This is a genomic window from Paenibacillus sp. 10L310 (assembly GCF_056395745.1).
Genome location: NZ_JBFTKC010000002.1, coordinates 1 through 230686 on the forward strand (window position 1 = coordinate 1; position 230686 = coordinate 230686).

Below are 230686 nucleotides of genomic sequence, written 5' to 3' on the forward strand. Positions count from 1 at the left end.
TACGTGGAGCAACTAAAATCATACGGAATGGAATCAAGCATGAGCCGCCGAGGAAACTGTTATGATAACGCCTGTATTGAGTCATGGCACAGTATTTTAAAGAAGGAACTCATTTACTGCAACCCTCGTTTTAAGACGCCGGAAGAGGCTTATACTGCCATCTACCAGTACATTGAGTTCTATTACAACCGCAAGCGAATGCATGGCGCACTAGGGTATCTTTCCCCTGCTCGTTTCGCGATGAAATTTACGGACAAATCCGCAGCGTAGTGTCTACTTTTTTGACATAGGTCCATCATTAACTTAATTCCATCGTAAACCGCCTAAACATCAAATAAATGGACCAACTCGATGAAATAACGTCTCTATGATTCGTTAGAATTCAAACCTATGCAAATGAGAGCAAATAGCGTGTGCTAGGTCCGTTAGAACTGTATAATCCTGACAAAGGGCTGTACCCGGTCATGCTCATGACTCACAGGACAGCCCCAAGAAAATAATTACGTATAGACACCTTTTTATATACTCAACTGGACTTCGGGAATCGAAGTGTCGCTTCATGTTCGGGAAGAAAGAAGCTTTTGGGGAATGACCACCAGATTTGAGTATCCGGTTGTTGTTCAAAATCGAATTATGATCCATCAATGAGAACGAATAAATAATTTCATCAAATTGATATAAAACGGGTTGACCATGTAGCCATTCGGACTTACGGAATATCTCTTACCCGTGTCCAACCGTCGTATTTGTTCCATTTCCTTCTCATTCAACTCAAAGTCGAATGTTTCTTTGTTCTCTTTTATCCGTTGAGGATTCGATGATTTGGGGATGACAATAATTCCACGTTGCAAATGCCAGCGCAAAATGACTTGCGCAACCGATTTCTGATGGCAAAGGGCAATTTCCGCCAGCTTCGGATGCTCCAGCAGCGCTTTGCTTCCCTGCCCCAACGGTCCCCAAGCCTCATGTAGAATCCGATGCCGAACCATATAATCATGCAATTCGTGTTGGGGAAATTCCGGATGGGTCTCGATCTGATTTACCATCGGCGAAATCCGGGAATGTTTCTTCAGATGCTCCAGATGCCGGATCTCGAAATTGGCTACACCTATAACTTTGATTTTACCTGCGTCGTATAACTCTTCCATCGCCTTCCAGGCGTTCACGTATTGAGGACCGGCAAAATGAATCAAATACATATCGAGATAGGTTACGTTCAGCTTCTGGCAAGTCTTCTCGAACGCCTTTTTCGTCGCACGGTACCCCAGGTCTGTCGTCCATACCTTGGAGGTAATGAAGAACTCCTCCCTGGGAATACCGCTGTTTTGGATGACCCGACCTAGTGCCGCTTCATTACCGTAAATTTTGGCCGTATCGAAATGGCGATAACCCATTCGAATAGCCTCCTCGACAGTCCTCTCGAAGCTCCCCCCGTCTTTGATCTTATATAGGCCGAACCCGAGTTGAGGAATGTCCACTCCGTTTGCCGCTGCGACTGTCTGATTCATTCGCAACCCCCCCTCCCCGTTTTTTCTAATTGTTGTTCCGATGCTTGTTCTTCACATTGCGTTAGCAACTTTTCTATCTCGTTCACCAGGTTTTTCAACAATTTCAACTTGCTACCGGAGTCAAGGCTGTAATAGTTGAGAGTTCCTTCTTTACGAACGCTTATTATCTGTGATTCTTTCAATATTTTCAGATGATGTGATACGGTCGGTCGGGAAAGATGAGTTTTCATCCTGATCTCTCCTACGCGCATGCCGGTTTTTTGCGGCCCTTGAATCAAGGCTATGAGGATGGCTTGCCGAGTCTCGTCTCCAATCGCATTCAACACCTTCTGATTGTTCTTAAATTCGATAGCAATCGTGGTCGCAAGTTCCTGATCCAAGTAAATTATCCCCTTCCATTTAGAATGTGTAATACTTTTGTAGATACAGCCTATCACAATCTCAGATTCGGCTGTACATCGGGAAAGAAATTCAAGAACCTATTTTTCCCATGTCTTAAGACAAAGGATATATGTCCAGAGGATTACCTAATCACATATCGAGATGATGGCCTCTACCTTGTAAACAATTAAAATCGTGCTATCCTTATGATGAGGTGGATCAGATGGCAAATATTCAAGAGATTGCACGTCTTGCAGGCGTTTCTACAGCAACCGTTTCAAGGGTAATTAATAGACATCCTTATGTAAGCGATTTAACAAGAGAAAAAGTCTTGAACATCATTGAGCAATTGGATTATGTCCCTAATTCGAATGCAAAGTCCTTAAAAAATGGAGCGACAAAAGTCATCGGTGTTATGGGTGTTACTTACAATCCCCTTTTGATGTCACTTGTCCGTTCATTTCACATGATATCCCAAAAATACGGATTCAACATTATGCTTTTTATGACAGACGGAGATCGTGATAAGGAGCTTGTGGCGCTTGAAATGTTACGCAGCAAACAGGTGGATGCCCTTCTTTGTCTGGTTCGGACGATTGAGTGGGATATCATCGAATCCTATACAAAATATGGGCCAATTGTAACATGGCAGCGTCTTACCAGCGACACCATACCGTCCGTATTTATGGACCAATATCAAGGTTATACGCTGGGTCTCGAATATCTGTATGCCAGAGGTTATCGTAAAATTTTGAACGTGTATTCGTCCAAAGGACAGAATACCTTGGAGCGAATAAGAGCTTATGAGGATTTTGTGCAGAAGCATGGGTTGAAGAACACTGGCTTTCCGCAATTTCATAATAAAGTCACCATTCATGATGGTGAGGAAATAGCGCGATGGTGGATAGAACAAACGGACAAGCCGGATGCCATTTCCTGTTCGACTGATGAGGTAGCCGCAGGTATTTTAACGGAGATTCAACGCTCGGGGTTTTCGGTTCCGGATGATGTGGGAATCATGGGATTTGATAATACAGACAGCGCTCACCTGCTGGATCTGACAACGATCCATTACCCCGTGGATAAACAAGCAGAGAATGCCTTTAATATTATTATGAGTATGCTGGAAAATTCGGCATCCAATCTTCATCCTCTTCAGTTTAGACTGATTGAACGAAAATCTACATAAAACAACATCCATCCTTTTAAAAGAAGAAAAGAGCCCATTTGAGATCATGAGTTCTTTTCTCTTCCATCCCGTTAAACTTCATGAACGAACAACATTCAGGCCTATCCCTATATGAGGGATAGGCCTGAATGACTTCAATCTCTAAATAAATTATTTGTAAAATTGCGGAAGATGTTCTTTATGCGCTCCCAACATTTCATCTAAAACTACCTTAGCAATGTCACCGCTGGTAACGAGCGGATTAAGTGTGAATGCTTGTAGAGCGGTTGCATAATCTCCTGTGACCGCTGCTTCGATCGTCAGTTCCTCCATTGCCTTCATCACCTGCAATAGCCCTTTTTGTGCGGACGGGAATGCGCCAAAGTGAACAGGCTCTGCACCATGGGCTGTAATGATACTTGTAACTTCGATGGCACTGTTATATGGTAGATCGCTAATTGCTCCGCGGTTCTGTGTGTTGACTACCATATGCGTTCCCTTGTTGTTATATACAGAATTAATAACTTCACAAGCTGCGTCGCTGTAATAAGCACCTCCGCGTTTTTCCAATTCCTTAGGCTTGTAATTCAGGTTAGGATCTTTATAAAGTTCAAACAAACTTTCCTCCAGGCGTTTCACAACCTGCCCGCGAGTTCCTTCGCCATTGACCGCTTCTACTTCCTCTTCAAGCATGCTGTCGGTCATGTAATAGTACCGGTGATAAGGACAAGGCAGCATACCCAGTTGGAGAATTTGCTCATACAAGAAACGCATGCTTTTTATATTTTCTACCATTTTTTCTGGCTCGGCATCAGGACCGTAGAGCTTTTCGATGGCCTGTTTAGTTAGCTCTTTACCATCTCGGTCATAAATTTTGTGCCAGTGAAGGTGATTAATACCAGCAAATTTGAAGAACAGCTCCTCTTCATTTTTTTCCAGAACAGCAGCTTCATTCTTGGAGGAAATAATCGGAACATTGCACAAACCAATGACCTTCTCCCATTTACCATATTGGAGCACAGCTTCCGTTACCATTCCCGCAGGGTTCGTGAAATTGATTAACCAAGCATCTGGGCAAAGTTCCTTCATATCCTCAACAATTCCAAGAACGACCGGAATGGTACGGAGTGCTTTGAACATCCCACCTGCTCCGTTGGTTTCCTGACCAATCATCCCATGGCTAATCGGAATCGTTTCGTCCTTAATACGAGCTTCCAAAAGACCGACCCGGAATTGGGTGGTGACAAAATCAGCATCGGCCAACGCTTCTCTTCGATTAAGCGTCAAGTGAATATCACAGTCGATTCCCGCCGCTTTTACCATCCGTTTAGCCATGGCTCCTACAATTTCAAGTTTCTCTCTTCCTGCTTCAATATCTACAAGCCACAATTCACGTATTGGAAGTTCATGATGCCGTTTGATAAAACCTTCAATCAATTCTGGGGTGTAACTCGATCCGCCGCCAATCGTCACAATTTTTAATCCCTTTTTCATTTTGAAGTCCTCCTTGTTCTATTGTGTTCTCAATTTGGACTCTATCTTGTGTAATGCATTACATGTCAAGAACTTTTTTTATGGGATTAAATGGGATTAATTTGTAACTTGAAACCGCTTTATCACTTGTGCTATAGTTACCTCAAATAAGGATTGTGACCGTTGATTCGGGCAATACCTAAGAAAGTTTGAATGCCGTTAACCAATTGGCGGCGTTTGAACTATCTTAGGTTTTTTTTATGCATATTGCAGAAAACAAGGAGCCGATGCACATGATTATTGAAAAAGTATTAAACAATAACCTTCTGCTGACCCGCAATACAAAGGGGAAGGAAGTCATCGTTATGGGTAAAGGCATCTCCTTCCAAAAAAGTGCAGGTGATGTGGTCGATGAACACAAGATCGATAAAATCTTCCATTTAGCCGAGCATGCATTTGCTGTAAAAATGGCTGAACTGATACATGAATTACCCGCCGTTCATTTCGAAGTTGTGAACGAGATCGTAAAACACGCCAACCATGTACTTGGTACTGAACTCAGCGACAATATTTATCTGTCGTTAACCGACCATATTAGTTTTGCCATCCAACGTAAGAACAAAGGTATGGAGATTAAAAATGCCATGCTGTTCGAAATTAAACGTTTCTATAAAACGGAATTCAGTATCGGATTGGATGCTCTGCAATTAATCAGCGACATGATTGGGGTTTCGCTCGGGGAAGATGAGGCTGGTTTTATCGCCTTACATGTCGTCAATGCCCGACTTGACGGCACTGAAATGAAATTGACGATAAAGATGACTGAAATTGTCAACGAGATTTTGAAAATCGTCACGTACCATTACGGCACTGTTCTTGATGAATCGAGCTTAAATTATTCGCGTTTTTTAACACACCTTCAATATTTCGCCATGCGCTTATTGCGCCACGAGATTCACCAAAGCGGCGAAGATTTTTTATATCAGCAGGTGAAAAAGACTTATGTCAGAGCCTTTTCTTGCACTTGCAAGATCAACGAGTACTTAGAAAAAACGTATATACAGTCCTTAAACAAAGATGAATTCGTTTACTTAACCATTCATATCCAGCGGCTTACTGAACGAAGCACTTTATAGCCCTATTTCTTTCAAGCTAAAACTTCATATACAACACATTAGGATAAAGGATTGTGACTGGTAAAGCAGGAAAAACCTGGACTGATGGCAAAATGATTTTTCTTTTTATTTTGCCACGAGTTCAGGTTTTGCTGCTTTTTGGAAGTGAAACGATGTAAGCCGGCACATCAGGAACGAACAGCTCACAACCTGAGATCAATTACCCATCATGAAGGAGGCAATATGCTATGAGTAATAAAGACAAAGAACTGTCCATACGTGTTATTGAACTTGTTGGCGGTGAATCTAATGTGAATGATGTATATCACTGTGCAACCAGGCTTAGATTCACCCTGAAAGATCATACAAAAGCGAATGAACAGGCGTTGAAAAATACAGCCGGAGTCATCACCATTGTGAAAAGCGGCGGTCAATTTCAAGTCGTCATCGGCAATAACGTGTCCAAAGTTTATGAAGGAATCATGGAGCACACCAACCTTCAAGATGGCGGCAGCAAAACGGATACTAAAGAGAATGCAGAAAAAACAGGAATATTCGGAAAAACCGTAGATCTTATTTCCAGTGTTTTTTCCCCGCTGCTCAGTGCGCTAGCTGGAGCTGGATTGCTCAAAGGTCTGGTTGTTTTGTCTGTGGCGCTCGGCTGGCTAGATGACACCTCAGGAACTTATCTAATTTTAAACGCGGCATCAAGCAGTGTATTCACCTTTTTGCCCATATTTTTGGCAGTTACTGCCGCAAGGAAATTCAAAGCTAATATGAACGTATCCTTGGCTATTGCAGGAGCCCTGGTCTTTCCGACCATTTCCGCTGCGTTTAATAGCGGTCAAACTTATGATTTCTTAGGCATCCCCATTGTGCTTGTGATGTACACTTCCACCGTGTTTCCAATCCTTCTGGCGGTGTGGGTTCAATCTCATATAGAAAAATGGTTCAACTCGATTATTCACCAGTCTATCCGCAATATTCTTGTGCCGATGCTGTCGCTTCTAATTGTCGTCCCGCTTACCATTCTTGCTTTTGGACCGATCGGCAACAGTGTTAGTCAGGGGTTAGCTAGCGGTTTTACCTCACTCATGCAATTCAGCCCAATGTTGGCAGGAGCAGTCACTGGTGGTTTCTGGCAGGTCATTGTTATCTTTGGACTTCACTGGGCTTTTCTTCCAATTACACTTAATAATCTGGCGACAATAGGCTATGATTTAATGCGCCCGATGTTGACCGCAGCCGTGCTGGCTCAAGCCGGTGCTTTGCTCGCCGTTATGCTGAAAACCCGCAATTCACAGCTTAAAACCCTTTCCGGATCTGCTACGATTACTGCGATTTTCGGAATTACGGAACCAGGCATTTACGGAGTTACTTTACGATTGAAAAAACCGTTCATTTACGCATGTATTTCCGCAGCGATCGGGGGCGCAATTATCGGAGTCGGGGGTGGTCGGGCAGTCGCTTACTCACTTCCCAGCCTGCTCGCTTTTCCTACTTACGTAACAACGGGGTTCGCCTCGGTTGTCATCGGTGTTTCCGTTTCTTTTGTCCTGGCTTTTCTACTCACGTTGCTGCTTGGATTCAAGGATCTTGAGGCTACTGTTGAGGAGCCGCAGATTGAAACTTCTGGACAGGAAAAACAAGCGATTGAGCCAAGCGAATCGCGGTTGAACAAGGAAATCATTGTGAGTCCGCTGAAAGGCAGTGTTCAGCTACTTGAAGATTTGCCTGATCCCGCCTTCTCTTCAGGTGCCATGGGACAGGGGCTTGTCATTGAACCCACAGATGGAATTTTGGTATCGCCAATCAATGGTGTCGTAACCACCGTATTTCCTACCGGTCATGCGCTCGGTCTGACCACGGACAGTGGCATGGAGATTCTGATCCATATTGGAGTGAATACGGTAAAGCTAAAAGGACAATTTTTTGAGAAAAAAGTTAAAGAGGGCGATCGGGTTTCTTGCGGGCAAATGCTTGTAGAATTTGACGCGGAGCAAATCCGGACAGCGGGTTACATCACTGCCACCTCAGTCATCGTTACCAACTCTGCCAACTACTTGGACGTGTTAAAAACTACCGAGCAGGAAGTGAAGCAAGGCGATTATCTAATGTCGGCGGTAGTCTAACGATTGGAGATGGATTCCCTGTTGGTAATCGAACTATTTTCGGGTTATATAACTGTCTACTAAATTCACTTATTCCGTATGATCCAAAGAAGCCACTCCGGCAAAGGAGTGGTTCTTCTCTGGATAGCACTTTCCGTTTATTTATCAGCTACAATTGTAAATTCCCATGGAAGTTTTCGGTTTGCCAATCACGATGTCGGATGAAACTGTTGGACCAGTAGGCATCTCTGACTCCACGCTTAACTAGATAATACCAAACGCCTTGTTTCATGAAGACGAAGCAGTTTTGTTGTGATTTATACATTTCTAATCTATATGAGCGATTAGCTAAAATTGCTCAAGTATATATAATCATCAGTACATCTACCAATTTTCAAAAACTCTCTTTTAGTTTTTTAGAATTGGCATATCCTTAAGTAAATTTTTTAAGTTTATAGCATCCCATGGAAGATGTTCTGTGATACCTAGTCCAACAACCGTAGTTAACAAGCTAACTTCTTGTATTAAAGTTATCAGCTCTGTAAGTTGCATCGTACCCATACGAGTATTAATTTTGTCAGACAGCGGCTTAGCAAATGACAATGACCTGAAAATCTTCGGATCAAGTACATCCAAATCCAAATGAATTACTACGTATTTGATTTGATTTTCTGAAATCCAGTCCAATATTGGTTTATTATTATCCTTTAATTCGGCGCTAGTTGCTGAACTAATAGATAACCTAGAAATAAGTTCCGATTCATGTTCAGTTGTTTGAACAAGTCCCGCTAACATAACGTTCTTCGGTAAGAAAGGCTTTTTAACCTTTTGAGAAAATTCTGGCGCTCCCTCACCTAACAGATTTCCTAATATATGAGCATGCCCGTTGGGCGTCACCTCTGGGGTTGCCACGTCAGGATGTGCATCGATCCATAATAGTCCAACTTCACTATTATAACGCTCATTTAAATAGGCGAATGGCGCTTGTTCAACCAAACAATCCCCGCCAAACATAACAATTCGATCGGGTTTATAAGCTTCAATTAAATGAGTTGCTGCATCCAGTTGATTCAACAATTGGTTCTTACCTACGATTCCTCCTAAAATACCTTCCTCTGTGTGGAGAGTCATATCTTCACTATAGGATACAGGTACTTTAACTGTCGTATGATTATTGTTTTCTGGAGCTAACCATGCTAGGAGCTCAGCTCCAAGAATATAACTTGGTTTGTTTCCTCCCTGCCACTGGGGCATTAGCATGCGTAACGTTTTAACAGTTTTATTATCAGTCACTTGTTTGTTCTCCTATCTAATACAGATGTAGTTCTTATGAATGCTACTAAGGAGACTAACTATATGAAGAAAGTGCTTCTGTTCCTTAATATCGATGGTCCCTTTCATTAAGCGCATACTTTTGAATCATTAGTATCTTAATCGTTAAGGATAGGCATTTTCTGAAGTAGTTGTTTTAAGTTTATTGCATCCCATGGAAGATGTTCGGTTATCCCGAGACCAACTACATCAGTTACATCACTAACTTCATTGATCAATTTTGCTACCTCAAAAAGTTGCATTTTGCCCATAGGAAAATCAATCTCTAAGTCTGATAACGGATTTGCAAAGAGCAATGATCTGAAAATTTTCGGGTCAAGAACGTCCAGATCCAAATGAATCACCAAATATTTAATCCTATTCGTTTCGATCCAATCCAGCACAGTTTTGCTACTTTCTTTTAATTGAGAACTGGACGCTGATTTAATTGATAATCTTGAAATTAGTTCCGATTCTTGGCCAGTCGGTTGATCTATTCCCGCGATCATTACGTTCTCTGGACGAAAAGGCTTATCTACTTTAGCAGCGAATTCAGGAGCTCCCTCACCTAATAGATTACCCAATACATAAGTATGACCATTGTAGTATTCTTTTGGTGTTGTTATATCAGGATGCGCATCAATCCAAAGTAATCCCAACTCACCACTGTAACGTTCGTTTAAATAAGCGAATGGGGCTTGCTCCACTAAACAGTCTCCTCCAAACATGACAATTCGGTCTGGTTGATATGCTTTGATTATATGATTTGCCGCATCAAGTTGATTTAATAATTGCTCTTTTCCCACAATATCACCTATGATACCTTCCTCTTTTTCCAAGGGGGTATCATCGCTCATTGAAACAGGTACTTTAACGGTTATATGCTTATTATTCTCTGGAGCTAGCCATTCAAGAAGCTCAGCTCCAAAGGAGTAATTAGGATTATCTCCCCCTTGCCATTGAGGCATTAACATACGCAACGTTGTCGAATTTTCTTTGCTTTTCATGATCTTTTCTCCTTTACATCGAGGTACAATTTAGTATACATGAGTCACATATTATGAATAGTACGCACTTTTATGATAGGTACTTTCCAAAAAGATAGTGTGTAACTTATAGATGAATTCCACAGGCGGTATCAAAGGTTCAGGCATCTTTCGTTGTTATCTGAATAAGAACGTTAAAATCACTTTGAAATGGATATTTCCAAATATTAATTAGTATATAATTGCAACCCACTAATTGAATGTCTGTTTTCTACCTTAATTGCCACAGGTCATCCGTTTAAAACGACCTATGGCAATACTATTATTGCTCAATAAGTTCTGAAAGCCATTTATTTGGTGTCGAGAATGCATACCACTGATTGAGAGCTCTACACAGATAGTATGACATCCTCAGTTTGAAATAATTGAGTAAAATACTTTTGTCTGTTCCCATTAAAGGATTTCAAAATTTTTGATCGTTGCATCTGGTCGCAGTATCTTATCCTCTCTCATCTCAGCTAGTAGCTTACCTTCTTTAACTTTAGTAACCCAATCGTGGTTAGCTAGAGCTCCCTTTCCTAATGTCACGAGATCAGCCTTATCATCAGTGATGATTTCAGATGCTTTTAATGGATCTTCAAGTTGACCGTTGGCAATGACAATTTTACCTGAAAATCTTTTAGCTAGTTGTACCAATGAAGGCCCCTTCTCTTCGAAAGCAGGCTTCCATGCCTTATATTCAGTCACATGAATGTAATCAAGCCCGGTTTGCCCTAATCCACCGAAAATGACTTTAGCATCTGCTTCACCTCCACCCCATTTATGGATATAGTCATTGACTTTGGCTTGAGAAATTCGAATACCTACTGTAAAATTCGGTCCAACGGCTTTACGGACTGCAGATGAAACTTCAATTAAAAGCCGTACCCGATTTTCGGTCGAACCGCCATACTCATCTGATCGTTCATTAGTGTAGTCGGTCAAGAATTGATCAAGCAAGTAACCATTGGCTCCATGAATTTCAACACCATCAAACCCTACTGCTTTTGCCCGGATTGCTGATTCCACAAATCCCTGAATCACTTGTTCGATATCTTGCTTTGTTGCAGCTATCGGAGTAGGAAATTTATCAACTCCACCATAGAACGCCAAAGGATCTCCTTTAGGTTGCACTTCTGAAGGAGCTAGGTTATGGGAACTGAAGCGATTTCCTTGAGAAAGTGCTCCTGCATGCTCAAGCTGAACTATAATTGCAGCATCCGCTTCATGTACAGTATCCACGACTTTTTTCCAAGCAATAGCTTGTTCTTCATTTATCAAGCCAGGTTGGTTAAAGTAACATTGACTGTACAATTGATCTGTGTATGTTCCTTCTGTAATGACAAATCCAAAACCTCCACGAGCAAAAGACGCATAATATTCAGCCATCTGCTCCGTGGCAAGACCTTCCGGAGTAGCACTCGTACGAGTCATTGGAGCTACTCCTACACGATTTTTTAGAAAGTTGTAACCAACGTTGACAGGTTCAAACAATTTATTTTTTTGTACCAATTTAACCATCCACCTTTAACAATTATGTTTATATATCTTTCAGAATATGAACATTATAAAATGAATGAAATGAACAGTAAAATTGATGTTATTGAATCTTTAGTTCATTAAAAATGAACTCACTTTAGGAGGGTATCTATGGAACTCCGCCATTTGATTACATTAAAAACTATTGTTGAAAAAGGAGGGTTTAAGAAAGCAGCTGAACATCTCGGTTATGCTCAATCTTCTGTCACGACACATATTAAAGAATTGGAGGAAGAGTTCGGTAAGCCTATTTTTGATCGCTTAGGTAAACAAGTTGTGCTCACACAATACGGACATCAATTTCTGCCGTATGCTCATAAAATTATTGAGTTGTATACGCAAGCACTTACTTCAAATGATGAGCCCTCGGGAAATTTGACACTAGGTATTTCGGAATCCTTAATGATCTGTCGCATACCTTCTTTATTGGTTGAGTATGGTGAGAAATATCCGCAAGTTAACCTTTCGCTCAAATCACTTGACTACCAAGATGTCTCTCAAGCTGTTCAAAATGGTGAGATTGACCTGCTTGTTGCCTTAGAAAAAGAGGGATGGGGGGCTCCCGAACTACACTGCGAACGTTTGGTGAGAGAAAAAATGGTCCTTATTAGTCCCCCTCATGAGAAAAACCATGCAAAAGGAACTGTGTTATATACGGAACGTAGCTGCAGTTACAAATCTGTATTCAAGGATTACATCAATTATAAAAAAGTCGATGTTATGAACAGTATAGAGTTCCAAAGTATCGAAGCGATTAAGCAATGTGTGAAAAACGGACTAGGCATTTCGATGGTTCCTTACTTTTCTGTCAAAGAAGAATTAAAATCCAAAAAATTTCAAGGCGAAGAAGTTGAGTCTGACCGCCCTACAATATCCACATATTTGGCATATCACAAAGATAAGTGGATTTCACCTGCAATGAAACAGATGATTAATCTAATTCAAAAACACGCAGCTAATTGGGAATAGCTCACTTTTGAATAAAAAGAAAGTCAGCTATTAAATATAATAGCTGGCTTATTATTATGTGCATAATAGAAACTCCTTACTCAAAAAATCTTGGGATATCTACTAAAAATAAGTGTTTCATCTTTCACATTTTTGTTAAATATCAACGACGATAGAACATTTATTAGCGCTGGGGCTCAAATCCTCAGGTAAATGTATCAACTTATCTAATAGGAACAAATATACGAATCATAAAATCATCCAAGGCATATTCAAGAAAGTGGTCAACCACGCTTCAATCTAATCCGAAATGACGCAATGTTCTTGTCCCTCGACATCAACTCATAATATATGGTATCGACCGAACCATTAAAGGTTACGATGACATCAGGTCTCGCATCCATAATCTTTTCCAGATTCGCTGAGTCACTACCCAAGTCAATAATCTGGGCAGGACAGGCGTAAGGCTGTAATGTAGCAAACTCCTTCATTGCTTCCAACCCACTGGTTGATGCGAATGTAGGACTATCCAAAGCAAAAATTATCTAATCGATCATTGAAATAAGTTCTTTCCCCTCAATCTTTTAGATAGGCAATTACATGAATAAACAAAAAAAGCCGCTGCTTTAGCGACTTTGAATGATATTATAAAACCAATGATTTAAACTCTTGCATACCTAATCTCCAGCAGAGTATCCTATGAAAAATATTTCCCTGAGTGCAGATCTTCTATTTCTTGAGAAAGTCTTTTAGTATGCGGCTTCATATAACATTGAGCTTTTTTCAAAATATCGGTATGCCCACCTAGATCATACAAAATTGTAGTAGATAACACTTGTACAATATAAAGGCTCGTTTGAGTTGCCATCCATTCAAAAAAATTGAAAAACTTCTCAATTTGTTCTGTATCATCATTTTCACGAAGCAATCCTTCAACATAAGTAGCCACTTCATCACCAAAAAACACATGTCCTAGAAACTCTTGATATAAATCCAAATGTTCTATATAACAATCGTGGAATTCAGGAAAAAGTTCTAAGAATTGATTGATTAAAATACCTTTGTCCATTGTCCAAGCTCCCTACTTCCTACCTACACATAATCACTGTTCTTTTCGTTTAAAAAACATCTTGCCAACCATAAGTCCCATAGCCGATGAACAGATCAGATACCCAAAGAACAAGAAAAGTAAATAAATAACATGAAGATCTGCAGGAATCTGTTTCAAACCTTCAAACCAAGCAAAACGAAAAGGATAAAAGATGACTACCCAAATGATCAGCAAGAAAAGAAGAAAATTAATTATTTTTAGCACAATAATGATCCTTTCAAGCTTGAGTGGAAACAGTTGAATGTATATGCTTCATCTTTCATTTCGCATTACCTTACCACTGCCCGCACTATATTAGTTAGCTTATGTATTAGGGTTGATATGTTGAATCTATAAATAATTACTAATTATAACAGGAAACATTAGGAAGATGATCGTTACGGCATAAAGAAGCCCTTTCTTTTGGTGGAACGAGCTTCTTTTTGCGTTTCACGATAACACTTTATGCTTACTGGACACCAGGCGCGTTTTCATTCGTAGTTAAATTTGATCTTTTCTTCTTTCTTGGCTGCCCTTTCCAGGACAGATAAGTCCAAATCCGTAGGATATACTCGACAGGTCCATTGCTAAATTTCTTAAGATATAGCGGACTGAGCCACAATTGAATAACGTAGACAGCAAGCGCAATAAGTGCTCCGATAAACACGCCAGCACTTCCAAACAGTCCCAGGCCATATCCATAGAAAATTGTTGTACAGATTACGCTCTGCATCAGATAATTCGTCAACGAGAGACGGCCGACCGCCTCGAACCTGCCCATCAGGCTGAAACGGCGGTTTCCAGCATACAACAGCGCGAATGCGTATATGTATCCGAGTGCAAGCAACGCTCCTCCAAGCGTCCCCCCGATTCCGATTCCGAGCCAACCTTCCGCACCCAATTGTGGTGCCAATACACCGTATGCTTTGAGTATCAAACCTACCGGAATCAATAATGATGCCCGGCGAAGATATATAGCTCGCATCGTTTGGGGATCGCTAAACGTGCCTATTCTGGCAGCGTGCATGCCGAGCAGGAACATCGGCACCGTCATGAGTGGTGCTAACATCAGGGCTATCAGGGCAAATGACAGCTCCAAATCCCCGCCGAATGGATCGCCGTTATTACTGAAATTCCTGATTTCCGCGTATGTGCCGTTGCCGTATACATCCTGACTTTGAATGATGTAGTTCTCCATATGAATGGACTCAATCGCCAGCGGGTTCATCGGATTAGATGCCGGGAGACCAAGTATGCCCGCTCCCATGAGTAGCAGTACCGCCCATATGAGCAGCGTTTTGGGCTTCCGATTAAGGAACATGAGCAAGAAGAAACCGAGTACACCATAAAATGTAAGGATATCCCCTTCCCACAGATAGATGATGTGCAGTAATCCGATTCCAAACAGTAGTAGAAAACGGCGTGCCAGATGACACTTTGGTCGTAAATCTCGTGATTTTAGGCTTTCCGAGAGCTTAACCATTCCAAAGCCAAACATAAATGCAAAAATCGGCATAAAACTTCCCACCACAGTGATCAGCAGGAATGAGAGGAAAGCCTGATCTGCTCCGCCAATCCCGAACAGTTGGGGTTTGCTCTGGCCATACATTCCATATTGGAAAGCCAGCATATTCGCCAGCACAATGCCGACCAAACTGAATCCACGCAGTCCATCAATGACTTGAACGCGCTTTTTTGATGTGCTCAATCAATCACCTCTGTCTATAACATAAAGATCAGATCTAAATATACGTTAAATCCTTCCATAATTTCAACATAAATTAATAAGCGAACGTTTATATTTTGATTTACTTTGACGTACCAATAAAACAAAAACAAAAAAAGTCGCTAAATTTAGCGACTTTCAGTTTGAACACCTTAAAGAGTGACAATAATCGGACCATTTTTAGTAAGTATAATGGTATGTTCTATTTGAGCTACATAGCTGTTTTTAGTAACAAAGGTCCAGCCATCTCCAGTTTGGACTACTTCTTCTTCTGAAGTTGAAATAAATGGCTCGAATGCGATAACCATACCTTCTTTTAACAATTCATCATCCGATGGATCATTATAATTATAGATGTGGTCAGGTGCTTCGTGTATTCCACGTCCAACACCATGTCCTGTAAGGTTTTTGATAACCGTTAATTCATGCTGTCTAGCAGTTTGGAATACGGCTTTTCCGATCCCGCTTTTTTTGGAGCCCGGTTTTGCTTTTTTTAGACCTGCTTCAAATGCCAATTTAACAACGTCGCATATTTTCGTTAACACTTCTGCACCTTCGCCTACGACAAACGAGAGTCCCGTATCTGCAAAATAACTGTTCTTGGAGCCCGACACATCAATATTGACGATGTCCCCTTCTTGAATAACCCGATCTCCCGGAATACCATGTGCCACTTCTTCATTAACACTAATACAAGTAAATCCCGGGAAATTATATTCACTTTTTGGAGCAGAAACTGCGCCAGCTTTCTCAAAAAGCTCTCCTGCCAAATCATCAAGTTCTTTAGTCGTTATGCCTGGGATGGTTCTTTGAACCAATTCATCTCGAATAGAAGCTACAATTTTGCCAATTTCCTTCAAGCCATTAAAATCTTCTTCTGTTCTTGCGATCATTTTTTCTTACCTCACTATCTTTTATCATTAATTGATTACATAAGTGTTATCTTTGATTGCACATTAGATAATCATATCCAAAGCAGCAAAGCTTCGCAACTTTTTTATCAAGTTCTTTATCAAGTTCCCTGATCAAAATCCGATGAGTTCAAATGCTGTCAGTGAAGTTGTTAAAGTTGATAGTATTCCATTAACTCGGATACAACAGCAACAAGTCTGTCCTTCAAACGTTGTGGTTCGATGACTTGAATGGACTTCCCATAGGATAGGAGAAAATAGGGGACGTATGTATCAATTGATTTTTCATCAAATAAAAAGATGGCTTGATTAGAAGTCCGCTCTTTCAGATAATGTCCCATAAACCAATGCAGCCCCAAGTCATCCAATGCCTCTGATCGGCCTTCGATAACCAAGGAGATTAACCCCTCTTTGCCCCCTACATCAGGTAATAAATTTTGCAGAAAAAATTCACGGGCTGAAAAAGCTTCCGAACGCTTAAAGCGGAGCGGAGTAAGCTTGATTCGCAGAATACGATCTGCCCGAAAGCTACGAAATTCATTTCTCAAGTGGCAAAACGCAATGGTATACCATTTATTATTCCAGTAAACCATTCCATATGGGTCTATTACTCTATTCTTGGGTTGTTCCTCACGGCTTCTGCGATAATCAATTTCGACAGAGCAATCATTAGCCACGGCTTGCTCCAATTCCGCCAAGATCGTCTGAACGGATGGATCTCCCATGCGATTGATAACGTTAAACCCGTCTAAATGACGGCGAAGTGTGTTTTCCTGATCCTGATTTGTATACATTTTCAATTTGGATGTGGCATTGTCCAATGCCTCACTTAAAGGGTATCCAGCTTCTTTTGCAAACACAGCAGCTTGGAGAAGTGCCTTTTTTTCATCAATATCAAATAACAGAGGTGCCTTGATATGCTGATTCAGCAAGCTATACCCGCCGTTGTGACCCGTATCGGAAATGATCGGTACTCCACTGGCACATAATGCATCAATATATCGATATACGGTTCTTATATTGATTTCTAACTTTTCGGACATCTGTTTTGCAGTTACTTTGGTGCCTGAATTCAGCATCCATAGAATCGCTAACATATTATCGTTCTTTGGCATAACCTGCATCCTCATCTTCAGTTCATTATTGGATATCTCTACATTATATCAGTACAGCATATTTTACATAAAACAACTTCGTTGGGCGATACTACCTAGAAATATATTCTCCGGTTTGGAGCGAAGGCCAATGAAGAAATCCACAACTAATATTAATACCTCCGAGGTCATTATTGTAGTTATCAATTCAATACTCGGAGCTGGAATTCTAACACTCCCTCGCACAATTAGTAAAGCAGTAGGGACACCAGATGTATGGATTTCTGTCATTTTATCAGGATTAATTGTAACCACAATCAGCATCCTCCTTGTAACCTTGTGTCGTAGATTCCCCGGTAAAACGGTATTCGAATTTATACCCGAAATCACAGGTCAGTGGATTGCTTATCTATTGGGACTTTTAATTATCGTGTATTTTGTTGTTCTTTGTTCATTCGAAGTTAGAGTCATGGCCGAAATTACAAGTATGTACATCCTTGAGCGCACGCCTACTTGGGTCACCATTATGGTCAGTTTGTGGATTGGTATTTATATGTTAACGGGTGGTCTTAAGGTCATCATCCGGGTCTTTTCAATCGTGTTGCCCGTTACGCTTGTGTTGTTAGCTCTGGTTTTCCTTTTAAGCAGCAAGATGTTTGAAATTAATAACCTCAGACCACTCCTGGGCGATGGATTCATGCCTGTGTTGAAAGGTCTTAAACCTTCGTGTCTCTCCTATTCTGGATATGAAGTTTTACTCATCATCACAGCTTACATGGTGGACGTGAAAGCAAGCAATAAAGCTGCTATATACAGCATACTTAGTTGTACGATCATATATTTGGTCACGATTGTTACCGTTGTAGGAAACTTATCTTTGCCAGGAATTCAAACACGAATGTGGCCAACGTTCGACATGGTTCGAAGTTTTGAAATTGAGGGGTTTCTTTTTGAGCGATATGAATCACTGTTCATTGTATTTTGGCTGATGCAGATCTTTGCAACTTATGCTTTTAAACACTATTTTGCGGCAATAGGGATCCGAGATTTGTTTCGTCTCAAAAATATTACTAGCATACAATTCGCGATGTTGCCAGTCTTATATGTAATTGCTTACTTGCCTAAAAACCTGGAGGAAACGTTAGCTTTGGGTGATTTTCTTGGCAATATGTCCATTTTTTTATTTGGCTTGTTACCACTGCTACTGCTAATCATTAGTTTTGTTCGTAAAAAAGGCGGGAAGCAGGCTTCTAGTGAAGCACTTAAGACAAGCTGAATGTTTGGTTCTTATTGTATGTAGACAGTAAAAAAAAAGAAAAAAGCCGCTAAAATAGCGACTTTAATGGGAGTATATTTTCTTCATTATTTATTAAAAGTAACCTTTTCTGTACCGCCTTCAAAAATGATGGATGTGTCCCGCGGCTTCGATTCCGCAATTTTACGGCCGCCTCTGTAGGAATAAAGTACGCCAGCTTGTTTGCGAACAGCCTCATATTCGTTCTCTGCTTCAAGTACGATGAAGTTAGCAGGTTTACCTTCTTCAATACCGTATACATCCTCAATGTGTAACGTTCTTGCGCTGTTTTTCGTAATGAGGTCGATCGAATTCACGATCTGGTCGTAACCAAGCAACTGCGAAGCATGAATCCCCATGTGCAGTACTTGCAGCATGTTGCCTGTACCGAGCGGATACCATGGATCGAAGATGTCATCGTGACCAAAGCACACATTCAGACCTGCTTCCTGCAACTCTTTGACACGCGTCAGCCCTCTTCTCTTCGGATACGTGTCGAAGCGTCCTTGCAGGTGAATGTTAACCAGCGGATTGGAGACAAAGTTCAGATCAGCCATCTTCAGCAAACGGAACAATTTGTACGTATAAGCGTCATTATATGACCCCATCGCTGTTGTGTGGCTTGCCGTTGTTCGTGAACCCAGTCCACGTTCGTAAGCTTCCTTGGCAACGACTTCAACAAAACGGGATTGCTCGTCATCGATCTCATCACAATGGATGTCGATCAGACGGTCGTATTTTTCGGCCAAATCAAACGCAACTTTCATTGAATCAACGCCGTATTCCCGTGTGAATTCGAAGTGTGGAATGCCGCCGACCACGTCAACGCCCATTTTCAGTGACTCTTCCAGCAATTCTGCCCCGTTTGGATAAGAGTGAATGCCTTCCTGTGGGAAAGCAACAAGCTGAATGTCCATATATGGAGCCATTTCTTCTTTTACTTCAAGCATCGCTTTAACAGCAATCAAGCTTGGATCGGTAACGTCCACATGGGTCCGTACATGCTGGATACCTTGTGCCAATTGCCATTTCAGTGCCGTTTTGGAACGTGTTTTAACATCTTCATGTGTCAAGAAAGCCTTGCGCTCTGACCAGCGTTGGATGCCTTCGAACAGCGTTCCGCTTAGATTCCATTCCGGCTCGCCTGCAGTGAGCGTTGTATCGAGATGAATATGCGGCTCAATAAACGGTGGCAGCACAAGCGATCCGTTAACATCCAGGATCTCTTCATTCTCGGTCACTTCCAGTGATTGTGTAATTCGTTCAAACTTTCCGTTCCTCACAACGATATTCCATAGTCCTTCTTTACCCCGCAATTTTGCGTTCTGTATAATCATTTATTTTCCCCATTTCTTTGGTTTCTTTGGCAGGAACAATCAGCATCAAGACGATATAGGCCACTGCTGTACCAAGTAGTGCATTCAATGGTGTTACGCCAGGAGCCAGTTGAGCGAATGCCACGCCGATGGCCCAAGCCACCATCGCTACCCAGTTTACATTTTTGAATGACATGTCGGCAAATGGCTTATAGTTTCTACGTTTCACAATGAAGTAATCTGCGATAATAATAGCCCCGATCGATGGTACCGCCGCGCCCAGTACGTTCAGAAAACTGACGAAGTTGTTGTACATCCACATGGCGAATACGGTACCCACGATACCGTTTACGACGACGAAGAATTTCTTTGAGATTTTGGTGATGTTCGCAAAACCAAGACCCGAAGCGTACAGTGCATTATCGTTGGTTGTCCAGATATTCAAGCCTAGAACGATGATTGCCGGTATGATCAATCCTTGCAGGAACATGACCTCCGAGAGATCGGCCAAGTTATATGCCATTGCACCAACTGCACCAAATAGAAACATGAGTGAGTTACCCAGGAAGAATGCAATCACTGTTGCGGTAACTGCCTGTTTCGATGTCCGGGAAAACCGGGCAAAATCGGGTGTCAGCGTTCCGCCGCTTATGAATGATCCGATACAGATCGTTAATGCTGCCGCCGCGGTAAGCGATTGAGTCGGCATATAATCAAGCAACCCTTGCAGACCACCCAGCGAACCTGCACCTTCGAACATGGAGTAACCACCGAGAATGGCAATCGCAGGAACCGCGATATATCCGAGAATGACGAGTGACTTCATGCCAAAGATGGCTGATGCCGTCATGGCAAGTCCGAACACGATAATTAGCAGGTACACGTTCCAATCCATGGCTTTGGCGACTGGAATCGCGAACATGGCTACGCCTACTCCGAACCATCCGACTTGTGTGAAGCCTAGCAGGAATGAAGGCAGATACGACCCTTTTGCGCCGAACGCATATTTAGCGAGCAAATGTGTGGACAGGCCCGTTTTGGCGGCGATATGTGCCAGTGCTCCTGTGTAGATACCGAGCACCAGATTACCCGCAAGCACGATGCCAATGAACTCCATGAACGTCAAGCTTACTCCCAATGTGCCTCCTGCCAGCATGCTTGCTGAGAAAAATGTGAAACCGAGCATGACGGATAACGTCTTCCAAAAGTGGTTTCTTTGTGATTTCGGCACAGCTTGCCATGAAAACTCTTGATCTTGTTTGCTCATCAGAATACCCCCAACGTAAAGTGTATCTGATACCAAAAAAAGCAGAAAAAAGAGGCTACTCGTCAAGTTATACACTGACAAGTAGCCTCTTTTTGCATCATAATCCGCGCGAAGACACAGAGCATCCCATGACGGGATAAGCCCTGATTCTCGCGTGATTATGAAATCCGCTGCCCTTGCCAGCCTCTCTGGACTGAATTAAAGGTACCAGTATTCAATTACATACTATTATTTTTGAAAAACCTGCAGTTGTCAATGTCATTATTATCCAAAGGTTATTAATTCCTTATACAGCAAGCTGTTTTTGATCACGCATACTCCGATGACAACACACCTGCGGATTGAAAACAAAGCAACGAACAAATAGATGCACGCATTGACATTTGTACAAATAAATTCACTGCGTTTTTTTCATTGTAAGCCGCTGAAAAGGCACCTATAATTACGTTGTAATTGATAATGGTTATCAATTAGAAAAAGAGAACTCAGGGGGAAACAATGATGAACAGTACAATTAAGAAACACCTATTCATATGGGGAGCATGCTTCCTTCTTCTATCCATCCTTGCAGCATGCAGCCGTTCGGAAAGCGCCTCCTCACAAGAAGCTGTGAAGACCAACGAACAAACGACAAAAAGCTATACAACCCAAACAGGCGAAGTGATTGAAATACCCACTCAGCCGCAACGGGTGATCTATCTTGGTTCAACACTTGGAGATCTCCTGGCCATGGATATTTCCGTCGTTGGAGCCAATCTGATTCATGCTTCCGAAAGCTATATTGTAGACCGATTAGAAGGTATTGATGATGTCGGAAATCCTGGTGATTTGGAGGCAATAACAGCCTTGCAGCCTGCCTTGATTTTGAATGGTTATAACCAAGATGCTGACCGAAACACCGCTTTTTCGAAGATTGCGCCTACCATTCCGTTCAACTCGGCGTTACCATTTACGGAACGCGTACGCGAACTTGGCAACATTTTTGGCAAACAGGATGAGGCAGAGCAATGGATCAGCAGATTTGATACAAAAGCGGAAGCGATGTGGGACAAGCTGAATGTGGCAGAGGGCGAGACAGCGACCATCTTCTTGCAGTTGGGTAAACAGCTCTATGTGATGGGCAATCGTTCATTGGGTGTAGTCTTGTATCAAGAGCACGGATTTGCAATTCCACCAGCAATTCAGCAAAACATTATCGACAAGGAGCTAACATTCGTCGAACTTTCGGAAGAACTAATGCCGGACTATGCAGGAGATCATCTCTTTGTCCTAACGCTGGATAATGACGAAAGTCGAGCTGAATCTGATCGGTTGTTACAGAGCACACTATGGAAAACATTGCCGGCCGTTCAGCAAGGACACGTTTACACAGCATCAGCCGATTGGAATACCGACAACCTGCTGGCACTGGAGCAATTGCTTGATGAACTACCGAAATGGATGAATCAATAATATCGCATAGATAACGTCAAAAATCCTCCAACCCCTTTGGGTTATGGGGGATTTTTGGATTTTGTAAACTTCTGCTACGTGTAATAAGGTCTGCAACGAAACATTCTCTAACGTGTAAAATGTGGTAAACTAGTAATTGAGAATTATTATCACTAGATCGGAGTGCTCCAGAATGCAAATGGCTTCCCTATACATCCAACTGCAGCAGCATGATCTGCTTCAGCTCGCACCACTGCAGGAAACCAATCATCATAATCCATCAACCAAGAGCAAGGCTGCCAATGAATATACATTGCTTATTGCTCTGGATCATGGAATTCAGCTGTTAACAAACAATATTTCGAAAGATCTGAGCCAAGGCAGTTGTATTCTGCTCCCTACTCAGCAATCCTACATTCTCAAAACGATAAAAGAGCAAGCGCTTGTAGCTCGGTTTACCTTTCTTGCTTTTCAGGTGGATAAGTCGAATCTGCTCCCGGCTTGCCCTCCTCTTATTCTGGGCTTTCCTTACAGGCTGTCTCTTTCTACTATAAAATTGGCGTTGGCAGGAGAGGACTGGATTTCTCCGCTGCCTTTGCAATCCAACAAGCAAAATCGGTTGCAGGAGAAGAAATTCACGCCTACGCATCATTCAAAATCAGCAGTTACTCAGGCCCGGCTGCAACTGATACTTAGCCTGATGGCTCAGCTAGAAAGCGCTGCTCCGCCAGTGCAAAATGATCAAGCGGTACAGCGTACACTCAGCTATATGGAGCAGCACTACAACGAAGATCTGACCGTAGACCTTTTGGCGGAAATGGCCGGCATGGTTCGATGGCAATATAGCAAATTGTTTAAGGTGATGACTGGTAAGAAACCAACCGATTACCTGGCAGAGCTTAGAGTCAAGCATGCCAAAAAGCTATTGTCCAGTTCTAGCGATACCTTGCGTGAAATATCCAGACAAGTCGGTTTTAAGGATGAGTATTATTTCAGTCGGCGCTTTCATCAGCTCACAGGACACCCTCCACGGGAATACGCCAATATACAAAGAAATACCAGGCAAAGAACGATCACCGATTCCCTCGGCAGGCAGATTTCCCTCCCTGATGTGGCTATACGAATCGTGGTCACAGGTACCAATACCCTTGGTGAGTTGCTTGCTATCGGTATCCGTCCAGTCGGTGCGGGTATAACTACAATGAAATCACAAGTCATATATCGAAACAAACTGCATCAGATCCCGGATATTGGACTGCAAGGCGCACCGGAACAAGTCTCCCTACTGAAGCCTGATCTTATCCTGCTAGGCAACTATAGTGAGCAACAGTTATCTCGACTGGACGCCATTGCCCCTACCATCGTTTATCGCGAATCAACCAGCACTTTTGAGCGTCTTCGTTATATTGCGGATCTTTTCGGTCGAAGCAGAACGGCTGAACAGTGGATCGACCGCTATGAGGAGAGTGTCAGGAGGATCCGGCGACAATTGGCGGATGATTATATTGCAGGAGAACGAGCAACTGTCTATCTGGTGCTGGGTAAGAACATATATGTTATGGGACAGACGGGATTTGCTGCTACCGTGTATGAATCACTTGGCTTTCGACCCACCGAATCCGTAAATCAACTGATCATTAATGGCAGACCTTGGATACAAATCGATCACAATCAAATCACACAATACGGTGGAGACCGAAACTTCGTGATGGTACCTCAGGAGGAGATGAATGTAAATATACCTTCTCCGCTCCAAAGTTTGGTTGGCATGTTGTTACCCGGTAAAGTACATATAGTAGAAGCTGGCTGGAACTACGATGATCCCCTTACCCGTGAGAGGTTATTGACGATTCTACCCTCTATTTTTGCTAAGGATGGACTCACACCTCTGCTAGCAAATGAAAAAAAATAAACCGTGAAGCACGGTTTATTTTTTCGAAAGATTTTCACCATCTTACGATATGTGTCCAACTACCTCTGGTAATACTCTTTCATATTCCTTATATAAAACATAACGATTAACACCTCTGGAAGAGTTAAGTGCTTCATGCGCGTGCTGAATAGCGGTATTGCGGTTTTCTGCTTTGAGTTCAATACCCGCGAGCAATGTTGATCGCATCCACTGTTTTTTAATGGATTGAAGTCTTTCACGCGCATCTTCACTTTTCCCGTCTTCCAAGAGTAGAATGGTTTCGTAATATGTACGGTAGTCCGATAAGCCGATATGAGGTACAGCTTGCCGAATGGCAAACATATCCTTGCGATATAATCCGTAAGCTGCCTTGAACTGTGCTTGTGTTGTTCTTCGCTTATATTTCTGCATAATCTGCTCCATAACTAGTTCTACCTCATCATCAAGTCTGTTTGCAAGAACATAAATAATGTATGTCCCATACAACCAAATAAAACCCGAATTCCCCCCAAGATTTACTCATATGTATCTCCTTCGAATAGAAAAATAACCAGCAAGTCTATATTATATCAAATTTAATTCCCCTTTTTGTATAATATTAGGAAACAAAAATCACGAAGAATATTCTATCTGTCGCAAAATCAAACCTGACAGGATTTACTGATACAACAAAAAAGCAGCTATATTAGCGACTTTCAGTTGAAATAATTGAATTTATTATTGTGCACTTAATAGTTCTTCAAAAGCTTTTATGTTCGTGTCAAAATCAGGAATGGTTTGAGTTTCTTCAGCAGATTTGACTAGTTTTACAACTAAATCATTATAAGGTGTCGCAATTCCCGTACCTTCTGCCCTGCTTGAAACAACTCCGTTAATGTAATCAATTTCCGTTTTGCGGTTCTTCTCCAGATCTTGAAGCATGCTTGCTTTGAGCAGTCTGGAGGGCTCCATCACGTAACGTAATGTTTTCACCCGTTCAGGGATTTCTTCTTCGCTGTTCAGTTCGAGTGAAGCGATGTCGAATCCATTCATTTTAACCAAGGTAACCCCATTGGCGCGAGCAACTTTAATCGTCTCGTCCGCAATATGAGCTGCACTCACAATGCCGGCTTCATGATCAATAATGTCTCCGTATTCCCCATTCAGTGCAGCGGACAAACCACTGAATGCATTGTTAATCAACAATTTGGACCATTTGGTTCCAACCAGGTTATCGGAAATATGAGTTCCACCCACAAGATCCAACACCGATTTCACGCGCTGAATTCGTTCGGTGATTTCACCATTTAATTCACCAATCTGAAAAGCATACTGCTTAAATTGAGTGTACTCGATGGTCAGGCTCGACACACCCGGTTCAATGAGCGTAGCGCCAAATTCAACGGAGCCAGCAATGACACGTTTTTCACCCACAATGGACGCCACTTTTTCTTCCGGAATCCCGTTCTGCAACGAACACACCATACTTTCTTCTTTCAAGAATGGAAGTAATTCCTGAAGAATGGAATCGTTGTAGAGTTGTTTGGTTAAAAGTAACACGAGGTCATATTGTCCTGATTTCTGATCAGGAGTAATGGCTTTTACTTTTGCCTGAAACTCTGTGGTACCCGTCACTTTAGCACCCGTCTGATTTAAAGCATCTACATGTTCTTGATATGCATCAATTAACTCAACGTCCAGTCCACCATCCGCAAGATATGCGCCTACGATGGTTCCCAAAGATCCTGCTCCTACAATTGCAATTCTCATTATATTTTTCCTCCTTATTTCTCTTCCAGGTAGTTGTATACAGGTTGTGCTGCGTTTAAGGTTAGGTTGGTAAGGATATGAGAAGCGGACAACACTTCCAACACAGGCAGATCTGCAAGAGGTGCCAATGCATGTTCGAACAATTGAAGCCGGGCAGGTCCTGTCCAAGCTTCCTTCACTTCGATGTCCGTAATTTGAGTACGGATCAGATCACATATTCTTAAATTCCCGGTATAGTCGGTAGCAATCTTAATCATAAAATTAGGTCGGCATATTTCACGTTTGGCGAACTCTTTATCCATCTCCACGTGTTTATATCCCATCGTTGCCGTGGCTACACGCAACGATCCATAATCTAGTGTGCCAACAAGTGTATCCGAATCGGTATACAACTTGGGTGCGCCCAGCTTTTTCGGATAGGCCGTGAGCTCTCGACCACTCGCAATCGCGGGGAAATTGTCTACGTACATCGAATGCACATAATCGCCTTCCTCCCCATTGAATTGCACAGGGATAACTTGTCCAGCTTCTGTATATGCACCCAGTCCAGAAACATCTGGCATCCACATCACTTCGAATTTAACCAATGGTTCCGTAATTTCGAGAGGTTCTGGTACGGCTGCCCGCAACGCTTTTTCATCGGTCCGGTAAATAATATTCAAATATTCACGATTCACGAATTTGTACGGTGGCATTGGATATGCCGGAGCTGTTAGGGGTGTATTCAGATTTTTAGCTATGTTATTCACATCGATTTTCATCAAAGACACCTACCTTATGTTTTGGTTCTATATAAGTTGAACTAAAGATTATTTACACTGACACTACGATGACAGAACAACCTTCCAATCGCTGTTATCCCCAGATTTTTCTATTCCCCTTCTAAAGGGGAAAATCCGGTGATAAAGGCGAACGCTTTGCTTTTTCAGGTTTTTTCTGTCCTCTCCGTTATTGTGTAAATGATTAGTTCAACTTATATAGTCAGGTTTTGGTATTTAAAATTTGATCTGTATCTCATAAAAAAATTCTACATCAATATTTAAATTTAATATAATACATAATAAGTACTATATATATTTATCAGAATAAATAAGGAGTGCAGATAAATGGAATTGCTTCAGCTCAAATACTTTCAGACCGTTGCCTATACTGAACATATCTCCAAGGCAGCTGCCCAATTGAATATTGCTCAACCTTCCCTAAGCTTAACGATTAAAAGACTTGAGGATGAACTGGGTACCCCCTTATTCCACAGGAGAGGAAGAAACATTCAATTGAATTCCTCAGGTGAGATTTTATTAAAGCATGTAAACCGGATTTTTATTGAAATTGAAAATGCAGAGATGGAGATTAAAGCGGAGGAACAGCAAATATCCAATACAATCAGGATCTCGATTACGAATACTCGGTTCCTCACAGGTCTCATTAGTGACTATATCAACGGTTCCCCTGAAACCAAGCTTCATCAGGGTATTGGGACCCGCAGTGAAATTATTACAGGTTTGAAGAAAAATGACATGCATCTGGGCATTACGGGGCATCCGATTCAGGATGAGGAGATTGAGAGTGTTGTTCTTGTTGAGGAGGACATTGTTCTTGTTGTGCCCACGGATCATGCATACGGCGGAGAAACAAGCATTTCATTAAGTGTTGTTGCAAATGAGCCCTTTATTTCCCTTGCCGATAATAAGGAGTACAGCCGCTTTACAACTATGCTCTGTGAAAAAGCAGGTTTCCTCCCCAATCATGCATTTGAGGTCGATTCTCATACCCTGCTTGAAATTATCAGCCTTAATCAAGGTGTTGCATTAATTCCGATCTCCGTATGTAGAGCACTGGGGTTACGTTATGTAAAAATTGCTGATGATTCAGCCATATATCCCATTAGCCTATCCTGGGTCAAACAAAAATGGTTATCTCCTATTGTTCGAGAATTTCGTGATTTTATTACTTCGTACTATGAAGACCATGCTAGCTTGTTTAAAGTGGAGTAGGATTTCTTGATACATGACAAAAGATAAAAACAAAGACCACGTTAGTCCCATGGAAGGAACCGACGTGGTCTTTGATCGTTATCGTTCTTAGTTATACTGCAGTCTGTCCTTATACCAAATGTCCGGAATCATCTTACGCTCCAGCTCCAACAATTCATGGATGATCTTGTCCGCGTCACTGATGGAACTCACGAGCGGGTCGGTGAGCATCGCCCTTCTCAGCTTCTCGTAGCTCTGTTCCAGAACAGCTTCAACCGTAAGCTCATGCGTATCCAGTACAAGTTCTTGCATCCCTCTTATCCCACGCGGCATCTCGCCTACATGGAGTGGTTTCGACCCATCCATATCTACATCGCATAGTAGTTCCAGGAACGAATCGTTATTCATATTGGTTACCGCACCTTGATTGAGCGTATTGATGAAGAACTTTTTGCCCAAGTTCCCCACCATATTTTCGATGATATCTGTCGCATGATCTGGTCCGAAGGTGCTCATATAATCGGCAATCGGAATGTTCCCCGCAAGGAAGTCATCCACCTGCTTCCACATTTCGTCATGACGCTGATATCTGTCCTCTGTCTCCCAGATCGATAATGGAGGAATGGTATCTGCAGTTTTTCCAAGACCCTGCCAATACCGAACGTATTCCTTTGTATGCGCCGTACAAGTAGGAATGATTCCGAAAATATCATACAGTTCATAGGTAATCGCATCGTTAAAAAGAGCTTTTGCGCCGCGATCACCGCCGTTATTCTCATCACCTGCCAGCTTGCGCATGGCTTCTGCAATTGTGGGCATCACATTTTTTCCTTCATACTCGGCTTTGAGCAGCCAAGTGAAATGATTGACACCCGCGATGCGAAAATCGAATTTCTGGTCTATTTCTGCGGTGAACTGGCTTGTATTTGCAATGATTCCGGCTCGTACAGCGTAATAGGCTTTTTTATGCGGCATATGATGACTATCGCACAGCGCAAACGATTTAAGCTTCGGTGCATAACGATGTAACGCGATGCCGTGCACGGTAGACGGGTTAATATAATTGATCACCCAAGCATCCGGACACAACTCCTCAATGTCTTTGGCGCATTCCATAATAACCGGCAGTTCCCGCATCGCGCGAAAGATCCCGCCCGGGCCAATCGTATCACCGGAACACATGCGAATCCCATACTTTAGAGAAACCTGGCAGTCGATGCCCCGATATTTCACCGATTCTTCCGCAAAGCTGAGTACAACGAAATCGGCTCCAGGAAGCACCTGTCTTCGGTCCACCGAGCCCTCAATCTTTAGGGTTACGTTGTTCTCCTTGGCGACCATTTCCGCTAGTTTTACCATTTTTGAGAGCCGTTCCTCGTTCGTATCCACCAAAGCCAGCGTTCCCTGATTCAAATATGGGGAGTGTACCATCTGCCAGATGGACTGACGACCAAAAAACAGGCTGCCCGCCCCAATAACAACTACCTTTGGATGTTGTGTACTTGTAGCATTCATCAATAACCCCTCCTCTTAACGATATAAGTTCATTATAGGTGAGTGAGCTGGAATCGGAATGTGTGATAGTTTTCAAAACATGTCATATCGTACGATAGTAACAAGAGATAAATCCTTTGTTATGATAGTAAAATATAAAGGATGTCATAAAGTCGAGAGGATTAGGTTGGATTAGATGCACACAGGAACTGTAAATATGAGTATAATCGACGAACTTTCGGAGTATATCACACTTCGCATGAGCTCTTATTTGGAACAAACGCACGACAGTAATTGGACGGAGCACAAGGCTCATTCCGATTATGATCTGTGGTTCATTACAGCAGGCTCCGTCCAGATTACCATCGATGGAATCGAGCATATCGCAGGCCCGGGTGACGTGGTGTTTTTTTATCCGGATATGCCCTATATTGCTTCCACGACCGGAGAGATGTGCCGATTCGTATACATGCACTTTGATTTCAGCATCGCTGAGCAAAAGCGAATTCTCGGCGAGTTTCAGCTCCCGGGCATCGTACCTGGCAATCTGATTCAAGAGGAATCAACGCTATTCACCTCGTCCTATCGAAGATTCAAGCAGAGTGGCGGCGCTTCCGCCAGTCCACTTTATTTGAAAGCCTCTCTACTTCTCGTCATCGCCAAAATTTTAGAATTACACGGGCAAGGCCTGTATCACGGTGAGTTTCTGAAAGACCGAAAACCGAAGAAGATCGAAGGAAGTCTGGAAGTTCTGCAGAATGTTTTTCCATACGTGGATGCAAATCTGCATCGTGCCATCCGAGTTAACGAACTTGCAGACATTGCTGGCGTCTCTGAGAAATATTTTATTTCTTTGTTCAAAAAAATTCTCGGTATTACACCGGGGCAGTATATCAATCAGATCAAAATGAACCGGGCCAGAGACTATCTGTACGAGAAAAAATATACGATCCAGCAAATTGCCGGATTTCTGGGTTATCCCGATCCCTTTACGTTCTCCAAAGCATTCAAAAAATTCTACAACGTGCCCCCTTCCAAATTTGAATAACATACCGCAGACAAACAAAGAGGCAACCGGTCGATCCGGCTGCCTCCGCACTTGATGAATCCTTGGTTATTCAGGGTTTAGTTTACGTACAGGTCCCTTCAGCGTCCCTCGTACTCAAAAGGAGCTTCAGTGGAATACATCTCATGGAAAAATCCTTTATACGGTATATCCTCTTCCAGACATTTAATGAGATACAACAGTTCTTCGTTAGCTTCCGGTTCTTCGCCAGCACGCTGCATTTCCTCAAATTGACCTAGAATATTCTCCAAGAGAGTGACTTGAATAAATAAAGGCAGCTTCTCCAGCATCGAATCTTCAATCTTGGTTTCGGAAGTATATCCAGCGAGGGCGGTTTGGAAATAGTCATCCATGAACTGTTTGCGTTTATCCGCATCCGGCTCAAATTGTATCCAGCCCATACCATGTGACCATAGATCAGCCAAATCATACATATACCAACCGAAGCATGAATTATCAAAATCATACACGGTGATCTCACCGGTATCAAAATCGATCGAGTAATTTCCATCGTTATAATCAAAATGGATCATGCCGAATGTCTCTTGGTTTGTATCCAAACCTTGTAAGGTATTCAGGAGCTCAACCATCTTCTCCTTAAGCAGAGGGAATGATTCAGGTACCAGGTTATCAATATATTCACCGCTGTAATTGTCAATCAAATGATGCCGGCGATGGACGGGAGTGTACCCTTTCGATAGTTGATGCATCCTGCCCAGAACTTTTCCGCTATTATAATAGTATTCGCTAAGTGGGACCCCTTCACGGTACTGATAATGGTTTTCTACCAGCAACTTCCCCTTGGCTTTTACAAACATACAGATAAAGAACGTATGCTCATTATAAGTGATCTCTTCTAACAGATGACCCTTTTTCGAGCTAACTACATTCGAGACACTTGCACCGTGCTCAAACAGATACCGGACATACTCCAGTTCGGCAATGTAATCTTCCCGCTTTCTGTCAGGCAAAAAAGACACCCGTAGAATTAGCGATTCACGCCCCTCTTGCTCGCAAGTGTAAACGACATTACGTCCACCCTCATGAGGCGGAATAAGCTGAATATTGTAACCCTCCAGATGAAACAACTCGGGTACCAGCGTCAGTACATGTGTATTGCTGATGTTAACAGCTTCGTTAAAATTAATAATAATCTCCTCCAGTAAACATTGTTTGGACGGTTTCCCGCAGTGCAATGTCCACAAAAGGAATCTCTGTAATGCAAATATCCTTCTGTGAACCTAAAGCAAAATCACCTTGTTAGACATTTAAAAACGCTCCTTTTTGTTCAGATGGTTACATCTTATCCTAATATTCCACATTTTACTAGCCAAATTTATAACTCAGCAGCCTCGTAATAGTACCGTATCAAAATGTCCTGATCGTAGTTGCCAAACCCTTTCCCGAACAACGTAAGTCCGCCTCGACCGGGCACCCCTTCTTCCGGTCTTAATCCAAACGTCCAGTAAGTGGATGAATCCAGCTCCAGATCATGGATACGCACATCTGAGATGCGCTGGCTATCCATAAACGTCCCTTCTCCGTTAATACGCAGCACCTTCAGTACACCATACTGGTTGACGTCCAATTTCCACCATAACGGTGTATGTTTGCCCTTCCGATCTCCAAAATCCCCTGGGCTTGTCCAGGTTCCGAGGTGATGACCATTAAGGGAAAAACGGATGTCAGAAGGCCAGTTTTCATTAACTTGGGGTGCTTCCGAACTGAGTTCGAGTGAAATTTCAATTTCCTGGAGATGCTGTTCTGTATTCAGATAATTGGGGATCTTATATTCCAGAAAACCTTGTGCAAACCAAAGAATACCTGCATTGACCCGATCCGGGTCCATAAAGCACGCCGGTGTGTCATACTGTCCAATCATCTGCGTAGTTGTCGCAATCCCGCAGGTCGGCCACGCTTCATAATCTGTATACTGACCTACCGGTATGGATATTTCATGGTAAGGAGCATCAACAGGCTCTGGTGACAGGTTAATAGTCATGAACTCTCGTACGATAAAACAGTACTTATAAGTTCCGCCGTTCTCCCGTTTCATTCGGCTACCGACAATTCCGGCTTTTTGCAGCTTGCTGACATGTGTACTTACAATAGCTTTGCTCAGAAAAAGCTCTTGGGCAAGCGCATTGATATGCATTTCTCTGTTTTGTAGTAGCAGGCGCACAATGTTTAATCGGGCTTCACTTGCCAGTGCCTCGTAAATTAGCAGTGAAGCTGCATCTGTCCCAAGCATCATGATGTTCACTTCCTTTTTGAGTAAAACGATCTATTTCAATCTCAGGATTCGTTATTTAGCGAACTCATAAAAATGAACTTGCTCAATATATAAGCATTATGATACATATTAGATAACAAATCAATGATTTGATTTTGCTTTTAAGCGAATTCAATACCACTGTTAATTCTTTTAAAAATATGAATTCATCCAATGGAGGTACATACCATGCTTACATCCAAAATGCTTATCGATAAAGACTTTCAGATTGCTGAAGTAGATCCGCGTGTCTATGGTTCATTTATAGAACATCTGGGACGGGCCGTATACGGCGGTATTTATGATCCAGGTCATCCTACGGCAGATGCTCAAGGTTTCCGTCAGGATGCCATTGAAGCGATTAAAGCTTTGAATGTGCCAATTGTTCGTTATCCGGGCGGCAATTTCGTATCCGGTTACAATTGGGAGGACGGCGTTGGTCCGGTATCGGAGCGTAAACGCAGACTTGAACTCGCTTGGTGGACGATTGAAACAAATGCGGTAGGAACAAACGAATTTGCAGATTGGGCCAAACTGGTTGGAACCGAAGTCATGATGGCTGTAAATCTGGGTACTCGCGGCATTGATGCGGCCAGAAACCTGATCGAATACTGCAACCACCCATCTGGCACATACTGGAGTGATCTGCGTATCTCTCACGGTTACAAAGACCCGCATAAATTCAAAACCTGGTGTCTAGGCAACGAAATGGACGGCCCTTGGCAGATTGGTGCAATGACTGCATATGAATATGGCCGTATTGCCAATGAGACCGCTAAAGCGATGAAATGGGTAGACCCGGATATCGAGCTTGTTGCTTGCGGCAGTTCCAGCCGTGACATGAGTACATTTGCAGATTGGGAAGCAACCGTGCTGGATCTCACCTATGAAAATGTGGACTACTTGTCCCTGCATCAGTATTACAACAATAATAAAGACAACACGTATGACTTCCTGGCGACATCGCTGGATCTGGATCAATTTATTGATAGTGTGGCTTCAATCTGTGATTTTGTACAAGCCAAGAAACGCAGCAAAAAGAAATTAATGCTGTCTCTGGATGAATGGAATGTCTGGAAATCCATCGGCACAAGCCGTATGGAAGAACGCTGGCAGATTGCGCCTCCAGAGTTTGAAGATGTGTATACACATGAAGATGCACTGGCCGTGGGCTGTTATCTGATTACCATACTCAAGCACGCCGACCGTGTAAAAATGGCTTGCCTTGCTCAGTTGATTAACACCATTGCACCAATCATGACGGAAAATAACGGAGCAATCTGGTTCCAGACGACGTATTTCCCATTCATGCACGCATCCAACTTCGGTCGTGGTACGGTGTTGCGATCCATTACCTCTTCACCTAAATATGATTCCAAAGACTTTACAGATGTGCCTTATCTCGAAGCGATCAGTGTGCATGATGAAGAAAACGGCACGATCACAATCTTTGCGGTGAACAGACATCTGGATGAGAAGTTGGAACTGAATGTGGATCTGCGTTCCTTCGGAGAAACGACATTTGTGGAGCATATCGTATTGGAGAACAACGACTTGAAAGCCACCAATACCAAAGAAAACCCACGTAACGTTGTTCCTCACAACGGCGGATATACAACGGTTGACCAGGGTAAAGTGCAAGCAGTCTTGAACAAAGCATCATGGAACGTGATTCGCCTCAAAACCAAACAGGCATAATAAATAATAAGAGCGGGATAGAATTCTCTCTTACTCTGCAACATCAGCATTGTTTTCCGCACCGCGTGCAGCTCCCTGCGCGCGGTGCTTTTTGCTGTATGAGGGTAGTTTACCGAACTACATGGTATCAAAGTTAGATGTTAGACGCGTATTTGAAACCTCAGTTTTTATTCCTCGCAACGAACAAATTTAACGAACACAGGGAGTCTTATTTAACCCGTTTCGGGCGGATTTTAATTCTAACGAACACAGGAGAAGTTATGCTACAGAATCAGCCCCTTTTTCATACTATATCCTACATTTTGCAGCAAATAGGGTTTGTCATATTCGTTAGAATTTTAATGGCTTGATATTGACTCGAATACGGTTTCTGAGTTCGTTAGCGCTGAGCAAGCATGCTATATTGAGCTGGTTCGAACCTCATATACAGCACAAGCAAATAAGCCACCCTCCGTTTGGCGTACGGAGAGCAGCTTGCAGTGAAGCATCTAGCGAAGAAGCTGAAACAGAACAGAGAAGAAGATAAGGAACAGACCAGACCAGAAAGAGATCAAATCACCCAACATACTAGCGATACTTCCTTCCCAAATGCAACGAAGGTTGTGTTCTATTTCACGATTTTCATTTCAAGTATTATCCTTGTTGTGCTTCCTCTTCAACTTCGGTTTCAGCCTGAGCTGCTTGGCTTGCTGGAGTCATCAGCCCTTGAACTGCCCCCATAAATGGCTGAATCTGCTTAATCATGCCATACCCCATTTTGACCACAGGTGTAAACCGCTGGATCATGCCAAACAACCGCATACCCCCGCCTAACATACCTCCAATCGAGCCTGCACCGCCAAAGCCACCTAACAGTGAGCCTAGCATAGGCATGAAAGATGATACCTGGGCTTGCCTAGACGTTGAGCGAGACATCGACCGGGATCGTACTTGCGACTTACGTGTGCTGTTCACCCGTTTACGGTTTCGAGAGGATGCTGTTTTTCTCGTAGCCCCTGCTTTAGGTTTGGTTTTGCGAGCACTGCCTTCAGATGAGGGTGCTGTGATTGCGGTCTGAGTAAGCTTTCCGCCCCCGGTAAGCACTACGCCTTCGCTGTTAACACCAGAGATGTACCCGACGTACGTCTCGCCATTATGAAGAGTCACGCAGACTGGGCGATCCTTGAGCCGTTTCACCCGGACGTGTATTTCATTGGTTTTAGCCATGGAATTCACCTCACTTGACTTGATCTACTTCAGTCTACGCAATGGGTGGACGACTTGCCTGTGCGAATAACACATCCGTGTGCCGAAAGCAGGAAGATTCTTACATAGCTCCTGTCTCAGATATGTTCAATATACATCTCATTCAAAATATGACCCATACGATATGTGTGCTCTGCCAATTCAGATTTCACATATGATTCAATATCACTCTTTTCGATATTGTACAAGACCTCCAGTTCTTTAGAAAAAAGAAGGTGTCCCTCATTGATTTTCTGCTCCAATGAGGTTATCTGTTTGGGTTTCAGATCACCACCGAGTACCTGCTGAAGTGCTTGCACATATGTTTCAAGAGAACGCGCTCCGACAATTTTCATACCCTGGTTCTCTTCATTCACAATGATAATGGATGGGAAACCTCTAACTCCCAAACCAGCCACACTCTCAAAGTCTTCCTCTAATAACTCTTGTGCAGATTGCTGTGCAGCCGCCTCAACCACTTCTTTACCATTCAAGCCCAGTTGATTAACGATATCCGTCAGCACATCATCTTCTCCAATATTTCGATTAAATGCAAACACGGCTTCACGCGCACGTCTTAAAAAGTCCTGCTCTTTCCCAGGGTGTGTACTCTGAATGACCTTAAATACGCGAGATGGCGGATAGGAAGAAAGTATTGGATTATCATGCCATAAGGAACCGTCGATGGGCATGCGTGAATGTTCACCCACTTCCTTCCAATGCGCTGCAATGTCCGAAGGTTTCTGAATCCCGTTAGCGCCATCCGAGAAACCATTCCAGTTAGCCAGTAGCCCACCCATTTTGATTTGCATCGTAAAATAATGGCCGTATTCCTCAATAAACCGATGAAGCACAGGCTCAAGCGCCCAGCAGTGAGAGCAGATCGGATCTGTTGCGTAATAAAGAGTTATCCTTTTCTCAACGTGATTCAGATTGATTTCTTGCATCGCCTCTTCTTCGTTCACACCACATACGCCTGTTTCCAGATCACACATCATAGATTCGTTACTCACGTTATCCCGCCTTTATATTGTCTTATGAATTGATTTTCTTGTGTTAGTTTGATTATAATGTCTACAATCTTCTGAACAAGTACGATTCTTTTTCTGACTTAGTATCAAAAAGTATACTATTGGAGGGTATCAAGTGAAATACGAGTTTAATTTTGATCAGTTATGTCCAGCGACTTATGCATTTCAGGTCATTGGAGGCAAGTGGAATCTTCCGATCCTGGCAATCCTCAGTGAAAATGACTGTATACGTTACAATGAATTAAAAAGAAGACTGCCTGGCATTACCGGAACGATGTTAACGAACTGTTTGAAGGATTTGATTCATTCCGGCATCGTGCATCGGGAGCAATATAACGAGGTGCCACCGAGAGTGGAGTATTCGCTCACAGAATCGGGCAAGGAATTGGTTCCTTTAATTGAATCCATGGTAATATGGGGTCAGAAAAATATGACAGCAGGCGTGAAGCAACAAGATATATAACTCCTGGCCTAGTGTAACCCCTTAGCATAGATGTTCATTTTGAATCGCTCTGTACACTTTGTTCAACGACAAAAAGGCTGTTTCACTGGACCATTATGTCCTTTGAAACAGCCTTTCCTTTATAATACAAGACGGCCGCTTGTTTACGACGTGTACACATCTAACTATTCAGGTCGTCATCTTCCTCATTTCCTAAATACATAACCGTTTTTTCTCCATCAACCAATCTAATGATCTGCTTTCGTAATTTTGCAGGAAATAAAGGTAGTTCATTTATATTTTTAATTTCGAGCCATTCATATTCCACCTGATTTTCGTCACTTGGCAGAATAGAACTATCTTGGTCCATCAAACCTATGTACTCGCATAAAAAAACAAAATCTACACGATGAAGAGCTTCACCGTATACACCTTCAATGACAAATTCCAGTGATAACGGTTCTACATCTATTCCGATTTCTTCCGCAACTTCACGCTTCACAGCATCCGTCAGGGTTTCACCTGCATTCTGGCTCCCACCAGGCAGAATGTAGATGACTTCATCATTATCATCCTGCTTCATTGCAAGCATTCTCCCGTCTTTAATGATCAATGCTTTTGCAGAATTTCTAATCTTTCTCTCCATTGCTAATCCCCCATATATATCTGTATCATGTTGTTGAAGGTTGATTCCATTTAACCTCACGATCTCCATGAAGAATATTTTAACACATACATCTAAACAAATTCTGAACAATCAAATCAACTCACTCTTGGCGACCTCCATGAAAGCAGCCATGGACGGAGAGATCCATTTTTCCCGATGCCAGAGCATTTGCGCAGAAAAGGATATATCTGATAAATCCCACGGCAGAGCAACCACTTCCCCATCGCTCAACTCTTTCTTCAAAGCCATTTCAGGTAATAAAGCGATCCCTAGACCAGCCGCAACACATTGTTTAATGGCTTCTACACTATGAAACTCCAGCTCTGTCAGAGCATCTGCACCTTTCTTCGTTATGGATTGGTCAAAATAAGTGCGATACGAACAGTTCTTTTCGGTCAGCAAAAAATGCTGTTTGTGGAAGTCATCAATGACCAACGCGGAACGCGATGCTAACATATGATCGGGAGAAACCACCATTTGAAAGGTCTCATCCTTTAAAAACTCTGACTGAAGGTCTTTGGAATTCATAGGCTCATCCAATACAAAAACGACATCGGCATGCCCTTCTCTCAGACTTGATTTAAGCTCTTGCCCAGACAAGGGGCGGAACAATAAACGCACACCAGGATAGTCTGCTCGGAAGCGTTTGAACAAGGCTGGAAGAAGATATGCGCACAGCACTTCGTCTGCTCCGATCACAACCGTTCCCGCCAATTCTCCGTGCTGACTGGATATGCACTTTGCTTCCTCTACATCGTTTAAAATCTTAGTGGCGTACGGCAGAAACTGTTGGCCAGCATCCGTTAACACGACCTTTTTGCCTAATCGATCCAGCAATTTCACCCCAAGCTCTTCTTCCAGCGATTTGATTTGCATGGTTATGGTAGACGGTACATAGCTCAATAATTCAGCAGTTTGACTAAAGCTGCAGGTCGATGCAAGTGTCCAAAAGGTTTTTAGCTGGCGTATTTCCATGAGTCAGGCACCTCCTAAGTTCAAAATAAATGAATGATATGTTCGATAACGTTTCATTGAATTGATAATAGACGTAATGTAGAGTGAAATCAAGTTATTACTATTTTATAAGGAGAATCAATCTATGAACAATTATGAAACATATAACCTAGGAGATACATTACTTCAATCGGGGCAACAGCTCCCTCAAGCCTTTATCGCTTACAAGACCTATGGAAACTTAAACGCGGCAAAGGACAATGTTATTGTTGTCCCAACATGGTTTGCTGGAATTCACACAGATAATGAATGGTTAATTGGAACGGACAAAGCACTGGACCCCAGTCGTTATTTTATCGTTGTGCCCAATATGTTGGGTAACGGGTTATCTTCCTCTCCAAGTAATACCCCTGCCCCATATGATAAGAACAACTTCCCTCTCATCTCCATGTATGACAATGTGCGTGCCCAACATCAACTCATCACTCAAAAATTCGGTATCTCCAAAATCAAACTTGTTGTGGGCTGGTCTCTGGGAGCCATGCAGGTTTATCAATGGGGAACCAGTTATCCTGAGATGGTTGAGCGTATTGCCCCCTTTGGCGGAACGGCAAAGAGCAGACCCCATACACAGTTGGTATTCGAAGCAATGATCGCGGCGTTACAGGCAGATTCGAATTATAAAAATGGTAGATATGAGCGCCCTCCGGTTGCCGGTCTCGCAGCGATGGGAAGAGCTTATGCTCCATGGGGGTTTTCGCAGGCGTACTATTTGGAGAAATTGTATCAATCTGAGGGGTACGACTCCTTGAAATCTTATGTAGAAGATTACTGGGATCAGGTATTTCTTCCCTTCGATGCTAACGACTTGATTACCATGTTGCGTACAGGAATCTATGGAGACATTAGCGATAATCCCGTAGATGACGGCAACTTCGAACAGGCGTTAAGCAAGATCACTGCTCCTGCACTCGTTATGCCAGGATCAAGTGACTTGTTTTTCACGCCAGAAGACAGTTCGTATGATGCTCAGCATATGCCAAACGCGGTGTATCAACCTATAGAGTCCAAGTGGGGACACTGCTTTGGAATCGGAGCAAACGAAGAGGATTCACTCGTTATCGATCGTCATCTAAAGCAATTTTTGGAGACCTGAGTAAAAAAAGAAGGAGTACAAAGTAAAAAAAGTGCACAAAGCTCACAAAGCTCATTATTTTTTTCTCCGCTACAACTCAAAAGTAAAAAAAGATACCAGTTCTCGTCAATAACCTTTATATCACGTTCCCCCTTTCTCGTTTAGAATATTTTCAAGTAAGCGTTATTGAAATATGACTGATAAGGGGGAAAAGAAATGAACAAGAAAACGAAAGCCTTAGTCTTGTCTGTGTGCATGTCAACCTTATTACTCGCAGCCTGTAGCAATGGAAGCGGTGCCGATAAAGGTTCAACGACGGACACGGATTCCAACGAGGCTGGAACGACAACCATTCACACCGTAACATCAGAATACACTTCAGCAAAATATCCAAAGGGCGACGATATCACCAACAATGTATGGATTAAGCGATACAAAGAGAAGTTTAATATCAATGTCAAAACAGACTGGGTCAGCGATGAGTACGATACAAAACTCAATTTGGCTATCGCATCGAACGATCTTCCTGACGTATTCAGAGTTAATCCATCACAACTGAGACAGTTAGTCGAAGCAGATATGGTCATGGACCTTTCCGAGGTCTTTGATCAACACGCTTCAGATCGTCTCAAAGGTTACATGGAAGCAGATGCAGACAGTTACGAATCTGGAAAGAAGGACGGTAAGCTATACGGGATACCACAGATGCACTGGGGATTAATTGAACAACCAGACTTCATCTGGATCCGGAACGACTGGAAAGAAGAATTGGGTGTCCAAGATCCGAAATCTGTGGAAGACATCAAAAATATCGCACTCAAATTCATGGAAAAGCACGGTGGTTATGGTATAGCGGTAGACCAATCGTTGGATTACCTCAACCTGCTGGCCATTGCATGGAATGCGCATCCGGATATGTGGATGGAGGATAGCACTGGAAAACTCGTGTACGGCTCCGTGCAGCCTGAGATGAAAAATGCGCTGGCTGAGTGGTCAGAATGGTACAAGCGAGGCATTATTGATCCGGAATTTGCAATCAAAGACTTTAATGCGATGAACGCGGATATTGTAGCCGGCAAAGTGGGAATGCAACCTTATTACCAATGGTGGGGTTATAATCCGGGTGTCGACACAGTATCCAATCTGGGTAAGGACGCTATCTTCTACCCTTATATCATCCCTACCGTTGATGGAAAAGAAGCCAAACAATCCATTTTCTTCGCCAACAACAATTATATCGTTATGAAAAAGGGATTTAAGAGCCCTGAAGAAGTGATCAAAATTTTGAACGACTACGCTTATATTGTGGATGAAGGCAATGGCAAGGAATCCACAGAAACGTTATCCGCCTTGCTGGACAACGATATTGCCCATGTTGTTGGAGCGTTCCGTGTACTTAATCCGAATTCCGATTACGAGCAATTTGAGGCGGTCTCCGCTGCCCTTCAATCCAAGGATACCAGTGGACTCACAACTTCGGGTATGTGGCAAAAATATAACAACAGTGTGGAATTCATGGAGAATGCAACCCCAGGAGCAGTTGGTGATTATTTGCAACAAGGGGCTCCAAAGAATGCGTATGGTCTTGCCAAGAAAGTACTGGACAGCGAGAACTATACAAAGACGGCCTTATGGGGTGTTACGCCAGAAATACTTTCAAGCTACGGAACAACCTTGGATGATATCCTGACCGAAGGCTTCACCAAGATCATTATGGGTAGCGAAAGTATCGATTATTTCGATGTTATTGTCCAGAATTGGCGTGCAGCCGGGGGCGATGACGCAACTCAGGCAGTTAATGAAGCCTACGGGAAGAAATAATCTCGTTTGTCACAAAGAGGGGATGAGGGTCATCTCTCCCCTTTATTTGATAGCGATTACATTTGGCGTACAAGGAACGGAGGAATATGTATGTTGAGAAAATGGAAGCAGCAGCGTGCTTACCATCTCATGTTGATCCCAAGCCTGGTCTTGGTCTTCATCTTTTGTTACATCCCTTTCTACGGACTTATTATTGCGTTTCAGAAGTACAATCCGGGTCTCGGCTTCAACTCGCCATGGGTAGGGTGGGATAATTTTACCCACATATTTAATCAGCCGAACTTTGTAAGAACGATCTGGAATACATTGTACATGTCTGTCTTTAAGATTATCGGTGGTATAATCGTGCCCGTAATTTTTGCATTACTGCTTAACGAGGTACTACACAGTGGAATTAAACGTACATTTCAAACCCTTGTCTACATTCCGAACTTCCTCTCTTGGGTCATTATGGCTGGCATCATGCTGGATATCCTTAGCTCCGACGGCATTATCAATACATTTCTAAGTCTATTTGGGATTGCACCGATCTCCTTTCTTGGCACACCCTCTATTTTTCCTTGGACGATGATTGTGAGTGACATATGGAAAGGTTTTGGGTTTGGCACGGTTGTTTATTTGGCAGCCCTAACCAGTATTGATCCGGGACTTTACGAAGCCGCGGTGATCGACGGAGCGAAACGGTGGAAACAAACCATCTACATTACGTTGCCTCTACTCATGCCAACCATTGTTTTAATGACCGTACTTTCACTTGGGAACGTACTCAATGCTGGCTTTGACCAAATCTATAATCTCTACTCCCCTGTTGTCTATCAGACGGGTGATATTATTGATACCTATGTCTACCGTTTAGGAATTCAACAAGCACAGTATTCAATTGGTACCGCTGTCGGGTTATTCAAATCGATCATTTCCAGTGTTCTCGTTGCTGTATCGTACATCCTGGCTTACAGAGTGGCTGGCTATCGTATCTTCTAAGAAGGAGGAACTTACATTATGATCTATGATAAAAGTATGAGCAGACGTGTATTTCTTATCATAAACTACACCATATTGCTTCTAATCTCTCTCCTATGTATCCTGCCGTTTATCAACCTGCTGGCTGTTTCATTCAGTAGCAGCGCGGCTGTATCTGCGGGGAGTGTTACGTTCTGGCCTGTGGAATTTACGACAAAAGCCTATGAATTTGCATTAACTGGAGGATCATTTTTCTCCTCTCTCTGGGTAGCCATTCAACGAACCGTTATCGGAACGGTGGTGAATCTGGTTCTGATCGTACTCACGGCTTATCCCCTCTCCAAATCCAAACAAAAACTGATGGGGCGTAATATCTATATGGGATTTTTCATAATAACCATGTTATTCAGCGGAGGACTAATTCCAACCTATCTCGTGGTCGTCAAAATGGGACTAATCGATTCCATATGGTCTCTGATCTTGCCTGGGGCCCTCCCCGTATTCAGTATGATTATCCTCATGAATTTCATTCGGGGGCTACCCGAGGAGATTGAAGAATCAGCCATTATCGATGGTGCTGGGCCTGTACAGGTATTGCTTCGTATTCTACTCCCACTTCTCAAGCCCGCTCTCGCTACGGTTGGTTTGTTCAGTATCGTTGCCCACTGGAATTCGTGGTTCGATGGCATTATCTATATGAACAATCCAGCCAATTATCCATTACAAAGTTACCTCCAGACCCTCCTGCAAAGTTTTGAGCAAATCATGCTGAAATCTGGGTCAGATTATACGCAGCTGTTGTCCATGATGAACGCCAGAACGGGGCGCGCCGCTCAGATGTTCCTGGGTGCCATTCCGATTTTACTCGTGTATCCATTCTTGCAGAAATATTTCACCAAAGGTTTGGTGCTAGGTAGCGTCAAAGGGTGAACAAAAGGGCTTGCAGTTCATACTGCGAGCCCTTTGTTTATATCTAAACTTATGTTTATGATCGCTGTACCGCATTATGAGATGCTTAAGAGGAAACATGAATGACTATTTGGCTTCTAAGATGGCAGGCAGCAGAATGGAGAAAATGGTACCTTCACCTATTTTACTCTCCACCTGTATTCCATAGGATTTCCCAAAATGAAGTTGAATCCGCCGCTGCACATTATGCAATCCAATCCCATTCGTTCCCGTACCTGCACCGGACTTCTCTTCCATTAAATTCTGCATCGTATGATGATCCATACCCACACCATTATCGCAGACCTCGATCACAACTTCATCCAGCTGTGATTGAATCCGAATGGTGATGATTCCGTCTTCTTCCAGTTCGGCCAGACCATGAAAAATCGCATTTTCCACAATCGGCTGCAGGATCATTTTGGGCATGCGATAATTCAGCAGTCTATCCTCAATCTCGTATCTCATCTGAATACAATCGTAGTACCTGACATTCTGGATCGTTACGTAATTCGTTATATTATCAAGTTCCTCACGAATGGTTACGAGGGTTCCATCGGATTTTGTTGCATAGCGAAGCATCGAGATTAGTGCATCGGTCATTTCCACGATTTTGTCTGCCTGCTGCATCGAGGCAATCCATTTAACCGACCCAAGGGTGTTATACAGAAAATGAGGCTTGATCTGATCATGGAGCGCACGCATCTCGGCCTTGGCTTTCTCTATTTCTTCCTGCTGCATCCGTTCGACCAACCGCTTCAATTCGTGTGACATTCTGTTGAATCGAATGGATAAATGTCCAATCTCATCTCTGGAGCCAATAGGTTCAACTTGTTCAAACTGACCTTTCTCGACTAGAGCAATATTCCGTAGCAGTTTTTTAATGGGGGTTGTGATCACGTGAGATAAAAAGATGGATATGACGGCAGCAAAAAGAACAATGACGATGGCAAGCGTCACCAGATTACGGCCCAATATTATGCCATCAGCAGTCAGCTCATCCAAAGGCATATATAAGTAAGTTGTCCATTTTTGCTGACTAAGGGGACTGGTCACCACGACATTTAGTGATTCAGGCGGACGAACGTTGTCCCGGAACAGTGTCCCGATTAATCGTTCATTCACGTTATATACGATCTTGTCATCCTCATCAACGATCATGAATCTGGAGCGCAGTCCTTCCTGCAAGTTGCGGTTGACGATTTCAATGAATTTGATATCAATGCTGACAACAATCACGCCAAGCAGTTTTCCACTAGTCACATCATGAATTTTGCGAGCGTGTGACACTGCCAGTATTTTATTCTCCAATTGCTCATCAATTCGTGTTGTGAGGGTAATGGTTCGATCCTTATCATGCATGAACTTTTTAAACCACAATTCGTTTGCTACTTTGAAGTTTGGATCAATGGGTTGATGTGGACTGACAAAAAGGTCTTGCCCCCCGTTCATATTGTAGAGGTAGATGGAGAATACGCGATCTTTCATCATGATATAATTCATCAGAATATTGTATGCGGCAATCTCATGTTGTTCATCACCCTCTCGCAGGAAATCCTGGATCGGAAAACTCCCTTCATGAGTCGCAGACAGATTGTCACTAAGGCCATTGCTGGCGAGCAGCGAAATTTTCTCAATCTCCTTGAGGAACTCGTCAATGCGAATATTCGTCTGTTTGGCCAGATCGTTTAGCAACGTTGTATAGTTCTGTGTCAACAACCGCTCTGAGGAGTAATACGAATTGATTGTCATCACCAATACCGGAAGGATAATGACCGTCATACAGATCACCATAATTTTGTACTTGATTCGGAAGGGCCGAACATGCTTCATATGCTGCACCTCTATTCACCGATTACATTCATCCCTGCTGTAATTCTCGATATTCCTCAGGAGTGACACCTACCGATTTTTTGAAAATCTTACTGAAGTACGTGTAATTATGGTAACCCACCTTTTCTGCGATTTCATACACTCTCATTCCTCTGCTCAATAGATACGCCTTGGCATGTTCAATTCGAACTCGGGTCAAGTACGTGATAAAGTTCTCTCCTCGTTCCTGTTTGAACACACGGCTGAGATACGACGGATTCACACTGATTTGGCTAGCGATACTTTGCAGTGAGATATCTTCCGCATAATACTTGTCGATCAATTCAGTGGCGAGATCGGTGTAAGTGCTTTCCTGTTTGATTTGGGAATCGGTTTGGAAGTAATACGCAATATGAGCAAGCATATCTTGGTGGATATCCTCCCAATACTCCCCCTTTAGAACGATTTCGTAGGGCGATTTCTCTGTTAAAGAAGGTGCACCTCTTTCCGTAGCTCGGGATAGATGGGAATGTATCGACTCCATTACCATGATATATTGCTTGCGAATGCTATTCTCATCCGCTCGTAGCTGTTCCAGATTGGATCGGATTCCTTCAAGGAACTCTTCCGCCTTTTTGTTGTCTTTGCTTACCCATAACTTCAACAAATCTCGTTCTTGTTGCGGGCTTAAAGCCCCCTTAACTTCATGTCGATCTGGGGATTGAACCATATCATCGTAATACAACACCTGGTTGCTTCCTGTGAAGAAACTCTGTTGTAGAGCCGTTTCTGCCTCTTGGCAGGCCTTCCTGATGTGAAGGAAACCGGAAGTCATTCTACTTACCCCAGCCGTGAGCGATAGATTCATAAAATCCTTGATCGAAGACAGCAATTTATTACATAGTTTATTCAAGTCGGCGTGTACAGATTGGCTCTCAGGAAGTACATTGACGATCACCCAATATTCAGAGGAACTTTCAACAAAAATCTCTTTCTCCCACTTCGATGGAATGATCTCTTCCATAATATTAAGAATCGAAAATCGGAGCAGCTTTTCCCCCTTCTCAACATATTTCCGCTTTGCATCCTCGTAATAGTTCACGATGAACTTCATGACAACCAACTGGTCCGAACGTATACGAAAATGCAGTTCTTCCGCTTTGGTGACGATATCCTCCTCACTAATGAATCCGCTTACAATATCTTGGAAGAAACTATCCTTTAGATATCTTAGGCTCTTGGAATAGTCCTGTGTAATAGAGGGTGTGTTGGTTGGGTGAACATGTTCACTTTGCAGTTTCTGTCCAACAGTGCTCAGGAGGTCAATAAGGGAGGATTCGGTGATCTCACTTTTAATCAAGTAATCTGAAGCGCCAAGTTTTAGCGCCTCTTTCACATAATGAAATTCGTCAAAATTACTCAGGATGACATACTTACAGGTTTTCAGTACGCAGGAGGCCTCTTGTATAAGTTGCAACCCATCCATAATCGGCATCTTAATATCTGTAATGATTAGATCAGGCATCACTTCAAGCGCAAGGCTTAATGCCTCTTTTCCATTTCCCGCCTCTCCAACAACATAGAAATTATACTCTTCCCAATTCAGCATGGAACGAATTCCAACCCGCATGAGCAATTCATCATCTACGATCATCAGTTTATACATGCGTATCCCCCAACATGAACCATTTTTAGATATTTTACCATTAAACGAACCGTTGCAAAGATGTCTAGCGAACCTTATTGAATTGCGGGTATCATAAATAACACTTTTACAGAACATATGTTCCTGTTATAATCAGATTATCGTATTTGGTGTAACATAACATGCCCGCCTGGAAAGGATACATATCATGAATTTATACAAGTTTGAATTAACGGTGAACGGATATCTATTACGTGTTCATTTCAGTGCATCTGAAGAAAGTGGATTGAAATGGTGCAAACGAATTGCTACTGAATTCCAGAACAACGTTGCCAATCTGGAGATCAAGGTTGATATACATAAAAAGCAGAAACAAAAGCATGCACGGGATTATCACGGAAAACCGTATCTGTATGATAGGACACTCAGGAAAAAGCCGCTTGCGAAGAAAAATAAAACGGCTGAATCATCTGCGGTTATGTAAAGGTTACTAAAAGACGCTAAGATTCTCATCATATAGGCTAATTGGTTGGAGAGAATTTAATTCGGGTGTTCTCCACTATGCCGAACAGTTTTAGCGCCTCTGTATACTCTTGTCCTTCCTGTCCTTCCTTTAATACCAAAGATAAAAGCCTGCTCCTATGTGGAACAAGCTTTTGTCCGTGTCAATTATACTATATGCCAAGAAAGATTGTTGTTCACCGTTTGAGACACGCCCTAGTATCTCTCTGATTCCTTAAATATCATATAACGATGGACACCTCTGACAGCATGCATTGCTTCCTGTAATAGCTGAATCGCAGTTTCGCGTTGTCCCGCTTTTAGTTCGATCGCTGCAAGAAGCGAAGATCTCATCCAGACCTTGTTAATGGATTTCAAGTGTTCCCTCGCCTGCTCACTTCTTCCTTCTTCCATAAGCAAATACGTTTCATAATATGTACGATAATCCGATCTACGCATATTCTGCACCGCAGTACGAACAGCTACCAAGTCGTTGCGATAGATGCCATAGGCTGCATTATAGACTGCTTGGGTCCTTTTATTTGTGTCCTCATTTCTGATGCGCTCTATTGTGTGTTCCAATTCATCATCAAGTCTGTTTGCAAGAGCGTAATAGATATAAAGCTTTGGGGTATTCTCCTGTCTGCGTAGAAAAGCCTCGACGCGCTCCATGCGTGTTTCCCAACCCAGAGGATAAAAAATACGAATGGTAAACATGATCAGAGTAGCGGTGAGAACGACCCCAAGTATCCAAAACAGAGATTGGTCATTCATCTTCATGTACACAACAAATAAAAATACGGCCAAATAAAAAACAATATCCCACTTATACTTTCCCATCTCCATCTCCATCTCCTTCATAGACATAAAAAAACTATTATATCAAAACAAACCCCAAGGAGTATATGCACTGCATCCTTTGGGGTTTAGTTAGATTTATAAAAATTGATTTATTGAAATTTTCTTCATTAACGACAACCGACAGTATTATCAACTCAATAGACTAGATTCTCACGCCCCGGCGTCTCCAATCATTTGTCGTTCAATTTGTTTCATTTCATAAAAATAGCCTTTTTGCTCCATCAGCTCACAGAAAGAACCTGATTCCACGATCTTGCCTTGGTCCATGACCACAATCCGATCCATCTCTTCCAATCCCGTCAGCCGATGGCAGATCAGAAGAAATGTATCTTCGGATGCTTGTGCAAGAAGATGCTGGAGCACATGTTTCTCTGTGACGTAATCCAACGAAGAAGTTGGTTCGTCCAGAAGCCATAACCGTCCTTTGCGCAGCATGGCCCGTGCGAGAGCCAGCCGCTGCTTCTCACCATCCGACAGGTTCTCCCCTTTTTCATAGACCATGTCGGTCAACAACTTATTCGGCAGTTGGACTTTATCCAGCACAGCCGACAGTTGTTCATCCGAATGATCTTCTCCATTCAGCAACAGGTTATCCCGGATGGTTCCCCGGAAAAAGTGGCTTTGCTGCAACACGACATTCGTCCCTTGCCAAATGCTCTCTTCATTCAGTTCCTTCACCGAAACATCGTTTAATCGTATATCGCCAGACGTTGGTGCGCGCAGCTTGAGTAACAAATCAATAATCGTTGACTTGCCTGACCCGCTCGGCCCGACAATCGCTGTTTTGGAGCCTGCTGCAAGTTGCAGAGATAGCTCCCTCAGCGCCGGTCTCCATTCCCCTTCATATTGGAAGTTAACAACGGATAGGTCAATCGAAACCGCCTGATCGGCTGAAACTTCACCGCTTGGCTGTACAGGTTGTACATCGGAGGTTGGCACTGTTTCCGCCAGTCGCTGAGCGGCGTGTTCGCTGTCCTGCTTATATAGAGGCAATATAGCCATTGAGGCAGCTTCTTCGAACACGGTCTGCGTGGCCAGGATCAACATGGCGAGGAATACACCGGCAAACGCTCCATTCACAATTAAAAAGGCGCTCAGTGCCAGCACTCCCCATGTAACAAGATACGTAACAAAAACGTGCATGGATTGCCCGCGCAGCAAGTGCGAAGCGGCTTGCCTCTGTTCCGTTGCCAATGCAGCAGAAGCCTGCTGAAGCTGTTGCTCACGCTGTTCCAATTGGCCATATACTTTCAAATCCCTGAAACCATACAACACTTCGGTTACTTCCGTGGACAGCAAGGCCCGTTGCTGGCGGACACGTCCGTTTATTTTTCGCTGACCTAACAAGACAATACCTGGTACAACAAATGCCGTAATTAGCATACCTAGTACTAACAAACACGCAATCCAGATCGAAAAGGCCGAAGTGAACAGCATGGTAGCCAAAAACACCATAACGACCATGATGGGTGGATACGCGACCCGCAAAAAGTAATTTTGCAAACTTTCCACATCACCCACGATCCGCGCAAGCAGATCCCCGCTTCGGTTTTTGTTCAATATACCTGGCGTTACCGGGATCAGTTTGGCAAAAAAGGACGTCCGCAAACGGCTCAGCATGGAGAATGTCGCCCTGTGCGAATACAAGCGTTCCCCGTAGCGACTTGCCGCTCGAAGGAAACCAAGTAGTTTGACCATGGAGGTGAGTACAATTAAGGTGTACAGCGGTGGCGCAAATACTGTTTGAGATATCATATAGCCACTCGCGGAAAAGAGAGCTACCCCTGCTATGCCGGCGATAAATCCGCCCAATATCGAAAGCAAGATATCCTTGCGCTCCTGAATCATCGCTTTTGACAGAATCGTCAGCTCATTCATGCTAACCCTCCTTTCCGTTGTACATCAACCATCTCCGCATATTGAGGCAGGCGCGCCAGAAGTGCTTCATGATGTCCTGAATCCACTAATACCCCACTATCCATAAACAAAATGTTGTCCGCATGTTGAATTGTATATAAACGGTGTGCCACCGTAATCATCGTTGCCGTTTTGGCTAATGCCGCAATGGATTGTTGCAATACCCGCTCGGTGTGTAGATCCAGACCAACGGTGGGTTCGTCGAACAAAATAACAGCTGGTCGCTTCAGAAAAGCACGTGCCAAAGCAAGTCTTTGCTTTTCCCCACCAGACAGCCCCCGGCCACCTTCACCAACAAACGTATCCAAGCCCTGCTCCAATTGTGCAACAACGCTAGCAAGCCCTGCTTCCTCTGCCGCCTGCTCAATTTCAGCTCTGGAGACGTTCCGACCCGCGCCAATCGCGATATTTTCGGCAAATGTACCTGCAAAAATATACGGATGCTGTGTAATATAGCTAACACGTTCAAACCATGCAGCCTCATCATGTTGCGAAAGCTGGCTTCCGTTAACCAGAACCGCTCCCGAATCTGGTTTCAGTAAACCGGCAATGAGATGAAGCAGCGTGGTTTTACCTGAGCCGCTTTTGCCTACAATAGCAATCTGTTCTCCCGGTCCAATCGAGATCTGTCCTGTCTCAAGTCCAAAGGAATCAGGTGTGTACTGGAATCGGACATCGTTCAGTTCAATGGTTGGTGGCATTGGAATCAACTCGGCACGAGCTGTACGAAGCTCTTCCGTCTTTGCAATTGCATCGACATCGGTTAATTCGCTTTGATCCGGTCCTTCTTCAGGCTTCGTTTGTGTGCTCTTGACACTAGTGTCCGCGAGCATCTGTTCCACCTTGCGAATGGCCCCCATACTGGTTCGCCCGCTGTGAAAAGCCGTTCCTGTATTCTTCAACAGACTGTAAAACTCAGGGACGAGTAACAACACGAGAAAGGCTGTGTGGAAGCTCATCGATTTGAAAACCAGTAATTGAATAGCCAGTTCAAGCGCGACAATACCAATGCTTAACATCACGATCGATTCCAGCATAAACGTATTTGTAAATGCAATCTTCAAAATGCCCATGGTGGCATCACGATACCCCAGACTGCTGCGTTCAATCTCCTGCTGTTGACGTTTAGCCCGTCCGAATATTTTCAACGTAACCAGCCCTTGAAGCGAATCCAGAAATGTACCGGAAAACTCAGCCAGTTGCGCGTATTTTTCTTCTGATTTGTTCTTTGTCTTGAGCCCAACCAAGATCATGAACAGCGGGATAAACGGTGCCGTAAACAACATAATCCAGCCTGTGTTGGCGTGCTGCGTAAACGTAACAACCAGAATCAGAATCGGGATCATCGCAGCTTCCATCATACGCGGCATATATTGACTGAAATAACTGTCGGCTTCATCCACAGCATCCAAAGCAACGCTGACCTTTCCTCCCGTCTGTCCAAGAAGGGTTGAAGGCATGGAAGCGCGGGTCAGGTTCTGCAACACAGATGCTCGCATATTCGTCTTGGCGCGTGATGCCATATGCAAGCCCACTTTCCCATTACCATACGACAACAGTGAGCGTACGGCCATAACAGCCAATAATAGGACAAGCAACAGGACCACAGATGAAAAGGAAGCTTTCTCTACAAAGATTCGCTGGACTGCTTCAGCCACCAAGGTGGCCTGGCTTATAATAGCTACACCAAGGGCCAGCGAAATGATGGCAAGGAGAAGTCTGTTTTTTCGTTGTAAAGACATTTGCTGCGAGATCAGATTGGATTTGCCTCTCCTTCTCATTGAACGCTCCTCCTTTATTTTTTCCCTTTCACATAGTCCGCATCAAACAGGAACAGTTTGAAGACCAGGATTAGAGAAGGAATTAACAAGCACAKACCACCGATAAACACAACGACGAGTGCAAAACCCATCGCTGGTGGTGTCGCGCTACTCTGAATGGTGATGTATGGATCGAGAATGTAAGGATATTGCCCAATCCCGTAAGCGAAAAAGGCTGTGAGAAATTGCAGCATGATGCATATAAAAGCTAAACCATAACGGCGTCCGTTATATAACAGCCACATGGCAATCATGAAAAACGCAACGGAAAGCGCCAGTAGCCACCATAAATCCATCATATTTTGAAAATGACGCTCATTGTGTTGACCCAAATATATAAATGCAGTCAGCGCGAGAATAATGGTCGGTGTGCTCCAGAACAAAGCATAGTTCCGCATCAGCTTCAATGCCGAATGGTCCTCTGCGCGAGAAGCATAAAATGTGAGAAATGACCCACTAATGAACAATACGGACACGATCGCCAGTCCAACGATGCTCCACGATAATGGATTCGTAAATAGTGCCCAGTAATCCAGGGAAACGGTATCTCCCTGCTTCAAAATAAAGCCACCTTCAGACAGGGTCAGTGCCACTGACAATGACGCTGGAATAAGTAGACCCGTAGCTCCGTATAAGAACAAATACACGATACTTTTTTTGGAACCATAATTTTCGAAAGCATAGAATGAACCACGAATGGCAAGTAAAATGACGGCAATACTTCCCGGAACAAGTAGCGCGGAGCCATAATAGTAAGCAGTATCCGGAAAGAATCCAACGATGCCAATATAGAAAAAGACAAAAAATACATTGGTGATCTCCCAGACCGGTGATAGATAACGGGAGATCAGACGATTAATCAGGTGATCCTGCTTTGTCAGGCGTGCATAAAAGGCGAAGAAACCTGCTCCAAAATCAATGGAAGCTACAATAAGATAGCCGTACAAGAACAGCCAGAGTACCGAAATACCAATTAATTCATAACTCATTATGCCTGGCCCCCTTTCTCGGCTGATTGATCATGCTTCTCCTTCAACCATTTCTCCATCTCGAGTTCAGCAGGATTGTTATTGAACAACCGTCTCAGTACGACGACACACATAACGCCTAGCAGAATGTAGAGAAGCAAGAAGACGAAAAATAAAATTCTCACACTCGGTGAAGAAGTAGCGGCCTCTTCTACCCGCATATAACCTCGGATGATCCATGGTTGCCGCCCGATCTCTGCATAGAACCAACCCATCTCAACGGCCAGAAAAGCAAGCGGTGCACTCAGTGCAACCATACGAAGCATCCACTTGTTAAACTGATTACGTTTCTTCCAGAATACAAACAGGAAGTACAGACTTGATATAGCAAGCAGAGCGAATCCAATACCAGCCATTAGATCAAACAAATAATGCACAAGTAAGGGCGGGTGTTCATCTGGTGGAAATTCGTTCAGCCCGGTTACCTCGGCGTTAAAGTCTCCAAAGGCAAGGAAACTGAGCAGTTTCGGCAAATGAAGAGCGCCTATAATTTCATGTTCTGCATTCAGCCATCCCAAAAAAATCAAATCCGCGCCGCTTTCCGTCTCGAAATGCCACTCGGCAGCTGCGAGCTTCTCCGGCTGATGCTCAGCCAAAAACTTGGCAGACACATCTCCAGCTAAAGAATTTAACAAACTGAATACCAGCACAACGGCCATCATGAGATTCAAGCCTTTTTTGTGGTAGGCTGACACTCCTTTTCTCAGCATCGCAAAGGCTGCTATTCCTGCTAACAGAGCAGCTCCTGTCAGATAAGCCGAGCTTAATACATGGAACACTTTGGAGAACGTCGCTGTATTCAGCATCGCTTGCACGGGGTTCACTGCCATGAATTGACCTGCTTCCATGACAAAACCTTCAGGCTGGTTCATGAATCCGTTCACTGTTGTAATAAAAACAGCAGACATGCCTGCCCCGGCGACAATCGGAATAGTCAGCAACCAGTGGATATACGGATTTTTGAACCGATCCCACGTGTACAGATAAATGCCCAGGAATATTGCTTCAAAAAAGAATGCAAATACTTCCATAAATAGTGGCAGTGCAATGACATTCCCGGCAAGTTTCATAAAATTCGGCCATACCAAGGCCAACTGTAGTGAGATCGCTGTGCCTGTCACGACACCAACCGCGACAGAAATGACAAACCCTCTGGACCACCTCTTTGCCATAAGTATGTAATGGTGATCCTTCTTCCGAATGCCGATGAACTCTGCAATAGCAATCATCAAAGGTACGCCGACACCAAGCGTTGCAAAAATCACGTGGAACCCGAGCGTCAAACCAGTCACTAGCCTGCTCCATAAAACCGTATCAATAGCCATTCTTTGTGTTGCCTCCTTTCAAACTCTGTTCAATTTAGAAACATTCAATATCAGATTTGGCCAAGCTCAATGCAGAGTTGCGAAAAATTTCACAAAGTTAGGTATGACGATATCTTGCCACACCTATAATGCGTTTACTCCTGTAGGCCTCCGATAATAACAATCATTGGATGCCTATTAAAATCTGATATTGATGCACTTAAAGTACTAACGAAACCTATTAATCAAAATTATTATATCTTTATTTTTACCTAATTCAATCAAAGACACGTCTTCTACCCTAAACGTTCAAGAAAGGATCAACTCTTTCTGACAACTTGGTGAAAATCAAAAAATACACCCAATGGAGCTATTGATTCATTGGGTGTAAACGTGTTATTGCACGGCAGATTCTCTATTTTACTTGCTTACTTGCTCCGGACTCACCAAACCTGCCTCGCGACGTATGCTCATGATGATCAGTGATGCAGCTAATACCGTAAGGATGATTCCAAGCATCTGAAATCCTGTCACATTGAATGTATCCCCCATAACAATTCCAATCAATAACGACGATAAAATGGTCCCCAGATAGCGTGATGTATTAAAAATACCCGATGCGACTCCAATCATTTCTTTCGGTGTGCTTTTAAACAGTGCTGCTTGCATACCGACCGCGTTTAGGCCGTTACTTATGCCAAATAAAGCTAAGGCAACAATGATTATGAAGATTGGAGAAGTTTCATTCATAACAACGATTAATATAGAGCCAAATGTCATTAAAGAAGCGGATACGATCAGAGCTGGCCGTGATCCTGATCTGTCAATCCAGCGTCCTGCGATCGGAGCAATAATGACTGAACATAACCCCAAAGCTAGCATGCTCATTCCTGTATGAACTTCGTTGAGATGACGTACCTGCTTCAAATACGTAGGAACTCCAAAAAAAAGTGCGTAAAACAAGATGTTCACCAGCATGTATTGCACATTCACCCAAGTCATCTCCGGATATGAGGCAAACGTTCGCAGAGGGATAAAAGGCGTGGCTGCTTTTAATTCATGTCGGAAGAACATGACGAGTGCGATTAACCCGATCCCCCCTGTCAGCAGATGCCATGTTGAAATATCTCCTGTGGAATTTACTGAAAGTAAACCGATGAGCAGAGTCACCAAAGCTACCGTAAACATCAGGATACCTGGTGCGTCAATTAACGCAAGCCATTGCCGAATGGACATGTGACCAGAGATAGACGGAGATTGCTCGTCCTTCGGGATTGTTTTCCAGGCGAACCAAAAACTCACCAAGACAAACGGAATATTAACGAAGAATATGCTGTGCCAGTCCCACCAATGAATCAATACTCCACCAATAAAAGGTCCAATTGCAGCCGCTCCAGAAAGGAATATAGCCAAGGTGGACAAGGCGGAGGCTTGTTTTTCAGTCACGTTCATTCTGACAATCGCCATTCCGACGGCCACCATCATACTTGTGCCAAATGATTGAACAATCCGGAATACGATGAGCCATGAAAAACTGGGAGACCACGGAGCTAGCATGGACGATACAAAAACAATAACAAGACCCATGAGGAAGATCTTCCTGCGGCCAAACAAATCACTACACTTGCCCATGACGGGTTGAGCGACAGCACTGGCAATGTAAAATGATAAAATAATCCACGAAACGGCTGTAAAATTAAGTTGATACACTTGTTGTAGCCTGGAAATTGCCACCGAAATCATGGAGGAATTCAACGGATTCAACATAATTCCGAGTCCAACAGCTAACATCAATCCTTTATTTCGAACGTTCATTGGTGCACCTCTCTCTCTTCTGTTGTTATCTTACTTGAACGTATTCATTTATTCCAACGCATTATATGTTATGATTTGATGAACTAGAAGGAATGAAGGAATGGTGCAAATGGAGCTTCTTCAACTAAAATATTTCCTGACAGTGGCCCGATGCGAACATGTTACGGAAGCTGCGGGAAAGCTGCATGTCACGCAATCCTCCCTGAGCAAAACGATACAACGATTAGAGGACGACCTTGGAGTCCCTTTATTTGATCGAATCGGGAGAAAGCTACGACTAAACGACTTTGGAAGAACATTTCTTCAGCGAACTGAAAAAGCCCTATTTGAATTGGAACAAGGAAAGCGGGAAATCGCTGACCTCTCCAATCCGGATCAGGGTACATTGCAATTGGCAGTGACTACGGCGAGCACATTGCCCGGCATACTGCGGGAATTCCGGAAAAACAAGCCGGATATTCAGTTCCATGTGCAAATGGTCTCGTTAGAAAACATGTCCAGACTTCTGCATCGGGGCGAGGTGGACTTTTGTCTCTCCTCCCCTCCGATTGAAGGTGACGATATCGAATGTCAGATACTATATGACGATCCGATTGTAGTCGCTGTTCCTATGGGTCATCGATATGCAGACCGAAGCAGCATTCAATTAACAGAGCTTAAGGACGAGTGGTTTGTTGGGGTGAAGCAAGGGTATGGGGTTCGTGATATGGTAGATTCCGTATGTCAATCCGCTGGTTTCCTACCGAAGTATGTATATGAAGGGGATGAGCCTGCAAGATTAACAGCCCTTGTGGAGGCGGAGATCGGTCTCGCTTTTATACCTAGCACAGCCAGAAACCCGCATGAGCGCATTAGATATCTTCAGGTAGAGGAACACCAGCTCGTTCGGGAAATCGCTCTACTTTCGCATAAAAACAGGTATATTTCCAAAGCCGCTTTAGAGTTTCGCAGCGTGGTTATGGACTATTTCAGTGCTATGCCATGAGCATAAATTCAGTCCAGAGGAGTCCATTCGAACATCTGAAATTCCACCGCATAGAAGCTCATATTAATGTGGATAACACCCCTTCCATGAAACTGGCAGAGAGTGTTGGTATGGAATTTGAATGTCTACGTAAAGGGTTTATACACGAAAATAATGAATGGACCGATCACTTGGTGTATTACAAGAATTCTATTTAAAAAGTTCATACAACTCAATATAAAACAAGGGAACTCCATATCATGAAGTTCCCTGTTTTCTATGTTTGTTGAATATTCTTCTTTTTGCGATGAAGGGTTACTACTCCCAAACTAACTGCTGAAATCCATAATAGAATTATTGCATTACTTGAGACTAATGATTGCACTGTATCTAGTCGTAATAATTGCGTAATTAACCTTCCTTCATAGGGTGAAAGTGTGGCTCCCAAGTTATACGCGATCAGAACAATGGTCGTACCCAGCTTTGCCATTTTGGCGATTTGTTGTGCAAAAGTATGCAATAAATAGGGCATTATACAGCGGAATGAAAACCCGATGATCATTGAGCACACGGTAGTAAGAATAATACTTTGCGAGATCGTCGTAACGAACATCGAGCTTCCAAGTAACAGAATCGATAATGGAACGATATAGTTACCGAGTGTTTTGTATACTTTCCCAAAAGAAGAGCCGGCAACAAAAGCTCCCAAACCTATAAATGCAATCATGTTGCTTCCGTTTGTCGCAGTTCCGATATTTTTTTCCAAAATCAAAGGAGTAATCTGTAAATTATAATTGATGAAGATAGCTACAATCACAAATAATAAGAGACCATAGCCGATCATGACTTGAAGGGCTTTTTTATTATTTGTGTACCTTGAATTCGTGGTGACCTCTTCTCTTCTATTATGCTCTTTTTTATCAGAAGGAACGAAAAGCAGGAATGCAATGAAAATAGGAAGTGCCAGGGCGTAGACATAAAATGATGTGTGCCAGCCCATTTTCAATAGTTGACCAACGAGTAGTGTTAGACAAATGCCTCCTAATCCCTCAAAGGCACTTTCTAAGCCGATTACGGTTGCTTGTTTAGCTGGATTCTTATGATACATATCACTGATCATCTGAATGATGAGCCGGTTAAATAAACCTACACCTAACCCAAACAAACAGCGAGAAATGAACAGCAACGAAAAAAGGTCATGATACAATGCAGGGAATACTCCCGCAATGAGAACAAGTCCTAATCCAGTTAGTATAGTTGCTTTCTTCCCAATAAGAAGTTCAAGTCGATTAGCAATTAACACACCAAGAATGACAAATAATGAAGGTATGGTCGTTAATAATCCTACATGTGTTACCGATATCTCTGGAAAATCATTGGTTATCGCAGGAATGTTAGCGGCAATCACTGGACCTGAAGAAATTAATAACGCAACGGACAATAACGAATATGTTTTAAGCTTCTCCATGGATATTATAAAAAACCAACTCCTAATGTTTGTATTTGCTCCATATGGCCAATAGTTAGCCTTGATGCTGCGATAAATGGATAAAGCAGTAACGCATAAGTCGATGACTTCATACGTTACTGCTCAGTCGATTAGAGTTCTTTACCGTTACTTTGAATAACTTTTTTGAACCATTCAAAGGATTTTTTCTTGCTACGTTTCAACGTACCATTTCCAGCGTCATCTTTGTCGACATGTATGAAACCGTATCGTTTACTCATCTCTCCAGAACTTGAGCTTACTAGATCAATGCAACCCCAGGACGTGTAACCCAACAACTCTACGCCATCTTCTTCCACTGCTGTTATGAAAGCTTGGATGTGTTGACGCAAATACTCGATTCTATAATCATCCGCAATATATCCCGTCTCATCAGGAGTATCTATCGCTCCTAAGCCATTTTCAACGATGAATAGTGGCTTTTGATATCGGTCATACAAGGAATTCATTGTAATTCTTAGACCTTCAGGATCGATTTGCCATCCCCATTCACTCGTTTTCAAATGAGGATTGCGCAGTGTCGGAAACAGGTTAGCTGCCGTTTGTGTGTTTACTTCCGGGTCTGCACTGGTTAATCGTGAACCATAATAACTGAACGAAACGAAATCAACCGTATTATTTTTCAAACATTCCTCGTCCCCGTCTTCCATGGCTAAATGAATATTCATTCGTTCTAACATTTTCTTGGCATAGTTTGGGTATTCTCCTCGGGACTGTACATCGACGAAGAAGTAGTGCTCGCGATCTCTTGTCATGGCTTTCCAGACATCATCTGGTGCACATGTATACGGGTAAGTGTTGGCACCTGCTAACATACAGCCAATCTTAATTTCCGGGTTAATTCTACGCGCAATTTCAGTTGCTTTTGCACTTGCGATCAATTGATGATGAGCCGCCTGATACTTCACAGCATCCTCATTCTCACCTTCTTCAAACACTAGGCCTGAGCTACCAAAAGGTAGATGCAACAGCATGTTAATTTCATTAAAGGTAAGCCAATACTTCACTTTATCTTTATAAAGGGTGAAGATCGTTTCACACAGTCTCTCATAATAATCCACCATTTTTCGACTTCTCCACGATCCAATAGTTTTCACCAAATGAATAGGGACATCAAAATGAGTAATGGTGACTAACGGCTCAATGCCATACTTCAAACATTCGTCAAATACATTTTCATAGAATTTCAAACCCTCTTCGTTGGGTAACTCGTCATCTCCATTAGGGTAGATCCGAGTCCATGCCAAAGATAAGCGGAAACACGTAAAGCCCATCTCTGCAAATAAAGCAATGTCTTCTTTATAACGATGATAAAAATCAATAGCCTCATGACTCGGATAAAAATGTTCTTCATCACATTCCAACATTTTTAATTGCCCTCGCATGACAGGAACACGATCTTTCCCTGCCGGGATTACATCAACTGTGGATAGTCCCTTGTTGCCCTCTGCATATCCACCTTCACATTGGTTAGCAGCAACTGCCCCACCCCACAAAAAGTCTTTTCTTAAAGTCATTAAAACACACTCCTAACCTGTAGTTTTGTTAAGCTTTGACAACCAACAATGTATTGTTAAAATCAATATTTTGGGGACTAGTCTCTGCGATCACATCCGAGTAACTATACGAATTGGTTACAATGACGGGCGTTTGAGTGACATATCCTTCTTGTCTAATTTTGTCCAGATCAAAAGTCAGCAAGGTCTGTCCTTTTGTAATTCTCTGACCTTCTTCCACGAAAGCCTCAAAATATTTCCCGTTCAGCTTTACCGTATTTAAGCCGACATGAATAAGAATTTCGACTCCTTCATCGGATAATAGTCCAATAGCATGTTTTTTAGGAAATAGAGATATAATCATGCCATCAAATGGAGCAATAACTTTCCCCTCGCTAGGTTCAATAGCAATTCCTTTACCCATTGCCTCTGAGGCAAACGCTGCATCTTGTACATCCTGAAGTTGAATAAGCTGACCTTTAAGTGGAGTTGCAATAACAGAATCTTTAATTGTAATGACTTCATCCGCAACCCCACTCCCTTCGTTCGCATTTGAAACAGTGTTCTGTGAAGGTGCATCTTTTTCATATTTCAAACTGAGCAAATAGGTAAGTACAGCAGTTACGACAGTTGTTATAACAAGTGCGATCAAAATGTTATATAGATTCCAGATATTTTCACCAATGTACAGAGGAATCGCCGGGATTCCTGAAGCGCCTGTTGCGTAACGGGAAACATCCATTAGCCCTGCAAATAGTCCCCCACTGGCAGCTCCAATCATACCCGCGACAAGTGGGTATCTCTTCGGTAAGTTTACGCCGTAAAGAGCTGGTTCCGTGATTCCCATCAACGCGGTGATCCCACTGGAAGCTGAAATTTGTTTTAATGCTTTATCCTTGGTTCTCATCCCTACAACTATTGCCGCAACACCTTGACCTATACAATTGATCATCGCCCCAGGACCGAGGATATTCTCATAACCTGATGTGGTGATTTGAGCAATGGATAGAGGCACAATATTATGGTGCAGCCCAAACATAACCAGTATTGGCCAGAAGGTTGCAACCAGGAAAATAACCAGCCAGCTACCATGTGCGCCCAAGAATTCAAAGCCCATCGCTAAATACGTTCCGAAAAATGATCCCAGTGGTCCCAACACGGTTAAGGCCAGAATTCCCGATACTAAAATAGTGCACATGGGAACAAAAATAACTTTCACTGCATTCGGAATGATCCTTTTAAACAACGATTCAATATATGATTGAGACCAAACTATTAAGAGAATTGGAACTACAGAAGAACTATAAGAAACAAGAGTTAGCGGGATTCCAAAAACACTTACGTCAGTCCCATCCAAACGCAATTGTGTCAAGTTGGGATGGAGTAAAACACCGGCTAAAACGAGTGCTAAGACGGGACTGCATTTTAGTTTGTTTGCAGCTGAAAACGCCAGCAAGAATGGTAAAAAGTAGAAAATAGCATCTGACATAAGACTTACGATATAGTAGGTTTGGGAATCTTTTGAAATCCAGTTGAACAAAATAAGTAGAGCGAGTAATGCCTTGATCATACCAGCCCCAGCTATAGCAGGAACAATCGGACTAAATGTCCCCGAGACGAAATCGATTAATTTCCCCAAAATACTAACTTTCCTAGCTTGAGTTGGTTCACCCGATGAACTCGCGTTAGGTTGAAGATGCTTGATCACTTCTTTGTAAACGTCTTCAACATGTGTGCCGATGACGACTTGAAATTGTCCGCCGCTCTCAAGCGCATCAATAACACCGTCCAACGATTTAAGCGCTTTTTGATCTGCTTTATTAGTATCATTCAGTGCAAATCTAAGCCTAGTCATACAGTGAGTCAGAGTGGATACATTCTCACTACCGCCCACTTTCTCTACAATATCTTGAGCCAACTTCTCGTATTTCTTGCTCATCCAATAATGCCCCCTCTTGTTGTTGCCATCTAAATGAATGAGACCAAAAGCGCTCTAAATAACTTCTCTTTGCAATAAAAAAAGCTATTTATCTGAAATACATAAAGGCTGCATTCATTACACCTTTAAAATATCATCTGATAAACAGCTATAGCCAATACCTATAATTCATACTTTATTATGCCTGAAAGGCATGCCTGATATGTTCCAAAAAACGTACCTCCGTTTGACTGAATACCTTATGTTTTTTCCAGACAATCACTGTTGGAAACTGAAGTTCCGGTTGAAAAGGTCTGAAGCATAATGTGTCAGACTGCTTCATTGCAAGCGCACCCTCAATACAGATGGCCGTCCCTAACCCCTCCTCTACGAGGTTAAGTATGTTAGATATTAAATTATAGGTCGCAACAAAGTTTAAATGTGCATACTCATCGGCAAACCAGCTTGCAATCTCATTCTGTACGACAGATCGGCTGGATATGAGCAGAGGCACTCCGGCTAAATCGGTTGAAGTGACATATTCTTTCTGGGCAAGAGGTGATGAGGTCTTCATAAGGACTCCCCAGCGTTCCTTCTGGGGCAGTCTGATGAAATCGTATTTCTCAATGTGAATGGGCTCTAACAAAATGCCCACATCGAGCAGTCCTTTATCGATTCGCTCCTTTATGTCATCCCCCGTTCCACTATAGATGTGATATTTAACCTGCGGATACTCCATATTAAAGTCTTTTAATAATTGTAAAATAACATTGGACGTTAATGATTCAACACTCCCGATCGATATGGTTCCTCCAACCAGGTTGTTTTGATCTTTAAACTCTTTCTCTGTTTTATCCGCAAGTGTGAGAATTTCTTCTGCTCTTTGACGTAGAAGCATGCCTGCATCTGTCAGTGTTATTTTACTTTTCCCGCGTATAAACAATTGAGTTTCTAAATTTTTTTCCAGATCAACCAACTGTCTGCTTAACGTTGGCTGTGTCACATGTAAGATCGTTGCAGCATGTGTGATATTTTCTACTCGAGCTACTGTCAAAAAATATCGAAGTACTCTTAACTCCATAATTCCTCCTGATTTACGTTCATTTAAGTGTCTACTGAATCATTCATTTCTTTACTATACCTTTCTGTTAACCAGAAGAAGACAGTTGATTGGGATAATCAACTGTCTGTTGCTTCAAATAAAGAAGATTATTTCTCTGGGATGATTTCATTAACGCAGGCTAAAGCATTTAGTGTTCTAGGAAATCCCATGTAGGGAAGGCAGTGAGTCAGAGCGGTGATCATGGTTTCTTTATAATTGCCAACATTGATGTTACCCTGAACGTGTGCTTTGACTTGACTATCCGCACCTCCGAGTGCACTTAGTATACAAAGGGTAAGGAGCTCTCGTGTTTTCAGATCCAGACCTCCGCGGGTATAGAAGTCTCCAAAACAAAATGCTGAAAGATAGTCCTGTATATGCTTCTGATTTGACGGGGCATTTCCCCGGTTTTTCTCAATAATATCGCCAAAAATCTCTTTTTGAATACCAAGTCCTTTGTCAAAGCGATTATCTTCTTCAACCCGTTTCTGACTTTCAAGAGGCAGTGCAACATTTCGCTCTTTGAACACTTCATTCATTTCCGATATGGCATTTAAGGTTTTGGGGAATCCCAAATAAGGTGCGCATTGATAGATTGCTTCTTGGATCTCCGTTGGAGTCAACCCAACATTTAGCGCTGCACGAGTATGTGCTTTGAGCTGTGGCAACGTTTGATTAGTAGCCAGTACGACCAAAGTAATAAGCTCACGTTGCTTATCGTCAAGGGCACCTTGATCGAAAATTTCACCAAATATGAAGCGACTCAATATGTCCTGAAATTCAGGATGTGCAGCATATGCCGCTGGAACTCCCTCGCCAAATAGCCTTTTATATGTTTCCTGGCTCTTTTCGATTCGATTCATATTCATCTAACCTCCTGTTTCTTTTTAGTTAAAACTAGGTGTACCCATTTTACATTGAAAGAGGAAAGAATCCATATCCTATTCATATCATTTTATTGCCTAATCCTATCAAGTGATTGTTTGTTGATGAGAAAAGCGAACAAAGCACTTGCGTGCCCTGTTCGCTCTTCTTGGTGCAGCCATATTACTGTCTTCGCCTTACTCGCCCAAGCTGTCCCAGAATGATTGGAACGCGCCTTTCTCCACTTCCAGGAATGCCGGAACATTACCATAACGAACCAGACCTTCTTCACCAAACAGAACCAGTGGGACCTGCGTTTTGTCTTCCAGTGTGAGATAGATGATCTTGCGATCTTCCTTGCCGTAGAGGTTCTCTTCCAATTCCGGGCTCGTTGCGATCGGTTTGGCAGCATTTAGCGATGAGATAAAGCTGTCCAGTGCTTCATCCGCTGCTAACGGTTGAAGTTGCTGCAATCCGTTGTTCCAGCTGTCGAACGTCTCCCATTGCGCCGAGGCGATGTTGCCTTCGATATGAAGCTTGCCGATCAGGTCGGCACCAGTACCAATGGTGATCCCGTTGTTCTTGTCGAATAACTGAGCATACACCTGACCATCGATCTCGGTGTAGGACATGATGCGGAAGTCCTTATCGTAGCCATTAACAGCATAGATGTCAGCTTCGCCAATGTTGGAAGCAAGCTCCGTATATTTATCCTGGCCGCTCAGCTCATCAATGCCGCCAGTGGTGGTACCCAGTTTATCCCCCCGCAGGCTGAGCGCATTGGCGCCTTCAAGCAATGTTGGGGACTGTGTATATACGCTTCCTCCATATACAACCAGTTGCATCATATCAGCCATCGCGCCTTTGCCCTGTGAACTCGGCAACTCCATCTTCGGAATCACGATCGGGTCAACCGACGCGCCTGGAGTCACCGCTGCCACCTGTGGTGTTGGTACGGCCGGCCCATTGAATTGTTGCCATACACTTGGCGCAGCCAATCCAATGCTAGCAGCGATAACAACACTTGCTGCAATGTATAGTGGTTTACGTTGACGTTTTGGTCCCTGATGTTGCGTGTTTAAGGATTGCTCTACCCGTTTTTTCATTTGCTCGTTTGTTTTCATATGATCCACCGCTTTCTTGTAGTTTTGTTTGAATTGTTCTTCGTTCATTACAGTTCCTCTCCTTCCAGCTCCAGTTTTAACAGCTGTCTTCCTCGTTTCAATCTCATTTTCACTGCTGATTCGCTAATCTCCAGGATCTCGCTGATTTCTCGGATCGGATAATCTTCGTAATAATACAGATGAACCACCGATCTATACTTGACGGGCAGTGACAGCACAAGTTCGATCAGCGCGTGATCTTCAGGGTTGTCTGTTGTAAGAGGATCGACTCCCTCCAGCTTGACCTCCCGTTTGCGCCAGCCTCTGCCTAATAAGGATTTGCAATGATTGGTGATGACCCGAATCAACCATGCTTTTTGATGCTCCGCATCGTTGAACGTAGGGGCTTTTTCTATTAGTTTGATGAAGGTATCCTGAGTGGCTTCCTCCGCGTCTTCTCGTCTGCCGAGGTGCACCATGGCAATCCGGAACAGCGTATCCGCGTATGTCTCATAGACTTTCATCACATGATCGCCCAGCTGGGGCACTGATCGCTGCATGGTTGGTATGCCCTCCTTTATACCTCTAACACTCTTACGGACGGCATTTGGTCACATTTTGTTTTAGCATTTTTTTACTGGTCCATTTCATTCAAAATGCAAAAAAAGAAAGCAGCCCCATGGAGAGGAGTTGCTTTCTTCATCTTCGTCTTTATTTTCATATAAAATGCATATCGTTTCACCGATTAGAATTTCTTCTGTAAAAGCTCAATGTTGTCTTCCAAACTGCTGTCCAAGCTTACGCCTACCTTCTGCAGTTTGTTTTGGTAATATGTCTTCACATCTTCCCATTTATAGTACGGATAGGTCTTTGTTTCGATCGGGAACGCGATCTCTTCTTCATTTCTAAGCATTTTCACGAGAACATCCTTACCATTGGAATACAGAATCCATTGAATATTTGCTCCCATTGGTGAGATAACCGAGCCATTCCAGTTTTGGGTCACGTCCTGCGGTTTGTCGATACTCACATTAGCTCCGGCGATATCCAGGAATGAAGATAGTGGAATAATTGTTTCTGCGTGAGCAAAACGAAATATACCAGCCGTGTCTTTCTGCTGAATGGACTGTTCGGTAGACACGATCAACTCTTTGACCAGAGGTGCAATGATATTCTGCGGCAGATCCGTTGACGTTAAAGATGGACCTTTTTCATAGAAATCATTGATATTGTCAATACTTTCGTACCATTTCAACTGATTAGCCGTGAAATACCGCCCGAATTCGAAGTCACCTTCTCCTTTTATATTCGAAGATATGATATAGAGTTCATATAGATTAGAAGCAGCCTCGGTTGGGTTGCTGAGCTTCACTTTTCCCTTCTCATCTTTCAGTTCAAACTCTCCAGCGTTCAGCCGTTGATAGAAGTCATCAGAGAAAAATTGCAGAAGGACCTCTTTTGCATAACGCGTTCCAGTGCTCTGTGTGACATAATCCTCGTATAACTTAACCCAGTCTCCATCTTCTACGTACTCATTATACTTTGTCGCTAGGTCGTAGGGCCGTAGATAGGGGTCTTTCCCTTCTTCAAAAGCTGAAGCCAGAATGTCTACCTTGTTATCTCCCAAGCTTTCCTTTAACCCGTCAATAAACTGATCTCTGCTCTGCGGCGTTCGATCTTTGAAGGTCGCTTGTGCAATCACTTTTTTATCCGATGTAAATAGTTCTTTGAAATTCTGCCCAACTCTGGTCCCTATTCCTTTCAATTCTTCTCCACCCGTAGTGGATAACAATCCATAATGATCTTTTTCAACCTTCATCAGATTGCCAATTTCCTTCTTCAGCTCTTTGCCCAGATTAGTGATCTGCCCGTCCATTTCAGCGATGTCGAGCAGTTCAAATAACGTCTTGTCGTACTTGGAACTGGATAGATGTCTGGAACCATGTCTCCCTATGTAGTTAATAAATATGGGTTCATATCCAATAGGAGCTTTTGTATAACTTGTTTCCTTAAAAGGATATGGCGTTTTGGTACCGCGGTATCCCTGCTGCTGATCATCCATTTTTTGTCCAACAAACACCGATTGGGTGTTGTTATCCCAGTCTACCTCTTGCCCCAAGGCTTCACCAATCGCTCTTGCAGGTACATAAGTGACCCCATTGTAGAGAAATGATTCGCCTTCCACCCTTTGTCCGTTCACAACCACATTAGCCGATTGTTCAGAAACTTCGATCATGCGTTTGGAGCCTGCACCATATGCGTCAAACACACTTACAGACGTTAAGATGGCGAGTGATGCTACTGAAATCCCGATTTTTTTGATCATCATAATGAATAGTTTTCTTCTTATTCCGCCTGATATGGGTTTATTTTCGCTCATCATACTATAGGTGTGAAGTGTCTGCGCCGTATCCATCCTATGTTAATTAATTGTAAAAGAGTACATATAAATATTGACGTAAAGTCTCATACGACAAAAAGAGCCGCTCCTTAGCGACTCTCGATCTGCATAACCGGCTATCTTGCTCCGAGACACATGAACAAAATAGTTATCACATGTCTCGCACTATCATAGCGCCCTATATATTTTTATATCTATCCCTGACTCCGTCGGATGACCTTCTCCAATAAGTGCCTCACGGTTCAAGAAGGATAAGGCTTTGCTGTCTGTAATCATTTTGGGGGAAGTACGAAATAAAGCAGTTTTCAGCGTTTTATCAATATTTCCGTTATTTTCGATATAAATTTTGCAGGAATGGCCTGCGTTGTCGGTTCCTTGGAGCATGTATCTTGCCGATAGCGTATGCGGACCACCATTCTTCCCGATGATCTGCGTATCTACTCCTCCACCCAACACAATTCCCTCAAAGTACTTTCCGGTTACGCTGCCTGTAAAAGTAATCATGACAACCGAATCATCTTCGCTATTCTGTAAATCAAATGATTTCTCAATGTTCACATGTACCGTAAACAATTCCTCTAATTTCACGTGTTCCCACCTCCATATGAATTCAATTATAACTCTACTCACTAAAAAAAGATTTACATATTTCCTTTAAATCATTTAAAATGGTTTACACAATGTAAAGGTTAACAAGTTGTAAATGAAGGGGTTAATGACGTACATGAGTACATTACCAAAATCAGTTCGCTTTCCACTGTTCATTCTGATGTTAAATCTGTTTATTGCTTTATTGGGGCAAGGGATGCTCATCCCCATATTGCCGGAGTATTTGAAGCTTTTTCATGCGGGAGGCACAGTAGCAGGATTTTTAGTTGCAGCCTTCGGTGCCGCTCAATTCTTCTTTTCCCCTCTCGGGGGACAACTGTCTGATCGATTTGGACGCAAAAAGTTGATCATTGCGGGTATGTTTCTGTCTGTCATTTCAGATATCATATTTGCGCTGTCGACGTCATTGCCGTTCCTCTATGTCGCACGGTTTATCGGTGGAATCAGTCTTGGTTTAATGGTTCCTGCCAACCTCGCATATGTCGCCGATATTACAACGCCAGAGACACGTGCAAAAGGTATGGGCTATTTCGGCGCAGCTATGAATTTGGGGATGGTTCTCGGACCTGGTCTGGGCGGTCTCATCGCCGAGATGGGCATTCGCATGCCCTATTTCTTCGCAGCGGGTCTGGGACTGATTGCGGCCCTGATGACGCTGCTATTGCCTGAGACACTTCCCCCCGAGAAAAGAACGGTCTCCATCCGTCTTCAAAAAGGAGATCACTTGGGCAAGAAAATCTGGAGTTCTTTTAAAGTCCCCTATTTCAAATACTTGATTGTGTTGCTTGTCATGACCTTTGGTCTCATGAGTTATGAGACAGTATTCGCGCTTTTCGCAGAGCAAAAATACGGATTCGACGCTGCAACAATCTCCATCATTATTACTTTGGGCGCGATTATCGGTATCGTTGTGCAGATCTGGCTTTTGGATTGGTTCGTACAGAGAATAGGTGAAGTTAAGTTGATCCGTCTCTCCTTAATAATCACACCCATAGCTTTATTGTTAATGTTAATTAAGGTCAACCTTGTGTTTCTGTTGTTCGCTTCTGCGTTATTCTTTGCCTTTAATTCGTTTTTACGACCTTCGGTCAGCACGTTAATATCCAAAAATGCAGGAGATCGGCAAGGTTATGCATCGGGTCTGAATACTACATTTTCCAGTCTCGGCACGGTGATTGGGCCGCTGATCGCAGGACTATTGTTTGACAAAAACATAAACTTCCCGTATATTTTTGGTGCAATTATGCTACTCGCTTCTCTCGGACTGACCTTGAACGTATTTCGTTCGAAGAAAGGACAATTGTATACAAGTGAATGAAAACTGGCATCAACAATTGGGAAATAAACATCGTGATGATTTGATTGCAGCAGGTAAGGAGCTTTTTTTGAAATATGGATTGCTCCAGGTGAAGATTAGGGATGTATGTACGAAAGCTGAACTTAGTAGAGTGACCTTTTATAAACATTTCCAGTCAATGGATGAACTTCTTCTAGCCATTCAGATGCAACTGATCGAACATTTAACGGATGAGGTTAGCCGTGCTTCAACGAAGGACTTAAACGGGCGGGAACAACTCACGGTTATGTTGAATGCATGGGTTGTTTATGCCGAGAATCATCCAGACTACATCCGGTTTATTCAATTGTTTGATATCAACTATGAGATGTATGATTTTAGCCCTGAATTAAGAGAAGAGTATGATAAGTTCAACCAGAACGGGAAAGAAAATCATTTCCTGATGGACGCTTTATCCCAAGGTGTTGTTGACGGCAGTATTAAGAATCCGTCCCCTCCGCTGGATCTGGCTCAGTTTATCTTCACAACGATGATGGGCATGCTCCAGCGCATGGTAACTATTCGTGGTGCTCATGATAATTCATTGGATATGCGGATGACGGAGCAATTTGTGAAGATGCTGCTCCATTTTGTTTGTAGCGAAGAAATACCCGAGTGATGGCAGGGTAGATGGATCGATAAAACAAAAATTTGAAATAAAAAACGGATTCCGTATGCTGGAATCCGTTTTTTCTTCATTAATTAAGCGTTAATCTGTTAGTACGGGTAATTGTCCTCCAGCTTTCAGTTGACCAAGCAATACTTTGATCCCGGCAGACGTATTTGGCTCCTGCTTTCCATACACAGCAATTCCTGAGCGCACGTTCTGCAAATAGATCGTTTCGTAAGGGTTACCAAGAGACAACAGCGTGTATCGCTGATTACTCTTGTTCATTGCATTAATCAAGGTTTGATAATCACTCCACCCGAACTGGCTGGCCACATTGCGGAATTGGTAAGAAGCAAGAATGACATAATTGGCTTTGCCAATCGCCTGGAGCGTTTCATTCATGTTGCCTTGTCCAACAAGTGATATTTCAGTCTTTAACGACAGGTTATTAGCGGCTTGCAACAGTTGTTTCTCAAGCTGTTTCGCCTGTTCCTGCTCGGCTGCGACAATAACAACCCGGTCGCCTTGCCGAATTGGATCAGGAAGCACACCTTCGCGACTGCTGAGTACAGTGACCGCTCGCTCTGCGATTGTCTGCTCCACTGCTCGGTGCGCCTTCGATCCGATGATACCGTTAAGCTGAGTTAGCTTTTGCGCAAGAGTTTGACTGCGTTCAAATAAACCATATTTCGCTTTCATCTCCAAGATTCGTTTCACAGATGCATGTATGGTTTCATCCTTGATCGTTCCATTGTTCACCGCGTTTACCAGCGTTTGATGGGCCGCTGCTGAATTTTTTGGCATAAGGATGATATCAATCCCTGCGGAAACGGCTCGTTCTACCGATTGATTCTCCCCAAAATGCTCTGCAATTGCATTCATGGTAAAGGCATCCGACACAATGAGACCTTTGTATCCCAGCTCTCCGCGAAGCAGTCCTGTCAGTACCTTTTTCGATAAGGTGGCAGGAATCGGCACACGTTCACCGTCTTTGAGAGAAATGACTTGTTCGTTGTCTATGGCAGGGAAAGCAATATGTGCGGTCATAATCATCTCTACACCATTTTTGATTGCAGCCCGAAACGGTTTTAATTCTACCGCATCAAGCCGTTCTCGGTTATGGGCAAGCACAGGCATACCAAGATGGGAATCTACCGTTGTATCTCCATGTCCCGGAAAATGCTTAACTGCCGCCATCACCCCTGATTGCTGTAGCCCTTTTATTGTTGCCAGACCAAGCCGTGTCACCAAATCCGCCTCCGAGCCAAACGACCGTATACCAATGATGGGGTTATCTGGATTGCTGTTGATGTCCAGCACTGGCGCAAAATTAATCTGCAATCCCAGTGCCTTCAGCTCCTCCCCTGTCAGCTGACCAGCTGCTTCGGCTAGTGTTGCATCTCCAGTTGCGCCAAGCGCCATTTGACCTGGCAGGTTCGTACCGCCTGGTATTCGCTTAATAACGCCTCCTTCTTGGTCGATGCCAAGAAATAGAGGAATGTCACCTGCTTCTCTTTGTATATCATGTGTGAACGTTGTAAGCTGCGTCACGTCTACAATATTTTTATCAAAAAGAATAAGTCCGCCCAAGTCCTGATCATGGATCGTGCGTTTCAGCCCCTCATTAACGGTCGTTGTCGCTTTACCATTCCATTGCCTAATGTCGGGCATAAGCATCTGACCAACTTGCTCGCTTACCGTCATATAGGATATCAGTTTGTCCCAATCTTGTGTCCGAATGGCCGCTTCACGTTCGAAGCGAATTACTCTCGCCATAAATACGGCATATTCAGCACGCGTGACAGCTTGATTCGGACGGAAGGTGGCATCTGAATAACCGCCGACCAAGCCGTTTGAACTCATAATAAGAATGGGTGCTGCTGCCCAATGCCTGTCCGTGTCTGTCCATTTTGCGGCGTTCTTACCTTCCACGAGTGCATATGCCCGTGTAAGGAAGGCCGCAGTCTCTGCGCGGCTAAGTGGTGCGTCCGGACGGAAAGTTCCGTTAGGAAAACCACTTGCAAGTCCATTTTTAGCAGCTATCATGATTTCTCGATGGAAAGGATGTGTAGTTGGAACATCGGAATAAGTTGTGCCTTCCACTGCTCTTTGAAGCTGATCTGAATAGAGCTCGCGCACCATAAAAGTGACAGCTTGTGCCCTTGTCACAAGTGCCTCTGGCTTGAAGGTCCCATTGCCGTATCCGGCTACTGTTCCCCGTTTCGCCATATACGTGATGCCATCCTCTGCCCACTTTGAATACTTTAGATCAACAAACGTTTCTTCCGCAGCTGCCGTTCCCACCCCTATAAGCATAGAGCCAACAACGGCACCAATAATCGTCATCCATTTTACATGCATTTGTTTCACTCCTGTTGTATTCTATGGATGAATAGACGTTACTACGGTATAGTTTGTTGCGTTTTCATAAGTTCAATGAAATTATATTCAGGTCATGACTATCCCTTCACGCCACCAATCGTCATACCCTGGACAAAGTATTTCTGTAAGAACGGATACACCATCAGAATAGGAACACTTGCAATAATGGTCATGGTCGCTCGAATCGAGGTTGGTGTGACCGCCGTTGCATTGCTTTCGGCAGACTGATAAGCATCACTTGCTGATGAAGTCGCTGAGGTTGTCGAAGTTTGCAGAATCTTCATCAACTCATACTGCAATGTGCTTAATTCTTTATTGGAAGAGTTGTACAGGAATACATCGAACCAGGAATTCCATTGTCCCACAGCTACAAAGAGTGATACGGTTGCCATTGCGGGAATCGTTAGCGGCAGGACAACGCGGATAAATGTCGTGAACTCCCCTGCCCCGTCAATACGGGCTGACTCCAGAATGCCTTCAGGAAGACCCTCAATAAATGAACGGATGACGATCATATTGAAGACACCGATTACACCCGGAATGATATATACCCAGAAGGAACCGATCAATCCAAGGTCTCGAATCAGCAGATAACCGGGGATCAACCCCCCGCTGAAATACATGGTGAATACAAAAAACATCGTAACAAACTTGCGAAGCACAAATTCCTGACGACTAACCGTATACGCGAGCATGGCTGTACAGAAGACGGACACCACGGTTCCAATGATCGTACGCAGCGCCGAGATCAGAGTTGCGTGATAAATATCGGATTCGCCAAAAATGTATTTGTAGTTGTCCAGTGTCCATACACGAGGCCATAGATATATTCCACCCCGAATGGCATCATTTGCATTATTGAAAGATACGGCAATCATATTAACAAAGGGATAGATCGTCACAATCATCAGACATACCATGAAGATGATGTTAAAAGTGTCAAACGCTCGATCCCCGGTGCTGCTATTCCGCAAGCGGGATGTGTTTCCTTTACGCATGGCATAGGCCTCCTTTTAGAATAGTCTGCTCTCTCCCATTTTTTTCGCTATATAGTTCGCTGAGAAAAGGAAGATGAAGCTGACCACCGTTTTGAATATGCCAGCTGCTGTACCTAAGGAAAAGTTCCCCATCCCTAATCCATATTTGAGTACAAAGATGTCCAGATTCTCCGAATAGTCCATATTCATCCCGTTACCCAGCAGATATTGCGGTTCGAATCCGGATTCAAGAATACTTCCCATGTTCATGATCAACAAGATCACAATAACCGGTTTCAAGCCAGGCAGGGTGATATATAACATCCGTTTGAAGCGACTGGCTCCATCAATCTCGGCAGCCTCATATTGCGCCGGATCAATTGCCGTAATTGCTGCCAGATAGATAATGGTGTTCCAACCGACATCTTTCCAGACCTCAGTTGCCCCCAGAATACCCCAGAAGTATTCTCCTTTCCCCATCCATAGTACCGGACTGTCAATCAGGTGAAGCTTCATCAGCAGCAGATTGATAATTCCGTCTGGTGACAGGACTGTTAATACAATGCTGGAAGCAACAACCCACGAGATAAAGTGAGGCAGATAACTGACGGTTTGCACAAAACGTTTAAATATGACATTTTTCAGCTCATTCAACAAGAGAGCCAGCGTAATTGCTGTCACAAATCCCAACACCAGTTTAATGGAACTCATGACAAGTGTATTTCGCAACACCCGGTAGAAGGTATTGTCTTCAAATAACGTACTAAAATGTTGCCAACCTACCCATTGTTGATCCGAGAAGGACCTTGCCGGTTTGAAATTCTGAAAAGCCATGGTCCATCCCCATAACGGCAGGTACTTGAAGATAAAAGCCCAGATGACAAAAGGAATACACATCCAGGCAAGCGTTCGTTGCTGCACAAGTCGCTTAAAGAACGAGTGTGCTCTGGTTCTTTTCGGACTCGAGGCTGGAGGCATCGAGTTAAGGGAGACATTAGGTTTCTCCACGGTGAACCTGCTCCTTTCCTGTGCTGTTATTCATGCGAGGAGAAGCCGGAGTTTATGCTCTTTCGTCTTCTCCTGCGCATGTAACAGTTTGTTTTAAAGAGGTTGTTCAAAAAGTCCGCTTTTGATTACGAAAGACGCCTTGCGGCATCATCAGCATCGAATATGGAATTCAGCCGAAATGTCCGTTGCTCACGTAGTTTTCCCTACGCTCCGCTACTCCATTTCTAGCTTCATCCCATCTTCTTGGTACTGAAAACCGGTCTTATTGAACACGCACTTAAAGTGTTCGTATTACCATTTTCCTGCAACACGATCCTTCACAACTTTGGTAATGGTCGCTTCATAACCAGCTTTGTCCAATTTGTTCAATTCAGCCATATAGGCATCCCACAGCTTATCAAAATTCGATGGCGCTCCCAAGATCATCTCCGGCAAGTATTTACGTTGCAAATCATCCGATTTGGTCGTGAAGATCTGTTCAGGTGATCCTTGCTCCAATGCGATGGACCATGCCGGGAACCAAGGCCGCTCTTCCGGTTTGTTAAACAATTCACTAAAGGTTTGGATACCGTAGGCTTCAAGGAATTTCTTATCTCCCTCGGTGTAAGATGCAGCGGCCACTTCCGGCTGGTTGCCAGGGCTATAAGCGTTACCATCGGTTAGTGTAGATTCACCGCCATATTTCGGCCAGTCTGTCCCAAAGTAGGTGAACCCGAATTTACGGCTGAGCTCCAGATCATCATGAGCCTTGCGTTGATCTTCATTTGCATAATAGAATCGGCCCTTTTCATCCACACTGTACGTCTCATCCTTGATTCCCCATTGCACCAGAACCTGATTCTCTTCCTTCAGCAAATTATCGAAATATTTGATGATACGAACAGGGTCTTTGGCATTCACCGAGATACCTGTTGCATAGTTGTTGACAAAGCCGGGAGGATCCACATACTGATCCTTGATTCCTTCATCAAACACAATCGGAAGTGGAGCGTAGCGCTTCTCATCAATGCCTGCAGAGAGCAAGTTTTTCGATGCATCCCCAATCTGCCAGCCATAATTGAAGTATCCTAACACACGACCCGAAGTCAGCTTGGCCAAGTACTGGTCTTTGTTCATCGTAAAGGATTCCGGATCAAGCATGCCTTGAGCATTGATTTCATTCAACTTCTGAATCCATTTTTTCTGGGCATCTGTTCCGGCGACAACTTTTGCCTCATGGGTAGTCATGTCGACCATGACACTGCCATCGTTCGGATAACCGGCAAGATGCATCGCTGGATTTTGCAGTGTGAAGAAGTTATTAGCCACACCTGCAAGTGACACAAATCCGATTGTGTCTGCACCGTCGACAGTTGGATGTTTTTCCTTATAATCCTGAATTAGATCAAAATATTCATCCAGTGTAGTGATCTTGGGATAATCAAACTCTTTGAGCACAGATCGTTGAATCCAGAAAGCTCCTCCGCCCACATTTGGACTACCTGAATACTCACCCTGATTAGCCGTATAAGGCAGGGCATAGATTTTACCGTCTTCGGCATTTTTCATTTTATCGAAATATGGTCCATACACCCTTTTGATATTAGGACCGTATTCCTCAATCAGATCATCCAGCGGAATATAGGCACCTGCATCCAGTAACTTGGACATCTCACCACTGGAGCTAATGACATCAGGATAGTCTCCACTGGCAATCATGACACCGGCTTTTGTAGCACTATCACCTACCAGATATTCCATCTTCCAGTCCACACCCGTCTGCTCTTGCAACGCTTTACCGATGGTAGTTTCGCTTGCCAGAACATCCTTCTTGCCTGGAGAGAACATGTAATACGAGAACGTGACTGGACCGTTCTCATCATCACCTGTGGCTGAAGGCGCTGATGACGAACTGTTTTGACTGCACCCAGCCAGCAAAGCTGTTAGTAATACAGCTAAACCCGCTGTTCTAAATTTTGGTTTTAACATGTGAATATTCCTCCGTTCCGTGTTTTCTCTCGTGGATTACACTCACCATTTGCCAGCTACACGATCCTTAACTGCCTGTGTTATCGTAGCTTCGTATGTTTTCTTGTCGAGTTGATTCAATTGACTCATATATTCATTCCATGTGTTCTCGAAAGTGGAAGGCGAATCCATAATCATTTTGGGTAAATATTTCTTCTGGAGGTCTTCTGCCTTGGTGATAAAAATCTGTTCAGGAGAGCCCTGCTCCAGTGCAATAGACCAAGCAGGAGACCAAGGACGCTCATCCGGTGTGCTGAATAGTTCTGTGAATGTCTCCACACCATATTTCTCTAACAACAGCTTGTCACCGTCCGTGTAACTAAAGGTAGCCACTTCTGGTTGGTTGCCCGGTCCATAGGCGTTGCCATCCTCCAGCACGGAGTTATTCCCGTAACGAGGCCAGCTGTAATTAAAATAGTCAAAGCCGAATTTACGACTTAATTCTGGATCTTCATGTGCCTTGCGTTGGTCATCATTTTCAAAGTAAAAGCGACCCTCATCATTCACACTATACGTCTCGTTCTCAACACCCCATTGAACCAGAATCTGGTTTTCTTCCTTGAGCAAATTATCAAAATATTTAATAATTCGCACGGGATCTTTAGCATTTACGGTAATTCCGACACCGTAGTTGTTCACAAAACCTGGCGGGTCCACATACTGGTCTTTGACACTGTCATCAAATACGATCGGGAGAGATACGTATCGTTTATCGTCAATACCAGCCTTCTTGAGGTTGTTCGTTGCATCTCCAACTTGCCAGGAGTAACTGAAATATCCCAGCACCCGACCGGACGTCAACTTGGCGAGATACTGATCCTGGTTCATTGTGAAGGATTCTGGATCAAACATCCCCTGTGCGTTAACCTCGTTCAGCTTCTGAATCCATTGTTTCTGATAATCAGATCCGGCTACCAGTTTGGCTTCATGACTCTGCATATCCACCATCACACTGCCATCGTTTGGATAACCTGCCAGATGCATAGCCGGATTTAGCAGGGTGAAAAAGCTGCCCGATTCACCAGCAAGTGTGGCGAAGCCGATGGTTTCTTTTCCATCGATCTGCGGATGCTTTTGCTTGTATTGCTCAATCAAGTCAAAATATTCGTCCAGCGTTTTGATCTTGGGATAGTTAAACTCTTTTAACACAGCACGCTGAATATAAAAGCCGGTCTGAAAATTAGGCTCTGACACATAACCGATGTTGGCAGTGTATGGCAAGAAGTATATCTTTCCATCCTCCTGTCTGAATTTGTCCATATAAGACCCGTATACCCGCTTGATGTTAGGCCCGTATTGATCGATCAGTTCATCCAGCGGGATAAAAGATCCTGCATCCATCAATTTGGCCATTTCACCACTGGAGTCGATGATGTCGGGGTAATCCCCACTCGCAATCATTACACCTGCCTTGGTTGCACCGTCACCGACCAGATATTCCATCTTCCAGTCAACGCCTGTTTGTTCCTGTAGCTTCTTGCCAATGGTCGTGCTGCTTGCCAGAATGTCCTTCTTGCCACCGCCAAACGTGAAATATTTAAAGGTGACCGGGGTGTTGTCATTACTGTCAGGATAGGAGGCTTCCGGGCTGGCTTTATTACAACCTGCCAGGGTTACAGCCAGTAAAATGGCCAGACCTGTTATAATGTTTTTTTTTCTAAACATGTAGCAAATGCCCCCTTAAAGTATTGTTTGTGTCTTTAAGCCTTCTCAATATATCAAGATAGCGCTTTCAAAGTTACCCATGAAAGTGTACCTCCTACTTTGAAAAGTATATCCCTCGTATTTAGTCGCCTGGCATGGCTGATGGATCAAGTGGGAGCTTAATTTGGATATGCGTACCTTCTCCTTCCCATGTCTGGATGTCGAATGTAAAGTCATTTTTATAACAAAGTTTTAAGCGACTATACGCATTTTTCATGCCAACATGCTCTCCCATATCGGTGTTTTGATCCAGGTAACTTAACAACTCTTCCAATTTTGCTTGTGACATCCCTATACCGTTATCCGTTAGTCTGATATGGAGCTGGTCATTTTCCATTGAAACGAAGAGTTGAATGATGCCTACTCCCGGAGATGACTCAATTCCATGAATACTTGCATTCTCAACAAAGGGAAGGATAACCATCTTGGGGATTCGGTACATCAGTACCGCAGGATCTGCCTCAATGGTATATTGGAGTTTTTCTCCAAAGCGGTATTTTTGAATTTGCAAAAAACTCTCGATGAGTTCCAATTCTTCCTTCACTGTCACATCATTCTGATTCCAACTAATCGACTTGCGGAACATCTTGGCCATATTATGCACGATTTTGGCAGTCTCTTTCTCACCTTTGATGAGGCTCCGCATACGTACCGACTCCAGCGTATTAAACAAAAAATGTGGGTTGATCTGACTATGGAGCGCATGAAGTTGTGCTTCCTGCTGCTTCAACTCCAGGTCTTTCTTTTGGATGTCGGCGAGATATACCTCATGAATCAGGTTATGGATCGTCTCGGTCATTCGATTAAATTCCATCGTGAGTTGACCTATTTCATCTCTTGCATCTTCAGGCGGAATCGTCTGGAAATTCTGTGTTTTTACTTTTTTCATATGTTTTAGAATACGCACCAGCCTGACATGGATGGATCTGGACATCGCCGCGATGATAATAGAAGGCAGGACAAAATTAATGCAAGCCAGCCATACGACGAAAGAACGGGACTTTCGCACCTCCTTCAACACAATTTCTTCATCCATCACTCCATGCAGGGACCACCCTTCCAGATAGTTAATACCTGTATACGTAAGTTCAAAGGGAATCATTTTGTTCGGAAACTGGATCTCGCTGTAACGTTTCCCTATCTGAGCTTCTTCTGCTGTAGGATCATTTGAAAATTGGATGTGTCCCCCCGGATCAAGAAGATACACTTTTCCATCAAATCCGCTGTTGTGGAAATACTGCTTGATCATATCCATATTCAGGTCAATTTTAAGTAACTGCTCTCTCCCCCCAGTGTCCAGATTGTCGAGCCTTTGAACCAGACTTAACATCTGATCCGATGAGATCAATGCCGGATAAGGGGCGGAGTATGCCTGAAATTGAACGTACCAGTCCGAGTTGCGGACATCGTCAGTTAAACGATCAATATAACCGGAAGATAAAATGGTAGAATTATCGGTATACACTTGATACCAGCGAATTCCCTGATTCATTTGACCGGAGAATTGCCCTTTTAGATAGGAATTATAAGCGTCAATATACTCAAAATGACTTTGAAATGAACGGGAGATGGTGTCATTGAATACAGGGTCAGTATATAACGAATAAGAGAGGCCGACGCCCTGATCAATGGTTACTCGCAGGTCGTTCTTCAGATTGTTCAAGGCCATGCCTGCATCACGAGTTTTCTGACTACGAATATTGGCGGATGTGACATTGTAAAACACCACATTGGTAACAACGATGGGAATAAATACAGATAAGACATACATAAGCAGTAGCTTATCTCGAAGCTTCATGTAATTCAGGTTCCATCTTGGCATTGTGCACCTCGCTGCTCATTTCCCATAAGGAGATTGCGATACTCTGTAGGCGATAACTTAACCAGTTTCTCAAACTGGGTTACAAAATAATCCGCATTCTGAAATCCTACACGTGCAGCAACCTCGTACATTCTCAGATCCGTCTGGCGCAATAACTTCTTCGCTTCATGAATCCGCAGGTTGAGCAGATAGTCATTGAAATATTGATTGTAGCTTTTGCGGAATAATCGCCCAAGATAAACGGGATTCATATAGAAGAGCGCAGCAATACTTTTGAGATTGATGTTCTCGGTATAATTTGCATCAATATATCGTTTGATCTTGCTGATATCCCCTTTGGATCGTTCCATCCGCAGATGAGAGACATAATCCTCGGCTTCCTCCAGCGCGATGAGAAAAGCATCTTTCAATAGTCGTAAATTCCAACCTTCATGACTTTGTTGTGCCAGCTCCTTCAGTTGTTGCAACCCTTCATCATTACCACCCATTTCGTGGACCACAGCGAGAATACCCGTTATATAACGCAAAAGAGAACCCGATACAGCCTGAGAAGAAAATCGATTCATATGAAACAATTTGAATTTCTCTTCTACAATCTTGTGGTAAGCTGACCTATTCCCCTCTTCCAGGCTCAGAATTAATTGATCCACCTCGTCCTGGTATACATTGAAAACAAACAGTGGTTTGTCCTTGATTTCCGTATAACGTACGACACCACCAGTTTCAKCATATTTATGCTTGGCTGCTTCTTCAGCCGCCATAAGGGATTGTGTGACATCACCAATTTCTTTGACAAGTGTTCCTGCGTAAAGACCGATATCCAGGTTGAACCTTTTGCTCAGTGTTATATGAATATTATGCAGGTTATCCTGTAACGCCGAGTCTCCTTGATGATGATCAGGCCACAACAGTAATAAAGCAAACGTGCCGCGTTGTTGCTCACTGATGAACATTTTACATAAATTACTCTCCAGAGAATGTACTGCTTCACGTAGCTGTTCAATCGTAATTTTAATTGCATCTAATCCGGTCTGAAGTTCAATCAAAGTTATGAGCAGACTGGAGTTACGATTGATGCCAAGCATCTCGGCATATCGATGTTCATCCTCCTTCTGTACATGGCCTTTGATCACATCCTCCAGCATGATGTTACTGGCCTGTCCCTCAGTCCAAAGAATATGTTTTCTTTTATTGCAAATCAGATTAGCTGACTTCTGCAACGTCGCCGTCAGTTCTTCATCATCAATAGGCTTCAGGATATAGTCATGAACACCGTACCTGATTGCCTGCTGTGCATATTTGAAGTCATGATAACCACTGATGATAATGAACACAGGTTCCAGATGTGGTATTTTCTCTACGGCACGTATCAGTTCCAGTCCATCCAGGATTGGCATACGGATATCTGTAATAATCACGTCTGGTTGCAGGCTTTCAATCAGATTTAATGCCTCTACACCGTTCTCTGCCTCTCCGATAATCTCCATATTAAGATCCATCCAATTTATGAGTTCATACAGCCCCTTTCGTATATACATCTCGTCATCTACCAGTAATACTTTTAACATCCGTGTGTCCCCTTTCCTCCAACGAAAATAAACCGCCGGTAGCGTGTCTCCCTATCGGCGGAATCTAATATGGTGACTGTTGTAGTTATTGCATAATAAATTCATTCATGTCGTGCATAATCCCAATAGTCGCCAACGAGGCCTTCAATGATCGATCCACTAGCCCATGGCATCAGGCAAAACCAGGTGCTGGCTGGCGTACCATCCGCATATTTTTCAGTGACCAGTCCTTCCGAATGACAGAAGCGTTCAGACATCCATCCTTTTTTGCCATAGCCGAATTCTTGATCATAACGATTATAGGTCTGACAACCCCACCCGATGGTGTCCATCATACGTTGACGAACCTAATTCTCTTCCCGCTGTCCAACATAATACAACAGCTCATCCACTAGATTGCTGGACATGGGGTGAATATGCGGATTAGCTACTGAAGTAACACTTCCCCCGGAACTGGACCAGCCTAATGTACTGAGTGGAGGAATCTTAATAGGTGAGTTGTAACAAAATTTGAAGCTGAATTCATAACTGATCGCATCTCTCATGTGATCTAGATATAGCTCGTCACCGGTCAACGCGTGCAGAAACCGAACAGCTTTGATGTAAGCCAAAATGCCTTCCGAATCCACTGCCTTGTCCGCATCCAGTGGAGCGCCGTAACATTCCATGTGTTGCACATAGGTGTTGTAATAGTGGGCTTCACTGCGTCTGAGCTCTTCCAGAGAAGATTCATCATGGGTTAACCAACAGTGATATGCCTTGGCAGCAAGACACCAGACTCCACTAAAAGCATCATATTCAAGACCTGCTCCGGTCCGCTCTGACAAAATGGTGGGATATTCTCCATCCGTATTTTTCGTGCACTCCAGACGATCAAGTATTTGTTTGACGTAAGAAAGCCAATCATCGTGTCTCACATTTCGAATGCGCTTCTCATAATCGTAACTTTTCAGAATGTAGAACATCGCTTGAGCTACAAGGTAAGAGGAATGTCCTGGGGTACGCATGCCGTCGAACCACCAGCCTTTAACACTCCAGATCCCATCCTGATAAGCGTCATACGGAAGTCCGGATTCGGGATTCATGGCATTCTCGATAATATTGGTAATACAGGATAACGCCTGCTGTCGCATGGGCTCATTATTCAGGCGCAGTGCGGCCATAAGCATTGGTACAGCTATGGTCATACCATTTGTCCAACTGATTGAGATAATTTTGTTGTATCGGTAGCTACTGGTTTTAGCAGCATCTTCATATACAAATGTAGAATAATGACGATCCTCCGGAAGCCAGGCATACTCATAGATGGCATTGGACAAATCCGTTACCGTTGTCTGAATGTCACTTCCTTCTCTTGGTTTTTCGTGATATCTCTTATAGATTGTTTCCAGTGCTGGATTGATGCCCAGTTCTGATTCAGACTCGTAGTTATATAGTTCAAGTGTGAGCCTGACCGATTCACCTGCCGCAAGTTCAAAACAGTTTTCTCCAAGGGCAGCTCGCTCGTGGACAAGTCTGGATTTGATAAATAACAATGGAGCATTCTCATATCCCAACGTATATCCGACCGTACCCTTTTCAATAGAACATGTGAATCCCCCATATTGCACAAAGTTTCCTTCCATTCCTGGATACCATTGTTGCTTCTGGTTTCCTGTATTGATCCAGTAGGGACTTGCGCTTAGACCAACAATCCGACCTTCATCATAGATAAGTGCAGCTGGATGAGACAGACGATCACTTCTTACCATCCACCAGGGTGATGAAGGACGAGAAGGACTGCCCTCCCTTAGTCTGGGGAACTCATTTGGAACATTCTGAGGTGCTTCGCCCCGGTTGCGCCCATACATAAATGCAGGCAAAAAAAATCTCGGATTCTTTTTGTCCAGCGGCATTTCCACATGAATAACCCCTGCCCAGGCATTCTGCCCCTCGTTGTAAATCTGAATGTCGGCTTGCCATGGGTCTTCTGCACTGCCGTTCCCGCTTTTTACTTTTACGTCAGCCTTGAGAGCATGCTTATTCAATGCCGTGTACTCTACGTTGTCCTGCGCTCTACTTCTAGCCGTGAAAATCAGATCCATCTTTTCCTCCAATCGCATTGTACACACCTGAGTGGAAACGCTTGCAATTATGTATCCATCATGCTAGGATGGTTACATTTTATAGGTTCACGTCTGCAATTTCATTGCACAAACGGCTATATTTATTGCGCGAAACGACAAGGAGGTCATATATCTGATATGAATGAGACTTCAGAATACCTGTTTGATCCAATCCAGAATGAGCTGTTGTACCTTCATCGCACCACCACGTATAATATGGGAACGTTTTATCATCGACATAATGCATATGAACTCTACTTGTTTCTTCGTGGCAATGTAAACTTCTATATTGAGAACCATTGTTACCATTTGCAACGTGGCGATCTGCTCGTTCTTAGCCCGGAGGAGATGCACCGTTCCTTTGCCTTGGACAAAAACGAATATGAGAGAATTACCATAAATCTGAAAAAGTCATATCTGAACCGCTTGTCTACGTCAACCACCAACTTATCCGCATGTTTCGACTACCGTCCCAAGGGTAAGGGTAATATCGTACATCTTGAAGAGCACGAGCTTCAACGAGTGCTGCAATTAGCTGGCGAGCTTGAACAGTGTCTCTCATCAAGTGACTATGGAGCGGATATTCTGAGGAATATGTTGATTACACAGCTACTCCTTCTAACGAATCTAACTTTTCAAAATACGGATTTTGTTGCAACGAATATTATGCCTGAACTAGTTCGAAACACGATGGATTACATTGAATGTAATCTGACGAGGCAACTGACGCTCAAACAATTGTCAGAGGTTATGTTCACGAATAGCAGCTATATCAGTCGACAATTCAAAAAACATACCGGACTCACGATTCGAGCATACATTCTTAGTCGTCGTATAGAGCTGTCGAAATCTTATTTAATCGAAGGTTTAAGTATTACAGAGGCCTGTTATCAATCCGGTTTTGGAGATTATGCCAATTTTATTCGCAGCTTCACGAAGATGGTCGGCACTTCACCTGGTAAATTTGTTAAATATGGAAGTCTTCTTTAAACATTATATTGAGCAAAAACACGCCAACTTTTGCCTATATCATATCTCGACAAAGAAAAAGAGCGAATTCGCACGGCAATTTTGTTAGCCGACATTCGCTCAGGTAATCGGTAAGATCTTATTTATTATTCCATTTATCCCCTTTTAATTCAATCATAGTATTGGGGCCAGGAAAGTTTAATTCTATCTTTTGGTCCAGATAGGATACGGTTACTCTTGATTCTGCAATAGAGCGAATTCTGGCATTTAACAGATTACCATTTTCCCATTCCAGATCTATTTCAAATCCGCCACGAGCCCGAATACCACGAATATATCCTTTTGGCCACGCTGCTGGTAAAGCAGGTAACAATCTGATTACTTCGTTATGGCTCTGGAGAAGCATCTCTGCTATCCCTGCAGTACCTCCAAAGTTCCCATCAATTTGAAATGGAGGATGGTCACAAAACAGATTGGGTAACGTGGAGGAACGTAGAAGTTCCACGACGTTATCGTGTGCAAGTTCCGACTCCTCTAATCGTGCCCACATGTTGAGAATCCACGCCCTGCTCCATCCTGTGTGTCCACCACCGTGTTCCAGTCTTCTGTCGAGTGTTACACGAGCTGCCTTGGCCAGGTCAGGCGTTGATTGCAACGTAATTTGCGTTCCAGGATGCAAAGCGAATAAATGGGAAATATGTCTGTGGCCAGGTTCCAATTCATCATAATCGTTACTCCATTCTTGGATCTGGCCATGTTTGCCAATGGAGGTCTCCGGTATTTTGGTTAAAGCACCACGGAGTACTTCTCCAAATTCCTGATCTTCTTGCAATATTCGGGTACTTTCAATGCAACGCGTGAAGAGTTCTCTAATAATCTGATTATCCATTGAAGCACCAAAACATAAAGCCCCCGACTCTCCATTATCTAATATATAGCGATTTTCCGGTGAGGACGAAGGACATATCACCCAATTGCCGGAAGGATCCTCGATTAGATAATCCAGAATAAAGATAGCCGCATCTTTCATCGTGGAGTAAACTTTTTTGAGAAATTGAACATCCTTATTGTATTCATAGTGGTCCCATAGATGTAATGAAAGCCATGCTCCTCCCATAGTCCAAAACGTCGATGTCATGCATACATCCTGCGGAGCAGCGTCTGCCCAGATATCCGAGTTGTGATGAGCAACGAATCCCTTGCAACCATACATGGTTCTAGCGGTTTCCTTTCCCCGGACTTGCAGTCGATCTATAAAATCAAACAATGGAACGTGACATTCAGACAGATTGCAGCTTTCTGCAGGCCAGTAGTTCATCTGTGTATTAATATTAATCGTATATTTGCTGTCCCATACAGGAAGCATGTCTTTATTCCATATCCCTTGAAGGTTTGCCGGTAAAGAACCTGGACGACTGCTTGAGATAAGCAAATAGCGACCAAATTGAAAGTATAGACTCAGCAGTTCCGGATCGTGCTGACCAGCTCTAAGCCGCTCAATGCGCTGATCGATTGGAAGTTCGGAACATATCACATCTTTATTTTCATCTTCGAGATGTATATCCATCTTTTCGAATAAGGATTGATAGTCCGAGACATGATCGGCTAGCAGTTCGCTATATGGTTTTGCGGAAGCAGTATCAATCCTGCGGAGGCACTCCACTTCGAGTTGTTCCTTAGGTACTCGGAAATCCGTGCAAGCCGTGATTAGAATAGTCGCTGAATCACCATTCTTCAGAGAAAGCTGACCGCTTGAATAATGAACCTGCCCCCCTTCAGATATAAGGCGAATCGCACAACAAAATCGGATTCCTTCTTCTCCCCCACTTCTTCCCCGAATGATCAAGTTATTCGTTCCACGCTTCTCGATCCGGTCCAGATAGGATTGGAAACCAACAGGATGCTTAAGAATATCTGAATAGGATGTTGATTCCAGAACAGCTCCCCTGCCAAAAACAGTGGAGAAAGATAACTTTCCAGGCACGCTTGATTTGAGATGAACAACGAGCACTTGATCCGGGTAGCTAGCAAAATAATCACGGCTGTAAATGGATTGATCTGCGGTATAATGCACGTTTACCTTGCCTTGTTCCAGATCGAGATGTCTTTGATATCCATTTGGTTCATGTTCACTGTGATCCATAGCGATATAGAAGTCCCCTAATGGCTCATAATGTCTTTGCCCGTCAGGAACACCTACCAGAGTATCTGCTGCGAGTTCTTCTGCTTCCCTAATCTTACCGTCAAAAATCAGGTTTCTGATCTGAGATAAAGATTCAAGTGCTTGAGGATTATTCCGCTGCATCGGACCACCATACCACAGACTATCTTCATTAAGCTGAATTCTCTCGATCTGTGTTTTCCCAAAAATCATGCCTCCAAGAGTTCCATTTCCGATAGGCAATGCCTCTTCCCATGTCCCAGCAGGTTGATTAAACCAGATATTTTTGGTCTTCACGTTAAAACCTCCAACGAATTATAATTCCTCACATTTTCATGTTTAGTGTGTTCCGTTTGTATGTTCTTTCAGTGTACTGTAATCTCTTAAGCATCTAAATGAACAAAATTAACTTGAATTATCACAATCTTATCCCAACATTAGAGGTGTAATCGTGAATTCCGAAACTGACAGTACAAATTCTTTGTTCTGGACAGGGAAGTTTAGCTATTGGCAATAAAAAAAGCCGCTATAATAGCGGCTCTGTTTCGTTCATTTAGTTAGCTTACGTGAAGCTTGGCATAAGTTATAAAATATTTCGCTCCATTTGTTGCATGAATTGCCTCAATATCAGCCGATCTTCCGAAGAAATGGATTGAAGTAGTTTCTCTTGTTGCTCTCTCCATTTATGCTCAACTGGTTTTTCTAATTCTTTGCCCTTATCGGTTAGAAAGATACGCATGTTCCTTGCATCCTGTACATCACGCTTGCGATATATAAATCCGTTCTGCTCCAGTGATTTGACCATGTTTGTAACCGTTGGTGGTTCGCATTTCATATGTTCACTTAGTTGCATCTGGGTTACCCCATCACCCAGCCACAGCCGATACAACAGATTATCTTGTCCTACATAGAGATTAAGTTCCCGAAGAGATTCACTATAATTTCGACGCATTTGGGAGGAAATTCGATCTAAAGACTGTCGAATTTCACAATCTACTGTATCTGTCATGAACGATCCCTCCCTAACATTCGAATTATATTTAGCAGACTAAATGTATCATGGAGATATACAGGTGTCAATTCACCTTAGTGTCGTCTTTAAGGGCCTTTTCCTATCTAAGTTTCACCCGAAAGATTGGTTTAGTCCTTATTTTTTGGCAAAACCTTGCTTGTTCAAATAGGCCATCATTTGCGGTTGAATACTTCTCTCGAGGTGATCCTGGATATGGTCACTCCATCCTTTTACTTTTTTTACGGTGAAAGGGGCTCTCGTCGGACGATTTTCATAATACTTCAGCATGGTCTCATCATAGATTGCTAATTTCTCTTGATCCATTGGTTGGTATTGATTATCAAGCAATACCATGGATTGAGGGAGTCGAGGTTTCAGTTCCGGCTTATCTCCAGCTGGATTACCGATACATAACCCCACCAGAGGGATAACATATTTAGGTAAATTCAATACAACAGATAGTTCGCTAATATTAGCTCTGACCGCACCAATGAACACTCCGCCAAGTCCCAGCGATTCAGCCGCGGTTAACGCATTTTGTGCCATCAGGCCAGCATCGAAAGAACCAATCAACAGAAATTCAATATATTCAATATCCACATCCGGAGCGATTTCATGATTTCGGTTGAAATCTGCACAGAAGATCCAGAATTCGGCCGCTTCTTCAATATAGGGTTGATCGACACACAGATGTCTGAGTTTTTTTCGAAGTACTGGATCTGTGATGCGTATAATGGATACCGCCTGTAGAAGACTGAACGATGAAGTTTGATTTGCTGCCTGAAATATTGCATCTATTTGTTCCTCAGTTAGGGGTTGAGATGTGTAAGAACGAAACGATGTATGGTTATGAAGCAATTCAAGTGTGTTATTCATTAAAAAGCTCTCCTTTATTCGTTGATTCCATGTTCCTGCAATCCGTATTCGTAAGGAACGCCCATATTCTCGCGTAGTGTTTTTCCTTCGTATTCCTTATGGAACAAACCGCGTTCCTGCAAGATAGGTACTACCTGATTCACAAAATCTGCAACGCCATCAAAAGATACATCGGGCACGACTGAGAATCCGTCACATGCTTCAGCCAAAAACCATTCTTCCAAGAAGTCAGCAACCTGTGTCGGGGTGCCTGCAACAACCGGATGATAGTTGATGACCCCGTGAGCGAGAACATCCCTTACAGAGAGTCCTTCTTTTAATAACTTTAAGGCTCTCGGAGAACGTGGGTCCATGGGGTTGGCATATGCATTTTTCAACAAGTCTGGCGCTAAAGGTTGATCTATATCTACGGAGTTTACCGATAAGGGTAAACCAACCATGGAGCCGAGGTAACTTACCCTGCTGGGAATTTCCTGAGGATTAAAACTCATAAGCTGTTTCCGACGATCCAGAGCTTCTTCCTCCGTTGAAGCCAGAGAAAACATAAAACCAGCAAACATTTTGATATCATCGGGGTTTCGACCAAAACGGGCAGCACTTTGCCTTATCGCTTGTCTGTGTTCAAGGGCAGAAGTAATATCATAAGGATTGGCGTACACTCCGGAAGCATATTTCCCAGCTAATTCTAATCCTTCACCTCCTCCCCCTGCCTGGAAAATCACTGGCTGCCCTTGCTCAGAGGGCGGAATGGGCAAAGGACCACGAGATGCATAATATTGACCCTGAAGGTTAATAGGCTGGATTTTGTCCATATCCGCAAATTCCCCTCCTTCTACATCTAACGTCCAAGCGTCTGGTTCCCAACTCCCCCACAAGGCCTGAACAATTTGTATGCTTTCATGCGCCTTGTCATAGCGCTCTTGGCGATTTTCAACCCTGGCACCGAAATTAGCAGCCGCTAGGGGATCGGATGTGGTAACTGCATTCCATCCCACACGTCCATGACTGATAACATCCAGTGCTTTGAACTGACGTGCAATGTTGTAGGGAGAATTAAATGTTGTAGAGAGGGTAGCCACAAGCCCGATGTGTTGTGTCTCTCTTGCTACTGCCATCAGTGCCAACATGGGGTCCATAGGAAACATAGGTGTCTGTGGGCCTAAATTATTGGATAATCCTGGAGTGTCAGCGATGAAAATCATTTGAAATTTTCCTTGTTCAGCTAATTTAGCCCGTTCTACATAACTATCCATATTGGTGTAAGCTGCAGGATCCGTGCCAGGCATTCTCCATGCGCTAAATTCGGCTCCATAACCCGAAACCATCTGTAAAGCCAGTTGCATTTCACTTCTTTTTTTCATAACGATTTTCTCCTTCGTTCTGGACAGGCACAGATATTTGTGCCCTTACTATAGCGTGAATATATTTAGCATGCTAAGTATATGGATGGATCAGATTTTGTTCCGTTTAGTGAGGGTTATAGATATTGACGTTCACCGGTCTGGGCTGATTTCTCGACGGCATCCAGTAACTGATGTAGTTTCACCGCATCCGCGAAATTAGGTGCTAAGGTAGTACCTTCTTGAATATCTTTGGCAAACTTACGATAAGCCTGAGCCATGTTCAGAACAATTCCGGAGTCGTTATATAAAGAATGTGGAGCCGAGTAATAGGCATCGGGAATGGGTAGTTCACGAAGCTCGTTGTCCGTAGATCCTGCACCGCGTAATTGGTGTGATCCGAATTGAATGGATGCCGGGGCGCTCAGCACAATCGTGCCATTGTCTCCGAAAATTTCAAGTGTGAGTCCTGTCTGATGTTTGACTCCACCTTGAATATGAACGCTGGCTGCTGCACCATTAGTCAATTTTCCTGTAATCATGATCTGATCATCCGTTGTTTTCTTGATGACTTTCTGAATATCTACCAATTCAACTTCTGGAAACTGTTGAGCTGTGGTGGCAGACAATTCTGTAAAGTCCCCAAGCATGTAAGTGAAGGCATCCAGATTATGGCCCCCTACAATGGTCAGCAAGTTCCCTCCAACTTTCCGGTCATACAAGTACGCACTCGACTTGTCACCAACGCCACCCATGCCATCAATGGCGATCTTCAGGTTGGCAGATAACACTTTACCCACATAACCTTCTGCCAATAAATCTTTTACATATTGAACGGCCGGGGCTTGTCTAGCCTGTAATCCAATCGCATTTGGCTGTTGTGCGGACGCTACCCATTCCTGCATTTCCAAGGCTTGCTCTGTATTCGAACCCAGTGGCCATTCACAATAGATTGGTTTGCCAGCAGGTACAACGGCTTTAACGGCGTTATAATGTTCCTTGACGTTAATACTGACAACGACCATATCCACATCAGGATGCTGAGCCAACTCTTTCATATTATCAAAGCCGTGATCTGCATAGAAAGCTTCTGCGCTTTTCTTTGCACTCACCATATTACTTGTCCCAACCGCTGTAAGCTCGAATTCATCCAAATGCTGAATAGCTGGAATATGTGTTCCACTCGCCCACCCGTTATTAATGGATGCCCCTATGATACCTGTACGAATTTTTTTACTCATTGTTAAACATCTCCTTTGTTAAAATTTACAGTATGATCGAATATCGGTTTGTCTCCAGCCCTTATCAGTCACTCATTTCTATGATATATTTACTTAGCTTGCTAACTATTCAATCGAGATAACATTAATTATTCTTTCATATTTTAGGTAAACTAAAATTGTTTTGGTGTTGACACCATCATAGGTGTATTTGTTTTATTAGCAAAGAGGGCAATTTAAATGAACATAGTACATCTTTTTGTACCTTTGGATCAGGAGTGATATGAATGAGAGTTTGCAATGAAGGATTTGAACAAGAGTTTATAGATGGAAAAAGTGACATGTACGCCATAGCTTTTACTCAGAATGTCCTTTCTGGGCGTTGGAAATATTTTATCTTATGGTACCTAAAAGACGAAACACGGCGATATACGGATATCAAAAAATTCCTTGGAGATCTGTCTCAAGGCTCCCTTACAAAGCAGCTTAAAGAGTTAGAGAATGATGGTGTTATTCAACGCGATGTATATCCGGAAGTTCCTCCACGAGTTGAGTATTCGTTAACAGACAAGGGAATGAAGTTACTACCGATCCTTGAAAAGATGGAGGACTTTGGCAAAGAATACGGCTAGGCAACTTAAACTAGGCTTCCATATTACTTATCTTTGTTAAAGGGGGGATGATATGTTTTTCTTCTTTTTCTTTCTGTCACTTGGAATGATTGGTTTATTCTTTGGAGTTAGAGCAATGAGACGACCCAATTCATGGCCTTTTAATCGTACGAAGGATGAACTTCATGAATACGATATGATGGGCATCAAGTTTAGAGGCGTTTTTCTCCTTGCTTTTGGTACTGTTCTGACTATCGCCTCTTTCAGACTTCTTCTTATTTAATAAAATCCAAAAAAGCCGCTAATATAGCGGCTCTCCATCGGGCCTTACTCTGGTCCCGCTCAATATTGTGATATCAACTATTAATCCTATGGTTTAATATTAGCTTGCTGACCATCAGGAGCCACCGACTTATCGTTCGTCTTCATACCCCTGCGCTTCTTGTACCCTTTAAATATGAAATACCCCACTATGATTAAGATAATCGGCATTCCGTACAGTAATAGAATATAGAAACTGAACAGCAAAAGTACGATTATCGATCCATCTATTACATTCAATATGTGCACTCCTTTATAAGTATCACTGGCTGATTTATTACTACTTTACTCAATAATTATTTTCTCATCTTCATACGTAAAAAATATTATTCATAGAAAAAACATATTTTTTCTTATGTTAATTGTATAGACAAATAAAGTTGCTATTATAGCAACTTTATTAAAAGACATTTTTAGATTTCTTAAGCATTTTCAGGTTCATAAATTCCGTAACCATTCTTGCCATTCTTTTTAATCTTGTACATAGCTCCATCCGCATGTCTCAGAAGTTCGGAAGGCTCCTGTCCATGCTTGGGAAATAGGCTGATACCAATACTCATCGAAAGGTTGATATAGTTTCCGGCAATCTTGAAATGGGTACTGAATGCAGCTTCCAATCTTTTGGCGATGACTTCAGCATCGTGATCATCTTTCAGATGGCTTAAAATGATGAATTCGTCCCCGCCAAGCCGAGCTACAGTGTCCGCACTTGGAATTGTTTCACTTAATCGCTTTGCCATTTCCAGCAACACTTGATCGCCAACATGGTGTCCATATGTATCATTCACTTGTTTAAACCCATCAGCATCCACAAACATGACGGCTAGTTTGTTATGGTTTCTTTTGGCATTACTGATGGCCCAGGCAAGACGGTCATTATAAGCAAGACGATTAGGCAGACCGGTAAGTGGATCATGCAAAGACAAATGCTTGCTGATTTTCTCGGAGATTTTGATTTTGGCGTACTCCGTCTCCAGTTCTTTGATCAGATTTTTAAGTTTATATACCCTGGTATTGGTGTTAGTCATGTCAGTAATCTGAATAAGGGCATAACTCCGATCTTCATGATAGAGCGGTTCAACATGCATATTTTGTCTGAATAATTGTTCATCCTCTCCTTCATTAGGAAGAATGAATGCCTTATGTAACGCGCTTGAGCAAAATCTGCTCTGTCCATGATACAGCGCATTTTGCAAAATATTTAAATACATGTTCGACTTAAACCGTGGGCAGACCTCAAGCAGATTCAAGCCTACTACCTCTTCTACATTCTTGCCAGTAAAGCGCTCCAACCAGGCATTCCACACAACAATTTTCAAATGCCTGTCCACGATCATTATTCCCATATGGGCTTTGTTCAAAGCTTGTGAAATAAGATTATCCATTGCCCGCCTCCAACAAAGCGTCCATTTTGGCCAGCAGGCTCGATATGGAGTTCATACTCAGTGCTATGACAATGATACCTGTCACATCCGTATCGGCAAGTAAAAACGAGGTATGTAAAACCAGGACATAAACTTCATTCTGAAGCAATATTTGTTGATCGGAATTGGTGACATAGATCAGTTCAATATCAGGCAGGACGTATTCCAGTTTGATCTCGAGGAAATTACCGAATTCTCCAATAATGGCGTTAAGCAGGACATTGCTAACTTCCTTCAAAACGTCCAAATCCGTATCCATCAGGTTCGGATCGTTCGGTATAACGCTCTCACCCAGTTCTCCAAGACAGATGTTTGCCAATACTTTAGCCTGCTCAACAGGAAACATCAGAAATGCTTTTCCCTGAAATTCGTATCCAAACTGTAAGGATGACCTAAACAGGTGACCTTCACTAAAGAAAATGTTGTATCTTCGATCTCCAGGATCAACATCGGATATGGAGATTAGTTCCACTTCCGGAATATTCAAAACGATACGCTTGTCTACAATCTCTGACAACATGTTAGCCGCTTGTCCCACGTAAACGTTCACTAGTTCAGTAAGCAAATCCTTCTGTAAATCATTCAGCATGATAGGCCGCCTGAATCAGTTGAATCATGGTAGTTGCCTTCTCTGCGGTTAACGGTTTATTCAGAAAACCAGAAATGCCTAACATTTCAACTTCATCCCTAGTTGTCTTCTGAATATCTGCGGATAAGATAATAATTTTGACATTGCTATCCGTTTCTCGAATCATTCGAAGCATTTCTTGTCCGTTCAAACCAGGCATTAGCAGGTCGGTGGTTATAAAATCAGGTTGAAATTCCTTGAATAGGTTGTATCCTTGCTCTCCATTATTAGCAATCTGAATCTCGCATTCTGGAATATGATCAACAATCAGCTTTGTAAGTAATTTCTGTACGAAAATGGAGTCTTCCACGATTAATACTTTCATTTTCTCTTCAGTCTCCTTGATAAAGTGGTAAGGGCTCGGGATGGTCAGGCGCTGTGGACAGTTCTTGATATAGGGCTTTCGCGCGCAGTGGCACCCTGAAAAGAGACTGACTGGTGAATCAAGTAAATATAAATTATAGTAACTTTAATTTAATTGTCAACAACATTATTGAATAAGTTCGATTCGTGTGCAATTGACATACTAAGGTCTGCCGTTTAAAAAACATGAAAAAACGGTCACCTAGTGACCGTTTTTGATCGGTTATCTGGAACTGCATTAAGTTTACTCTTTTACCCCTCCAAGCTGCAAGCCATGAACGAAATACTTCTGCAAAAATGGATATACGACTAAGATGGGTAATGCCGCAACAATCGTAATCGCTGCCCGAATAGATACAGGTGTGACCATGTTACGCGCCGCACCAAGATCTGCACCATTGGCAACGGCTGCACTGCTGTTGGAATTCATAGAAGATGATAATAGTTTCATCAACTCATATTGCAACGTGCTTAGGTTTTGTTTGGAAGATGCATACAGAAACGTATCAAACCAAGAATTCCATTGACCGACTGCAATGAACAGTGCAACAGTAGCAAGAACCGGTTGGCACAGCGGTAGAATAATGGAAATGAATGTTCTGAAATCTCCAGCACCATCGATTTTGGCGGATTCGATCAATCCCTCGGGTAGTGTCTGGATATAAGTTCGAATAACAATCATATTAAAGGCACTGATCAGCCCAGGAATAATGTACACCAGGAAGTTGTTTAACAAATGCAAATCTTTCATTAGGAAGTAAGTTGGAATAAGACCTGCACTAAAATACATCGTAAGAACAACTGTAATGGTAATGGGCTTTCGTAATATATAATCTTTTCGGCTTAGTGTGTAAGCCAGCATGGAGGTTAAGAATAGACTTAAAACTGTCCCCAAAACCGTTCTCGCCACAGATATACCAAAGGCGCTGAAGATGGTCCCTCCTGCAAATACTGCTCTGTAGTTTTGATCTGTCCATACCCGAGGCCACAGATAAATCCCACCCCGGATGGTGTCATTACCGGCATTGAATGATACGGCGAGTGTATTCACAAACGGATACAGGGTAACAATCGCGATTGCGATCATCAGTATACCATTTAACGTATGGAAGACAATCGGTTCAAGCCGAGATTTATTGATTCCCATCTCTAGTCCCCCTTATATTAATCGGTCTTCCCCGAGCCGTTTGGAAATTGAATTCGCCGCAAAGATCAGCGTGATACTAACTACTGTTTTGAAGATACCTGCCGCAGTAGCCAAAGAATAATTCCCGATCTGTAGTCCGTACTTCAGGACAAATATATCTATCGTCTGTGACCAGTCGACAACCACACCATTACCTAACAGATACTGAACCTCGAATCCAGCTTCCAAAATCCAGCCCATATTCATGATCAGCAAAATGATAACAATGGATTTGATTCCGGGTAAGGTCACATACAGCATTTTCTTATATCGGTTCGCACCATCAATCTCTGCCGCTTCATAGAGGGAAGGATCGATAGACGTGATGGCCGCCAAATAAATAATGGCATTCCAGCCAACTTCTTTCCATACATGGGATGCGCCTACAATGCCCCAGAAGTATTCCGGAACGCTAAGCCACATGATAGGTTCTTGAATGATATGCAGCTTCATGAGTACCACATTCACAATCCCACCATCTACAGATAGTGAACTTGCTACGATACCTGTCACAATAATCCATGAGAGAAAGTGAGGTAAATACGATATTGTTTGAATGGTTCGTTTATATAACTTATGTTTGATCTCATTAAGTAAAATGGCAAATATAATTGCTGTCGCAAATCCGAGCACCATATTGATGACGCTCATCGCAATGGTATTACGAAGCACGTTAAGAAATGCATCGTCTGTTAGCAAAAACTTAAAGTGTTTGAGCCCGACCCATTCCTGCTGCGTGAAACTCTTCGCAGGACTGTAATTCTGAAAGGCCATAACCCAGCCCCAAATGGGATAATACGAGAATACGAGAATGTACGCAACGATGGGCAATGACATGAACATGAGTTGTCTTTGTCCGCGCAATCGTTTTAACAGTGGTGCTTTGGGAACGACTGTACGGGTGGTTTGCTCTGGTATGGCTCCAGGCGTGTTCGCCATCTTTCACTCCTCCTATTGGCTTGCAGCGACTTTAAGCATGATGTCCCCGGAAGGCACTCGCCTGAGTAATCCTTTGGTTGATACCTTCCGAGAGAATCATTGCCGCATTTTTTTATTTAACAGACCAGTTCTCGATTCTCCATTTCAGTTGATCATTAATTCGATCTTCATAGGATTTGACATCGATCTTCTTGTAAGCGTCTACATATTCAGTCCAAATGTTATCGAACTCATTCGGTTTTGACATGATTGCTTTAGGCAAGAATTTCAATGAAGTGTCTGTCATTTGTTTGTTCGCTACCGCAGCATCAGAGCCTTCTTTCAGATCGACCTGCCATGCTGGATAGTACACTGGATTTTCTGGTGCAGGAGAGAAGAAGTCACTCCACGTTTTGAAGCCGTATGCATCCAGAAGTTCTTTATCTTCCGGTTTGAGGTTGTCATAGAATTCCTCAGGTTGGTTGATCGCTCCAATTGCATTGCCATCTTCAAATGTTCCTTCGAGCTTCGGTGCAGCAGCGTAGAAACCTTCAGCTTTGTTAACCAATCTCCATGCTGGATCATCCTGCTCTGTCCGTTGCTCTGGTGTACGATAGAATCTTCCCTCTTCATTCACTTGGTAGTCTACACCCTCTTCACCCCATGACAAGAGCTTCTGGTACTTCTCGTCCATAAGCTTATCGAGGAATTTGATCAGTGCGACAGGGTCTTCGGCATCTTTACTGATACCAAAACCATTGTTCAAGTTAATGACCGGACGATCCAGATAATGATCTGTGATACTTGTATCATAGACAAGCGGGAAGCCTACGTATGTCTGGCCAATTTTCCCCTGTGCTACGAGTGGGTCTTCGCCGGCTTGGAAATTCCAGTGCTGGTCGAACATACTAAGCACACGTCCCGAAGAAATTTTGGCCAGATATTGATCGTAGTTCTGAACAAAGGCTTCTTTATCCAGCAATCCCTCGTTGTACAGATTGTTTAGTTCCTTATAATACCGTTTGGAGATATCTTTGTCGGCAAAAACGGTTGCGACTCCACTATCATCTACGACTACGCCCCCATCGTTGGGGTGACCCGTAAGATGTTCAGGTGGGTTAAGCAAAGGGAACGTCCGCCAGTCTGAAGCCAATGTAGTGAAACCAATCGTTGGTTGACCATCAATAGTTGGATTCTTGGCTGCATAATCACGGACCAACTTTGTGAAATCATCCAACGTTTTAGGAGTTGGGTACCCGGCATCCTTCAGTATGGACTTTTGGATCCAGAATGCAGGACCAGAATAATAGTTACTAATGAACTCTCCTGTATACACTCCATAGTTAGGCAACCAGTAAATATGTCCGTCACTGGAATCTTTCATCCGGTTCCAGTCTTTACCGAAATGTTTCTTCAGATTAGGTGCATGCTCTTCAATGAGATCTTCGAGCGGAATAACCGCACCCGCTGAGACCAACTTGGTGTCTGCTGTGATCAGATCCGGGAAATCGCCCCCGGCAATCATAACGCCCAACTTCTGTTGAAGATCACCTACTAGAAACTCCATCTCAAGATTAACGCCGAGTTCATCCTGAATCTTCTTGTAGATTCGGTTATCTTTAGCTGGCGCCTGATTTGGCGTTCCGATAAAGGCCGAGATGTTCAGTACCTCTTTCCCATCCTTTGTAGTCGCTTTCTCATTGTCACCGCTGCATCCTGCCAGTGCCAAACTCAAAGCCAGAACGAGTGATACGGAACCCCAAAGCTTCTTTTTCTTAAGTCCCCCCATGTACTTGCCCTCCTTGGAAGTGGTATGTCTTACTGTTTTTAGTATGAAGAAATGTATGCGGTTACAAAATATATACATTTAAGGTCTACCCCCCTGTAATTGTAGGTCTTATTCAGGAGGGGTTCTTCTTTTCCATGGATCAATTCGCATACTTTTGCCTGTATTCTACTGGTTTCATGGCTGTTCGTTTTTCGAAGTGTCTGAGAAAATGCTGGTAACTGCGGTACCCTACTTGCTCCGCAATCGCACTGGATGTTTGATTCGTCTGCTGGAGCAGACGCTTCGCTTCTTCCATTCTTAGATCATGTACTACCTCGATTACACCCTTACCATACTTTCGCAAAAAGGATTGCCCTAAATGGACAGGATTCACGTAGAATCGTTCTGCGAGCTCCTGGATCGTAAATGTCTCCCTGTAATGCATCTGCACATATTCAGCAACCGTCGCCTGGATGCCACCCATTTGCCTCTCCCGGAAAATTGCCAGTGCTGACTTGCATTGTAAACAGAAATGTTCCAGATTGTTAGCAACCTCTTCTATATTTCGATGGCCCTTCTCCAGAATTCCGCTCGCCAATTCGTTCATTAGAGCATTAGGTTCTCCTCCTAATTCTCTGCACAGGGACAATCCGCGGAATATAATATGGGTAGAGAAAATATGTACAATCTCTGGCGCAGCCTTCATCTGTACAAACAGTTCAAAAGCACTCCGAATCGCAGACGAGAGTTCCTCCACAGAACCGTTTTCAAGCAAATCGCAAATATGGTCCACCTCTGACAGCGTTTCCGGATCAAACTGCCAATTCTCCAGCTGAATATCTTCGGCAAACAAAAGATGCTCTTGATTAAAAAACAAATAACGCCCAACTTCCTGAGCGGAGCGGAAGGATTCAGATAAATGCTCCAGTTTGTTGACCGTTAATCCAACCGCGATATGAATATCTCCGCAGCCGTTATGTTGCATATTATTCATTAAACGCTGGGTAAAAGCTTTAATTGCTTCAAACGTCTCATTTCTATCATTCGTTTCCTCCCCCCATACAAGTCCCAATGAGTCTCTTGTTCTGTCTATCACATAACAGCAAGTTGTTTCTTCAGCCGTTTGTTCGACTACTGGACAGACTTCCTGAATATCTCCCTGAAAGGCTATCCGCAGGTATGCCCAATGGGACTTGTTTAAACGAGGAGGTATCTCTGACATCTCCTCCTCCGATATATTTTGCTTATCCTTAATCAGTGCGGACAAAAACGCTTTGATCCTTTGCTCGTTTGCATGTTCCCTTATACGCTCCTGGGTTTCACGCTCCTGCAATTGCATACGGAGACGGACCAACATATCCTCTGCTTCTGTACTATCAACCGGTTTGGTTAAATAGTTAGAGACACCTAATCGAATAGCTTGTCTGGCATAATTAAAGTCACTGTATCCACTCGTGATGACAAACAGCACAGACTCATGTTCCAATCGTCGTGCTTCTTCTACAAGTTGCAGCCCATTCATCACAGGCATACGAATGTCTGTCACCACGAGATCAGGTCGATCTTGTTCCATCATCCGAATGGCTTCCTCACCGTTGGCGCACACACCTCTGATTTCAAAACCATACTTTTCCCAATTGATCAGAAGCTGTAACCCTTCAATGGCATAAGGTTCATCATCGACTAACAGCACTTTATACATGAGAGTTTACCTCCTATTTCCTCTGTTCCAGCTTGGAGATCGGTATACGGTACCCTGCAATAGTTTCCTTTCCAGGTACACTGCTTAGATCAAATATCGCATTTCCTTCATAAAAGAGTTCCAACCTGCGGTAGACATTGCGGAGTCCTACATGCTCGCCGTTCCTGGGTCTTTCAGAACGAATATCTCGCAGGAGCTCGGTTAATCTCCCTGCATCCATACCGATTCCATTATCGATCACCTGAATAACCAGTTCAGAAGTGTTTCGACTCGCCGTTATCTTGATCTGTCTTCCATTTTTTCGCGCCTGCAAGCCGTGTTTGCAGGCATTTTCGACGAGCGGTTGAATACTCATGCGGGGAATAAGCAACGAAGCTGCATCAGGATCAACCTCGAAGGTGTAATCAAACAGCTCTCCAAAGCGAAACTTCTCAATCTGGAGATAAAGATTCGTAAATTGTAGCTCTTCTTGCAAAGGAATCAGATTGTCAGAATGACTGAGCAACTGTCTCATCAGCTTGGACAGACTTTTAATAATCTCAATTACTTCCGTATATCCATTCTTTGTACTAACGACTAGCAAGGCATTCAATGTGTTAAATAAAAAATGGGGATTCATCTGACTCTGGAGCATGGACAATTCAGTTCTCACTTGATCCAGCTCCAGATCTTTTTGGCGGATTTCCAGTTTATATACGTCATTAATCAGCGTATGAATTTTACCAATCATGATGTTAAATGTACGAATAAGCCCGCCAATTTCGTCGCGGCCTTCGTGAATTTCAATCAGATCGAATCGTTCGTTACGAACCTTCTCCATATGTCTTGACAACTTGCGAATCCGATAGTGGTAGGAACGCAAAATAATGTAGATCAATACAGAGGGGACCACGATACTTAATGCGAGCAACCCCAGAATTGATTTAAAGGCTTCTTGCAAAAGGTGGTCAAGGTGACGCGTATCGGCAACTCCAATCAATTTCCAACCCTTTAGGTAGGCTAGATTCCCCAACGATTTTTCGAGCGTGTAAGCAGAATCTCCAGATTCCTTGAGCATTGATTCATTATCAAGGGGGGATAAGTCGGTTTCGCTGAAATCCCCACTTGAAACGACAGTTCGATTGTTGCTGTCCACCAGACGCAGCTGAAGACTGTCTGATTCACGATTTAAAATGCTGTACACCCGGCTAAGTTCCAGATCAATCTTGGAATACTTGTTGTAATTGGCATAGGAAGTATAGGTATCCATTTTGCCAATCACACTGATTCTTCTTCCCGCGTTAAATCCGGATGGCTCAATATAATCAACGACAAGAATGCCTCCACTGGTGGATTTCAGCTGTTTCAATCCAGGGAGTACATTCTTGTCTTTCATCACGATATAATGACTGCCCGTCTGAATGGTATCGTTATCCGTATAGATACGCACCTCCAGAATATTCGCTGACATGTACCGTGTTAATTTATCTCGCAGGAATGCATGGTAGACGTTGTAATAATCCACGGGGGAGTGATAGGTCCGATCCAGTGCCTCATAGAGCGAATCGTCTGCTGCAATAATTCGGCTCAGGGCAACGCTCTCATCAATCATGCCTAGCAGTTCCCCCGCAGCCCTGTCGATGGATTTACGTAGATTTTCCTGTTCTCTAATCTTGATATCCGCAGAGGTTCGTTCATAAAAGAAGATATTAATCGTTATTACAGGAAGGAGAATACTAAGTACATAAATAAGCAGAAATTTGGATCGGAGAGGAATATCATTAACCTTACTGAACATCCAGAATTTATGACGCATATAATCACCCTTGGTTTTTGTTTTTATAGACTGACGGAAGCTCCCCTGTATGCGCTCTGAACTTTTGGGTGAAATATTCAGCATCATGATATCCTAGCCTGAATGCAATGTCAGTGATCTTCATATTGGTACGTCGCAGGAGTTTACGGGCCTCCTCAACACGAAGCTGGTGCACATAGTCACTGAAACTGACCCCCATCTCCCGCTTGAACTGTTGACCCAGGTAGGCAGAATTCACGTGAATACGATTAGCTACATCCTGTAATTTAATTTTACTTCGATAGTGCTGCTTCAATTCATTCACTGCTTCTGCAACCAGCCCTCCCGTACCCGTCTTTTGCTTCAATTCAGACTGGGAAAGTTGCTTGGACAGTCGAACACACAGGTCTTGCAATGTGCCGGAAGACCAACTCGCAGCCTCATGCCAATCTTTTTCACATAGTATTTCTCTGCAACCCTCTCTTTTTCCATATTTACGTAGCAACTCCCCATGGATATATCGGATGACATGATGTATCCATTCCAACGAAACCTCTGCTTTCTCACTTTTCTCTAATAGTGCACTCACTGCAATATCGATAGAATACGTATTTTCTGCTTCAATCAACGCCAAGATCTCTTTGGAGATGTTCATCATTTGCTCTAAATCATATTCTTCGCTTATTAGATATTCATTAAGATGATTCTCATAGGCTTCATCTGTAACCATGACTCCATTTTGCTGTTTTTGCTCATTTCTGCGTTTGTCCAGAGGTTCAATCATGTCCATAAGGATTTGATGAATCTCCTCGGGAACAAGAGGTTTAAGCACGTACTGATCGACCTGATACCGTATGGCTTGCTTCGCGTAATTAAAATCGGAGTATCCTGTAACGATAACAATTTTAGAGGTATAGGCGAGATCTTCTCGCAAGGTGTGAATCAAACCAAGACCATCCATAACAGGCATTTGAATATCCGTGACGACAAGATCCGGTTCAACCGAGTTGAATAAAGCAAGTGCTTCCTCCCCATCTGTTGCCGTTCCGCAGAGTTCATATCCACAAGCTCGCCAGTCAATCATTGTTCTCCATCCTTCTAGCATAAACGGCTCATCATCCGCGACAATGACCTTGTACATTAGCTCACCTCACTTTTATCCTTGATCAGCTGCATGTATTTTATCTATATCAATAGGTAGATTCCAGTTGTTCTGAAAACGCTAAACAGCAGAACAACAGCAGGATTGTTGTCTGCTCGTACAACTTTGGAGAACAAAATTTCTACCAGTCTCATCGTCATTTATCAATAACATAGAACATGGTTCCATCGGACCGTACTATAAGAACGCTCCGATTTTAGCGAAGTGCCGGGATAACAATTCAAGTGTAACGCTTACATTTTGGTACAACAACCTGTTAAACTATAGGTTTTCACCCGACAAAGTATAGGTTTAGATCAGAAGTAATCTATTGCCAGGTAAAAGAGTTTTCATTCTCCACGCACAATACGGAATCCTTGATCGGGACCAAAACCATTTGCATCAAATTTGCCTCGAAATGATATTTCATTGTTATTGACACCGCCGATCCAGCCTCCGCCTTTCACAACTCGCCAGGATTGATTGGGACTCTCCGAATCGCTGTACCAGTCCCAGCACCATTCTCTCACATTCCCAGACATATCATAGATTCCTAACTCATTCGCCTTCTGAGTTCCGACTTTTTTGGTTTGATTACGGTTGCTCTCAATAGCGGGCCAGCTCCAGTCACCCGTCAGAATGTTCTCGCCGGCATTTACCCAGTACCAAGCAACTTCATCAGGATTGTTACTTCCGCTGTATGTGTAATTTAAGCTCTTTTGACCTCCGCTTGCAGCGTATTCCCATTCTGCCTCTGTGGGTAAACGGTAACCGTTGGCGTCCTCGTTGATCGTTACATTCCATTTTATAGTGTCATTTTCATTGTGATTATTCGTGTCCTGGTTGTCTTTATCTATATTGTAATAAGGTTTCAGGTTTTCTTTTATACTTTTTTGATTACAGTATTCCACTGCGTCATACCAGCTGACCATTTCAACAGGCAGGTCATCTCCCTTGAAGCCAGAAGGGTTTTCCCCCATAACCTCCATCCATTCTTTTTGAGTTACTTCGTATTTGCCAATATAGAAGGAATCCAGCGTTTCATTCCTATCGATCTGACTCGGCTTACTGCTCTTGAAGGCTCCTCCTTCGACGAATACCAAGTCATCGCTTAATTTCGTATTACTTGCTGAACAAGCACTTAGACTAACAACTATAGCGATTAAAGTTAACCATACCAGCTTCTTCATTCAATTATTCTCCTTTACTAGCTTAAATCCGGCAACGTCGAGGTCCGTTAGTCTGGAGAATAACGTTACTCAACGCTACCGGAAAATTGAATTTCAAATGCAGGTGCAGAAGTTGAACTGCATCACATCATTTTTACCAAACCGTCACGTTTGCGCTTCCGCTACTTTGATAACCTTCCGTTGCCATCACCTGATAGGACCAGCTGTTGCCTAAGTACATCCCTTTGCTCGCCCATGCATTCACATGATTACTGAACGTGATGGTAGAATTGACTCCGATTGGTTTCTTGGTCTGTCTAACACTCCAATACTGAGGGAAAGTCTGAGTACCATCAATGGAAGGTGCATTGTATCTCATCGTTGTATAGATGTCATATGTGCCGCCATCACTAGTCATCGAGCCCTTATACGTTCCGGTAGGACGATACGTTCCCCAGCTATCCACCACGTAATATTCAATTAGAGCGTTTCTAGTCCAACCATAGAAGGTGAGATAGCCGTTACCTGAAGGAGAGAATACGCCGGCATTATAATTGACCACTCGATTAGGCGTACCGTATGTCCACCCTTTCCCGACAACAAAGTTCCCGGTATTTTGCCAATTCACGCTGTAATTCCCGCCCGATCCATTCACGGCGTTGACCGTTCCTCCACCATCTGTCCAATTTTGCCAATAATCTGTTGCTGCGCTCGATGTGGCTGCGAAGACACCAAAACTCATGGAAGCTGCAAGAACAACGGTTAACAATTTTTTGCTAAATTTAAACATAGATTATACCTCCTGATATTTTAATAGATTTGGTTGATGCTACAATCCGATATGAATGTTCTTCAGCAAATACACTTGAAAAGACGTTGCGAAAACAGATACAAATCGTTCTTCCACACGGGCCAATCATGTCCTCCACTTTCCTCATGCCAAATGTGAGGTACTCCGTGTTGCGCCAAATATTGGTGAACCCCAAGACTAATCTCTATAAGATTGTCCTGTTCACCGCAAGAGATCCATAACAGCGAGAGTAATGAAGGCGCTTTCGAAAGATCAGGGACAAGTAGCTCCGGACTTCTGGTGTTTGGGGCTGCAGAGAAAGCACCGATCCATGCAAAATGGTCTAGATTATTTAATCCGATATTTAAGGATTGACCTCCACCCATGGATAAACCAGCAATCGCCCTTTTATCCCGGCTTTTATGCAAAGGGTAGTTCGACTCCATGTAAGGTATCAAATCGTTGAGCAGATCGGATTCGAACCGTTTAAATGCTTTGATTTTCTCAGGTTCAAACAGGTCTCCTACGGCTCGATCATTCGACATTGCGCGACCGTTGGGGAAAACAATAACCATCGGTTCAAGCATATTATCGTTGTACAGATTATCGAGAATAATTTGCGGAGATCCATGAGTATGCCATTCGGTTTCGTCTCCGCCAATACCATGCAAAAGAAAAAGTACAGGATACATCGTTGTCGAAGAAAATTCTGGTGGGGTGTACACCATCGCTTTACGGGAATTGCCAACCGTGGTGGAAGGATACTCTACCGTCTCCATGACTCCACGTGGTATATTCTCCCGATACTGGTCATATCCCGTTACTGCTGGTGAGATCAATTCCATTCTCTTTTCCTCCGAACATATGAGTGACTATCAGTCTTCAGTTAATCCACATAGCCAAAACCCAGAATAGTGAAGCATTTATGTTCATGGCCTTCCGCCATTTCGATCTCGATGGAGTGCTCCCCCACATGCTCTTCGTTAAGCAGAAGTGTGGCATGGCAATGGGTCCAGTTCACTTGACGCGGATCGACTTTTTGGACAAATACCCCATCTACCTTGATATGTGCAGTTCCGAATTCATCGTTACCAGAATCCTTGAAGATCAGAATGAGGCGCTTGCACTGCAAACTTATCCGAAAGCTACTCTGATCCTCTTTTCCCTCTCCTGTACGCATCCAGTTGTTGGGGAACTGAGGTGTACCATAGTCATGAGCATCCATCTCAGCCATCTGCAGATCCGTGTCCGTTTTACAAAAAGAGCCTGCATCGATTCGGGCAATATGATTGCCGTTTTTCCGATCCAACAGCTTCACATTAACAAATTCATTTCCAATTAGCGGAGCTTTTTCAATATCATGATCTTTCTCATCCCACTCAGAACGATTCGTCACGTCGAACAAATATTCCAAACAATCGGCCATAATTCGATGCCCTATGTTAGTTGGATGATATATATCATGGAAAAATTGCTTTTTGGAAATAACGTTGCCTTCACCTTTTGTCTTATTGAACTGATCTACGACAGCATCTTTCACACTTACCATTGGCAGATCATAATGCCAGCCTACCGGAGCGAGACGATCCTGTAGATTCCAGTCATTTTCGAATACACTGAATAACAAGATGACCGCTGGCTTGTTATCGGCAGTAAGTGCTTTGAGTACCAGACTCTCGTAACATTTACCTTGGGTTTCATCATCTGCGTCATTGACTGCGAATTCGATTATGACAATATCCGGCTGAACGGCACCTCCCCTCAGCACATCACGATCATAACGTACAATCCCCAGTTCTGAAGGAGTTCCACCCACACCTGCTTTAATCAGATGAATCGGACTATCTTTTGAAAGCGCAAACATAAACTTGAACGACTCATACGACCGATAAGCGTAACTTTGGAGATGAATAGGTACTGCACCAGCACCATGGGTAATGGAGCCTCCAATATAAGCGATAACGACAGGTTCGCCGTTTTTTGCCTTCTCAATGGCTCGTTTTAATCTGACATTATTCCCTTTGTTCAGAAGAGATCGGCCAATCATGTCGCGATATCTAGGTGACTCAAAATCAATTGCGGGCTTGACTGCCGACGCTGTCACTCCAACTGGATCGCGCGGTGCAGTGAATTCCGTGTTTTCACCTGCATCTCCTGAATCCTGGAGCATAAATCATCATCACATCCTTCCGGTTTAGATTCTGACCATCCTCAAACAACTTATAAAGAATCACAGCTTGTATTATTAGATCAGATGTGATCCTTCTCCCAAAGTGTATCCCTTACATAATTTTACAACAACCTGACAAAGTATAGGATTTTAACCAATATATCATTTTAATTTGAGTACAATGACATGCAGATCTGAACACCTATAATTTTTCATGTAAACGCTTTAATTTGTATACTATTTCCATGTTATAATTTTGAAAAACCGCATTGATGAAGGAGGATACTCATGAATATCACGGGTCAAGGCGCGTGGGATACGGGTACATATACAAATCTGTTCTTGAAGCTAGGCTACGATGAGAATGAGATCACGAACAGATTGGAAGAAACATGGAACGAGCTGTTTTACGGCGATGACAATACTCGAATATATTACCCCATGGGTGAGGGCAAGGGTTATTTGCTGGACACTGGTAATCTCGATGTTCGCTCCGAGGGCATGTCCTATGGCATGATGATGGCTGTTCAGATGGACAAAAAGGAGGAATTTGATCGACTCTGGAATTTCTCACACTCGTTTATGCAACATAAAGCGGGTCGTTATAAAGATTATTTTGCCTGGCATTGCAAGCCTGACGGAACCCGACTCTCGCAAGGTCCTGCTCCTGATGGTGAGGAGTTTTTTGCCATGGCGCTTTTTTTTGCCTCCAACCGCTGGGGCGATGGCGCTGAACCTTATGATTACAAGGCACAAGCCCGCAAAATCCTTCGTGCATGTATACATCAAGGCGAAGACGGCGAAGGCCATCCCATGTGGGACCCGGAAACAAAACTGATCAAATTCATACCAGAAACACCGTTTAGCGACCCATCCTACCATCTGCCTCATTTTTATGAGCTATTCGCGAAATATGCGGATGAAGAAGATCAGCGCTTCTGGAAAGAAGCGGCTGCCGCTAGTAGAGCTTACCTTCATACAGCCTGCCATCCCGTAACCGGACTATCACCTGAATATGCGAACTATGACGGCTCTCCGGCTCCAATACAGCCGTATGGTGATTTCAGACATTTTTACAGTGATGCCTACCGTGTTGCTGCAAATATAGCGCTGGACTGGGAATGGTTCCGCAAGGATCACTGGCAGATCGAACAATCCAATCGGATTCAATCCTTCTTCAGTGATATTGAAATGTCCGATTATCGTCGTTATACAATAGAAGGTGAACCTTTCGACGAACCTTCACTGCATCCTGTAGGTTTGCTGGCTACCAATGCCATGGCTTCACTGGCTGCGGAAGGTCCACATGCTGACACATTCGTTCGCAAGTTCTGGAACACACCTTTGCGTCAGGGAGAGCGACGTTATTACGACAATTGCCTGTATTTTTTCAGCATGCTCGCTCTAAGCGGAAGATATCGCATGTACTAAACTAAGAGAATGTGCACGAGCCGTTGAACCTGCCCTGTGAACGTTTGGCTTGCAGGACAGGTCCAATCACTGAATTTTAAGAAGGATGCAATGATATTACGATTTAATCTATATCAATAAAAAACGTTCCCGGCTCGCATATGTTGACTGCGAACCGGGAACGCGTTTGGTTGTGCAAATAAAGGCAGTAACTTTTCCCGCTCTGTATGATTCAGATACTTTAATTATTTGGAAACAGAAGAAGTATCATAGGAAGACTGCATAATCTCCAGATATCGATTCATGTTCAATCCCTCCAGGCCTTTCACATATTCATCCCAATCCTTATCCAGACTTTTGGCGCCAGTAATAAATTGCAGGGCGTTCTGATCGATGTAATCCTTGAGATTGGTCTGCATCATGCTGGCTTCATCAGCTTGGGACGGATCTACCCACAATGCCCAATGAGGGAAAATCTCTTTTGGTTCCTTGCCCTCCATTAACAATGTCGCCTCATAGAGACGTCGCTCACCACCATCATTGGCATAGATGTCTGTCCCCTGTACTTCGGAGTCCCGATATGCCTGATAATGATTGTACTGACTCAATGCAGCCCAACTGTCATTACGAGGTTCTTCTCCAGAAGGAAGCGGAATGGCTTTATATAACGGCTCAATCTGATCATTGAGCGCCACTTCTCCTTCTTGTGGTTTGCGCCAGCTTACGCCCTCTTCTCCCAGATATGATGCCATGGTTCCTTCCTGGGTATAGAGATAATCCAGTAGCTTTATGGCCGCGATCTGTGTTTCCTCACTGGCTTTGTTTGTCAGTACAAAAGACGCTCCGGGATCAATCGGATAGTTGTACGTAGCATAAGCAGCATGGGGTCCCTTCAATGGAGGGATGGGATTGTAATCATTCCCGTAAGGAGAACCTTCGGCAGTGGTTACGAATAATGATGGATGCATCGCTGCTCCCGCACCGAGAAGCTGTGCATCAGCGTTATCTCCAATTTTTTTGAAGGCCCCGACGTTTTGGGTAAATGCCCCTGGATCAATCAACCCTTCATCGTACAGGGATTTAATATAGGCAAGCCCTTCTTTCCACTCCGGTTTGTTCACTACGGTCTCCACTTTCCCCTGATTGACAATGAGATAATTCCGATCGTCGTCATAGATAAAACCGTTCATCAAGTACGGAATAATGTGCACACCGAAATTTTCAGTCGAACCGCTTAGCGGTACTTCGTCGGCTTTACCGTTCCCGTTCGGGTCTTTCGTTTTAAATGCCCGAAGCATTTCCTTAAATTCTTCTGTCGTCGTGGGTTCGGTCAGGCCTAGTTGTTCCATCCATTTGGTGTTGACCCACATCTTGTTGGGGTATGAACAGTGAAAACATTCATTCAGACCCGTCAGACCATAGATATTTCCGTCAGGAGCAGTGTTCATGGCCCGATAATAGTCATTGCTCTCAAGTACTTTTTTAATATTGGGAGCATGCTCCTCAATCAGATCATTCAGCGGCAAAATAACCCCCTGCTGACCAAACTTCAACAAGTCTGTCTGGGAGAAACGATCTACCCAAGGGATGAGCAGATACAAGTCCGGATAATCACCGGAAGCCAGTGAAATCTGTCTTTTCTCCGCTGCACCGTCGAATGGAACCGTAGTCCAGTTGAACTGAATATCAAACTTCTCTTCCATTTTCTTCGTGAATTTGTTAGTGGACAGGTTGGTATCCGAACCCTGGTGAGCAAACACATTAATGGCCGTCTTGCCTGACGGATCGCTGCCTTCCCCGTTCCCCTTATCAGAGCTTGAACATCCGGCAAGTACCAACGAGGTAAACAGCATACAGGCAAGAATGATGAATCCCGCTTTTTTCAATATAATCCTCTCCTTCATGAATAATAGAAAAAATGAACTTATCCTTTAACTGAGCCAATCAGCATACCTTGCACGAAATACCGTTGAACAAAAGGATAGATGATTAGCACCGGCAAGCTGGCCATCACAATTAACGAGTACTTCATGAGTTCAGCCATCTGCTGCTGTTTGATCATTTCCGATGCATCCATGCTCCCCGTACTGCTGTTCAGAATAAGAATGCTACGTAATATCAGCTGTAGCGGATAGAGCGACTGTGATTTCAGATAGATGAGGGCGTCAAAGTATGCATTCCACTGACCGACAGCGTACATAAGTGACAACACGGCGATAATCGGTTTGGCGAGTGGCAGGATAATACTGAAGATAAACCGGATGTCACTGCAGCCATCGATGTCTGCTGCTTCGGACAATTCTTCCGGTATCGAATTCTGAAAAAAGGTACGGGCAATGATGACTTGCCATACCCAGACGGCATTGGGAATCAGCAACGCCCAACGGGTATCAATCAGTCCCATGGTTTTGACCACCAGATAGGTAGGGATCAAACCGCCTGAGAACAACATGGTGAAGGTAATAAACATCATTAACGAGCTGCGACCAACAAACGTTTTTTTGGATAATGGATAAGCAATCATAATGGTCAGTGCCACGCTGATGAAGGTGCCGCAGGCTGTATAAAAAAGGGAATTGGCATAACCGGTAAGGACTTGATCATTCCGCAATACAGACTTGTAACCGTCAAACGTCAGGTCAATGGGCCACAACCAGACTTTTCCCGAGGAGACGGCAGCAGGGCTGCTGAGCGAAGAACTCACAATATATATCAAGGGATACAGCACGGCAATCAGCACCACTGTCAACATGAAGTAAACAACCGTTATAAATACGCGGTCTCCCCAGGATTCACGAATCGTACTGCTGCTCTTGATCCGCGAACGACCTGCATTTGTCTGTGTGTTAGGCATGGGTTGATTCTCCTCCTTTCGCTCCCGTTACCATAAGCTTGTATTGGACAGTCGCTTGGCGACCGCGTTTACAATTAATAGCAGAATCAGGTTAATCACCGAGTTGAACAGGCCAACCGCAGTAGCGAAGCTGTAATTGGCATTCAGCAATCCTATTTTATAGACATACGTGGAGATGATCTCCGAAGCAGACAGGTTGAGCGGATTTTGCAGCAAATATATTTTTTCGAACCCAACAGCCATGATATTCCCTACACTCAGGATCAGAATGATGACGGCTGCCGGAAGTAGTCCAGGCAGATCAACATTGATGATTTTCTGTATTCGGTTGGCTCCATCCACTTTGGCGGCTTCATACAGGGATGGATCAACACCTGCCAGAGCAGCCAGATATATCACAGCGGAGTACCCCATTCCCTGCCACACATCGGAGAATACGTAGATGGATCGAAACAGTCCAGGCTCACCGAGAAAATTCACTGCTTCGAAACCAAGGGCGCCTGCAATCGTGTTGACAATACCCAGCCTAGGAGACAGAAAGAGCATAATGATGGAGACCATAACAACGGTAGAGATGAAATATGGAGCATACGTCACCATTTGTACTGTTTTTTTGAATCGTATGTTTTTGATTTCGTTCAGCGCGAGCGCCAGTAATATAGGAATCGGGAAGCCAACGATCAGGCTGTAAAACGAAATGTAGAGCGTGTTCTTGATCAGCATGACAAACGCCGGATTTTTGAAAAGTAATTCGAAATACTTGGTTCCGGCCCACGGACTGCCCCAGATCCCCTTGATGACGTTGTAATCTTTAAATGCCAGGACCGCATTCACCATAGGTACATACTTGAAAATAATAAAGTAAGCAATCGGTGGCAGGATCAGCAGATATAGCTGCCAATGTCGCCTCCAGCTTCTGGATAATGCTTGCTTCAAGGCAAACGGTTTACTTGGTTTCTCCACGGACTTTGATTCACTGGTCATTGTGGTTCTCAGAATCATCCCCCCATTCTTGGCTCCAAATCGTGCTGAACTTCAGCTCAACTTGGTAGCGCTTACTTTTTGAGTAATCATAAGATTGCGCTGGAGATGCGTAAAGGTACAGTTACGCTGAGAAAGTACAAATAGCGAATATAGTTCCCGAGAAACAGCCTACATTAACCGCTATGAACGTCCATTTTCCGAAACACACTCGGAGAAATGCCGCGTACCCGCTTGAAAGCTCGGCGGAATGAATGTGCACTATTATACCCGGTGGCCTCCGCTATCTCGTCAATGGTCTGACCGGTGGAGTGCAACAAGTTCGAGGCAGCATCGATGCGTACCCGTTCTACATAATCGGAAAGATTCTCTCCCGTATGTTCTTTGAATAGTTGGGATATAAACTTCTCGGACTTGCTCATGTGCTCGGCAATCCGATAGATCGTCAAGTTTGCATCCCCATAATGTTGTTGGATAAAACAAATCATTTCGCTTACAGTATCCGCATGTGCTCCTGCTCTTCTTCTCTGGAAATCACCGCAGATGTCTTCCGTTAACCGTTTGAACTTTGCCCGCAGCGAAGTAATCGTTTCTGTCATCTGAATGGATGTCACCCGAGTTTTATATTCCTCCAGCAGGGAGGCATCCAACTTGAATTTGGGTTCGTCCAGCTTCAGAAAAGTCCCCTTCAGCTCCATGATGAACTGCTGTGTCATCTCGTAGGACAGTTCCCGCTCCTCTAAATTACGAAGAAACAATTGCTCCAGAATACGTACCGCCTCTTCAGGCTCCCCGACTTTGATTGTGTTCAGCAGGCGCTGTTCAGACTCAATCGGATAATAGAACATTTCATTTTCCTTCATCGTATCTTCAAATCTCACCAGATGATCTGTTCCCATATGAATGGCATAATCCAGAGCTTGTTTGGCTTCGTCAAAGGAACGCCCTGCATCATTCCAGACCTCGTATGCTGCACCTGTGCCAATTGTTGTGGATATCCGATGCTCCCGGTAGATCACTTCCATCAAGGTGTTCAGCTCTTTTTCACATCTCCCTATAGCTTCATTCAGTGAGTTCTCATCCAATGGACAGGCAAAAGCGATCTGGTCTGTTCCCCAATCCGTGATCAGCAGCTGCGCATTCCACTCTGTAAGTACCTGTTTGATGAGCAGCCTTGCGACACCCAGTTCATGGATCGTTTCTTCACTGTCCGGATTGGCATATCCGTTTACCTTCACTAAGCCTGCCAAGCCCTTGCTGCTATGAAGAGAAATGTGCGCCTGGGATGAGATAACCTCCAACTCAAGTGAGGTATAGACTTCTCCCGTTAACAAACGTTTGATAAAACCGTCTCTCAATAACGGAATCTGCTCATTCATGGCGTTTTTAAGTGAGTCATTATTAGCAATGAGATTGTTAATATGGCTTGCCAAAAAATCATATTCATTGCCCCGTCTGCCTGGGGAATCGGTGACTTGTTCCCGAAAAGAGGCCAACAATCTGTAAACGGGTGCACTATTCCGATAGGCGAGAACCAGCCCGAATAACAGTCCCAAGGCAATGGTTGCCAAAGTAAAGACCAGCGTGACTTGTTTGATTTGGTCCGCTTTTGTCATGAGTGCTTTCTCCGGAATCCCCGCCATGTAATTCCATCCATTTTGACTGGACTGCATCGATATCAGCAGCCGACCATCACTTCCAGGCTGTACATTCTGCACGTTCAGCTCCGTTTCCGCAGCGTTATCTTCTCTCTGGCGACTCTGTGCCATTTGCTCGGCTTCGGCTTGTTCAATGCCATGGGAGAAAATGATCTGTCCTTCCGCATCAGTGACGAGAGTCCAGCCGCCATATTGATCCACAATATTTTGAGTAAGGCTGGCCATCTGATCCTGATCAATCATGACACCAATCGTCGCTTGCGGTTTGTTGAAGCTGTTCAAAGGCAGAGATTGCAGAAAAGTAATGGCGGGAACGTCTGCAAGCACAGTGCCGAGTATTTCACGTTTATAGTTTCGAAGCGGTATGATTTCATTAAAGTGTGGTTGTTTGAGAATTTGGTCATGCCATTGTTCAAACGACATACCGTCCAGCTGATTGGCAGCATAATAATGCTCTGGACGATAATACACAGTTCTTGGTGTGATGATGGCATTGTAGTTCGGAATGTGAATGAAGAAATGGGACAAGTAATCATTGGTACTGCTGTACATGGAGAGGCTCCGCTGCATACGGTTCATACCGTAGACATTGTAGAGATCATGCGGCTTTGGGCCAGCAATTAAATTTTGCAAATCGGGATTGACGGCAAGCTGCCTGGTAAAGGCTTCAACTTGAAGAAGGTTACGCTCAATGATCTCTTTCCCGAGACTCAGCGACTTCAAGCTGTTTTCAATGGAACTGGAACGGGCCGCTTCAATAGAAGCTCGGTAAGAGGCATATCCCGCAATTTGAGGAATCATCAGAATGACAAGATACGAAATGAGGAATCGGCGGAACACGGGTGAAAATTTGGACCATAGGAGCTGCATATGTACCCTCCCTTTTTTTATCGAGCGCTTACATTTCTCTGTGTTAAGGTAGCTGTTCAATGATACACCGGGCATTTCTTCCTGGTGAAGGTACAACTTCTTCCTTATGGTACATTTACATACTGTAGCGTACAATGCTTGCATGAAAATAATTGTTGGTCTGCGGGTTAGCGCACAAATATAGTTGTATTTTACCTTCGCATGACATCCATCCCAAAGTATCAAAAATAAACGCAAAAAACCTCCCCAAGACATGGAATGACTTGAGGAGGTTTTTGTTTAATGTTGTGCTTATTAATTGCTAACGGCAACAAATTTCCATTGTTGGTTTGTAGCACCTGTGTAGGTGTTCTGCTGCAGCAAGGCTCCATCCGAAGTGGAAGCGTTTGCCACTTCAATCGCTTTATTGCTGTTCACGTTGATGATACTCCAGTACCCGTTACCAAGATCGTTGACCTTAAAATGCTGAGCGGTTGTGTTCAGATTGCTCATGAGTTGAACCGCTTCCCCATTGGTGATGGTACCGTTGCGAATATCGATGACTTTGTCCGGTGAGTTCACACTTGTCAGTGTATAGTTGCCGCTGCCGATCGAGGTCAGAACCCACTTCTGAGGGTTACCGCCCAGATCACTCCACTGCTGGAGCTGAAGATTATTTTCATTTTGACCACCAGGAACATCAACAACTTTGTTGGAATGCCGGGCTACGATTTTATAAGTTGCACCGGATACAAGACCCGTTGTCGGTCCGCCGCCTTGTCCACTGCCCGGGTAAGTCTGAGCACGTTCATGGTACCAGTTGAACAGGAATCGTCCCATGGCACTCCGTGAAGCATCTCCATCCCATTTCAGTCCAGCCGTTGGGTCGGCAAAGGAGCTTCGTGGTCCTTCACTTAGAATGAATCCGTTCATATGAGCTGCAATGCTGACATTACCTGATGCGTTGAAAATCGTTTTGGTATTGGTGCCAAAACCTTCATTGCTACCATTAAACAAGTTCCAATAGGCCGAATCGCCAGGTTTGTTTTTGAACCAGGTTACCTCGGTAATATTAATCGGATATTTGTCAGCAGCTGCCTTCACGTTGGTATTCCACTGGTCTTGCAGGATAGAGAAGTTGTCATATGCGCCATAACCAGGGTACCAGTGAACCGCATATCCATAGTTATTGAGCGGATCAGTCAATGGATGGCTTGCCGTCAAGCTGTAAAATTGGTTGTATCCCAGACCTGCCGCCCAGATGACGTTGTCCGCACCTTTGCTACGAATTGTTGAAATCATGGAATTTTGGAAATTACGCAAGTCATTCCAGTGATCCACAAAGTCATTTTCCCCGTTGTATCCACCCCAATGTCCATTGGCATAGGATTTCACCGGTTCGTTGATCAGTTCGAAGTGAACGTTGTCTGCACTTTTGATCTCCGGGCGTGAAGCGAGATAACCCCAGATTTCGTTGAATTTTTGCAGGTTGGCAGGTGTTGTTGCCTGATCATCCTTCAGTGTGAAGTCCAGTCCCAGGACAACATAGACACCTTTTGTTTTGGCATATTGAATGTACGGAATAATTACATTTTGCGTAACGGTCTGCACACCGGCAAAGTTATATGTACCAGCAGCCACATCTCCCATGTCCTGACGATCGATGAACAGACGCACCTGATTCATATTCCAGCCATGATTGCTTCCGTACTTCGCGCTGGTGTCAGCAAAAGTATCGGTAATGTCTTTCAGATAAGCCAGTGTAGCTGCATGACGGTTATTGCCGTGCAGATTGAGATAATAATTGCTGTCCTGATATGTCCAGTAGGCACCTGAGGGTTGATGCCAACCGTTCAGTAGCACAGGCTGGTTGTTGCTGTTCACCAGGTTTTTGCCGTTTACGTGCAGCTTGCCCATCGGCATGCCCACCCATGCTTCGGCACGGCTGCCTCCCCATGGAGCAATTGTGATCAATAAAGCCAGAATGAGTACAAGTTTACAAGATGTCATGAACTTCTTCACTTTAATTCCTCCTAATCTGATATATTGCCTTGCAATAATGCGAGGTAAGTTCCGTCAGAGTATCTCTGATCAAACAGATCGCTCAGGGTCGGCGCCCGCTCCCGCAGCCCGTTCCACACCAGCAGGGGGATCCTGCGCAGGGAAGGATCCCGGTTCTGCTGTGAGCAGACGTTCATGAGATCGTTACATGCCCCCTTTTCACAGATGGAATGTTGCATGAAGTTCCTCCTCCCTCTTCCAGTCTGATCCCACTCCTAACGTACAGAAGAACTTAACTTAACCGACGATTCCCGTACGCTCTACACTCTCTACGAAATATCGTTGCACAAACAAATAGATGATGATCAAAGGCAGAATGGCAAGAAGAATTCCTGTATCTTGGATCATGCTCAAATAGAACGGATCGGCCTGGGAAGCTGCACCGTCAGTAACCTGCTGGGCCAGATTATACGGAAGGGACGATAACTGAGTCGACATGACTTTACTTGAAGTCAGATAAGTCGTCGTATAAAAGCTGTCGTTCCACTGCCATACGAAGGAAAACAGCATGACTGTTACCATGGACGGAATGGCATTGGGCAGCATGATTCTTGAAAATGTTCGTCCGATGCCCGCGCCGTCCACATAGGCCGCCTCCTCCACTTCCTTCGGAATACCTCTGAAGAATTGCCGGAAGATAAAGATGTACAAGCCGGCCTTAAGTGAATTGGCCGTAATCGCCGTCAGAATAAACGGCCAATAGGTATTAAGCAAATTAACAGGTTTGCCGGCTATAAGCGTCATAAGCCCCATGAGATCAAAGCTTTTCAGATTCAGGTATACCGGAATGAGAATGGTCGTTGGCGGTACAAGAATCGTCAGAATTACACCAGCAAACAGCCAGTTGCTTCCCCTGAATTTCAGTCTGGCGAATCCGTATCCTGCAAGTGCACAGGATGCTGTAGTCAACAGTGTAGTCGTTGCAGACAGGGCAAACGTATTAAACAGCGTTGCCCAGTAATCCATTACGCGTATCGCCTCTTTGAAATTGTCGATGGAGAAGTTCTGTGGAATCCACACCACCACTGCCGAATACAGATCACCTTTAGCTTTGATGGATGTGGAAACCTTCTGAAATATGGGAAACAGGATAACGAAGGAAAGCCCGGTAATCAGAACGAATCGGATCATGGCCCACAGCCAGCCTTTCCAATGCTCCAGCGATAATAATCGTGATGTTGTCACGTGGGACACCCTCCTTTCTAATCTTGATAGAAGACTCGCTTCGAGAAAATGATGTTTACGATAACCAGAATGATGGCAATGGCCAGAAAGTAGACCCATGCCATGGCAGAACTTAATCCAAAGTCAAATTTGACGAAGCCGGTATCCCGGATCAGTTCCGTCATGGCGTTATTGGCAAACGAATCAATGATTGTATAGATCGCATTGACAAAAATAAGCGGGCTGACCATTGGGAACGTAATTTTCCAAAAGGCTTCATAACCCGTTGCCCCTTCCATCTTCGAAGCCTCATACAGTTGAGGGGAAATCGTCTGGATCCCTGCCAAAAAGATCAAAATCTGTACACCGGATTGACTGACGATCTGATAGATCCGATCTACGGCGCTGCTCAGATACGTAACGATCCAATCGCTCACTCCGGCGTTAACCATCAGATTTTCGAGTTCAAATGTCCCGAGTGAGCTTCCACCTGTGCTACTCTGATTAACCGCTTCAATCAGGCTGGTGCTCTCCAGTGTCATAATTACTCCCGATGCCAGAATAACGGGCAGGAAAAAGATCGACCGCGCTACAGCCCGGCCCCTGAACTTCTGATTCAGGATGACGGCAAGGAACAGACTGAATATAACGATAAGCGGTACGTTGATGAGCACGTCTGTGATCGCCTCAATTAACGCACGGTTAAAGCTTGTATTGACGGTCAGCGCCTGAATATAATTGGCAACACCGTTGAACTGAATTGCTATGCCTTCCGCGTTAGCCTGAATTGTACTCATGCTGTATCGCAGAGAGGCTAACAGCGGAATGAAGAAAAACAACACAAAACCAATGAGCCAGGGAAGCACGTAGATTACGCCCCACATGGCTTTCTGCTGAGCATACGTACGACTTCCCCATTTCCATTTCAGGAGCGTCTTCAGAGCTGCTCACCACCAGTCACATAGCTTTGGGCTTCCACTGTATCGTTGTCAACTTCTACAGGGAAGTCGTTATAATTGACGATTACGAACCCGCCACCTTCATATGTTGTCCGGAAGACGCCCTCCTCCAGGGATTCATGGGACATCATGGAACGTCCGGCAAACGGCTGGTTCACCTGGTTCACCTCGTTGTAGATCTCGGCAGCCAGATCGATCCATTGTTCATAATTCGCCGCGTAGAGATCATCATAATCCGTTTCTTTCACAACATGGTTTGGCGCATTGAACCATGCAAAGTAAGGACTGGCTCCATATTCAATCAGCTTCAGCACATATTGCCTTGCATTGGTATATGTGGAGAGATTGTATGGCGTCCCCGTATAACCGATGCTGCCGTGTACAACGAGCTGATAGAACGGAATCTCTTCATCCTCCAGCTTGAAACGACTGCTGGTCATCGGCGCATCTGTCAGACCAGTTACATACGGCAGGGCATAAGCATTCCCGCCTTCAGCAACAAGCGAGCCAGCCTGCTGCCCGATCTGTTCAAGTACCTTCTTCACGGAGCCAAGCGCTTGTGTTCGGTCCACCAGCTTTTTCGGATTCATATCGCTGTTTAACTGAGTTGCCAGATCATTCAGGCTCAGCGACAGTCCATCCTTTTGAAGGGACCTGAGCTCATCTAACATGTCTGTCGTCACGTCCTCCAGCATGTTGGGCGAAAGCACATAGGATGGTGAACGATCCCGGTCCCGCCGCTGGATGGCCTGGTTCATCGGATACAAGACCGCCGGTTCCTGAGTTAATGTGCGTGAAGCTTCTTTGGACGGTTTAAACCCTTTTTTGGATTGCACATTCAGCAGAGCGATATCGGGATAGAAACCGATGCCCGCTTCTTGTGTGTATGCGCTGAATTCCCGCAATCCCTTTTTCCCGCCTACCGCGCCGTCTACTTGGATGGAATCCGGCAGTCGATGATGGAGTCCGCCGTTAAGCCATCCCGCATAGCGCACCTGAATATTGGATACCTTCTTCTCCGTCAAGGCGGAAAGAATGTTTTTGGCTTCATCAAACGTGGTCAAAGCCTCCGTTGAATCATACGGTATGCCCAGCATATGCTGCCTTGTTGTCATGCCGCCGAACAGTTGCAGATAAAAGGGAACGTTACTCTGCTCTTTGCTGGCGTTTAACTCGGGAAGTCCGCCGTTTTGCATCAGATAATCCCGATAGAGAGATGCAAGCCCCGAGTACGAGGCCTTATCCGCCCCGACAAAAGCATATCGAACGACGAAATCAGACGCGGTCGGTTTCTTCTGGAATTTCGGAAGTGTACGAACCATATCACTTGCCTGAAGGGTCACATCACTCTTGTTCACTACATAGAAGCTTGGATATACGTTGTTGTAACTGTTCAGTTTGCCGCTGATATCGGCATTCACAACTGCAACGGCATCCCCTTCTTCAATAATGCCGAGGAAAGCCCCCTCTTTCCGAATCAGTCCAAATACCGGCAACCTGGCTCTGGCTTCATTCGAACTTGCTTCCCGTAGTTTCATGGTCATATCCGGTCCATATATATCTTGTTGATAGGCAGGATACTGCAGCTTGCCATTGTTAAAATGGATCAGCGCTCCCGAACCGTCCGGAACCAGTATGGAGCCCTCTTCTTCTGAACCCCCAGCCCCGAAGTAATCCATTACAGATATGCTGTTGATCGGATATTCCTCCGGAAAATGAATGCCTGAGGACGGAACACGTACAAGCAGATCCTCTTCATCGAGCTCATATTCCATCGTAAGCATAAACAGCCGTGGTCCACTTCGTTCCTCTTCAATGCCAAACTCGGCATGATCCTGAGCCAGATCCTCCGATGTGTAACCGGCTGTGTCAAAAGCCTTCAAGGCCCGGGACAATTGCAATCCTTGCATCGCCTTATCAATCCGGACGTAAGCGCCTTCATCCTTGTCTTCCGCATAGCCGACCTTCAAGGCCCGTTGCCCGGCCTTGTCTAGCTGTGCAAGCAGCCTTTGTTCAAATCGCTCCTTGCTGATCTTCATCGGCAAGTCTTCTATGGATCGCTCAGTGCTTCCAAACTGGTAGTGGACCCGCACGCCGCTTGGCAGCACCTCGTAGCTTATTTGCTTGTGTGCAACACTATCCGTGAAGGAATTCACGGTGCTGCTCTGTCCGAGGCTGTTGAAAAAGCTGAGCTTCGTTTGTGATGACAATAGGTCTTTGTTTATCCCGGCTGCAACCCCATCCTGCTCACGATCTGCAGGATTGCTGCGCCAGATCTGGCCGCTCTGCGTGTGAATCACTGCAATCTCGGCAGTCTCTTCGTTAATGAACAATTGCAGCGCAGCATTCTGCGCAATGCCTACCATGCCGGGAAGGCGGACATCGCTGAACGATGATTTCAGTTTCTCTCCGGGAGGCAGGGAGGGAAAGTCCGTCGAATCTGCGGCAGTCACTGTCTCGTGAGCGAGCGGTGTTGGCGAGAATTGACAACCGCCCAGAAGCAGACTGCCCGCGAGCAGCATTCCTGTTATTTTTTTGGCTACGGTATAATTCATAACAATTTCCTCCTCCCTTAGCCCCGAAGCACTAATTCCTGATAGATGGTTACAACAAACGATACAATCTGCTGTACAAGACTGAAGAATAACAGGCATAGAAATGCCATAAACGCCATCGCTACAAGTGTCAGCAGCATCGTGAGCACCGTTTTGGCTGGTGTGTACTGATGAACCGTCATATTCCCCACAAATAACAGATATACCGTCCACGCAACGGCGAGTGCATTGGAGAAATAATAAAAGGCAGTTTCCTGCGCAGAGATCACAAGACTCAGCCAGATCCATGGAAAATGAATGAGTAACAACGGTACCAGTGCAAAGCACGTTGACATGAAAATCTCGGAGAACTTGCCTTCCCCGTCCATCAATGTGGTTAACGACCAGTTCGCCACACACCAAAACAGTACCGGTACAATGACATATAACATTTCGAGCAGACTGTTCAGGTACTTTGGATTACTGAGATTAATGAGAAAACCGCTGTACTGGGCATGCAAAATTTTGGTGATGACCAGAAGCACCAGGATCATGAAAGCAATCAGCAGTGAGTTTCTCTGGTTCCGTTCATATTTCAGTTCCCAGTATCCGTCAAACGGATGAAAAATCAGATGCAGCGGGTACTGGTATAGTTGCTTACTTGATGCCTGCATTCGTAGTCCTCCTTTTCTGCCTGCGAACGATGATGACGGTGACAATCGCAGCGACAGCCAGGAATATACCGGACATCATCCATGAAAAATGCTCACGCATCAGCTCTTTGCGGTACAAAAGAAAAGCTTTGGAATACCCTTTGGGCTCCATGCTGCGCTTGAAATATTTCGCAGACTCGGCGTATTCCTTCTGACGAAGCAATGCTTTGCCAATTCCCGCATACGCATATTCCAAGTTAGCGTTCATCTCGGCAGCTTGGGCAAACAGCACCGAAGATTGATCTTCATCACCGTTATAATAGCTACGCACCGCTTCGTGGAGTGTACGTCCGTATTCAGTTGTTTGAAAGACGGTGATTTCACCCAGCGCTTTATCCAGAACTAACATCCGGTCTCCCGCACGTTCCAGGGCAACAGGTGTATTAAATTGGCCCAGCCGGTTCCCGATGCCCCCATAAATATGGAGCAGATATCCGTCTCCATTGTAGGTGAAGATTCGGCCCTTGCTGGAATCCAGTACGGAATACATGTCACTGTCACCCACATCCACATCAATCAGGCGGGATGGCCCTGCTTCCTGGGTATACAGCAAATCACCCTGCGGAGTCTGATAGCCTTCTCTGCGCAAAATGTCTGTACCCTGGGCATTCAGCTTCTTGACCGGATCCTTGCCGCGATCCCCGCTAGTGGCGTAGATGAAGCCCTCTTCATCCATATCCAGATTGGTAAATTCCGTTGGAGTGAACATCACCATCTGGCTCCGCTGCTCCCGTGTTGCAAACCGTTTCCAAAGATATTCTACCGGGTCCACCTGAACTCTGTTCGCTCCAATGAAGGAAGAGAACGTACCATCGGCGCTGAACTCCATGAATCCATCAAATACGCCTTCAGCCATGACGTAGATACGCTCCCCCTTGTCCATAACAATCCGCATCGGTTTAAACTGGAAGTCTTCTTTAAGCAGATCCGATTTTGGTTCAGACACGATCTTGACCAGCTTCCCCTGTTCATCCAGATGCACCACCCGGTGATTATCCGAATCAGCAACCAGCAGATGGCCTTTTTCCGTGACGTACAATCCCTGTGGATTTTTAAAATGATCTTCCTTGCCTTCCTGCTCAAATGAATCAATCGTCCGTACCAGCTTGAAGTTGCGATCCATCTCAATGATGCGGCCATTGCCCGAATCGAGCACAAAAACGTGCTGATTGGCGGTAACATGCATGTCGCTTGGCTCTTTCATAGGAGTTGTGTTCAGCTTCTTGCCGGTGATAATGGTTGTTGCCTCATATGCCGCGGGTGAAGGAACTGCGTCACCCCAGAAGGAATAATGATACGCATCCGTTTTACCGTCTGCACTCACATAGGGCGCCTCTTGAACGAACAACAGGAGGCAGATCATGCCCATGATGATCGATTTACGTTTTTTCCATGTGCTTCTCCGCACCTCGCTGCCTCCTTTCTATTCTTTCATGCCCGAAGTGGCCATCGTCTGCATAACACTGCTCTGAGAGATGATAAACAGAGTGATCGGTACAATCATCAGCAGCAAGGCAACAGCCGCACCTACACCGGCCCTTGCAATCCCTCCCTGCACAATCTGACTGAGCGCATAATGCAGCGTTTTGAGATTTTCACTGTAGATGAAACTCCCGCCATCCGTTCCCCATAACGCTGGAAACTGCAGGATCATGAGCGTGAGCCATGCCGGCTTCACATTGGGCATCACGATGCTCCAGAATATCCGGTATTCATTGGCTCCATCGATTTTGGCTGCCTCCAGCAAAGCATCGGGAATCTGCTCCATGAACTGTTTCATCAGGAAAAGTCCCAGCGAGAACGCAAGTGATGGCACAATAATGGACGCATGAGTGTTAATCCAGCCAAGCCAGGACATGACCATGTAGTTCGGAATCGCCGTAACATGCGGCGAGAACATCAGGGACAGAATGACAATGGTGAACAACACTTTGGAACCCGGAAAACGATATTTCGCCAGCGGATAAGCCGCTGCAGATGCAAGCAGGATATGCCCGGCTGTGCCAAGTATCGTAATGAGCAATGTGTTGGCAATATAGCGGGATAACGGCACCCACGAATTGCCCATGAGGTTGATCAGATCGGCAAAATTCTCCGTTGTCGGATTGTTCACCCAGAAGCGCGGCGGGAAAATAAACAGCTCATCCAGCGGCTTGAATGCATTGTTGACAGCATAGATGAGCGGAAGCACCATAAAGGAGCCGAACACGCCCAGCAATGCAAATAACATCAGGCTGACGGTAAATGACCGATTAAGCCTTTTTGGCATGCCAAACACGGCACGTACTTTGCTGGTCATCGTCATTCACCTATCTTTCTAAGCATTTTTTGCGTGAAAACGTTTGTACCCAGCATCAGGGCAAACAGAACCGTTGCGATGGCCGAGGCATAGCCCATCTCGAAACGAATGGTTCCGAAGTCCATCAGATGTGTGACAACTGTGTGTGCCGCATAGTTTACGCTCGGGAAACCTGCCAGTGCGATGGAGATCTCAGCTACGGCGAAGGAAGCGGTAATCTGCATTACCGCACCAAACATCAGCTGCGGTCTCATCGAAGGCAAGGTGATGTACCAGAGCTCCTGCCAGCGGTTTTTGATCCCGTCTACGGTTCCTGCTTCAACCAGAGAACGATCAATGGTTTGCAATCCTGCAATAAAGGCCAGGAAGCTGGTTCCCAGGCTCAGCCACAGCTGTACAATAATGACGATTGCCAGTACATACTTCTCGTCTGCGAGCCATTGGATCGGTTCCAGTACGACGCCAAGGCGCATCAGGAAGCCGTTCATATACCCGTAGCTGTCACCCGAGAAGATGATCAGCCAGATGAAAAAGACGTTGCCCGATATGGATGGGGCATAGAAAACCAGCGTCATGACCGCCCGAATTTTAGGAGACAGCTCATTGATGATCCACGCAAACAAAAAGCAGGCTATATAACTGAGAGGGCCTGTAATTACGGCAAAAAGCAGCGTGTTTTTGAGCGCGATCAGAAATACGTCATCGTTCAGGAAAAGCCGGGAATAGTTCTGCCAGCCGACAAATCGCGGCAGCTCCAGCATATTGAAGTGAAAAAAGCTGAGCCCAAGTGAAATGCCGACCGGAATGACAGTAAACATGAAAAAAATCAGCATAAACGGTGCCATCAATACATAATAATGCCTGCTGAGATACAGATCCCGCTTCAATAGGGACCACCAGCCGACCTGGCGGGTATGGACGGCAGGAGCGGCGGCTGTCTTGGTAGTTTTAGCTTGCAACCGTTACCCTCCCTTTCCTCTATTTCAGATTAAATTCCTTGCGTTTCAACTCAATTTCATCATCAATGTACAATACATAGTCTGATAAGGCTTCACGCGGATTTTCATTTGCATTGACCACCTTACGGAAGGCGTTGTCCAGATGTCGTCCCGTGAAATAACCTCCAGGAAGCTGCGGGATTCCCTGTACCCATTCCCATTGTTTCTCGAGATTTTGATAATCCTTCACAGGCCAAGGCAATTGCTTCAAGGCTTCGATATTGGCCGTTGGGTAACGGGCAGCCGCTCCCATAAGACCTTCCATTTCTCTCCCGTATTCAATCTGGGTCTGCTCATCAGTCCACCACTTCATGAACTTCCACGCCGCTTCCTTGTTGTCGGCATTTTCGAGCATCATCACCGCGCTCGTAGCGCTGGCCACTTCATGCCGTATGGACCCATCCGGAAGCTGTGTACCCGGAACAATCGTAAAGTCCCAGAGATTGCGGATTTCCGGAGCCATAACCGTCAGCATGTTATACGTGGTGTAATCAGCAATCCCGATCGGCATTTCCCCTGTACGGAACCGGTTCGGAAAATCGGCTTTGAGCGGAAACTTGTAATTGGTATAAAATTGCGTCCAACGTTTGAACGCGTCCATTGAAATCTCCGAATCCAGTGCACTTTTCTTCTGGTCTTCGGTGTAGAACGTTCCGTCATTCTGATATAACAACATCGCAAAGGTTGAATTCGGAACCAGGTTGGCATTGTTCAGCGTATCCTCTATCGGCAGATAAAACTCCATGTTATGCTTCTGCAGCACGGCGATGGCGTTATATACGTCTTGCCACGTTTTTGGCGGTTCGAGGCCCAGTTCATTCAGAATATCTTTGCGGTAAAAGAGCATTGGAAAATGTTGCTGCTCCGGAAGGGCATATACCCCGTCGTTGTAGCGGTAAGGCGTCAATCCGCTTTCACGGAACCTGCCCGAAATTTCCTCGAAATCGGGGAACTGGCTCAGATCCGCTGTTGCATTCCTCATCGCATAGTTCACCGGAATGTCTTCGCCCATCTGCATGGCTACATCCGGTCCTTCCCCCGAGAGTGTTGCGGGCAGCAAAATATTAGGCGGAACGAGACGTAACTGCACGGACACATCCGTATCCGGGGTAAACGAATCGTCGATCATGCCTTTCAGTACTTGGGCCTGATCTCGTCCGGTTGTGATCCATACGGTGATGGCATCCTTCTTTTGTTCCACGTTACCAATGCTGTCGTAATCTTCGGTATACGAGGCAACATATGCACCCAGTTCGTGCTTCACCTGCTGGACGGTGCTCGCTTCCGCTTTTGGCAACGATTCACCCGGCGGAGATACGACAAGGTAATCCAACGTAATCGGCTGTTCACGTACCGATAGAATCCATGTGCCGAGACCACCTACGTTAATTTTGAACGTATCCAGCCGTTTGGGGACCGTCTCTGGTCTGGCCGCCATATCTTCAAGCTGCAATACCATGGCGTGAAGTACGGCCACTTTGTCACTTTGCTCACCCGTGGCCTTTTCCAGGTAATCTGCAACGGAACGCAAGGTGTCAGCTTGTCGTTCAAACACCTCCGTCATCTCTGGAATACGCCGTTCCAGCTGGTAATCCCGCAGTGGGTCTGGACTGTTGGAGGTGATCATTAATATTTTGCGATACATCTCATTCAGTTCCAGCACGCTGGATTCCACGGTCCGAAGCAGCGGAGCGATGTCGCCAAGTGTAACTGTCATTCGGATTCGGTGTTTCCCTTTTTCAAGATGAAACTGATATGGCTTATCCTCTCCCGAACCCAAGACCTGAGTTTGCCAGGCCGGGCTGTAGTTAAATCGAATGCGTTTCAATTCCTTAAACGGAACTTCGCCGTTAATCGTCAGACTGCGGGTGGCATAGATGCCACGCAATTGATCCTGTTTCACCTTAAGCGCCAGTTGATACAGTCCGTCTTCAGGCACGTCAATTTCCCATTCAATCCATTCGCCCGGCAGTTTCCAGTTAATGCCCCCGATGGCGTTCATCCGAATTTTCGATACATTATAAGGCTCGAGTGAAGGACTTGATCGGTCCGAGATTGGTGCCAGTGTAGGAGATGATTTGCTAACAGCTTCCTCCCCCTGAACTTTCAGCATGACAGGAGCCGATTGTTTCAAGCCGAGTGAGGCATAGGTTTGCTCCAGCTCTGCATAGGAAGGAACTTCGCTTTCTTGATATAGCTCAATATAATCGATCGCCATGCTTTCTCTTAATGAAGTGAGCGATAACTTCTGACTGCCTTTTTCAAAATAAACCTGAAACGGTTCCTCAAAGTACCCTGCGCTGTCCTTGAAGGAAGTCAGCTGCCATTCGGGCTGTTCCACTTGTCTTGGTCTAAGCTCGTTGCCACGATCGTCCTGCCGGACGTTGTCCTCGCGATTCCCCCATACCCTGTCAAACAGAAGAATATCGGCCCCTCTGAACGGGACCTTACCATTAAGCTCAAGCCTGCGTTCGATCCCGGAGCTTTTGCCTTCTACGGGATAATAGTGAATGCGAATGTTGTACAAACCGCTCACTTGAACGGGAACATCCCAGCGAATGGTTCCAGTTTCCGGCGTAATTACCGCATTTCCGTCTAATCCGGCGTACCCTTGCACAACCTCAAATTCCCCATCCTCTGCCTGAACATAAGATTCGCCTTCGATGCGTACAATTTCATCCGGTTTGGCCGTATTGTCATGAGCAGTCAGATAATGCTCATAACTGAATGAATCCTCGGTTCCCGATACCGCCTCAAAGTCCTCAAGCGCACGTACCGTTCCCGGATTACGATCCCGCGATGGATATAGTGTCCATATGGAGAGCACCAAGGCCAGGACAAGCACCAGGATTAGTCCCTTTTTCTTACGTGACCGCATGTTTGAATGTATCCCCTTTCCTGTAAGCGTTGAGAGAACTGAACGATTGACTAACCCGGACAGACCGCACCTTCACTGGTGCGTTCTGCCCGTGTAACGTGATACTTATTTGTAAACCTCATCAATCGCAGCCTGGAAAGGAGCCTTGTATTTCTCGATCAGCGTAGATACGGATACCCCTTCTTTGAGTTCCCCATCAAAATCCCAGAACGGCAAGGACGGGAATGTGTTATGGTCGAGAACCAACATACCTTCCGCAACCTCTCTGGCGTTGTTGATATCTGCTTCATCGGTCAGATGTGTCTCCAGTGTGGATTGTCCCGGATACTCATAGATCGATTCGATCTCATTAATTTTCTCCCAGATGTACATCAGTTGTTCCGGATTCTCTACCGCTTTTGGAATTGTTATAGCTTGGTAACGTGACTCACCGGAGTGATACGCTGTTGCACTTGGACCTTTTGGAAACGGTACAAAACCAATATCGTAGTCCTTCATATCCGTCATAATACCTTCAACTTCGTACATGGCACCTGAATACATCAAGGTGTTGCCTTGACGGAAGAACGTGGATGGCTCTGTCCAATCGCCGCCCTCAGAAGCTCTGCCGACCTTCTCGGTAGCCAGTTTGGACAGGAAGTTCAACGCTTCTTTTGTTTTTGGATCTTCCAGGTTCTGCTTATCTTCTTTGGTCAGAGAAGCCTCGTTGGAATACAGAATCGGTTCCAGCAAGCCCGTTTGAGCGAGTCCCCAAGTGTCTAGCTTGCCATCATTGTTTCGATCCTTGTTCGCTTGCTTGGCAACGCTGATGAACGTATCCCAGTTCCATTCATCGGCATCCACATACTCCTGAAGTGGCTTCAAGCCGAGCTCTTGCATGAGTGTGCGATTATAGAAAATTCCGTTGATAAACGAGGACTGGTCCTCGGTAAAGCCGTAACCTTTGCCTTCATACTGCATGTATTCTTTGGTTGTTTTCTGATTGAATACCTTGTCGTTTTTAATATAATCATCCACCGGCCATAACAGATCCTGTTTGGTCAATGCCGGAATGGCATAGTTTTTGCCCAGTCTCACCAGATCGCCAAGCGGTTCACCGGCCATCAGGGAAGCAACTACTTTTTCCTGATATTCACCAAAATCGATGGAAACATATTCAATATTAAAGTTGTGTTTTTTCTTCAGCGCTTCGAGATTCTCAAGGCGTTGAATGTTGTCCGGGTTGTTCCCCTGTATTTCCATGTCCCACCAAGCAACAACCTTGATCGTTCTGCCACCCATGTCAAAGTCCATTTCTGGCGTGGAGTTTTCATTCTTTGGCTCGGTTTCCGCGGGTTTTTGTTCCTCCTGTGGTGTTGTCTTTTCCGGCTCGGGTTGAGCGGTAGGTGCAGAACTGCATGCAGCAATTACCAACAAGACCGCAAATACCAGGCTCAGTAGCATGAACTTGTTTTTTCTCATCGTCTTCCCCCCTGATTGTCGTTTGCTATCACAGTGTATCGTTCAAATGAAAGCGCAAACAACCTGCCGAAATACAGATGTTTACCCGGGCTGAATATAGATTTGCGTAATTTTGCACGAGCAAAGTGCATTATAGGTTTTAATTGGTAAAGAAATGCACTGTCTACAAAAATATGCACATTGTATGCGCTTTCTTTTATTACCATAATGAAATTAAGTCAAATTTCAGTTAATCTAGCGCATTACAATTCAGCAGAAGGTGAGGTATTGCTTCATGTATGATATTTTACTTGTGGATTTCAGCCGTCGTTTGTGCGGAGAGTTGCAACAGATGTTGCTACGGAGCAAAGCTCAATATACTATCGCAAATTGTGTGTTCTCATCGGCCGAGGCTTTGACCGCATTGTCAGAACGAGACTTTTCCCTTGTTATGGTACATACAGAGAGGTTTGATACCGCGGGGCTCTGGTTATGCAATGACATTCGAAAAAAAAGTCAGATACCTATCCTCCTGATGGGTGGAAGAGATCACTTCAGGTTTGTACGCAAAGCCCTGACGTATCAGGTAAATGATTATCTCCCGTATCCTGTTAGTCCTTCTTCTTTACTTAACAGTCTGCATGGACTTAGATCCCACCTTGAAACCGACCCGGCACACAAAACGTCGTCGTTCTTCAAAACACCCGTTCAAATGAACGGTAAACCCATGCACTCCAGTCATGTTATTCGTATCGTCAAGGCCTATGTACGGGATCATCTGAGTGATGAAATCACGCTGAAGAAGATCTCTGACATGCTTCATTTTAACTGTGCGTACCTGGGACAGAAGTTCAAGCTGGAAGAGAAGATGTCTTTCAATGATTATATGCTCCAGCAACGAATGGAAAAGGCACAGCAGTTGTTGTCTTCCACGAATTTGCGAATATATGAGATTGCTATCGAGGTAGGCTATAAAGATATTGATTGGTTCTATAAAAAGTTCAAAGCGTATGCCGGATCGAGTCCCAATGCTTATAGAAGACAAAAAATCCACACGGCCTAAAGGTGGATTGCCGAATCGGTTTGTTTATCAATTAGATAATAACCACAAAAAAACGCAGGATATATTCTTCTTCCTGCGTTTTTTTGTGGTTGTTTGGATTTGGTCAATTCCAGAGTATTCACCATTAACGTACCAAAAGGGATTCCCGGTATTCTTGGGGAGTCATTCCCGTTATTTTCTTAAAAAGTCGGGTAAATGAATGGGCAGCCTCGTACCCCACTTGAAGTGCGACCTCACGTACCATAAGATTTGTGTTCTGAAGCAATTCTTTAGCTTTCCGTATCCGGCAGTCGTCAATGAACTCTGACACGTTTATTCCCATTTCCTGCTTAAAGAATCGCGACAGATAGGATGGATTAAAATGATGAAGTTCTGCCAGTCTCACCAGAGAAAGATCTTTCTCCAGATTCTCCTTGACGTAACTGCATAAGGAATGAATGACAACGTTAGCGCGTTCCTGTTCATTTGATCTTTTGTAGCGGACTAGTTCATCGGCAGCACGATATAGAAACTGTACTGCATCCTTCATGCATGTATACTCCCCTAAGTGCAGCAAGCTTCTTTGATCCGGGATCTTCTGTTGAAGACCCCAACGATTGATCGTTGAATGCAATAATAAGGCCAGATTGTAGTATGTCTCCATGGCACGTTCCATCGTAATATCCTGTTGCATCAGTTCTCCTGCAAGCTCCTCAAATATATCGTAAAATGGCTGAATTCGTCCTGTTTCCAAATATCCTGACATAATCTCGATCCGGTTTGAGATCCGCATGGATTCTTTGGGTACATCAGATGAGAGATCATTACGATGGTCCGTGAGTACCATGGATACACCATCCCCAATTTTCATCCACTGGAGTAATCTCAGACGTTCATATTGTTTGGTTAACTCGGACCAATTGCAACTGCGACTACTTAATGAAAAAGCAATGGATACGCCGAGTGAGACCATGCATGCTTCCTGTACCAGTTCCAGTGTACCTTCTAGAAATCGCACAAGTTTATCATTTGTCATCTCTTCCTCCTGCTTCGGCTGAAGCAGCCAGATCGTATCCCCATAATGGTCCGTTACACTTGCGCACACTGTACGTTCATTCATCAGAGAAGAGCCGATAATGCGCACAGATTCTTGGACTTGTGTGAGGTCCGAACCCTTTTCTGGCAGATTATTGAACCGACCCAGTATGAGATAAACAGGCGAGTTGATCTGTAATCTTATATCTCGTTTGGATAATTCGTCCTGCATATGCATAGTAGAATCTATAACCGCTGTACAGTCTTGAAGTAACTTCCGTAAATACTCTTTTTGCTGTATCAGTGCAAGCTGCGAATTAACTTTATGAGAATGTTCCAACAACTCAACCATGCTGTGACTTTGCCGGATCTCTTCCATCACATCTTCTACAACAGACATCACCTTGTCATAACCTTCCGTTTTGAGCAAATAACGCACATTAGCCATCTGAAAAGCTTGATATGCATAATCAAAATCGCTATGTCCTGTCAGAAAAATGACACGACAATTCGGCCAACTGGCTTGAATCCGCTCTGTCAGTTCCAACCCACTCATACCCGGCATACGGATGTCCGTTAGAACAATGTCAATTCTCGAACGTTGCATCCAGGACAATGCTTCTGTTGCAGAGTAGGCCTTACATACATCAAGCTGTTCGGGTATATGTCTGGCGAACGTTTCATAGAGACTATCCGTAATAATCTCCTCGTCATCTACAATCAAAAGTCGATACATTCGTTTTCCCCCTCTTTCCACTGGATTCGAATTGTGACTTTTAACCCTTGCAGTTCACTTCTGGATAGAAAAAGCCCACTTCCTTCTCCATACGTCAGGACCAGACGTCGATGAATATTTATTAACGCCGTCATTTCGTCTGTACCTCCGTCCTTATGCAAACGTTGTTGAAGAGTTTGAATGTGTTGCTCTTCCAACTCATTACCATTATCCTCTACGGTGATCTCGGCATATGAACCTTCCATATTAAACCCAATAATTAGAAGACCGGAGTCCGTATTCTTTTCAAGGCTGTGTTCGTAGGCATTCTCAATAATAGGTTGAATAATGAGTCTGGGAACTTTAATATGTTCCATCTCAGCAGGTAGTGACCCAAAATCAACTTTGATTCGTCTGGAGAATCGTAATTGTTGAATCTCTGTATAGATCCGTGAATGCTCAACTTCCACTTTCAACTTCACATGATCTGTTTCATTCCGCGTAATGAACCTGAAATACTCTCCGAGCATGTTGGTGAATTGCTCAATACGTTCGGTTTCTCCTGTCCTTGCCAGTGAATTCAGAATAAAGAAGCTATTGTACAGAAAATGAGGATTAATCTGCGATTGAAGCTGTTTCAACTCGGCCCGCTGCATCATCAATGTTTTCTTAAAATCTCGATCGATAAGGGATTGAAGATTTTCAATCATTAGATTGAAACGGGTGTAGAGGAAGCCGAATTCATCCTTTCGGTTATGCGCAATGGGGACATCAAGCATGCCTCCCTCCATTTTTTTGAATCTTTTCACCAACAACAGCAACGGGATATGAATCAACTTGTAACTTGAATAGAGATACGCCGTGATGGCAACAAATGATGTAATTGCAAACAGCCAAGCCCAATGATAGAACTTGCTAAGTGGCTTCGTAACAATTGCCTCGGGTAGATATGTAGCTACGGATAAGCCCAGGGAGTCCATATGCAACTGACTAACATGGTACATGGTGTCACCCACCTTCATCCGAAAGCCATCAAGTGTACCCTTTACACTGTGCTCACGGTAATTCGCGAGAATAACACTAGCTTGATGTTTATCTGTGATGGCATACCCCGTTTTGTCCTCAATCAGAAACGTTGAACTCTCAGGGTACAAATTAAGCCGTGTGAGTTCATTCTGAAAATGGTATGTATCCAGCTCCACCTGAATGACAAAAAGCGGGGGTTCTCCTCTCGTGCCTGTCAATCTGACAGCACTTAAGTTCAAGGCGTCCTCTTTCACCGTGAAACGTGTACCTTTTCCTTGCATGCCTGAACTGAAATATAGGTAAGAACTTTTATCGAAATCATCGATGCCTTGGATCGCGGATATACTCTTGCCAACAGAAGGGATATGTACATGAACGTTTTTGATATAAGCAGTGCTGTTCTTGAATGAAGCGAGTCGTTCAGTCAGGTAATTTAATGTATCACGCCGCTCAACCTGATCCATCATGTCCCAGAGAATGGCCAGACGATTGAGTTTTCGATCCTCAACGATATCAAACTGCTGTAATTCCATCCATTCTATCTCTCTGTTCAATTCCACCACATATTGGTTCAACCGTCTTTCCGTTGACAACGATATTTCCTGACTTGCATTGTCATAACTCCAATGATACAGATACACGCCAAGAAGAATAAGGGGGAGTACAAATACCAGATAGGTGATTATTAATCGCGCAAATATACTGTTAAACCATGATTTAGCAGGGATCTTGATCAATACATTCACCTCCAATGCCAAAGGCTGAGTGGGTTCCTTGTAAGAATAAAGTGAACATTAGCGCTCCTTTGGCTTGCTGGCGCGAAACCACGCGTTAACCTCCGATGTGATCTGATCTCCCCCCAGCTTGCGCCAGTTCTCAACGAATTGATCAAACTCATCTATCGACCTGCCTAGAATAATGTTCATATAGGCTTCAAGCTGAAGATCCCGAAGAATAATTTGTCGATCAACCATTGTATCCGTAATTCCGCCCGTGAATTGATCATAGAGAAGTTGGCCGTTCTTCTCGTAAGAATCTGCAATGCTAAAAGCACCCGAAGGCCCATAGGTTTGTTTCCAACCCCAGCCGCTCTCTACATCTTCCAATTCATAGGCCACAATGCGTTTGTGAATGGCGAGAGCTTCATTCTGCAGAGCCGAGAAGTCTCCTGTACTTCTGGCATCACGAATTTGTTTGTATGCATCTATATTTTTATTACCGGGAAAAGGAGTTACCGGTGAAAGCATCCACACAGCTCGGGAGTCGTCATTGTAGTATGTTTCATACTGTGCCTGATCCCCCCAGTTGATGTCCAGATGCAGATTCATGAGCTTTACAACAACTTCCGGATTAGAGAATCCCTTTTTTACAGCAAAGTATTGCCCAGTGTTGGAACGTAGCGGTACGAACAGGCTCCGGTACGACTTGGCAACAATGGGATATGCCTGCCATTCTACATCTATACCTGTATCTTTATCACGGGTGCTCTGAAGCATAAAGGATGTCCACTGTTCGCCGTAAAGCATCCCTATTTTTCCATCTTGAACTAGACGAAACGCCTTGTTTCCACTTTTATAACCAAAATCCGGATCAAGTTGGCCTTCACGATACAACGTTTGCAGTACTTTCAGAGCCTCCCGAACTTCAGGCTGTATACCTCCATAAGTGAGGTTTCCTTCTGCATCTTTAACCCATATATTAGGGTAGGCACCGTAGCCGGACATGAACCCTGCAGCTCCCATAACTGGATCCCATAGATGGTTCGTTAGCGCAAGTCCGTACGTATCATGCTCTCCGTTCCCGTCGGGGTCCTCCTCTGTAAACGCTTTCGAAACCTGGAGAAGCTCTTCTATCGTTTCAGGCGGCCGTAGCCCCAGTTGCTCCAACCAATCGCTTCTAATCCACAGGTACTGCGCTGTCTCAATGGAGGAAGATGATTCGGGAATAGCCATGAGTTTGCCATCAATGGTTGCCGCATCAAATGCTCCTCTTCCCTCCGCCTCCAATATACTCTTTGTAAGTGGGGAAGCATACTCTTGGTACACATGGGTTAAATCTTCGATCATTCCAGCGTTGCTCAGTTGTCTAAGTTGATATGGATTAACTTTCACCACATCTGGAAAACGTCCTGCAGCAAGGGATACACCCAACTTCTGATTGTATACATCTCCCTTAGCAGTCCAGTCATAGTGAATTTGAATACCTAGCTCTTTCTCGTACAAACGAGTCCAGCGATTATCCAGTATCGTCTCACCAGGTAACTGACTAATCATGCGCTCAAGGTCATCTCCCGTTTCCCTGACAAAAGAGACCACGATGGGAGGAGAATACCTCTCAAACGTAGCGGGAAGTTGAATCTGCTGCCCATCTTGCTGCGGATGATGTTGTTTGCTATTACCTTCGGTATGACCTGCTGGTATGGATACAGCAAGGAACAGAATGAAGGTCCATCTTGTTATGTCCAGACATCTCTTATACATGACGACATGCCCCCAGTTCGGTTTGAACAACTCTCTTCTCTCTGTCAACTTTAATCCATATCATTGTACAACAACTTGTACTCATTGAATACGAAAAGCCGCCATTGGGCGGCTTTTGCGTATCTTTATTGTTTCTCATCAGGATTGATCATGCGATATTCAAAATTCGAAAAGTCAGCTGTTCCTCCAGCTATCTCAGTTGAATATACAAACAACCCCGTTCGACAACCCATAAAATGATCCAGTTTATATATCATTTTGTGGACAATCCCTATATCTCTCCATTCAGTTCCATCGAAATAGGCAAAAGAGCACTCATCCAGATTGTTCTCAAAATTTCCGAATGCTTTTAGTTTAACTACTGGATCTGATACCGGGATACGTTCATGTTCAGTGGCTGGCTTCTGGTCGATCAGATTGCCAAATATGGTGGAATCCTCACTATCTCTGGCATGCATGACCAAGTAAAACTTACTATCCTGCTTCGTGAGAGCGATCATACCGTACGAACCGATCAGAAAGCACAACCCGGCATAATCCCCATCATTCAGACGACTGCCGTCAAGCGTAACTATTGCTTCGCAAGCGGGCCCCATTGAACGCTGGGTTAGTGTGTTTACCGCAAACGTCAGATTTGGGCTGATCTGTCCCGTTCGAACACGATACACCCCCGATTTCTCTGTAACGGACCAGAGTTCATGATTAGGTGTATGATTCCATTGCCAAAAATCACGGAGGCGGACGCTTCCATCTTCTTCGGGTTCATAATTGAAACTGTCGCTACCTACTAACGGGTTATAACGGTGCTCTGGTCTCGTGCTCGGGATATCAATCTGCTTCGGCGCTTTGTTTGCAAAGACCGGTATACCTTGATCAAAGTGTAGCGGAACCAAAACAGGAACCCGGCCAACAGCCCCATGATCCTGAAACAGCATTGCATACCAGTCTCCATCCGGCGTATCCACGATACCGCCCTGAGCAACACCTGAATTGAAATAATCCATATCGTCATTAAATACTTCTCCACCAGTGAAGACATCTTCCAGAGAATCTGCCATATAAAACGCCTGTGTTCTACGTCCGGAAGCTTTCGTGATATGAATCAGGAACACAATATATTTACCATTGATCTTGTAAAAATGTGCTCCTTCATAACCAAGGTGATGAGGTTGCTCGTCTTTTACAATCAAGCGATGCACTCCACCAGGTTTGGGCCCGGACAGATCAGAGCTTAATTCGGTCAGATAGATCTCGGTATTACCGTACACGAGATATGCTCGTTCATCATCGTCAAAAAATAAGGAGCAATCATGGTAAAACCCTTCCACGATCTGTTTCTTCCATACTCCCGAGATGGAGGTCGACGTATATAAGTATGTCTTACGGGTATCATTCGCAACAAAGATCACATAGAACATTCCTTGATGATAGCGGAGTGATGCAGCCCACATGCCTTTACTATAAACGTGATGACCATCCACCAGCCGTTGTGCAGGTGTATCGTCCAATGTGTCGTATACATATGTGGCTACTTCCCAATGGATCAGATCATATGAACGCAGGATGACACATCCCGGCATCATATGCATGGTTGTACTGACCATATAATATGTGTCATCTACACGAATAACATCAAGATCCGGGTAATCGGCCCAAATAATCGGATTCGGATACATGCTTTAATTACACCTCATTTTGTCTATTAAACTTCCATTCTCTTAAAAGGATGGTTGGGCTGTCTGTTGAACTTTTAAGCTTAATATACAAGTCTTGCACACCTTTCGCACCCGTAACATTAGTTGTTAGTTCCATCCATTGAAGAGATTCGGTTGCAGGTGGAACAATGATTTCTCCAATTAACAGTCCGTCTGTACGATCAAGTCGAAGTTCTAACGTACCTTCGGTTCCTTGATTCGCAATCGTGGCTGTGAAGGTTGTAGGTCCTTCACTTTCAAAGTCGACCTTGGATATAGCTATCCAGCTGTCATTATGCAGCTTAGCGGAGATCATATTCGAATCTGATGCAGACATCTCACCAGAGTCAAAATATTGCTCTGTTGATACTCCGCTACTCCATCCAATCGTCGAACCGCTTACCCGCCCATAGGGATCGAAGCACTTGATTTGATCTACGCCCTGATAATCGGCATGTACCTTCTTGATCTTACCCGTGGCCTCATCATGTTCGACTCGATTAAGATGTGTTGACCGGTAACCTTCTGGGATATTCATGGCTTGGCATAATGTCTGGGCATGATAGGCAATGTACCACTGATCCGATAGTTGAAATATAGCATGGTGATTGTTGCCGCCAATATTAAAAAAGTGTCCAGGATTCTGGAGTAACGTACCCTGATATGTCCATGGCCCCATTGGCTGAACACTGGTCATATATGCAATCTCACCAGGTGGTGGGCTGCCATCTGGCCGATCACCCTCAATAAAATTGGAACAATACGTAAAGTAGTAACTATTATTATATTTATGTATCCCTGAATCTTCAAACATATAAGGCGCCTGAATAACCTTCGCTTTGCCAACAACGCTGATCATATCGTCTCCCAATCGCATAACTCTTGCCGTATCCGGTCTTTCTGCTTTCCCCTGTGGAATACCACCACCGAAATAGATGTAGGCCTGCTGATCATCATCTACAATGACAGCCGGATCAAATAGCCAGGTTACTTCCTCCACTCCCGGAGTCTCTCTTGTAATAAGTGCCTGTCCTATAGGATCTATCCATGGACCTACAGGTGTGGGTGCAGACAGTACACCTATTCCACTGGCATTGTTGGCGAAATAAAGAAAGAAACAGTCCTTGCCCTCCAAGTTTCGATGAGCAGCTGCCGGGGCCCAGGATTGCGAAGCCCATGTTGCTGCGCCTTGCGGTCCAGCAACTCTGATCTCCCCGTGATCGGTCCAGTTGATTAAGTCATCCGAAGAAATGACCGTAATCCGGTTGATTGAACTGTAGCTGTTTTTCTGAGGAAGACCGTCCTTATCATATTCCAGCTTATCACTAGTCATATATAAGTAGACTCGATTGTTAAATACCAAAGCATAGGGATCCGCTCCGAATTTGTGGGCCACCAGAGGGTTACCGTTGGGACGAAGCTTTCCAATCTCCCCTGGAATACTCTCCAGATTGGCAACTTGATCTTGCTTTTGCTCACCAGCTTGTGGTGTGGAATGATGATTCATCAAAAGAATCCCCCTATAATCGTTTTTAGTTGTGTTTTTTTACGAGAAAGCGTTTGCAATACAAAAGGTAACATGATAGGATGATTACATTTTAAGGTAAGCTGAGTACAATTTCATTGCGTTAACCGCTCTATTTATTGCGTGAAATGACGGGAGGTACTTCATGAATGGATCCTCTGAGTGTTTTTATGATCCCATCCAGCCTGAGCTCTTATATCTACACAGCGTAACGACGTATAAGCTGGAAACGATCTATCATCGCCATAATGCATACGAGATCTACCTGTTTCTTCGTGGTAACGTTCACTTTTATGTAGAAAATCGATGTTACCATGTACAGCCTGGCGATCTGCTTGTGATGTCACCCGAGGAGATGCACCGAGCCTTTATTCTGGATGAATCTGAGTATGAGCGAATTACAATCAATCTCAAAAAAACATATCTGTTTCAGCTTTCCACACCATCAACCAATCTATCGTCATGTTTTGATCATCGCCCCAAAGGAACAGGCAACATCGTACATTTAGACGACGATAACTTGAAGCGGATGCTGCAATGTACAAACGAACTGGAAGGATTGCTTGCTTCCGATGCGTATGGCACCGATATCAAAATAAATGCAGCCGTAGCCCAATTGTTGGTCATGATTAACGTCTGGTTTCATAACAATTCCTTTGTTCCCAATGACATTATGCCTGAACTAGTTCGTGAAACCATGGATTATATTGAAACACATCTAAATCAAGACATTACCCTTCGCAAACTTGCCGAAGTGTTCTACATGAACAGTACTTATATCAGCCGCCAGTTCAAGAAGCATACTGGATTAACCATCCGTTCCTACATTTTGGGTCGTCGTATTGAACGGGCCAAATTCCACCTGTCAGAAGGAATGAGTATTACGGATGCATGCTTTCAATCGGGCTTTAGTGACTATGCCAATTTTATTCGCAGTTTTACCAAAATGGTTGGCATCTCCCCCGGTAGATATATCAAACAAAGACGTGATGCAATGGAAGCTTTGCCAAAATAATGACAAGCTCATTCAATGTAAACTAAAAAACATCAAGCCATCCTTCATGGCTTGATGTTTTTTAGTTCTTGATATACTTCGGATCTGCAAACAACTCATTATTATTATACGCCAGTTAATTGATCTCTTTACCCGTCCACAATCGAACGCGATCTTTAATCCACTCCGTATACTGCTGTTCCATGGCTACTGCACCTGCATTATCAAGTTCGGTAATCATATTGTCGTATATGCCTTCAAAGGCACTCGGAGAGGATGTAATCGCTTCGGCGATCCGTTTCTGAATAATATCCTGCGTTTTCTGATACACAACGTTATAATCCCCGCTATCCGAAGGAATCGGCATATTGTAAGCAGCACCCCACTCTTTCACCGGAAACTCCTTTTCGGAAGGGAACAAGTCCTTCCATGTGGTGATGCCATAGCCTTTCAAAGCTTCTTTTTCCTCATCGGAATAACTTTGCTGAATCTGTTCAGGATAATTCGTTGTATAGTAGTTATCCGTTGAATCTTTGACGCCATCCCCGTAATGAGCACCAAAAATGTAATACAAGCCTACTCCGGTTTCTTTGGTGAATGTGTTATTGTCTTTGTTTTTACGTTCCTGTACATCGGCTGGGATGGTGCGAACACCGTCTTCCACGTTATATTGCTCGCCTTCAACGCCCCAGTTTCTCAATACTTGCCCTTCTTCAGAAGACATCCAGTCCAAAAATTTAATAGCCCGGACAGGATCTTCACAATCTACAGTTATGCCAATGCCATAACCGTCAAAGCCAATATTCTGGAAATCTTTACGCTGAAAGTTGTCATCTAGCGTGACCGGATAGAATCCGTAGGTCATGTCGTCTTTCCCTGCACTTTTCAAAGCATTTTCCGCATCACTGAATCCCCAGCTTGGATCAAGCAAGGATAACACGCGACCACTGGCGATTTTGGACTTATACTGGTCATCCTTCTGAACAAAACTGTCCTTATCCAGCAAGCCTTCATTGTACATCTTGTTCAACCACCGGAAATATTCCTTCTCCTCGGGACGTTTGTAATGCAGAACGGCTTCGTAGGTGTCCGGATTGATGAAATATTCACCATCTCCAGGTCCTCCAGTAGACATGACAGCGGGATCAGTAACAGTGATCATTCGCCGCCATCCATCTGCACTAAGCGTCAGCGGAATTGTGGGTTGGCCATCATCTGTGGTCGGATGTTTCTCGTAATATTCACGTAGCACATTTTCGAAATCGTTTAAGGTTTTGATCTCAGGATACCCGAGTTCCTTGACTACACGATGTTGAATGGCAGTACCATTCGTCGCATCAAAGCTGACCTGATCGATCGCACCATTCGTTGGAATCCAATAGATTGAAGGATCGTCATTGCTGTATTTCAACCGATTGAAGTGCTCACCGTAGATCTTTTTCAAGTTGGGGGCGTGTTCTTCGATCAGATCCGTCAGATCAATCATTGCCCCGGCATCAACGAGTCTGGTCAAGTTACCTTTGGGGAAAATCAAATCCGGATAATCACCGCTTGCAGCCATCAAGGAAATACGGTCGTTTCCGCCTCCGCTCGAAATATCGAATTCAGCATCAATGCTTACACCGGTTTCTTCCGTAATTTTTTTCCCTACCGCATCCTGCATTTTGTTCCAGTTGGGACTTGCATCTGCGCCGAAGAAGGTAAATGTGATCGGGCTGTTGGTGTCACTCGTATTTGATTCGGAATTCTCTCCAGCATTTCCGCAACCGGCGGAAACTAACACAACACTTGTTACGAGACATGCTCCTAGCACTTTTGATACGGCTCTCATTATTTTTCTGCCCCCTAAATGATGTTAGTCGTAATAACCAATCCAGACATTACGATGGTTCACTTTGAGATAGTATACGCTTACATATTCAACCGTTAGTAAACGACTACAACCCTGCCTACCCTATTCCATGTTTAAAGTATAAGGAAGTCTAATAACCCCAACCTTGATTATTAAGCCATGAAAATAGCATGATCTAGACATGAGTCTCAGTAAAAATGTGAAGACCAAAAAAGCGATGGTTGCCCATCGCCTCATAAAACCAAACCTACTTTTCAATAATATAGTTCTAACGTAAATCCTTGGATTTCTGCTTCAACTTCCCGCAACAATTCCATGACTTGATCAGCGTATTCTCCAAGAATTTCTTTACTTTTCTCGAAGCCAATCCATTGAAAAGTAAGCGGCATGCTTACAGCCCCAGTTAAGACATCCCATAGTGCGTCCAAATTGCCTCCATAACTTTCGTCTAACTCAAGCTGGTTCTGCAAAATTTGATGAAGCTCTTCCTTGCTGTGAAAGTCGTTTCCGTTAATCTGAATGATGCTCATATCATTTCCTCCGTTTATTTTAACTGTTCAAATGACTTGTAATGATCTGTCGTCTGGTAGATTAGACCGTCATTCGAGTATAGAATTCGGTCGCTTCCGCGCCGTCCTCCTGAGTAATTTATATCGGCTTCGTACCAAATCCGGCCTTTTTTGTTGGGGAGTAATCCTTCCCGGTTCCTGAACACGTCGCCGCCGATGCTTTTGCCTGGAGCGACTTCTCGCAGGTTACCTTCGCTTGGTTCCCATCCCAGATCTCTGGCCTCTTTCTTGGTAATGTAATTTGGTGGGAGTTCATTGTGTTCCGAGATATAATTGGCAACCTCATCAAATCCCATATCCTCCGAAACTTGAGGTGATCCGAGATCACGCAAAGACTCTGACGTACAACCTGAGAACAATAATGAAGCGAGGATGATCACTAACGTGTAAGCAAATTTTCTGAAAAACATAATCTTTTCTCCTTTTGATGTTCTTGCTCTTGCTGTCTTCTGTTTTGGTGCTATTTCGATGACAATGCTTCTAATGTTAACGATTTGCAGTAATTAAAGCAATTATTTAAACCAATCAATGAGACAAATCCAATCGGTAAAAGCAGCTAAGCCTGCTCTGCTCCATTGATGCATATGCGTATCATTCAACAAAAAAAGCCGCTAAAATAGCGACTTTAATCGTACCACGATCATTACCATTCAACACATTCATTTAATAGTTTAATTTAATGTATCCATCCAGTTCTCTAGGGCTACAACAACCTCTTCCAACTGCTTATCTTCCGTAATGGCAGGCTGATTATCTCCTTTTTGCATGCCGTATGAGCCAAATTGACCGTGATTTCCACCCTCAATACTCACATATGTCGTGTCTTCCGGAAGATTTGCTTTGGAGTTCTCCCAGTCTTCCCAGTTAAGCACTCCGTCATCCGAGCCTGTAATCTGTAAGATAGACAAGTCCGTATTCTTTACGCTCCCTCCTTCATCTGCATAAGAAGCCAAGAAAAAGACACCTTCCAACTTCTCATTGTGCTCCGTAGCATACCGTGATGCAAATGACCCTCCCAACGAATGGCCACCAATAACAAACGCTTCGTCAGGATGTTCCTCGATAAAGGAATCAGCCTTGTTCTGACCGAAAATCGCCAAGTTTATTGGCATGTTCGCGATATATACGCGGTGACCCTGTTCTGCCATTTCTCTGGCAAGTGGAGAATAACTTTCAGGTTCAACCAGACCACCTGGATAAAAAATAATATTCGGTTTGGTTATCTCTGTACCCACGGGTTCGAATCGGTAACCGTCCTTAATCTTGGCGACAATAACCTGAGCATCACTTGTCATCGCCGTTTCAGCTCGCTCAGTCGGACTATACGTAACCGAATTGAGATATACGTAAACCCCGGCCACGATGATAACAATGGACAAGATGGTCCACATAATTATTTTCTTCCATTTGTTAGTACGTTGTGCTGTTTTCAACCTTATAACCACCTTAATATGAGGATAATGATATGCCTTTTTTAACTCTTCATAATTATACTTACCGGTAAGTATAATTACAAGATGATTTTGCTTACTATCGTTATTTGTCATAAAATATTCATGGAGGGAAGTCCAATGACAGAAAAATCACCCAAACGATTGCCTGGAAGACCCAAACATGGCAACGACGATATCTCAATTCAGCAAACCATTATTCAAACTGCTTCACAGTTATTCATGGAGTATGGCTACGAAACAGTCACGCTTCAGCAGATTGGCAAAACATGTAGCGTATCAAAACCAACCATTTATTATCATTTCACCAGCAAACCAGAGCTTTTTAATGTTGCCTTTACAACGATGTTACACAATGTGAGCCGTTTAACCTCGCATATCCTTGATCAGGCCGAGAATCTGGAGTCGGGACTTGTGCGATTGGCAGAGGCCAGACTGGGCAATCCACATGCGGAGATTGAAACCATGCTCAGAGAAGCTGAGCCTTTTCTTGAACCAGCTCAAATTCAGGATATACGCAACGCGGAGCATCAGATTCATGAAGTGTTAGCCTCCCATTTCCAACGGGCAATGGATGAAAACAGACTGCGAACGGACGATCCATTTTTCCTCGCAGAGACTTTCTCGACATTGATGTTAATGGGTAACCGGGAAGATAACCTGCATAAATATGGTTCCAATCTTTCATTGGGCCAAAAGCTAGTAGATATTTTCATTCGCGGAGCGCAGTAAAAATTCAGGGCAACAAGGAGAGCTGACATGAATATCCCTAGAGGAACCTATGGGTTTCGATTCGCGGAAGACAAGGAGCTCCAACTGTGTGTACTGTATGCGGCTGGATGTGATTCAATAACCGATCCTTCTTATCATTGGGATGGACTCGAACGTTCGGACGGGCCTCTCCTGTTATTCCAATATACAATCTCGGGTGAAGGTGTATTTGAGTCGAATAATCGCATCCATCATGTTACCGCAGGACAAGCTTTTTTGGCAGAAATTCCAGGGCTACATCGCTATTACTACCATTCAGCATCAAAAGAGCCTTGGGAGTTTCTGTTCCTGCTGTTCAGACCCACTCTTATTCTGCCCCATTGGAGAAAATTTCTTCGTGAAGCGGGAGAAGTTCCCTATCTTCCCGCTGATTGTACACCCATCCGACTGTTGCGGATGATCGTGACTGATGCGGCAACAGGCAGAATAACTGATCCTCTGATCGCATCATCCAGCGTATATCAGTTCATGACAGAATTAACGCGATTACAGAGAACAACATTGCGCAACAGGGAGAATTGGTCTGAAAACATTCAAATAGCCGTTGAATACATAGAAAACAACTACTCCAAGATGATCAGTATCGATCACCTAGCGGAGCATATTTCCCTTTCCAAATATCACTTTATACGTCGCTTTTCCTCCAGTACGGGCTTGACGCCTGGTTCTTATCTAACCCGTGTACGTACCGAGAAAGCAATGGAACTGCTACGCGGAACTTCTCTTAGCATTGAAGTCATCGCCGAGCAAGTCGGGTATTCCAGCGGAAGTTATTTTATCAAAGCCTTTCGCAGCATAACAGGCGTTACGCCAGGTGAATTTCGTAGTGGCGGAGAAAGCCTTGTGTACCGTAAATTGTTCTTCGACTAACCGCAATATTTTGCTATTCGACACTCAACATTACTGTAGATATTAATAAAATCCTTTATTATGATGAATTGAGCAAGAGCAATAATTAATCCATAAAGGAGCATTCCCATGAATCATACACTTGCAGCATCAACTCCACCGCTTGGCTGGAACAGCTGGGATTGTTACGGCGCAGCCGTTACGGAAGACGAAATTCGTGGCAACGCCGAGTACATGGCAGAACATCTTAAAGACTTCGGCTGGAGCTATATTACGGTCGACATTCAATGGTACGAGCCTTTGGCCAATTCTTCGCAATATCGTCCGTTCGTTCCACTCATCATGGATGAATATTCGCGACTTATGCCTGCCGAGAATCGGTTTCCCTCCGCTGCAGGTGGACAGGGATTCAAGCCATTAGCCGACTACGTTCATAGTCTGGGGCTGCAATTCGGCATTCACATCATGCGTGGTATTCCACGTCAAGCTGCACATGCGGCTACTCCGATTCTGGGAACAACCGCCACTGCGCGCGATATTGCTCATCCTAACTCCATCTGTCCGTGGAATACAGATATGTATGGTGTTGATAGCTCAAAAGAAGGCGCACAAGCCTACTACGATTCGCTTTTTGAACTGTATGCACAATGGGGCGTTGACTTGGTGAAGGTTGACGATATTGCTGCTTCAAGGCTCTATGACACCCATCAGCCTGAGATCGAAATGATATCCAAAGCGATTGAGCGCTCCGGTCGGCCCATGGTACTAAGTCTCTCTCCTGGCCCTGCTCCAGTAGAATACTCAGAATTCTTGGCTGATCATGCCAACATGTGGCGTGTCACGGACGACTTCTGGGACCTCTGGCCATTGTTATTGGATATGTTCGACCGCTGCCGGACGTGGCAGAGCGTTCCCAAAGCAGGCTGCTGGCCAGACTGTGATATGTTGCCTTTGGGTCATATCGGTATCCGTTCTGTAGACGGTGGTGGAGCAGATCGCTGGACTCGGTTCACACCTGACGAGCAGTTGACGATGATGTCACTGTGGAGCATCTTCCGTTCCCCGCTCATCTTTGGTGGTGAACTGCGAGATAACGATGACTGGACACTATCCCTGCTAACTAATCGTGAGGTTCTGCGAATGCATCGCGAGAGTTACGGAGCCAGAGAAGCCTTACGCAAAGAAGATCTTATTGTGTGGACTGCCCAGCATACGGATGGTTCCTCTTACGTCGCTGTGTTCAACATCGGCGAGAATGCTCTACCTGTGGATCTGTCCATTGATGAGGTCGGACTGTCCGGCATTACCGAAGGTACCGAATTGTGGAGTCAAGAAGCAGCTCAATTAACAGAGAATTCCTTAGTTACTACTGTACCTGTGCACGGTGTGCGTCTCTATCGGTTTTCCTAAGCTTGCAAAAGAAAAAGAGAGGTCTATCGTTCATTAGACAGACCTCTCTCTCATTTCATCAGTATGTATCCATGGCTTGAACGGCCAGATGAAATGCTTTAATTCTTCTTTCTAGAAGAGTCTTTTGTGGGCTACCTTCTTTGGAATTGGCATACATGCTCTCTAGAGATGGGAACAATCCCATCAAGACAAGACGAGCTTCTGCGATATCTTCCTCCGTGTAGGGATGAGATTTCTGATTCCATACCTTTTCCAACAGTGCTAGGCCGATGTATAAAGCTTGGAGACGTTTCTGTAACAATGTTGTGTTATTCCTTTTCTGAGTCATATTCACTAAGGCATTTTCCGATTTGCGGATGGTTGATTGAAAGGCTTTAATGGATTGCAGTTGATCTTCTTGTGACACGTTTTCCATGGAGTATAGACCTCACTTTCTTGGCTTAGTTTGTTCGGTCTTTCTATTAAATCACCTCATAAATATAACAAAAAAAGCCGCTAAAATAGCGACTTTCAATGTATTCATTCTCGATTCAGTGCTAGAGTACCTTTTCCAAAAAGCTGATCGTCCGTTCATTCTTCGGATTTCCAAATATCTCTTCAGGAGTGCCCTGCTCGACAATATAACCACCGTCCATGAAGATCACACGATCAGCTACTTCACGAGCAAAACCCATCTCATGGGTAACAATCATCATCGTCATGCCTTCGCTCGCGAGGTCCTTCATAACACCGAGAACTTCTCCTACCATCTCAGGGTCAAGCGCCGACGTCGGTTCATCAAATAACATAACATCCGGATTCATAGCAAGCGCACGAGCGATAGCTACACGTTGTTTTTGTCCACCTGACAGTTGTGTTGGGAAGCTCTCTGCTTTATCAGACAGACCCACACGCTCAAGTAATTTGAGTGCTGTATCACGAGCCTGCTGTGCATTTAATATCCCGAGTTCTCTGGGCGCAAACATGATGTTTTTAAGCACACTAAAATGAGGGAACAAGTTAAAATGTTGAAATACCATTCCAATATTTTCGCGAGCTTTGTTCAGGTTGGTTTTAGGGTCATTCAGATCCTGATCATCCACAATAACCCGGCCTGCCGTAATCACATCTAATTGGTTAATGCAGCGCAAGAAGGTACTTTTTCCCGAACCGGAAGGCCCGATGACACAGACAACTTCTCCTTCATTGACCGCCACATCAATTCCCTTGAGGACCTGATTCGAGCCGAAACTTTTCTTCAAACCTTCAACTTTTATTTTAGCCACGACGAATCTTCACCTCCAGATAATCAGCAATTTTGGTCAATGTGATGATGACAATCAGGTACATAACCGCAACCGTTAACCAAATGTCAAAAGAGGAGAACGTTCTTGCAATAACAATTTTACCCGATTGTGTCAACTCTACGAGACCAATAACGGATAAGATTGACGTATCCTTCAACGTGATAACCATCTGGTTAATGAAGGACGGAATCATAACCCGCACTGCCTGTGGAATAACGATCTTTATCATCGCTTTGCGATAAGGAATGCCCAATGAACGGGCAGCTTCCATCTGACCACGATCAATCGATTGAATCCCGCCTCGGATAATCTCGGTTACGTACGCCCCTGCATTCAGACTAAGTGTCAGAATAGCCGCCAGGAACAATGGCATCGTGAAGCCCATCGCCTGTGGAATCCCAAAATAGATAAAGAATGCCAGGACAATCAGCGGAATACCGCGGAAGATATCCACAAATACGGTGGCAACAACACGCAGGAATTTGTTCTGTCCAACCTTCATGAATCCGAAAATCAGACCGATGATAAACGCGAAGAACAGGGACACAATCGTATATAAGAGTGTTTTCCCCAGACCTTTCAAAAGTGAGGGAAGGGATTTCTGAATTAGCTCCCAACGCCCCAGATTTGCGACTTGGGCGTTCTCTCCAACATATTCTTCGATAATGCGCTTGTACTCACCATTAGCTTTGATATTTACAAGACCCGCATTGAACATCTCCAGAAGTTCCTGATTTTTACCCTTACTTACCGCAAATCCGTAGGAAGCCCCGTCCTCTTTGTCGGTAACAATTTTCAATCCGTTATTTTGTTTTACCCCATATCTTAGAACGGGTTCATCTTCAAAACAGGCCACCGAATTACCAGTCATTACATCATCATACATTTGATATGATTCGTCGAATGGAACAATCGTAAACCCATACTTTGAGGCGATGGATTCAGCAAAGCTGTACCCTTCTGTTCCCGTTTTTACAGCGACCTTTTTACCACGAAGATCTTCGTAACTTTTAACGGTATCATTATTTGCGCTAATTCCCATAACTACGCCTGAATCATAATATGGCTCTGAGAAATCAAATTTTGCTTTTCTTTCATCCGTAATACTCATCCCTGCGATTACACCATCGACCTGATTGGCCTCAAGTGCCTGTACAGCCGCGTTAAATCCCAGGGATTTGATTTGATACTTGAAATTTTGATCTTTGGCGATGGCATCTAGCAAATCTATATCGATTCCTACATAATTACCATTCTCATCTTCATATTCAAATGGAGCGAATACGATATCGGTTCCGATAACATAGGTTTTACCGGAATCGGATGCTGCAGCGGCATTCCCCGCCCATCCTGAAAGACTGCTCATCAGGAGCAGCATCAGTGAAAGTATAAAAAATGAGATCTTCGTTGTTTTCATGTGTCCTCCCCGTCTCGGCGTTGTCCGAATAATCATTATTTTCTTTAGAATCGGTATTACGGTTATGCTTTTTGTCGATCTTCTGCCCATTTGATTGTTATTATTTACTGTATATTAACAATCAATGCTTTGCCTTTCCACTTGCAACATTTTCCTCCATCATTTTTTTCCAATAATTAAATGTCTCTTATACTTACCCCTTAGGTAAGCTTTACGAAACCCAATATTACATTTTGAATTAATTAGCGTTGCATAAAATTATCAATCACAAAATATATAAATTGTTCGATAATTGCTGTTAAAAAATAAGACTTTACTCCATAAAAAATCTCCCTGATTAGGGGATCAGGTAATTCTGTCCAAATTCTTAACTATAGGAGATCTCGCATCGGCAAGGATACACTTTTTTCGTCATTTGGTAAATGGACAGCTTCCTTAAATCAAAGAATAATTTTCCATTCGACACTTCAATGTGGTGACGATATATATGTCAAGAAGCTTAGCTCCTTAGCCTATCTTCTCATTTTTATTGATGCTCAGCTTCGGGGTTTACGATATATTGTGACCAATATTCAGCATCATAAAAGTTCCACAGTGAACTTAGAATTGATTCCATAAGCACCTCCTAGCTTTCCCGGAAAATAACAAGGTTTCGCTAGAACTGCTTCAGCAATTGTTCAGTGATCGATCTCGTCAGTCAGATCTTGAAGCAGAGTTGCTGGATTTTTCTCAGATCGAGAATGTAAAACTGTTCGATCCACAACGGTGAGCCTTAGTTTAAGCAAATAGAAGTGGCCGGAGTAACGAAAAAAAAGATGCATTTACGTTTTGCCTTTTGTGATCCAGTTGCCTTCAATCCAGAGACGCCGTCCTGGTTTCAGCCAAACCGGTCGATCGTACAGAAATGGATTCGTTTAACGATGAAACGCATGTAACCTACCTCTTCGATCGCGGATATTTAGAATACGCCAAGTACAGTCAATACAGCCTGGGTTTCATTTTCTATGTTGCCTTCCTCAAGGATAACGCCATCATCGATTCTTTGGGTGTGTTTTAAATGCTAGAATCATCACTTATGACAAGAGACCACATAGTGAAACTTGGTTAAGGAAAGAAGCAGATCACGATGGTGTTTAGACTCATTCAAACGACAGATTTAACTGGAAAAGCTGTTCGTATTCTAACCAATCGCTTCGACTTGACGGAGGAAGAAACAGGGCCTTTATCGTAACCGTTGAAAGCTCGAGACATTTTACGTTGGATCAAGCAGAACGGTTCTATAGTGAACAAGAACATGCGGTCTGAAATCAAGTTTGAATTTGCTTAAATGCTTGTGCCCTACAAAATGGAGTTCGTCAACTCAAGTCACTACGGGAAATCGAACGATTTCTCAAGGTCATGAGGTTTCGATAATGGGTTACAATAAAATACCAAATTAAGTTAATTACTTGCTCTTAAGAACCTGTTGTTTTACTCGTTTCGGGCATCAAAATAATATTAATAATTTATTATATGAAGTTTATGCAACATACTGTTTTTGAATCTAAAAAGTACATATGTAGTTTTAAAATGGGCCCAACGCCAAAATTAGCGATTGAAACTTTTATCGCCTACACGATACTGGTTACAAATCAAAATACCCGCACGGTAACAGCGACAATTAATGACCCTATATATAATTATAAAAATGGTGAGCAGGGAGTTATCCTTGCTCACCATAATAACTAAGGCGTTATTCTTCCTTGAATCAATGTATTTAGATCAAGATTAAACAAAAGGTTGGTGTTGTGATCATACCATCTGGATTGCGTTTTAACTCCCATTTCCATAAGTAACCCACCTACAAGAACTTCATCCACATTTGGAAATGGCTGTCTCATATAAGTCTTGCCCAAGGTAATTTTCTCAATAACATGAATGAGTGCGTCTCTTTCCATTACTGCACGACCATTAATCCCTGGTCCAGTTTGAATCAATTCACCACCATATTGATTACCATAAAAAACTTTAGAGCTATCGTATTTGTTTCCTTTATCATATCTATAATAAACTTTATCTAAACCTACAAAAGTTTGCAGACCTTTTGTAACTTCATGATAAAATGTGGTAACCGTAACTTTTATCAATTGATTTGCGTCAGAAACGTTACCTCCCATTTGGCGATTAACTGCAGCTAAAGTGACATCAGTTCGGTACTGTGATAGAGTATCGTTTGTTTCGAAGTTTATTGAATCTTGATAATGCTGAGTTGTACTTTCTATTATTTTATAATCATAGTCTTCTGAAACAGTAGATTGAATTCCGAATTTCATTGGTGATGCAGAGACTTCAGCTTCAATTTTTAGGTTGCCATCTCCACTTTCCTTTTTTGGTTTGAAATCTTGAATAATTTCATATCCTTCTGGCACTGGTAGTTTATCTGGAATCGATTGTACTTCAGAAGTTGAAGCAAATGCTCCAGTAACTGAACTGAAAAAAATAAGTGTTGTCAAAGAAAAACTGAAGAGTATTTTACTTTTTCTCATTGTTGTCCTCCTAGAATTTGGATTTTTATTCCCATCTTTATGGTAACACAATTATAAATGGGTTAATATAGTAAAAATTTATTAATTAAATTAATTGTAATAAGGGATTTCATAAAAGAAATTATAATTCAGCACTTTTGTCCTACTACTTTTTCCTTAGTAACTTGTGCTGGAAATGAAACAGTTAGTAATGAAATAGGAAGCACTGGAATCTTGCACTTCAGAAATCTACAGGATATGTTTACTCTCACGTGTAAAGGTGACTGGACGGTCATAAGGTCTTGTCTAAAAATTGGACTCAACAAAATAAAATTTGCTGTTAAAAAACAAAAAAAGGAAATAGAAGAATATAAATAAAACAAAAGATCTACACATCCTGTAATGTTGTAAATCCTACATTCGACCACATGAAAAGGATATGTCAGATGCCCACCAGTATATCAATAAACTACACGGATTATCAGAGATACAACTTCATAAGGTTCTCTCACTGACAGAACAGCTGTGAAGCGGGACGGCCGCAATGAGTACTCGCCAAATTTTCAGATGGCTAAGCTTGGGTTTATCATAAGTTGTCAGTATGGGAGGGGATCGCGCACCTGGCCGTGAGAAGCGCCTTGACAATGCAAAATTGGGAAGACGAGATCATTAATTATCACCGTTGCCGCTGGACCAATGTTACGGTCGAAGGGCATCATAATTGTATTAAAGCCTAGATCGTTTAGCCTGTTAAAGTTTCAACCGCTAGTTTTGAAGTTGATTTTTAAACGTATAGTTTGCACTGTTTGACATCTATTAATTTGCTCTGGTTGTCAATACAATCTCGAACTTCGAACCAGCTTCACCCGCGAATACAATAGTTCCGTTCTCAGGCAATACAATTTCGTTTTGTCCACTGACCACTGTATGATTAATGCCTATGCCAGCTTGGTTATATACAGCAAATCCGTTGTTTGCAGACATCTTGACCGTCATTTCTTTACCTGCTGCTGATGCTGGAATCGAATACCATGTGGCATGACCATTCGCCTGAATCGTTGTCTTTGATTGTTTTCCCGCATAGATCGGTTTGATGATGTCTTGAGCAGCATAAACGTTGCCTCCAGCTGTAACATATTCCACGCCATTTTCCTCATAGAAATTAAACTCCATCGTGTCACGGCCCGCTAATCCAGGAATTTGCAATTGGTTCACAGCTTGGTTAGCTCCAACGATTTTATTCGTATAGACATAACCCGGTAGCTCATTAAAAGTATGAATGGGAATCATCGGCATCGCTGCGTTGTACAGTGTTGATGTGTATTTTTCATTGACTAACACATACGCTTTGCCTTCCCGTTTCTGCCATGCGGCCTTTACTTCTTCCGACAATTCATTGGTTTCAAGCTTTTCTGCCTTATATTCAGAGGAAGCAACTTGCCCAAGCCCAGGAACAGACTGATACGAGCGAGACCACAAATATGTGTTCCCATTGACTTCCTGAACGAACTTCAGCTTTTCCGTAGCCGCATCATTAACAAATGAGCCATCAGGGGTGTACGTATAGGTCTGAGCAGGATTGTTAGGAGACGACAGATTAGATAACGTTAATTGCCCATCATCTTTTACGTCCAGCTTCATTAACATGTTTGCCCCACCAGCGTACATGCCTGTATGCTGTGAAAGTTCTGTTGGCATAGTTGTTTTCACAGGTGCATCATGCGACTTCTCCGGCTTACGATCTGGAATGATATTCTTCTCCTCAAGCGCGCCAAGCAACAGCTCAGTTGCCAGCAATTGATCCGTTGAGCTATGACCACCCGAAGAGGTTACGGCAGCAGCCATATTATATTCCGGTAACACAATCAAGGAGGAATGATAGGTTATTGTATTGCCACCTTTGCTTACTGCCTGGATGCCGTAATCATTAAAAGGAAACAGGTTCACGCTGTCCCAGCCTAGGCCGTAACCAATGGACGAATCGCCTTCTTCTGGCCACATGCCTCTCTTGTATTCTTCTTGCTCCATGGCCTCTACGGATTCCACCGAAAGAACACCTTCAACCTCACCTGTAAAGATTTTCGAGAACTGAACCAGATCTTCAGCGGTGGAATAGATGCCTCCCGAGGCAATCATATTTGTAGTCTCTAATGGGAGTTGCTCCTCATCCGAAGGGGCATATGTTGCTGCCATCTGGCTGAAGTCCACAATATCCTGCGGTGTTTTGGTATGCTCCATACCAAGGGGTTCAGTTATGTACCGGTGCATGAAAGTTGTGAAGTCCATGCCGCTGACCCACTCAACCAGAATTTCAGCTAATGTAAAACCGTCATTACTATACACCGAGTATGCGCCAGGATCGGCCTTCAGATGTTGCGTCGCCAATTGTTCCAGTAACGTATCATGTGCATAGGTATCATTATCTCCAAACAGTATTGCACTGTTACTTGACGTTCCTAGAAGTCCGGATGAATGATTCAGTAACATGCGTGGTGTAATCTGTTGGTAACGCTTGTCTTTCATTTTAAAGTCCGCAATATACTTCACGACAGGCTCATCAAGATCGATCTTGCCCTGGTCCACTAGCTTCATTACGGCGGTTGTGAGCATCATTTTGCTGGTTGAACCAATGCCATACATGGTATCTGAAGAAAGCTGGATGTTGTTTTTCAGGTCGCTTTTGCCTGTCTGACCGGAGATCACAATCTCACCCTCATCCATCAGTGCGTACTGCACACTTGTCGTAGCGTATGATTCAGTGAGTACCTTGGCCTTTGCACTTACTGCCTTTTTAGTTAGATCATACGTAGAGCTACTACCGTTACTGGTAGCGGGTGTGGCCATGGCCGACATTGGGGACATCATTGCAAACACCAAAGTTATGGCGGCGATAGACGTTCGTTTCTTTCGTGTCAATCTCATCTTCTCCTGTCTAGTCTATGGATTAGGAATCTCTGTGTTCGTACTCCCGTAGTGTAACCGAAGAAGATGAACTGTCTGTGGCTTGAATATGAATCGAGTATGAACCAAGCAGGACCAACCCAAATAGGTTGGACACACGGTAAAAATCGCTTTAGTTCAGCTTTGTTTTGTTTGCAAATTAAACTTTTGCTATAATGGTATATCAATCAATGGAGTGCCAGTAAGATGGCTAAGCACATAAATAAATGCAATCCATAATTCACCATGAGTAATGGAGTTGAAGCAATGCTAAAAGTTAATCGGAATGACCAACGCCCGATCTGGCAGCAACTTTTGGATCAAGCGATCCATAATATCACAACCGGGAAATGGCAACCAGGCGAACTGCTACTCCCTTCACGTGAACTTGCTCAATTAATTGGTGTTTCACGCTCAACCATACAGATTGTGTACGAGGAATTATTCAGCCGAGGGTATACGGTAACCTCCCGACGAGCCGGGACAAGAGTTAGTGATTGGACATATGCACCTCGTTCATCAGAAGGCGTCTCGATGCAAGGGCCTATTCCGCCCGATCTGCCTACACTAAACGAATCGATTGGTCATCTGCATAGTTGGTTTGGCAATAGAGACAATCGCAAAATAGAAATTGATTTTAATCCCCACGAGCCTTATCTGGATGAAAGTTTCACAAAAGCCTGGAGGCAATCTTTTTTACAAGCTTCTACTGAACCCAATCTGGATCTTTGGGCTTATGGTGATGCCAGAGGGTTATTGGCGTTAAGAGAGCAGATTCAACGTTATTTGTCACTTGAACGAGGCATTCATATCGATGTTGATCAAATCTTGTTAACCTCAGGTGCACAACATAGCATTGATTTAATTGCCCAGGCTCTCTTAAGTGAGGGAGACAGAGTTTCGGTTGAAGATCCCGGCTTCCCTGCCGCTTGGATGGCGATGAAATACCGCCGGATGCAAGTCGATCCCGTTCCGGTTGATGAGTATGGATTATGTGTAGATCATATTCACCCACAGACGAAACTCGTATTTGTCACACCTTCTCATCAATGCGCCGTTGGTGTTATTATGTCGGAGCCACGCAGGCAACAATTGATGCACTTGGCAGCTCATCATCGATATTGGATTGTTGAGGATGACTACGATAGCGAATTTAGGTACCGTGGAGATCCACTTCCAACTATATTTAGTCAGCAACCTCAGAATACGCTTTATATGATGAGTTTTTCCAAAATGGTTGCACCTGGCATTCGACTATCCGCTATCATCGGCCCCAAAATAGCCATCGATCGCCTTACCCAAGTTCATGAATTAACCTATCGTCATCTGCCGATTATGGAACAATTAACGCTAACTCATTTTATTGAGCGTGGTCATTTTATGCGCCATATGAGAAGAGTTCGGAACATATATCGACGCAGACACGAAGTCATGACCAAAGCCATTGTTGCTTCTGGGCTAGGCTCACGATTTACATTAAGTGGTGTGGAAACGGGATTACATATGCTTCTAGAATCTGAAACGTCATTTGACGAAGAAGCGGTGACAAATGCTGCTCTTGATCAAGGTGTACGCGTGTATCCGCTTAGTAGATATTGCTTGGAGAGTCATCGAAAAGGATGGATATTAGGTTTTGCGAAAGTGGATGAGGAGCAGATTGAGGAAGGCATACATCGGCTTGCAAAGATTGTATTATGATGGAGAACATGCTCTCCAATCGGATTCGAAAGGATGTTTTTTGTAATGAAAATTTTAGTGTTAGGAGCCACCGGACGGGTTGGAGGTCATTTCGTCTCCAATGCCCTACGTTCCAATCATCATGTAACTGCACTGGTTAGAAGCCCGGAAAAGGTACAAATCAACGATGACAATTTCGTTCTACATCAAGGAAACGCTTTAGTCAAAGAGGATATTCATCACGCCATACAGGGTGTGGATCTCGTTGTTAGTTCCTTAAGTACCGATGGAACAACTACATTATCGCAATCCATGGGACATATTGTTGAGGTTATGGCTCAGGAGCGTATCAAAAGAATCATTACCATTGGTACCGCAGGAATATTGGAAAGTCGAACGGATCCTGGCTTGCTTCGTTTTCAATCCCCTGAGTCCAAACGTAAGTCCACGCGAGCAGCTGAAGAGCATCTGGAGATGTACAACATTCTGAAGGCTTCAGAGTTAGAATGGACCATCGTGTGTCCTACCTACTTATTTGATGGAGAATCTCTTGGTAAGTACCGGGTTGAGCGCGACTATTTGCCTGACGGTGGAACTTCTATATCTGTAATCGATACTGCGGAGTTTGCTTATCAGCAATTAATGTCTGATGAGTATGTACAGTCTCGTGTAGGTATAGCCTACTAGGGCTGTCTTAAGTTTCAAGATAAACAAGCACATTACGAGCCTGCAATTGTTATCCATTAGGAACAATTGCAGGCTCTATTTGTGTCTGCTGTTGAACTATTTAAGCCCTTCATATAGAGGAAATTGCGAAGTGATTTCACGGACACTACCTAATATTTGATTTTTCACATCCGAGTTCTTTGGATTTTTAAAAGCAAGCCCTATCAGCTGAGCAATTTCTTTCATTTCCCTGGCTCCAAGCCCTCTTGAAGTCATAGCCGGAGTTCCAAAACGAATACCGCTTGTAACCAAAGGACTTGCCGTATCGTGAGGAATTGCATTTTTATTGGCCGTAATCCCTACTTCATCCAGTAAAGCTTCGGCTTCTTTGCCTGTAAGGCCCATAGTTCGTAAGTCAACCAACACGATATGATTATCTGTTCCTCCCGATACAAGGATAAGTCCTTCATTCATTAAAGTTTCTGCCAATACGTTGGCGTTATTCAGAACACCTTCAATATATGTTGTGAACTCGGTTTGCAATGCCTCGCCTAATGCCACCGCTTTCCCCGCGATAACGTGCATGAATGGCCCGCCCTGAGTCCCCGGGAATACAGCTTTGTCTATCGCCTTTGCCCAGGGCTCCCGGCACAAAATGGCTCCCCCTCGTGGTCCTCGTAAGGTCTTGTGTGTGGTGGTTGAAACAAAATGGGCATGTGGTATCGGGTTAGGATGCAAACCTGCCGCAACAATTCCTGCTATATGCGCCATATCTACAAAGAAAAGAGCTCCCACTTCGGCGGCAATCTGGGCAAATAATTCAAACTCAATGGTCCGCGGGTATGCACTTCCACCTGCAACAATCATGCGTGGACGATACTTATAAGCAAGTTTACGTACTTCGTCAAAGTCAATGCGGCCCGTCTGTGCATCGACACCATATGAAACAAAATTGTAAAACCTACCTGAAAAATTAACAGTACTTCCGTGTGTTAGATGACCACCTTGGGATAGATTCATGCCAAGTATCGTGTCCCCAATCTCAACCGAGGCAAAATATACTGCCATGTTGGCCTGAGAACCGGAGTGAGGCTGCACATTCGTATGCTCAGCGCCAAAAAGTGCTTTAAGGCGGCTATTTGCTATCTCTTCGACTGTATCGACATGCTCACACCCGCCATAATATCTTCTGCCCGGATACCCCTCCGCATATTTATTGGTCAATACCGAACCTGTTGCTTCCATCACAGCTTGACTTACAAAATTCTCTGATGCAATCAGTTCTATCTTATCCCGCTGCCTTCCAAGCTCTTGCTGGACAGCCATTCCTATTACTTTATCTTGCTTCTCCAAATGTTTCATGAACATCTTCCTCTCCATATTACGGTTATTTATTCGTTCCAAGTTGTTTTTTGGGAAATTTACTATTCATCAGTAGATGTGCCATCATTCCTGCAAACAGTCCCCAAAATGCACCACCCACACCAAGCAAAGTCACATTCGCTGCTGTCGCCAAAAACGTAATCAATGCAGTTTCACGTCCCTTAGGGTCCGTTAATGCATTGGCAAGACTGCCACCGATCGTTCCAAGTAAGGCTAATCCCGCTAATGTTGCAATAAAGGTAGCAGGAAGAATCAAAAACAGAGCAGCCAATGTTACGCCAAAAATGCCGACAAAAATATAAAAAACACCACAAACAATACCTGCAATATAACGTTTGGTTGAATCCTCATGTGCATCCTTTCCTGTACAAATCGCTGCTGTAATAGCTGCCACATTAAAAGCATGTGATCCGAATGGGGCTGCAAGAAGCGAACCCAAACCTGTTACAGCTAAAATAGGATTGGCACTTGTCTTGAATCCATCATTACGCAAAACAAGCATTCCGGGCATATACTGCCCCGTCAAGGTAATAATGAACAGCGGTAAGGCAACGCCAAGTAAGGCGTTTAACGAAAACGCTGGAACAACAAATACAGGCGATGCTACAGCCAATTGGATTGTACTGAAGTCTGTTTTCCCCATGCATATCAAATAAATCAAACCGATTGCCAATATGCCAACAATGGCGTAACGGGAAGTAAACCTTCTTAGCACGATATAGCCTGCAAACAGTACAATCACAAGCAAAGGATCTACCTTCGCCCCTCCAAAGGCCGAAATACCAAACTGTAGTAAAATACCGGCTAACAATCCGGAAGCGATGCCTGGGGGAATAAGTCGAACGAAACGTTCAAACATGCCTGACAAACCTAAAATAATAAATCCGACTGCTGAAATCATGTAAGCGCCAATAGCTTCTGGATAAGGGGTTACCGCTAATGCTGAAACGAGAAACGCCACACCCGGTGTAGACCAGGCTGTAATAATCGGTTCCTTATATCGATAACTGAGCCAAATTCCCGTTACGCCTACCCCAATCGAGATGGACCAAATCCAGGAAGCGGTCATTTCCGGGCTTAAACCAGCCACTTTTGCAGCTTGAAAAACAAGGATAAACGTACCCCCGTAATTAACAATTACGGATATTAAAGCGGCGATCACCGGAGATATCAAATCACGGCCGCGTAACGAAGGGGATGCTGTCTTCATATTTAACACTACCTCTCACTTAATCATCGATGCGTGTGTTTTCATTCCAGTAATACTCGTCCGGTAAATAGCGTTGACCAAATACACTTGTCCCTACACGTATCATTGTAGCTCCTTCTTCAATGGCGACTTGGAAGTCACCAGACATACCCATCGATAAAATATCCATTTCTACGCGTGGAATATTTTTCTCTTTAATCTGTGTACGGATCTGGTTTAACAATCGAAAACAATGTCGTGTTTCTTCGTTTGTCGCATTCAGTTTTCCAATGGTCATTAAACCTTTCACGTTTAATGTCTCGAATTGAGACAACTGTTCTACAAGCTCAACGGCTGTTTCTGGAGAGGCACCAAATTTACTTTCTTCGTAGGACGTATTAATTTGCACAAGAATGTCTAAGGTCTTATTCTCTTTGAGAAGCTGGTTATGTAACGCTTGACCCAGTTTCAGACGATCTACGGAATGGATGAGAGTAACATATTTAACTACGTCCCTTACTTTATTTGTTTGCAGATGTCCGATAAAATGCCATTCCACCTGCTTGCTTTGTTCCATGAGTGGGAATTTGTCTCGGAGTTCTTGAGCTTTGTTTTCTCCAAACAGGACCTCACCTGCTTGAATAGCTATTTGTAATTTCTCTAGCGGTACCGTTTTGGTCGCGAGCAACAACTTGATGTCCTCTATGTTGCGACCTGAAGCCTGGCAGGCCAATGCCATTTGCTGTCTTACAGATTGAAGATTTTCTTCTACTAGATGTTTCATGTCAGCCACCTTCTTTCTATTCCGAACAGGAATGAATCAATGAGATTAGCTCCTCCTTATGTATTGTGAAGACTGTGTGGAACGTCATGCTAGTATAGCAACGCATGGATTGGATATACATATCCAAAAATGCTATTTTGGAACAGTCCAAAACGACAAAGTAGACATTAATTCAATTGGGGTTCCTTTAATACGCTTTTAAAAGTCAATAATCTGATTGATGTGATGCCCGCACGCTTCTTCCAAAATGAAAAAAGCCGCTAAATTAGCGGCTTGGTATAGTTCTATGTTCATGTCCAAGAAGATACATGTTTTATGATGATTTACTCATTCACATTTTCCTTCGTTACCAGCTTCAATTCAGCGGGAATCGATGACTCCACCTGCTTGCCACTGAGCACATCCAGAGCTGCTTGCAGCGCCAATTGGCCAATCAGTATAGGCTGCTGAGCGACTGTTGCCGTCAATTTCCCATCCTGAATGGATTTGATTGCATCATCATTACCATCGAATCCGATGACCGGAATGTCTTTACCTGAGCTTTGAATCGCTTCAATTGCACCAAGTGCCATCTCGTCATTATGGGCAAATACCGCTTGCACGTCAGGATTACCCTGTAGCAAGTTCTCCATGACATTTAATCCTTTGGACCGATCAAAATCAGCAGATTGTTTGGAAACCACATCAAGTTGCTTGTCAGCCACTTCATGGAAACCTTTACCCCGTTCTCTTGTTGCGGAAGCACCAGGCACACCTTCAAGTTCAATGACTTTTGCTCCCTCACCCAGTTGTTCCACAAAATATTCAGCTGCCATGCGTCCACCTTTAACGTTATCAGATGCCACTAGTGCCGCCACTTCGCCTTTATCTGCGGAGCGATCCAGCGTGATCACAGGAATGCCCACACTATTAGCGGATTGAACCGCTGTGGAGATCGCTGCAGAGTCCGCGGGGTTAATCAGAAGTGCACTAACACCTTGCTGAATGAGATCATCCACATCATTGGTTTGTTTGGCCGAATCGTTCTGCGCATCCACCACGATGACCTGTATTCCCTGTTTTTTGGCTTCAGCCATTACCCCGTCCTTCAGTGATACAAAGAATGGATTGTTTAGTGTAGATATCGACAAACCTATTTTCTTCTGTCCGTTACTTTTGTTTGGGTTAGGTTTCGCCCATTCCGGTGGCTCCAGAGAGCACCCGGCCAGAACGATGATCATCAGCATACTTATGAGTGTTACAGTCCACTTTTTCATATTCGCTTCTCTCCTTATGCTGTTTTCTTGCGGTCCAGCAGGACGGCAATGGCAATGACGATACCTTTTACAACCATTTGATAAAATGAGTTTACTTCAAGCAAGTTCAATCCATTATTCAACACGCCGATAATCAGAACACCGATCAGTGTACCAACGATGCGTCCGCGTCCTCCAGCAAGACTTGTACCACCCAATACAACTGCTGCGATTGCATCCAGCTCGTAGGATGTACCTGCCGTTGGTTGCGCTGAATTCAAACGCGATGTCAGAATTGCACCTGCCAGAGCAGCGAGCATACCTGTCAGGGAGTAGATCATAATTTTCACGCGATTAACTTTGATACCCGAGATAATGGAAGCTTTCTCATTACCGCCGATGGCGTACGTTTTACGACCAAAAGCCGTTTTATGCAAAACAATCCACAGAATCATGAAGGTAATCAGCATCGTGATTGCAGGTACCGGAATGCCCAGCAGGTAACCGCGGCCAAACAGTTGGAACAACAGGTTATCCCCGAGTCCTGTAATTGGATTACCATTGGTGTACACCAATGTCAGTCCTCTGAATATCGTCATGGTTGCCAATGTAGCGATAAACGGAGCCATTCTGCCTTTGGTAATCATCAGTCCGTTCACCATACCCATGACACCACCGAGTGCTACACCAATGATGATGGACAAGATCGGATCGAGACCAGACAACATCATATTTGCTACAAAAGCACTGGATAAAGCCAGGATTGAGCCGACCGACAGATCAATTCCACCCGTCAGGATAACAAACGTCATACCAAAGGCAATCAGCGCATTAATCGAGACTTGACGCAATAAATTCAAGATATTGAGCGGTTCCAAGAAACTTGGATTCAACACTGATACGATGAGAATAAGAATGATTAAGCCAAGCAGCGGTCCCAATTTTTGTATCACGTTTGAGAAACGGAATCCGCTTTTAGCCGTTTTGTTTTCCTGCATTGTTGTCATATCACTGTCCCCCTGTGGCCAATGTCATAATGTGTTCTTGTGTTGCTACTTCCCTTGCAACCTCGCCACTGATGTGTCCCTCATGCACAACCGCGATCCGGTCGCTCATGCCAAGCACTTCAGGCAGCTCCGACGATACCATGATGATTGCAACGCCGCGGTCAGTCAGTTCATTCATCAATTCATAGATTTCGCGCTTCGCCCCGACATCCACTCCGCGGGTAGGTTCATCCAGGATAAGTACGCTTGGTCCGATACCAACCCATTTCGCGATAACCACCTTCTGCTGGTTACCCCCGGATAGATTCCTTGCCGCCGTCTCGGAGGATTGCGTTTTGATCTGTAGACGTTTGATCAGTGTATCAACAAAGTCTTGTTCTTTTGAAGTTGAGATGAAACCTTTGCTTGAGAAACTGAACAGATTTGGCAACGCCATATTCTCGCGAATAGAGAAGTCTAATACCAGCCCTTCATCCTTGCGGTCTTCTGTAATAAACCCGATTCCATGTTTCACTGCATCTGCCGGTTTACGAATGTTCGCTTTTTTGCCGCGGATGAAGATTTCACCGCTATCCAACGTATCCAAACCAAAGATGGTTCTCATGATCTCTGTTCGTCCAGAACCCATGAGTCCTGAGAAACCGAGTATTTCCCCCGCTCTCACGGTGAAGTTAATATTCTCGAATAGACCTTTGCTACTTGCATTCCTTACTTCGAGGACAACTTCACCATAAGAAGGATTCCGGACAGGATAACGCTCGGTAAGTTCACGACCTACCATTTTCCGCACCACTTCATCAAAGCTTGTCTGCGGAATAGCTTGTGTGTCTACCGTTCTTCCGTCACGCATGATGGTAATCCGGTCACAGATCGTGAATATCTCCTCCATTCGGTGAGAAATATAGACGATGGATACGCCTTCCTTCTTCAGCGAGCTGATTACACCAAACAGCTTCTGGATCTCACGCTCCGTAAGTGCTGCTGTTGGCTCATCCATAATGATGACCTTGGCATCTGTCATTAGCGCTTTGGCAATCTCGATCATCTGTTGCTGCCCGACAGAGCACTCTCCCGCAGGACGTTCCAGTGGTATGTCTACGGAAAGCTTGGCGAACTGTTCTTTGGCAAGCGCTTTCATTTGTCTTGTGTTGAGCAATCCGAATGATGATGTCATTTCCTTACCAATAAAGAGATTATCCAGCACCGTCATTTCAGGCCATACATTCAGTTCCTGATGTATGAATGTGATACCCAGTTTCTCGGCTTCCTTCGGACTTGCAAAATAGTTTTCTTCTCCGTCCATGGTGATGGTTCCCTGATCACGCTGATGAAGACCAATCAGGATGTTCATCAGTGTGGATTTGCCGGCTCCATTCTCCCCCATCAGGGCATGAACTTCACCATCTTTTAGTTCAAAATCCACTCCGCTCAGCACCTGATTCGTTCCAAACGCTTTATGAATGTCTTGCATCTGAATGTGCATTACGCAACCTCCTTTTAACCGAAATGGACTCCCGATTGTAAAATGCAATTGGCATAAGGTGTGGCTTCACCTGTGCGGATGACCACTTTCACCTGCCGTGTTAATGCTTTGAATTGTTCGTGGCTGACGGAAGCATCGATTGCTTCTACCCCAAATTTCTCTGTGATGAATTGCATCGCTACGGGATTGCCTTCGCAAATCTCTTCAGCCACAATGACTTTCTCAATGACCATATCTTCAGCGATCGCTTCCACCACTTCGCGAAAACTTGGTGTTCCCAGTTTGAGGGCCAGATCAATTTTGAGTACCCCGTCCGGTACCGGCAGACCTGCATCCGCAATCGCAATCATGTCCGTATGGCCCAGATCAGACAAAATCTTGGAAATGTGACTATTCAACATGCCATTTCTTTTCATTACAAGCTCTCCTCTACTTCATCACGCGTCGGCATGCCGCCCTGCGCTCCGAACTTGGTGACGGACAACGATGCAGCCCGATTGGCAAAGCGTATACTCTCTTGCAACGCTTTTCCTTCAGCCAAAGCAACTGCAAATGCGGCGTTGAACGTATCCCCTGCCCCCGTAGTATCAACAGCCTCAACTTTATAAGTTGGGACTAGAATTTCGTCAGTGCCATCAAAGTACCGTACACCTTTACTGCCCTCCGTAATGAACAACTTGTTAGGATACTGACGTAATGCCTGTGCAGGACTCATGCCCTGAAACAAAATCTCGGCTTCATGCTCGTTCGGCGTGATATATGCGGCATTGTCGATCACTTCTTGCGGCAATGTTCTCGCCGGAGCGGGATTAAGCAGCAGCGGTGTTCCGAATTCTGCACACAATGCACTCACATGCACAACCGTTTCCTCCGGAATTTCCTGCTGAATTAATACGATATCTGCATCGCGGATCACTTCAGCTGCTTCATCGACATATGCAGGAGTGACTTCCCGATTCGCCGCTTCAACCACTACGATACTATTATCACCTTCTGCCAGAATGATATGAGCCGTACCACTTTCTAAATGTGTAACCGGTTTCACATTTTGCGTATTTACAGCATTTGCTCTAAAGTTCTCTACAATATCTTTGCCAAAAGCATCGTCGCCTACCCGGCCGATCATCGAAACCTCGGCACCCAGTCGTGCAGCGGCAACAGCCTGATTGGCTCCTTTGCCACCAGGAACCGTTTTGAAGCTATCGCCAAGAACGGTTTCACCCGCCCCCGGCCGTCTTGACGAAGTAACAACCAGATCCATTGAACTGCTTCCAATTACACATATTTTAGCCATCTGATCTCACCTTTCTCGTAGTGCCCCGTTCGATGAAACTTACGGGCAACTGTATGTTTTTATTCTCTATTGCAGCTTGTTCCACAAGCTGGATAAGTAATCCCGCCGCTTCTCTTCCCATCTCGTATGCTGGCTGACGGATGGTGGACAATGCCGGCGATAACAGGCTGCTCATCGGAATATCATCAAAACCAATCACTTGTACGTCATCAGGAACCTTTCTTCCGATTCGTGATGCCTCATGGAGTACTGCCATGGCTGCGATGTCATTGCTGGCAATAACCCCGTCTGTGTCCGCATAATTCCTGAATAATTCTTCAGCCCATACACCTGCCTCGTTAATTGAAAATGAGGTCGTCTGGATCACCCGGTAGTCTAACCCAGCATCACGGATGATTTCAATCGCCCCTTCAAAACGATCTTGAGCGGGTCTGATCTGTGACGGTCCCTGCATAACTGTGATCCGGCGACTGCCGCGTTTGATAATCTCCCTTGCAGCTAGTCTTCCACCTTCCCTACCGTCCGCATACACGGATGGACGATCCAGTGAAGTTCTGTCCAGAAACACGACGGGAATCTTCAGTTTTTCATATATTGAAGAATGAGGATAGTTCGTTGAAGAGATCACACCGACTACGTTGTTCTGGATAAACGTCTGGATGTAATCCTGCTCCTTCTGTTCATCCTCATCACTATTTCCAAATATCAGTCTATAATCCTGCTCCTGCATCCGGTCCTCTACGCCGCGGGCCAACTGCGGGAAGTAAGGGTTCGTGATATCCGGCAACAACAGGCCAATCAGTTTGGACTTGCGTTTATATAATGAGCGAGCCACTTCATTTGGCGAAAAGTTAAGCGCCTTCACAGCATCTTCCACTTTTTTGCGTGTGTCGGCATGAACATAACCTCTATCATTAATGACTCTGGATACGGTGGCAACAGATACGCCAGCCAGTTGAGCTACGTCTTTAATTGTTGTCATAAGTTGCTCTCCTCTATGTGTAACCGGTTACAGACATTAAATTATCATATTATTTTCAATTTGACAAGCGTTTTCATTCTGGAAATTTCTCCAAGTATACATAAAGTGTACTGGAATCCATCTATATCATGGTTTTCTCCTGTCAGGGAGATCGTTACTTCATAGACGTAAAGAGGCCATCACTCAATTAAAACTCAGAGTAATGGCACCCAGATCAACATAAGAATCAGCAATCTCGCTGAACTTAATTAGCCTTTAATTTAACAAATTAGATAATAACATTTTCGAATAAATCAATTTATAGCGTTTATTTTACAACTCCCCGTATACTTCATCTGTCACTGGTTCCAACCATTCCGGTGTACCCGCAGTGATCGCAATGTGTTCAAACCAACTATCTTTAGCGGCCCCATGCCAGTGTTTTACACCATCATGAGTCACAATAACATCGCCGGCTTTGAGGAATTGGGCAGGTTTTCCTTCTTCCTGATACCAACCTTCCCCACCAGTCACTAACAACAGCTGAAATCCACCACGATGGATATGCCAGTTATTTCTGCATCCCGGTTCAAACGTTACATTACCAACACCCACATTCACTTTGGGATCAGCAACCAAGGATTGGAGATAACTTTGCCCTATGAAATATTGCGAAAATGCTTCGTTTTTTTCTCCTACCGGGAATATCACTCCATCTTTAACTTCTTCATGTTTAGCCATTTTATTTCCTCCAGTGTGATCTTATTGATTAATGCTTCCTGCTCCTATGTTGACCTAAAAGTGATTACACACAAACGTGCGATATCGCACATTTGTGTATAATATAAAGTAATTGCACTGCCTCTGCAAGGATCAAATGAACTCGATCTGTGTCTTATGGCGCAAGAAGACAACATTTGTGCAATTACTCTCTGGAAAGAATGGTGATTACTATCGTTTTTATCACAGATCGAAGAATACTTAAGTCTCAGGAAGCGATCAAATCCGCTTTTATCAAACTCATGAACGAGAAACCTTTTGATACCATTACGATGCAAGATATCTCTGATCATGCAAATGTCGGCCGCAGAACGATATACCATCACTATTCGGACAAATTTGACTTGCTGGATAAATTAATTGAAGAACATATCGATGAACTAAGAAGATTGTGCAAGGAAGCATCCGATCTGGATTTTATAGAAAGCAATGTACTTTGGTTCGATTATTTTGAAGTTCACTATTCATTTTTCTCGGCTATGTTACTGAGTAAAGGAGCCCCTTTTTTCCGCAATCGCTTCCTTGCTCTCGTCATTGAAGAACTGGAGGATGAGGTGAATGTGACGGAGGGAAAAAATAAAGGACTAACAAAAGAAGTGATTCTCACGTTCTTTGGTACAGCAATCGTGGGTATCGTGGAATCCTATTTCACGAATGGATTACCCCGGCAACCTCACATTGTCGCAGAACAAGTTGGGATTTTATTAGAAAGGAATCTATAACATAGACTCCTCATGAACCGTTCCTTCTTTTAATCAGACCAATTGAAGAGCGGTTTATTAATTATCATTACAAACATTAGCGATATGTGATATGGTCAGTGAGGATGTTAATAGATTCATACATACATATGTACATGAAATGTGAGGAGAAGATCGAAAGTGATAGAGAGAAATACCCTTGAGAAACCGAGTAAATTTAGTGATCCCATTTTTGTCATGCTCGTGGCAAGCCTTTGTTGCTTGTTATGGGGAAGTGCGTACCCATCCATCAAACTTGGATATATTGCATTTAACATAATGCCGGAAGATATTGCTTCCAAGTATGTATTTGCAGGATACCGGTTTACACTGGCGGGTATGCTGCTCTTGCTCCTGTCTCGTATCGTTAGAAAACAGAAGCTCCAATTAACCAAGCCTCAGTGGACAGGCCTCATCATGTTAGGTATATTGCAAACCGGTTTGCAATATATGTTTTTCTACGTTGGCGTAGCCAATACGACAGGTGTCAAAGGCTCCATTATGAACGCTACTACAACCTTTTTCAGTGTTGTTCTGGCCCATTTCATCTATAAAAACGACAAATTAAGCAGAAATAAAATCGTTGGTTGCTTGCTTGGATTCGTTGGTGTAATCATCGTAAACTTCCATACGGATCTGCTTGCTTTTTCCTTTTCATTCACAGGCGAAGGCTTCGTTATTATAGCGGCACTTGTTTTTTCCGTTACAGCCCTTTACGCAAAACGTCTCACGGCTACGATCGATGTTCTGATCATAACAGGTGTCAGCTTATTCGTCGGGGGACTGGTACTTACGCTGTTAGGTCTATCACTCGGCGGTCGGGTCACCCATTTCACCCTGGAATCCACCAGTAACTTAATCTACCTGGCTTTGCTGTCATCTGTCGCATTTTGTCTATGGAATATGCTTCTCAAGTACAACAAGGTCGGAAGAGTGTCTGTCTATAACTTCCTAATCCCTGTATTTGGAGCTTTATTATCAGCGTTATTCCTGGGGGAAACGATTCTGGAATTGAAAAATCTGGTCGCATTACTGTTCGTATCAGTCGGCATTTATTTAGTCAATCGTGTACGTTCTGTGCAGAGCTCTAATAACACTCCAATGAAATAGACTACGCGTCCACTTCCATGGATAACAAAAAAAGCCGCTAATCAGCGGCTTTTTTTGTAAATGTGATTAAGCTATGCTTTCATTTCTTTACGATGAATGCTATACCTTAATATATACTCGTAAAATCAATCAAGTCCTCTTCTTCCTCATAAGTAAATACAATGGCGTGATTACCCAATTGGTATACCATCTCATAACCAACCACGACTTCATTGTAATATTCTGAGGAAGGTTTTCCCATCCATATTTTCACATTCCGTGGTGAAAGATTCTGCTTTTCATTGTACAAATCAAAAACGGCAATACGTGATTTATTGGTAAGCTCGTGCATGTATGAATCAAACCCGACGCCGAATTTAGAATAAAAATAGTACGCTCCCCATTCCCCGTTTGAACGAGAATTAGGTTTCCCCAGCTTTTTTTGCGCATTTTGAAGCGTCATACCAATCTTGATGTCCGTCCGGCCTGGCAGCACACCCTTTAAAGCAGCTTCCTTTAGGCTTTTCAGGTAAGCGCGATCGCCAACACCCGAGTTTGGCCAAGCTTCTGAACGAAGGTTTCTCGTATCTTCCAAGCGTAATTCCAATTTGTTCACATTCAGCTTAAACGTATCAACCCCATAGACGAATTGAAGGTTGTTGTAATTTTTGAACTGCACTCGGGCACCTGAAAGAGTACGGATTCCATCATCTCTGCTTGCAGAGTAGGAATCGTCGATTTTTTTTCCCTTATTATCGACATATGTTACACGGCGCAATTCCCCGGAACGAACAATATACGTTTTCACCTCATTAAAATTAGAAGTTCCCCAATCGGTGATCATCAGCATGTCTGGTGTACTAGCCTCTTTGCTCTTCACAACAAAGTTCCAGGTTTGAGGCAAAATAATCGTATTCAGATCCAGTTTTGCTGCCTGAACAGTTCCGTATGTTGCACCTTTTTTCAGCAAGGCTGCACGATACGTGCCTGAATAACTCTTGTCGCCTTTTTTATTGTTGGTCCAGCCATTTTCTTTGGTCAGCGTTCTCTTCTGTTCATCATAAGCGAAAATATAAACGGTGTAAGCCGTTTGTTTGGCATCACGAAGCGTGAATGAAAGCCGGCTCATACTTTCGAGCTGTTTGGCGGAGATTTGCTCTCCTTTGGCAGCAGCATTGGGTGGTAGCAGGAGCAATGTGCTCAGAACGTAGACGAATAAGGTAAGTAAGGCCAGAGAAGCCCATTTTGATTGGTGCTTAGGGTGTATCATCGATGACTCTCCTTTGAGTAAAAAATAAAAATCTAACAGCTCTTTTCTAATTATGAATCGTTCACAATCTCAACATTCAAACAGGTACTTGCTAGCGTGTAATCTTGATCAAACTATGTAGTTAATATAGATTCATGTTCAATAAGCATATCCTCCTACTAGTACTAATTTCCTAAGAATGATAACATACCCTTTCTAATAAAGAAATAACAATCTAATTAATAGATTTCGAATCATATAACATAAAAAAGCCGCTATTTAGCGGCTCTTCAAGTAACTTCGAATACGATATGATTTATAGACAGGAGTAAACCACATTACGTAAGCGTCGTTGAACGTATGGCTCCTGACTGTTCAGCAGGTGCTGTGCATACATAACTGTAAGCTCTGAATCCGGATCAATAATAGCCATACAACCAGCAGCGCCGCTCCATCCAAATTCGCCAATTGGACTCAGTGAGCCGCTTGCTGCTTTGGAGATATGTGTGCGAACACCCAGTCCATAGCCGTATCCATACATATGATCCCAGGAATAATCAGCACGAGTCATCTCGTTCAGGTGGTCCGTTCGCATCAGTTCCACTGAAGCTTGTGACAGAATGCGCACGCCTTGGGGACTCGTACCATGCCCAGTAAGCGCGTTCAGAAAACGTGCATAATCGCTAACGGTTGATAGCAACCCTGCACCGCCGCTTTCCAGCTCCGTACCCACACGGAATCCATTGCCGTCCAAACGTACAGCCTTTTCAAGCTCATCATTATAAGCATACTGTGGAATCAGGCGTGTCTGCTGCTCATCGTTCAGATTAAACGCTGTATCGTTCATGCCAAGGGGTCCGGTAATTTCGTCCCGCAGATACGTACCAAAGCGTTTGCCACTTACCACTTCCACCAAGGCTCCTAACACATCATGGCACATGCTGTAATTCCAGTGTGTCCCTGGTTCAAACAGCAGTGGTTCTTTCGCAAGCGCTCTCGCGAAGTCACGTGTTGGTAATGTTCCGTCGGTGCTTTTTACAGCTTCTTGAATGCTTGGACTACCCACGTCATACGAGAACCCGGCGGTCATGGTGAACAAATCACGTACTGTAATGGCTCTTGTCGCCTTTTCCAGTCGGATCTCCCCGTTCGCCATCGTTTTCTTTACCGTCATCTCAGCATACTCTGGCAGATAATCAGACAGTGGATCGCTTAGCAGCATTTCACCTCTCTCAACCAGTTGCAATCCTGCCACGCAGGTCATAATTTTGGTCATGGAGTATAGATTGAAGATCGCTCCATCACCGATAGGTGTTTTCTCTTCCAGATTGGCGTATCCATTACGATAATGGAAAACGGTATCATTTCGATGCATCACCAGCACCTCTGCCCACGGTATACGCCAGGATGTAATGCGGTCAATAAATGAAGCAAGCGGTTTAAAGTCCATGTCTTTTTCCATCCTTCTATGTAGAATCGTTTATCATTTTGCAATGTGGTACATGTTCACTCCCACAATCGACATATTATTAATATACGACCTTTTACAACGATTGACTACCACCTATATGGCCTCAACCATCCATTTATTGACCGCCGAATTTGTATTTCATTTCGTTCATGATTTGGCAGGCAGTGTGAGATAACGTTAATCAGAAACAATTTGAACTCCTCAATGTCTGACATCCAATCAACATCGATATTCAATTATGCAAAAAAGCCGCTATGTTCGCGGCTTACAATGAGTTCGTTTCACAGCTCGGAACCGTATGAAGTATCACTACTACTGTACTTCTGCTCTTGTCGTGGAGACAAAGGTCATCAATTCTTCTACGGGTGTGCGAGGACGAGGCTTGGGAATCTTATCCTGATCAAAATACCCCAGATGAAGTGTGCCAATGATTCTCTCCCCTGATTTCACACCTGTCTTAGCGTAGAAATCAGGGTCAAAATTATATTCATTCGTCTTCCACACTACGCCGATATCCTGCTCCCATGCCAGGAGTTGAATATTTTGAATAAGGGCAGCACTAGCCCCCACAGCATCTTCCCATACCCGTTGTCTCGGATCAGCCTCAATCACAACCAGCAGATGGGCTTGGATAGATTCGCAATAGTCCTTTTGCAACTTCTCTGTCCAGCGCTCCCGCTCATCTTTGGAAAACGTATGTAGCACCGCATCAGCAAATTGCTTCCGACCTTCTTCTACAAATAATATGAAGCGCCATGGCTCTTTACGGGAATGAACAGGTGCCCACACGGCCGCTTCCAGCAAGTGCATGATCGTTTCTTTCGCCAGCGGTTTGCCATTGAACTGACGAATAGTTCTTCGTTCACGAATAATCTTTTCCATTACAGACGTTTCCATAAGGGGGGATCGTCCTCCTGTCTTGTTTTCTTATTGGGTAAGGAAATTTACCGCTTCGTCGATAATCTTGGTCTGTCCAATGGGTCCTCCCGGACCTTGGAACCACAAGCCGTAGTCAACGATGTAGACATTGTTGTTTTTAACAGCATTCAGGCTTTTCCACACTGCGGTTTTTTGCAATTCTGTCGTTTCATTTTCGTCTGATGACAACAGGAAAATATGATCCGGATTAATCGATGGTAACGACTCCATGGAGATTACTTTCATTGAATCTGTCGGGTCAGGTATGGATACAGGAGGTGTCAGGCCTAGATCGTCGTACAGAACCTCATAGTTTCTTTTACTGTAATAACGCACTTCTTTATCGGATAAACGCAGGAACATCACGGTCTCGCCTCCGATGGATTGCTTGATTTTCTCACGGGCTTCTGCAGCCTTCTTTTCGTATTCTTCAATGACCTGTTTGGCCTGATCCGTCTTCCCTAACATATCTCCCATATGTAACAGGCTTGTCTTCATACGAATAATACCTTGCTCGTCCTGCAGCTTCTCTGCCAGCAAGGTAGGCGCAATTTTGCTGAGGCTGTCATAGGCATCACTCATGAAATCCTGACCGATAATCAGGTCTGGCTCTGCCGCCAATATGCTTTCGTAGTTGGGATCAACCTGCCAGCCCAGATTTTCTTTTCCTTGTAGTTGATCGGACAGGTAGGTAGGAAACTGATCACTCCCCTCCTCATTACTGGATGCTGCCTGGGGTACAATACCGAGTGCTAACAAATAGTCAGTTGCAGCCGGGAACAACGAAATAATATGCTGAGGATCACCTTTGATGACAGTTTCTCCCCAAGGATGTTTAACAACACGCTCCTGTACTGCTGATTCGGTGGATTGCGCGACTTCGGTGATTGGAGCATTGTTACCGCTTGTTCCATTACTGCTTGTTGCTGAACTGCCCTGATAAGGGGAACAGGCTGATATTAATAATGTAAGGCTGAGCATCAAAAGCAATGCAACGGGTTTTCTCGATCTCATAGATGTAAGTGATTCTCCTTTTGTGTTGTATTGATAATAATTATCATCATCAATAGGATCATAACCGCGATGCATGGGACTGACAATGGACAATTCTGATTCTTGGATAGCATTATTCTGACCGGTTGGCAAGGCGATACATTTTTGTTTGAACCGACCTGGTGAAAGGCCAACATACTTTTTAAATACACGATTAAAATAGATCACATCCGGAATGCCGATTGCCTCGGCAATCTTCTGAAGAGATGCATCTGTGTGCAACAGCAGCTCCTTGGCTTTGTACATCCGTATCCGAGTTAAATAGGTAATCAGACTGTTGCCTGTCTCTTTCTTGAACGTTCTCGACAGATGCCCTGCACTGCAATCCAGAAGTTCTGCGAGCGGATCGACCATAACGGGCAACATGTAATTCTCTTGAAGATAACGAACGGCTTGAGCTACCAGATCGGGCTTGGCAGTCTCAATTCCTTGTGCACTTAACTGCCTCATTAATTCATTAATAAATTGATAAAATAACGTCTTTACCTGAAATTTCGAGAACGCATCCGTCCGTTCCCAATGTTGCTCTATTCTTTGGACTTTATCATATAAGTCAATGGGATAGCTTGGGGCGAAAGCATATTGCACGTGAAACGGGACATGTTGCCTGAGCAGAGCTTGATTCTCACGAGTATTGGATAACGACAAATTAGCCCGATAAAACATCAAATAAAATTCGAATGAATCCTCGTTCAGGGAAATTTTCATCCATACCCCCTTGCCTCCATGTAAGACTTGCATCTGATCGATCGCGTACATCGTATCATCCAGTGTAATCGTTGCATTGCCGCGAACTGTATATATAAAACCGCTAATTGGAAATCGATAGGCATGGATGGGTTCGCCAGCGCGCACGACGACGTGACGCACTTCCCATATTTTAATTGAGGCCAGATTCCATAACTTCACATGCTCTTCTACGTGCATCTCTTCCTTCACCTTCCACAACCCATTAAGTTAGCAAAACATCAGCAAAATCAGCGGATATTTTCACTTTTCTCCATTCTATCGATAATCATTCTCAACTACAACATATATCTTCCTATTCGATAAAATGCTACGCACGAATAAGCCGATCCATGAAAGGATCGGCTTATGTTGTAACGTTTTAGACTTCGCCGCGTCTGTTCTCAACCGATTTCATACGGTTTTGGTCATCTGGCACTCGGTCAACACTGAACTCTTGACCAGCTTCAACCTCACCATGACCTGAAATATTTCGGGAAAAATTAGTGAACTGTCTTTTTTGATCATCCAGTTCATGTTTTTGCTTCAAAAGCTCTTGCGGGTCCTGCTTTGTCACTATGCTAACCTCCCATACATACTTGAAGTCATGCAATTTAATTCGTACTACAGAAGTTTTCCCATAAGAGAGCTGTACTTATGCATGAATATAGATGAGATGGATATCGTTCCGTTGTTAGTACAGCTAATTTATCCAGTTAAGAGACTAGTTTCAATCCCACAATACTGACGATAATCCCACTAACGATAGCTAATTTCTTTGCATTTTTGGGCTCTTTGAATACATACATCCCCAATAGTACACTGCCCGATGCCCCAATACCTGTCCAGATTCCATAACCAATGCTGATTGGGATCTCTCTCAAAGACAGGGAAAGAAAAATGAAACTTAATCCCAGAAACATAGCGAACATCAATGTATGTTTCAATTTGGTGAATCCATCTGAAAGTTTCAGAAATATTACACCACCAACTTCAAATAAACCAGCTAAGATCAAGAAAAACCAACTCATATTCTATACACCCGCCTTTGGTTTAGGTTCATTGGATACAAATTTCAGACCGATGATGCAACTGATTAATATCATGACCAGCACGATTTTTGATTGCACTTACGGAGTCCCCCAAAAAAATCATTCCCACAATTGCGGTTCCAAATGAACCAAGTCCGGTAAACACCGCATACGCCGTTGATACAGGAAGTACTTTAGTGGATTTTGCAAAGAAGTAGAAGCTGCCAATCATTAAAATAACCGTGGGGATTACGATCTCGATTTTGGAAAATCCATCGGAGAATGACAAACCTAATGCCCAACCTACCTCTAAAATCCCTCCAAGAATAAGGAATAACCACGCCATAAAACATTCTCCTCTTCTGCATTCATGTTGTTGTTTTGTAATCAACATTCACATTCAATAATGATAGTATTTTGTATCATTTGATATAATAATAAACCATCTTTATTTTATATGCAAATTTAAATATTCGTATCAAACTAACAAGAAAATCCGCCTGTTAAAACTCCAAGTTACGCTGTGAACATACAAAAAAAGCCAACCAGAAGTTCCTGGTTGACCAACTACGTATAAGTTAATTTTGTTTTTCGGAATCAGTGAATATCTTTCTTTTTGAAATTGCCGCCTCTCACTTCAGCTACATCGTATACGACTACAAAAGCAGTTGGGTCAATTTCGTGAATGATATCTTTAATTTTACTCTCTTCCATCCGGTTAATGACACAAGTAATTTCCTTGAATTGTTCATTAGAGTAGCCACCGTAAGCCTCGGTATACGTTGCTCCACGGCCTAAACGGTCCCGAATGGTTTCAACCATAATCTCAGGTTGATTCGTAATAATTTTAAACGTTTTGGAGCCGCTCAAGCCCTCTTCAACAATATGTATTACTTTAGAAGCAATAAAATACGCAAGTCCTGACAAGATCGCGCCTTGCAGACCAAACACGGTAGAAACGACAATAAATACAAACATGTTGAGGAACAGGATGAGATCACTGGTCCCAAAAGGTACTTTTCGCGAAAGGAGTACAGCCAGCATATCTATGCCATCCAATGCACCGCCATTACGTAATGCAAGTCCCATACCAAAACCGATGATAATCCCGCCGACAACCGTAACAAGCAAGGTATCACCTTCAATGATGGTTGGTATATGGTGCATCAGACTGGTGCTGATTGCGAGTGAAGCAATACCGATGATCGAATATAACGCAAAGCTTTTTCCGATTTGCTTGTACCCGAGCCACACAAATGGAATGTTAATAATCCCGATGAGCATCCCCAGTGGTAATCCGAACAGCTGTGATCCTACGATACTCAGACCTGTGACACCACCATCTGAGACATTATTCGGGATCAATATGGCTTCCAGGCCATATGCCGTTATAAATCCCCCTATGATAATCAATAATACTTTGGAGAGGATCTTTAACTTGTTTGACTTTTGTTTTCTGTTTTGATGCATTGCATTTCCCCCTTGATGAACAACCGATAAAAAACAGTCTATAATAAAAATCACTGTTTTGGCAATAGATCGTCATTTGTGTGTGTTACTTCATTGTCCGATGAACGCCCGATACGACGAAATTTTATGTTCAAGCATCTCATCTGCTGTGTGAAGTATGTGCATCTGTTTTTGAATCGACTCTTTATGCTCCTCCAGCAGCTTCAAACGATCCGCCGCCGTATGCTCCCCTTCCTGAAACAAGGACGCATATTTCTTAATAATAGCAATGGGCATTTGAGTCTCTTTTAATTTGATCACAAATTGCAGCCACTTCAGGTGTGACTCGTTGTATCGCCTGTCTCCACTGGCATCTCGGAGAGGAGTTACAATCTGTTCCTTCTCATAATAACGCAACGTATGTGCACTGATATGGAGTAATTCTGCCACTTCACCAATGGTATGCATGGTTAACCTCCCCTCCATTTTCCCGCTTGACTTAGAGTAAGCTCTAATCAGTATAATCAACTCGTGGTCACATCACAATATAAAATGAAATCAGATCCAGGAGGAATTCCCATGAAATATACAGTGATTACCGGTGCCAGTTCAGGCATTGGATATGAAGCGGCTTTAGCTTTTGCAGCTCGTGGCAAAAATATAATTCTGGCAGCACGCAGAACCGATGAATTGGACAAGTTAAAAGCAAAAGTAGCTGAAATCAATCCTGCTCTGGATGTTGTCATTCGTACAGTGGATTTGTCCATTGCCGCTAATGTGCATGAATTCTATGAGAGTCTTCAGGCTTACTCCATTGAGACGTGGATTAACAACGCCGGATTCGGAAATTTTGCTTCCGTGGGCGAACAACATCTGCCCAAGATTGAACAGATGCTTCATCTAAATATAGAAGCTCTTACGATTCTTTCTTCCCTGTATGTACGTGATTATGCAGATGTTGATGGCACACAGATCATTAATATCTCCTCTGGTGGTGGATATACGATTGTAGCCGATGCAGTAACCTACTGCGCAACCAAGTTCTATGTAAGTGCCTTTACCGAAGGACTTGCGCAAGAGTTAAAAGGTAAGAACGCAGCGATGCAAGCCAAAGTTCTCGCACCTGCTGCAACCGAGACAGAATTTGCGAAACATTCCTTTAATGTAGATGAGTTTGAATATGAAGGCAGAGTTCCCAAGTTCCATACGGCGGAACAAATGGCTGGATTTTTGCTGGAGTTGTATGACAGTGAAAGTGTAGTCGGCATTGTGGATGGGTTGACGTATGACTTTGAACTAAGAGAACCAATCTTTCCATACGCTGCGAGAGCATCCTCGAAACCACAAAATTAACCCGAAAACTGAAGTCGAAGCTAAGTCGGCTCAATACCGGTAAACATTCACCTAACCTCACTGATAAACATCATTGAATCTAATCGTTAAACTTCAGTTAACGTTAAAAAGGGAACCTGTCTCCAGGTTCCCTTCTTTGTAATTATTTTCAATTCTATATTAATACTTACTATATAATGAAGTAATTATGCCAGCCTCATTTTGAAATCCTGATATCCGAATTCGCGAACAACTTCGCAATCGCCGTCTTTTCTTTTGACTGCAATCGCTGGAAGCGGCATGCCGTTGAACGTATTGGTTTTCACCATGGAGTAAATCGCCATGTCCTCGAATACCAGACGGTCGCCTTCTTGCAAAGGCTGATCGAATGAATAATCCCCAATCACGTCACCAGACAGACAGGTTTGTCCACCTAGGCGATACAGATGAGCCTTCTCACCCACTTCTCCCGAACCGATCAGCGGCGGGCGATATGGCATTTCCAGTACATCCGGCATATGGCATGTAGCTGAAGTATCCAGAATGGCAATGTCCATACCGTTCTTATGGAAGTCCAGCACAGAAGTCACCAGATAACCCGCATTCAGCGCAACAGCTTCTCCCGGCTCCAGATATACTTCCAGACCATAGTCGTTCTGCATACGTTTGATGCATGCTTCCAGTCTCGGAATATCATAATCTTCACGTGTGATATGGTGCCCACCACCGAAGTTGATCCATTCCATCTGCGGCAACCATTGTCCGAACTTCTCGACCACTGCATTCAGTGTAGTCTCCAGATCGCCGGAGTTTTGCTGACACAGTGTGTGGAAGTGCAGTCCAGAGACACCTTCCAACAGGTCTGCATCGAAATCCTCCAGTTTCGCGCCAAAACGCGAACCCGGAGAACACGGATCGTAGATCTCATGTCCTTCTTGGGTGGAGCATTCAGGGTTGACGCGCAAGCCGACCTTACGGCCAGCTTGAAGCGCCTTATTCTTGAATTTTGCAAGCTGCGAAAATGAGTTGAAAATAATGTGGTCGCAGATGGAGATAATCTCGTCGATCTCTTCTGCGCGGTATGCTGGAGCAAAAACATGATTCTCTTTGCCCATTTCCTCATGGCCCAGACGCGCTTCATACAAACCGCTTGCCGTTGCACCGCTCAGGTATTCTCCAATCAGCGGATACATCGCAGTCATGGAGAATGCTTTTTGAGCCAGCACGATTTTGGCACCTGTACGCTGCATAACACCGTTCAGGATTTTCAGGTTTTTCTCAATAAGCGCCTCGTCAACAACAAAACATGGTGTCGGTAATTGCTCGAACCGCATTTTAGCGAACAAGCTCCGATTCTTTAACTTCTTCTGGCAGCTCATCAACGAGTACCGGGTTGAAGTCTTCTACCCATGGGAGGCCCCATTTGTTCAACTCTTCCATGAATGGATCTGGGTTGAACTCTTCTACATTATATACGCCTGGTTTGTTCCATTTGCCTGTCATGACCATTGCTGCACCGATCATTGCTGGAACGCCTGTTGTGTAAGAGATCGCTTGGGAACCCACTTCTTTATAACACTCTTGGTGATCACAGATATTGTAAACATAATATGTTTTGTCTTTGCCGTCTTTTTTACCTTTGAAAATACAACCGATGTTTGTTTTACCTACAGTACGTGGTCCAAGGGATGCTGGATCAGGCAGTACTGCTTTCAGGAATTGCAGTGGAATAATTTGTTTACCTTCATATTCAATAGGCTCGATTGAAGTCATGCCTACATTTTCAAGAGCTTTCAAGTGAGTCAGGTAGCTTTGACCAAATGTCATGAAGAAACGGATACGTTTCAGACCTGGCATGTTTTTTGCTAAAGATTCCAGTTCCTCATGATACAACAGGTACATGTCTTTCTCGCCAACTTCTTTGAAGTCGTAGACACGTTTGATTTCCATCGGCTTCGTTTCGATCCATTCACCATTTTCCCAATATTTTCCGTTCGCAGATACTTCGCGAATGTTGATCTCAGGGTTGAAGTTGGTTGCGAACGGATAGCCATGGTCGCCGCCATTGCAGTCCAGAATGTCGATGTACTCAATTTCGTCAAAGTAGTGCTTCAGGGCATAAGCGGAGAATACGCCAGTCACACCTGGGTCAAATCCACTACCGAGCAATGCAGTGATGCCTGCTTGTTCAAAACGCTCTTTGTAATCCCATTGCCAGCTGTATTCAAACTTCGCTGTATCATGTGGCTCATAGTTAGCTGTGTCCATGTAATTTGTTTTAGTTGCAAGACAAGCATCCATGATTGTCAGATCTTGATACGGCAAAGCGAGGTTCATAACGATATCCGGTTTAACTTCGTTGATCAGAGCGATCAGTTCGTCAACATTGTCAGCATCAACTTGTGCTGTTGTAATTTTTGTTTTTCCGCCGTCCAGCTTGGCTTTGAGTTCATCACATTTTGATTTTGTACGACTCGCGATGCAGATTTCCTCAAAAACTTCGCTGTTTTGAACGCATTTGTGTACTGCCACGGAAGCAACGCCGCCGGCGCCGATGATTAGTGCTTTTCCCATTTTACATTCTCCTATCCCAATATGTATTTTTTTTAAAATTGGTTTAATACGGTGACAACAAGACAACAAAAAAAGCAAGGTGAAAAATGCTCGCAATCGCGCATCATCACACTTGCTTATCGATATACATCATAAAAAAGACGTGAAGTCTCCATGACCAAAAAAGTTCACAAGAACTCCTTTGGCGGAAAGCTTCTTCATGTATATCAATATTGGATCAGAGTCTATATAGCAAATAATTCGCCTTTACCACTCTTATTGACCGTTTCACAAGTTGATGTGCAATTGCACTGGTTGTAAAGTAACCAACTTATAAAATTTGAGCTTTGAACTCAATCAATAAAGCAACATAAGTTGCCAATCGGCGTTTGACCCGGCTGTCCGTATGGCCTTAACTTCCTGGTGAAGTGGTCAAAATTATCTGCTGGAAAGCTCTAATTCATATTGATAAATTAACTTCCCAAAATCACAGGTCTTACACTATCAGACGTCGAAAAAAAAATCAAGCAATAATTAAAAATTATTTTTTTGACCTGATTACGCGTTGGAATGAAATTGATATCCTTCGAATACTTTTAAGCCTTCCGTGTTAAGTAATTTCCCTGTTACTTCAGGCTTTTGAGGACTTTTGTCGAATACTTCTTCACACGAGATCATGATGTTGCCGCCAGCAATTTCCGCTAATTGATCATGAGCCGAATGGTTCGTTTCCTTCTTTGCGAGCTTGCAGAGCAATCTCAATAGCTTTATGCATGAATTGTTCATCTTTATTCATAAGGTTTACCTCCACCACAAAAATTATGTATCCCACTTTATCTTTTACATTAAGCAGTGTTCAATCCATTAACATGTTTCTTGTTCATTCCATTCTATCATCATTACAAATAAAGAGTATGACGATAATTCGTCATACTCCAATGGGTCACACTAAGTGTATCTATTAAAATTTTACGGGCAATGCTGCCAATCCCTGTGATGACAAAGCAGAGTGCCAATGAATCTCTTCCTGAGGAATACTGAGCTGAATATCCGGTAGCCGACGTAAAAGCGTAGTAAACGCCACGTCCCCTTCTACACGAGCAAGTGGAGCGCCAAGACACATATGGATGCCGTGTCCAAAGGCCAAATGCCGTTTTATTTTGCGTTCGATATCCAACTCTTCGGGGTCAGTGAACTGCTGCTCGTCCCGATTCGCTGATTTCAGAAGGGGAATCACAACATCTCCCTTTTGAATCAATTGTCCATCCAGCTCCGTGTTCTGCGTTGCATAACGAGGACCTGAGGAAGTAGCGGGTCCGTTATATCGTAGCAACTCCTCCACCGCAGAAGGAACCAGATTCAGATCTTGTTTCAGTTGTTCTAGTTGTTCGGGATGGGTCAGAAGAAGATAAGAACCAGTTGCAATCAGATTGGAAGTAGTCTCATGTCCAGCAAATATCAATAACGTGATCATGGATATTAATTCATCTTCATTCAGTCGATCTCCCCCCTCCTCCTCAATCGCAATCAATTGACTGATGAGGTCATCAGAAGGTTCTACTCGTTTGTTCGCCACAAGCTGTGAGGTGTACTCTGCAAATGATCGCAAGTGCTGCGCTACGGCAGGGTCCTGTTTACCAAAACCAAGACCTTTGGCAATGGCTTCAGACCATACATGAATCTGAGGTCGGTCTTCCTGAGGTATACCCAACATTTCGGAAATAACGTTTATTGGGAAAGGATAGACATAGTCTTTTACAAGATCCATCTCTCCCTTTCCTTCGATTTGGTCAATCAACTCATCGGCAATTTCCTGGACGCGTGGACGCAGGCTTTCCATATATCTTGGCGTGAACGCTTTGGAAACCAGGCTACGCAGTCTTCGGTGATCCGGTTCATCAACAAAGAGCATCGACTTTCCGGTAAAAAAAGTCTGGGGTTCCGATGAACCAAGCTCACCTGAGAGATTCTTTCGAATATCATTGCCACTATCAATAGAGTTCATATCTACCGTAAATCGAGAGTGATCTTTCAGCACTTCCATGGCGACGTCCATCCGAGTTACAATCCAGGTTTGCCCTGCTCCACCCATTGGATTAGGAATAGGGACAACGGAACCTTTGGCACGCATCTGTGCAAACATGGCAAATGGATCTTTACTATTTTCTTCGCTAAACAAATTAAATTCTACTTTTTCTGATGTCTGGTTATTCGAGTTATTCATATAAATCTTCCTTTCGAAGTGAAGTTATTCAAATCTATGGAAATATATGTTCATTCCGATTATATACTACTCGTATAATTAATTTCAAATCTCATAGTTTGAACAAAAAAAATAACTGTTATAACAATAAATAATTAATATACTAATAGTATATTAATTAAAACTACAGGCATAAAAAAGCAAAAAAAGAGGTCGGCTACGAGCCAACCCCCATATTAATTACGTTGCTTCACCAGTTCCAAATACCACCAACAGGCTTCGGTCAGTCTATTGGCTTCAGATTGAAACGCACTGGATTTGTACTCTTTGTGAAACGCTTGAAGCACCACTTCGATTACAGGAATATTTAAATCCTCTTGATCTTGTAATAGCGCTAAAAGCCCCTTCGAAAGTTGCTTGAATGATGCAGATTCCTTGGATTTTTGTACACGGTTGTTGAACTCATCAAATTCGATCAATATATTATCGATGTCCAGACCCATATCATGGTTACGCTCATCGGCATTCAGGAAATAGAGAGACTGAAAGTCGAAAATATGTTCATTTCTCTGATGCATTGTTCTTAGGATCACTTCAATGTACGTTAGTACTTTTGGAACCACTTCGCTCCATACCGGTTTTGGCGTATTTAGACTTCTTGATGTGTTGGCAATCTGATGTAATATGCCGTAGCACAATATGGCCCCTTCGTTGGCATATAAGCTAATATCGTTCCCGTAAACCTGAATCAAGCGTGTGGACAGCCATTTTAGGTGAACTGTAGCCAGTTTGGCTGAGTTGATCTCCCCGGAATAAAAACCCGTCCAATATAATTCCCATACTCGCTCTTTATTAGGTACAGACATAGGAATCGCAATCTGATCTACGAGCAGGTCATAATCCGATGTATAGTGATTTTGTTCAAGCTCTTTACGAATGAAAACATCCTCTTGCATACGCTGATCAATAATTGAATATAAACAGTCTTCTTTGGAACTGAAGAATTTGTAGAATGTGCCTTTGGATACACCCGATTGATCCAAGATCATCTGGATTGTTGTATTTGCATAGCTGTGCTCTAAAAATAGTGCAAGTGCTGTTTCCAATAAACTTTGTTTACGACTACTCATATCTCGTTATCGCCCCAAGTTTTTCTATTGATTTTAACATTCATTCCTCAGGAGTTGAAGCATTGATTCGCAGTATAGCTGTCATATAAAATAATTGCACAATGAGTAAATTTGCACAATGAGCAACTTGTTTGTTATGATAAACCTCACAAAGTGCATATTCAGTAAGTGTGCTCTTCTTAAAAGAATTAAACCATAGTCATTGGTGTTGGAGGTGAACGCATAAGCGGAGAATAATGATCAAACGAAACTTGCGACATTTGAAGAAAGAAGCAACTGAAAAAGCACTTGCTAGTGCTGCATTTGAACTTACCCTTGAACATGGGCTTGATGGCTTTACGGTCGAAGATATCGTGCATCAGGTGGGTTGTTCCCGCAGAACATTTGCAAACTACTTCACATGTAAGGAAGAGGCAGTAGCCAGAGGCGCAATATCCGTTCAGAATACAACGGAACTCGAAGAGTTGCTTACCGAATTGCCCGACAACGTCTCCTTGCTTGACGTACTGTATAACCTGATCAAGATGCAGCTTACAACAGAACTAATAGGAAGACTTCATCAGCTACTATCGCTATCCCAGACCTATCCCGTGCTTGAACCGCATTACCTTGGAGCCATGCACCGGATGCAGACGCAGGCACAAGATACCTTATTAGACTTATCTAACGGGAAGTATGACGAGATCTATACTTATCTTTTGATCAACGCACTATATGGAACAATACTGCCATTAATTGATGGAAGACTCAATGTGTTACTGCCCGGACAAGTCATTACTGAAGATACCAAGCCCGGTGTTTTAACATTCGATCAATTTTTGGAAACCACGTTTAATCATTTACGGGCAGGATTTGAACATGCCAACCATCCACATTCATCATAGAGGAGTGTAAAATAGAGAAATGTCTACATTATTATACAGAGTGGGGAAAACCGCTTTTAGCAAACCTGCCTATTTCATCATTGGCTGGGTTTTAATTCTGGGAATTGTCATCTCCATGATCAGCATCAATGGTATTCACATCAGTTCCGAAATGAAGATTGAAGGCACAGAGTCACAGAAGGTTCTGGATCAATTGGCAAAAGAACTGCCAGCCGCCTCCGGCGGTCAAGGAAGTGTTGTCTTCAAAGCTCCAGACAACGAGCGTTTGGATACGCCTGAACGTTTGGCGGCCATGATGAAAGGTGTTAATGAAGTTTACGGATTAGACAAAGTCATTAACCCTGCGGACTATGCAGCTGAAGCGGGTAATTCGGGTGCTCAGGCGGAGATGGCTCAGAATGCTCAGGCTACTGATATGGCGCAATCCGCAACAACCACGCCTCCTCCCTATGGACCTTTGATGGTGGATGGTGTTCCTGTACCTGGAATGCTGATCTCTTCGGACGGCAGCATTGCACTGTTCCAGTTCCAATTTACAATTGAACAGTCTGCCATAACACAGGATGTATTTGATTCCGTTATTCAGTCCGTTATGACGGTAGAGCAAGGAACCAATATTAAGGTGTTGCCGGGCGAAACGCTCAAAACGGTATCGATTGGAGTCGGCTCGGCAGAGATTGTTGGACTGGTCATTGCTGTCATTGTATTGCTGATCACCCTTGGCTCCGTTGTTGCAGCAGGTCTGCCTCTGATCACTGCACTCCTCGGAGTTGCCATTGGAGTTGGTGGTGCGTTCTCCATCTCCAAATTCATCGAAATGCCTAGTGTCACTTCCGTTCTAGCTCTAATGGTTGGATTGGCTGTTGGAATCGACTATGCGCTCTTCATTGTTAATCGCCAGCGTCGAATGATCATTGATCAAGGCTTGAGCGCAAAAGAAGCAACGGCCAGAGCCATTGGTACATCGGGTAGCGCAGTATTTTTTGCCGGATTAACCGTCATTATTGCACTGTGCGGTATGCTTGTCATCGGTCTTACATTCTTGTCTACGATGGCTTTAGTCGCAGCTGCCACCGTGCTCATCAACGTATTTGTTGCTTTAACCCTGTTGCCGGCTTTACTGGGATTGGTAGGAGAACGCATCTGTTCCGCCAAAGCTCGTGAGAAAAGCGCGAAACATCCTAAAGCCACTAACCACGGAGTCGCGAACAGATGGGTGAAATTCGTTATCAAAAATCGTTGGGCTACCATTATCGCCATCATCGTCATTCTTGGTTTTGCCGCGACGCCGATCACCAAAATGGAAATGGGTATCCCCGGCGCTTCCTCAGCGAATCTGGATACAACTGCAAGACAAAGTTATGATGCCATCTCCGAAGGCTTCGGAGAAGGATTCAACGGACCCCTTATTCTGGTCGCAGAGCCTAATCAGTCTTCCGCAAAAGTTACACCGGAACTCTTGGGCGGTCTGGTGATGGAACTTCAAGGTCAGAATAACGTTGCACAAGTCACACCACTTGGGATGACAGAAGATTTGGCTATCTTTAGTCTCATTCCAAAAACGGGTCCTAACGATAATCTCACTAAAACACTGGTCACTGATCTACGCGCGGCTGATTCCAGCATCGCACAGACCTATGATGTGAAACTCGGAGTTACTGGACTCACAGCTGTTAACATCGATATGTCCGCCAAACTGGCGCAGGTGTTCCCTATTTATGTAGGCATCATCATCCTGCTCTCGCTGATCATCCTGTTACTCGTATTCCGTTCGATTATCGTTCCAATTAAAGCCACCATCGGTTTCCTGCTTAGTATCCTGGCTACATTCGGGATCACCACTGCTGTATTCCAATGGGGCTGGTTGCATTCGCTCTTTGGTTTCGATACCGGTGGCCCGCTGCTGAGCTTTATGCCGATCATCGTAACAGGTATCCTGTATGGCCTGGCGATGGACTATCAAGTCTTCCTTGTGAGCTCCATGCGGGAATCCTATGTGCATGGTCATCGCGGGACCGAATCCGTCGTTCATGGGTACAATCAGGTAAGTCGCGTGGTTGTTGCCGCAGCAGTGATTATGGTCTCTGTATTTGCAGGATTTATATTCACTGACGATGTCATGATCAAACAGATTGGTTTCACTTTGGCGGTAGGCATTCTGATTGATGCTTTCATCATCCGTATGGGCTTGGTCCCTGCCATCATGGCTATTTTCGGAGACAAAGCTTGGGCACTTCCAAAATGGCTGGATCGCATTCTGCCAAACCTGGATGTTGAAGGCGAGAAGCTGATTGCTTCCCTGAATGCTGAAGAGCATGCCAACACGAAGTCTGGATTAAAATAATCCTGCCAATAGAACGGTAGATACCATGATTACTTTTACGACTATATTCACCAATACAAAGACCTCCTCTGTTTTTATAAACAGGAGGTCTTTTTTTCTTTTTCACATTTTATGCGGTGATGTCTTCAATATGGATAGTATAGCGTGGGGATTTAGCAGCATTAACAAACGCCGCAAATAACTTCTGACTGTAGTCATCTACTTTATAGCTGTACTCTGGATGCCACTGCACAGCCAAAACAAACGAGCGGTTTGGCATGACCACGGATTCAACGAGTCCATCTTCAGCGACGGCCACAGCAGTTAACTTATCCGATAACATTTTGATTCCCTGATGGTGGTAGCTGTTCACTTTTATCGTATCGGTTTGCAAGATATCACGAAGCAAATTATTTTCCTCAATATGTACATCATGTACAAGATTCGTATACGGCGGACTTTGCTTATGGTTAACGAACTTGTTCACATGAAGCTGAAGACTAGTCGGAATGTCTTGATATAACGTTCCACCCAACATAACGTTAAATAGTTGTAGTCCACGGCATATGCCAAAGGCAGGTTTATCAAGCTCAATTACCTTTTGTAATAATATCGACTCCATCATATCGCGTTCAATACACAACTCTCCGCAGGTAACCTCTGCATGCTCATGATACAGCTCAGGATTGAGATCATGTCCCCCGGTGAACAGGAACCCGTCGAACTGATTAGCCAGCGTTGCTATGATCTCGATATCCGTTGTCAAAGGTAGCATAAGTGGAATCCCACCTGCTCCTTCTATGGCGTTCATATAATCTGGAAGCATCCAGTAACTTTTTTTGTCAGTATCATATAAAGGCAGTACACCGATCATGGGCTTTTTCATGGCATTACCTCCAAGCTTTTCATTCATTTTATCAGATCTCTTCATATATAAATTCACTGAATTATTGCATTATCCTACCTCTATCATCTACGAACCCGTTACATCCGGAATGCTGGAAAACTAAAAAAACAAACAAAGCCGGATAACAGCGACTTTGTTTGTAGTTCATATACTATATATACGCATTCATGCGTTTAGTCTAGACAGCATCTCATCTAAGCTGCTTTTACAGTGGTTGCTTCGTCTGAATTCACTTGGATGGAACGCTGGCATATCAGGGTAACGACAAAAGCCAGCAAGGCAAGCATCACAGCAACTGGAGGCACCCACTGGACACCACCCATATTAACGGCAATTCCCCCGACACCAGAGCCTAGCGCTATACCTACATTGGCCGCCACAGGCAGGAGTGTAGATGCAAATGCTTTGGAACCCGGCGCGATCGATCCTGACACATCAAACAAATATAACTGGGATGCCGCGCTCATGGAGGATGACAGACATCCAATCAGGAATAGAAATGCCAAGCCGAGCCACACATTAGAAACGGTAAAACTCATGCCAAGGAACAGGATGGCTTGGATGACGAAAAGCCGCTTGAGCTTGGGCAGGAAGTCACCCCTGGCTATTTTGGCACCAATCCAGTTACTCAGTATGCTGCAGGCGCCATAGATCAGGAGTATGGCACTAATCCATTGTACTGGCACACCCATCGTCTCACTCAGGAGTGGCGTAATGTATGTAAAAACGACGAAAATACAGCTGTTTCCCAGTACCGGGATCAGACAGGCCAGCAATATCCTTGGTTTTAAAAAGAGAGACATCTGATCACTGAACGAACCTGCAATCGTTGTTGTTTGGCGTGGCAGAATACGGAACATGAACATCAGCGGCACAACACCTATGCATGCCGTAACAACAAACGTCATGGACCAGCTCAGATGTTGTCCGATAAAAGTACCGAGCGGAACACCTAGCACATTAGCGATTGAAAATCCGCCCAGAATCCAGGCGATAGCTTCCCCTCTTCGCTCCCGGTTCACTGCGTCGCTTACGATCGAGATCGAAAGTGATATCGTAAGTCCACAAGCAACGGCCGACACGATGCGAATGGCCATCAGAGAAGAGAACGTTGTTGAGAACACGGTCAATAGATTTAATGCTAACACGATTGCAAATCCGATCAATATGGAACTTCTTCTGGATATTTTGGCCAAGAAGGCCACAGCAAATGGTGTACCCACTGCGTATGCAATCGCAAAACCGGAGACAAGCATACCCGCGGCAGCAAGTGATACTTTCATGTAACTTTCAATTTCCTTCAACACACCCACGATAACATACTCGGTTGTTCCCAGTACAAAGCTAACAAGCGTAAGCGTTAAAATAAGTAGGTTCTCTCTATTTCTAGTCATAAATCAATACTCACTAATCCTTTCTATTGTTGCAAGCGCTTCAATTCTGTCTACGATCATTAATTCATGTATTTTCTGCTTTCCCATCCCTTCACTTTCGATATATAGTACATTTTGGATAGTGAAATTGTACTGTCAGATATACCATGACGACAATCAAGGTTGTTGTGGTTTTATTGCAAAACATTATATATGTTGTCATTTCAACACAGACTTTCATTACTGATTCTGAAGGGAAGACATAGATGAATACACACCACGAATCCGGCCAACGGCATCCAAATCGAGATTGCACCATTATTTATGTAGGAAAACTGGCCGACAATCCCCATTGGAGTTTTCCGACGCATAAACATGACGATCTGCATGAGATTATCTACGTAACTGAAGGCAAAGGATTATTCACCATTGACGGTACCAAACACTGGGCTCAGAAAGGGGACATGCTCATATATAACAAGGGTACTCTTCACGAGGAGAAGTCCAATCCTGAATTCCCGTTATCCACCTTTTATTGCGGCTTTCGTTTTGCAGAAGGCACCCAGACCCTTGAGGATTGGGTCATTCCTCCCTCTAACAATCCGATCATTCGAGCCAACCGATATTCCGATGAGCTCCATTCGTTAATGCAGACTCTCTTCAATGAATTTTCAATCCGGGAACATGGATACGAGTCGATTTCTGGGCATGTCCTGAAAGCAATACTTCTGATCATCGATCGGCAGTCCCGTCAACAGCTTCCTAGTGGGGAGATCGTTGAGAGCAATACCCTTGCTGAGAGCATTAAAGACTATTTGGATACCAACTATCGGCAGAACATTAAACTCAAAGAATTGGCAGATCAATTTCATATCGATTTTTATTACTTAATTCATATGTATAAAAATCACTTTGGCACTTCTCCTTATCATTACCTGATTCAACGAAGAATGGGTGAAGCCACCCGATTATTAGTCTCAACCAACAAAAAAATATGGGAAATTGCCAAACTGGTCGGTTACGATAACCCCAATTACTTTACGATTTTATTTACCAAAACGGTTGGTGAATCACCACGAAGTTTCCGAAAAAAGAATCAAAAGGATATGTTCGGGGACGAGGTGTCACATTCTTACTAATCTTACTACATGCAGAAAGGCGCTCCATTAGGGGAGCGCCTAGTGCTTTACATGTCTCTTTACATGTCTCTTTACATATTTCTTTACACATTTACTTACTTCTACTCTAAAGCTTAAAGCGGCGAACCAATTCTTGCATGTTCTCAGCTGTTTTGGAGAGCTGTGCAGATGATGCCGATATCTCCTGCATCGCCGCCATTTGTTCTTGGGCTGCTGCTGAAGTTGTCTGAGCACTATCAGCCGACACTTTAGAGATATGACTCATCGCGGCAACGGTAGCCGAGACTTCTTCCGTACTGGCTGACAACTGTTCTGAGACAGCGGAAATATCCTGAATTTGATCCACGATATGCGTTGTATATTGTTCAATGTTCGATATGGTTGCAGAAGCTTCTTGGCTGATCCGTATTCCTTCACCAACTTGATTACGAACTTTATCATTCATAAGAGACGTGGATTGGGCAATCAGATCAAGCATTTTGCCAATGGTAGCGCCAATCTCGTCAGCACTTTGTTTGGATTGCATCGATAACGTTCGTACCTCGCCTGCAACGACAGCAAAACCTTTGCCGTGTTCTCCTGCTCTTGATGCTTCAATAGAGGCATTCAGTGATAGAAGATTGGTTTGCCGAGAGATATCCGCAATCGCTTCATTCATTCGATTGGCTTCGGCGGAGAGACTGGACAGCTCATTAATCAATGCCGAGGTTTCTTCAACAGCTCCGAGAATATGTCCCATTTGTTCTCCGACCTGGTTTATCGTTTTCCCACCATTAGCAACAGCGCGCTCCGTCTCTTCAGCCGAATCCACAATCGCACTCGCAGATTCTGCAATTGTACTGATGCCTCTCGCCATCTCTTCTACGGCATTCGCGGTTTGTTCCGAATTCTCCGCCCCAACGATAGCTGATTCCGCAGTCTGTTGCATGGTTTCAGCCACATGTTGAACCGATTGGGTGGTTTGTTCTGTACTTTCCTGAATCATCTGGGAAGAGTGGCTCAACAATGATGACGTCTGGTGAAGTTCAGCAACCACCGATTGAAGGGAGATGGTCATTTGGTCAAAATCATTTGCCAAAATACCAAATTCGTTTTCGGTTTTCAGATTAACCCGTTCGGACAGATTCCCTTCGCTTACGCTGCGGGTGGCCTTTCGCAGTTTTTGCATAGGTACAATAAAAGATCTCAGAATGAAGAAAATAATTACACCGGCAATCAATACAGATATAACAATGACCGTTAGACTCGATATCATAATGGGTTTCGCTGCGGCGATAAAATCTTCATGGCCCATCAAAGCAATGACATTCCATCCCGTCAAAGCATTAACACCGTTATATACCTCCAGATCATACGCCAGATCCGTTCTAACAAATTGGGAAAATGCCATCGGTTCATCGGAACTTGAAGCCGTATTTGGATGGACTGGAATTCCCTCGATGAGTGCTCCACCGAGCTCTCCTCCCCCACCTTTTACAATGGCACCGGACCAAGCCGCGATGGTTCGATTGGAGTCCACCACAATCAGACTTCCATTACCTCCGACATCCACAATCGATATTTCATTTGCTAATCGCTCCAGATCAAGTTTAATACTTGCTACACCTTGTTCATTTGACAGAGCTTTTGAAATCTCTACATAAATCTTCCCGGATACCGGATCTTTCATAATACTCGAAAAATAGAGTGATCCATTGTTACTTGTACCATTGGTGTACCATTCTGTGCTGCGTGGATCGTATGTTGCATCCACAATTGCGGGAGAAGAAATAACACTGCCTTGGTCATTGCCCACGGTTATGGCAAGAATATCAGGATATGTATCAGCTAACTGGTCGATTCCTACTTGTAGTGCTTCGTTGTTCGCCTGACTGGGGTCGGAGCCATACATACTGTCTATATAACTCAATAATGCTGCTTTTTCCCCTACCAGATTGTTAATATGCTGTCCGGTCATCGTTAATATGGTATTGATGGGCTCTGTCATTTTTTGTTGTACTTGATCTTTGGCACTATGATACGAGAAATATCCGATAAGTGCAGTGGGGATAATAAGCACCGCAAGGAAAGCTGCAATGAGTCGAGTGCTCATTAATCGTAAACTGGCTCCTCCTTTCTTATAAAATGACCTTTTTTTCTTTTTCTTTTCCAAAGTGAATCTTCCTCTCTTTATCCATTTTTGGTAAAACCAATCGGCAAGTAAACGCAAAAAAAACCCATATATATGCATACCCAAAGAAACTTTGAGCATGTATATACATAGGTATTGCCTGAATGAATTCAGTAACAAGCCGTATTTGTTAGTATTATAGCATAAGTAAAAAGGGTTTGTTAACTATGATTGGGTCTTTATACCAGACATCTGTTGTTTATAATCCGTAGGATTTAGCCCCGTATACTCTTTGAACACCTTCGAGAAATAGTGCTGATCGCTAAACGACAGCAAATCGGAAACTTCCTTAAACTTCATGTCGGGTTGACTTTCCATCAGTCTGCATGCCTCCTGAATGCGAAGCCGGGTGTAATACTGGACAAACGTAATTTGTGTTGCATTTTTGATCACTCTGCTGACGTACGACGGGCTAACGTGAAACTTCATGGCAATGTCGTTGATAGATAATTGAGAGTATTTATTTAGTTTTACGTAATCGTCAATCTGTTCGAACAGGATCGCCTTGCTTTTTCGAACGTGGGATTGCAGCATATCGAAGCACTGTCCCGTCCATTCCGCCAGTTCCCGGCAAAAATCGGCATAGGACTGTGCCTGGGCGAATTGTCTTGACCGAAGCTCCAGACCCAATCTCATGCCCGACCCCTGTTCCTCGTACAGATGAGCAAACGTGTCTACAATCAATCCAATAAACCGCTCCACCTCGCTCATATGTACATTTTCCTCTGCCCATCGATTCAACAATTCGGATAACTTAAAAGCAAACCGTTCTTTCTGCCGAGCCTGTATCATCTGTACAAAAGCTGATTCCTGCACCGGATCCAGACAGCCTGTCTCAGATCTGGCCATCGACACCGGATTCCCGGTATCCAACACTATTCCTTGTTTCAACCGTTGCTGCTCAGACAAAATGGACGACATGCGGTGATAGAGCTCCGGCAGATTACCAGACTCAGCGAATAGAAGTTGTCCTCCAATGATTGCATCGATGTCATGCGCAACCAAATGCCGTCGCATCGATTCAAGACATTCATGTACGGAAGAGTAAACCTCAAGTGCACTCTTGTTGACAAAAGCGATAAATTGATATGAAGTTTGACTGGTGTAAACACGACAAGGATGGAATGCAAAAAAATCCTGCACTAAACCCTCAAGTTCCACCTGCACCCATCGTTCATGCCCTGCGGTAAAAGGCTGTTTGCTCATAATGATCATCATCTGGCTGAATAAAGGCGGAAACTCCTCCCCTTGTTTCGACGTAATCTCACATTGGGGATGAATGATTTCCTGCAAATCCAGCAGTTCCTTGGACATCTGTTGATCAAGTTGGTCAATTACCCGACCCATGACTTCTTCAAGCGCCTCTCGCTCGACGGGTTTTAACAAATAGTCAAACACTTGCAGGTTCAATGCTTTTCTTGTGTATTCAAAATCGCTATAACCGCTAATCAAGATGACCTTCAGATCCGGGTTGGCAATTTTGGCTTGCTCGATCAAGGACAGTCCATCCATTTTTGGCATTCGTATATCTGTCAACAGCAGATCAATCGGTTCCTGCTTTAACGCTGCCAAGGCTTCCTCGCCATTCGTTGCCGTAGCCGCTACACGAATCGGGAAGCTCAGCGTTTCCAAGAGCATTTTAATATTACGTAATATCGGTTTGCTATCCTCAACGATCATAACGTTATACATCGCCTATACCCCCTTGCTAGTAAAAATCTCTCGTCAGTGAGCCGATGATTTGAATCGTTGCTCCATGTTGCTCTTCCGCATGATTGTTAAATATATTAATAAAAAGCCGGTTGTTATACATTAGTTTGAGTCGATTGACACTATTGATAATCCCCATGTTACCAAGGGCTGTTCCACGATCAGCAGTCTGGTTCATTCCGGAACCCGATGCCTGAATATTGGCTAAAATCTCCTGGATCTTATCCGGTGGAAAGCCCTCTCCGTTATCTTTGATCTCCAAAGCCCATAATCCGTTATATTGCTTCACGGTAATCTGGATACGCCAAGGCGGCGTGGTGTTGGCAAAGGCATGTTCAATGCAGTTTTCCACAAACGGCTGAATGACCAACCGCGGCAATCGGATATCGTTCGCCAGCTCATCAGCACAGATGTCCCACTCCAGATCCTCTTCGTACTTTTGTTGTACAAGGGACAGATAATGTCTCGTATGTTGAAGCTCCTCAGCCAAAGTCACATGCGCGTATGGTGAAGAGACAATATAACGCAGACTGTCCGAAAGATGTTTGCACATATCCGATACAACTTTGGTCTTCCCCTCTTGGGCGGCAATACTGATCAGGTATAGAACATTATGAATAAAATGAGGTGCAATCTGGGCTTGCAGCGCCGAATTACGCGCCTTTACTTCTTCATGAAGCGCCGATTTTTCCCGGTCAATGGATTGCTGCAGCCTCTCCATCAGATCCTGAAAGGCTTCGTTAAGTAATAAGAGATCGTTATTCTTCGGCGTTTCATCCACTTTCAGATTCATATTGCTGTAGTTCATGCGCCAGATCTGACCGCGTAGCTTGCGGATAGGCAGCAGCAGGTTACGTGTCGACAGGAAGATATACACAAATGAAACCAGCATCAGTGCTGTAATCAGCAGAATGGACATCGTCTGAACCGAATGGATCGAGCCTAGAACAGATTTTTTGGGCGTTATGATATACGTGATCCAGCCTGTACTGGATGAAGTGGAATGCGTGATATAATTGTCGTTTTTGTCCACATCCAGTCCCTCGTCTGATGCAGGCTTTGTCCAATTGGTAAATGTCACACCCGCTTCCGAACCTGTCATCTGCTCGCCTTGTTCATTCAGAATATAGACTTCGCCAGCGGTAATACCCTCTGTTAGGTTCTGTATATAGGCCTGTTCCATCTGGATGCTAAGATAACCGTACACCTTGCCGTTCTGATCATTGATCGTGCGCACAAAGGAGATCGTATCGTCTTGACGCAGCAGAACAAAACCACTTTCCGTCCAATCTCGTCCGACCTGACTACTCTCCATCATGGTGTTCAGGATTGCGGGAGGATTACCCGAACCCAGATATGATGTCAGGAGAACCCCGTGATTGTCGTAGATGGACATGTCCTTGATATTCATGCTCGGCCCGATGGCCTGAAACATGATGTCTTTGATGATCCGAATTTGCTTCAGTCTTTCATAGTTACTATGAGCTGAGGAGCTCTTGTCCATGGCTGCAAATATATTTTTGCTGGATAATATTCGCTGCGACATCTGGTTCTGTTGTTCTACGTATAGATCAACTTGCTCTCTTACCTTCGTAGCTGTAACGAGCGTATCCTGCTCTGTTTTCAGTTTGAGCGGGCGGACAACGATCACATTTACATACACGATAAAACAGCCCAGCACAAACAAAAGCAGAGCCAGAAATGTCAAAAACACCTTTGTCTGCAAACTGAATTGAGTTGCTTTATGTATGAGCTTTGCCATTCTCAGAGATGCCCTCCTGTTCTGACATGATGTGAAATCCCTTATATTCATGTCTACTCTATCACGGTATTTCATGAAATGATAGCGATTTCAAGTTCAGGATTTTACACATCAACGTTCAAGCACAGACATGTACCGGGGCGAGAAAAGAATCTATAATCGGACTTGTAAACGGATTCACTAAACGTTTCAGAGGGGGATTTGCATTGAAAACAATAAAAAGAAAAAAGGCGTTTTCTATTATTCTGGCCAGTTTATTATCGGTCTCGTTAACCGCTTGTGGATCAGGAGGTACGGATTCCGACACAGCTGCTGGCGGGGACAGCAAGAGTGGCAAAGTCACATTGGAGCTGGCAATCTCTAAAAGTTCTCAGGACTCTGCTTTCATCCAGCAGGACATTCTCGATGCATTCGAAAAACAAACAAACATTCGTGTCAATTTGCAGCTGATTCCAGCGGAACAAACAACAACTGTACTGCAAACCAAACTGGCTGTAGATGAAACGCCTGATATTATTCAGTACAATCTGGCGAGCGCAGTCACGGACCTGAACCTTGAACGTAACTTCGAGATTCTGGATAACGAGCCTTGGGCGAGCAGAATTGTGAACAAAGACGTCCTCTCTTCTGGTGGCCATCTCTACAGCTTCCATGTCAGCCAAGATACGGGGATGCAAGGGGTCGTTTATAACAAACAAATCTTTGAAGAACTCGGGTTGTCGCTTCCAACCAACTACGAAGAATTCCTGGCGATCTGTGAAAAAATCAAAGCAAGTGGCATTACACCTGTATTTATGCCGTACAAAGATGCCTGGGCTGCCAACATCTGGCCTGCTGCAGCTTTTGCCGATTTTGTAGCCAAAAATGAACCGACTTTTTTTGATGAGTTGAACAGCAACAAGAAAAAATGGTCTGATATCCCGGAATTCAAAACATTCCTGGAACAACAATATGAGATTTACACTAAAGGTTACACCAACACGGATGTGCTTAGCGACAGCTATGACATGGCCGTAGGTAAATTCCTGAACAAGGAAGTTGCCATGATGTTTATGGGCGATTGGTTAATTGAAGGCGTGGCCGAGCAAGATCCAAATATGGAACTGGGCGTATTCCCGATTCCATCGTCAGACAATGCCAGTCTGGGTGCAAGTCCACTCGGCGGACAACTGTTCATTCCGAAGAAATCCAAACATTTGGAAGAAGCTAAACAATTCTTGGACTACATCGCCTCCAAGGAAGTTGCACAACAGATCGTGGACTCCAAAGGGTACGTATCCAATTTCAGTGACGTCACCACACCAGAATTGCCGGCTTACAAGCAGGATATTGTAGACAACTATATTACGCCGAAGAAAACCGTGCTGACAACGGATGCATACATGCTGGTTGATCGCAGCGAACTGTATCGGTTGTTACAGGATCAATTCGCGGGTGGATTGTCACCAGAAGAAGTACTGAAATCCTGGGATGAGAAGTTCAGTCAGTTGATGCAGGATAAAGGCGTAGAAGGTTTCTAAAGAGTGAAATATAAGGCAGCATAACATAATCATTCGTTATGCTGCCTAGCTATAACGGAGTGTGAGACATGAAAAGGACTAAAAATTTGTATTCGTATTACATGATATTTCCCGCACTGATTATCTACTCCATCTTTTTTGTTGTGCCTGCTCTCGCCGCTTTCTATTATTCGTTCACGGATTGGCGGCTGGACCGGCTGGAGCTGAAGTTCATCGGGTGGGATAATTTCCAGAAAATTTTCTCAGACAAAACGCTTATTCTGGCGCTGAAAAACACGGCAATATTTGCAATCGTCACCGTCGTTGGCAAAAATGTCATCGGTCTATTGCTGGCCGTAGGACTTAACATGCGACTAAGAACAAAGAACCTGCTACGCGCGATCTTCTACTCCCCTTCCATTCTCAGCATCCTTGTGATCAGCATTCTGTTCACTCCCATGTTGCGTACCGAAGGTACAATCAACAATTTGTTGGAATCTGTAGGATTACATTCGTTAAGCCAAGCTTGGCTGACCAACCCATCGATTGTGATCTGGACGATTGCCATCGTCTCGATCTGGCAGAGTGCCGGGTTCCAGATGGCCATTTATCTGGCGGGCCTGCAGTCCATTTCTCAAGAGTATTACGAAGCAGCCAAGATTGATGGCGCAAGTTCGTGGAGAAGTTTTTTCAAGATCACACTACCACTCTTGCTGCCCGCAATTAACATTAACTTGATGTTGACATTGATCGGTGGACTCAAAGTATTCTCCGAAGTATATGTCATGACCGGTGGTGGCCCGGGTAACGCTTCCCAGGTCGTAGGTACGATCATTCTGCGATCTTTCGGCGAAGGCAACTGGGGACTTGGTACCGCGGTCAACACACTTCTCTTCGTGGTCGTTACCATTATTGCTATACCGCTATTGATCTTCATGCGGCGTAAGGAGGTTACGGAATAACATGGGCTATACACGCAAACTCGCCATCCGCAACTATATCGTGGAAGGTTTCCTGATTCTGGCCTCTCTTATCGTTCTGTTGCCGCTTGTCATTCTGATCTTTGGTTCATTCAAAACCAGTGCCGAAGTGCTTAGTTTCTCCCTGAGTTTTCCGGAAACATGGCAGTTCTCGAACTATGTTCGTGTCTTCCAGGAAGGCGGACTGTCGCGAGCGTTCTTCAACAGCATTTTGATTACTGGCGTATCTTCCATCATTAATATCGTTGCCTCTTCGGCAGCGGCATTCATTCTAGCACGTCGGGAAACCAAACTATCCGGCACGATCTACATGTATTTCTTCATGGGACTGATTGCGCCAATGTCGATTATTACGACCATACGTGTTGTACAGGGATTGGGATTCTACGGCAGCATCACAAGTGTCATCCTGATCTACGCCGCGTTAAATACAGCCTTCAGTGTATTCTTGTATAGTGGATTCATCAAAACCATTCCACGAGCGCTGGACGAAGTGGCATTTCTGGAAGGAGCAAGTGTGTTCGGGGTGTTCTTCCGCATCGTCACACCGCTCATCCTGCCCGTTAACGCAACGGTAGCGATCATGGTGTTCATGTCCGTCTGGAATGACATTACAATTCCGGTGTACTTCCTGACAGACAGTTCCACATGGACGATGCCACTGTCGATCTACAATTTCTACGGCAAATATAGCCGGGACTGGAACCTGATCTTCGCCAATCTCGTGCTTACTTCCCTGCCTGTATTCATCCTGTATCTATTCGGGCAAAAATATATCGTCAGCGGCCTTACTGCCGGTGCAGTTAAAGGTTAAACCTCATATTCTCACCGTTCTTGAAGGAATGGAATTAGAGAATTCATGACAGACTTAACCCCCACCAGATCTGGCGGGGGTTGTTTTATTTATAGCGAGAAATGTATCTACACCTCTCTATTTTTGAAACAATTGCGGGTAAAGGGCAGCAACACCACCAGCAAGACCCTGTTGTACATTCCGACTAGTATCATCAGCAATAATTTCGTAGAGATCCGCTTCAATGGAATCTATTGCAATTTTGGCAATATCCGTTGGGCTCGTTTTTGGTGCGTCGATACCTGCCGTCATATCCGTATCCATGAACGCCACGTGCAATCCGGCAACGCTAACGTTCTTAGGGGCTAATTCCAGACGTAATGCATTCGTAATTCCCCACTGAGCGGATTTTGCAGCTGAATATGCACCTGAGTTACCAAGGCTGAGCCAAGATAGAGCGGACAGGATATTCAGTATCGAACCGCCCTCATTCTTCTCTATTACCGGTGCAAACGCACGAATCATTGAAAGCGTACCGAATACATGTGTATTGAATTCCAAGTGAATATCGTTCAGCTCACCTCTGAGCAGAGAAGCACCCGTAGCGGAACCAGCATTATTAATTAGAAGGGTTACATCACTAGCTTCCTCAGCTGCAGCCATGACAGATTGTGGATCCGTAATATCGAGTTGCAGTGGAATAGCCCCGGGCAGATCAATGGATTCAGGGTTTCGCGCCCCAGCATACACTTTGGTTCCCCTCGCCAGCAGTTCAAGAGCAAGTTCCTTACCCAACCCTCGATTAGCCCCACTTACAATAGCAACTTGTTTGGAAATATTCATTTATTATTACTCCCTCTCATTGAGAATGTATTCATTTTCGAGTTGTTATGGGAACGATCATTCTCATAATCTCTAATAACAATCTATCACATCGGGAACGATCAGTAAAGAATAACTTTTATGATTCATGTCTTTAATAAAAGAAGATGCCCGATAACCTTTGAAATAAGGCTCCGAGCATCTTTCTGTGGTCCTTCATTTAAGATGGATTTACTTTACTTATGAATTACGTTCTTATGTCATATAGATTCGCAGGGAACGCCTGCACAAATGGTGACCAGTCACTCACTGTATATAGATGAAGTCGGTGCATGGCCCGTGTGCATGCCGTATACAGAAGCTTGCGATCATATTCCTGGCTGTAAGCAACGGGTGAAGCATCATAGACCAGGACAGCATCGAACTCAACGCCTTTGGCGAGATACACAGGAATAACCATGATTCCTTTTTCGAAAATCTGTGTGTCCTTTGTTATGAGCTGCAACCCTTCGCCGCCTTGACTTTGCAACCTTTCATAGGCGTCACGGCTTTCAGCCGCGGTTTTCGTAATCACAGCGATGGAATCGAACCCCTCCGCCTTAAGCGCGGCGATGTCTGCGAGAATCTGCCCACCACGCAGCTTTTCGTCCTTCAATCCTGTTAAAAGAGGCTTCTGATCTCCCCTTTCAAACGGTCTAATCTCTTCTCCCCCTGGTAACATCTGTCTCGTGAATTCAACAATCTCTTTGGTTGAACGATAACTGCGTACGAGCCGTATCAAAGTAGTTTCGCCTTCTCCGTAAAGGTGAACCAGTGGCGAGTTGGATGCTGCCAAATCCGTAGCCTGCATAAAGATGGCTTGCCCGAAATCCCCCAGCACCGTCATGCGGGCACGAGGAAACAGTTTCTTGAGATATTCGTATTGAAACGCCGAATAATCCTGGCCTTCATCGACAAAGACATAACGAATCTCTGTGTTCGTCCGTACGCCTTCGATCATCTCTTTTACATATAAATACGGAGTAGCATCCTCATGGAACAGCTTGTTCTGAAGGATCATGGCCTTGGTCTGTTTACAAATCTCAGGCCAGTGCTGTGGGGGGATTGCCCCATTCGTTTGTTCCTGATAAGCGGCTTCATCTATAAATAGTTGTTCGTATATACCTTTCACATCCACGAACTGGAATTTCCGCACACTCTTTCTTAAAGGTTTAAACATGTCTTTCACCAGTTTCTGACGAAGCAGCTCCTCTTCTCGCACTGCAAAGTTAAAGGCACCCTCATCTTGCACTGCGCTGTCATTACCGTTATCTCGTGCTGCGTATTTTTCCGCTACATCGAACACAGGCTTTTCTTTGTGCAACATGCGGAAAGCTTCCACATACTCATCCGTGTCCAGATAATTCAACTCCTCCAGAACCCAGTCTGCTTCCCGTTCCAGACGTTCCAGCGAAACAAGTTCTCTCAGCAACCATTCCTGCAAAAGAAGTATACGGTTGGACAAGGTAAGATTCTGATCCAAACTGTAAAATTGGGTCTTGATTTGGTCTGAACTGATGAATTCACGTCCCCGAAATTGAATGCCGTTAAACCGCATCCCCTCTCTTCCTAACCACTTACCGTAGTTTTGGAGCACTTGCAGGAATGTCTCGGAAGCTTTGTACTTGATCGCCTCCATACGAGCTTCATATCCCGGATCATTCTGAGCTGTCAGCACATATTCAATCTGATCAAAGGCATCCTCTGGTCGGATGGAGGAATCCAGCCAATAATTCAGATATTCCTGGAAAGTCGTCTGCTGCATATTCTCTTCCCCAAGTTCCGGGAGCACAGTCGAGATATAACTGGTAAACATCGGATTCGGCGAGAAAAGTACAATCTGATCTGCTTTAACTGTCTGGCGGTGTTTATATAGTAAGTAAGCGACTCGCTGTAACGCAGCCGACGTCTTGCCACTGCCAGCTGCCCCCTGAACGATAAGCATTCGGCTTCGGTCATCACGGATGATGGCGTTTTGTTCCTTCTGGATAGTTGCTACAATACTCTTCATTTGTGAGTCTGCACCCTTGGCGAGCACTTGCTGCAACAATTCGTCACCAATCGTCTCAGTTGAATCAAACATGCTATGAAGTTGCCCATGTTGAATCTGGAATTGACGCTTGAGCTCCATCTTTCCTTCGATTCGTCCTGAAGGTGTGTCATAACTTGCTGGCCCGGGAGAGTGATCATAGTACAGACTCGCAATTGGCGTACGCCAGTCATAGATTAGAAAGTTCAAACCATCTTCATCCATGAAGGATGATACGCCGATGTAGATCTGTTCAGTCAATGTCATGCCTTTTTCCTTATAGTCGAAACGGCCAAAATACGGCGTTGGAAGCAGTCTCTTTGTATTTTTCCATTGTTGTGTTAACAGCTTGTGCCCGCGCTCCCTCTCGGCCAACACTCTCGACTGCTGATTAATGGTATAGAATGCATCTTCAAAATCCGTGTACGAACCCGTATTAATCGTTACTTCTTCCCAGAACCGTTTACGAATTTCGGCAGCCTGTTCATGCAGTCCGGCAACCTTCGGTTCTAACTCGTCGAGTCGTGCCTGAAGTTTGTTCCTCACCTGCACTAGTCTTTCCTCTTCCAACTTCCATTCGTTTGTTTTATCCATGAATGAGTCCACTCCCTTTTCCATTTATTAGGACCAAAAAAAGAGCATTGACAAATCGGAATGTCGGATGTAAAATTAAATTAGGAGAAATAATGATTCAACCTTTACATTCAATATAAATGTCAATTGCGCTATAGATTATATCATGGCTTTTTTTCACGTTCAATGCTTTTTTTCGTTCTGTCTGAGTTGAACAATAATTTATATTATATAAGGTGTCCCTCGAGCTACACTGGGGCATCTTTTTTTGTGTCCTGGGCATGGTTCATACCCTGAATGCGCTGTAAGCTATACACCCCTTTATAAATTCGATAAAATGAACGAAACATGAAACATGAGTTGATGCTTTTGGGAGGGATACATAAATATGAATATAGAACCTGTGGAGGACCGGTGTCCTGTTGAGTTTGCAGTCAATATGATTGGTGGGAAATGGAAGTTATTAATTATAAATCGTCTCATCCGCCATTCAACAATTCGATTCAATGAATTACAGAAAATGCTTGACCCCATTACGCATCGCACGTTAACCAGGCAATTACGAGAACTTGAAGAAGCTGGTTTGATAAACCGTGTTACCCACCCTGTAGTTCCGCCTAAAGTCGAATATTCCCTTACAGAAAAAGGACAAAGCCTGACTTCGATCTTGTTTCAGTTAGGTGATTGGGGATCGAAACATATGTAAAACGCCTTCCCATAGTATCCCAAGGGATACTTTATATCATTAATGTGCGTACTTACGCTCCTATTCTAAATCCGTTATGCTGAGGTCAATGCTGAGTGTTAACTCATTCATTCCAATCACATATTGAAAGGAAGTTATTGACCACTATGACACAGAATGATCGATTTTTAGTATATGGGGCATCGGGCTCCCAAGGCGGCGCTGTCGCTCAATTACTCGTTCAACAAGGTTGTGAGGTTCGCACGATTACTCGAAATGAGGCAACAGCCAAAACACTAAAGGAACAAAACATTGAAGCTTTCATCGGGGATCTATCAGATGTGGAACAGCTTCATACGGCGCATGAAGGTGTAAGTAAAGTCTTCCTGAACCTGCCGGTGGAGTTCAATTCGGATAAGATCAGACAATATACCAAAAATGCAATTGATGCTGCTATACAGGCAAACGTTAAATTGATTGTAGTTAACACGGGTACCTATGTTCCTGACCCTATCACCCATTCCAAAGGAATTGAATTGAAACGTGAAGTTATCCATGAATTGCAGCAAAGTGGTCTTCCATATATCATTGTGGAACCCATTGTATACTTGGAAAACTTCCTGATTCCCGGAATACTGAACAATGGCGTTTTGGCCTACCCGGTACCAGCAGACAGGCCGATCTCCTGGATTAGCTTAAACGATGCAGCTCAATTCCACTATTATGCCTTGACTCATTCGGAATTGGCAGGAAGCATTATCCCAGCACCCGGATTAGAAGCCCTGACAGGTGCACAATTAGCGGAACAATTCAGTGCTGTATTAGGTGAAAAGATCAGCTTCATGTCTCTACCTTTTGATCATTTTGAAGCAGCGATTCAGCCTTTGTTGGGAAGTGAGACAGCAGCAGGTCTTAAAGGATTGTACCAATGGATTGATGGGCATACAGATCTTCTTCCACGGTATGAAGAGTTAGATGATAATATCAAAGCCAATCTTAAATTAACCAAAATAAGCGATTGGATTCATCAAACAATGATTAAATAATATTTTATGAACAAGCCATTTGAATCTCCAACGGAGAAACGAGTGGCTTGTTCTTTTTATATGAGAACTTTAATGGGCTCAACTGATTCAAATTCAGAGATTCTGATAGGATTAGGCAAAACTTTGATAGAAATGTGGTACAGGTTGTTCCCTTCGTTATGACATAATAATGTGTATATAGATCACCCTACAGGTGGCAATAATAAACATTAGAAAGGATTTGAACATGACATGGAATATACTAAACTTGGTAATACAGGCTTGGACGTATCTCGATTTTGCCTAGGATGTATGGGATTTGGGGATGCCAGTAAATGGGTTCATGAATGGGTACTGAATGAAGAAAATTCTCGCCCGGTGATAAAGAAAGCGCTGGATCTAGGCATTAATTTCTTCGATACAGCGAATGTATACTCTCTGGGTACAAGCGAGGAGTATCTTGGTCGGGCGTTAAAAGATTATGCAAATCGGGATGAGGTTGTCATTGCTACCAAAGTACACGGACAAATGCATCAAGGACCCAACGGTTCTGGTCTTTCCAGAAAAGCCATCCTGAGTGAGATTGATAAAAGCCTGAAACGATTGGAAACCGATTATGTGGATCTGTATATCATCCATCGTTGGGACTACAATACGCCTATTGAAGAAACCATGGAAGCCTTACATGATGTGGTGAAGTCCGGTAAAGTGAGATATATTGGCGCTTCGGCCATGTTTGCATGGCAGTTCCAAAAAGCATTACATGTAGCAGAGAAAAATGGTTGGACCAAGTTTGTCTCCATGCAAAACCACCTGAATCTCATCTACCGTGAAGAGGAACGAGAAATGTTGCCTTTATGCAAGGAAGAAAAGATTGGTGTGACTCCCTACAGTCCTCTTGCTTCAGGCAGGTTAACCCGTGACTGGTCCGTATCAACACTGCGATCCGAGACAGACAAAATTCAGAAATCCAAGTACAATGCGACAAGTGATGCGGATCGGCTTGTTGTTGAACGAGTTGCATCCATTGCAGAAAAATACGGTGTCCCTCGTACACACATTGCACTTGCGTGGTTGCTGCAAAAAGACACTGTAGCGGCTCCAATTATCGGTGCCACCAAAATATCGCATCTGGAAGATGCTGTAGGTGCTCTTTCCGTTAAGTTGACCTCAGAAGACGTCTCATTCCTTGAAGAGCCTTATGTACCTCACCCCGTAGTAGGTGCTCAATAATCGCTTAAGCTTAAAGTACAGAAGACCTCCTCTTTCCGCATCCGGAAGTTAGGGGTCTTCTTTTTATATCGCGATTTATTTGCGCCAAAATGTTGAACATTCTGCCTTATCCGCTATATTGAACTCAATCATTCTCTCAAGTAACGAAAAATCAATCTCCTGTTTCCACTTCATCCGAACCAACTCTTTGGTGTGATCATAACCCGCCTGTGTGATCTCTTCCGAAAAACGATTAATTCCTGCCTTCTCGGGAGCAACAGCCAAGTGTTGCTTGGATACACTAAAGCCAATAATAAAGGTCTCATGGTCGGTAAACATCGGTTGATTCCAGGCTATTTTTTGTTTTAAATTCGGGAATTTTTCAGTGACCCAGTTCAAAACTTCTTCCGTTCGTGCCTGGTGTTCCGGGTTATCGATGCGTGCTATAAATTCTGCAAAGGTCTCCATTAGTTCCCCCCTATATCATGAAATATACTACTTATATTGTCCAATTCAAACTCATTCTATCATGAATATCAAATTCATAAACACCTGTCGGTTGTTTTAATACAAAAAGAATTTGTAACAACAAAGTTCTCTTTAATAGGCGTTTTTTACGTTGTATTCAACAGTTTAAGAAATTTAAGATTGGATTGCAAACCTGCTTCCAAATATATTGAACCTTCATAGAATATAAAAAGCCGTTGATTGTTGTTATCAACGGCACTCCAACTATTATTTAGTTACCTTGTATTTAATCAGATTATATCGGTGGTCGCTAATCACGGTGCGATAGACCACATTTTCGGACGAGTCATATGCAAAGTTACTCTTATGCACATCATCTAAAACAAAGTATTTACTAAGTATAATGTCTCCATTATCTTTCATTAAGGTATACCTCTCTCCCCATTTGTCATCAATGGTCCCAAAGCTAGTATACTCAATATAGCTATCGTTTCGATAGGATCTCATTAAACCATTAAAATTAAGCTCTCCTTCATACGTACGAGAAAACAGCTTTTTGAAGTTATGATCATATAAAGTGATAATGTGTTCAGATTTGTTATCAATTAATAGTTTACTTCCGGTTGAATGCATAGAAATATTCGTGTTTCTATCAAGCACGGTGTCCCATTTGAGTTTACCATTAACTCCATAGGCCATTAATTTCTGTCCACCATATGAATTGGATCTTGCATATTCTACAATTAGTGTACCGCCATTTAGTTGATGATAACCCGCAACGTAGAAACCACCAAACTTTTTGGAGTTAATCGTAAATAACGGCTTTTTCAAAGAGGTTACATCTTTAAAAACCTCGATTTTATTCTCACCTACAAAATGGAGTACATAACCAGAAGTCAGTACTTCAGTTTTATAACCTAACACAGTCTCGCTTGTCGTTATTCCTTTGGAATTTAGTGTGATAAAACGGGACTGATTTTTAAGACTATCCGTTTGTTGCAGAACAATTCCATTTTTATACGGATAGATATTTGAGAAACTTAAATCCTTCTTTTCGAATAAACGCTTTCCTTTTGCATCTAAACTAAGAATGTTGAACGTTTTCCCGTGATTAGTAGAATACTGATAAAATATATTACCGCTCTCGTTATAAAACCATGTATGATTCAACGGATAAAAGTTTTTCACTTTATTTTTGATGTCATACGTCCAGGCAAGTTTCCCTGTCTTAATATTTATCGTATATAGGCTGAAGTTATTACCAGACACAGTGGCGGGGTTTAACATAACAAGCTGAGCAAGACGATTAATATGGTCTTGTGGAGTGTAACCTAGTTCAAAGCTCAGATAATCAATTTCTTTAGGAAAAGTATGTACCCATTCCTGCTGTAGCCCTCCGTGCTCCTCTAAGCTTAATTCGGTGAATTCTGCGTACATCTGATTTGTACTGGCTAAATACAATGTGAAAACTACGAAAATTGCTATCAACCTTTTAGATATCTTACCTTTCAATACTGGCACAGCCCTTCTCTTATCTTATGATTTTTTCGTTACAAAGAATATCCTAATGTAGCTTACTTCTGATCAAATATAACATAGGGTCTCAGATTCATCTCCTTCTAGACCTTAAATGTTTTCCTTTATCCAAGAACGCAACTTATCCGCATAGAAAGCGCGTTCATCTGGATCGGACTGCGAACCGTTTGTCAGATAAAGTTGATCATTTACGTATCTAGGGTAAACATGGAGATGATAATGCCAGACGTCTTGATTGCCAGCAGGTTCATTATGTTGCCGTGTCGAAATCCCATCACATTCATATGTACTTTTCATTGCAAATGCTGTAAGCTGAGCCGCAAGGTGAATTTCAACAGCGTAATCCGCAGGGAGTTCAAAGATGTTCTCGAAATGTTGATTCGGAACAATAAGAACATGTCCTTTGTTGTTTGGCCACCATTTGCCCGCTATAAATGCCGTTACCATTTCATTCTGATAGATGATATCCCTTTGTTTTGTTCCCTGATCAGGTCGCTCGATACCCCAAATACGACAAAATGGACATTCGTACCCTTCAGGCTGATGTGAAAATGATACTGTCATCTTTCTCATTCCACTCCTTTCATGTTTACTTCACTAGTTATTAGACGCAGGTATCTTCTGTTCGTTGCGAAAAGAGCACGGGTTGTAGAATGATCAGCAATTAACAAACTGAAAAGCAAAAAGCAGCTGACCTTGGCGGCAGCTGCTTTTTTCTATCTTTAACTATCACTATTGCACACTTCACAATTACATGGTGCTGATATCAATAACAAAGCGATATTTCACGTCGGAAGCCAGTACACGTTTGTAAGCTTCGTCAATCTGGTCAGCGGAGATGACCTCAATGTTAGGTGCAATATCATGTTCTGCACAGAAATCAAGCATTTCCTGTGTCTCACGAATGCCACCAATCATGGAACCCGCGAATGAACGGCGATGGCCGATAAGAGAAAATACGTTAACAGCTAAAGGCTCTGCAGGAGCACCCACGTTCACCAGAGTACCATCCAGTGTGAGCAGTGAGAAATAAGCGTTAATGTCAATATTCGCACTTACCGTGTTAATCATCAGATCAAATGTGCCTGCAAGTTTCTCGAATGTTTCCGGTTCACTTGTGGCAAAGTAGTGATCTGCACCAAATTGCAGTCCATCTTCTTTTTTGCTCAAGGATTGGGAGAGAACCGTTACTTCGGCACCCATCGCATGTGCAATTTTGACAGCCATATGACCTAGACCACCCATACCTACAACAGCAACCTTCTTACCTGGGCCAGCTCCCCAGTGATGAAGTGGTGAATACGTCGTAATACCGGCACACAGCAAAGGTGCAGCAGCATCAAGTGCAATGTTATCAGGGATGCGAACGACGAAATCCTCTACGACAACAATATGAGTTGAATATCCACCTTGCGTAGGCTCACCGTATTTGTCTACTCCAGCGTAAGTTTGAATATTTCCTTTGAGACAGTATTGCTCTTCACCTTTGCGACAGTTAACACATTCACCACAAGAGTCCACCATACATCCGACCCCTACTCGGTCACCGACCTTGTATTTGGAGACTCCGGTTCCTACATCGGTTACAATCCCGGCAATCTCGTGTCCAGGAACGAGTGGATAATTCACAGGGCCCCATTCACCGTGGGCAGTATGGATGTCAGAATGGCAGATACCGGCATATTTAATCTCGATTAATACATCATTAGTATCCAGATCACGTCGTTTAATTTCAGCACTTCTGAATTGTTGGTCTGGTCCGTCAACGGCTCTGGCTTTAGCTATAATCAATGGTATAACCTCCTAGTAATTTAAAGTTCAAAATAATCTTACTCCCTCTAGTTAACTCTAGGTCAAATGTTTATCTTACTTTTTTATCTCCAACGTACTTTGACATGTTGTATGCAGCATGGTAGAATTCACTCGGATCATCCTAGAGTTAACTCGAAGTCTACCCCCAGTAGAAAGGAATTTTATGAAAATGACCTATTCAATCGGTGAAGTTGCCAAAAAATTAGACCTTACGGTATATACATTGCGTTACTACGACAAGGAAGGACTCATGCCTTTTGTGGAACGTACCACGAGTGGAACACGTTTGTTCAAAGACTCCGACATTGACTTTTTAAAGATCATCCAATGTCTGAAGCTGACCGGCATGCCTATTAAAGACATTAAGGACTTTATTGAATGGTGCTCTGAGGGGGACTCCTCGCTGAAGCAAAGATATGACATGTTTACGGAGCGAAAAGCTATTGTGGAAGCACAAATGGAGGAACTAAGAAGAACCATGGAAGTCATCGAGCACAAACGCTCCTACTACGAAACAGCTTTGGAGGCTGGGACCGAAGAGATTCACAAAATTAAACCGATGGAAAATGCCATCACCAATTAATGGTTCATACTTTCTATTTTCTAAAATTAGCGCACAAAAAAGTAGCTTGAAGTCCTCTAACGGATTTCAAGCTACTTTTTTGGGTATGTCTCTACTCATCATTTTTCCAAAAGTTTCATCGTTACATTGATAATACGGTTTAGTTTTTCTTTTTCCGTCGAGGTTCTTGCCATGGCTCTGATGCCGACAGAAATATTGTGCAGGTACTCTGCCATTTCCTTCGCATCATGATCAGAAGAGAATTCTCCCTCCCGCTGCCCCCATTGAATGATTTGCTCAAACATTTGCTCTGCTTCATTAAATGAATCAAGAGATCGTGTATCCACGTCCGGATCGCGTGTACCAAGCTCTACGGCGGAGTTCACGATCAAGCATCCCGATGGCGTATCCTCTGCTTCACTGATCATAACTTCGAAGATTTTATGCAGTGCTTCCACTGCCGTCTTGGATGCCTTGATTTCTGCAAGTAATGTGGTGCTGACCTTACCTCTGTAACGATCCATTGCCTGCAAAAACAGCGAATGTTTGTCGTCAAATGTATCATATATACTTCTGCGATGAATTCCCATATGCTCAACCAGGTCACTCATCGACGTTTTCTCGTAACCTTGTTCCCAGAAGATCTTCATTGCTTTATCCAATACTTCATTCACTTCAAACTCTTTACTTCTAGCCATTCGACTTCCCTCCCAAAATCAATCTAACACATCGGGAACGATCAGTAAATAAAAGATGCAGATACCCTTCTCATTCTCATCTGATCATGTATTAGCTGAACCGTAAGTGTATATCTTCTGTACTTGTTGTATATCATGACCTGTGTACTTGTGATTATGTAACCAGCAATCAGAATGTCTTATCCATTCACATCAAATGTTTGCCTATTCCTATCCGTTTTCTACCGCCTTCGGTCAATATAAGATAGAATGTGATTATTATGTTGTGAGGAAAAAAGGAGAACTTTGCATGTCTGATCAAATACATGAACAACAAAACGAATTAGCCACACTCATTGATCGTTATTCTGACAAGGATGGGGTACATCCTACGGCAATCCCTTCATTATTTCTAATCCGTGAATCGGTCGTTACTGAACCTATATTTAGAGTGAATGAACCATCCTTTTGCATTATCGTTCAGGGTGAAAAAGAGGTCCTGCTGGGACAGGATCGTTTCCGGTATGGTCCAGGAAGTTATATCGTGGCAACCGTTGACTTGCCGGTTAGTGGACAAGTAATTCAAGCCTCGTCTGAGGCTCCCTATCTGGCCCTGAAGCTTGAATTCACATCCAGTGAGATTCTGGAGGTATTGAACCATTCCGATTTCCCAGCAAGACCGCGGAAAACAACGAGACGTGCGATGTTTGTCAGCCAAGCTGAGCCGTCTCTGCTGGATGCAGTCGTCAGATTAGCACGTTTGTTGGAAGATCATTCGGAAGATATCCCACTACTCGCACCTTTGTTCAAAAAGGAAATTCTCTATAAAGTTCTGAAAGGCCCACATGGGATTGCACTAGAACAAGCTACCATGGAAGGCAGCCATACCTATCGAATCAGAAACGTTATTGAATATATTATGAATCACTCTGAGCAAAATTTTCGGGTTGAGGAATTGGCGGATTTGGCAAATATGAGTACTGCCTCGCTACACAGACACTTTAAAGAAGTGACTGCCATGAGTCCGATTCAGTTTCAAAAACAATTGAGGCTGCAAGAAGCGCGCCGCTTGTTATTATCCAAGTCCACCGATGCAGCAGATGTAGCATTTCAGGTAGGTTACGAGAGCCCTTCCCAATTCAGCCGTGAATATTCACGCATGTTCGGATTTCCGCCCAGAGAAGATATTAAACGCCTGCGAGGTAAAACCGATGAGACGACTACCATCTCTTGACTGGTTACTGGCTGATATCGTTCTTTTACCTTGTCTAGTTTAACCTCAAAAAGGACTCCTTCTGTTTTATTAGAGGAGTCCTTTCTTATTTCTGTATTAATGAAGATCATTTAATCGTTAAATTATTAATACATTAAAAACCAGTTGTATATTGTTTTGGAACGTCCGTTGTCTTGCGCAAAGCAGTCGCAGCTTCCAAGGCCCAGTAAGGATTTCTTAACAGACCTCTGCCGACTGCAACGAGATCGGCTTCTTCATTTCCGATGACTGCATTTGCCAATTTCGGGTCGTCCAGCCTTCCAACAGCAATCACAGGCACATCAAGAGCTTCTTTGATTGCTTTAGCGAGAGGTACTTGATAAGCTGCGTGAGTTCCTGGTCTGCCCGATGCACCAATAGGTCCCTCGCCACCAGATGAGATGTCAAATACGTCAACACCTGCCTCTTTATAAGCCTTGGCAAACTCGGAACTTTCGTTAATGCCATAGCCACCTTCGACGTATTCTTTGGCTGAAATACGCATCATCAAGGGCATATCCTCGGGCATCTCTGCCTTTGCAGCCTGAATGATCTCCCGTCCAAATAACGTTAAATCTTGACCATATTCGTCTTCTCGCTTGTTTGTTAGTGGAGAATGGAACTGATGAATCAGATATCCATGTGCGCCATGAAGCTCAATCGCATCAAAACCAGCTTTTACAGCACGAGCTACAGCACTCCGGAATTTTTCAACCATTCCTTTTACTTCGTCCGTTGTAAGCGCTCGAGGTTGCTTGGAATTCTCATCAAAGGCGATCGCGGACGGAGCAACTGGAACCTCAGCATCTTCTGCTTTGCGGCCCGCATGAGCAATCTGAATGCCAACCTTGGCACCATAACTGTGACACGCATCTACGATCCGCTTCAGAGCCGGGATCTGTTCATCTGACCATAACCCAAGATCATAATCTGAGATTCGGCCATCCGGCTCCACATCTGTCATTTCAATGATAATGAGACCTGTTCCTCCCACGGCACGACTAACATAGTGCATATAATGCCAATCTGTTGCAATACCATCTTTTTGCTCAACTGAATATTGGCACATTGGAGCCATTACGACACGGTTTTTAAGCTCTAGGCTTTTAAAAGAATATGGACTAAACAAATCTGTCATCAAAATAAAACTCCCCTTTTCATGAATCATGAATAATAAAAATGCATGCGCAAGCATCGAATTAATGCCTACAATTAATAACTCCGTATGATTTGGAACTCACATATATCTTTTACTTCATCACATAAAGACATTCAAATCCATGCTTTCGCAAAATACGAACAGCCTTTTTGGATTGAAGCATACCAGGTGACATTATAATTACGTTATCTTCTCGAAGAAGGTATTTTTCCCATGTGAAAGCAAGACGCCCCAATGAGATGTTAATCGTATCGGGAGTAGGATTAGCCATGTAATCCGTCGCATCTCGAATATCGATCACTTTATACTGCCGAAAATCACGCTCTTGTCTGAGAAATACTTGATAATCTATATATTCAAGATTGCGTACTGGCCAAAATTGACGTACAACGATGAAGATACCTAATATGAAGGTCAAAAGCATCAACATAATCATTGTATAGCCCTCTCTTAACTCATCAGATATCGTCGAAAATTTTGTTTTGGATCAGAGCCCACTCAATGCCTCAGATATTGTATCCTCACCAGCGATTAGATCAAATGAACGCTTGTAGGTATTCTTCTCACTCAAACTGGCCAAAATCACATGAGCTACATCTTCACGAGCAATGTTACCGGTTGTTATATTCTCAGCAGCAGTTACTTTTCCTGTTCCCGGTTCATTCATTAGAATCCCCGGACGTATAATGGTATATGTTAATCTACTGATCTCTAACAATCTATCAGCATAGTGTTTCGCTGCATAATATGGAAGGATGTTATCATGCCAGTTCTCACGATTATTGGCTTGGATCGCACTCACCATGATAAATCGATCAATACCCGCTTTTTGAGCCGCTTCAATGGTTTTCCCGGCACCATCCAGATCAATCAGGAGTGTTTTATCATATCCCGTTGTACCGCCAGAACCAGCCGCAAATACAATGGCATCACAACCCGTTGCAGCAGCTACAAGTGAGTCAACCGTACCTTCCAAGTCGGCAAGCACCGTTTCCACACCCTGTGCTGCAAATGAATCTACCTGTTCTTGTTTTCGTACCATGGCAAGAACGGTGTGTTCTTCACTATTCTTCAAAAGATGAATAAGCTGTTGACCAATCTGTCCATTTGATCCCACGACGAACACCTTCATGTTCAATACCTCCTTTATACAAAATCACCGCACCCATATTAAATTCATGCGCATGCATTTAATTTAACGGATATATTAATGAGTGTCAAGTCTTCTTATAGGGTAAATGACTACATTACCCTATATTTCCCCTAGCCTTAGAACAATTCTTTAGTGAGGTTCTCTAATCGAGTCTCAAATCCATCCTGTTCCAATTCAGTTTGCAAGACCTGATTAAACGTTTGAAGTGCTTTCTTGTATTTATTCTCTCCAAGCTCCGTAATACGAGTGTAAATGCCACGTCGGTCATCTTCACATGCATGTCTTTCCAGAGCCCCACAGTCTTTGGCTTCCATCCTAACGACGAGCCTGGAAGTAGCACTTTGGCTCAAGCCTACTAGTTCTTGAAGTTGCTGTAGGCGTAATTCCTTACCCTCCGCATTATATATGAAGTTTAACACATAAAATTCCTTCAAAGATAAGTCATATTGTTGAAGCAGAGCTTGTTCCAGCTTCTCGTTCAGATGGGTATGAATGTTAGAGAAAGCCAACCAAACATTCAAACGTTCACTCTTTTGTTGCAATCTAGATCACCCCACTTGATATTTAATTTTCATCAGCTGTTATCCTATTGTATCAAGCTTAATTACATTGGTCAAAACCCATCCAAGTTCGACGTATATAACATCCTAAGCTCATAAGAAGAGCATTTCCCCGTCTTGTACCGACGTTTAGAAATGCTCCAGTATTACCATTTATGCAGTCTAATCTTACTTCGCGGTAAGCAGGCTATCGGAAATAAATTGAAGCTGACCTTCCAACGTTAACGGATCGTTGTACGAGTCTGAAGTTGGATCAAGCTGGAACACATGATTTGCCTTCACCGCAGGCAAGTTCTTCCATAATGTATTGTCATATACGATCTTGGGATCGGTTGTATCTCCCGACCACGGGCTGGTGAAGATGATATCCCCCGCATACTCCGGTAATAGTTCCATGGAGATTGAAGCCCATCCAGTTCCGCTGTCAATCGCTTCAGCTTGGGCCTTGGCTGGTGCCTTGAGATCAAACTCCCCGTAAATAATTTCACCACCTCGACCATAGTTATGACCGAATACAAATAATCCTTTGGCGTATGGATTCAGTATGGAAACAGTACGATCGCCTACAGCTTCCTGAACCTTGGGCTTCAGTTCGTTGATCTTCGCTTCCCATTTAGCATTCCAAGCTTTCGCTGCGTCTTCTCTATTGGTGAGCTTACCCATTTCAAGCATTAGATCCTTGAAATTGCGCTTACCATATGCAATCTGTACAACAGGCGCAATCTGCTCCAGCTTGTCGATGCCCTCTGTTCCAGTGTACACGATAAATAAGTCAGGTTTTAAACTGATTAGTTTCTCTGGTGTAGGCTCTTGACCCAGATCACTGGTGCCCGCTGCTGCAAGTTGATCCTTGATATATTTGTTGTTCATCGCTCCTGATAAAGCGCCGACTACCGGTGCATCCAAGGCAACAAAGTAGCCTGTCGAAAATGATGTCAAATCAATAATACGCTTAGGATTCTTCGGTACCTGTACTTCGCCTGCATCCGATTGATATGTAACAAGTTCCTCTTCGGCAGTTGCCGTTGATTCAGCGGAAGAAGCTGAATCCGAGTCCGTCTTGGTTTCTGTCTCCGTAGCCGCATTCGTGCTGTCCCCATTTGTACTATTGGTCGTAGCAGACTGACCACATGCACTAAGTGCAATCAGCAAGATAAGTGCCATCATGATCCATATTGATTTTATCTGTTTACGCAAAATAAACCCACCTTTTCGTTGATATTGATAATCGTTATCAACGATATCATGCTATGCAGGATTTGACAAGCTATGTTTACTTCACCCCCTCTATGAACTCTAACTTGCAAGTCACCAAGTTAAACAGCTATCATCATTAGAGTAAACCATTCACTTTTTTTAAAAAAGAGAGTTTTGAAAAGCCAATGAAACGTAATCAAGGAGGACAACATGGAAGAGATTATATTGTGGTTAAAGTATTTGTTTTTAGGTATTGTTCAAGGTGCGACGGAGCCAATCCCCGTCTCCTCAAGCGGTCATCTAATCATCGCCCAGAAACTTATGGGCATCAAGCAGAATGGATTGTCATTTGAGATTTTAACAAACACAGCATCACTTATCGCTATTATTTTTATTTTCCGGGAAGATATCAAAAAGTTGATTATTGGTGCATTAGGTTACCTGCGTACTCGTAAAGAAGAATATCGAGCAGACTTCATGTTTTGCTTATACATAATTATTGGTACGATCCCTGCTGCTGTCGTTGCAGTCCTGTTCAAGGACCGGATTGAAGAAATCTTCTCATCCGTATATACCGTTTCCATCGCGCTATTAATCACCGGGGTTGCCTTGTGGCTTATTCGTAATCTTCGTGGTCGCAAGCAAGACGGTGATCTGTCTACGAAAGATGCATTGTTGGTAGGTCTGGCTCAGGCGGTCGCTCTTATTCCGGGGATTAGCCGCTCAGGGGCAACTGTAATTGCGTCCATCGCTGTTGGCATGAAACAGGAAACGGCTTTGAAGTTCTCCTTTATGCTGTACATTCCCATAAGTATTGGTGGACTCATTATGGGGGTATCCGACATTGCCAATGATCCGAATCGATCACAACTGGCTATCCCTTATCTGATCGCATTCATCACGACACTCTTTGTCACGTATTTCTCCATGAGATGGTTTATGGGCATTATGGCCAAAGGCAATCTGAAATACTTTTCGTATTACTGTTTTGCTGCAGGAACATTGTTACTGATCTTCTTATAAAAAATAGTCTACACACCAAAAGGAACAACCAGCGATGGTTGTTCCTTTGTTGTATAGTGGCAGAACCTTAATGACCTATAGCAAGAGCTAGACGGTCAGGCGCGTAGCCTTGTTGCTTCTGTTAACCAGCTCTGTAGCCGCGAACATAACACTGAACAGAATCAGCAGGATCAGGGGTACCATTGACATTCCCCATTGGCTGGCTAGGAGTCCCATACCTAACGGGATGAGTGTTGAACCTGTATAGGCACTGGCCATTTCAAGTCCAATTACACTTGGGGATGCCTTCTCACCGAAGCGTTCCGGTGTCGCATGAACAATACTCGGATAGATCGGTGCTCCGCCCAATCCCACGATAAATAAAGCCCCTGCGGCAATCCAGTAAGGAATCGGCATAACCAGGATAACTAATCCGAAGCATCCGACGATTCCACCATATCTGATGAGATTTTTGCTGGATACATGAGTCGAAAGAAAACCTGAGATTACACGGCCCAAGATAATGCCAATGAAAAATAGAGAGGATAGTGCTGCGGCAGTGCCTGGGGAAACTCCTTTGCTTCCGATGAAGAATGAAGCCATCCACAGACCGGCAGCAGTTTCGGAACCGTTGTAACAGAGCATCGCAATCATCGACATTTTCACGCCGGGGATACGTATGGCCTCACGGTTGCTTACGCGTTTCTTCTCATCGCCTGAACCCTCTACTCTTCCCTTCTCAAAAATCTTCCATAGAGACAAAGTTGATAATAAGACCACCACGATCCCAAGCAAAATCAACGCCACAGTAACGTATCCTGCACGCCAGTTGTTTGCTTGATTCAGCCAATATGCCATAACGAGTGGGCCTGTCACTGCGCCAATTCCCCAGAAACAATGCAACCAGTTCATATGCTTGGCCTTGAAATGCAATRCTACATAATTACTTAGTGCCGCATCCACCGAACCTGCACCTAAGCCGAGAGGGATCGCCAGAATCAGTAAAAACACAAAATTCTCAGAAAATGAGAATCCCAACAGCGCGATCGTTGTTGAGAGGATACTGAATACTGTGACTTTACCCGTTCCGAACCGGTGTAACAATCGGCTGGCCGTTAGACTGGACACTACTGTACTAAATGAAATGATTAGCGATATGTAACCAGCCATTTCTGTTGTCGCATGTATATCGTTTTTCATAACGGACCAGGCACTGCCAAGTAAAGCATCAGGTAATCCCAGCCCTATAAATGCGAGATAAATAATGATTAACAATAACGTGACCATCTGGGTGTCTCTCCTCAGTTTGTTTAATTTCTGATTCTCGTCGAACCACCCATATAATAATATTGATATTTCTATCTGTAATCTTCCTATATTTTGACTCCTTATATCAGTATTCTGATATATTCTGGCGACTCATAACCTATATCACTGGTTCAGGATAGGTATTTCTCCAAGCAAATTCTTCAAGTTAATGGCATCCCACGGCATATGCTCAGTTATTCCTAATCCAACTACATCTGTTTCTTCAGACAGTTCTTTGATCAGATGAAGCAAGTGAGGTATTTGCATGGTTCCCGCTGGTGAAAACTCATAAGGTTCTCCTGGCTTGGCGAATAACAATGAACGGAACATGTTGGGATCAAGCACATCCAGATCAAGATGAATTGCCAGGTGTTTGAACCCAGTCTCTTTAATCCACTTCTTAATCGAATCCATGCCATGGGTTAATTCTTCAGTTCCAGCCGTTCGGATACCTAATCTTTGAATCACTTCGGTTTCCTGTTCCGTGGGGGTTGTCAACCCGGCCATGAAAACATGTTCGGGCTTCAAGGGGACACTCACATGTTTGGCAAACTCCGGATCGCCTTCCCCAAGAAGGTTTCCGAGCGGTAAAGTATGACCGTTGTCATAGCCCTCGTATCTAACCAGATCACCATGTGCATCAATCCATATCAAACCAAGTTCTCCGCCATATCGTGCATTTAAATAAGCAAACGGGGCTTGTTCAACCAAACAGTCACCGCCAAACATGACAATGCGATCGGGCTGGTGAGCTTGAATAATATGCTGGGCAGCCTGCAATTGCTGAAGTAGATGTGTTCTGCCCTTTATCCCGTTCTCGCTTACCAGAGATGTTCCATCATAAGCCTCAACAGGAACATGAATGAGAGGTTGATCATTGTCAGGTGCAAGCCATGCAAGCAGCTCCGCTCCAAAAGAGTAGTTAGGATTATCTCCACCTTGCCATTGTGGCATAAGCAGACGTATTGTTTTTTGAGTCATCGTAAATCTCCTTTACTTCAAAGTAAGGTTAGTATAAACTGAGCCCAAACAAATAAATAGTACGGTCTTTTATGATAGGTACTACCCGGAAGGATAGTGTAAATGATGAGTATGGCTGAATACCACGGTAAAGTTAAAAACATTCAAGATACCCCTTTTGGATATACGTTGTCTGTTATTGGTGGTAAATGGAAAATGGTGATTTTGTATCTTCTGGCAGAAAACCCACCTGTCCGTTTCAATGAACTAAAAAGACAGATCGGCGCTATCACGTATAAAACGCTGAGTTCACAACTCAAAGAATTAGAAGCAGATGGTATGGTCGAACGGAAAGAGTATCCCCAAGTCCCTCCTAAAGTCGAGTACCGTCTGACAGCCAAAGCTGAAACGTTATTGCCCGTTTTGGAAGGACTATGCGAATGGGGTGTCCAACATCAGGAACCTTCGATCAATAATAGCGCAATGGATTGAACGCTTTTGTCTATATTTTCAGATGAGATAATTGGAGTAAATGCAGCATGTTAAAATGCAAAAAGTCGCCAATCGGCGACTTTTTTACTTTTATCTTGTGTTCCTCTGTACGTTCAGCAAATAAAAGCTGTGATTCGTAGAATTATACTTTTTCGTGTACCAGATCTTTCTGATAGGCCAACACTCTGTCCCAATTGCCACTGAAAACAGGAATTCGATAATACCCTACACGCTCATACAGCGCTGCAGCTTCTGGTTGCAATGGACCTGTTTGCAGTTTCAGATTGGTATAACCAAGTTCGTTCGCAAGACGCTCTGCCTCGGCCAATATAGCCTGGGCAATCCCCTTACGGCGGTAACCATTGCGTGTATACATGCGTTTAACTTCTACAGATGTTTCATCAAGGGGTCTAAGTGCTCCGCAACCAACCGGATACCCGTCGATCCTGGCAACGATAAAAGCCGCACGGGGCACCTCAACGTCTGACAGTTGAAATCCTGCAGTTCCATCACCACCATATAACAAACCGAGTTCTTCACTCAGTTCCTTGATCAATAGTAGCGATTCCTCGCTCCGAATATCTTCAGCTGCTGCATGCACGATATGTGTCATTCCACATACCCCCTTTATCTTATTGGACTTATTGGTTTAAATGATATATCTAAATTATCATTCCCAACAGCAAGCGTCAATTCCCCCATTCATTGAATATTTCTATAAGTACACCCTATAAACACCCCAACGTATCTTTTTGCAGTCTTTATTCGTTTACATAAGAAATATAACGAGCAACGATGTATATGAAATTCAACTCTCGGAGGTCTGATATTATGGAAATTTCAAAGGGAATAACGATGCTTCAGCTTGATTTTGAGGGGAATATAATTCACCCTGTTCTGATATGGGATGAAGAAATGGTTGTGTTAATTGATACCGGATTCCCTGGACAATATGACGATTTGTGTATCGCACTCGAAAAGATTGGTGTGCCGATCAGCCGACTTAAAGCAGTGATTTTGACGCATCAGGATGTGGACCATATCGGCTGTCTTCCTGAGATTTTGCAGGAGTGTGGTGATCATGTCAGGGTATATGCACATGAACTGGATAAACCATATATTGAGGGGCAGCTCCCTCTTCTCAAAGATGGTCACCTTGAACATCCTCCAATGGGAAAAGTAGATGAAACGGTTACTGATGGTCAGGAACTGCCGTTTTGCGGTGGAATTCGCGTTATTCATACACCTGGTCATACGCCAGGTCATATCAGTCTATATTTGATGGACAGCAAGACGCTCATCGCCGGAGATTCAATGTACAGTGTAGACGGCATGCTTGGAGGCATTCATGAACCTACTACGCTGGATACAGAGACTGCTCGAATCTCTTTGAAAAAGTATATCGAACTCGACATTTCATCTGTGGTTTGTTATCACGGTGGACTAAGTCATAGGAATATAAATGAACAGATCTCAGAGCTATATAAAATGAACTAACGAATATTTACACTGGACACTCCGATGACAGAACAACCTTCCGATCGCTGTTATCCCCAGATTTTTTTATTCCGTCTTTAAAAGGGGAAATCCGAGGATAGCGCATGCTTCCGATGTAGCTTTCTTGCAGAAAGCTTGTAGGCGAACGCTCTGCTTCTTAATAATATTTCAATTGGTTGTTTAGCGAATAAATCCTGTATATGCCACTATAATTCTCTATAATTATGCATAGTCTTCCTATTGTTTGGCATACTGCAAAATGGCTGTAGCCGCACGAATTCGCAACTCTTCTTCTTCACTGTGTAACGCTTCTCTCAGCACCTGGAGAGCTGTCTGAATCGTGGCTTCATCTACCCCTGTTGAGAGAGAGTGCGTTGCTTCGGCTGTTATACTGACTGCAAGACCTCGATCCAGCTGTGCTTGTGATATGGGATACTCAAACTTCGCAAGGATGGCTGAATCATTTTGCAGTGCCTGCACTTTGTCATTCAGCTCAGCGAGAGGAATACGACCCAACCATGTAACTCCCCGACGGTGACAGATCAAGTCGTTTTCTGTGCCAGCGGAATCGTCGTAATAATAATCCCCGATATCCCCAACATACGTCCATTCACCATCGCTAATTAATACATAATCTCCATCCTGCATGAGGTTACCAAACATATGTAGTGTCGCGAGTGTGCTCGCCAATTCTGCTTCATCCAAGGGATAGTGTTGAACCAACAGTTCCTTCCATAGTTCCCGGGGCGTTTGCTCCAGATCCCCTGTACCTGACCAAGCAATACCAATATAATTGTCTTCCAAAAAGGATGTTACTCTGTTGATTCCGTGCACGGTGGACTGGATATGATACAGATTCACAAATACCGCCTTCCTTTCTTTCAATCATTCGTATGAACATAGTTAACCATTGTAACATTAGTGGGGTCTATTTCAAACGTAATGATCTCTTCAAGTTCTATACTTCATGCTGAACATACCTTTGGATATAGCCTCAGGCTATAACTAGGTATAATTTAATGGAATTACATTATAACTCCGGATCTGTGATAAATTTTGTGTAACATAAAAGCAGAGGGGTTTTAAACGATGACAAAAAGTAGTGTATTGGGATATCCGCGTATTGGTGCTGATCGGGAATGGAAGAAAGCGTTGGAAGCGTTCTGGGCAGGTAAGCTGGAGGAATCAGAATTTCACGCACGTTTGCAGGAGATTCGTATCGATCATTTGCGCAAGCAACAAGCAAAAGGAATCGACATCATTCCAGTTAATGACTTTAGCTATTATGATCATATCTTGGATACGGCCGTGATGTTTGGGATTATTCCTAAACGATTTGCTTATGATGGTGGTTCCGTTCCATTGTCCGTATATTATGGCATTGCACGAGGAACGAAAGATGCCGCAGCAAGTGAAATGACAAAATGGTTCAACACGAACTATCACTACATTGTACCTGAACTGGACGGGGCTTCCCCAACTCTGACGGAGAACAAACCACTTCTCGCTTATCGTGAAGCAAAAGAAAAACTCGGCATTGAAGGCAAGCCGGTTATCGTTGGACCGTTAACCTTCCTGAAGCTCTCCAAAGGCTATGATAAATCCGAGACAGACGCTTGGTTGGACCGCTTGCTTCCACTTTACACTCAATTGCTTCAAGAACTTGCGAGCGAAGGCGTTCAGTGGGTGCAGGTCGACGAACCTATTCTGGTAACCAAATTAAGCGATGAAGACGTACAGCGTCTGAATAAAATATATGAAACATTTGCAGCAGCCGTTCCAGGCCTGAATATCATGCTGCAAACGTACTTTGAATCTGTTGAAAACTACAACGACATTGTTGCACTGCCAGTTCAAGGTGTAGGACTTGATTTTGTACACGGACTCTCTGGTAACACACAATCTATTCGGACATCCGGTTTCCCGGCAGACAAAGTGCTCGGTGCAGGTATTATTGATGGACGTGGGATCTGGAAAGCTTCCCTTCAGACAAAACTGAATTTGCTGAATGAATTAACTGAGTTCGTGACACCTGAACGTATCATCGTGCAATCATCTTGCAGCCTGCTGCATGTGCCAGTAACCACAGACCGTGAGGCAAAACTTTCATCTGAACTGAAAAATGCACTTGCATTTGCAGATGAAAAGCTGGATGAGATTGTTCTTTTGACTACAGCCTTATCTTCACCAAGTGCAGAGATTACCGCCAAAATAGACGAAGCAGAGCTTACCCTTCAAGCGCTTCAGCAATCCGAAGATCGAAACCGTACCGCTGTACAGAAAGCCGTTGCTTCCATCAGTGTTCAACAGCCGGAGCGCTCCCGTCCTTTTGCAGAGCGTCATGAAGCTCAACAGGCCAAATGGCAATTGCCACTCTTCCCGACAACAACGATTGGTAGTTTCCCACAATCTGCCGAAGTCAGAAAAGCACGTCAGTTGTGGCGCAAGGGTGAGTTGAACAACGAACAGTATGCTGCCTTCATCCGGGAGCAGATTGATATCTGGATTAAGATTCAGGAAGAGATCGGAATTGACGTATTGGTACATGGTGAGTTTGAGCGTACCGACATGGTTGAATTCTTTGGCGAGAAGCTGGCCGGCTTTGCCTTTACACAGTTTGGATGGGTACAATCATATGGTTCACGTTGCGTGAAGCCACCTATTATCTTCGGTGATGTTGCATTTACGGGTGAAATGACTGTCGAAGAAACGAAATATGCTCAATCGCAGACAGAGCGTCCTGTTAAAGGCATGCTGACTGGCCCGATTACCATCATGAACTGGTCATTCGTACGCGAAGACATTGCTCGTGAGCAGATTGCCTATCAATTGGCGTATGCGTTGAGACAGGAAGTCGAAGCACTTGAACAGGCAGGCATTGGTATGATCCAGGTTGACGAGCCAGCTGTTCGTGAAGGGCTTCCGCTGAAAGAAAATGAACAAGCCGATTACCTGGCTTGGGCAGTCAAAGCGTTCCGTATCTCCACGTGCACGGTGCATGAAACGACTCAAATCCATACGCATATGTGCTATTGCGAATTCCATGACATGATTGATTCCATTGAAGCTATGGATGCGGATGTTATCTCCATTGAGACATCCCGTAGTCACGGTGAACTGATTCATAGTTTTGAAGAAAATACGTATGAGCTCGGTATCGGTCTTGGCGTATATGATATCCATAGCCCAAGAGTTCCGAGTGTGGATGAAATGAGCAGCATGATTGAACGTGCCCTGCGTGTTCTTGATCCGAAGCTGTTCTGGATTAACCCGGACTGCGGATTAAAAACCCGTGGACAGGAAGAAACGGTAGCTTCTCTGCGTAACATGGTTGACGCAACCAGAATCGCTCGTAACAATCACGCTTCAGCTGCTGTATTGTAATCGGCTGCGAAGCAGCATAACTTCAAAAGTAAAGCCGGACACCCCTTCGTTAAATGGGTGTCCGGCTTTTTATCTGGTTACTTTTTGTAGTTACTTTTAACGCAAATTCATTTCACTTGTAACATGGCGATCTCTGGCGTTCCTGCCCCTTTTCTCACCATCCAACGCTTACAACTAGATACTATCTTTCAGCCATTGCTGCAATGGTGTATCTTCGGTCAGTTCACCGAGCAATATATGACGGAACTCTCCGTCCTTATCAATAACCATCGTTGCCGGTAAACCTGTAATCAGATACATGCCTGATATGTTGCCTGTCACGTCAATGATCACCGGGAAATCAAATGCCTGCTTATCCATAAACTCACGAATCGTGCCCTTCGATTCCCCCACGTTAACAAACAGGGTTTCCACGTCATTCTGATAGTCCTGAGCAATCTGGTGAACGAGCGGCATCTCCCTTACACAAGGTGTGCACCATGAAGCCCAAAAGTTAATCATCACGGCTTTGCCCCGATAATCGGACAGTCTGACTTGTTCGCCTTCTGAATTAACCGCTGTGAACTCAGGGGCCACGGCACCAGCTTCAATGGCGTTACCTCGCTGAGATTCGGGTGTCGATACATTTTCGAAAATAGCCCATGTACCAACTAACAATGCGATCACACCAATCAAAATTGTAAGTGTACGTCTACTTTTAAAACTCTTCTTCTGCAATAAACTCACCTTCACTTTAAACCAAGACTTTGATGAAATGCTGCATGGAGCGAACCGAATTGATCACAAAAGTCGTGAGTAGAGCCCTCTCCAACATTACGTCCATGGTTCATGAATATCACCTGATCCGCAATATCGTCTGCGATCTCCAGCTGATGGGTCGAGAACACGACCATGTGGCCTTCCTGTTTGATGCCCTTGAGTAGCTGAGTTAATTCCTGCATCCAGAATGGGTCCAATCCATTCGTTGGCTCATCCATGATGAGCAGTGGAGGTTTCGACAGCACAGCCTGGGCGAATAACACACGTTGGCGCATGCCTTTGGAGAAGGTCGTAACCCGGTTTTTCTTTTGATCCTCCAAACCTACCATGGTCAGTACTTCCTGTACTCTCTCCTTGGGAACTTTCCTCAGAGAAGCCCAGAACAGAAGCATTTCCTCCGCACTCAGTCCTTGATTAAATTGATAATCGTCCGGCATATATCCAATCTGCTCTGAATAACGCTTGCGCTCCTTCAACCATCGCACATTGTTCACCGCAACCTCACCGGAGGTAGGCCGAAGAATTCCTGCGATCATACGCAGTACCGTGCTCTTTCCTGCACCATTCCCTCCACAGAGGGCAAGCACTTGGCCTGAAGTAATGCGAAAGGAGATATCCTCAACAATTGGTTGCTTTTTAATGGATTTGCACAATCCCATCACTTCGAGTCCCACTTTATCCATGAGAACGCCCCCTCTCCCAGATCGCGTATACCGCTAGGACAGAGAAGGCAATCCAGAATAGGCATATCCCGATGAAGATCCAACTGCCACTTGGTTGTTGCACCCACTCCACCCATCGATAATATTCTGGTCCAAGAATGGAGCCGCCTCCCAGTTTGATGACTACAAACAATCGCACCAGCTCGGCCGGATTGATGAGCGTTAGTATAATCAGCAGCGGTTTCACCCATAGATAAGGCATCAGTCCCAGCACAGAGAGCAATAAGGTCGGCCATCCAATGACTGCGAAAAACCATACGGTCACGGATATGGTTAACGCCTGCCACCGATTGCGCGACAACGAACCGATAAATAGCGCCAACGTCAGGAATAACAACACCAGTCCACAAGAAAATGCCAGAAAGAGAAGATATGTCACGGCATCCAGTGGATTCCCGATTACTCCGCTAATAACCCCCATCAGGCCGTATCCAAACGCAACAATGGTAATTAAAACAATCGACAGCCCAAGATACTTGCCCACAATAAAAGACATCGTGCCAATGGGATACGTGGACAGCAGTTGCCAGCTACCGTCTTCCTTTTCGGATGTTAGTGAGAAGGAACCGAGGAACAGCGTCATTAATGGTAAGAGGTAAAGAATGAGATTCAACATCGAACCTGTTGTGCCCGAATATCCTTCAACCAGATTCTGCGAATTCAGAAGTAACAAGCTTAAGCTAAATGTGCAAAAAAGGATCAGAAACGAATACGCCCAAGGATTGCGAAATCCCATTTTCACTTCTCGTCTTGCAATCTGTATCATATCTGACATCATTGATCACCATTTTCTATTGTCATACTTAGTGGCCTGACTCTTCTTTCATCTCACCTTCCTGATGCATCTCATTACCGTCTCCTTCTTCACCATGTCCGTGCTCATCATGCCCATGTTCACCCATCATGTCCATATTCTCTGTGTTCTGTTTCCAGTCATGGGAGGCAAGATCCTCAGCGGTCATAATGGTTCCAACACCTTGCTCTGCGATGAAAGCTTCAGCCGAGGGCTTGTCCTTAAAATTAAGAATTCCATAGGCCATAGGCGTACGCAATGAAGCGTCGTATACATACGTGGCTTTGCTGTATTCAATCCATTCCTTGTCATTATAGTCACGTACATAGTCCATGCCGATGTTATCTGTGCCATTTTCTGTTTTCCACTGGTTCATGCAGCCGATATCATCGAACTTGTAATTTTGGCCGTCTTTCGTAGTGAGCTGTGTTGCATATGCATCGTCCTTCACCTGCATTTTACAGATCGCACAGATATCCACGTCTTCATTGATCGGCAATGCCGCGTATTTTGTTCCGCAAGCGGTTAACAGCACCATGCCAAACATAAGTACCATGAGGAATGTCCATCTTCTGTTCAAGCTTTTGTTCATTTTCGTAATACCCCCATATAGATGATTATAAAAGTTGCCATACCCAACAGAATTAACCCGAACAACCACACCACATTGGAATCTGTAGCACTTTCTACTGACATGTGCAGATCAGATTCCGTATCCATGCTCATTCGTGGCGATTTGTCGGTAGTCCATTGTTCTCTGCCTTCTGTAAACAACTCACTCAGAAAGACCATACCCGGTGATTGGAAAAAGAGCTGATACGCTGAATTTCGACTGACCAGTTGCTCATAAAAAGGATTGATAGCATAGGATATTTCACTGATCCCATCCCGATTCAGATCGAGCCCCTGAAAGGAGTCCCAGTAGTTCTCCATCAGGACATTATTCGGGCTATCCAGCGCCGAAGCTTCAATGACATTAGACACCAATTGGTTACGTGTAAACTCATTAGCTTCTGCCAGAACAAGCTGTATGCCAACAAAATTCCGAAGCACCGCATTGTCATGGATCTCATTGCCCGATGACTCTGCAATATTCATGCCGACACGATTACCCTCCACCACATTGTTGTGAATTGAGGATTGATGCACGTCATACAACAAAATCCCTTGAGAATGAACATTAGTACTCTGTTTGCGAAAAGAATTGCCCGATATAACCGTATTCTTGACGCCCATGATCATGGCACCTGTCATGTTCTCTTCTCCGGTATTATCCATGACAGAAGAGCCGTCAATATACATGCAATGGATGCCATACCTCGTATGTAACAGCCTGTTATTTTGCACGATAGACTTGCGACTGTTCTCCAGATAGATTCCATCCCTCATGCCGGTGATCTCATTGGCTTCAATGAAGCTATCATGGGAGTTGTACAGATCAATGCCATTGCCCTTCTGGCCACTGGAAGCAGAATCGGACCCGGCCCACGTAATGTTGTTCCGCTGAATCGTTGCCTGACTCGAATTCCGGATGATCATCCCATACCCCTGGGTCTGAATATGCAGATCCGTGATTTCACTGTTTTTCCCTTCAACCTGAATCGCTGCAGTCTGTTCATTCGTATCATGTTCAATTGTAAAACCGCTCAATTTCACCCCATCCGAGCGAATCATTATCGTAGAGGTGGCTTCCGCATTAACAACTATGACCGTAGGATCACCCTGAATGGTGATGTTTTTGTCAATCGTCACGGGTCCAGAATAACGACCTGATGCAAGTTCAATGATTTCTCCAGGTGCAGTGCGGTCAATCATAGGCTGAAGGGGAATGAGATCACGATGTCCGGAAGAGGCCATGACTACACCGTGCGGAAGGGGTAGTAGGAGCATCATCATTCCGATTAGAAAAATGAAACCTGTAACC

At 43.8% G+C, this 230686-nt stretch carries 194 protein-coding genes and 2 pseudogenes (1 of these 196 cut by a window edge); 50 read left to right on the forward strand and 146 right to left on the reverse strand.

The window, feature by feature from the left end; all coding sequences use genetic code 11:
• On the forward strand, nt 1–270 hold a 270-nt coding region (locus tag AC1DE7_RS05640), incomplete at its 5' end, for an integrase core domain-containing protein (RefSeq protein WP_477533895.1).
• 371 nt (nt 271–641) lie between these two features.
• Here the strand turns inward: AC1DE7_RS05640 and AC1DE7_RS05645 are convergent.
• Both AC1DE7_RS05645 and AC1DE7_RS05650 read right to left on the reverse strand, forming a co-directional pair.
• Nucleotides 642–1508: an aldo/keto reductase gene (locus AC1DE7_RS05645; protein ID WP_477533896.1), complete on the reverse strand. Its 867-nt coding sequence runs from the start codon at nt 1506–1508 to the stop codon at nt 642–644.
• Nucleotides 1505–1888, reverse strand: coding sequence for an ArsR/SmtB family transcription factor (locus AC1DE7_RS05650; RefSeq protein WP_477533897.1), 384 nt, complete (start codon nt 1886–1888; stop codon nt 1505–1507). Before AC1DE7_RS05650 ends, AC1DE7_RS05645 begins: the two co-directional genes overlap by 4 nt.
• Before the next feature lie 224 nt (nt 1889–2112).
• Here AC1DE7_RS05650 and AC1DE7_RS05655 point away from each other — a divergent pair, with 224 nt between their 5' ends.
• The gene (locus AC1DE7_RS05655; RefSeq protein WP_076253108.1) at nt 2113–3078 is read left to right on the forward strand and encodes a LacI family DNA-binding transcriptional regulator; all 966 of its coding nucleotides are present in this window, start codon (nt 2113–2115) and stop codon (nt 3076–3078) included.
• Nucleotides 3079–3228: 150 nt separating this feature from the next.
• Here the strand turns inward: AC1DE7_RS05655 and AC1DE7_RS05660 are convergent, their stop codons facing one another.
• The gene (locus AC1DE7_RS05660; RefSeq protein WP_477533898.1) at nt 3229–4551 is read right to left on the reverse strand and encodes a 6-phospho-beta-glucosidase; all 1323 of its coding nucleotides are present in this window, start codon (nt 4549–4551) and stop codon (nt 3229–3231) included.
• A gap of 272 nt (nt 4552–4823) precedes the next feature.
• Between AC1DE7_RS05660 and licT the strand changes: the two genes are divergently transcribed.
• On the forward strand, nt 4824–5666 hold the full coding sequence (licT, locus tag AC1DE7_RS05665; RefSeq protein WP_477533899.1) for a BglG family transcription antiterminator LicT: 843 nt from the start codon (nt 4824–4826) through the stop codon (nt 5664–5666).
• 227 nt (nt 5667–5893) lie between these two features.
• Nucleotides 5894–7777 carry a beta-glucoside-specific PTS transporter subunit IIABC gene (locus AC1DE7_RS05670; protein WP_477533900.1) on the forward strand — a complete coding sequence of 628 codons (1884 nt, stop codon included), beginning with the start codon at nt 5894–5896 and terminating at the stop codon, nt 7775–7777.
• A gap of 387 nt (nt 7778–8164) precedes the next feature.
• Here AC1DE7_RS05670 and AC1DE7_RS05675 read toward each other — a convergent pair whose 3' ends face one another.
• The 3 genes from AC1DE7_RS05675 to AC1DE7_RS05685 all read right to left on the reverse strand — a co-directional run bounded on the left by AC1DE7_RS05675 (nt 8165) and on the right by AC1DE7_RS05685 (nt 11613).
• On the reverse strand, nt 8165–9016 hold the full coding sequence (locus AC1DE7_RS05675) for an arginase family protein (RefSeq protein WP_477534168.1): 852 nt from the start codon (nt 9014–9016) through the stop codon (nt 8165–8167).
• 170 nt (nt 9017–9186) lie between these two features.
• Nucleotides 9187–10074 carry an arginase family protein gene (locus tag AC1DE7_RS05680; RefSeq protein WP_036615689.1) on the reverse strand — a complete coding sequence of 296 codons (888 nt, stop codon included), beginning with the start codon at nt 10072–10074 and terminating at the stop codon, nt 9187–9189.
• Nucleotides 10075–10506: 432 nt separating this feature from the next.
• Nucleotides 10507–11613, reverse strand: a complete 1107-nt coding sequence (locus AC1DE7_RS05685; RefSeq protein WP_477533901.1) for an NADH:flavin oxidoreductase — start codon at nt 11611–11613, stop codon at nt 10507–10509.
• A gap of 129 nt (nt 11614–11742) precedes the next feature.
• Between AC1DE7_RS05685 and AC1DE7_RS05690 the strand changes: the two genes are divergently transcribed.
• Complete coding sequence (locus AC1DE7_RS05690; protein WP_076317857.1) at nt 11743–12600, forward strand: LysR family transcriptional regulator; 858 nt, start codon at nt 11743–11745, stop codon at nt 12598–12600.
• 263 nt (nt 12601–12863) lie between these two features.
• Here the strand turns inward: AC1DE7_RS05690 and AC1DE7_RS05695 are convergent, their stop codons facing one another.
• The 5 genes from AC1DE7_RS05695 to AC1DE7_RS05715 all read right to left on the reverse strand — a co-directional run bounded on the left by AC1DE7_RS05695 (nt 12864) and on the right by AC1DE7_RS05715 (nt 17421).
• Nucleotides 12864–13112 (reverse strand): hypothetical protein, encoded by a 249-nt coding sequence (locus tag AC1DE7_RS05695; protein ID WP_477533902.1) that lies wholly within the window; start codon nt 13110–13112, stop codon nt 12864–12866.
• 164 nt (nt 13113–13276) lie between these two features.
• On the reverse strand, nt 13277–13648 hold the full coding sequence (locus tag AC1DE7_RS05700) for a DUF7674 family protein (RefSeq protein ID WP_253508545.1): 372 nt from the start codon (nt 13646–13648) through the stop codon (nt 13277–13279).
• A gap of 490 nt (nt 13649–14138) precedes the next feature.
• Nucleotides 14139–15377: a DUF418 domain-containing protein gene (locus tag AC1DE7_RS05705; protein WP_101313818.1), complete on the reverse strand. Its 1239-nt coding sequence runs from the start codon at nt 15375–15377 to the stop codon at nt 14139–14141.
• A gap of 170 nt (nt 15378–15547) precedes the next feature.
• Nucleotides 15548–16288, reverse strand: a complete 741-nt coding sequence (gene map / locus AC1DE7_RS05710; protein WP_036615705.1) for a type I methionyl aminopeptidase — start codon at nt 16286–16288, stop codon at nt 15548–15550.
• Between the two features lie 170 nt (nt 16289–16458).
• Nucleotides 16459–17421, reverse strand: a complete 963-nt coding sequence (locus AC1DE7_RS05715; RefSeq protein WP_477533903.1) for a helix-turn-helix transcriptional regulator — start codon at nt 17419–17421, stop codon at nt 16459–16461.
• A 130-nt stretch (nt 17422–17551) separates the two neighbouring features.
• Here AC1DE7_RS05715 and AC1DE7_RS05720 point away from each other — a divergent pair, with 130 nt between their 5' ends.
• Nucleotides 17552–18676, forward strand: coding sequence for a GerAB/ArcD/ProY family transporter (locus AC1DE7_RS05720; RefSeq protein ID WP_036671226.1), 1125 nt, complete (start codon nt 17552–17554; stop codon nt 18674–18676).
• A gap of 86 nt (nt 18677–18762) precedes the next feature.
• On the opposite strand, the gene AC1DE7_RS05725 is transcribed toward AC1DE7_RS05720, so the two are convergent.
• The gene (locus AC1DE7_RS05725) at nt 18763–20031 is read right to left on the reverse strand and encodes a cytosine deaminase (protein ID WP_477533904.1); all 1269 of its coding nucleotides are present in this window, start codon (nt 20029–20031) and stop codon (nt 18763–18765) included.
• Nucleotides 20000–21277, reverse strand: coding sequence for a cytosine permease (gene codB, locus AC1DE7_RS05730; RefSeq protein ID WP_477533905.1), 1278 nt, complete (start codon nt 21275–21277; stop codon nt 20000–20002). Before codB ends, AC1DE7_RS05725 begins: the two co-directional genes overlap by 32 nt.
• A 501-nt stretch (nt 21278–21778) precedes the next feature.
• Between codB and AC1DE7_RS05735 the strand changes: the two genes are divergently transcribed.
• Both AC1DE7_RS05735 and AC1DE7_RS05740 read left to right on the forward strand, forming a co-directional pair.
• Nucleotides 21779–22729, forward strand: a complete 951-nt coding sequence (locus AC1DE7_RS05735) for an ABC transporter substrate-binding protein (protein ID WP_127548810.1) — start codon at nt 21779–21781, stop codon at nt 22727–22729.
• A 172-nt stretch (nt 22730–22901) separates the two neighbouring features.
• A complete protein-coding gene (locus tag AC1DE7_RS05740) occupies nt 22902–24620 on the forward strand; it encodes a helix-turn-helix domain-containing protein (RefSeq protein WP_477533906.1) in 1719 nt (572 codons plus the stop codon).
• 42 nt (nt 24621–24662) lie between these two features.
• Here the strand turns inward: AC1DE7_RS05740 and AC1DE7_RS05745 are convergent, their stop codons facing one another.
• The 3 genes from AC1DE7_RS05745 to AC1DE7_RS05755 all read right to left on the reverse strand — a co-directional run bounded on the left by AC1DE7_RS05745 (nt 24663) and on the right by AC1DE7_RS05755 (nt 27130).
• A complete protein-coding gene (locus AC1DE7_RS05745) occupies nt 24663–25043 on the reverse strand; it encodes a hypothetical protein (protein WP_127548610.1) in 381 nt (126 codons plus the stop codon).
• Nucleotides 25044–25337: 294 nt separating this feature from the next.
• Nucleotides 25338–26369: a ketopantoate reductase family protein gene (locus tag AC1DE7_RS05750; RefSeq protein WP_315372125.1), complete on the reverse strand. Its 1032-nt coding sequence runs from the start codon at nt 26367–26369 to the stop codon at nt 25338–25340.
• 14 nt (nt 26370–26383) lie between these two features.
• On the reverse strand, nt 26384–27130 hold the full coding sequence (locus AC1DE7_RS05755) for an acetoacetate decarboxylase (RefSeq protein WP_127548808.1): 747 nt from the start codon (nt 27128–27130) through the stop codon (nt 26384–26386).
• A gap of 345 nt (nt 27131–27475) precedes the next feature.
• Here AC1DE7_RS05755 and AC1DE7_RS05760 point away from each other — a divergent pair, with 345 nt between their 5' ends.
• Nucleotides 27476–28363, forward strand: a complete 888-nt coding sequence (locus AC1DE7_RS05760) for a LysR family transcriptional regulator (RefSeq protein ID WP_036615729.1) — start codon at nt 27476–27478, stop codon at nt 28361–28363.
• 87 nt (nt 28364–28450) lie between these two features.
• Here the strand turns inward: AC1DE7_RS05760 and AC1DE7_RS05765 are convergent, their stop codons facing one another.
• Nucleotides 28451–29857, reverse strand: coding sequence for a family 4 glycosyl hydrolase (locus tag AC1DE7_RS05765; RefSeq protein WP_315372124.1), 1407 nt, complete (start codon nt 29855–29857; stop codon nt 28451–28453).
• Nucleotides 29858–30032: 175 nt separating this feature from the next.
• On the opposite strand from AC1DE7_RS05765, the gene AC1DE7_RS05770 reads away from it, so the two are divergent.
• Complete coding sequence (locus AC1DE7_RS05770; protein ID WP_127548602.1) at nt 30033–30884, forward strand: AraC family transcriptional regulator; 852 nt, start codon at nt 30033–30035, stop codon at nt 30882–30884.
• 98 nt (nt 30885–30982) lie between these two features.
• Here AC1DE7_RS05770 and AC1DE7_RS05775 read toward each other — a convergent pair whose 3' ends face one another.
• Nucleotides 30983–32098: a phosphotransferase enzyme family protein gene (locus AC1DE7_RS05775; RefSeq protein WP_477533907.1), complete on the reverse strand. Its 1116-nt coding sequence runs from the start codon at nt 32096–32098 to the stop codon at nt 30983–30985.
• Between the two features lie 140 nt (nt 32099–32238).
• A complete protein-coding gene (locus AC1DE7_RS05780; protein WP_127548600.1) occupies nt 32239–33156 on the reverse strand; it encodes an ArsR/SmtB family transcription factor in 918 nt (305 codons plus the stop codon).
• A gap of 207 nt (nt 33157–33363) precedes the next feature.
• Between AC1DE7_RS05780 and arfA the strand changes: the two genes are divergently transcribed.
• Nucleotides 33364–34872, forward strand: coding sequence for an arabinosylfuranosidase ArfA (gene arfA / locus AC1DE7_RS05785; protein ID WP_127548598.1), 1509 nt, complete (start codon nt 33364–33366; stop codon nt 34870–34872).
• Between the two features lie 633 nt (nt 34873–35505).
• On the opposite strand, the gene AC1DE7_RS05790 is transcribed toward arfA, so the two are convergent.
• Nucleotides 35506–36078, reverse strand: coding sequence for a hypothetical protein (locus AC1DE7_RS05790; protein WP_282321392.1), 573 nt, complete (start codon nt 36076–36078; stop codon nt 35506–35508).
• Between the two features lie 116 nt (nt 36079–36194).
• Nucleotides 36195–37109 carry a DsbA family oxidoreductase gene (locus AC1DE7_RS05795; protein ID WP_477533908.1) on the reverse strand — a complete coding sequence of 305 codons (915 nt, stop codon included), beginning with the start codon at nt 37107–37109 and terminating at the stop codon, nt 36195–36197.
• Nucleotides 37110–37242: 133 nt separating this feature from the next.
• Between AC1DE7_RS05795 and AC1DE7_RS05800 the strand changes: the two genes are divergently transcribed.
• Nucleotides 37243–37590: a winged helix-turn-helix transcriptional regulator gene (locus tag AC1DE7_RS05800; RefSeq protein ID WP_076253083.1), complete on the forward strand. Its 348-nt coding sequence runs from the start codon at nt 37243–37245 to the stop codon at nt 37588–37590.
• A 160-nt stretch (nt 37591–37750) separates the two neighbouring features.
• On the opposite strand, the gene AC1DE7_RS05805 is transcribed toward AC1DE7_RS05800, so the two are convergent.
• Complete coding sequence (locus AC1DE7_RS05805) at nt 37751–38215, reverse strand: NUDIX domain-containing protein (protein ID WP_076253082.1); 465 nt, start codon at nt 38213–38215, stop codon at nt 37751–37753.
• A gap of 111 nt (nt 38216–38326) precedes the next feature.
• Nucleotides 38327–39211, reverse strand: coding sequence for a LysR family transcriptional regulator (locus AC1DE7_RS05810; protein WP_282321394.1), 885 nt, complete (start codon nt 39209–39211; stop codon nt 38327–38329).
• A 124-nt stretch (nt 39212–39335) separates the two neighbouring features.
• On the opposite strand from AC1DE7_RS05810, the gene AC1DE7_RS05815 reads away from it, so the two are divergent.
• The 4 genes from AC1DE7_RS05815 to AC1DE7_RS05830 all read left to right on the forward strand — a co-directional run bounded on the left by AC1DE7_RS05815 (nt 39336) and on the right by AC1DE7_RS05830 (nt 44036).
• Nucleotides 39336–40346 (forward strand): alpha/beta fold hydrolase, encoded by a 1011-nt coding sequence (locus tag AC1DE7_RS05815; protein WP_477533909.1) that lies wholly within the window; start codon nt 39336–39338, stop codon nt 40344–40346.
• A gap of 195 nt (nt 40347–40541) precedes the next feature.
• Nucleotides 40542–42146, forward strand: a complete 1605-nt coding sequence (locus AC1DE7_RS05820; RefSeq protein ID WP_076327571.1) for a type 2 periplasmic-binding domain-containing protein — start codon at nt 40542–40544, stop codon at nt 42144–42146.
• Nucleotides 42147–42236: 90 nt separating this feature from the next.
• Nucleotides 42237–43127 carry an ABC transporter permease gene (locus AC1DE7_RS05825; protein ID WP_477533910.1) on the forward strand — a complete coding sequence of 297 codons (891 nt, stop codon included), beginning with the start codon at nt 42237–42239 and terminating at the stop codon, nt 43125–43127.
• An 18-nt stretch (nt 43128–43145) separates the two neighbouring features.
• The gene (locus AC1DE7_RS05830) at nt 43146–44036 is read left to right on the forward strand and encodes a carbohydrate ABC transporter permease (protein ID WP_047842997.1); all 891 of its coding nucleotides are present in this window, start codon (nt 43146–43148) and stop codon (nt 44034–44036) included.
• 105 nt (nt 44037–44141) lie between these two features.
• Here the strand turns inward: AC1DE7_RS05830 and AC1DE7_RS05835 are convergent, their stop codons facing one another.
• Nucleotides 44142–45887, reverse strand: coding sequence for a cache domain-containing sensor histidine kinase (locus AC1DE7_RS05835; protein ID WP_477533911.1), 1746 nt, complete (start codon nt 45885–45887; stop codon nt 44142–44144).
• A gap of 28 nt (nt 45888–45915) precedes the next feature.
• Complete coding sequence (locus tag AC1DE7_RS05840; RefSeq protein ID WP_477533912.1) at nt 45916–47532, reverse strand: helix-turn-helix domain-containing protein; 1617 nt, start codon at nt 47530–47532, stop codon at nt 45916–45918.
• Nucleotides 47533–47719: 187 nt separating this feature from the next.
• Between AC1DE7_RS05840 and AC1DE7_RS05845 the strand changes: the two genes are divergently transcribed.
• The gene (locus AC1DE7_RS05845) at nt 47720–47995 is read left to right on the forward strand and encodes a hypothetical protein (RefSeq protein WP_405159335.1); all 276 of its coding nucleotides are present in this window, start codon (nt 47720–47722) and stop codon (nt 47993–47995) included.
• Between the two features lie 233 nt (nt 47996–48228).
• Here the strand turns inward: AC1DE7_RS05845 and AC1DE7_RS05850 are convergent, their stop codons facing one another.
• The 6 genes from AC1DE7_RS05850 to AC1DE7_RS05875 form a co-directional block, all read right to left on the reverse strand.
• Nucleotides 48229–48852, reverse strand: coding sequence for a hypothetical protein (locus AC1DE7_RS05850; protein WP_340982526.1), 624 nt, complete (start codon nt 48850–48852; stop codon nt 48229–48231).
• Between the two features lie 171 nt (nt 48853–49023).
• Entirely contained in the window at nt 49024–50751 is a 1728-nt protein-coding gene (gene cydC / locus AC1DE7_RS05855; protein ID WP_477533913.1) for a thiol reductant ABC exporter subunit CydC, read from the reverse strand.
• Nucleotides 50748–52571 carry a thiol reductant ABC exporter subunit CydD gene (gene cydD, locus AC1DE7_RS05860; RefSeq protein WP_477533914.1) on the reverse strand — a complete coding sequence of 608 codons (1824 nt, stop codon included), beginning with the start codon at nt 52569–52571 and terminating at the stop codon, nt 50748–50750. The genes cydC and cydD overlap by 4 nt, the downstream gene beginning before the upstream one ends.
• Before the next feature lie 14 nt (nt 52572–52585).
• A complete protein-coding gene (locus AC1DE7_RS05865) occupies nt 52586–53599 on the reverse strand; it encodes a cytochrome d ubiquinol oxidase subunit II (protein WP_477533915.1) in 1014 nt (337 codons plus the stop codon).
• On the reverse strand, nt 53599–54963 hold the full coding sequence (locus AC1DE7_RS05870) for a cytochrome ubiquinol oxidase subunit I (RefSeq protein ID WP_047842991.1): 1365 nt from the start codon (nt 54961–54963) through the stop codon (nt 53599–53601). The genes AC1DE7_RS05865 and AC1DE7_RS05870 overlap by 1 nt, the downstream gene beginning before the upstream one ends.
• A gap of 399 nt (nt 54964–55362) precedes the next feature.
• Nucleotides 55363–56757: an MFS transporter gene (locus tag AC1DE7_RS05875; RefSeq protein ID WP_353882919.1), complete on the reverse strand. Its 1395-nt coding sequence runs from the start codon at nt 56755–56757 to the stop codon at nt 55363–55365.
• 109 nt (nt 56758–56866) lie between these two features.
• On the opposite strand from AC1DE7_RS05875, the gene AC1DE7_RS05880 reads away from it, so the two are divergent.
• Together AC1DE7_RS05880 and AC1DE7_RS05885 are read left to right on the forward strand one after the other, a co-directional pair.
• Nucleotides 56867–57742 carry a LysR family transcriptional regulator gene (locus AC1DE7_RS05880; RefSeq protein WP_477534169.1) on the forward strand — a complete coding sequence of 292 codons (876 nt, stop codon included), beginning with the start codon at nt 56867–56869 and terminating at the stop codon, nt 57740–57742.
• 26 nt (nt 57743–57768) lie between these two features.
• Nucleotides 57769–57939 (forward strand): annotated as a pseudogene (locus tag AC1DE7_RS05885) (GNAT family N-acetyltransferase); the annotation flags it as partial.
• 59 nt (nt 57940–57998) lie between these two features.
• Here the strand turns inward: AC1DE7_RS05885 and AC1DE7_RS05890 are convergent.
• The 9 genes from AC1DE7_RS05890 to AC1DE7_RS05930 form a co-directional block, all read right to left on the reverse strand.
• Nucleotides 57999–59189 carry an MFS transporter gene (locus tag AC1DE7_RS05890; RefSeq protein ID WP_477533916.1) on the reverse strand — a complete coding sequence of 397 codons (1191 nt, stop codon included), beginning with the start codon at nt 59187–59189 and terminating at the stop codon, nt 57999–58001.
• Between the two features lie 131 nt (nt 59190–59320).
• The gene (locus AC1DE7_RS05895; protein ID WP_477533917.1) at nt 59321–60745 is read right to left on the reverse strand and encodes a 6-phospho-beta-glucosidase; all 1425 of its coding nucleotides are present in this window, start codon (nt 60743–60745) and stop codon (nt 59321–59323) included.
• 28 nt (nt 60746–60773) lie between these two features.
• A complete protein-coding gene (locus AC1DE7_RS05900; RefSeq protein ID WP_477533918.1) occupies nt 60774–62663 on the reverse strand; it encodes a beta-glucoside-specific PTS transporter subunit IIABC in 1890 nt (629 codons plus the stop codon).
• Between the two features lie 178 nt (nt 62664–62841).
• On the reverse strand, nt 62842–63723 hold the full coding sequence (locus tag AC1DE7_RS05905; RefSeq protein ID WP_477533919.1) for a LysR family transcriptional regulator: 882 nt from the start codon (nt 63721–63723) through the stop codon (nt 62842–62844).
• Nucleotides 63724–63851: 128 nt separating this feature from the next.
• Nucleotides 63852–64607, reverse strand: a complete 756-nt coding sequence (locus AC1DE7_RS05910) for a carboxymuconolactone decarboxylase family protein (RefSeq protein ID WP_477533920.1) — start codon at nt 64605–64607, stop codon at nt 63852–63854.
• 198 nt (nt 64608–64805) lie between these two features.
• The gene (locus tag AC1DE7_RS05915) at nt 64806–65780 is read right to left on the reverse strand and encodes a hypothetical protein (protein ID WP_477533921.1); all 975 of its coding nucleotides are present in this window, start codon (nt 65778–65780) and stop codon (nt 64806–64808) included.
• Nucleotides 65780–66271 (reverse strand): RNA polymerase sigma factor, encoded by a 492-nt coding sequence (locus tag AC1DE7_RS05920; RefSeq protein WP_036615805.1) that lies wholly within the window; start codon nt 66269–66271, stop codon nt 65780–65782. The genes AC1DE7_RS05915 and AC1DE7_RS05920 overlap by 1 nt, the downstream gene beginning before the upstream one ends.
• 185 nt (nt 66272–66456) lie before the next feature.
• Entirely contained in the window at nt 66457–68040 is a 1584-nt protein-coding gene (locus tag AC1DE7_RS05925; protein WP_477533922.1) for a histidine-type phosphatase, read from the reverse strand.
• Between the two features lie 240 nt (nt 68041–68280).
• Nucleotides 68281–68700, reverse strand: a complete 420-nt coding sequence (locus tag AC1DE7_RS05930; RefSeq protein ID WP_405159325.1) for a DUF3237 domain-containing protein — start codon at nt 68698–68700, stop codon at nt 68281–68283.
• 136 nt (nt 68701–68836) lie between these two features.
• Here AC1DE7_RS05930 and AC1DE7_RS05935 point away from each other — a divergent pair, with 136 nt between their 5' ends.
• Together AC1DE7_RS05935 and AC1DE7_RS05940 are read left to right on the forward strand one after the other, a co-directional pair.
• Entirely contained in the window at nt 68837–70039 is a 1203-nt protein-coding gene (locus AC1DE7_RS05935; protein ID WP_477533923.1) for an MFS transporter, read from the forward strand.
• Between the two features lie 16 nt (nt 70040–70055).
• Entirely contained in the window at nt 70056–70676 is a 621-nt protein-coding gene (locus tag AC1DE7_RS05940; protein ID WP_477533924.1) for a TetR/AcrR family transcriptional regulator, read from the forward strand.
• A 90-nt stretch (nt 70677–70766) separates the two neighbouring features.
• Here the strand turns inward: AC1DE7_RS05940 and AC1DE7_RS05945 are convergent, their stop codons facing one another.
• The 9 genes from AC1DE7_RS05945 to AC1DE7_RS05985 all read right to left on the reverse strand — a co-directional run bounded on the left by AC1DE7_RS05945 (nt 70767) and on the right by AC1DE7_RS05985 (nt 84219).
• Complete coding sequence (locus tag AC1DE7_RS05945; RefSeq protein ID WP_477533925.1) at nt 70767–73028, reverse strand: glycoside hydrolase family 3 N-terminal domain-containing protein; 2262 nt, start codon at nt 73026–73028, stop codon at nt 70767–70769.
• Nucleotides 73029–73126: 98 nt separating this feature from the next.
• The gene (locus AC1DE7_RS05950; protein WP_036615816.1) at nt 73127–74047 is read right to left on the reverse strand and encodes a carbohydrate ABC transporter permease; all 921 of its coding nucleotides are present in this window, start codon (nt 74045–74047) and stop codon (nt 73127–73129) included.
• A 15-nt stretch (nt 74048–74062) separates the two neighbouring features.
• Nucleotides 74063–75004: an ABC transporter permease gene (locus AC1DE7_RS05955; protein ID WP_477534170.1), complete on the reverse strand. Its 942-nt coding sequence runs from the start codon at nt 75002–75004 to the stop codon at nt 74063–74065.
• 321 nt (nt 75005–75325) lie between these two features.
• Nucleotides 75326–77002: an ABC transporter substrate-binding protein gene (locus tag AC1DE7_RS05960; RefSeq protein WP_477533926.1), complete on the reverse strand. Its 1677-nt coding sequence runs from the start codon at nt 77000–77002 to the stop codon at nt 75326–75328.
• A 42-nt stretch (nt 77003–77044) separates the two neighbouring features.
• Nucleotides 77045–78706, reverse strand: coding sequence for an ABC transporter substrate-binding protein (locus tag AC1DE7_RS05965; protein WP_282321415.1), 1662 nt, complete (start codon nt 78704–78706; stop codon nt 77045–77047).
• A 121-nt stretch (nt 78707–78827) separates the two neighbouring features.
• Nucleotides 78828–80543, reverse strand: a complete 1716-nt coding sequence (locus AC1DE7_RS05970; protein WP_477533927.1) for a sensor histidine kinase — start codon at nt 80541–80543, stop codon at nt 78828–78830.
• Between the two features lie 5 nt (nt 80544–80548).
• Nucleotides 80549–82135 (reverse strand): response regulator transcription factor, encoded by a 1587-nt coding sequence (locus AC1DE7_RS05975; protein WP_477533928.1) that lies wholly within the window; start codon nt 82133–82135, stop codon nt 80549–80551.
• A 101-nt stretch (nt 82136–82236) separates the two neighbouring features.
• Nucleotides 82237–82467 carry a hypothetical protein gene (locus AC1DE7_RS05980; protein WP_477533929.1) on the reverse strand — a complete coding sequence of 77 codons (231 nt, stop codon included), beginning with the start codon at nt 82465–82467 and terminating at the stop codon, nt 82237–82239.
• 15 nt (nt 82468–82482) lie between these two features.
• Nucleotides 82483–84219: a hypothetical protein gene (locus tag AC1DE7_RS05985; protein ID WP_477533930.1), complete on the reverse strand. Its 1737-nt coding sequence runs from the start codon at nt 84217–84219 to the stop codon at nt 82483–82485.
• Between the two features lie 159 nt (nt 84220–84378).
• On the opposite strand from AC1DE7_RS05985, the gene AC1DE7_RS05990 reads away from it, so the two are divergent.
• Nucleotides 84379–85230 (forward strand): helix-turn-helix domain-containing protein, encoded by an 852-nt coding sequence (locus AC1DE7_RS05990; RefSeq protein ID WP_477533931.1) that lies wholly within the window; start codon nt 84379–84381, stop codon nt 85228–85230.
• Nucleotides 85231–85348: 118 nt separating this feature from the next.
• Here AC1DE7_RS05990 and AC1DE7_RS05995 read toward each other — a convergent pair whose 3' ends face one another.
• From AC1DE7_RS05995 to AC1DE7_RS06015, 5 genes are all read right to left on the reverse strand, one after another.
• Complete coding sequence (locus AC1DE7_RS05995) at nt 85349–87667, reverse strand: glycoside hydrolase family 95 protein (RefSeq protein ID WP_477533932.1); 2319 nt, start codon at nt 87665–87667, stop codon at nt 85349–85351.
• A 286-nt stretch (nt 87668–87953) separates the two neighbouring features.
• Nucleotides 87954–88379 carry a MarR family winged helix-turn-helix transcriptional regulator gene (locus AC1DE7_RS06000; RefSeq protein WP_477533933.1) on the reverse strand — a complete coding sequence of 142 codons (426 nt, stop codon included), beginning with the start codon at nt 88377–88379 and terminating at the stop codon, nt 87954–87956.
• Nucleotides 88380–88517: 138 nt separating this feature from the next.
• Nucleotides 88518–89258 carry an oxygen-insensitive NADPH nitroreductase gene (nfsA, locus tag AC1DE7_RS06005; RefSeq protein ID WP_477533934.1) on the reverse strand — a complete coding sequence of 247 codons (741 nt, stop codon included), beginning with the start codon at nt 89256–89258 and terminating at the stop codon, nt 88518–88520.
• Between the two features lie 14 nt (nt 89259–89272).
• The gene (locus AC1DE7_RS06010) at nt 89273–90619 is read right to left on the reverse strand and encodes an NtaA/DmoA family FMN-dependent monooxygenase (protein ID WP_477533935.1); all 1347 of its coding nucleotides are present in this window, start codon (nt 90617–90619) and stop codon (nt 89273–89275) included.
• A 116-nt stretch (nt 90620–90735) separates the two neighbouring features.
• On the reverse strand, nt 90736–91839 hold the full coding sequence (locus AC1DE7_RS06015; protein WP_477533936.1) for a Gfo/Idh/MocA family protein: 1104 nt from the start codon (nt 91837–91839) through the stop codon (nt 90736–90738).
• A gap of 266 nt (nt 91840–92105) precedes the next feature.
• On the opposite strand from AC1DE7_RS06015, the gene AC1DE7_RS06020 reads away from it, so the two are divergent.
• Nucleotides 92106–92450 (forward strand): winged helix-turn-helix transcriptional regulator, encoded by a 345-nt coding sequence (locus tag AC1DE7_RS06020; RefSeq protein WP_074095086.1) that lies wholly within the window; start codon nt 92106–92108, stop codon nt 92448–92450.
• A gap of 722 nt (nt 92451–93172) precedes the next feature.
• Here the strand turns inward: AC1DE7_RS06020 and AC1DE7_RS06025 are convergent.
• The 13 genes from AC1DE7_RS06025 to AC1DE7_RS06085 all read right to left on the reverse strand — a co-directional run bounded on the left by AC1DE7_RS06025 (nt 93173) and on the right by AC1DE7_RS06085 (nt 107783).
• On the reverse strand, nt 93173–94135 hold the full coding sequence (locus AC1DE7_RS06025; protein ID WP_036671133.1) for a sensor domain-containing diguanylate cyclase: 963 nt from the start codon (nt 94133–94135) through the stop codon (nt 93173–93175).
• Nucleotides 94128–94763 carry a chemotaxis protein CheC gene (locus AC1DE7_RS06030; protein WP_076253050.1) on the reverse strand — a complete coding sequence of 212 codons (636 nt, stop codon included), beginning with the start codon at nt 94761–94763 and terminating at the stop codon, nt 94128–94130. Before AC1DE7_RS06030 ends, AC1DE7_RS06025 begins: the two co-directional genes overlap by 8 nt.
• Nucleotides 94753–95127, reverse strand: coding sequence for a response regulator transcription factor (locus AC1DE7_RS06035; protein ID WP_036615858.1), 375 nt, complete (start codon nt 95125–95127; stop codon nt 94753–94755). The genes AC1DE7_RS06030 and AC1DE7_RS06035 overlap by 11 nt, the downstream gene beginning before the upstream one ends.
• 282 nt (nt 95128–95409) lie before the next feature.
• Nucleotides 95410–96312 (reverse strand): carbohydrate ABC transporter permease, encoded by a 903-nt coding sequence (locus AC1DE7_RS06040; protein ID WP_017688457.1) that lies wholly within the window; start codon nt 96310–96312, stop codon nt 95410–95412.
• A gap of 12 nt (nt 96313–96324) precedes the next feature.
• The gene (locus tag AC1DE7_RS06045) at nt 96325–97290 is read right to left on the reverse strand and encodes an ABC transporter permease (RefSeq protein WP_017688458.1); all 966 of its coding nucleotides are present in this window, start codon (nt 97288–97290) and stop codon (nt 96325–96327) included.
• A gap of 112 nt (nt 97291–97402) precedes the next feature.
• On the reverse strand, nt 97403–99058 hold the full coding sequence (locus AC1DE7_RS06050; protein ID WP_036671131.1) for a type 2 periplasmic-binding domain-containing protein: 1656 nt from the start codon (nt 99056–99058) through the stop codon (nt 97403–97405).
• A gap of 139 nt (nt 99059–99197) precedes the next feature.
• Nucleotides 99198–100739 (reverse strand): response regulator, encoded by a 1542-nt coding sequence (locus AC1DE7_RS06055; protein WP_340982550.1) that lies wholly within the window; start codon nt 100737–100739, stop codon nt 99198–99200.
• A gap of 13 nt (nt 100740–100752) precedes the next feature.
• Nucleotides 100753–102534: a sensor histidine kinase gene (locus AC1DE7_RS06060; protein ID WP_101313770.1), complete on the reverse strand. Its 1782-nt coding sequence runs from the start codon at nt 102532–102534 to the stop codon at nt 100753–100755.
• 4 nt (nt 102535–102538) lie between these two features.
• Nucleotides 102539–103654, reverse strand: coding sequence for a response regulator transcription factor (locus tag AC1DE7_RS06065; RefSeq protein WP_101313769.1), 1116 nt, complete (start codon nt 103652–103654; stop codon nt 102539–102541).
• Nucleotides 103655–104004: 350 nt separating this feature from the next.
• Complete coding sequence (locus AC1DE7_RS06070; RefSeq protein ID WP_101313768.1) at nt 104005–104844, reverse strand: formylglycine-generating enzyme family protein; 840 nt, start codon at nt 104842–104844, stop codon at nt 104005–104007.
• A gap of 133 nt (nt 104845–104977) precedes the next feature.
• Nucleotides 104978–105613, reverse strand: a complete 636-nt coding sequence (locus tag AC1DE7_RS06075) for a glycoside hydrolase family 11 protein (RefSeq protein WP_036615877.1) — start codon at nt 105611–105613, stop codon at nt 104978–104980.
• Nucleotides 105614–105675: 62 nt separating this feature from the next.
• Nucleotides 105676–106458 (reverse strand): alpha/beta hydrolase, encoded by a 783-nt coding sequence (locus AC1DE7_RS06080; RefSeq protein WP_477533937.1) that lies wholly within the window; start codon nt 106456–106458, stop codon nt 105676–105678.
• A gap of 41 nt (nt 106459–106499) precedes the next feature.
• On the reverse strand, nt 106500–107783 hold the full coding sequence (locus AC1DE7_RS06085; RefSeq protein ID WP_127548530.1) for an SGNH/GDSL hydrolase family protein: 1284 nt from the start codon (nt 107781–107783) through the stop codon (nt 106500–106502).
• 288 nt (nt 107784–108071) lie between these two features.
• Between AC1DE7_RS06085 and AC1DE7_RS06090 the strand changes: the two genes are divergently transcribed.
• Nucleotides 108072–109214 (forward strand): family 8 glycosyl hydrolase, encoded by a 1143-nt coding sequence (locus tag AC1DE7_RS06090; RefSeq protein ID WP_477533938.1) that lies wholly within the window; start codon nt 108072–108074, stop codon nt 109212–109214.
• Nucleotides 109215–109438: 224 nt separating this feature from the next.
• Here AC1DE7_RS06090 and AC1DE7_RS06095 read toward each other — a convergent pair whose 3' ends face one another.
• From AC1DE7_RS06095 to AC1DE7_RS06165, 15 genes are all read right to left on the reverse strand, one after another.
• Nucleotides 109439–111097, reverse strand: a complete 1659-nt coding sequence (locus AC1DE7_RS06095; protein WP_101313765.1) for an ABC transporter substrate-binding protein — start codon at nt 111095–111097, stop codon at nt 109439–109441.
• Between the two features lie 20 nt (nt 111098–111117).
• Nucleotides 111118–112047, reverse strand: a complete 930-nt coding sequence (locus AC1DE7_RS06100; RefSeq protein ID WP_036615892.1) for a carbohydrate ABC transporter permease — start codon at nt 112045–112047, stop codon at nt 111118–111120.
• A 27-nt stretch (nt 112048–112074) separates the two neighbouring features.
• Complete coding sequence (locus AC1DE7_RS06105) at nt 112075–112929, reverse strand: ABC transporter permease (RefSeq protein WP_036671100.1); 855 nt, start codon at nt 112927–112929, stop codon at nt 112075–112077.
• A gap of 275 nt (nt 112930–113204) precedes the next feature.
• Complete coding sequence (locus AC1DE7_RS06110) at nt 113205–115556, reverse strand: helix-turn-helix domain-containing protein (protein ID WP_036670956.1); 2352 nt, start codon at nt 115554–115556, stop codon at nt 113205–113207.
• 294 nt (nt 115557–115850) lie between these two features.
• Nucleotides 115851–117557: an RICIN domain-containing protein gene (locus AC1DE7_RS06115; RefSeq protein WP_036670954.1), complete on the reverse strand. Its 1707-nt coding sequence runs from the start codon at nt 117555–117557 to the stop codon at nt 115851–115853.
• 11 nt (nt 117558–117568) lie between these two features.
• Nucleotides 117569–117775 carry a hypothetical protein gene (locus AC1DE7_RS06120; RefSeq protein ID WP_477533939.1) on the reverse strand — a complete coding sequence of 69 codons (207 nt, stop codon included), beginning with the start codon at nt 117773–117775 and terminating at the stop codon, nt 117569–117571.
• A 58-nt stretch (nt 117776–117833) separates the two neighbouring features.
• Nucleotides 117834–118781 (reverse strand): carbohydrate ABC transporter permease, encoded by a 948-nt coding sequence (locus tag AC1DE7_RS06125; protein WP_036615897.1) that lies wholly within the window; start codon nt 118779–118781, stop codon nt 117834–117836.
• A gap of 17 nt (nt 118782–118798) precedes the next feature.
• Complete coding sequence (locus tag AC1DE7_RS06130; RefSeq protein ID WP_082219083.1) at nt 118799–119644, reverse strand: carbohydrate ABC transporter permease; 846 nt, start codon at nt 119642–119644, stop codon at nt 118799–118801.
• Between the two features lie 53 nt (nt 119645–119697).
• Nucleotides 119698–122274 (reverse strand): DUF5696 domain-containing protein, encoded by a 2577-nt coding sequence (locus AC1DE7_RS06135; RefSeq protein ID WP_477533940.1) that lies wholly within the window; start codon nt 122272–122274, stop codon nt 119698–119700.
• A gap of 17 nt (nt 122275–122291) precedes the next feature.
• On the reverse strand, nt 122292–122927 hold the full coding sequence (locus AC1DE7_RS06140; RefSeq protein ID WP_101313763.1) for a YIP1 family protein: 636 nt from the start codon (nt 122925–122927) through the stop codon (nt 122292–122294).
• On the reverse strand, nt 122911–124374 hold the full coding sequence (locus tag AC1DE7_RS06145; RefSeq protein ID WP_076253037.1) for an NHL repeat-containing protein: 1464 nt from the start codon (nt 124372–124374) through the stop codon (nt 122911–122913). Before AC1DE7_RS06145 ends, AC1DE7_RS06140 begins: the two co-directional genes overlap by 17 nt.
• A gap of 15 nt (nt 124375–124389) precedes the next feature.
• Complete coding sequence (locus AC1DE7_RS06150; RefSeq protein WP_026081082.1) at nt 124390–125265, reverse strand: carbohydrate ABC transporter permease; 876 nt, start codon at nt 125263–125265, stop codon at nt 124390–124392.
• A gap of 2 nt (nt 125266–125267) precedes the next feature.
• Nucleotides 125268–126224, reverse strand: a complete 957-nt coding sequence (locus AC1DE7_RS06155; RefSeq protein WP_036615906.1) for a carbohydrate ABC transporter permease — start codon at nt 126222–126224, stop codon at nt 125268–125270.
• A gap of 19 nt (nt 126225–126243) precedes the next feature.
• Nucleotides 126244–129141, reverse strand: a complete 2898-nt coding sequence (locus AC1DE7_RS06160) for an extracellular solute-binding protein (protein WP_477533941.1) — start codon at nt 129139–129141, stop codon at nt 126244–126246.
• Between the two features lie 105 nt (nt 129142–129246).
• Complete coding sequence (locus AC1DE7_RS06165) at nt 129247–130602, reverse strand: extracellular solute-binding protein (protein WP_074095065.1); 1356 nt, start codon at nt 130600–130602, stop codon at nt 129247–129249.
• A 274-nt stretch (nt 130603–130876) separates the two neighbouring features.
• Between AC1DE7_RS06165 and AC1DE7_RS06170 the strand changes: the two genes are divergently transcribed.
• A complete protein-coding gene (locus tag AC1DE7_RS06170) occupies nt 130877–131644 on the forward strand; it encodes a helix-turn-helix domain-containing protein (protein ID WP_047842955.1) in 768 nt (255 codons plus the stop codon).
• A gap of 124 nt (nt 131645–131768) precedes the next feature.
• Here AC1DE7_RS06170 and AC1DE7_RS06175 read toward each other — a convergent pair whose 3' ends face one another.
• The 5 genes from AC1DE7_RS06175 to AC1DE7_RS06195 form a co-directional block, all read right to left on the reverse strand.
• Nucleotides 131769–133394, reverse strand: a complete 1626-nt coding sequence (locus tag AC1DE7_RS06175; protein WP_127548518.1) for a response regulator — start codon at nt 133392–133394, stop codon at nt 131769–131771.
• Entirely contained in the window at nt 133379–135145 is a 1767-nt protein-coding gene (locus AC1DE7_RS06180) for a sensor histidine kinase (protein ID WP_390925370.1), read from the reverse strand. The genes AC1DE7_RS06175 and AC1DE7_RS06180 overlap by 16 nt, the downstream gene beginning before the upstream one ends.
• 48 nt (nt 135146–135193) lie before the next feature.
• Nucleotides 135194–136879 (reverse strand): extracellular solute-binding protein, encoded by a 1686-nt coding sequence (locus tag AC1DE7_RS06185; protein WP_315371793.1) that lies wholly within the window; start codon nt 136877–136879, stop codon nt 135194–135196.
• A 125-nt stretch (nt 136880–137004) separates the two neighbouring features.
• Nucleotides 137005–138555 (reverse strand): glycoside hydrolase family 43 protein, encoded by a 1551-nt coding sequence (locus AC1DE7_RS06190; RefSeq protein WP_339286882.1) that lies wholly within the window; start codon nt 138553–138555, stop codon nt 137005–137007.
• A gap of 7 nt (nt 138556–138562) precedes the next feature.
• Nucleotides 138563–140080 carry a glycoside hydrolase family 43 protein gene (locus AC1DE7_RS06195; protein ID WP_339286880.1) on the reverse strand — a complete coding sequence of 506 codons (1518 nt, stop codon included), beginning with the start codon at nt 140078–140080 and terminating at the stop codon, nt 138563–138565.
• A gap of 163 nt (nt 140081–140243) precedes the next feature.
• On the opposite strand from AC1DE7_RS06195, the gene AC1DE7_RS06200 reads away from it, so the two are divergent.
• Entirely contained in the window at nt 140244–141113 is an 870-nt protein-coding gene (locus AC1DE7_RS06200; RefSeq protein ID WP_339286879.1) for an AraC family transcriptional regulator, read from the forward strand.
• Nucleotides 141114–141228: 115 nt separating this feature from the next.
• Here the strand turns inward: AC1DE7_RS06200 and AC1DE7_RS06205 are convergent, their stop codons facing one another.
• The 4 genes from AC1DE7_RS06205 to AC1DE7_RS06220 all read right to left on the reverse strand — a co-directional run bounded on the left by AC1DE7_RS06205 (nt 141229) and on the right by AC1DE7_RS06220 (nt 144946).
• On the reverse strand, nt 141229–142923 hold the full coding sequence (locus tag AC1DE7_RS06205; protein ID WP_339286877.1) for an ABC transporter substrate-binding protein: 1695 nt from the start codon (nt 142921–142923) through the stop codon (nt 141229–141231).
• 275 nt (nt 142924–143198) lie between these two features.
• Nucleotides 143199–143474 carry a barstar family protein gene (locus tag AC1DE7_RS06210; RefSeq protein ID WP_076327603.1) on the reverse strand — a complete coding sequence of 92 codons (276 nt, stop codon included), beginning with the start codon at nt 143472–143474 and terminating at the stop codon, nt 143199–143201.
• Nucleotides 143475–143488: 14 nt separating this feature from the next.
• Nucleotides 143489–143923, reverse strand: a complete 435-nt coding sequence (locus AC1DE7_RS06215; protein ID WP_477533942.1) for a ribonuclease domain-containing protein — start codon at nt 143921–143923, stop codon at nt 143489–143491.
• 261 nt (nt 143924–144184) lie between these two features.
• On the reverse strand, nt 144185–144946 hold the full coding sequence (locus AC1DE7_RS06220; RefSeq protein WP_282321443.1) for an alpha/beta hydrolase: 762 nt from the start codon (nt 144944–144946) through the stop codon (nt 144185–144187).
• Between the two features lie 138 nt (nt 144947–145084).
• Between AC1DE7_RS06220 and AC1DE7_RS06225 the strand changes: the two genes are divergently transcribed.
• From AC1DE7_RS06225 to AC1DE7_RS06235, 3 genes are all read left to right on the forward strand, one after another.
• Entirely contained in the window at nt 145085–145696 is a 612-nt protein-coding gene (locus AC1DE7_RS06225) for a TetR/AcrR family transcriptional regulator (RefSeq protein WP_339286871.1), read from the forward strand.
• A 27-nt stretch (nt 145697–145723) separates the two neighbouring features.
• A complete protein-coding gene (locus AC1DE7_RS06230) occupies nt 145724–146605 on the forward strand; it encodes an AraC family transcriptional regulator (protein ID WP_339286869.1) in 882 nt (293 codons plus the stop codon).
• Nucleotides 146606–146713: 108 nt separating this feature from the next.
• Nucleotides 146714–147994: a glycoside hydrolase family 27 protein gene (locus tag AC1DE7_RS06235; RefSeq protein WP_036615947.1), complete on the forward strand. Its 1281-nt coding sequence runs from the start codon at nt 146714–146716 to the stop codon at nt 147992–147994.
• Nucleotides 147995–148052: 58 nt separating this feature from the next.
• On the opposite strand, the gene AC1DE7_RS06240 is transcribed toward AC1DE7_RS06235, so the two are convergent.
• From AC1DE7_RS06240 to AC1DE7_RS06255, 4 genes are all read right to left on the reverse strand, one after another.
• A complete protein-coding gene (locus tag AC1DE7_RS06240) occupies nt 148053–148409 on the reverse strand; it encodes a hypothetical protein (protein WP_101313750.1) in 357 nt (118 codons plus the stop codon).
• A 121-nt stretch (nt 148410–148530) separates the two neighbouring features.
• Nucleotides 148531–149259: an amino acid ABC transporter ATP-binding protein gene (locus tag AC1DE7_RS06245; protein ID WP_036615952.1), complete on the reverse strand. Its 729-nt coding sequence runs from the start codon at nt 149257–149259 to the stop codon at nt 148531–148533.
• Entirely contained in the window at nt 149252–150697 is a 1446-nt protein-coding gene (locus AC1DE7_RS06250) for an amino acid ABC transporter substrate-binding protein/permease (protein WP_127548498.1), read from the reverse strand. The genes AC1DE7_RS06245 and AC1DE7_RS06250 overlap by 8 nt, the downstream gene beginning before the upstream one ends.
• Nucleotides 150698–152421: 1724 nt before the next feature.
• Nucleotides 152422–153222, reverse strand: coding sequence for a hypothetical protein (locus tag AC1DE7_RS06255; RefSeq protein WP_127548496.1), 801 nt, complete (start codon nt 153220–153222; stop codon nt 152422–152424).
• Nucleotides 153223–153753: 531 nt separating this feature from the next.
• On the opposite strand from AC1DE7_RS06255, the pseudogene AC1DE7_RS06260 reads away from it, so the two are divergent.
• Nucleotides 153754–153935: pseudogene (locus AC1DE7_RS06260) on the forward strand (ISL3 family transposase); the annotation flags it as partial.
• Nucleotides 153936–154017: 82 nt separating this feature from the next.
• Here AC1DE7_RS06260 and AC1DE7_RS06265 read toward each other — a convergent pair.
• Nucleotides 154018–156123: a serine hydrolase domain-containing protein gene (locus tag AC1DE7_RS06265; protein ID WP_477533943.1), complete on the reverse strand. Its 2106-nt coding sequence runs from the start codon at nt 156121–156123 to the stop codon at nt 154018–154020.
• A 285-nt stretch (nt 156124–156408) separates the two neighbouring features.
• Here AC1DE7_RS06265 and pdxR point away from each other — a divergent pair, with 285 nt between their 5' ends.
• Together pdxR and AC1DE7_RS06275 are read left to right on the forward strand one after the other, a co-directional pair.
• Nucleotides 156409–157839: a MocR-like pyridoxine biosynthesis transcription factor PdxR gene (gene pdxR / locus AC1DE7_RS06270; protein WP_477533944.1), complete on the forward strand. Its 1431-nt coding sequence runs from the start codon at nt 156409–156411 to the stop codon at nt 157837–157839.
• A 45-nt stretch (nt 157840–157884) separates the two neighbouring features.
• Nucleotides 157885–158505, forward strand: coding sequence for an NAD(P)-dependent oxidoreductase (locus AC1DE7_RS06275; RefSeq protein WP_477533945.1), 621 nt, complete (start codon nt 157885–157887; stop codon nt 158503–158505).
• Between the two features lie 96 nt (nt 158506–158601).
• On the opposite strand, the gene glyA is transcribed toward AC1DE7_RS06275, so the two are convergent.
• From glyA to AC1DE7_RS06325, 10 genes are all read right to left on the reverse strand, one after another.
• Nucleotides 158602–159846 (reverse strand): serine hydroxymethyltransferase, encoded by a 1245-nt coding sequence (gene glyA / locus AC1DE7_RS06280; protein ID WP_477533946.1) that lies wholly within the window; start codon nt 159844–159846, stop codon nt 158602–158604.
• 25 nt (nt 159847–159871) lie between these two features.
• Nucleotides 159872–161077: a benzoate/H(+) symporter BenE family transporter gene (locus tag AC1DE7_RS06285; RefSeq protein ID WP_315371799.1), complete on the reverse strand. Its 1206-nt coding sequence runs from the start codon at nt 161075–161077 to the stop codon at nt 159872–159874.
• Between the two features lie 19 nt (nt 161078–161096).
• On the reverse strand, nt 161097–161840 hold the full coding sequence (locus AC1DE7_RS06290) for a YggS family pyridoxal phosphate-dependent enzyme (RefSeq protein ID WP_477533947.1): 744 nt from the start codon (nt 161838–161840) through the stop codon (nt 161097–161099).
• 323 nt (nt 161841–162163) lie between these two features.
• Nucleotides 162164–163096, reverse strand: coding sequence for a ribose ABC transporter substrate-binding protein RbsB (gene rbsB, locus AC1DE7_RS06295; protein WP_036615972.1), 933 nt, complete (start codon nt 163094–163096; stop codon nt 162164–162166).
• Between the two features lie 14 nt (nt 163097–163110).
• Nucleotides 163111–164073: an ABC transporter permease subunit gene (locus AC1DE7_RS06300; protein ID WP_413775758.1), complete on the reverse strand. Its 963-nt coding sequence runs from the start codon at nt 164071–164073 to the stop codon at nt 163111–163113.
• Nucleotides 164074–164083: 10 nt separating this feature from the next.
• Nucleotides 164084–165565: a sugar ABC transporter ATP-binding protein gene (locus AC1DE7_RS06305; protein ID WP_477533948.1), complete on the reverse strand. Its 1482-nt coding sequence runs from the start codon at nt 165563–165565 to the stop codon at nt 164084–164086.
• A gap of 14 nt (nt 165566–165579) precedes the next feature.
• Complete coding sequence (gene rbsD / locus AC1DE7_RS06310; protein ID WP_036615977.1) at nt 165580–165981, reverse strand: D-ribose pyranase; 402 nt, start codon at nt 165979–165981, stop codon at nt 165580–165582.
• The gene (gene rbsK / locus AC1DE7_RS06315) at nt 165981–166859 is read right to left on the reverse strand and encodes a ribokinase (protein WP_477533949.1); all 879 of its coding nucleotides are present in this window, start codon (nt 166857–166859) and stop codon (nt 165981–165983) included. The genes rbsD and rbsK overlap by 1 nt, the downstream gene beginning before the upstream one ends.
• Nucleotides 166852–167841: a LacI family DNA-binding transcriptional regulator gene (locus tag AC1DE7_RS06320; RefSeq protein WP_477533950.1), complete on the reverse strand. Its 990-nt coding sequence runs from the start codon at nt 167839–167841 to the stop codon at nt 166852–166854. Before AC1DE7_RS06320 ends, rbsK begins: the two co-directional genes overlap by 8 nt.
• A gap of 312 nt (nt 167842–168153) precedes the next feature.
• Nucleotides 168154–168561, reverse strand: a complete 408-nt coding sequence (locus AC1DE7_RS06325) for a cupin domain-containing protein (protein ID WP_076253026.1) — start codon at nt 168559–168561, stop codon at nt 168154–168156.
• 281 nt (nt 168562–168842) lie between these two features.
• Between AC1DE7_RS06325 and AC1DE7_RS06330 the strand changes: the two genes are divergently transcribed.
• Together AC1DE7_RS06330 and AC1DE7_RS06335 are read left to right on the forward strand one after the other, a co-directional pair.
• Entirely contained in the window at nt 168843–169322 is a 480-nt protein-coding gene (locus AC1DE7_RS06330; RefSeq protein WP_477533951.1) for a TetR/AcrR family transcriptional regulator, read from the forward strand.
• Between the two features lie 159 nt (nt 169323–169481).
• Nucleotides 169482–170450 carry a DMT family transporter gene (locus AC1DE7_RS06335; protein ID WP_152683047.1) on the forward strand — a complete coding sequence of 323 codons (969 nt, stop codon included), beginning with the start codon at nt 169482–169484 and terminating at the stop codon, nt 170448–170450.
• Between the two features lie 106 nt (nt 170451–170556).
• Here AC1DE7_RS06335 and AC1DE7_RS06340 read toward each other — a convergent pair whose 3' ends face one another.
• The 9 genes from AC1DE7_RS06340 to AC1DE7_RS06380 form a co-directional block, all read right to left on the reverse strand.
• On the reverse strand, nt 170557–171699 hold the full coding sequence (locus AC1DE7_RS06340; RefSeq protein WP_477533952.1) for a DUF4309 domain-containing protein: 1143 nt from the start codon (nt 171697–171699) through the stop codon (nt 170557–170559).
• A gap of 295 nt (nt 171700–171994) precedes the next feature.
• Nucleotides 171995–173128, reverse strand: a complete 1134-nt coding sequence (locus tag AC1DE7_RS06345; protein ID WP_477533953.1) for a serine hydrolase domain-containing protein — start codon at nt 173126–173128, stop codon at nt 171995–171997.
• Nucleotides 173129–173461: 333 nt separating this feature from the next.
• Entirely contained in the window at nt 173462–174046 is a 585-nt protein-coding gene (locus tag AC1DE7_RS06350; protein WP_477533954.1) for a nitroreductase family protein, read from the reverse strand.
• A gap of 30 nt (nt 174047–174076) precedes the next feature.
• Complete coding sequence (locus tag AC1DE7_RS06355) at nt 174077–176047, reverse strand: ABC transporter substrate-binding protein (RefSeq protein WP_477533955.1); 1971 nt, start codon at nt 176045–176047, stop codon at nt 174077–174079.
• 181 nt (nt 176048–176228) lie between these two features.
• Nucleotides 176229–176423, reverse strand: a complete 195-nt coding sequence (locus AC1DE7_RS06360) for a hypothetical protein (protein WP_245838061.1) — start codon at nt 176421–176423, stop codon at nt 176229–176231.
• A 139-nt stretch (nt 176424–176562) separates the two neighbouring features.
• A complete protein-coding gene (locus AC1DE7_RS06365) occupies nt 176563–176877 on the reverse strand; it encodes a DMT family transporter (RefSeq protein ID WP_100526216.1) in 315 nt (104 codons plus the stop codon).
• A 28-nt stretch (nt 176878–176905) separates the two neighbouring features.
• Entirely contained in the window at nt 176906–177223 is a 318-nt protein-coding gene (locus AC1DE7_RS06370; RefSeq protein ID WP_477533956.1) for a DMT family transporter, read from the reverse strand.
• Nucleotides 177224–177474: 251 nt separating this feature from the next.
• Entirely contained in the window at nt 177475–178347 is an 873-nt protein-coding gene (locus AC1DE7_RS06375; protein WP_017688526.1) for a YitT family protein, read from the reverse strand.
• Between the two features lie 90 nt (nt 178348–178437).
• Nucleotides 178438–178794: a MerR family transcriptional regulator gene (locus AC1DE7_RS06380; protein ID WP_477533957.1), complete on the reverse strand. Its 357-nt coding sequence runs from the start codon at nt 178792–178794 to the stop codon at nt 178438–178440.
• A gap of 111 nt (nt 178795–178905) precedes the next feature.
• On the opposite strand from AC1DE7_RS06380, the gene AC1DE7_RS06385 reads away from it, so the two are divergent.
• The gene (locus tag AC1DE7_RS06385) at nt 178906–179679 is read left to right on the forward strand and encodes an SDR family NAD(P)-dependent oxidoreductase (protein ID WP_477533958.1); all 774 of its coding nucleotides are present in this window, start codon (nt 178906–178908) and stop codon (nt 179677–179679) included.
• A 185-nt stretch (nt 179680–179864) separates the two neighbouring features.
• Here AC1DE7_RS06385 and nspC read toward each other — a convergent pair whose 3' ends face one another.
• The 5 genes from nspC to AC1DE7_RS06410 all read right to left on the reverse strand — a co-directional run bounded on the left by nspC (nt 179865) and on the right by AC1DE7_RS06410 (nt 185544).
• On the reverse strand, nt 179865–180992 hold the full coding sequence (nspC, locus tag AC1DE7_RS06390) for a carboxynorspermidine decarboxylase (RefSeq protein ID WP_477533959.1): 1128 nt from the start codon (nt 180990–180992) through the stop codon (nt 179865–179867).
• Between the two features lies 1 nt (nt 180993).
• Nucleotides 180994–182232: a saccharopine dehydrogenase family protein gene (locus AC1DE7_RS06395; protein WP_036616010.1), complete on the reverse strand. Its 1239-nt coding sequence runs from the start codon at nt 182230–182232 to the stop codon at nt 180994–180996.
• Nucleotides 182233–182769: 537 nt separating this feature from the next.
• Nucleotides 182770–182997, reverse strand: coding sequence for a hypothetical protein (locus tag AC1DE7_RS06400; RefSeq protein WP_477533960.1), 228 nt, complete (start codon nt 182995–182997; stop codon nt 182770–182772).
• Between the two features lie 175 nt (nt 182998–183172).
• Nucleotides 183173–184435 carry a cytochrome P450 family protein gene (locus AC1DE7_RS06405; protein ID WP_477533961.1) on the reverse strand — a complete coding sequence of 421 codons (1263 nt, stop codon included), beginning with the start codon at nt 184433–184435 and terminating at the stop codon, nt 183173–183175.
• A gap of 215 nt (nt 184436–184650) precedes the next feature.
• Complete coding sequence (locus AC1DE7_RS06410; protein ID WP_477533962.1) at nt 184651–185544, reverse strand: TetR/AcrR family transcriptional regulator; 894 nt, start codon at nt 185542–185544, stop codon at nt 184651–184653.
• Between the two features lie 236 nt (nt 185545–185780).
• Here AC1DE7_RS06410 and AC1DE7_RS06415 point away from each other — a divergent pair, with 236 nt between their 5' ends.
• Both AC1DE7_RS06415 and AC1DE7_RS06420 read left to right on the forward strand, forming a co-directional pair.
• On the forward strand, nt 185781–186428 hold the full coding sequence (locus AC1DE7_RS06415; protein ID WP_076253018.1) for a TetR/AcrR family transcriptional regulator: 648 nt from the start codon (nt 185781–185783) through the stop codon (nt 186426–186428).
• 19 nt (nt 186429–186447) lie between these two features.
• The gene (locus AC1DE7_RS06420) at nt 186448–188772 is read left to right on the forward strand and encodes an MMPL family transporter (RefSeq protein WP_477533963.1); all 2325 of its coding nucleotides are present in this window, start codon (nt 186448–186450) and stop codon (nt 188770–188772) included.
• Nucleotides 188773–188881: 109 nt separating this feature from the next.
• Here AC1DE7_RS06420 and AC1DE7_RS06425 read toward each other — a convergent pair whose 3' ends face one another.
• On the reverse strand, nt 188882–189637 hold the full coding sequence (locus tag AC1DE7_RS06425) for a gamma-glutamyl-gamma-aminobutyrate hydrolase family protein (protein ID WP_477533964.1): 756 nt from the start codon (nt 189635–189637) through the stop codon (nt 188882–188884).
• A gap of 215 nt (nt 189638–189852) precedes the next feature.
• On the reverse strand, nt 189853–191052 hold the full coding sequence (locus AC1DE7_RS06430; RefSeq protein WP_477533965.1) for an MFS transporter: 1200 nt from the start codon (nt 191050–191052) through the stop codon (nt 189853–189855).
• Between the two features lie 245 nt (nt 191053–191297).
• Here AC1DE7_RS06430 and AC1DE7_RS06435 point away from each other — a divergent pair, with 245 nt between their 5' ends.
• The gene (locus tag AC1DE7_RS06435) at nt 191298–192170 is read left to right on the forward strand and encodes a helix-turn-helix transcriptional regulator (protein ID WP_477533966.1); all 873 of its coding nucleotides are present in this window, start codon (nt 191298–191300) and stop codon (nt 192168–192170) included.
• Nucleotides 192171–192276: 106 nt separating this feature from the next.
• On the opposite strand, the gene AC1DE7_RS06440 is transcribed toward AC1DE7_RS06435, so the two are convergent.
• The 3 genes from AC1DE7_RS06440 to AC1DE7_RS06450 all read right to left on the reverse strand — a co-directional run bounded on the left by AC1DE7_RS06440 (nt 192277) and on the right by AC1DE7_RS06450 (nt 197812).
• Nucleotides 192277–194262 (reverse strand): methyl-accepting chemotaxis protein, encoded by a 1986-nt coding sequence (locus AC1DE7_RS06440; protein WP_477533967.1) that lies wholly within the window; start codon nt 194260–194262, stop codon nt 192277–192279.
• Between the two features lie 243 nt (nt 194263–194505).
• Nucleotides 194506–196032 (reverse strand): response regulator, encoded by a 1527-nt coding sequence (locus AC1DE7_RS06445; protein ID WP_405159292.1) that lies wholly within the window; start codon nt 196030–196032, stop codon nt 194506–194508.
• A 16-nt stretch (nt 196033–196048) separates the two neighbouring features.
• Nucleotides 196049–197812 carry a sensor histidine kinase gene (locus AC1DE7_RS06450; RefSeq protein ID WP_477533968.1) on the reverse strand — a complete coding sequence of 588 codons (1764 nt, stop codon included), beginning with the start codon at nt 197810–197812 and terminating at the stop codon, nt 196049–196051.
• A gap of 206 nt (nt 197813–198018) precedes the next feature.
• On the opposite strand from AC1DE7_RS06450, the gene AC1DE7_RS06455 reads away from it, so the two are divergent.
• The 3 genes from AC1DE7_RS06455 (at nt 198019) to AC1DE7_RS06465 (ending at nt 201105) form a co-directional block, all read left to right on the forward strand.
• Nucleotides 198019–199332 carry an ABC transporter substrate-binding protein gene (locus AC1DE7_RS06455; RefSeq protein ID WP_477533969.1) on the forward strand — a complete coding sequence of 438 codons (1314 nt, stop codon included), beginning with the start codon at nt 198019–198021 and terminating at the stop codon, nt 199330–199332.
• Nucleotides 199333–199400: 68 nt separating this feature from the next.
• Nucleotides 199401–200273, forward strand: coding sequence for a carbohydrate ABC transporter permease (locus tag AC1DE7_RS06460; protein ID WP_036670879.1), 873 nt, complete (start codon nt 199401–199403; stop codon nt 200271–200273).
• A 1-nt stretch (nt 200274) separates the two neighbouring features.
• Nucleotides 200275–201105 (forward strand): carbohydrate ABC transporter permease, encoded by an 831-nt coding sequence (locus AC1DE7_RS06465; RefSeq protein WP_017688542.1) that lies wholly within the window; start codon nt 200275–200277, stop codon nt 201103–201105.
• A 117-nt stretch (nt 201106–201222) separates the two neighbouring features.
• Here AC1DE7_RS06465 and AC1DE7_RS06470 read toward each other — a convergent pair whose 3' ends face one another.
• On the reverse strand, nt 201223–201927 hold the full coding sequence (locus tag AC1DE7_RS06470; RefSeq protein ID WP_477533970.1) for an SDR family oxidoreductase: 705 nt from the start codon (nt 201925–201927) through the stop codon (nt 201223–201225).
• Between the two features lie 226 nt (nt 201928–202153).
• Nucleotides 202154–204568 carry an RNA polymerase recycling motor HelD gene (gene helD, locus AC1DE7_RS06475; RefSeq protein ID WP_477533971.1) on the reverse strand — a complete coding sequence of 805 codons (2415 nt, stop codon included), beginning with the start codon at nt 204566–204568 and terminating at the stop codon, nt 202154–202156.
• Between the two features lie 367 nt (nt 204569–204935).
• Here helD and AC1DE7_RS06480 point away from each other — a divergent pair, with 367 nt between their 5' ends.
• The 3 genes from AC1DE7_RS06480 (at nt 204936) to AC1DE7_RS06490 (ending at nt 207490) form a co-directional block, all read left to right on the forward strand.
• Nucleotides 204936–205253: a winged helix-turn-helix transcriptional regulator gene (locus AC1DE7_RS06480; protein WP_017688544.1), complete on the forward strand. Its 318-nt coding sequence runs from the start codon at nt 204936–204938 to the stop codon at nt 205251–205253.
• 146 nt (nt 205254–205399) lie between these two features.
• Nucleotides 205400–206278, forward strand: coding sequence for an SDR family oxidoreductase (locus AC1DE7_RS06485; RefSeq protein ID WP_477533972.1), 879 nt, complete (start codon nt 205400–205402; stop codon nt 206276–206278).
• Between the two features lie 231 nt (nt 206279–206509).
• Nucleotides 206510–207490 (forward strand): aldo/keto reductase, encoded by a 981-nt coding sequence (locus tag AC1DE7_RS06490; RefSeq protein WP_036608033.1) that lies wholly within the window; start codon nt 206510–206512, stop codon nt 207488–207490.
• Nucleotides 207491–207565: 75 nt separating this feature from the next.
• On the opposite strand, the gene AC1DE7_RS06495 is transcribed toward AC1DE7_RS06490, so the two are convergent.
• From AC1DE7_RS06495 to AC1DE7_RS06510, 4 genes are all read right to left on the reverse strand, one after another.
• Entirely contained in the window at nt 207566–207937 is a 372-nt protein-coding gene (locus AC1DE7_RS06495; protein ID WP_047842909.1) for an iron chaperone, read from the reverse strand.
• A 267-nt stretch (nt 207938–208204) separates the two neighbouring features.
• On the reverse strand, nt 208205–209458 hold the full coding sequence (locus AC1DE7_RS06500; RefSeq protein WP_282321477.1) for a hypothetical protein: 1254 nt from the start codon (nt 209456–209458) through the stop codon (nt 208205–208207).
• A 105-nt stretch (nt 209459–209563) separates the two neighbouring features.
• A complete protein-coding gene (locus tag AC1DE7_RS06505) occupies nt 209564–210037 on the reverse strand; it encodes an HIT family protein (RefSeq protein WP_127548433.1) in 474 nt (157 codons plus the stop codon).
• Nucleotides 210038–210223: 186 nt separating this feature from the next.
• A complete protein-coding gene (locus AC1DE7_RS06510) occupies nt 210224–211264 on the reverse strand; it encodes an NAD(P)-dependent alcohol dehydrogenase (protein WP_036670869.1) in 1041 nt (346 codons plus the stop codon).
• Between the two features lie 190 nt (nt 211265–211454).
• Here AC1DE7_RS06510 and AC1DE7_RS06515 point away from each other — a divergent pair, with 190 nt between their 5' ends.
• Nucleotides 211455–211868, forward strand: coding sequence for a MerR family transcriptional regulator (locus AC1DE7_RS06515; RefSeq protein ID WP_017688550.1), 414 nt, complete (start codon nt 211455–211457; stop codon nt 211866–211868).
• Nucleotides 211869–211966: 98 nt separating this feature from the next.
• Here AC1DE7_RS06515 and AC1DE7_RS06520 read toward each other — a convergent pair whose 3' ends face one another.
• Complete coding sequence (locus tag AC1DE7_RS06520; protein WP_127548431.1) at nt 211967–212545, reverse strand: TetR/AcrR family transcriptional regulator; 579 nt, start codon at nt 212543–212545, stop codon at nt 211967–211969.
• A gap of 289 nt (nt 212546–212834) precedes the next feature.
• Between AC1DE7_RS06520 and AC1DE7_RS06525 the strand changes: the two genes are divergently transcribed.
• Nucleotides 212835–213758, forward strand: coding sequence for an AraC family transcriptional regulator (locus AC1DE7_RS06525; RefSeq protein ID WP_477533973.1), 924 nt, complete (start codon nt 212835–212837; stop codon nt 213756–213758).
• Between the two features lie 133 nt (nt 213759–213891).
• On the opposite strand, the gene AC1DE7_RS06530 is transcribed toward AC1DE7_RS06525, so the two are convergent.
• The 5 genes from AC1DE7_RS06530 to AC1DE7_RS06550 all read right to left on the reverse strand — a co-directional run bounded on the left by AC1DE7_RS06530 (nt 213892) and on the right by AC1DE7_RS06550 (nt 217845).
• On the reverse strand, nt 213892–214914 hold the full coding sequence (locus AC1DE7_RS06530; RefSeq protein ID WP_127548427.1) for an NADH:flavin oxidoreductase/NADH oxidase: 1023 nt from the start codon (nt 214912–214914) through the stop codon (nt 213892–213894).
• A 112-nt stretch (nt 214915–215026) separates the two neighbouring features.
• Nucleotides 215027–215371, reverse strand: a complete 345-nt coding sequence (locus AC1DE7_RS06535) for a rhodanese-like domain-containing protein (RefSeq protein WP_017688554.1) — start codon at nt 215369–215371, stop codon at nt 215027–215029.
• A 51-nt stretch (nt 215372–215422) separates the two neighbouring features.
• Complete coding sequence (locus AC1DE7_RS06540) at nt 215423–216067, reverse strand: SDR family oxidoreductase (RefSeq protein WP_477533974.1); 645 nt, start codon at nt 216065–216067, stop codon at nt 215423–215425.
• Between the two features lie 137 nt (nt 216068–216204).
• Nucleotides 216205–216630, reverse strand: coding sequence for a MarR family winged helix-turn-helix transcriptional regulator (locus AC1DE7_RS06545; protein WP_017688556.1), 426 nt, complete (start codon nt 216628–216630; stop codon nt 216205–216207).
• A gap of 186 nt (nt 216631–216816) precedes the next feature.
• A complete protein-coding gene (locus AC1DE7_RS06550; RefSeq protein WP_477533975.1) occupies nt 216817–217845 on the reverse strand; it encodes an ABC transporter substrate-binding protein in 1029 nt (342 codons plus the stop codon).
• 210 nt (nt 217846–218055) lie between these two features.
• Here AC1DE7_RS06550 and AC1DE7_RS06555 point away from each other — a divergent pair, with 210 nt between their 5' ends.
• Nucleotides 218056–218868: an undecaprenyl-diphosphate phosphatase gene (locus AC1DE7_RS06555; RefSeq protein WP_036608062.1), complete on the forward strand. Its 813-nt coding sequence runs from the start codon at nt 218056–218058 to the stop codon at nt 218866–218868.
• 87 nt (nt 218869–218955) lie between these two features.
• Here AC1DE7_RS06555 and AC1DE7_RS06560 read toward each other — a convergent pair whose 3' ends face one another.
• Entirely contained in the window at nt 218956–220134 is a 1179-nt protein-coding gene (locus AC1DE7_RS06560; RefSeq protein WP_477533976.1) for an MFS transporter, read from the reverse strand.
• Between the two features lie 144 nt (nt 220135–220278).
• Entirely contained in the window at nt 220279–221136 is an 858-nt protein-coding gene (locus tag AC1DE7_RS06565) for an arginase family protein (protein WP_282321483.1), read from the reverse strand.
• 105 nt (nt 221137–221241) lie between these two features.
• On the opposite strand from AC1DE7_RS06565, the gene AC1DE7_RS06570 reads away from it, so the two are divergent.
• Complete coding sequence (locus tag AC1DE7_RS06570; protein WP_282322173.1) at nt 221242–221607, forward strand: winged helix-turn-helix transcriptional regulator; 366 nt, start codon at nt 221242–221244, stop codon at nt 221605–221607.
• 142 nt (nt 221608–221749) lie between these two features.
• On the opposite strand, the gene AC1DE7_RS06575 is transcribed toward AC1DE7_RS06570, so the two are convergent.
• Entirely contained in the window at nt 221750–222220 is a 471-nt protein-coding gene (locus AC1DE7_RS06575; protein WP_253508312.1) for a GNAT family N-acetyltransferase, read from the reverse strand.
• 218 nt (nt 222221–222438) lie between these two features.
• Here AC1DE7_RS06575 and AC1DE7_RS06580 point away from each other — a divergent pair, with 218 nt between their 5' ends.
• A complete protein-coding gene (locus AC1DE7_RS06580) occupies nt 222439–223104 on the forward strand; it encodes an MBL fold metallo-hydrolase (protein ID WP_282321484.1) in 666 nt (221 codons plus the stop codon).
• Nucleotides 223105–223341: 237 nt separating this feature from the next.
• Here AC1DE7_RS06580 and AC1DE7_RS06585 read toward each other — a convergent pair whose 3' ends face one another.
• Nucleotides 223342–223965: a hypothetical protein gene (locus AC1DE7_RS06585; RefSeq protein WP_282321485.1), complete on the reverse strand. Its 624-nt coding sequence runs from the start codon at nt 223963–223965 to the stop codon at nt 223342–223344.
• Between the two features lie 228 nt (nt 223966–224193).
• Here AC1DE7_RS06585 and metE point away from each other — a divergent pair, with 228 nt between their 5' ends.
• Nucleotides 224194–226488 (forward strand): 5-methyltetrahydropteroyltriglutamate--homocysteine S-methyltransferase, encoded by a 2295-nt coding sequence (metE, locus tag AC1DE7_RS06590; protein WP_282321486.1) that lies wholly within the window; start codon nt 224194–224196, stop codon nt 226486–226488.
• Nucleotides 226489–226662: 174 nt separating this feature from the next.
• Here metE and AC1DE7_RS06595 read toward each other — a convergent pair whose 3' ends face one another.
• The 5 genes in view from AC1DE7_RS06595 to AC1DE7_RS06615 are tightly spaced (at most 28 nt apart) and all read right to left on the reverse strand, a layout consistent with a single transcriptional unit that may run on beyond the window.
• Nucleotides 226663–227220, reverse strand: a complete 558-nt coding sequence (locus AC1DE7_RS06595; protein ID WP_477533977.1) for a redoxin domain-containing protein — start codon at nt 227218–227220, stop codon at nt 226663–226665.
• Nucleotides 227217–227930 carry an ABC transporter ATP-binding protein gene (locus AC1DE7_RS06600; RefSeq protein WP_036670852.1) on the reverse strand — a complete coding sequence of 238 codons (714 nt, stop codon included), beginning with the start codon at nt 227928–227930 and terminating at the stop codon, nt 227217–227219. Before AC1DE7_RS06600 ends, AC1DE7_RS06595 begins: the two co-directional genes overlap by 4 nt.
• Nucleotides 227923–228744 carry an ABC transporter permease gene (locus AC1DE7_RS06605; RefSeq protein ID WP_036608083.1) on the reverse strand — a complete coding sequence of 274 codons (822 nt, stop codon included), beginning with the start codon at nt 228742–228744 and terminating at the stop codon, nt 227923–227925. Before AC1DE7_RS06605 ends, AC1DE7_RS06600 begins: the two co-directional genes overlap by 8 nt.
• 28 nt (nt 228745–228772) lie before the next feature.
• A complete protein-coding gene (locus AC1DE7_RS06610) occupies nt 228773–229354 on the reverse strand; it encodes a nitrous oxide reductase accessory protein NosL (RefSeq protein ID WP_051447067.1) in 582 nt (193 codons plus the stop codon).
• Nucleotides 229351–230686: the 3' portion of a right-handed parallel beta-helix repeat-containing protein gene (locus AC1DE7_RS06615; RefSeq protein ID WP_282321488.1), read on the reverse strand. It continues 53 nt past the right edge of the window; only the last 1336 of its 1389 coding nucleotides appear in the window; the start codon falls outside the window, past its right edge — the gene reads right to left on this strand; it ends in the stop codon at nt 229351–229353. Before AC1DE7_RS06615 ends, AC1DE7_RS06610 begins: the two co-directional genes overlap by 4 nt.

Coding starts and splice junctions, on each gene's coding strand:
- AC1DE7_RS05645 (WP_477533896.1), bottom strand. CDS start 1,508: ATGAATCAGACAGTCGCAGCGGCAAACGGAGTGGACATTCCTCAACTC.
- AC1DE7_RS05655 (WP_076253108.1), top strand. CDS start 2,113: ATGGCAAATATTCAAGAGATTGCACGTCTTGCAGGCGTTTCTACAGCA.
- AC1DE7_RS05660 (WP_477533898.1), bottom strand. CDS start 4,551: ATGAAAAAGGGATTAAAAATTGTGACGATTGGCGGCGGATCGAGTTAC.
- licT (WP_477533899.1), top strand. CDS start 4,824: ATGATTATTGAAAAAGTATTAAACAATAACCTTCTGCTGACCCGCAAT.
- AC1DE7_RS05670 (WP_477533900.1), top strand. CDS start 5,894: ATGAGTAATAAAGACAAAGAACTGTCCATACGTGTTATTGAACTTGTT.
- AC1DE7_RS05675 (WP_477534168.1), bottom strand. CDS start 9,016: ATGCTAATGCCCCAGTGGCAGGGAGGAAACAAACCAAGTTATATTCTT.
- AC1DE7_RS05680 (WP_036615689.1), bottom strand. CDS start 10,074: ATGAAAAGCAAAGAAAATTCGACAACGTTGCGTATGTTAATGCCTCAA.
- AC1DE7_RS05685 (WP_477533901.1), bottom strand. CDS start 11,613: ATGGTTAAATTGGTACAAAAAAATAAATTGTTTGAACCTGTCAACGTT.
- AC1DE7_RS05690 (WP_076317857.1), top strand. CDS start 11,743: ATGGAACTCCGCCATTTGATTACATTAAAAACTATTGTTGAAAAAGGA.
- AC1DE7_RS05700 (WP_253508545.1), bottom strand. CDS start 13,648: ATGGACAAAGGTATTTTAATCAATCAATTCTTAGAACTTTTTCCTGAA.
- map (WP_036615705.1), bottom strand. CDS start 16,288: ATGATCGCAAGAACAGAAGAAGATTTTAATGGCTTGAAGGAAATTGGC.
- AC1DE7_RS05715 (WP_477533903.1), bottom strand. CDS start 17,421: ATGCCAAAGAACGATAATATGTTAGCGATTCTATGGATGCTGAATTCA.
- AC1DE7_RS05720 (WP_036671226.1), top strand. CDS start 17,552: ATGAAGAAATCCACAACTAATATTAATACCTCCGAGGTCATTATTGTA.
- AC1DE7_RS05725 (WP_477533904.1), bottom strand. CDS start 20,031: ATGATTATACAGAACGCAAAATTGCGGGGTAAAGAAGGACTATGGAAT.
- codB (WP_477533905.1), bottom strand. CDS start 21,277: ATGAGCAAACAAGATCAAGAGTTTTCATGGCAAGCTGTGCCGAAATCA.
- AC1DE7_RS05735 (WP_127548810.1), top strand. CDS start 21,779: ATGAACAGTACAATTAAGAAACACCTATTCATATGGGGAGCATGCTTC.
- AC1DE7_RS05740 (WP_477533906.1), top strand. CDS start 22,902: ATGCAAATGGCTTCCCTATACATCCAACTGCAGCAGCATGATCTGCTT.
- AC1DE7_RS05745 (WP_127548610.1), bottom strand. CDS start 25,043: ATGGAGCAGATTATGCAGAAATATAAGCGAAGAACAACACAAGCACAG.
- AC1DE7_RS05750 (WP_315372125.1), bottom strand. CDS start 26,369: ATGAGAATTGCAATTGTAGGAGCAGGATCTTTGGGAACCATCGTAGGC.
- AC1DE7_RS05755 (WP_127548808.1), bottom strand. CDS start 27,130: ATGAAAATCGATGTGAATAACATAGCTAAAAATCTGAATACACCCCTA.
- AC1DE7_RS05760 (WP_036615729.1), top strand. CDS start 27,476: ATGGAATTGCTTCAGCTCAAATACTTTCAGACCGTTGCCTATACTGAA.
- AC1DE7_RS05765 (WP_315372124.1), bottom strand. CDS start 29,857: ATGAATGCTACAAGTACACAACATCCAAAGGTAGTTGTTATTGGGGCG.
- AC1DE7_RS05770 (WP_127548602.1), top strand. CDS start 30,033: ATGCACACAGGAACTGTAAATATGAGTATAATCGACGAACTTTCGGAG.
- AC1DE7_RS05780 (WP_127548600.1), bottom strand. CDS start 33,156: ATGATGCTTGGGACAGATGCAGCTTCACTGCTAATTTACGAGGCACTG.
- arfA (WP_127548598.1), top strand. CDS start 33,364: ATGCTTACATCCAAAATGCTTATCGATAAAGACTTTCAGATTGCTGAA.
- AC1DE7_RS05790 (WP_282321392.1), bottom strand. CDS start 36,078: ATGGCTAAAACCAATGAAATACACGTCCGGGTGAAACGGCTCAAGGAT.
- AC1DE7_RS05805 (WP_076253082.1), bottom strand. CDS start 38,215: ATGGAGAGAAAGATTAGAAATTCTGCAAAAGCATTGATCATTAAAGAC.
- AC1DE7_RS05810 (WP_282321394.1), bottom strand. CDS start 39,211: ATGGAAATACGCCAGCTAAAAACCTTTTGGACACTTGCATCGACCTGC.
- AC1DE7_RS05815 (WP_477533909.1), top strand. CDS start 39,336: ATGAACAATTATGAAACATATAACCTAGGAGATACATTACTTCAATCG.
- AC1DE7_RS05820 (WP_076327571.1), top strand. CDS start 40,542: ATGAACAAGAAAACGAAAGCCTTAGTCTTGTCTGTGTGCATGTCAACC.
- AC1DE7_RS05825 (WP_477533910.1), top strand. CDS start 42,237: ATGTTGAGAAAATGGAAGCAGCAGCGTGCTTACCATCTCATGTTGATC.
- AC1DE7_RS05830 (WP_047842997.1), top strand. CDS start 43,146: ATGATCTATGATAAAAGTATGAGCAGACGTGTATTTCTTATCATAAAC.
- AC1DE7_RS05835 (WP_477533911.1), bottom strand. CDS start 45,887: ATGAAGCATGTTCGGCCCTTCCGAATCAAGTACAAAATTATGGTGATC.
- AC1DE7_RS05840 (WP_477533912.1), bottom strand. CDS start 47,532: ATGTATAAACTGATGATCGTAGATGATGAATTGCTCATGCGGGTTGGA.
- AC1DE7_RS05845 (WP_405159335.1), top strand. CDS start 47,720: ATGAATTTATACAAGTTTGAATTAACGGTGAACGGATATCTATTACGT.
- AC1DE7_RS05850 (WP_340982526.1), bottom strand. CDS start 48,852: ATGGGAAAGTATAAGTGGGATATTGTTTTTTATTTGGCCGTATTTTTA.
- cydC (WP_477533913.1), bottom strand. CDS start 50,751: ATGAATGAGCTGACGATTCTGTCAAAAGCGATGATTCAGGAGCGCAAG.
- cydD (WP_477533914.1), bottom strand. CDS start 52,571: ATGAGAAGGAGAGGCAAATCCAATCTGATCTCGCAGCAAATGTCTTTA.
- AC1DE7_RS05870 (WP_047842991.1), bottom strand. CDS start 54,963: ATGGCTATTGATACGGTTTTATGGAGCAGGCTAGTGACTGGTTTGACG.
- AC1DE7_RS05875 (WP_353882919.1), bottom strand. CDS start 56,757: ATGAACGTTCGAAATAAAGGATTGATGTTAGCTGTTGGACTCGGAATT.
- AC1DE7_RS05880 (WP_477534169.1), top strand. CDS start 56,867: ATGGAGCTTCTTCAACTAAAATATTTCCTGACAGTGGCCCGATGCGAA.
- AC1DE7_RS05890 (WP_477533916.1), bottom strand. CDS start 59,189: ATGGAGAAGCTTAAAACATATTCGTTATTGTCCGTTGCGTTATTAATT.
- AC1DE7_RS05895 (WP_477533917.1), bottom strand. CDS start 60,745: ATGACTTTAAGAAAAGACTTTTTGTGGGGTGGGGCAGTTGCTGCTAAC.
- AC1DE7_RS05900 (WP_477533918.1), bottom strand. CDS start 62,663: ATGAGCAAGAAATACGAGAAGTTGGCTCAAGATATTGTAGAGAAAGTG.
- AC1DE7_RS05905 (WP_477533919.1), bottom strand. CDS start 63,723: ATGGAGTTAAGAGTACTTCGATATTTTTTGACAGTAGCTCGAGTAGAA.
- AC1DE7_RS05910 (WP_477533920.1), bottom strand. CDS start 64,607: ATGAATCGAATCGAAAAGAGCCAGGAAACATATAAAAGGCTATTTGGC.
- AC1DE7_RS05915 (WP_477533921.1), bottom strand. CDS start 65,780: ATGAACGAAGAACAATTCAAACAAAACTACAAGAAAGCGGTGGATCAT.
- AC1DE7_RS05920 (WP_036615805.1), bottom strand. CDS start 66,271: ATGCAGCGATCAGTGCCCCAGCTGGGCGATCATGTGATGAAAGTCTAT.
- AC1DE7_RS05925 (WP_477533922.1), bottom strand. CDS start 68,040: ATGATGATCAAAAAAATCGGGATTTCAGTAGCATCACTCGCCATCTTA.
- AC1DE7_RS05935 (WP_477533923.1), top strand. CDS start 68,837: ATGAGTACATTACCAAAATCAGTTCGCTTTCCACTGTTCATTCTGATG.
- AC1DE7_RS05945 (WP_477533925.1), bottom strand. CDS start 73,028: ATGCATGTAAAATGGATGACGATTATTGGTGCCGTTGTTGGCTCTATG.
- AC1DE7_RS05950 (WP_036615816.1), bottom strand. CDS start 74,047: ATGCGTAAAGGAAACACATCCCGCTTGCGGAATAGCAGCACCGGGGAT.
- AC1DE7_RS05955 (WP_477534170.1), bottom strand. CDS start 75,004: ATGCCTCCAGCCTCGAGTCCGAAAAGAACCAGAGCACACTCGTTCTTT.
- AC1DE7_RS05960 (WP_477533926.1), bottom strand. CDS start 77,002: ATGTTAAAACCAAAATTTAGAACAGCGGGTTTAGCTGTATTACTAACA.
- AC1DE7_RS05965 (WP_282321415.1), bottom strand. CDS start 78,706: ATGTTTAGAAAAAAAAACATTATAACAGGTCTGGCCATTTTACTGGCT.
- AC1DE7_RS05970 (WP_477533927.1), bottom strand. CDS start 80,543: ATGAAGCTTCGAGATAAGCTACTGCTTATGTATGTCTTATCTGTATTT.
- AC1DE7_RS05980 (WP_477533929.1), bottom strand. CDS start 82,467: ATGGACACCATCGGGTGGGGTTGTCAGACCTATAATCGTTATGATCAA.
- AC1DE7_RS05985 (WP_477533930.1), bottom strand. CDS start 84,219: ATGGATCTGATTTTCACGGCTAGAAGTAGAGCGCAGGACAACGTAGAG.
- AC1DE7_RS05990 (WP_477533931.1), top strand. CDS start 84,379: ATGAATGAGACTTCAGAATACCTGTTTGATCCAATCCAGAATGAGCTG.
- AC1DE7_RS06000 (WP_477533933.1), bottom strand. CDS start 88,379: ATGACAGATACAGTAGATTGTGAAATTCGACAGTCTTTAGATCGAATT.
- nfsA (WP_477533934.1), bottom strand. CDS start 89,258: ATGAATAACACACTTGAATTGCTTCATAACCATACATCGTTTCGTTCT.
- AC1DE7_RS06010 (WP_477533935.1), bottom strand. CDS start 90,619: ATGAAAAAAAGAAGTGAAATGCAACTGGCTTTACAGATGGTTTCGGGT.
- AC1DE7_RS06015 (WP_477533936.1), bottom strand. CDS start 91,839: ATGAGTAAAAAAATTCGTACAGGTATCATAGGGGCATCCATTAATAAC.
- AC1DE7_RS06020 (WP_074095086.1), top strand. CDS start 92,106: ATGAGAGTTTGCAATGAAGGATTTGAACAAGAGTTTATAGATGGAAAA.
- AC1DE7_RS06025 (WP_036671133.1), bottom strand. CDS start 94,135: ATGGATAATCTTATTTCACAAGCTTTGAACAAAGCCCATATGGGAATA.
- AC1DE7_RS06030 (WP_076253050.1), bottom strand. CDS start 94,763: ATGCTGAATGATTTACAGAAGGATTTGCTTACTGAACTAGTGAACGTT.
- AC1DE7_RS06035 (WP_036615858.1), bottom strand. CDS start 95,127: ATGAAAGTATTAATCGTGGAAGACTCCATTTTCGTACAGAAATTACTT.
- AC1DE7_RS06040 (WP_017688457.1), bottom strand. CDS start 96,312: ATGGGAATCAATAAATCTCGGCTTGAACCGATTGTCTTCCATACGTTA.
- AC1DE7_RS06045 (WP_017688458.1), bottom strand. CDS start 97,290: ATGGCGAACACGCCTGGAGCCATACCAGAGCAAACCACCCGTACAGTC.
- AC1DE7_RS06050 (WP_036671131.1), bottom strand. CDS start 99,058: ATGGGGGGACTTAAGAAAAAGAAGCTTTGGGGTTCCGTATCACTCGTT.
- AC1DE7_RS06055 (WP_340982550.1), bottom strand. CDS start 100,739: ATGTATAAAGTGCTGTTAGTCGATGATGAACCTTATGCCATTGAAGGG.
- AC1DE7_RS06060 (WP_101313770.1), bottom strand. CDS start 102,534: ATGCGTCATAAATTCTGGATGTTCAGTAAGGTTAATGATATTCCTCTC.
- AC1DE7_RS06065 (WP_101313769.1), bottom strand. CDS start 103,654: ATGTACAAGGTCATTGTCGCGGATGATGAGCCGTTTATGCTAGAAGGA.
- AC1DE7_RS06070 (WP_101313768.1), bottom strand. CDS start 104,844: ATGAAGAAGCTGGTATGGTTAACTTTAATCGCTATAGTTGTTAGTCTA.
- AC1DE7_RS06075 (WP_036615877.1), bottom strand. CDS start 105,613: ATGTTTAAATTTAGCAAAAAATTGTTAACCGTTGTTCTTGCAGCTTCC.
- AC1DE7_RS06080 (WP_477533937.1), bottom strand. CDS start 106,458: ATGGAATTGATCTCACCAGCAGTAACGGGATATGACCAGTATCGGGAG.
- AC1DE7_RS06085 (WP_127548530.1), bottom strand. CDS start 107,783: ATGCTCCAGGATTCAGGAGATGCAGGTGAAAACACGGAATTCACTGCA.
- AC1DE7_RS06090 (WP_477533938.1), top strand. CDS start 108,072: ATGAATATCACGGGTCAAGGCGCGTGGGATACGGGTACATATACAAAT.
- AC1DE7_RS06095 (WP_101313765.1), bottom strand. CDS start 111,097: ATGAAGGAGAGGATTATATTGAAAAAAGCGGGATTCATCATTCTTGCC.
- AC1DE7_RS06100 (WP_036615892.1), bottom strand. CDS start 112,047: ATGCCTAACACACAGACAAATGCAGGTCGTTCGCGGATCAAGAGCAGC.
- AC1DE7_RS06110 (WP_036670956.1), bottom strand. CDS start 115,556: ATGCAGCTCCTATGGTCCAAATTTTCACCCGTGTTCCGCCGATTCCTC.
- AC1DE7_RS06120 (WP_477533939.1), bottom strand. CDS start 117,775: ATGCAACATTCCATCTGTGAAAAGGGGGCATGTAACGATCTCATGAAC.
- AC1DE7_RS06130 (WP_082219083.1), bottom strand. CDS start 119,644: ATGTGGGGCGTAATCTACGTGCTTCCCTGGCTCATTGGTTTTGTGTTG.
- AC1DE7_RS06135 (WP_477533940.1), bottom strand. CDS start 122,274: ATGAATTATACCGTAGCCAAAAAAATAACAGGAATGCTGCTCGCGGGC.
- AC1DE7_RS06140 (WP_101313763.1), bottom strand. CDS start 122,927: ATGCAGGCATCAAGTAAGCAACTATACCAGTACCCGCTGCATCTGATT.
- AC1DE7_RS06150 (WP_026081082.1), bottom strand. CDS start 125,265: ATGACCAGCAAAGTACGTGCCGTGTTTGGCATGCCAAAAAGGCTTAAT.
- AC1DE7_RS06160 (WP_477533941.1), bottom strand. CDS start 129,141: ATGCGGTCACGTAAGAAAAAGGGACTAATCCTGGTGCTTGTCCTGGCC.
- AC1DE7_RS06165 (WP_074095065.1), bottom strand. CDS start 130,602: ATGAGAAAAAACAAGTTCATGCTACTGAGCCTGGTATTTGCGGTCTTG.
- AC1DE7_RS06170 (WP_047842955.1), top strand. CDS start 130,877: ATGTATGATATTTTACTTGTGGATTTCAGCCGTCGTTTGTGCGGAGAG.
- AC1DE7_RS06175 (WP_127548518.1), bottom strand. CDS start 133,394: ATGTATCGACTTTTGATTGTAGATGACGAGGAGATTATTACGGATAGT.
- AC1DE7_RS06185 (WP_315371793.1), bottom strand. CDS start 136,879: ATGTATAAGAGATGTCTGGACATAACAAGATGGACCTTCATTCTGTTC.
- AC1DE7_RS06190 (WP_339286882.1), bottom strand. CDS start 138,555: ATGTATCCGAATCCGATTATTTGGGCCGATTACCCGGATCTTGATGTT.
- AC1DE7_RS06195 (WP_339286880.1), bottom strand. CDS start 140,080: ATGAATCATCATTCCACACCACAAGCTGGTGAGCAAAAGCAAGATCAA.
- AC1DE7_RS06200 (WP_339286879.1), top strand. CDS start 140,244: ATGAATGGATCCTCTGAGTGTTTTTATGATCCCATCCAGCCTGAGCTC.
- AC1DE7_RS06205 (WP_339286877.1), bottom strand. CDS start 142,923: ATGAGAGCCGTATCAAAAGTGCTAGGAGCATGTCTCGTAACAAGTGTT.
- AC1DE7_RS06210 (WP_076327603.1), bottom strand. CDS start 143,474: ATGAGCATCATTCAGATTAACGGAAACGACTTTCACAGCAAGGAAGAG.
- AC1DE7_RS06215 (WP_477533942.1), bottom strand. CDS start 143,923: ATGTTTTTCAGAAAATTTGCTTACACGTTAGTGATCATCCTCGCTTCA.
- AC1DE7_RS06225 (WP_339286871.1), top strand. CDS start 145,085: ATGACAGAAAAATCACCCAAACGATTGCCTGGAAGACCCAAACATGGC.
- AC1DE7_RS06230 (WP_339286869.1), top strand. CDS start 145,724: ATGAATATCCCTAGAGGAACCTATGGGTTTCGATTCGCGGAAGACAAG.
- AC1DE7_RS06235 (WP_036615947.1), top strand. CDS start 146,714: ATGAATCATACACTTGCAGCATCAACTCCACCGCTTGGCTGGAACAGC.
- AC1DE7_RS06240 (WP_101313750.1), bottom strand. CDS start 148,409: ATGGAAAACGTGTCACAAGAAGATCAACTGCAATCCATTAAAGCCTTT.
- AC1DE7_RS06250 (WP_127548498.1), bottom strand. CDS start 150,697: ATGAAAACAACGAAGATCTCATTTTTTATACTTTCACTGATGCTGCTC.
- AC1DE7_RS06255 (WP_127548496.1), bottom strand. CDS start 153,222: ATGAGAAAAAGTAAAATACTCTTCAGTTTTTCTTTGACAACACTTATT.
- AC1DE7_RS06265 (WP_477533943.1), bottom strand. CDS start 156,123: ATGAGATTGACACGAAAGAAACGAACGTCTATCGCCGCCATAACTTTG.
- pdxR (WP_477533944.1), top strand. CDS start 156,409: ATGCTAAAAGTTAATCGGAATGACCAACGCCCGATCTGGCAGCAACTT.
- AC1DE7_RS06275 (WP_477533945.1), top strand. CDS start 157,885: ATGAAAATTTTAGTGTTAGGAGCCACCGGACGGGTTGGAGGTCATTTC.
- glyA (WP_477533946.1), bottom strand. CDS start 159,846: ATGAAACATTTGGAGAAGCAAGATAAAGTAATAGGAATGGCTGTCCAG.
- AC1DE7_RS06285 (WP_315371799.1), bottom strand. CDS start 161,077: ATGAAGACAGCATCCCCTTCGTTACGCGGCCGTGATTTGATATCTCCG.
- AC1DE7_RS06290 (WP_477533947.1), bottom strand. CDS start 161,840: ATGAAACATCTAGTAGAAGAAAATCTTCAATCTGTAAGACAGCAAATG.
- rbsB (WP_036615972.1), bottom strand. CDS start 163,096: ATGAAAAAGTGGACTGTAACACTCATAAGTATGCTGATGATCATCGTT.
- AC1DE7_RS06300 (WP_413775758.1), bottom strand. CDS start 164,073: ATGCAGGAAAACAAAACGGCTAAAAGCGGATTCCGTTTCTCAAACGTG.
- AC1DE7_RS06305 (WP_477533948.1), bottom strand. CDS start 165,565: ATGCACATTCAGATGCAAGACATTCATAAAGCGTTTGGAACGAATCAG.
- rbsD (WP_036615977.1), bottom strand. CDS start 165,981: ATGAAAAGAAATGGCATGTTGAATAGTCACATTTCCAAGATTTTGTCT.
- rbsK (WP_477533949.1), bottom strand. CDS start 166,859: ATGGCTAAAATATGTGTAATTGGAAGCAGTTCAATGGATCTGGTTGTT.
- AC1DE7_RS06320 (WP_477533950.1), bottom strand. CDS start 167,841: ATGACAACAATTAAAGACGTAGCTCAACTGGCTGGCGTATCTGTTGCC.
- AC1DE7_RS06325 (WP_076253026.1), bottom strand. CDS start 168,561: ATGGCTAAACATGAAGAAGTTAAAGATGGAGTGATATTCCCGGTAGGA.
- AC1DE7_RS06330 (WP_477533951.1), top strand. CDS start 168,843: ATGAACGAGAAACCTTTTGATACCATTACGATGCAAGATATCTCTGAT.
- AC1DE7_RS06340 (WP_477533952.1), bottom strand. CDS start 171,699: ATGATACACCCTAAGCACCAATCAAAATGGGCTTCTCTGGCCTTACTT.
- AC1DE7_RS06345 (WP_477533953.1), bottom strand. CDS start 173,128: ATGGACTTTAAACCGCTTGCTTCATTTATTGACCGCATTACATCCTGG.
- AC1DE7_RS06350 (WP_477533954.1), bottom strand. CDS start 174,046: ATGGAAACGTCTGTAATGGAAAAGATTATTCGTGAACGAAGAACTATT.
- AC1DE7_RS06355 (WP_477533955.1), bottom strand. CDS start 176,047: ATGCACGTAGAAGAGCATGTGAAGTTATGGAATCTGGCCTCAATTAAA.
- AC1DE7_RS06365 (WP_100526216.1), bottom strand. CDS start 176,877: ATGAGTTGGTTTTTCTTGATCTTAGCTGGTTTATTTGAAGTTGGTGGT.
- AC1DE7_RS06370 (WP_477533956.1), bottom strand. CDS start 177,223: ATGGCGTGGTTATTCCTTATTCTTGGAGGGATTTTAGAGGTAGGTTGG.
- AC1DE7_RS06375 (WP_017688526.1), bottom strand. CDS start 178,347: ATGCATCAAAACAGAAAACAAAAGTCAAACAAGTTAAAGATCCTCTCC.
- AC1DE7_RS06380 (WP_477533957.1), bottom strand. CDS start 178,794: ATGCATACCATTGGTGAAGTGGCAGAATTACTCCATATCAGTGCACAT.
- AC1DE7_RS06385 (WP_477533958.1), top strand. CDS start 178,906: ATGAAATATACAGTGATTACCGGTGCCAGTTCAGGCATTGGATATGAA.
- nspC (WP_477533959.1), bottom strand. CDS start 180,992: ATGCGGTTCGAGCAATTACCGACACCATGTTTTGTTGTTGACGAGGCG.
- AC1DE7_RS06395 (WP_036616010.1), bottom strand. CDS start 182,232: ATGGGAAAAGCACTAATCATCGGCGCCGGCGGCGTTGCTTCCGTGGCA.
- AC1DE7_RS06400 (WP_477533960.1), bottom strand. CDS start 182,997: ATGAACAATTCATGCATAAAGCTATTGAGATTGCTCTGCAAGCTCGCA.
- AC1DE7_RS06405 (WP_477533961.1), bottom strand. CDS start 184,435: ATGAATAACTCGAATAACCAGACATCAGAAAAAGTAGAATTTAATTTG.
- AC1DE7_RS06410 (WP_477533962.1), bottom strand. CDS start 185,544: ATGAGTAGTCGTAAACAAAGTTTATTGGAAACAGCACTTGCACTATTT.
- AC1DE7_RS06415 (WP_076253018.1), top strand. CDS start 185,781: ATGATCAAACGAAACTTGCGACATTTGAAGAAAGAAGCAACTGAAAAA.
- AC1DE7_RS06420 (WP_477533963.1), top strand. CDS start 186,448: ATGTCTACATTATTATACAGAGTGGGGAAAACCGCTTTTAGCAAACCT.
- AC1DE7_RS06425 (WP_477533964.1), bottom strand. CDS start 189,637: ATGAAAAAGCCCATGATCGGTGTACTGCCTTTATATGATACTGACAAA.
- AC1DE7_RS06430 (WP_477533965.1), bottom strand. CDS start 191,052: ATGACTAGAAATAGAGAGAACCTACTTATTTTAACGCTTACGCTTGTT.
- AC1DE7_RS06435 (WP_477533966.1), top strand. CDS start 191,298: ATGAATACACACCACGAATCCGGCCAACGGCATCCAAATCGAGATTGC.
- AC1DE7_RS06440 (WP_477533967.1), bottom strand. CDS start 194,262: ATGAGCACTCGACTCATTGCAGCTTTCCTTGCGGTGCTTATTATCCCC.
- AC1DE7_RS06445 (WP_405159292.1), bottom strand. CDS start 196,032: ATGTATAACGTTATGATCGTTGAGGATAGCAAACCGATATTACGTAAT.
- AC1DE7_RS06450 (WP_477533968.1), bottom strand. CDS start 197,812: ATGGCAAAGCTCATACATAAAGCAACTCAATTCAGTTTGCAGACAAAG.
- AC1DE7_RS06460 (WP_036670879.1), top strand. CDS start 199,401: ATGAAAAGGACTAAAAATTTGTATTCGTATTACATGATATTTCCCGCA.
- AC1DE7_RS06465 (WP_017688542.1), top strand. CDS start 200,275: ATGGGCTATACACGCAAACTCGCCATCCGCAACTATATCGTGGAAGGT.
- AC1DE7_RS06470 (WP_477533970.1), bottom strand. CDS start 201,927: ATGAATATTTCCAAACAAGTTGCTATTGTAAGTGGGGCTAATCGAGGG.
- helD (WP_477533971.1), bottom strand. CDS start 204,568: ATGGATAAAACAAACGAATGGAAGTTGGAAGAGGAAAGACTAGTGCAG.
- AC1DE7_RS06480 (WP_017688544.1), top strand. CDS start 204,936: ATGAATATAGAACCTGTGGAGGACCGGTGTCCTGTTGAGTTTGCAGTC.
- AC1DE7_RS06485 (WP_477533972.1), top strand. CDS start 205,400: ATGACACAGAATGATCGATTTTTAGTATATGGGGCATCGGGCTCCCAA.
- AC1DE7_RS06490 (WP_036608033.1), top strand. CDS start 206,510: ATGGAATATACTAAACTTGGTAATACAGGCTTGGACGTATCTCGATTT.
- AC1DE7_RS06495 (WP_047842909.1), bottom strand. CDS start 207,937: ATGGAGACCTTTGCAGAATTTATAGCACGCATCGATAACCCGGAACAC.
- AC1DE7_RS06505 (WP_127548433.1), bottom strand. CDS start 210,037: ATGACAGTATCATTTTCACATCAGCCTGAAGGGTACGAATGTCCATTT.
- AC1DE7_RS06515 (WP_017688550.1), top strand. CDS start 211,455: ATGACCTATTCAATCGGTGAAGTTGCCAAAAAATTAGACCTTACGGTA.
- AC1DE7_RS06520 (WP_127548431.1), bottom strand. CDS start 212,545: ATGGCTAGAAGTAAAGAGTTTGAAGTGAATGAAGTATTGGATAAAGCA.
- AC1DE7_RS06525 (WP_477533973.1), top strand. CDS start 212,835: ATGTCTGATCAAATACATGAACAACAAAACGAATTAGCCACACTCATT.
- AC1DE7_RS06530 (WP_127548427.1), bottom strand. CDS start 214,914: ATGACAGATTTGTTTAGTCCATATTCTTTTAAAAGCCTAGAGCTTAAA.
- AC1DE7_RS06535 (WP_017688554.1), bottom strand. CDS start 215,371: ATGATTATGTTGATGCTTTTGACCTTCATATTAGGTATCTTCATCGTT.
- AC1DE7_RS06540 (WP_477533974.1), bottom strand. CDS start 216,067: ATGAAGGTGTTCGTCGTGGGATCAAATGGACAGATTGGTCAACAGCTT.
- AC1DE7_RS06555 (WP_036608062.1), top strand. CDS start 218,056: ATGGAAGAGATTATATTGTGGTTAAAGTATTTGTTTTTAGGTATTGTT.
- AC1DE7_RS06565 (WP_282321483.1), bottom strand. CDS start 221,136: ATGACTCAAAAAACAATACGTCTGCTTATGCCACAATGGCAAGGTGGA.
- AC1DE7_RS06570 (WP_282322173.1), top strand. CDS start 221,242: ATGAGTATGGCTGAATACCACGGTAAAGTTAAAAACATTCAAGATACC.
- AC1DE7_RS06575 (WP_253508312.1), bottom strand. CDS start 222,220: ATGACACATATCGTGCATGCAGCAGCTGAAGATATTCGGAGCGAGGAA.
- AC1DE7_RS06580 (WP_282321484.1), top strand. CDS start 222,439: ATGGAAATTTCAAAGGGAATAACGATGCTTCAGCTTGATTTTGAGGGG.
- metE (WP_282321486.1), top strand. CDS start 224,194: ATGACAAAAAGTAGTGTATTGGGATATCCGCGTATTGGTGCTGATCGG.
- AC1DE7_RS06600 (WP_036670852.1), bottom strand. CDS start 227,930: ATGGATAAAGTGGGACTCGAAGTGATGGGATTGTGCAAATCCATTAAA.
- AC1DE7_RS06605 (WP_036608083.1), bottom strand. CDS start 228,744: ATGTCAGATATGATACAGATTGCAAGACGAGAAGTGAAAATGGGATTT.
- AC1DE7_RS06610 (WP_051447067.1), bottom strand. CDS start 229,354: ATGAACAAAAGCTTGAACAGAAGATGGACATTCCTCATGGTACTTATG.